The 221,581-nt window shown below is 68.3% G+C and carries 228 protein-coding genes, 3 tRNA genes and 3 rRNA genes (2 of these 234 cut by a window edge); 114 read left to right on the top strand and 120 right to left on the bottom strand.

What is annotated here, in order from left to right; all coding sequences use genetic code 11:
* Window positions 1-727 carry the 5' portion of a ribonuclease catalytic domain-containing protein gene (locus DU484_RS18115; protein WP_114584297.1) on the bottom strand. 602 nt of this gene lie to the left of the window's left edge, so 727 of the gene's 1,329 nt are visible here — the first part of the coding sequence; the start codon lies at window positions 725-727; the stop codon falls past the left edge of the window.
* Window positions 728-797: 70 nt separating this feature from the next.
* Complete coding sequence (locus tag DU484_RS18110; RefSeq protein WP_114584296.1) at window positions 798-1,109, bottom strand: DUF7562 family protein; 312 nt, start codon at window positions 1,107-1,109, stop codon at window positions 798-800.
* 105 nt (window positions 1,110-1,214) lie between these two features.
* Between DU484_RS18110 and DU484_RS18105 the strand changes: the two genes are divergently transcribed.
* A complete protein-coding gene (locus tag DU484_RS18105) occupies window positions 1,215-1,694 on the top strand; it encodes an RNA-binding protein (RefSeq protein WP_114606623.1) in 480 nt (159 codons plus the stop codon).
* Here DU484_RS18105 and DU484_RS18100 read toward each other — a convergent pair.
* The gene (locus DU484_RS18100) at window positions 1,676-2,329 is read right to left on the bottom strand and encodes a DUF1028 domain-containing protein (RefSeq protein WP_157969219.1); all 654 of its coding nucleotides are present in this window, start codon (window positions 2,327-2,329) and stop codon (window positions 1,676-1,678) included. The two genes, DU484_RS18105 and DU484_RS18100, sit on opposite strands and share 19 nt — an antisense overlap.
* Window positions 2,330-2,429: 100 nt before the next feature.
* Here DU484_RS18100 and DU484_RS18095 point away from each other — a divergent pair, with 100 nt between their 5' ends.
* Window positions 2,430-2,783: a cell division protein SepF gene (locus DU484_RS18095; RefSeq protein ID WP_114449059.1), complete on the top strand. Its 354-nt coding sequence runs from the start codon at window positions 2,430-2,432 to the stop codon at window positions 2,781-2,783.
* Between the two features lie 50 nt (window positions 2,784-2,833).
* Window positions 2,834-5,821 carry an excinuclease ABC subunit UvrA gene (uvrA, locus tag DU484_RS18090; protein ID WP_114606622.1) on the top strand — a complete coding sequence of 996 codons (2,988 nt, stop codon included), beginning with the start codon at window positions 2,834-2,836 and terminating at the stop codon, window positions 5,819-5,821.
* Here the strand turns inward: uvrA and DU484_RS18085 are convergent.
* The 3 genes from DU484_RS18085 to DU484_RS18075 all read right to left on the bottom strand — a co-directional run bounded on the left by DU484_RS18085 (window position 5,818) and on the right by DU484_RS18075 (window position 8,381).
* Window positions 5,818-6,252: a YybH family protein gene (locus tag DU484_RS18085; protein WP_114606621.1), complete on the bottom strand. Its 435-nt coding sequence runs from the start codon at window positions 6,250-6,252 to the stop codon at window positions 5,818-5,820. The genes uvrA and DU484_RS18085 overlap by 4 nt on opposite strands.
* A gap of 200 nt (window positions 6,253-6,452) precedes the next feature.
* Window positions 6,453-7,157, bottom strand: a complete 705-nt coding sequence (locus DU484_RS18080) for an HU family DNA-binding protein (RefSeq protein WP_262342811.1) — start codon at window positions 7,155-7,157, stop codon at window positions 6,453-6,455.
* 93 nt (window positions 7,158-7,250) lie between these two features.
* Window positions 7,251-8,381 (bottom strand): serine hydrolase domain-containing protein, encoded by a 1,131-nt coding sequence (locus DU484_RS18075; protein WP_114606620.1) that lies wholly within the window; start codon window positions 8,379-8,381, stop codon window positions 7,251-7,253.
* Window positions 8,382-8,477: 96 nt separating this feature from the next.
* On the opposite strand from DU484_RS18075, the gene DU484_RS18070 reads away from it, so the two are divergent.
* From DU484_RS18070 to DU484_RS18060, 3 genes are all read left to right on the top strand, one after another.
* The gene (locus tag DU484_RS18070) at window positions 8,478-10,139 is read left to right on the top strand and encodes a PGF-CTERM-anchored ABC transporter substrate-binding protein (RefSeq protein WP_114606619.1); all 1,662 of its coding nucleotides are present in this window, start codon (window positions 8,478-8,480) and stop codon (window positions 10,137-10,139) included.
* Window positions 10,136-12,832: a hypothetical protein gene (locus tag DU484_RS19695; RefSeq protein WP_157969594.1), complete on the top strand. Its 2,697-nt coding sequence runs from the start codon at window positions 10,136-10,138 to the stop codon at window positions 12,830-12,832. Before DU484_RS18070 ends, DU484_RS19695 begins: the two co-directional genes overlap by 4 nt.
* 84 nt (window positions 12,833-12,916) lie before the next feature.
* Window positions 12,917-14,311 carry a DUF402 domain-containing protein gene (locus DU484_RS18060; protein WP_114606618.1) on the top strand — a complete coding sequence of 465 codons (1,395 nt, stop codon included), beginning with the start codon at window positions 12,917-12,919 and terminating at the stop codon, window positions 14,309-14,311.
* Between the two features lie 10 nt (window positions 14,312-14,321).
* Here the strand turns inward: DU484_RS18060 and DU484_RS18055 are convergent, their stop codons facing one another.
* Entirely contained in the window at window positions 14,322-15,290 is a 969-nt protein-coding gene (locus DU484_RS18055) for an ROK family protein (protein WP_114584288.1), read from the bottom strand.
* A complete protein-coding gene (locus DU484_RS18050; RefSeq protein ID WP_114584287.1) occupies window positions 15,291-15,737 on the bottom strand; it encodes a universal stress protein in 447 nt (148 codons plus the stop codon).
* A 79-nt stretch (window positions 15,738-15,816) separates the two neighbouring features.
* Here DU484_RS18050 and DU484_RS18045 point away from each other — a divergent pair, with 79 nt between their 5' ends.
* Window positions 15,817-16,554 carry an SDR family NAD(P)-dependent oxidoreductase gene (locus DU484_RS18045; protein WP_114606617.1) on the top strand — a complete coding sequence of 246 codons (738 nt, stop codon included), beginning with the start codon at window positions 15,817-15,819 and terminating at the stop codon, window positions 16,552-16,554.
* Between the two features lies 1 nt (window position 16,555).
* Here the strand turns inward: DU484_RS18045 and DU484_RS18040 are convergent, their stop codons facing one another.
* Window positions 16,556-16,948 (bottom strand): DUF5611 family protein, encoded by a 393-nt coding sequence (locus DU484_RS18040; RefSeq protein ID WP_114584285.1) that lies wholly within the window; start codon window positions 16,946-16,948, stop codon window positions 16,556-16,558.
* 51 nt (window positions 16,949-16,999) lie between these two features.
* Window positions 17,000-17,950, bottom strand: a complete 951-nt coding sequence (locus DU484_RS18035; RefSeq protein WP_114606616.1) for a DUF7093 family protein — start codon at window positions 17,948-17,950, stop codon at window positions 17,000-17,002.
* A 107-nt stretch (window positions 17,951-18,057) separates the two neighbouring features.
* Here DU484_RS18035 and DU484_RS18030 point away from each other — a divergent pair, with 107 nt between their 5' ends.
* Together DU484_RS18030 and DU484_RS18025 are read left to right on the top strand one after the other, a co-directional pair.
* Complete coding sequence (locus tag DU484_RS18030; RefSeq protein ID WP_114584283.1) at window positions 18,058-18,357, top strand: DUF6432 family protein; 300 nt, start codon at window positions 18,058-18,060, stop codon at window positions 18,355-18,357.
* 214 nt (window positions 18,358-18,571) lie between these two features.
* Window positions 18,572-19,219, top strand: a complete 648-nt coding sequence (locus DU484_RS18025) for a metallophosphoesterase family protein (protein WP_114606829.1) — start codon at window positions 18,572-18,574, stop codon at window positions 19,217-19,219.
* Between the two features lie 48 nt (window positions 19,220-19,267).
* Here DU484_RS18025 and DU484_RS18020 read toward each other — a convergent pair whose 3' ends face one another.
* A complete protein-coding gene (locus DU484_RS18020) occupies window positions 19,268-20,200 on the bottom strand; it encodes an isoaspartyl peptidase/L-asparaginase (protein WP_114606615.1) in 933 nt (310 codons plus the stop codon).
* An 84-nt stretch (window positions 20,201-20,284) separates the two neighbouring features.
* On the opposite strand from DU484_RS18020, the gene icd reads away from it, so the two are divergent.
* The 8 genes from icd to DU484_RS17980 all read left to right on the top strand — a co-directional run bounded on the left by icd (window position 20,285) and on the right by DU484_RS17980 (window position 26,487).
* Complete coding sequence (icd, locus tag DU484_RS18015; RefSeq protein ID WP_114606828.1) at window positions 20,285-21,541, top strand: isocitrate dehydrogenase (NADP(+)); 1,257 nt, start codon at window positions 20,285-20,287, stop codon at window positions 21,539-21,541.
* Window positions 21,542-21,681: 140 nt separating this feature from the next.
* A complete protein-coding gene (locus DU484_RS18010; protein WP_114584280.1) occupies window positions 21,682-22,329 on the top strand; it encodes an adenylate kinase in 648 nt (215 codons plus the stop codon).
* 259 nt (window positions 22,330-22,588) lie between these two features.
* On the top strand, window positions 22,589-22,771 hold the full coding sequence (locus tag DU484_RS18005) for a hypothetical protein (RefSeq protein WP_157969217.1): 183 nt from the start codon (window positions 22,589-22,591) through the stop codon (window positions 22,769-22,771).
* A gap of 35 nt (window positions 22,772-22,806) precedes the next feature.
* Entirely contained in the window at window positions 22,807-23,736 is a 930-nt protein-coding gene (locus tag DU484_RS18000) for a DUF106 domain-containing protein (RefSeq protein WP_114584278.1), read from the top strand.
* Window positions 23,737-23,780: 44 nt separating this feature from the next.
* Window positions 23,781-24,371 (top strand): (d)CMP kinase, encoded by a 591-nt coding sequence (gene cmk / locus DU484_RS17995; protein ID WP_114584277.1) that lies wholly within the window; start codon window positions 23,781-23,783, stop codon window positions 24,369-24,371.
* Window positions 24,368-25,240: an RNA-guided pseudouridylation complex pseudouridine synthase subunit Cbf5 gene (locus DU484_RS17990; protein ID WP_114606614.1), complete on the top strand. Its 873-nt coding sequence runs from the start codon at window positions 24,368-24,370 to the stop codon at window positions 25,238-25,240. The genes cmk and DU484_RS17990 overlap by 4 nt, the downstream gene beginning before the upstream one ends.
* A 47-nt stretch (window positions 25,241-25,287) precedes the next feature.
* Window positions 25,288-25,358 (top strand) — tRNA-Pro (locus DU484_RS17985).
* A 310-nt stretch (window positions 25,359-25,668) separates the two neighbouring features.
* On the top strand, window positions 25,669-26,487 hold the full coding sequence (locus tag DU484_RS17980) for a hypothetical protein (protein ID WP_114606613.1): 819 nt from the start codon (window positions 25,669-25,671) through the stop codon (window positions 26,485-26,487).
* Here DU484_RS17980 and DU484_RS19690 read toward each other — a convergent pair.
* Both DU484_RS19690 and DU484_RS17975 read right to left on the bottom strand, forming a co-directional pair.
* Window positions 26,479-27,348 (bottom strand): hypothetical protein, encoded by an 870-nt coding sequence (locus tag DU484_RS19690; RefSeq protein WP_157969593.1) that lies wholly within the window; start codon window positions 27,346-27,348, stop codon window positions 26,479-26,481. The genes DU484_RS17980 and DU484_RS19690 overlap by 9 nt on opposite strands.
* 21 nt (window positions 27,349-27,369) lie before the next feature.
* On the bottom strand, window positions 27,370-27,621 hold the full coding sequence (locus DU484_RS17975; protein ID WP_114606612.1) for a winged helix-turn-helix domain-containing protein: 252 nt from the start codon (window positions 27,619-27,621) through the stop codon (window positions 27,370-27,372).
* A 247-nt stretch (window positions 27,622-27,868) separates the two neighbouring features.
* Here DU484_RS17975 and DU484_RS17970 point away from each other — a divergent pair, with 247 nt between their 5' ends.
* Complete coding sequence (locus DU484_RS17970; RefSeq protein ID WP_114606611.1) at window positions 27,869-28,084, top strand: hypothetical protein; 216 nt, start codon at window positions 27,869-27,871, stop codon at window positions 28,082-28,084.
* Between the two features lie 36 nt (window positions 28,085-28,120).
* Here the strand turns inward: DU484_RS17970 and DU484_RS17965 are convergent, their stop codons facing one another.
* From DU484_RS17965 to DU484_RS17960, 3 genes are read right to left on the bottom strand one after another with little or no spacing between them, the layout of a single operon-like run.
* Entirely contained in the window at window positions 28,121-29,113 is a 993-nt protein-coding gene (locus tag DU484_RS17965; RefSeq protein WP_114606610.1) for a sodium:calcium antiporter, read from the bottom strand.
* 3 nt (window positions 29,114-29,116) lie between these two features.
* Entirely contained in the window at window positions 29,117-29,290 is a 174-nt protein-coding gene (locus DU484_RS19685) for a hypothetical protein (RefSeq protein WP_157969215.1), read from the bottom strand.
* A 60-nt stretch (window positions 29,291-29,350) separates the two neighbouring features.
* Window positions 29,351-29,665, bottom strand: coding sequence for an ASCH domain-containing protein (locus DU484_RS17960; protein ID WP_114584272.1), 315 nt, complete (start codon window positions 29,663-29,665; stop codon window positions 29,351-29,353).
* 191 nt (window positions 29,666-29,856) lie between these two features.
* Between DU484_RS17960 and DU484_RS20110 the strand changes: the two genes are divergently transcribed.
* Both DU484_RS20110 and DU484_RS17955 read left to right on the top strand, forming a co-directional pair.
* Window positions 29,857-30,003: a hypothetical protein gene (locus DU484_RS20110; RefSeq protein ID WP_187347729.1), complete on the top strand. Its 147-nt coding sequence runs from the start codon at window positions 29,857-29,859 to the stop codon at window positions 30,001-30,003.
* Window positions 30,000-30,173, top strand: coding sequence for a hypothetical protein (locus tag DU484_RS17955; RefSeq protein WP_222844868.1), 174 nt, complete (start codon window positions 30,000-30,002; stop codon window positions 30,171-30,173). The genes DU484_RS20110 and DU484_RS17955 overlap by 4 nt, the downstream gene beginning before the upstream one ends.
* 95 nt (window positions 30,174-30,268) lie before the next feature.
* Here DU484_RS17955 and DU484_RS17950 read toward each other — a convergent pair whose 3' ends face one another.
* Complete coding sequence (locus DU484_RS17950) at window positions 30,269-30,604, bottom strand: hypothetical protein (protein ID WP_114584271.1); 336 nt, start codon at window positions 30,602-30,604, stop codon at window positions 30,269-30,271.
* 268 nt (window positions 30,605-30,872) lie between these two features.
* Here DU484_RS17950 and DU484_RS17945 point away from each other — a divergent pair, with 268 nt between their 5' ends.
* From DU484_RS17945 to DU484_RS17925, 5 genes are read left to right on the top strand one after another with little or no spacing between them, the layout of a single operon-like run.
* Window positions 30,873-32,639 (top strand): ABC transporter substrate-binding protein, encoded by a 1,767-nt coding sequence (locus DU484_RS17945; RefSeq protein WP_114584270.1) that lies wholly within the window; start codon window positions 30,873-30,875, stop codon window positions 32,637-32,639.
* A complete protein-coding gene (locus DU484_RS17940) occupies window positions 32,640-33,599 on the top strand; it encodes an ABC transporter permease (RefSeq protein WP_114584269.1) in 960 nt (319 codons plus the stop codon).
* Window positions 33,596-34,492, top strand: a complete 897-nt coding sequence (locus DU484_RS17935; RefSeq protein ID WP_114584268.1) for an ABC transporter permease — start codon at window positions 33,596-33,598, stop codon at window positions 34,490-34,492. Before DU484_RS17940 ends, DU484_RS17935 begins: the two co-directional genes overlap by 4 nt.
* The gene (locus DU484_RS17930; protein ID WP_114606609.1) at window positions 34,489-35,616 is read left to right on the top strand and encodes an ABC transporter ATP-binding protein; all 1,128 of its coding nucleotides are present in this window, start codon (window positions 34,489-34,491) and stop codon (window positions 35,614-35,616) included. The genes DU484_RS17935 and DU484_RS17930 overlap by 4 nt, the downstream gene beginning before the upstream one ends.
* Complete coding sequence (locus tag DU484_RS17925; protein ID WP_114584266.1) at window positions 35,613-36,707, top strand: ABC transporter ATP-binding protein; 1,095 nt, start codon at window positions 35,613-35,615, stop codon at window positions 36,705-36,707. The genes DU484_RS17930 and DU484_RS17925 overlap by 4 nt, the downstream gene beginning before the upstream one ends.
* Window positions 36,708-36,880: 173 nt before the next feature.
* Here the strand turns inward: DU484_RS17925 and csg (DU484_RS17920) are convergent, their stop codons facing one another.
* From csg (DU484_RS17920) to DU484_RS17905, 4 genes are all read right to left on the bottom strand, one after another.
* The gene (gene csg, locus DU484_RS17920; RefSeq protein WP_114606827.1) at window positions 36,881-40,264 is read right to left on the bottom strand and encodes an HVO_2072 family ArtA-dependent S-layer glycoprotein; all 3,384 of its coding nucleotides are present in this window, start codon (window positions 40,262-40,264) and stop codon (window positions 36,881-36,883) included.
* A 226-nt stretch (window positions 40,265-40,490) separates the two neighbouring features.
* Window positions 40,491-41,414 (bottom strand): M48 family metallopeptidase, encoded by a 924-nt coding sequence (locus DU484_RS17915; protein WP_114606608.1) that lies wholly within the window; start codon window positions 41,412-41,414, stop codon window positions 40,491-40,493.
* Window positions 41,415-41,417: 3 nt separating this feature from the next.
* Window positions 41,418-43,022: a GTPBP1 family GTP-binding protein gene (locus DU484_RS17910; RefSeq protein WP_114584264.1), complete on the bottom strand. Its 1,605-nt coding sequence runs from the start codon at window positions 43,020-43,022 to the stop codon at window positions 41,418-41,420.
* A 60-nt stretch (window positions 43,023-43,082) separates the two neighbouring features.
* Window positions 43,083-43,571, bottom strand: coding sequence for a J domain-containing protein (locus DU484_RS17905; protein WP_114584263.1), 489 nt, complete (start codon window positions 43,569-43,571; stop codon window positions 43,083-43,085).
* A 98-nt stretch (window positions 43,572-43,669) separates the two neighbouring features.
* On the opposite strand from DU484_RS17905, the gene rtcA reads away from it, so the two are divergent.
* The gene (gene rtcA, locus DU484_RS17900; protein WP_114584262.1) at window positions 43,670-44,692 is read left to right on the top strand and encodes an RNA 3'-terminal phosphate cyclase; all 1,023 of its coding nucleotides are present in this window, start codon (window positions 43,670-43,672) and stop codon (window positions 44,690-44,692) included.
* Window positions 44,693-44,696: 4 nt separating this feature from the next.
* Here the strand turns inward: rtcA and DU484_RS17895 are convergent, their stop codons facing one another.
* The 4 genes from DU484_RS17895 to DU484_RS20840 all read right to left on the bottom strand — a co-directional run bounded on the left by DU484_RS17895 (window position 44,697) and on the right by DU484_RS20840 (window position 46,324).
* Entirely contained in the window at window positions 44,697-45,332 is a 636-nt protein-coding gene (locus DU484_RS17895; protein WP_114606607.1) for a dienelactone hydrolase family protein, read from the bottom strand.
* 163 nt (window positions 45,333-45,495) lie between these two features.
* Window positions 45,496-45,978 carry an HTH domain-containing protein gene (locus tag DU484_RS17890; RefSeq protein ID WP_157969592.1) on the bottom strand — a complete coding sequence of 161 codons (483 nt, stop codon included), beginning with the start codon at window positions 45,976-45,978 and terminating at the stop codon, window positions 45,496-45,498.
* 47 nt (window positions 45,979-46,025) lie between these two features.
* Window positions 46,026-46,181, bottom strand: a complete 156-nt coding sequence (locus DU484_RS20845; protein ID WP_449405116.1) for a DUF7837 family putative zinc-binding protein — start codon at window positions 46,179-46,181, stop codon at window positions 46,026-46,028.
* Window positions 46,178-46,324 carry a DUF7563 family protein gene (locus DU484_RS20840; RefSeq protein WP_449405115.1) on the bottom strand — a complete coding sequence of 49 codons (147 nt, stop codon included), beginning with the start codon at window positions 46,322-46,324 and terminating at the stop codon, window positions 46,178-46,180. Before DU484_RS20840 ends, DU484_RS20845 begins: the two co-directional genes overlap by 4 nt.
* A gap of 239 nt (window positions 46,325-46,563) precedes the next feature.
* Here DU484_RS20840 and DU484_RS17885 point away from each other — a divergent pair, with 239 nt between their 5' ends.
* Both DU484_RS17885 and DU484_RS17880 read left to right on the top strand, forming a co-directional pair.
* Window positions 46,564-47,214: a helix-turn-helix domain-containing protein gene (locus tag DU484_RS17885; protein ID WP_114606605.1), complete on the top strand. Its 651-nt coding sequence runs from the start codon at window positions 46,564-46,566 to the stop codon at window positions 47,212-47,214.
* Window positions 47,215-47,321: 107 nt separating this feature from the next.
* Window positions 47,322-47,768 carry an Hsp20/alpha crystallin family protein gene (locus tag DU484_RS17880; RefSeq protein ID WP_114587120.1) on the top strand — a complete coding sequence of 149 codons (447 nt, stop codon included), beginning with the start codon at window positions 47,322-47,324 and terminating at the stop codon, window positions 47,766-47,768.
* Window positions 47,769-47,834: 66 nt separating this feature from the next.
* Here DU484_RS17880 and csg (DU484_RS17875) read toward each other — a convergent pair whose 3' ends face one another.
* A complete protein-coding gene (csg, locus tag DU484_RS17875; protein WP_114606604.1) occupies window positions 47,835-50,780 on the bottom strand; it encodes an HVO_2072 family ArtA-dependent S-layer glycoprotein in 2,946 nt (981 codons plus the stop codon).
* A 198-nt stretch (window positions 50,781-50,978) separates the two neighbouring features.
* Here csg (DU484_RS17875) and DU484_RS20105 point away from each other — a divergent pair, with 198 nt between their 5' ends.
* Window positions 50,979-51,131 (top strand): hypothetical protein, encoded by a 153-nt coding sequence (locus tag DU484_RS20105; RefSeq protein WP_187347728.1) that lies wholly within the window; start codon window positions 50,979-50,981, stop codon window positions 51,129-51,131.
* Here DU484_RS20105 and pyrF read toward each other — a convergent pair.
* The 6 genes from pyrF to DU484_RS17850 form a co-directional block, all read right to left on the bottom strand.
* A complete protein-coding gene (gene pyrF, locus DU484_RS17870; RefSeq protein WP_114606603.1) occupies window positions 51,128-51,940 on the bottom strand; it encodes an orotidine-5'-phosphate decarboxylase in 813 nt (270 codons plus the stop codon). The genes DU484_RS20105 and pyrF overlap by 4 nt on opposite strands.
* A 25-nt stretch (window positions 51,941-51,965) precedes the next feature.
* Entirely contained in the window at window positions 51,966-53,504 is a 1,539-nt protein-coding gene (locus DU484_RS17865) for an amidohydrolase (RefSeq protein ID WP_114606602.1), read from the bottom strand.
* Between the two features lie 39 nt (window positions 53,505-53,543).
* Window positions 53,544-53,675: a hypothetical protein gene (locus tag DU484_RS20525; protein ID WP_262342810.1), complete on the bottom strand. Its 132-nt coding sequence runs from the start codon at window positions 53,673-53,675 to the stop codon at window positions 53,544-53,546.
* A gap of 112 nt (window positions 53,676-53,787) precedes the next feature.
* Window positions 53,788-55,617: a ribosome biogenesis/translation initiation ATPase RLI gene (locus DU484_RS17860; RefSeq protein ID WP_114606601.1), complete on the bottom strand. Its 1,830-nt coding sequence runs from the start codon at window positions 55,615-55,617 to the stop codon at window positions 53,788-53,790.
* Between the two features lie 2 nt (window positions 55,618-55,619).
* Entirely contained in the window at window positions 55,620-55,940 is a 321-nt protein-coding gene (locus DU484_RS17855) for an EMC6-like membrane protein (RefSeq protein WP_114584254.1), read from the bottom strand.
* A 173-nt stretch (window positions 55,941-56,113) separates the two neighbouring features.
* Window positions 56,114-58,210 (bottom strand): acetate--CoA ligase family protein, encoded by a 2,097-nt coding sequence (locus tag DU484_RS17850; protein ID WP_114606600.1) that lies wholly within the window; start codon window positions 58,208-58,210, stop codon window positions 56,114-56,116.
* 197 nt (window positions 58,211-58,407) lie between these two features.
* On the opposite strand from DU484_RS17850, the gene DU484_RS17845 reads away from it, so the two are divergent.
* Window positions 58,408-58,686, top strand: a complete 279-nt coding sequence (locus DU484_RS17845; protein WP_114584252.1) for a winged helix-turn-helix domain-containing protein — start codon at window positions 58,408-58,410, stop codon at window positions 58,684-58,686.
* 74 nt (window positions 58,687-58,760) lie between these two features.
* Here the strand turns inward: DU484_RS17845 and DU484_RS17840 are convergent, their stop codons facing one another.
* Window positions 58,761-60,620, bottom strand: a complete 1,860-nt coding sequence (locus tag DU484_RS17840; protein ID WP_114606599.1) for a PINc/VapC family ATPase — start codon at window positions 60,618-60,620, stop codon at window positions 58,761-58,763.
* Between the two features lie 92 nt (window positions 60,621-60,712).
* On the opposite strand from DU484_RS17840, the gene DU484_RS17835 reads away from it, so the two are divergent.
* Window positions 60,713-61,783 carry a M20 family metallopeptidase gene (locus DU484_RS17835; protein ID WP_114584250.1) on the top strand — a complete coding sequence of 357 codons (1,071 nt, stop codon included), beginning with the start codon at window positions 60,713-60,715 and terminating at the stop codon, window positions 61,781-61,783.
* Here DU484_RS17835 and DU484_RS17830 read toward each other — a convergent pair.
* Entirely contained in the window at window positions 61,756-62,343 is a 588-nt protein-coding gene (locus DU484_RS17830; RefSeq protein ID WP_114584249.1) for a hypothetical protein, read from the bottom strand. The genes DU484_RS17835 and DU484_RS17830 overlap by 28 nt on opposite strands.
* Before the next feature lie 4 nt (window positions 62,344-62,347).
* On the bottom strand, window positions 62,348-63,601 hold the full coding sequence (locus DU484_RS17825; RefSeq protein WP_187347815.1) for an NRAMP family divalent metal transporter: 1,254 nt from the start codon (window positions 63,599-63,601) through the stop codon (window positions 62,348-62,350).
* 173 nt (window positions 63,602-63,774) lie between these two features.
* Between DU484_RS17825 and DU484_RS17820 the strand changes: the two genes are divergently transcribed.
* From DU484_RS17820 to DU484_RS20100, 4 genes are all read left to right on the top strand, one after another.
* Complete coding sequence (locus tag DU484_RS17820) at window positions 63,775-65,286, top strand: carboxypeptidase M32 (RefSeq protein ID WP_114606598.1); 1,512 nt, start codon at window positions 63,775-63,777, stop codon at window positions 65,284-65,286.
* Window positions 65,287-65,378: 92 nt separating this feature from the next.
* Entirely contained in the window at window positions 65,379-65,567 is a 189-nt protein-coding gene (locus tag DU484_RS17815; RefSeq protein WP_114584246.1) for an HVO_0416 family zinc finger protein, read from the top strand.
* Window positions 65,568-65,634: 67 nt separating this feature from the next.
* Window positions 65,635-67,479, top strand: a complete 1,845-nt coding sequence (locus DU484_RS17810) for a UvrD-helicase domain-containing protein (protein ID WP_114606597.1) — start codon at window positions 65,635-65,637, stop codon at window positions 67,477-67,479.
* Window positions 67,476-68,111: a M24 family metallopeptidase gene (locus tag DU484_RS20100; RefSeq protein WP_187347727.1), complete on the top strand. Its 636-nt coding sequence runs from the start codon at window positions 67,476-67,478 to the stop codon at window positions 68,109-68,111. The genes DU484_RS17810 and DU484_RS20100 overlap by 4 nt, the downstream gene beginning before the upstream one ends.
* Here DU484_RS20100 and DU484_RS17800 read toward each other — a convergent pair.
* From DU484_RS17800 to DU484_RS17795, 3 genes are all read right to left on the bottom strand, one after another.
* Window positions 68,105-68,353 carry a DUF7533 family protein gene (locus DU484_RS17800; protein WP_114584244.1) on the bottom strand — a complete coding sequence of 83 codons (249 nt, stop codon included), beginning with the start codon at window positions 68,351-68,353 and terminating at the stop codon, window positions 68,105-68,107. The two genes, DU484_RS20100 and DU484_RS17800, sit on opposite strands and share 7 nt — an antisense overlap.
* A 41-nt stretch (window positions 68,354-68,394) precedes the next feature.
* Window positions 68,395-68,550 (bottom strand): hypothetical protein, encoded by a 156-nt coding sequence (locus DU484_RS20095; protein ID WP_187347726.1) that lies wholly within the window; start codon window positions 68,548-68,550, stop codon window positions 68,395-68,397.
* Between the two features lie 68 nt (window positions 68,551-68,618).
* Entirely contained in the window at window positions 68,619-69,260 is a 642-nt protein-coding gene (locus DU484_RS17795) for a DUF502 domain-containing protein (RefSeq protein ID WP_114584243.1), read from the bottom strand.
* An 81-nt stretch (window positions 69,261-69,341) separates the two neighbouring features.
* Here DU484_RS17795 and DU484_RS17790 point away from each other — a divergent pair, with 81 nt between their 5' ends.
* Window positions 69,342-69,932 (top strand): riboflavin synthase, encoded by a 591-nt coding sequence (locus DU484_RS17790; protein WP_114584242.1) that lies wholly within the window; start codon window positions 69,342-69,344, stop codon window positions 69,930-69,932.
* A gap of 9 nt (window positions 69,933-69,941) precedes the next feature.
* Complete coding sequence (locus tag DU484_RS17785) at window positions 69,942-70,298, top strand: hypothetical protein (RefSeq protein ID WP_114584241.1); 357 nt, start codon at window positions 69,942-69,944, stop codon at window positions 70,296-70,298.
* Window position 70,299: 1 nt separating this feature from the next.
* On the opposite strand, the gene DU484_RS17780 is transcribed toward DU484_RS17785, so the two are convergent.
* Complete coding sequence (locus tag DU484_RS17780) at window positions 70,300-71,313, bottom strand: PrsW family intramembrane metalloprotease (RefSeq protein WP_114584240.1); 1,014 nt, start codon at window positions 71,311-71,313, stop codon at window positions 70,300-70,302.
* Between the two features lie 264 nt (window positions 71,314-71,577).
* On the opposite strand from DU484_RS17780, the gene DU484_RS17775 reads away from it, so the two are divergent.
* Window positions 71,578-72,696 carry a geranylgeranyl reductase family protein gene (locus DU484_RS17775; protein WP_114584239.1) on the top strand — a complete coding sequence of 373 codons (1,119 nt, stop codon included), beginning with the start codon at window positions 71,578-71,580 and terminating at the stop codon, window positions 72,694-72,696.
* Here the strand turns inward: DU484_RS17775 and ygfZ are convergent.
* Window positions 72,687-73,778 carry a CAF17-like 4Fe-4S cluster assembly/insertion protein YgfZ gene (gene ygfZ, locus DU484_RS17770; protein ID WP_114606596.1) on the bottom strand — a complete coding sequence of 364 codons (1,092 nt, stop codon included), beginning with the start codon at window positions 73,776-73,778 and terminating at the stop codon, window positions 72,687-72,689. The two genes, DU484_RS17775 and ygfZ, sit on opposite strands and share 10 nt — an antisense overlap.
* 86 nt (window positions 73,779-73,864) lie before the next feature.
* On the opposite strand from ygfZ, the gene map reads away from it, so the two are divergent.
* Complete coding sequence (map, locus tag DU484_RS17765) at window positions 73,865-74,755, top strand: type II methionyl aminopeptidase (RefSeq protein WP_114584237.1); 891 nt, start codon at window positions 73,865-73,867, stop codon at window positions 74,753-74,755.
* 36 nt (window positions 74,756-74,791) lie between these two features.
* Here the strand turns inward: map and DU484_RS17760 are convergent, their stop codons facing one another.
* Window positions 74,792-74,992, bottom strand: coding sequence for a DUF7835 family putative zinc beta-ribbon protein (locus DU484_RS17760; RefSeq protein WP_114584236.1), 201 nt, complete (start codon window positions 74,990-74,992; stop codon window positions 74,792-74,794).
* Between the two features lie 169 nt (window positions 74,993-75,161).
* Here DU484_RS17760 and DU484_RS17755 point away from each other — a divergent pair, with 169 nt between their 5' ends.
* Entirely contained in the window at window positions 75,162-75,719 is a 558-nt protein-coding gene (locus DU484_RS17755; RefSeq protein WP_114606595.1) for an HIT family protein, read from the top strand.
* An 84-nt stretch (window positions 75,720-75,803) separates the two neighbouring features.
* Window positions 75,804-76,721, top strand: a complete 918-nt coding sequence (locus DU484_RS17750; protein WP_114606594.1) for a cation diffusion facilitator family transporter — start codon at window positions 75,804-75,806, stop codon at window positions 76,719-76,721.
* Here DU484_RS17750 and DU484_RS17745 read toward each other — a convergent pair.
* From DU484_RS17745 to deoC, 3 genes are read right to left on the bottom strand one after another with little or no spacing between them, the layout of a single operon-like run.
* Window positions 76,718-76,999, bottom strand: a complete 282-nt coding sequence (locus tag DU484_RS17745) for a PadR family transcriptional regulator (protein ID WP_114584233.1) — start codon at window positions 76,997-76,999, stop codon at window positions 76,718-76,720. The two genes, DU484_RS17750 and DU484_RS17745, sit on opposite strands and share 4 nt — an antisense overlap.
* A 4-nt stretch (window positions 77,000-77,003) precedes the next feature.
* Window positions 77,004-78,269 carry a tRNA (N(6)-L-threonylcarbamoyladenosine(37)-C(2))-methylthiotransferase gene (locus DU484_RS17740; RefSeq protein ID WP_114606593.1) on the bottom strand — a complete coding sequence of 422 codons (1,266 nt, stop codon included), beginning with the start codon at window positions 78,267-78,269 and terminating at the stop codon, window positions 77,004-77,006.
* Window positions 78,270-78,329: 60 nt separating this feature from the next.
* A complete protein-coding gene (gene deoC, locus DU484_RS17735) occupies window positions 78,330-78,962 on the bottom strand; it encodes a deoxyribose-phosphate aldolase (RefSeq protein WP_114584231.1) in 633 nt (210 codons plus the stop codon).
* A gap of 142 nt (window positions 78,963-79,104) precedes the next feature.
* Between deoC and DU484_RS17730 the strand changes: the two genes are divergently transcribed.
* Window positions 79,105-79,914, top strand: a complete 810-nt coding sequence (locus DU484_RS17730) for a DUF63 family protein (protein ID WP_114584230.1) — start codon at window positions 79,105-79,107, stop codon at window positions 79,912-79,914.
* Here DU484_RS17730 and DU484_RS17725 read toward each other — a convergent pair.
* A complete protein-coding gene (locus tag DU484_RS17725) occupies window positions 79,911-80,891 on the bottom strand; it encodes a hypothetical protein (protein WP_114606592.1) in 981 nt (326 codons plus the stop codon). The genes DU484_RS17730 and DU484_RS17725 overlap by 4 nt on opposite strands.
* Window positions 80,892-80,976: 85 nt before the next feature.
* Window positions 80,977-81,429 (bottom strand): ferritin-like domain-containing protein, encoded by a 453-nt coding sequence (locus DU484_RS17720; protein WP_157969591.1) that lies wholly within the window; start codon window positions 81,427-81,429, stop codon window positions 80,977-80,979.
* Window positions 81,430-81,579: 150 nt separating this feature from the next.
* On the opposite strand from DU484_RS17720, the gene DU484_RS17715 reads away from it, so the two are divergent.
* On the top strand, window positions 81,580-82,314 hold the full coding sequence (locus tag DU484_RS17715; RefSeq protein ID WP_114584227.1) for a nucleoside phosphorylase: 735 nt from the start codon (window positions 81,580-81,582) through the stop codon (window positions 82,312-82,314).
* A gap of 1 nt (window position 82,315) precedes the next feature.
* On the top strand, window positions 82,316-83,719 hold the full coding sequence (locus tag DU484_RS17710) for a universal stress protein (RefSeq protein ID WP_114584226.1): 1,404 nt from the start codon (window positions 82,316-82,318) through the stop codon (window positions 83,717-83,719).
* On the opposite strand, the gene DU484_RS17705 is transcribed toward DU484_RS17710, so the two are convergent.
* Window positions 83,716-84,873, bottom strand: coding sequence for an NAD-binding protein (locus tag DU484_RS17705; protein WP_114606590.1), 1,158 nt, complete (start codon window positions 84,871-84,873; stop codon window positions 83,716-83,718). The two genes, DU484_RS17710 and DU484_RS17705, sit on opposite strands and share 4 nt — an antisense overlap.
* A 76-nt stretch (window positions 84,874-84,949) precedes the next feature.
* Here DU484_RS17705 and DU484_RS17700 point away from each other — a divergent pair, with 76 nt between their 5' ends.
* From DU484_RS17700 to DU484_RS17690, 3 genes are read left to right on the top strand one after another with little or no spacing between them, the layout of a single operon-like run.
* Complete coding sequence (locus DU484_RS17700; protein WP_114606589.1) at window positions 84,950-86,170, top strand: potassium channel family protein; 1,221 nt, start codon at window positions 84,950-84,952, stop codon at window positions 86,168-86,170.
* Window positions 86,170-87,330, top strand: a complete 1,161-nt coding sequence (locus tag DU484_RS17695) for a TrkA C-terminal domain-containing protein (RefSeq protein ID WP_114606588.1) — start codon at window positions 86,170-86,172, stop codon at window positions 87,328-87,330. Before DU484_RS17700 ends, DU484_RS17695 begins: the two co-directional genes overlap by 1 nt.
* Window positions 87,331-87,368: 38 nt before the next feature.
* Window positions 87,369-87,650: a ubiquitin-like small modifier protein 1 gene (locus DU484_RS17690; RefSeq protein WP_114584222.1), complete on the top strand. Its 282-nt coding sequence runs from the start codon at window positions 87,369-87,371 to the stop codon at window positions 87,648-87,650.
* 92 nt (window positions 87,651-87,742) lie between these two features.
* Here the strand turns inward: DU484_RS17690 and DU484_RS17685 are convergent, their stop codons facing one another.
* Window positions 87,743-88,579, bottom strand: a complete 837-nt coding sequence (locus tag DU484_RS17685) for a Rieske (2Fe-2S) protein (RefSeq protein WP_114584221.1) — start codon at window positions 88,577-88,579, stop codon at window positions 87,743-87,745.
* A 133-nt stretch (window positions 88,580-88,712) separates the two neighbouring features.
* A complete protein-coding gene (locus DU484_RS17680) occupies window positions 88,713-89,504 on the bottom strand; it encodes an aldo/keto reductase (protein WP_114606587.1) in 792 nt (263 codons plus the stop codon).
* 117 nt (window positions 89,505-89,621) lie between these two features.
* Here DU484_RS17680 and pyrG point away from each other — a divergent pair, with 117 nt between their 5' ends.
* The 9 genes from pyrG (at window position 89,622) to DU484_RS17635 (ending at window position 96,542) form a co-directional block, all read left to right on the top strand.
* Window positions 89,622-91,268: a glutamine hydrolyzing CTP synthase gene (gene pyrG / locus DU484_RS17675; RefSeq protein WP_114606586.1), complete on the top strand. Its 1,647-nt coding sequence runs from the start codon at window positions 89,622-89,624 to the stop codon at window positions 91,266-91,268.
* Window positions 91,268-92,185 carry a glutamine-hydrolyzing GMP synthase gene (gene guaA, locus DU484_RS17670; protein ID WP_114584218.1) on the top strand — a complete coding sequence of 306 codons (918 nt, stop codon included), beginning with the start codon at window positions 91,268-91,270 and terminating at the stop codon, window positions 92,183-92,185. Before pyrG ends, guaA begins: the two co-directional genes overlap by 1 nt.
* Complete coding sequence (locus DU484_RS17665; protein WP_114606585.1) at window positions 92,185-92,505, top strand: DUF7126 family protein; 321 nt, start codon at window positions 92,185-92,187, stop codon at window positions 92,503-92,505. Before guaA ends, DU484_RS17665 begins: the two co-directional genes overlap by 1 nt.
* Window positions 92,506-92,667: 162 nt before the next feature.
* Window positions 92,668-92,991 (top strand): cupin domain-containing protein, encoded by a 324-nt coding sequence (locus DU484_RS17660; RefSeq protein ID WP_114606584.1) that lies wholly within the window; start codon window positions 92,668-92,670, stop codon window positions 92,989-92,991.
* Window positions 92,992-92,998: 7 nt separating this feature from the next.
* Complete coding sequence (locus DU484_RS17655) at window positions 92,999-93,985, top strand: beta-ribofuranosylaminobenzene 5'-phosphate synthase family protein (protein WP_114584215.1); 987 nt, start codon at window positions 92,999-93,001, stop codon at window positions 93,983-93,985.
* Window positions 93,986-94,009: 24 nt separating this feature from the next.
* The gene (locus DU484_RS17650; RefSeq protein ID WP_114584214.1) at window positions 94,010-94,846 is read left to right on the top strand and encodes an RAD55 family ATPase; all 837 of its coding nucleotides are present in this window, start codon (window positions 94,010-94,012) and stop codon (window positions 94,844-94,846) included.
* Window positions 94,847-94,896: 50 nt separating this feature from the next.
* Complete coding sequence (locus tag DU484_RS17645) at window positions 94,897-95,691, top strand: hypothetical protein (RefSeq protein WP_114584213.1); 795 nt, start codon at window positions 94,897-94,899, stop codon at window positions 95,689-95,691.
* Window positions 95,684-96,166, top strand: coding sequence for a hypothetical protein (locus DU484_RS17640; protein ID WP_114606583.1), 483 nt, complete (start codon window positions 95,684-95,686; stop codon window positions 96,164-96,166). Before DU484_RS17645 ends, DU484_RS17640 begins: the two co-directional genes overlap by 8 nt.
* A 52-nt stretch (window positions 96,167-96,218) precedes the next feature.
* Complete coding sequence (locus DU484_RS17635; protein ID WP_114584211.1) at window positions 96,219-96,542, top strand: transcription factor S; 324 nt, start codon at window positions 96,219-96,221, stop codon at window positions 96,540-96,542.
* Window positions 96,543-96,557: 15 nt separating this feature from the next.
* Here DU484_RS17635 and DU484_RS19680 read toward each other — a convergent pair whose 3' ends face one another.
* The gene (locus tag DU484_RS19680; protein WP_157969590.1) at window positions 96,558-96,734 is read right to left on the bottom strand and encodes a hypothetical protein; all 177 of its coding nucleotides are present in this window, start codon (window positions 96,732-96,734) and stop codon (window positions 96,558-96,560) included.
* Window positions 96,735-96,860: 126 nt separating this feature from the next.
* On the opposite strand from DU484_RS19680, the gene DU484_RS17630 reads away from it, so the two are divergent.
* Both DU484_RS17630 and DU484_RS17625 read left to right on the top strand, forming a co-directional pair.
* A complete protein-coding gene (locus DU484_RS17630) occupies window positions 96,861-97,334 on the top strand; it encodes a high-potential iron-sulfur protein (protein WP_262342809.1) in 474 nt (157 codons plus the stop codon).
* Window positions 97,335-97,390: 56 nt separating this feature from the next.
* On the top strand, window positions 97,391-97,636 hold the full coding sequence (locus DU484_RS17625) for a hypothetical protein (protein WP_262342808.1): 246 nt from the start codon (window positions 97,391-97,393) through the stop codon (window positions 97,634-97,636).
* A gap of 6 nt (window positions 97,637-97,642) precedes the next feature.
* Here the strand turns inward: DU484_RS17625 and DU484_RS17620 are convergent, their stop codons facing one another.
* Both DU484_RS17620 and DU484_RS17615 read right to left on the bottom strand, forming a co-directional pair.
* A complete protein-coding gene (locus DU484_RS17620; RefSeq protein WP_114606582.1) occupies window positions 97,643-98,167 on the bottom strand; it encodes a hypothetical protein in 525 nt (174 codons plus the stop codon).
* A 48-nt stretch (window positions 98,168-98,215) separates the two neighbouring features.
* Entirely contained in the window at window positions 98,216-98,806 is a 591-nt protein-coding gene (locus tag DU484_RS17615; protein ID WP_114606581.1) for an alpha/beta hydrolase, read from the bottom strand.
* An 89-nt stretch (window positions 98,807-98,895) separates the two neighbouring features.
* On the opposite strand from DU484_RS17615, the gene DU484_RS17610 reads away from it, so the two are divergent.
* The 6 genes from DU484_RS17610 (at window position 98,896) to DU484_RS17585 (ending at window position 106,701) form a co-directional block, all read left to right on the top strand.
* Window positions 98,896-99,687 (top strand): PspA/IM30 family protein, encoded by a 792-nt coding sequence (locus DU484_RS17610; protein WP_114584208.1) that lies wholly within the window; start codon window positions 98,896-98,898, stop codon window positions 99,685-99,687.
* Window positions 99,687-101,222, top strand: a complete 1,536-nt coding sequence (locus tag DU484_RS17605) for a hypothetical protein (protein WP_114606580.1) — start codon at window positions 99,687-99,689, stop codon at window positions 101,220-101,222. Before DU484_RS17610 ends, DU484_RS17605 begins: the two co-directional genes overlap by 1 nt.
* Window positions 101,223-101,265: 43 nt before the next feature.
* Window positions 101,266-101,835 (top strand): hypothetical protein, encoded by a 570-nt coding sequence (locus DU484_RS17600; RefSeq protein ID WP_114584206.1) that lies wholly within the window; start codon window positions 101,266-101,268, stop codon window positions 101,833-101,835.
* A gap of 242 nt (window positions 101,836-102,077) precedes the next feature.
* The gene (locus DU484_RS17595) at window positions 102,078-104,393 is read left to right on the top strand and encodes a 4Fe-4S binding protein (RefSeq protein ID WP_187347725.1); all 2,316 of its coding nucleotides are present in this window, start codon (window positions 102,078-102,080) and stop codon (window positions 104,391-104,393) included.
* Window positions 104,386-105,360, top strand: coding sequence for an FAD:protein FMN transferase (locus DU484_RS17590; RefSeq protein WP_157969589.1), 975 nt, complete (start codon window positions 104,386-104,388; stop codon window positions 105,358-105,360). The genes DU484_RS17595 and DU484_RS17590 overlap by 8 nt, the downstream gene beginning before the upstream one ends.
* A gap of 129 nt (window positions 105,361-105,489) precedes the next feature.
* Window positions 105,490-106,701: an outer membrane protein assembly factor BamB family protein gene (locus DU484_RS17585; protein WP_114606577.1), complete on the top strand. Its 1,212-nt coding sequence runs from the start codon at window positions 105,490-105,492 to the stop codon at window positions 106,699-106,701.
* Here the strand turns inward: DU484_RS17585 and DU484_RS17580 are convergent.
* The 8 genes from DU484_RS17580 to DU484_RS17545 all read right to left on the bottom strand — a co-directional run bounded on the left by DU484_RS17580 (window position 106,698) and on the right by DU484_RS17545 (window position 114,967).
* On the bottom strand, window positions 106,698-107,735 hold the full coding sequence (locus tag DU484_RS17580; protein ID WP_114606576.1) for a dipeptide epimerase: 1,038 nt from the start codon (window positions 107,733-107,735) through the stop codon (window positions 106,698-106,700). The two genes, DU484_RS17585 and DU484_RS17580, sit on opposite strands and share 4 nt — an antisense overlap.
* Entirely contained in the window at window positions 107,732-108,772 is a 1,041-nt protein-coding gene (locus DU484_RS17575) for a DUF1611 domain-containing protein (protein WP_114606575.1), read from the bottom strand. The genes DU484_RS17580 and DU484_RS17575 overlap by 4 nt, the downstream gene beginning before the upstream one ends.
* Window positions 108,773-108,898: 126 nt before the next feature.
* On the bottom strand, window positions 108,899-109,870 hold the full coding sequence (locus tag DU484_RS17570) for an NADPH:quinone reductase (RefSeq protein WP_114584200.1): 972 nt from the start codon (window positions 109,868-109,870) through the stop codon (window positions 108,899-108,901).
* Complete coding sequence (locus DU484_RS17565; RefSeq protein ID WP_114584199.1) at window positions 109,870-110,316, bottom strand: cupin domain-containing protein; 447 nt, start codon at window positions 110,314-110,316, stop codon at window positions 109,870-109,872. Before DU484_RS17565 ends, DU484_RS17570 begins: the two co-directional genes overlap by 1 nt.
* Window positions 110,317-110,436: 120 nt before the next feature.
* Window positions 110,437-111,615, bottom strand: coding sequence for an ABC transporter ATP-binding protein (locus tag DU484_RS17560; protein ID WP_114606574.1), 1,179 nt, complete (start codon window positions 111,613-111,615; stop codon window positions 110,437-110,439).
* 48 nt (window positions 111,616-111,663) lie between these two features.
* The gene (locus tag DU484_RS17555) at window positions 111,664-112,560 is read right to left on the bottom strand and encodes a carbohydrate ABC transporter permease (RefSeq protein WP_114584197.1); all 897 of its coding nucleotides are present in this window, start codon (window positions 112,558-112,560) and stop codon (window positions 111,664-111,666) included.
* Window positions 112,557-113,519: a carbohydrate ABC transporter permease gene (locus DU484_RS17550; RefSeq protein ID WP_114584196.1), complete on the bottom strand. Its 963-nt coding sequence runs from the start codon at window positions 113,517-113,519 to the stop codon at window positions 112,557-112,559. The genes DU484_RS17555 and DU484_RS17550 overlap by 4 nt, the downstream gene beginning before the upstream one ends.
* Window positions 113,520-113,551: 32 nt before the next feature.
* Window positions 113,552-114,967 (bottom strand): extracellular solute-binding protein, encoded by a 1,416-nt coding sequence (locus DU484_RS17545; protein WP_114606573.1) that lies wholly within the window; start codon window positions 114,965-114,967, stop codon window positions 113,552-113,554.
* A 130-nt stretch (window positions 114,968-115,097) separates the two neighbouring features.
* Between DU484_RS17545 and DU484_RS17540 the strand changes: the two genes are divergently transcribed.
* Together DU484_RS17540 and DU484_RS17535 are read left to right on the top strand one after the other, a co-directional pair.
* Window positions 115,098-115,577 (top strand): SRPBCC family protein, encoded by a 480-nt coding sequence (locus tag DU484_RS17540; RefSeq protein WP_114584194.1) that lies wholly within the window; start codon window positions 115,098-115,100, stop codon window positions 115,575-115,577.
* A gap of 114 nt (window positions 115,578-115,691) precedes the next feature.
* Window positions 115,692-116,096, top strand: coding sequence for a VOC family protein (locus DU484_RS17535; protein ID WP_114584193.1), 405 nt, complete (start codon window positions 115,692-115,694; stop codon window positions 116,094-116,096).
* Here DU484_RS17535 and DU484_RS17530 read toward each other — a convergent pair.
* Entirely contained in the window at window positions 116,093-116,998 is a 906-nt protein-coding gene (locus tag DU484_RS17530; protein ID WP_114587117.1) for a DMT family transporter, read from the bottom strand. The two genes, DU484_RS17535 and DU484_RS17530, sit on opposite strands and share 4 nt — an antisense overlap.
* Before the next feature lie 157 nt (window positions 116,999-117,155).
* Here DU484_RS17530 and DU484_RS17525 point away from each other — a divergent pair, with 157 nt between their 5' ends.
* Genes DU484_RS17525 through DU484_RS17515 form a run of 3 tightly spaced genes read left to right on the top strand, consistent with a single transcriptional unit; the run spans window position 117,156 to window position 119,160 of the window.
* Window positions 117,156-117,398, top strand: coding sequence for a DUF3311 domain-containing protein (locus DU484_RS17525; RefSeq protein ID WP_114584192.1), 243 nt, complete (start codon window positions 117,156-117,158; stop codon window positions 117,396-117,398).
* The gene (locus tag DU484_RS17520; RefSeq protein WP_114584191.1) at window positions 117,395-118,891 is read left to right on the top strand and encodes a sodium:solute symporter family protein; all 1,497 of its coding nucleotides are present in this window, start codon (window positions 117,395-117,397) and stop codon (window positions 118,889-118,891) included. The genes DU484_RS17525 and DU484_RS17520 overlap by 4 nt, the downstream gene beginning before the upstream one ends.
* A gap of 44 nt (window positions 118,892-118,935) precedes the next feature.
* Window positions 118,936-119,160, top strand: a complete 225-nt coding sequence (locus DU484_RS17515) for a hypothetical protein (protein WP_114584190.1) — start codon at window positions 118,936-118,938, stop codon at window positions 119,158-119,160.
* Here DU484_RS17515 and DU484_RS17510 read toward each other — a convergent pair.
* The gene (locus DU484_RS17510) at window positions 119,157-120,074 is read right to left on the bottom strand and encodes a 2-dehydropantoate 2-reductase (protein WP_114584189.1); all 918 of its coding nucleotides are present in this window, start codon (window positions 120,072-120,074) and stop codon (window positions 119,157-119,159) included. The two genes, DU484_RS17515 and DU484_RS17510, sit on opposite strands and share 4 nt — an antisense overlap.
* 624 nt (window positions 120,075-120,698) lie before the next feature.
* Window positions 120,699-120,772, bottom strand: a tRNA-Tyr gene (locus tag DU484_RS17500).
* A gap of 93 nt (window positions 120,773-120,865) precedes the next feature.
* Here DU484_RS17500 and DU484_RS17495 point away from each other — a divergent pair.
* Window positions 120,866-121,639 (top strand): hypothetical protein, encoded by a 774-nt coding sequence (locus DU484_RS17495; RefSeq protein WP_114606571.1) that lies wholly within the window; start codon window positions 120,866-120,868, stop codon window positions 121,637-121,639.
* Window positions 121,640-121,723: 84 nt separating this feature from the next.
* On the opposite strand, the gene DU484_RS17490 is transcribed toward DU484_RS17495, so the two are convergent.
* Window positions 121,724-122,686 carry an AIR synthase family protein gene (locus DU484_RS17490; protein ID WP_114584186.1) on the bottom strand — a complete coding sequence of 321 codons (963 nt, stop codon included), beginning with the start codon at window positions 122,684-122,686 and terminating at the stop codon, window positions 121,724-121,726.
* 80 nt (window positions 122,687-122,766) lie between these two features.
* Here DU484_RS17490 and DU484_RS17485 point away from each other — a divergent pair, with 80 nt between their 5' ends.
* Window positions 122,767-123,813: a pyridoxal-phosphate-dependent aminotransferase family protein gene (locus tag DU484_RS17485; protein WP_114584185.1), complete on the top strand. Its 1,047-nt coding sequence runs from the start codon at window positions 122,767-122,769 to the stop codon at window positions 123,811-123,813.
* Here the strand turns inward: DU484_RS17485 and DU484_RS17480 are convergent.
* Both DU484_RS17480 and DU484_RS17475 read right to left on the bottom strand, forming a co-directional pair.
* Window positions 123,810-125,636: a DEAD/DEAH box helicase family protein gene (locus DU484_RS17480; RefSeq protein ID WP_114606570.1), complete on the bottom strand. Its 1,827-nt coding sequence runs from the start codon at window positions 125,634-125,636 to the stop codon at window positions 123,810-123,812. The two genes, DU484_RS17485 and DU484_RS17480, sit on opposite strands and share 4 nt — an antisense overlap.
* 42 nt (window positions 125,637-125,678) lie before the next feature.
* Window positions 125,679-126,239, bottom strand: coding sequence for a TATA-box-binding protein (locus DU484_RS17475; protein WP_114584183.1), 561 nt, complete (start codon window positions 126,237-126,239; stop codon window positions 125,679-125,681).
* Between the two features lie 495 nt (window positions 126,240-126,734).
* Between DU484_RS17475 and DU484_RS17470 the strand changes: the two genes are divergently transcribed.
* From DU484_RS17470 to DU484_RS17450, 5 genes are all read left to right on the top strand, one after another.
* Window positions 126,735-128,204, top strand: a 16S ribosomal RNA gene (locus DU484_RS17470).
* A gap of 145 nt (window positions 128,205-128,349) precedes the next feature.
* Window positions 128,350-128,421, top strand: a tRNA-Ala gene (locus DU484_RS17465).
* Window positions 128,422-128,628: 207 nt separating this feature from the next.
* A 23S ribosomal RNA gene (locus DU484_RS17460) occupies window positions 128,629-131,542 on the top strand.
* 118 nt (window positions 131,543-131,660) lie between these two features.
* A 5S ribosomal RNA gene (gene rrf, locus DU484_RS17455) occupies window positions 131,661-131,782 on the top strand.
* Together the 16S, 23S and 5S rRNA genes with 1 tRNA gene alongside form the textbook arrangement of a ribosomal RNA operon.
* Window positions 131,783-131,998: 216 nt before the next feature.
* A complete protein-coding gene (locus tag DU484_RS17450) occupies window positions 131,999-133,573 on the top strand; it encodes a DNA primase (RefSeq protein WP_114606569.1) in 1,575 nt (524 codons plus the stop codon).
* A 72-nt stretch (window positions 133,574-133,645) separates the two neighbouring features.
* Here DU484_RS17450 and DU484_RS17445 read toward each other — a convergent pair whose 3' ends face one another.
* Complete coding sequence (locus DU484_RS17445) at window positions 133,646-134,029, bottom strand: hypothetical protein (RefSeq protein WP_114584181.1); 384 nt, start codon at window positions 134,027-134,029, stop codon at window positions 133,646-133,648.
* Window positions 134,029-134,328, bottom strand: coding sequence for a hypothetical protein (locus DU484_RS17440; protein ID WP_114584180.1), 300 nt, complete (start codon window positions 134,326-134,328; stop codon window positions 134,029-134,031). Before DU484_RS17440 ends, DU484_RS17445 begins: the two co-directional genes overlap by 1 nt.
* Before the next feature lie 108 nt (window positions 134,329-134,436).
* Here DU484_RS17440 and DU484_RS17435 point away from each other — a divergent pair, with 108 nt between their 5' ends.
* On the top strand, window positions 134,437-135,627 hold the full coding sequence (locus tag DU484_RS17435) for a redox-regulated ATPase YchF (protein WP_114584179.1): 1,191 nt from the start codon (window positions 134,437-134,439) through the stop codon (window positions 135,625-135,627).
* Here DU484_RS17435 and DU484_RS17430 read toward each other — a convergent pair.
* Window positions 135,624-136,151, bottom strand: a complete 528-nt coding sequence (locus DU484_RS17430; RefSeq protein ID WP_114584178.1) for a CinA family protein — start codon at window positions 136,149-136,151, stop codon at window positions 135,624-135,626. The two genes, DU484_RS17435 and DU484_RS17430, sit on opposite strands and share 4 nt — an antisense overlap.
* A 101-nt stretch (window positions 136,152-136,252) precedes the next feature.
* Here DU484_RS17430 and DU484_RS17425 point away from each other — a divergent pair, with 101 nt between their 5' ends.
* Window positions 136,253-137,155, top strand: a complete 903-nt coding sequence (locus DU484_RS17425) for an NAD(P)-dependent oxidoreductase (RefSeq protein ID WP_114584177.1) — start codon at window positions 136,253-136,255, stop codon at window positions 137,153-137,155.
* A 16-nt stretch (window positions 137,156-137,171) separates the two neighbouring features.
* On the opposite strand, the gene DU484_RS17420 is transcribed toward DU484_RS17425, so the two are convergent.
* Both DU484_RS17420 and DU484_RS17415 read right to left on the bottom strand, forming a co-directional pair.
* On the bottom strand, window positions 137,172-137,606 hold the full coding sequence (locus DU484_RS17420) for a VOC family protein (protein ID WP_114584176.1): 435 nt from the start codon (window positions 137,604-137,606) through the stop codon (window positions 137,172-137,174).
* A gap of 40 nt (window positions 137,607-137,646) precedes the next feature.
* Complete coding sequence (locus tag DU484_RS17415; protein ID WP_114606568.1) at window positions 137,647-138,849, bottom strand: MFS transporter; 1,203 nt, start codon at window positions 138,847-138,849, stop codon at window positions 137,647-137,649.
* An 88-nt stretch (window positions 138,850-138,937) separates the two neighbouring features.
* Between DU484_RS17415 and DU484_RS17410 the strand changes: the two genes are divergently transcribed.
* Window positions 138,938-139,135 carry an aldehyde ferredoxin oxidoreductase C-terminal domain-containing protein gene (locus tag DU484_RS17410; RefSeq protein WP_114584174.1) on the top strand — a complete coding sequence of 66 codons (198 nt, stop codon included), beginning with the start codon at window positions 138,938-138,940 and terminating at the stop codon, window positions 139,133-139,135.
* Window positions 139,136-139,170: 35 nt separating this feature from the next.
* Here DU484_RS17410 and DU484_RS17405 read toward each other — a convergent pair whose 3' ends face one another.
* Window positions 139,171-139,512 carry a cupin domain-containing protein gene (locus DU484_RS17405; RefSeq protein ID WP_114587116.1) on the bottom strand — a complete coding sequence of 114 codons (342 nt, stop codon included), beginning with the start codon at window positions 139,510-139,512 and terminating at the stop codon, window positions 139,171-139,173.
* Between the two features lie 88 nt (window positions 139,513-139,600).
* Here DU484_RS17405 and DU484_RS17400 point away from each other — a divergent pair, with 88 nt between their 5' ends.
* From DU484_RS17400 to DU484_RS17385, 4 genes are all read left to right on the top strand, one after another.
* Window positions 139,601-140,497 carry an ABC transporter substrate-binding protein gene (locus tag DU484_RS17400; protein WP_114584173.1) on the top strand — a complete coding sequence of 299 codons (897 nt, stop codon included), beginning with the start codon at window positions 139,601-139,603 and terminating at the stop codon, window positions 140,495-140,497.
* Entirely contained in the window at window positions 140,498-141,490 is a 993-nt protein-coding gene (locus DU484_RS17395; RefSeq protein WP_114584172.1) for an ABC transporter substrate-binding protein, read from the top strand.
* Window positions 141,491-141,639: 149 nt separating this feature from the next.
* Entirely contained in the window at window positions 141,640-142,632 is a 993-nt protein-coding gene (locus DU484_RS17390; RefSeq protein ID WP_114606567.1) for an ABC transporter substrate-binding protein, read from the top strand.
* Window positions 142,629-143,609 (top strand): ABC transporter substrate-binding protein, encoded by a 981-nt coding sequence (locus DU484_RS17385; protein ID WP_114584170.1) that lies wholly within the window; start codon window positions 142,629-142,631, stop codon window positions 143,607-143,609. The genes DU484_RS17390 and DU484_RS17385 overlap by 4 nt, the downstream gene beginning before the upstream one ends.
* Window positions 143,610-143,663: 54 nt before the next feature.
* Here DU484_RS17385 and DU484_RS17380 read toward each other — a convergent pair whose 3' ends face one another.
* Window positions 143,664-144,275, bottom strand: coding sequence for a hypothetical protein (locus DU484_RS17380; protein WP_245957266.1), 612 nt, complete (start codon window positions 144,273-144,275; stop codon window positions 143,664-143,666).
* Window positions 144,276-144,417: 142 nt separating this feature from the next.
* Between DU484_RS17380 and fdhF the strand changes: the two genes are divergently transcribed.
* Window positions 144,418-146,550 carry a formate dehydrogenase subunit alpha gene (gene fdhF / locus DU484_RS17375; RefSeq protein ID WP_114606566.1) on the top strand — a complete coding sequence of 711 codons (2,133 nt, stop codon included), beginning with the start codon at window positions 144,418-144,420 and terminating at the stop codon, window positions 146,548-146,550.
* Between the two features lie 94 nt (window positions 146,551-146,644).
* Here fdhF and DU484_RS17370 read toward each other — a convergent pair whose 3' ends face one another.
* From DU484_RS17370 to DU484_RS17350, 5 genes are all read right to left on the bottom strand, one after another.
* Window positions 146,645-147,412 carry a hypothetical protein gene (locus DU484_RS17370; protein ID WP_114606565.1) on the bottom strand — a complete coding sequence of 256 codons (768 nt, stop codon included), beginning with the start codon at window positions 147,410-147,412 and terminating at the stop codon, window positions 146,645-146,647.
* A 49-nt stretch (window positions 147,413-147,461) separates the two neighbouring features.
* Window positions 147,462-148,124: a PGF-CTERM sorting domain-containing protein gene (locus DU484_RS17365; protein ID WP_114606564.1), complete on the bottom strand. Its 663-nt coding sequence runs from the start codon at window positions 148,122-148,124 to the stop codon at window positions 147,462-147,464.
* A 125-nt stretch (window positions 148,125-148,249) separates the two neighbouring features.
* The gene (locus DU484_RS17360; RefSeq protein WP_114606563.1) at window positions 148,250-149,974 is read right to left on the bottom strand and encodes a pyrroloquinoline quinone-dependent dehydrogenase; all 1,725 of its coding nucleotides are present in this window, start codon (window positions 149,972-149,974) and stop codon (window positions 148,250-148,252) included.
* A 3-nt stretch (window positions 149,975-149,977) separates the two neighbouring features.
* Complete coding sequence (locus DU484_RS17355; protein ID WP_222844867.1) at window positions 149,978-150,874, bottom strand: hypothetical protein; 897 nt, start codon at window positions 150,872-150,874, stop codon at window positions 149,978-149,980.
* Window positions 150,875-151,062: 188 nt separating this feature from the next.
* Window positions 151,063-151,605 carry a plastocyanin/azurin family copper-binding protein gene (locus DU484_RS17350; RefSeq protein WP_114606562.1) on the bottom strand — a complete coding sequence of 181 codons (543 nt, stop codon included), beginning with the start codon at window positions 151,603-151,605 and terminating at the stop codon, window positions 151,063-151,065.
* A 144-nt stretch (window positions 151,606-151,749) separates the two neighbouring features.
* Between DU484_RS17350 and DU484_RS17345 the strand changes: the two genes are divergently transcribed.
* The 3 genes from DU484_RS17345 to DU484_RS17335 all read left to right on the top strand — a co-directional run bounded on the left by DU484_RS17345 (window position 151,750) and on the right by DU484_RS17335 (window position 154,662).
* Window positions 151,750-153,048: an ABC transporter substrate-binding protein gene (locus tag DU484_RS17345; protein WP_114606561.1), complete on the top strand. Its 1,299-nt coding sequence runs from the start codon at window positions 151,750-151,752 to the stop codon at window positions 153,046-153,048.
* Window positions 153,045-153,830, top strand: a complete 786-nt coding sequence (locus tag DU484_RS17340) for an ABC transporter ATP-binding protein (RefSeq protein WP_114606560.1) — start codon at window positions 153,045-153,047, stop codon at window positions 153,828-153,830. The genes DU484_RS17345 and DU484_RS17340 overlap by 4 nt, the downstream gene beginning before the upstream one ends.
* A gap of 76 nt (window positions 153,831-153,906) precedes the next feature.
* Window positions 153,907-154,662 carry an ABC transporter permease gene (locus tag DU484_RS17335; protein ID WP_114584161.1) on the top strand — a complete coding sequence of 252 codons (756 nt, stop codon included), beginning with the start codon at window positions 153,907-153,909 and terminating at the stop codon, window positions 154,660-154,662.
* A gap of 70 nt (window positions 154,663-154,732) precedes the next feature.
* Here the strand turns inward: DU484_RS17335 and DU484_RS17330 are convergent, their stop codons facing one another.
* From DU484_RS17330 to DU484_RS17320, 3 genes are read right to left on the bottom strand one after another with little or no spacing between them, the layout of a single operon-like run.
* Window positions 154,733-155,545: an ABC transporter permease gene (locus DU484_RS17330; RefSeq protein WP_114606559.1), complete on the bottom strand. Its 813-nt coding sequence runs from the start codon at window positions 155,543-155,545 to the stop codon at window positions 154,733-154,735.
* Entirely contained in the window at window positions 155,545-156,651 is a 1,107-nt protein-coding gene (locus DU484_RS17325; RefSeq protein ID WP_114606558.1) for an ABC transporter substrate-binding protein, read from the bottom strand. Before DU484_RS17325 ends, DU484_RS17330 begins: the two co-directional genes overlap by 1 nt.
* Window positions 156,652-156,700: 49 nt before the next feature.
* Window positions 156,701-156,991 (bottom strand): amphi-Trp domain-containing protein, encoded by a 291-nt coding sequence (locus DU484_RS17320; protein ID WP_114584158.1) that lies wholly within the window; start codon window positions 156,989-156,991, stop codon window positions 156,701-156,703.
* Window positions 156,992-157,047: 56 nt separating this feature from the next.
* Here DU484_RS17320 and DU484_RS17315 point away from each other — a divergent pair, with 56 nt between their 5' ends.
* Both DU484_RS17315 and DU484_RS17310 read left to right on the top strand, forming a co-directional pair.
* The gene (locus DU484_RS17315; protein WP_114584157.1) at window positions 157,048-157,338 is read left to right on the top strand and encodes an ArsR/SmtB family transcription factor; all 291 of its coding nucleotides are present in this window, start codon (window positions 157,048-157,050) and stop codon (window positions 157,336-157,338) included.
* Window positions 157,339-157,437: 99 nt separating this feature from the next.
* Window positions 157,438-158,679, top strand: a complete 1,242-nt coding sequence (locus DU484_RS17310) for a sodium:calcium antiporter (protein WP_187347724.1) — start codon at window positions 157,438-157,440, stop codon at window positions 158,677-158,679.
* Between the two features lies 1 nt (window position 158,680).
* On the opposite strand, the gene DU484_RS17305 is transcribed toward DU484_RS17310, so the two are convergent.
* Both DU484_RS17305 and DU484_RS17300 read right to left on the bottom strand, forming a co-directional pair.
* Window positions 158,681-159,739, bottom strand: coding sequence for a sodium:calcium antiporter (locus DU484_RS17305; protein ID WP_114606557.1), 1,059 nt, complete (start codon window positions 159,737-159,739; stop codon window positions 158,681-158,683).
* A gap of 60 nt (window positions 159,740-159,799) precedes the next feature.
* Window positions 159,800-160,588, bottom strand: coding sequence for an SDR family oxidoreductase (locus tag DU484_RS17300; RefSeq protein WP_114606556.1), 789 nt, complete (start codon window positions 160,586-160,588; stop codon window positions 159,800-159,802).
* A gap of 222 nt (window positions 160,589-160,810) precedes the next feature.
* Between DU484_RS17300 and DU484_RS17295 the strand changes: the two genes are divergently transcribed.
* On the top strand, window positions 160,811-161,458 hold the full coding sequence (locus DU484_RS17295) for a helix-turn-helix domain-containing protein (protein WP_114606555.1): 648 nt from the start codon (window positions 160,811-160,813) through the stop codon (window positions 161,456-161,458).
* Window positions 161,459-162,022: 564 nt separating this feature from the next.
* Window positions 162,023-162,313, top strand: coding sequence for a HalOD1 output domain-containing protein (locus DU484_RS17290; protein WP_114584152.1), 291 nt, complete (start codon window positions 162,023-162,025; stop codon window positions 162,311-162,313).
* 188 nt (window positions 162,314-162,501) lie between these two features.
* Here DU484_RS17290 and DU484_RS17285 read toward each other — a convergent pair whose 3' ends face one another.
* Together DU484_RS17285 and DU484_RS17280 are read right to left on the bottom strand one after the other, a co-directional pair.
* Complete coding sequence (locus DU484_RS17285; protein WP_114584151.1) at window positions 162,502-163,356, bottom strand: methylenetetrahydrofolate reductase; 855 nt, start codon at window positions 163,354-163,356, stop codon at window positions 162,502-162,504.
* Window positions 163,357-163,408: 52 nt separating this feature from the next.
* Window positions 163,409-164,794 (bottom strand): aminomethyltransferase family protein, encoded by a 1,386-nt coding sequence (locus DU484_RS17280; protein ID WP_114606554.1) that lies wholly within the window; start codon window positions 164,792-164,794, stop codon window positions 163,409-163,411.
* Between the two features lie 211 nt (window positions 164,795-165,005).
* Here DU484_RS17280 and DU484_RS17275 point away from each other — a divergent pair, with 211 nt between their 5' ends.
* From DU484_RS17275 to DU484_RS17265, 3 genes are all read left to right on the top strand, one after another.
* The gene (locus DU484_RS17275) at window positions 165,006-167,585 is read left to right on the top strand and encodes a GcvT family protein (protein WP_114606553.1); all 2,580 of its coding nucleotides are present in this window, start codon (window positions 165,006-165,008) and stop codon (window positions 167,583-167,585) included.
* Window positions 167,586-170,126 (top strand): GcvT family protein, encoded by a 2,541-nt coding sequence (locus DU484_RS17270; protein ID WP_114606552.1) that lies wholly within the window; start codon window positions 167,586-167,588, stop codon window positions 170,124-170,126.
* A gap of 222 nt (window positions 170,127-170,348) precedes the next feature.
* The gene (locus DU484_RS17265) at window positions 170,349-172,100 is read left to right on the top strand and encodes a BCCT family transporter (protein ID WP_114606551.1); all 1,752 of its coding nucleotides are present in this window, start codon (window positions 170,349-170,351) and stop codon (window positions 172,098-172,100) included.
* A 110-nt stretch (window positions 172,101-172,210) separates the two neighbouring features.
* Here DU484_RS17265 and DU484_RS19675 read toward each other — a convergent pair whose 3' ends face one another.
* A complete protein-coding gene (locus DU484_RS19675) occupies window positions 172,211-172,798 on the bottom strand; it encodes a hypothetical protein (RefSeq protein ID WP_157969588.1) in 588 nt (195 codons plus the stop codon).
* Between the two features lie 78 nt (window positions 172,799-172,876).
* Between DU484_RS19675 and DU484_RS20170 the strand changes: the two genes are divergently transcribed.
* Complete coding sequence (locus DU484_RS20170) at window positions 172,877-173,347, top strand: hypothetical protein (protein ID WP_222844866.1); 471 nt, start codon at window positions 172,877-172,879, stop codon at window positions 173,345-173,347.
* A gap of 53 nt (window positions 173,348-173,400) precedes the next feature.
* On the top strand, window positions 173,401-173,571 hold the full coding sequence (locus DU484_RS20090; RefSeq protein WP_187347723.1) for a hypothetical protein: 171 nt from the start codon (window positions 173,401-173,403) through the stop codon (window positions 173,569-173,571).
* A gap of 14 nt (window positions 173,572-173,585) precedes the next feature.
* Here the strand turns inward: DU484_RS20090 and DU484_RS17250 are convergent, their stop codons facing one another.
* Together DU484_RS17250 and DU484_RS17245 are read right to left on the bottom strand one after the other, a co-directional pair.
* Complete coding sequence (locus DU484_RS17250; RefSeq protein WP_114584146.1) at window positions 173,586-174,026, bottom strand: universal stress protein; 441 nt, start codon at window positions 174,024-174,026, stop codon at window positions 173,586-173,588.
* Between the two features lie 56 nt (window positions 174,027-174,082).
* On the bottom strand, window positions 174,083-175,312 hold the full coding sequence (locus DU484_RS17245; RefSeq protein WP_114606550.1) for an NAD-binding protein: 1,230 nt from the start codon (window positions 175,310-175,312) through the stop codon (window positions 174,083-174,085).
* A 78-nt stretch (window positions 175,313-175,390) separates the two neighbouring features.
* Between DU484_RS17245 and DU484_RS17240 the strand changes: the two genes are divergently transcribed.
* Complete coding sequence (locus tag DU484_RS17240; protein ID WP_114606549.1) at window positions 175,391-177,238, top strand: BCCT family transporter; 1,848 nt, start codon at window positions 175,391-175,393, stop codon at window positions 177,236-177,238.
* On the opposite strand, the gene DU484_RS17235 is transcribed toward DU484_RS17240, so the two are convergent.
* The 3 genes from DU484_RS17235 to rdfA form a co-directional block, all read right to left on the bottom strand.
* Window positions 177,235-177,483, bottom strand: coding sequence for a hypothetical protein (locus tag DU484_RS17235; protein ID WP_114584143.1), 249 nt, complete (start codon window positions 177,481-177,483; stop codon window positions 177,235-177,237). The genes DU484_RS17240 and DU484_RS17235 overlap by 4 nt on opposite strands.
* A gap of 43 nt (window positions 177,484-177,526) precedes the next feature.
* Window positions 177,527-179,461, bottom strand: a complete 1,935-nt coding sequence (locus tag DU484_RS17230) for an archaea-specific SMC-related protein (RefSeq protein ID WP_114584142.1) — start codon at window positions 179,459-179,461, stop codon at window positions 177,527-177,529.
* 64 nt (window positions 179,462-179,525) lie between these two features.
* Complete coding sequence (rdfA, locus tag DU484_RS17225; protein ID WP_114606548.1) at window positions 179,526-180,125, bottom strand: rod-determining factor RdfA; 600 nt, start codon at window positions 180,123-180,125, stop codon at window positions 179,526-179,528.
* Window positions 180,126-180,207: 82 nt separating this feature from the next.
* On the opposite strand from rdfA, the gene DU484_RS17220 reads away from it, so the two are divergent.
* Window positions 180,208-181,827 carry a spermidine synthase gene (locus DU484_RS17220; RefSeq protein WP_114584140.1) on the top strand — a complete coding sequence of 540 codons (1,620 nt, stop codon included), beginning with the start codon at window positions 180,208-180,210 and terminating at the stop codon, window positions 181,825-181,827.
* On the opposite strand, the gene DU484_RS17215 is transcribed toward DU484_RS17220, so the two are convergent.
* The 3 genes from DU484_RS17215 to DU484_RS17205 all read right to left on the bottom strand — a co-directional run bounded on the left by DU484_RS17215 (window position 181,828) and on the right by DU484_RS17205 (window position 184,298).
* On the bottom strand, window positions 181,828-182,958 hold the full coding sequence (locus DU484_RS17215; RefSeq protein WP_114606547.1) for a mandelate racemase/muconate lactonizing enzyme family protein: 1,131 nt from the start codon (window positions 182,956-182,958) through the stop codon (window positions 181,828-181,830).
* 120 nt (window positions 182,959-183,078) lie between these two features.
* Window positions 183,079-183,273, bottom strand: coding sequence for a cold-shock protein (locus DU484_RS17210; protein ID WP_049937282.1), 195 nt, complete (start codon window positions 183,271-183,273; stop codon window positions 183,079-183,081).
* A 185-nt stretch (window positions 183,274-183,458) separates the two neighbouring features.
* Entirely contained in the window at window positions 183,459-184,298 is an 840-nt protein-coding gene (locus tag DU484_RS17205) for a potassium channel family protein (protein ID WP_114606546.1), read from the bottom strand.
* A gap of 81 nt (window positions 184,299-184,379) precedes the next feature.
* Here DU484_RS17205 and DU484_RS17200 point away from each other — a divergent pair, with 81 nt between their 5' ends.
* Window positions 184,380-185,111: a hypothetical protein gene (locus DU484_RS17200; protein ID WP_114606545.1), complete on the top strand. Its 732-nt coding sequence runs from the start codon at window positions 184,380-184,382 to the stop codon at window positions 185,109-185,111.
* A gap of 13 nt (window positions 185,112-185,124) precedes the next feature.
* On the opposite strand, the gene DU484_RS19670 is transcribed toward DU484_RS17200, so the two are convergent.
* Window positions 185,125-185,334, bottom strand: a complete 210-nt coding sequence (locus tag DU484_RS19670; RefSeq protein WP_157969587.1) for a hypothetical protein — start codon at window positions 185,332-185,334, stop codon at window positions 185,125-185,127.
* Between the two features lie 199 nt (window positions 185,335-185,533).
* Here DU484_RS19670 and DU484_RS17190 point away from each other — a divergent pair, with 199 nt between their 5' ends.
* Entirely contained in the window at window positions 185,534-186,472 is a 939-nt protein-coding gene (locus DU484_RS17190) for an ArsA family ATPase (protein WP_114606543.1), read from the top strand.
* 63 nt (window positions 186,473-186,535) lie between these two features.
* On the opposite strand, the gene DU484_RS17185 is transcribed toward DU484_RS17190, so the two are convergent.
* From DU484_RS17185 to DU484_RS17150, 8 genes are all read right to left on the bottom strand, one after another.
* The gene (locus tag DU484_RS17185) at window positions 186,536-187,558 is read right to left on the bottom strand and encodes a deoxyhypusine synthase (RefSeq protein ID WP_114606542.1); all 1,023 of its coding nucleotides are present in this window, start codon (window positions 187,556-187,558) and stop codon (window positions 186,536-186,538) included.
* A 60-nt stretch (window positions 187,559-187,618) separates the two neighbouring features.
* Window positions 187,619-188,515: a pyridoxamine 5'-phosphate oxidase family protein gene (locus DU484_RS17180; protein ID WP_114606541.1), complete on the bottom strand. Its 897-nt coding sequence runs from the start codon at window positions 188,513-188,515 to the stop codon at window positions 187,619-187,621.
* Window positions 188,506-190,155: a hydroxysqualene dehydroxylase gene (locus DU484_RS17175; RefSeq protein ID WP_114606540.1), complete on the bottom strand. Its 1,650-nt coding sequence runs from the start codon at window positions 190,153-190,155 to the stop codon at window positions 188,506-188,508. The genes DU484_RS17180 and DU484_RS17175 overlap by 10 nt, the downstream gene beginning before the upstream one ends.
* Before the next feature lie 85 nt (window positions 190,156-190,240).
* Complete coding sequence (locus tag DU484_RS17170; RefSeq protein WP_114606539.1) at window positions 190,241-190,999, bottom strand: Nif3-like dinuclear metal center hexameric protein; 759 nt, start codon at window positions 190,997-190,999, stop codon at window positions 190,241-190,243.
* A gap of 31 nt (window positions 191,000-191,030) precedes the next feature.
* A complete protein-coding gene (locus DU484_RS17165) occupies window positions 191,031-191,873 on the bottom strand; it encodes an arginase family protein (protein ID WP_114584130.1) in 843 nt (280 codons plus the stop codon).
* Window positions 191,874-191,946: 73 nt separating this feature from the next.
* Window positions 191,947-192,324, bottom strand: coding sequence for a translation initiation factor IF-5A (locus tag DU484_RS17160; protein ID WP_114449189.1), 378 nt, complete (start codon window positions 192,322-192,324; stop codon window positions 191,947-191,949).
* Between the two features lie 54 nt (window positions 192,325-192,378).
* A complete protein-coding gene (locus DU484_RS17155; RefSeq protein ID WP_114606538.1) occupies window positions 192,379-194,055 on the bottom strand; it encodes an ABC1 kinase family protein in 1,677 nt (558 codons plus the stop codon).
* A 6-nt stretch (window positions 194,056-194,061) separates the two neighbouring features.
* On the bottom strand, window positions 194,062-194,418 hold the full coding sequence (locus DU484_RS17150) for an Hsp20/alpha crystallin family protein (RefSeq protein ID WP_114584128.1): 357 nt from the start codon (window positions 194,416-194,418) through the stop codon (window positions 194,062-194,064).
* Window positions 194,419-194,502: 84 nt separating this feature from the next.
* Between DU484_RS17150 and DU484_RS17145 the strand changes: the two genes are divergently transcribed.
* From DU484_RS17145 to DU484_RS17135, 3 genes are all read left to right on the top strand, one after another.
* Window positions 194,503-195,729 (top strand): molybdopterin molybdotransferase MoeA, encoded by a 1,227-nt coding sequence (locus DU484_RS17145; RefSeq protein ID WP_114606537.1) that lies wholly within the window; start codon window positions 194,503-194,505, stop codon window positions 195,727-195,729.
* Complete coding sequence (locus DU484_RS17140; protein WP_187347722.1) at window positions 195,726-197,630, top strand: molybdopterin biosynthesis protein; 1,905 nt, start codon at window positions 195,726-195,728, stop codon at window positions 197,628-197,630. The genes DU484_RS17145 and DU484_RS17140 overlap by 4 nt, the downstream gene beginning before the upstream one ends.
* A 95-nt stretch (window positions 197,631-197,725) precedes the next feature.
* A complete protein-coding gene (locus tag DU484_RS17135; RefSeq protein WP_157969586.1) occupies window positions 197,726-198,409 on the top strand; it encodes a HalOD1 output domain-containing protein in 684 nt (227 codons plus the stop codon).
* Between the two features lie 4 nt (window positions 198,410-198,413).
* On the opposite strand, the gene DU484_RS17130 is transcribed toward DU484_RS17135, so the two are convergent.
* From DU484_RS17130 to DU484_RS17110, 5 genes are all read right to left on the bottom strand, one after another.
* A complete protein-coding gene (locus tag DU484_RS17130) occupies window positions 198,414-199,067 on the bottom strand; it encodes an HAD family hydrolase (protein WP_114606534.1) in 654 nt (217 codons plus the stop codon).
* 53 nt (window positions 199,068-199,120) lie between these two features.
* Window positions 199,121-199,477 (bottom strand): LWR-salt protein, encoded by a 357-nt coding sequence (gene lwrS / locus DU484_RS17125; protein WP_114584123.1) that lies wholly within the window; start codon window positions 199,475-199,477, stop codon window positions 199,121-199,123.
* A complete protein-coding gene (locus DU484_RS17120; RefSeq protein ID WP_114584122.1) occupies window positions 199,474-199,752 on the bottom strand; it encodes a 4a-hydroxytetrahydrobiopterin dehydratase in 279 nt (92 codons plus the stop codon). The genes lwrS and DU484_RS17120 overlap by 4 nt, the downstream gene beginning before the upstream one ends.
* Before the next feature lie 47 nt (window positions 199,753-199,799).
* Window positions 199,800-201,143, bottom strand: coding sequence for a glutamyl-tRNA reductase (hemA, locus tag DU484_RS17115; protein ID WP_114584121.1), 1,344 nt, complete (start codon window positions 201,141-201,143; stop codon window positions 199,800-199,802).
* 268 nt (window positions 201,144-201,411) lie between these two features.
* A complete protein-coding gene (locus DU484_RS17110; RefSeq protein WP_114584120.1) occupies window positions 201,412-201,843 on the bottom strand; it encodes a DUF5778 family protein in 432 nt (143 codons plus the stop codon).
* 98 nt (window positions 201,844-201,941) lie between these two features.
* Here DU484_RS17110 and DU484_RS17105 point away from each other — a divergent pair, with 98 nt between their 5' ends.
* Entirely contained in the window at window positions 201,942-202,358 is a 417-nt protein-coding gene (locus tag DU484_RS17105) for a DUF7522 family protein (protein WP_114606533.1), read from the top strand.
* Between the two features lie 8 nt (window positions 202,359-202,366).
* Here DU484_RS17105 and DU484_RS17100 read toward each other — a convergent pair whose 3' ends face one another.
* Complete coding sequence (locus DU484_RS17100) at window positions 202,367-202,780, bottom strand: Lrp/AsnC family transcriptional regulator (RefSeq protein WP_114584118.1); 414 nt, start codon at window positions 202,778-202,780, stop codon at window positions 202,367-202,369.
* A gap of 97 nt (window positions 202,781-202,877) precedes the next feature.
* Here DU484_RS17100 and carA point away from each other — a divergent pair, with 97 nt between their 5' ends.
* Window positions 202,878-203,945, top strand: a complete 1,068-nt coding sequence (gene carA / locus DU484_RS17095) for a glutamine-hydrolyzing carbamoyl-phosphate synthase small subunit (RefSeq protein WP_114584117.1) — start codon at window positions 202,878-202,880, stop codon at window positions 203,943-203,945.
* Here carA and DU484_RS17090 read toward each other — a convergent pair.
* Window positions 203,942-205,282, bottom strand: coding sequence for an MFS transporter (locus DU484_RS17090; RefSeq protein WP_114584116.1), 1,341 nt, complete (start codon window positions 205,280-205,282; stop codon window positions 203,942-203,944). The genes carA and DU484_RS17090 overlap by 4 nt on opposite strands.
* A 105-nt stretch (window positions 205,283-205,387) precedes the next feature.
* On the opposite strand from DU484_RS17090, the gene DU484_RS17085 reads away from it, so the two are divergent.
* Both DU484_RS17085 and DU484_RS17080 read left to right on the top strand, forming a co-directional pair.
* On the top strand, window positions 205,388-206,269 hold the full coding sequence (locus DU484_RS17085) for a homoserine kinase (RefSeq protein WP_114584115.1): 882 nt from the start codon (window positions 205,388-205,390) through the stop codon (window positions 206,267-206,269).
* 161 nt (window positions 206,270-206,430) lie between these two features.
* On the top strand, window positions 206,431-207,897 hold the full coding sequence (locus tag DU484_RS17080; protein WP_187347721.1) for a PAS domain-containing sensor histidine kinase: 1,467 nt from the start codon (window positions 206,431-206,433) through the stop codon (window positions 207,895-207,897).
* A 17-nt stretch (window positions 207,898-207,914) separates the two neighbouring features.
* Here the strand turns inward: DU484_RS17080 and pdxS are convergent, their stop codons facing one another.
* Window positions 207,915-208,814 (bottom strand): pyridoxal 5'-phosphate synthase lyase subunit PdxS, encoded by a 900-nt coding sequence (gene pdxS, locus DU484_RS17075; protein WP_114584113.1) that lies wholly within the window; start codon window positions 208,812-208,814, stop codon window positions 207,915-207,917.
* Window positions 208,815-208,918: 104 nt separating this feature from the next.
* Between pdxS and DU484_RS17070 the strand changes: the two genes are divergently transcribed.
* Together DU484_RS17070 and DU484_RS17060 are read left to right on the top strand one after the other, a co-directional pair.
* Entirely contained in the window at window positions 208,919-209,644 is a 726-nt protein-coding gene (locus tag DU484_RS17070; RefSeq protein ID WP_114584112.1) for a DUF1405 domain-containing protein, read from the top strand.
* A 265-nt stretch (window positions 209,645-209,909) separates the two neighbouring features.
* A complete protein-coding gene (locus DU484_RS17060; RefSeq protein ID WP_394338749.1) occupies window positions 209,910-210,512 on the top strand; it encodes a trimeric intracellular cation channel family protein in 603 nt (200 codons plus the stop codon).
* On the opposite strand, the gene DU484_RS19665 is transcribed toward DU484_RS17060, so the two are convergent.
* Both DU484_RS19665 and DU484_RS17055 read right to left on the bottom strand, forming a co-directional pair.
* Window positions 210,463-210,639: a hypothetical protein gene (locus tag DU484_RS19665; protein ID WP_157969585.1), complete on the bottom strand. Its 177-nt coding sequence runs from the start codon at window positions 210,637-210,639 to the stop codon at window positions 210,463-210,465. The genes DU484_RS17060 and DU484_RS19665 overlap by 50 nt on opposite strands.
* Entirely contained in the window at window positions 210,639-211,322 is a 684-nt protein-coding gene (locus tag DU484_RS17055; protein ID WP_114606530.1) for a hypothetical protein, read from the bottom strand. The genes DU484_RS19665 and DU484_RS17055 overlap by 1 nt, the downstream gene beginning before the upstream one ends.
* 122 nt (window positions 211,323-211,444) lie before the next feature.
* Between DU484_RS17055 and DU484_RS17050 the strand changes: the two genes are divergently transcribed.
* Window positions 211,445-212,491, top strand: a complete 1,047-nt coding sequence (locus DU484_RS17050) for an enolase-like domain-containing protein (RefSeq protein ID WP_114606529.1) — start codon at window positions 211,445-211,447, stop codon at window positions 212,489-212,491.
* Here the strand turns inward: DU484_RS17050 and DU484_RS17045 are convergent.
* From DU484_RS17045 to DU484_RS17030, 4 genes are all read right to left on the bottom strand, one after another.
* Window positions 212,488-213,408: an HFX_2341 family transcriptional regulator gene (locus DU484_RS17045; protein ID WP_114584108.1), complete on the bottom strand. Its 921-nt coding sequence runs from the start codon at window positions 213,406-213,408 to the stop codon at window positions 212,488-212,490. The two genes, DU484_RS17050 and DU484_RS17045, sit on opposite strands and share 4 nt — an antisense overlap.
* A 50-nt stretch (window positions 213,409-213,458) precedes the next feature.
* Entirely contained in the window at window positions 213,459-213,989 is a 531-nt protein-coding gene (locus DU484_RS17040; protein ID WP_114584107.1) for a hypothetical protein, read from the bottom strand.
* Entirely contained in the window at window positions 213,961-214,197 is a 237-nt protein-coding gene (locus DU484_RS17035) for a hypothetical protein (protein WP_114584106.1), read from the bottom strand. Before DU484_RS17035 ends, DU484_RS17040 begins: the two co-directional genes overlap by 29 nt.
* A gap of 357 nt (window positions 214,198-214,554) precedes the next feature.
* Complete coding sequence (locus tag DU484_RS17030; protein WP_114606528.1) at window positions 214,555-215,406, bottom strand: MOSC domain-containing protein; 852 nt, start codon at window positions 215,404-215,406, stop codon at window positions 214,555-214,557.
* A gap of 165 nt (window positions 215,407-215,571) precedes the next feature.
* Between DU484_RS17030 and dnaG the strand changes: the two genes are divergently transcribed.
* Entirely contained in the window at window positions 215,572-216,939 is a 1,368-nt protein-coding gene (dnaG, locus tag DU484_RS17025) for a DNA primase DnaG (RefSeq protein WP_114606527.1), read from the top strand.
* Here the strand turns inward: dnaG and DU484_RS17020 are convergent.
* Together DU484_RS17020 and DU484_RS17015 are read right to left on the bottom strand one after the other, a co-directional pair.
* Complete coding sequence (locus DU484_RS17020) at window positions 216,936-217,355, bottom strand: GNAT family N-acetyltransferase (protein ID WP_114606526.1); 420 nt, start codon at window positions 217,353-217,355, stop codon at window positions 216,936-216,938. The two genes, dnaG and DU484_RS17020, sit on opposite strands and share 4 nt — an antisense overlap.
* Window positions 217,352-218,665: a DUF92 domain-containing protein gene (locus DU484_RS17015; RefSeq protein ID WP_114606525.1), complete on the bottom strand. Its 1,314-nt coding sequence runs from the start codon at window positions 218,663-218,665 to the stop codon at window positions 217,352-217,354. Before DU484_RS17015 ends, DU484_RS17020 begins: the two co-directional genes overlap by 4 nt.
* Window positions 218,666-218,772: 107 nt before the next feature.
* Between DU484_RS17015 and DU484_RS17010 the strand changes: the two genes are divergently transcribed.
* On the top strand, window positions 218,773-219,381 hold the full coding sequence (locus tag DU484_RS17010; RefSeq protein ID WP_114584101.1) for an undecaprenyl diphosphate synthase family protein: 609 nt from the start codon (window positions 218,773-218,775) through the stop codon (window positions 219,379-219,381).
* A gap of 129 nt (window positions 219,382-219,510) precedes the next feature.
* Here the strand turns inward: DU484_RS17010 and DU484_RS17005 are convergent, their stop codons facing one another.
* Window positions 219,511-220,206, bottom strand: coding sequence for a DUF4382 domain-containing protein (locus DU484_RS17005; RefSeq protein ID WP_114606524.1), 696 nt, complete (start codon window positions 220,204-220,206; stop codon window positions 219,511-219,513).
* Window positions 220,207-220,351: 145 nt separating this feature from the next.
* Between DU484_RS17005 and DU484_RS17000 the strand changes: the two genes are divergently transcribed.
* Window positions 220,352-221,302: a DMT family transporter gene (locus tag DU484_RS17000; RefSeq protein WP_114584099.1), complete on the top strand. Its 951-nt coding sequence runs from the start codon at window positions 220,352-220,354 to the stop codon at window positions 221,300-221,302.
* Window positions 221,299-221,581: the 5' portion of a helix-turn-helix domain-containing protein gene (locus DU484_RS16995; RefSeq protein ID WP_114584098.1), read on the top strand. It continues 398 nt past the right edge of the window; the window shows 283 of its 681 coding nt (coding positions 1-283); it begins with the start codon at window positions 221,299-221,301; its stop codon lies beyond the right edge, outside the window. The genes DU484_RS17000 and DU484_RS16995 overlap by 4 nt, the downstream gene beginning before the upstream one ends.

Here is a 221,581-nt window from a genome sequence, read left to right as displayed (position 1 = left end):
CGCGGTCACGCCGGGGGTTCAGGACGAGCGACCCGTCTTCCTTGCGCTGTTCGTGCATCCTGTCGGCGAGCTCGAAGGCCAGGGTGTTCTCCTCGTGGAGCGGTGCGTCGGGGTCTTCCAGTCGCTTCTCACACTGGCTGTAGGTGAGGCGTTCGTCGCTCCGGATGACGGACTTGTAGATGTCGATGGTCTCGAACGAGAGCGTCTCGGGGTCGAGTTCCATCTCGACGGTGTGGGCGAGACGGTCCTCGTCGGGGACGAGCGAACACACCGTCTCCGCGAGCGTCGGTGGGAGCATGTGGATGGTGTACGACGGCAGATACACCGTATTGCCCCGCTGGACGGCCTCTTCCCACATCGCGGAGTCGGGATGGACGTAGTGGGTCACGTCCGCGATGTGGACCCACAGCCGGTAGCAGTCCTCCTCCTCGCGGACGCTGATGGCGTCGTCGAAGTCCTGCGCGTCGATGGGGTCGGTCGTCCACGCCGTCAGGTCCCGGAGGTCCTCCCGGTGCTCCAGTTCGTCCTGAATCTCTCCTTGGACGCCCTCCGTTCGCTCACGTGCCTCGCGGAGGACGTCGGGCGGGAAGGCGTCCCGAATCTCGAACTCCTCGAACAGGTCCTCGCGTTTCTCCTGTAACTGGCGGGCCTCGGCCGGGCTGATTTCGACCGGTCCCTGGCCCTCGGCCGTCCCGGCCTGCGCCTGCGCGTCGGAATCGTTCGTCATGCCCCGGACTATACGTGACGGGTAGTTAGACGTGTCGGGCGCGGTGTCGCGGTACGGGACGGGTCCGCGTTCAGGATTCGGGTTCCTCGGCCGAGCCGTACCGCTCCTCGACGGCGCCGTAGTAGCGTTCGAGGAAGTCCGTCCGCGAGAGCGACTCCCCGTCGCCGATCTCGACCAGCAACGCTTCGAGTTCGTCCCGTGGCTGGTGACAGAGGTTCCGGTAACACTCCTTACAGAGGTGTTCGAACTCCTTGCCGTGTCGGCTCCAGCGGTCGCCTTCCTTGTCGTACTCGCGGGCATCGGATCGGAGGAGCGACGCGCCACACGCGATACAGACGACCGTCTTCCGATCCCGCCCCCCATCCGATCCGGAGCGCCACATGCGCGAAGGCAGGCACCACGCCCACTTAGCGTTTGTTACGCGTCCGACGTGCGACCGACGGCGCGCGATAATCAGTATTATCCGCCGAGCGACCCACCGTCCGCTATGGAAGTCAAATCCCGCCATCACCTGCGGAGCGACGAGATACGGGACCTGGAGACGATCCTCGACGACGCCCTCGGTGTCACCCTCGACGGCGACACCTACGAACGCGTCGACCTCGTCGGGACCGAGTTCGACCTCGTCCTCGTCGACGGCGAGCCGTCGGTTTTCTACGTCGACGGCGACCCGTTCCTGACAGTTCGGGGCGCGAACGCCTACCCCCCAGAACGGCGGGTCGTCACCGTCGACGCCGGCGCCGTCCAGTTCGTCAGCGACGGCGCCGACGTGATGCGCCCCGGCATCGTCGACGCCGACGAGGCCATCGCCCCCGGCGACCTCGTCGCCATCGTCGAGGAGACCCACGGCAAGGCGCTGGCCGTCGGCCGCGCCCTCGAACCCGGCGCCGACCTCGTCGGCGACTCGGGGAAGGTAATCGAGTCCGTCCACCACGTCGGTGACGACCTCTACGAGTTCTCGGTGTAGCGTTCGACCGCCGCCTCGTACCCCCGCTTCGCCTGCCGGTAGGTGTCGCGCAGGTCGGCCACCGGCGTCTCGCTCGCGTCGACGCGCAGGTCGTGATGGAGCGGGTCGCCCCCGTCGCCGGTCCGCACGACCACCGCCGCGCTCCCGACCGGCAGGTCGCGTCCGTCGCCGCCCGCACGCTCCCCGGCCGCGAGCGCGGTGAGTAGCCGGCGAACGAGCGGCGCGTCGCGTTCGTTCTCGGCGTATCCCCGTTCCAGCGCGTCGAGCACCACCTCGTCGGCCATCGCGGTCCCCCCGACGGTGTAGCCGTCGCCGACGCGGTCCGCCGCGACCGGCTGGCAGTCCGCGCCGGTGTGGGCGCCGGCCGATTCGACGCCGACGCCGTGGATCTGGCGGTGGGTGGCTCCCTCCTCGGCGGCCATCGCGTCGATGGCGTCGTCGATGCGGTGTCCGTCGGCGACGGCGTCGAGTATTCGCGTCCCCACGTCGGCGTCGGTCACGCCCGCGACGGCGACGGCGCCGGCGTCGCTCGCGTGCGGGCAGACGCCCCCCACCGCCGGGACGCGGGCCGCGGCGGCGACGCCGAAGCGCCACCCGTCGGACGCCCGCTCCCGGACGCAGATGCTGTAGGTCATGGTGGGGGGACGCGTGCCGGAGGCAAAAGCGTCGTGACGGGGGCGTCGTGCCCGTACGTCTGACGCAAGAACTATTGAGCCGGTGGTTCCTGTACCTACCATGGGCATCATGAGCAAGATCCTCGGCGGCGGTGGCACCCACAGCACCGAGGACTACGTGGAACTGAGCCTCGACGACTTCGACACGGCGCGAGCTGAGGCGGGGATGAGCGTACACATCGCGGAGATCAGCGAACAGCGAGACGCCATGGCGATCAAGGACGCCGTCTACGACGGTGACCTCGTCATCGCGGACATCACGCGGATGAGTCCGAGCGACAGCGTGGTCGACCGGATTCTGGAGGACCTCCGACAGGTCGCCCGCGAAGTCGACGGCGACGTGGTCCAGAAGGGAGACGACCAGATCATCGTCGCGCCGACGGGCGTCGCGATCAGCCGCGAGAAGCTGTCGTAGTCGCCCGCGACCGACAGCGTTTCGGCGGTCCGGCCCTCAGTCGGCCGTAGATGAGCAAGGACTACATCGAGGTTCGCGGGGCCGAGGAACACAACCTCAAGGACCTCGACGTCCGCATCCCCCGCGAGGAGTTCAGCGTCGTCACCGGCCTGTCGGGTTCGGGCAAGTCGTCGCTCGCCTTCGAGACGGTGTACGCCGAGGGCCAGCGACGCTACATCGAGTCACTCTCGGCCTACGCCCGCAACTTCCTCGGGCAGATGGACAAACCGCAGGTCGAAGCCGTCGAGGGGCTCTCACCCGCCATCTCCATCGACCAGAAGAACGCCGCCAACAACCCCCGCTCGACGGTCGGCACCGTCACCGAACTCCACGACTACCTCCGCCTGCTGTATGCCCGCGTCGGCACCCCCCACTGTCCCGAGTGCGGGCGCGAGGTGGGCGAACAGAGCGCGAGTCAGATGGTGAGTCGACTCCTCGAGCTCCCGGCGGGGACGAAGGCGAAGCTCTGTGCCCCCGTCGTCCGCGACCAGAAAGGGGCCTTCGAGGACCGCTTCGACGACCTGGTGAGCGAGGGGTACAGCCGCGTCGAAGTCGACGGCGAGCCCTACGATCTCACGATGGACCGCCCCGAACTGGACGAGAACTACGACCACACGATCGACGTGGTGGTCGACCGGGTGAAGATCGATCCCGAGGCCCGCTCGCGCATCACGGACTCGGTGGAGACGGCCCTGGCGGAGGCCGGCGGCGTCCTGAAGGTGATTCTTCCCGACCCGCCCGGGGGCGTCGAACTCGGCGGCTCGACGGCGCGGTCGACGGGTGATCTGGCCGCCGCCGACACCGACGCCGACACCACGGAGACCGACGAGACGCCCGACCGCCTCGTCGTCGAGTTCTCCGAGGATCTGGCCTGTACCCACTGCGGCATCGACATCCCCGAAATCGAGACGCGGAGCTTCTCGTTCAACAGCCCACACGGCGCCTGTCCGGAGTGTGAGGGCATCGGCAACGCGAAGGAGGTCGACCCCGACCTCGTCGTGGAAGACGAGAGCAAGCCGTTGAAGAACGTCTTCGAGCCGTGGAGCTACAACCGGTCGTACTATCGTCGACAGCTCGACTCGATGGCGCGACACTTCGGCGTCTCCGTCGACACGCCGTTCGAGGACCTCGATCCCGACGTGCAGGACGCCTTCCTCTTCGGCACCGACGAGGACGTGCTCTTCGAGTGGACGACGAAAAACGGCGTCCGCCGGAAGGAACAGCCCTTCGAAGGCGTGATCGGCAACCTCGAACGCCGACACGTCGAGACGGACTCCGACAACACCCGCGACCACATCGAGGAGTTCATGGCCGTCACCACCTGTCCCGAGTGTGACGGCACCCGTCTCAAACCCGCCTCGCGGGCCGTCCTCGTCGACGGGACGGCCATCACCGAGGTGAACCGCATGTCCATCGCGGACGCCCTCGCGCACTTCGAGGGGCTGGAGTCGGCCCTGACGGAGCGTGAACGCACCATCGCCGAGGAGATTCTGAAGGAGATTCGCGCCCGTCTCGGCTTCATGGAGGAGGTGGGACTGGACTACCTCACGCTGGACCGCGAGGCGGCGACCCTCTCGGGCGGCGAGTCACAGCGCATCCGACTGGCCACGCAGGTCGGCTCCGGGCTGGTGGGCGTGCTGTACGTCCTCGACGAGCCCTCCATCGGCTTGCACCAGCGCGACAACGACCGCCTGCTCGACACCCTGGAGGGGCTTCGGGACCTGGGCAACACCCTCCTCGTCGTCGAACACGACGAGGAGACGATGCGCCGAGCCGACAACGTCATCGACATGGGTCCCGGCCCGGGCCGGCGCGGGGGCGAGGTGGTCGTCCAGGGCGACTTCGACGAGGTGGTCGCCTCGGAGGAGTCGATCACCGCGGACTACCTCGCCGGCCGCCGCGAGATTCCGGTGCCCGAGGAGCGACGCGACCCCGAGGACGGCGCCCTCACGATCCGTGGTGCCCGCCAGCACAACCTCGCCGGCGTGGACGTCTCGATCCCGCTGGGGCAGTTCGTCGCCATCACCGGCGTCTCCGGCTCCGGGAAATCGACGCTCATGCACGACGTGCTCTACAAGGGCCTCGCGCGGGAGATGAACGACAACACCTCGGTCGACCCCGGTGACCACGACGCCATCGAGGGCTTCGACGCCATCGAGACGGTGCGGCTCATCGACCAGTCGCCCATCGGGCGCACCCCGCGTTCGAACCCCGCCACCTACACCGGCGTCTTCGACCACGTCCGCGAACTCTTCGCCGAGACCAAGCTGGCGAACCAGCGCGGCTACGAGAAGGGTCGCTTCTCCTTCAACGTCAAGGGCGGCCGCTGCGAGGAGTGTGGCGGGCAAGGGAACGTCAAAATCGAGATGAACTTCCTCTCGGACGTGTACGTCCCCTGCGAGGAGTGTGGGGGCGCCCGCTACAACGACGAGACGCTCGACGTGACCTACAAGGGCGCGACCATCGCGGACGTGCTCGACATGGAAGTCGACGAGGCGCTCGACTTCTTCGAGGCCAACCCCGGCATCCGTCGGCGTCTCGAACTCCTCCAGGACGTGGGCCTCGGCTACATGCAGCTCGGCCAGCCCTCGACCACCCTCTCGGGCGGCGAGGCCCAGCGCGTCAAACTCGCGGAGGAACTGGGGAAGAAAGACTCCGGCGAGACGCTGTATCTGCTGGACGAACCCACCACGGGCCTGCATCCCGAGGACGAGCGCAAGCTGATCGAGGTGCTGCATCGCCTCGCCGACGCCGGCAACACGGTGGTGGTGATCGAACACGAACTCGACCTCGTCAAGAACGCCGACCACGTGATCGACCTCGGGCCGGAGGGCGGCGAGGGCGGCGGCGACGTCGTGGCGACGGGGACGCCCGAGGCGGTGGCGCAGTTGGACGACTCCCACACCGGTCGGTATCTGCGCGACCTGTTGCCCGACGTCGATCTGACGGGGCCGCGCTCGGATCGCCGGAAGCCGGCGAAGGCCGCCAGCGACGACTAGGCGTTCAGGCGCTGCAGGACTTCGACGAACTCCGTATCGAGATCGGTGTGGTGGTGGACGATCCGCCACTCGCCGTCGTCGAAGCGATACACGTTGGTCGCCCGGTACGCTCCGTCGATCTGTTCCCCGCCGAGTGACATGGACGCGTTCTCCGTGACGAGTTCGTACGCGGTGTCACCGAAGACGCGGACGAGTCGGTCGCTCGGCCTGACTTCCCCACCCTCGGCCACGTCGGCGACTCCCTGCCACGACGCCTCGACTTCGTCCCAGCCCACTTCACGGCCGCCGATCGGATGCATGGTGGTCACGTCGTCGCCGTGTGACCAGCACGCGCTCATCGGTTGTGCGTCGCCGTTCGCCATCCGCGTGAGCGCGTCGTAGAACCCGTCCGACGCCGCTCGTACACCGTCTTCTGCTTGTTTGATTGCCATACTAGACACCCAGTTGTCTAACGTCCGCTGAGGCAATAAAGTATCAGTAATATTATGGTACTGGGCCGAACGGACCGAAAGGCGTCGGTCACGCGGGGTCGTACCCACGGCCGGATCGTTCGGGGTCGGCGCAATCGCGCACCCGCGGGTCGGTGCGACACGGATCGGTAGTGGGTTCCGTCGAACGGGAACCTCCGAACTCAGTTGACCGCCTTGGAGAGTTCGGCTCCGGCCTTGAACTTGACTTCGTTCTTGGCCGAGGATTCCTTCTCGCGCTGTGGATTCCGGCCGGTCCGTGCCGACCGTTTGGAGATGCTGAACGATCCGAACCCCGCCAACGTGACGTCGTCGTCCCCGCGCAACGCCGCCGCCGTCGCGTCGACGAAGGCGTCGAGTGCCTTCCCCGCAGTCGCTTCGGACAGCCCACGATCCGAGCCACGGCGCGTCTCGCTCGCTATCAGCGCCGCGTCGACGACGAGGTCGGCGGTCCGTTCGGCCGGGCACGACTGATTCCGGCGGTCGTCGCCCTTCCCCGGGCTCAGATCCAGCGCGGCGGCGAACGCCGGGCACGGCTCGAAGCGGACCGTCGTCTGCTTGCCGGCAGCCTCGGCCCGTGCCGCGCGCTTGGAGGTCCTGAACGAGCCGAAGCCGACCACCGCTATCCGGTCACCCTTCTTCAGCGCCTTCGTCGTCGCGCCGGTGATGGCGTCCACCGTGCGTTTCGCGTCCGCCTTCGAGAGGCCGGCCTCGCTCGCCATGGCCTCGATCAACTCCGCCTTGTTCATGGCTAGCGCCCGCCCGGACAGCGCCGCTACTCCCGTCCCGAAGACGACCGTTCCCACCCCGAGCGTTCGGAGGACGCTCCGACGCGACCGCCCCTGTCGGCGTTGTGTGTCACGATTCACGGATACGTATGGCGCTACTCGATGATAAATAGAACTGAAATTATGTGTGTATGATTTCACGTTCTCGGGACCTGCGCCCCGTCGACGATGTCCTCACCCGCCGAACGCCCGCCGCACGGCGTCGGCCATCTCGCACGCCCGCCCGGCGTGTTCCGTCTCCTCTCTGATGCCGTTCGTCACGTAGGCCATCGCCAGCCCGGACTCGGGGTCGCCCCAGCCGACGATGCTTCCCAGGCCGCCGTGGCCGAACGTCGTCCGCGGCGCGAGCGTTCCGTACTTGTCCCACGCGGTGCCCGCGCGTTCGAAGCCGAGGGCGTACCGCCGCGGCACCTTCATCGTCGCGTCCCGTTCCACCTCGACCTGGACGCTCGTCGCCGTCTCGACGGTGTCGGGGTCGAGCAGTTGAACCCCGTCGAGTGCCCCGCCGTTGACGAGGCAGGCGTAAAAGCGCGCCATGTCGCGGGCGGTGCCGACGCCCGTCGCCGCCGGGACGACGGCCCGGCGGATCGACTCCCGGTTGAACAGGGCGGCCGCCTCGTCTTCCCGGCCGTCGAGCCCGACGCCCGCGTTCCGACAGCGCTCACCCGCCGCGAAGCCGGCGAGCGTCGCGGCGTCGTCCGGGTCGTCGTCGGGCAGGCCGATGGACGTATCCGTCATCCCCAGCGGCTCGAAGACGTGTTCGCGGGCGTACTCGTCGATTGGCTGGCCGCTCACGCGACGGACGAGTTCGCCGACGAGGAAGCCGTAGTTGAGGGCGTGGTACGCGGCGGTCGATCCGGGGCGGAACCGGGGTTCCAGATCCTCCATCGCCGCCACGGCCGCCTCCCAGTCGTCCCACCGGTCGTACGCTTCGTCGAACGGACCGTAGGGCAGGCCCGCCTGGTGGCTGAGGACGTGTCGGACCGTCGCCTCGGCCTTCTCGGTTCCCGCCGCGGCGAACGCGGGCCAGTGGTCGCGGACCGGGTCGTCGTAGTCGAGGGCGCCGCGCTCGACCAACTGGTGCAGACAGACGCCGGCGTAGGGTTTGGTACAGGAAAAGAGGACGTGCCGGCGGTCGGGTGTCGTCTCCGGACCGTCGGGGCCGACCGTGCCCGTCGCCAGGTCGAGGACGAGTTCCCCGCCGTCGTAGACCGCCAACTGCGCGCCGTGGTGGAGGCCGACCGCCGCGTGGCGCTCGAACACCCGCCGGACGCGGGCGACCGGATCGGCGTCGAACGGACTCATGACGACTCCGTTGGCGCGGGCGTGGGTAAGCCCACCGAAAACTCAACTCCGCTTGCGTTAGGTAAATTTATACTGTTCAAACGGGTCGGGGTGGATATGCACACGACACGGTTGGTGGTCGTCGCCCTCGTTCTCGTCGCGACGCTCGGATCGCCGGGCGTCGGGACGGCCGCGGCCGACGGGGACTGTGCGTTCCCCGTCACGCGGACGGACGCGACGGGGACGCCGGTCACGATAGCCGAGGACCCCGACGAGGTGGTGACGCTCAACCCCAGCGCGGCACAGACGATGTACGAAATCGACGCGTGGGGAGACGTGGTCGGCGTCTCGACGTACGCCGACTACCTCCCCGGCGCCGACGAGCGGACGACTGTCGGCACGGGCAACGACGACGCGACGGTCGAGCGGACCATCGCGCTCGACCCCGACCTCGTGCTCGCGCCGGACATCATCGACGACTCGACGGTCGAACAGCTTCGGAGCACCGGACTGACGGTGTACAAGTTCGAAGCGTCCGAGAGCCTCGACGACGTCGTCGCGAAGACGCGACTGACGGGCGAACTCGTCGGGGCGTGTGAAGGCGCCGACGAACGCGCCGACACGATGGAGCGACGCATCGGCATCGTCGAGGACGCCGTCGCGGACGTGGAGCGGCCGCGGGTGCTCTACGAGTTCTTCGCTTACACCACCGGCACGAACACCTTCATCCACGACATCATCGAGACGGCGGGCGGCGACAACGTCGCGGCTGACTACCCTAAGTTGAACAAATCGGGCAATCTCGAGGGTTTCTACCCCGTCAACGCCGAGGCGGTGGTGATCGCGAACCCCGAGTGGGTGCTCCTGAGCAGCGACGAGTACGACACGGCCCGAGTTCCGTCCGAAGCCGCCTACGAGGGGACCGTCGCCGCCGAGGAGGGCAACGCGGTCTTACTCGACGCGGACCTGGTCAGTCAGGCCGCCCCCCGATCCGTCGACGTGGTGCTTCGCCTCGTGCGCACCTTCCACCCGGGTGTCTACGAGACGGAGATCGAGGATCGGATCGACGCCGGCGCACTCGAGGGCGCGAGCGGAACGACGGTCGAGCGGCTCCCGGACGGAACCACGAGCCTGCAGGCGACCAATCTCGGGCGCACCCGTCAGGTCGGCTTCGACCTTCCACCCCGCCGGAACGCGACGGCGCAGGTCAGTCGGGTGAACGTCACGCTCTCGACGCTGAACCCCACCTTCGAACTCCGCCTCCGTGACGGCGGGAACCGGTCGGCACCGAACGGAACCCGCGCCCTCGAGTCGGTGCGCCTCTCGGGCAACGGCATCTTCGCCGGCGACGTCGACCACCTGACGCTCCAGTTCGCGGTGAACCGAAGCCGACTCGGCGACGCCGACCCCGACACGGTGACGCTCTATCGCGCGAACGGCACCGACTGGACGCCGTTGCGGACGACGCGCGTGAACGCGACGAACGCGTCGGACACCTACGTCTACGAGGCCCGCACCACCGGGTTCTCGACGCTGCTGCTCGCCGTCGCGGACCCGGAGGAAGCGACCAACCGGTCGGCGAACGTGACGCCGACGGGCACCGCCACCGCGACGGCCACCGCCACCGCGACGGCCACCGCAACGTCCACGCCGCGGGCGACGACGGACGCCCCGCCGACGGCCACCACCACACCTACTCCCGGGAGCGCGCCCGGATTCGGGATCATCGCCGCGCTCGTGGCGATGGTTCTCGCCGCCGCCGCGGGAGTGCGGCGATGACTGGCGTCGGCCGCGCGGGGACGCTCGCGTTCGTCCTCTCGCTCCTGCTCGTCTCCGCGGCGCCCGTCGGCGCCGCGGCGGTCGGCCTCGGCGACGCGTCCGTCTCCCCGACGAGCGTCTCGACCGGCGATACGACGACACTCGACCTCTCGGTGAACGCGACGGGCGTGAACACGACCGACGGGACGACCGGCGCGAACGTCACCGTCTCCGTTCCCACCGCCCTCGACCTCTCGGGCGCGACGGTGACGGCCGAGGGCGCCACGCCGAACGCGACGAACGTCGGGGCCGTCGTCGACGACGCGGCCAACGCCGTCGTCGTCTCGTGGAACGACGACGCCGGCACGGACCCGGAGACGGTGACGGTGACGGCCACCGTCTCGGGCGTCGCCGTCGATCGGACGGGCGAGTACGACCTCACCGCGACGGTCGACGCCGACGGCGACGGTGCGACCGACGCGAACGGCGCCGTCGGCACCGTCACCGCCTCGGCACCGGACAGCGACCGGAGCGTCACGGCCGCCGACGCCTCCCTCTTTCTCGGCGAGGAGGACGTGGACCTGACGGGCCTCGACGGCGCCGCTGCGGCGGGCGAGCGCCAGCGACTCTACGGCAACGGCGGCGGCGCCGACGGCAAGGTGGCGACCGTCGAGAACGCGCTGACGGCCGACGTGAGCCGCGGCAACGGATTCGTCACCGGCACCTACGCCCTCACGCCCGGGGACGACACCTCGGTGCTCGTCGTCGAGCGCCCGACCGTACGGGACGTCGAACTCTACCCCGGCGACACCGCCGAGGGCACCGAGGTGTCGGGCTCCTCCGTCCCGCCGAGCGTCGAGACGCTCACCGTCGACCCGGGATTCAACTTCGAGACCGCCGACGACGCGACGGTGGTCGTCGAGAACCCCGACGGCCTGGAGATCACCGACGAACTCACGGCCGATCCGACGCTCGCGTCCGAGGACGAGACCGTTCGGCTCGACGTGGCCGACCTCTCGGTCGGCACCTACACCGTCCGCGTCGAGGGCGCCGACGACCTCGACCACGTGAACGGGACGGCGACGGTTCGCGTCCGTCCGGAGGCACGCACCGTCTCGCTGAGTCGCACCCGCGTCGCCCGCGGCGAGTCGACGGTGGCGACGGTCAGCGGCCCGCCGGGTGCGCTCCGGTACGTCCGCCTCCCGGCCGACGCCCTCGCCGACGACACGACGGTGAGCGGTCCCACCGCCGAGGCCGTCTTCCCGAGCGGCGAGGGCCTCGCCCTCGTCGGCGCCGACGTCTCTGCGGGGGTCGTCTACGCCGAGGTGTCGCTCGAATCCGACGGCTTCGCGCGCGTCGAAATCGACACCGAGCGGCTGGACGCCGACACCCACGACGTGGCGGTGGCGGAGAGCGTGGCCGGCGACGACGAGGCGAGCGTCCCTCTGACGGTCACCGACCGCCGCGTCTCGGTGGCACCCGCGCGAACGACCCTGCCTGTCGGCGAGACGGTGTCCGTCTCGGGGACGGCCCGCGGCGCCGACGACGTGAAACTCTACGCCCGGATCGGCGACGAGTACGCGCCGCTGTACGAGGACGCGGACGCGGACGAACTCGCGGAGACGAGCGTCGACGACGACGGCTCCTGGGACGTGGACCTCGACACCCGCGCGGCCCTGACCGTGCCCGACCGGTACCGAATCGCGGCCGTCGCCGACCCCGGCGACGACCGTCTCGGCTCGACCGACCGGATCGCCGAGTCGACGCTCCACGACTTCGACGCCGTCGGACGGGCGGCGATCACCACCACCGATCCGTCGCCGTCGGCGTCGGTCTCGCAGTCGCGCGTCGCGGCCGGCGTCGGCGACGAGGTGACGGTGGTGGGCCGCGCGCCCGGTCCCGGCGAGACGGTCCGGGCGTACGTCGTCTCGCCCCGCGGCGCCGTCGACGCCCACGACGTGACCGTCGGCGACGACGACGACTTCGACTTCGACGTCGACGGGGTCGAGACGACCGGTCGCTATCGAATCCTCCTCGTGACGGCCGGCCGCGACGCCGACTTCGCCCTCGACGACGGCGGCGACGCCGAGGCGATCCGGGGCGAACTCACGGGCTCTGAGACGCCCGCTCAGGCCGTAGCGATCGTCCGCGACGCCTACGGCGGCGCCGGCGTCGACGACCGGGTTCTCGCGCTGAACGTCACCGCGTCCGACCCCCGCGTGACCGTCGAGACGGTCCGTCCCGGCGACGACGAACTCGTCGTCGCGGGCACGTCCAACCGCGAGAACGGAACGACGCTGGTCCTCGACCTCCGGCAGGGGACGCGGACCGCCGCCGTCGGCGACGCCGAGGTGAACGCCTCGGGTCGCTGGCGAACGACCGTCGACGTGGGTGGCGTCACCCCCGGCGAGTACGCCCTTCGGGTCGAGACTGGCGACGCCATCGAGGTGCGGACGGTTCGCCTCGGCGGGGTGACGGCGACGGCAACGCCCGCGCCGACGGCGACGCCGACCGAAATCCCGACGGCCACGCCCTCGACGGCGACGCCGACCGCCTCCGCCGACGGGACGGCCGCCGCCGCGGGCGGGACGCGCCGGGCGACCGACCGTGCGACGCGGACCGAGACGACCGGCGACGGCTTCGGTTCCGGAACCGCGCTCGTGGCGCTCGTGGCGCTCCTGGCGTTCGCCCGCCGTCGGTCTTCGTCGAAGTGAAAACCCCTCCGCACCAAGCGGGGGTGTGATGGACGACGAACTCCCTGCCCCGCGGCCGTCGACCGGGCGCCGCGGCCGCCCCGCATGAACGTCCGCATTCGCGGCATCTACACGACGGCGCTCACGCGCCGCTTTCTCGACGCCGACCACGACGTGGTCGCCGCGTCCGACCCCATCCGCGAGCGCTTCGACGCGGACCTCGGGACCGATCCCCACGACGTGACCGTCGAGACGACCGACGACCGGCAGGGCGTCGGCGTGACCGGTGACCCCGACGCCGTGAAGCGGGCCGTCGACCCCCTCGACGCCACCCGCGACACCTTCGCGTGGGACTCGCCCGCGCCCCGCGACGCCGTCTTCGACGCCCGCGTGACCGAGACGCTGGGGAGCGGTGCGGTCTGTGACCTGGGCGACGCCGAGGGCTTTCTCCCCTTCGGAAGCATCGACGCGCACGTCGAGGCCGGCGACGACGTGCGCGTTCAGGTCGTCGAGTCCGCGGCGCCGTGGGTCGACCGCCGGCCCGTCCTCGACGGGGACGTTCGCGCCCGTGCCGGCCCGGCGACGCTCGTCCGTGGCGAGTCGGGCGTCACCGTCGACACCTACGACGACGAGGCCGGGCGCGAACTCGCGGGCATGACCGACCTCCTCGGGATCGAACCCCCCGACGGCTGGGGGCTCGTCTGGAGTGACGCGGCGACCGAGGCCGACATGGGCGCCCTGAAGACGGCGCTGGAACGGGCGACCGAGCGCGCGGAGACGCTGGAGGCGGCGCTCGACGCGGCCGTCTCTCCATCTCGGCGCCTCGCCGCCCCTGCCGCGACGACGTGGGTGTGGTTCGGGCGCGAGGCGCGGTTCGCTCTCGATGCGGACCGCCGGGCCGTGACGCCGACCATGCCCGGCCACCACCGGGTCAAGGCCGGCTCCGACGAGGCGAGTCGCGCCGTCGACTTCGTGGAGGCGCTCGGCTCACACGACGGCGACGACTTCGACTTCTCGGCCGTCACCGACACCTTCGGTCCCGCCGCGGGCGACGCCGTCCGCCTCGACCACGGCAAGCCCGACGGCCGACGGATCGTCCTCGGGCGCGCCGAGGTGACCGACCGCGACGCCGACGGCACGCTCACGCTCCGCCGCGAGATGACCGCGGGCGGCAGCTACGACGCCCTCGGCGTCTCCCGTGCGGCCGGCGACGTGGCGATCACCAAGGTCCGCGAGGGGCGGTGGTGGTACCCCACCGTCTACCGCGGCGCCGACGGCGACCGGAAGGGCACCTACGTCAACGTCTGTACGCCCGTCGAGTGTTTCCCGGACGCCGTCCGCTACGTCGACCTCCACGTCGACGTGGTGAAGGGACCGGACGGCGAGGTGCGCCGCGTCGACGACGACGAACTCGACGCGGCCGTCGCCGCCGGGTGGGTGTCCGAGGCCCTCGCGGAGAAGGCGCGGTCGGTCGCGACGAGTCTGGAGGGGGCGCTCTGAGGCCGCCGCCTCACCGGTCCGCCGGAGCGCCCGTCCCGCCGGTGATGGCACTCGCCAGCGCCCCCCTGACGACCGCGTCGCCGTCCCGATCCGTGAGCCGTATCTCGGGCGTCCTCGCCACCCGAAGCAGGGAGGGCAGGCGGTCACGGATCGGCCCGAGGATCCGATCCGGGTTGTTGCGCGCGACGCCGCCGCCGACGGCGACGACCCGCGGCGCGTAGGCGTGGACGACCGTCGCGACGCCGAGGGCGTTCCAGCGACCGATCCGATCGATCACCCGCGCCGCGAACTCGTCGCCGTCGGCGGCGGCGTCGAACACCCCCGCGGCGCCGAGGTCCGGATCGTCGAGGTCGAGGGCCGTCGCCTCGCCGTCGTGCAGGTCGCGGGCGTAGCCGGCGACGTTCGCGCCGCCGCAGTAGGCCTCCCAGTGTCCCGTCCCACCACAGTTACAGATTCGGGCGTCGTCGGAGGCGTCGAGGGTCACGTGGCCCAGTTCGGCGGCGTTGCCGTCCCACCCCGAGAGGACGTGGCCGTCGACGACGGCGCCCGCCCCGACGCCCGTCGAGAGCGTGAGATAGACTAGGTCGTCGCCGCCGTCGCGGAAGAATCGCTCCCCGATGGCGCCCGCCGTCGCGTCGTTGTGGAAGTGCGTGCGGTCGGTCGAGAGGAGGGTTCGGAGCGGGTCGACCAGCGGAATCCGGCCGACGTCGGCCGGTAGGTTCGTCGGGTCGACCGAGACGCCGGCGTCGTGATCGAGCGGCCCGACGGCGCCGACGCCCGCGGCGACGACGGACTCGGGGTCGACGCCGGCGTCGCCACACGCCCCGCGGACGGTATCGAGCACCGCCTCCGTGATCGCGACGCTGGTCGGTCCCGCCGGCGTCGGCGTGCGGTCGGCGCCGACGACGCGACCGGCGCGGTCGCCGACGACCGCTCGGATCGTCGTCGCGCCGAGGTCGACGCCGAGATACGTCGCCATCTACTCCGTGCCGGTGCGGACGTAGAGGGTCGGGCAGGGGGCGTCGAGCATGATCGACTGGGCGACGCTCCCGAAGAGGGCCTTGCCGGCCGGCGAGCGCTCCTGGCCGCCGACGACGACGATGTCGGCGCCCGTGCGCTCGGCCATCTCGACCATCCGTTCCCCGGGGTCACCGACCGTTCCTCTGATCGTGTAGTCGATGTCCGCCGCCTCCAGCACCGCTTCGAGGTCGCGGATCGGCTCGTTGCGCTCCGCGACCCGATCCGGCGTCGTGTCGTCGAGGTTGAGCTTCGAGCGCGCCACCTCGTACCCATCCTCCGTGAACGCGTGGGCGAGGACGACGTCGGCACCTGTCGGTCCCGCGATGTCGACGGTCTCCTCGGTCAGCCGTTCGACGCGTTCGTGATCCTTCGGTCCGACTGCGACCAGAATGGTCTCGACAGCCATGCCCGATCGATTCACGGGCCGGGTACAAACCGTTACCGCCGCCCGGAACCCCTTTGCGGCCCCCTCTCGATGTCCCCCTATGCTCACGACGGACCTCTCCGACCGGGTGGCCCTGGTGACGGGGAGTGCGAACGGCGTCGGCCGCGAGTTCGCCCTCTCGATGGCCGAAGCGGGCGCGTCGGTCGCGGTACACTACCACACGAGCGACGCCGACGCGCGCGCGACGGCCGCCGTCGCCCGCGAGGAGAGCGGCGCGGCGACGACGGTGCAAGGCGACGTGACCGACCCCGACGAGGTGGACGCGATGTTCGACGCCGTCGAAGCCGACCTCGGCACCGTCGACGTCCTCGTCAACAACGTCGGCGACTTCGCCCCGCGCCACTGGGAAGACCTCTCCTTCGAGACGTGGAACCGCGTCATCGACACGAACCTCACGGGGACCTACCTCTGCTCGAAGCGGGCGTTGCCCGCGATGCGCGAGGCCGAGTTCGGCCGCATCGTCAACGTCGGCTACGCGGGCACGGAGCGGGCGCTCGTCTACCCGAAGAACTTCCCGTATCTCGTCGCGAAGACGGGCGTCATCATGTTCACGCGAATGCTCGCCAACGACACGACGTCGGACGGCATCACCGTCAACTGCATCTCGCCCTACGTCGTCGAGAACTCCGACGAGTTCCCGGACGAGGCGCCGCGGGGCCGGTGGGCCTCCTTCGCCGACCTGCGGCAGGTGCTCTTCTTCTTCCTCGATGCCGACAGCGGCTACGTGAGCGGCGAGAACGTGGAAGTCGACGGCGGGTGGATCCCCGAGGCGCTTTAATCTACGCGTTCGGCACGTCGTCCGGGTCGTCCTCGACGGAGCGTTTCATCGAGTCGCGGCGGGACTTGGCGTCGCGGCCCGTCACTTCGAGCAGGAAGTCGTTTTTCGCGCTGACGGCGTCCTCCGCGGCGTCGGCGTGGCCCTCCTCGATGACCTGGGCCGCCGGCTTCTCCTCGAAGTGGACGCCGAGTTTGTCCTTCTTCCCGCTGTACTCGACGGCGCCGGCGACGATGCGCTCGAAGACCGGGTTGTCCGGTTCCCCGACGACGTAGAGGTCGCTTCCTTTGTACTCCTCCGTCTCCGTGACGGGGCCGAAGTAGCCCTCGACCGTCCCCTTCAGATCGGGCGCGTTCTCCTCCAACGTCTCCCCACGACGCATCTTGTACTCCTTCATGGACTCCGGTTCGAAAGGCGACGGTTTACCAGTTTCGTCCTTCGGGCCGGCTCACTCCGCACGCTCGCGCTCGGCGATGTAGCCCTTGTGACAGTCGGGGCAGATGTCGCCGGCGCGCATCGACGACCCGCCGGCCGTGCGGACGTAGCCACAGTTGGGACAGAAAAACTCCGTCCGCCCGGCCGACTCCTCGCTAACCGGTTCGACCTCCTCGGCGGCGACGAACTGCTTGCCCGCGACGGCGCCAGCCTCGCTCGTCGCCTCCGCCTCGCCGTTCGCCGCCGCGTCCGCTCCCTCCGGTGTCAACCCGCCGCCGAAGGAGACGTCCGTCGGCGTGCCGTCGCTCGGTTCGGCGTCGAAGCCTTCGCCCTCGCTGCCCGGCTCGGGCCACCCCTCGTCGCCGCTGACGACGGTCGTTCCATCGTCGGCCGGTTCGGGGTTCGTCGCCGCGTCCGCATCTGCATCCGCTGCCCCCGGCTCCTCGGCGTCGTCCGGGCGTTCGGCGTCAGTCCCCGGCCACTCGCCGCGCGCGCGGCCGTCGTCGCCGTCCTCCGTCGCCCCGTCGTCGAGGATGACCGCGTCCTCCTCCGCGGGGTCGGGGGTCGGCGTCCCGTCGTCTCCCGCCGGCCCGCCGTCGTCACCCGTCGACGCCGTGGCGGCCGGTGTCGATCCCTCGTCGGCGTCGGTATCGGCCGTCGGCGCCGGGTCCCCGCCGGCCGCCGGCGCCTCCTCGCTCGCCGCCGCGGGCGCGTCGTCGGACGCCGACGGTTCGTCGAGGTCGGCCGTGACCCCGCCGCCGCCGAGGCCCGTCGCCACGTCGTCCTCGCGTGGGTCCCGGATCGGGCGGACCTCCTTGTTCTCGCTGACGACGCGGCGTTCGCCACAGCGATCACAGGTTTCGACCGTCCGGTACGTCACGACCACCTCGTCGCCGCGCTCCTCCCGCTCGCGCTCCACCTCGCGGTTCGCGTATTCGTGTCCCAGTAGGCACCTGAGTCCCATTGTGTAGGGGTAGCGACGCCCGACACCAAAAGCGTCCGTCAGACGTGCGTCCGACCCTGGGGCGACCGGCGGTACTGGTAAACCATCCGCGGCCGTTACGACCGGATATGAAGGCCAAACGGGAGTTCCGCGACCGCGAGGAGGTCGAGGTGGCCGTCCTCGACGCGCTGGTCGACCGCGGCGGCGACGGAATGACCGTCTTCGAACTCCGCGCGGCCGTCGACGTCGACATCGACACGCTCGAAACCGCCCTCTCGGAGCTGAAGGAGGATGCTCTCATCTCCGTGGAGCGCGACGACGGCCGCACGGTGGTGCTCCCCGACGACCGCGTGGTTCCGGACCCGACCGAGATGCCGGACGACGACGAGGGACTGTTCGACGCGATCCGGGACCGACTCGGACTGTAACCCGTCGGGAGTCGGTCCCGGGGTTCGCCGTCCCGTCCGGGCCCGTCGCGCAGGGACGCCGACCCGTCCCCGGTGTCCATGTGGTATATAGACATGGCTGCCCCAATTAGCGCGCTTTATGTAAGTCGCCCGTCCTCTCGTGAGTGTGATCCGGACCGACGCGCTCGACGCCAGCCTCGATCTCGCTCTCGGCGACGAGCACCACCACGTCGACATGGACGCGTGGGACGACATCTACGTCGTCGGCGACGTCCACGGCTGTCTGCGGGCGTTGGAACACCTGCTCGACCGGCTCGATCCGACCGCCGACGACCTCGTCGTCTTCGTCGGCGACCTCGTTCGCAAGGGACCCGACAGCGCCGGCGTGATCGACCTCGTGCGCTCTCGACCCAACTTCGTCACGGTCCGTGGCAACAACGAGGAGAAACTCCTGCGCGGCGAGAAGTCGCTCGACGAACTCGACGACGAGGACCGTCGGTGGATCGCCGACCTCCCCGTCGCCATCCACTGGGACGACACGCTGGTCGTCCACGCCGGCGTCGACCCGCGGAAGTCCATCGTCGAACACACCGTCGACGACTTCGAGAATATCCGTGAACTCGGCGACGGCAGCTACGAACCCCCGTTCTGGTACGACGAGTACGAGGGTGACCGTCGCGTCTTCTTCGGCCACACGCCCCTCGAGGCCCCTGTGGTCCGCGAGAACGCCGTCGGCCTCGACACCGGCTGTGTCTACGGCGGCGCACTCACCGCCTGCGACCCCCGCCGGGACCGCTTCGTGAGCGTCACCCCGGACCGAACGGTTCAGGAGCGCCCGTCCCGGAAGTTCGTCACGCCGCGCCGGACCGTCACGGCCGACTAATAGGGATTATCGGAAGTCATCGGGGATTCTCGCCGGCCCGGCGAGAATCTATGGACAGTTACGAGAACCCCGATAACGCTCCGCGACGGCCACCTGCATCGACTCGCTGTTTCTCGCCGCGCCGACCCCGTCAGGCCCGCAGACGATCACCCCGGCCGTCGATCCGGTCAGTTCCTCGAACTCGTCGATTGCGAGCGCCGCGGCCCGGTCGGCTGCGGCGCCGTCCGCGAGGTGATCGACCGCGCGCCGGGCGAGGGTGACGCGCGCGATGTCCTCGCCGGCCCCCGTCGCACTCGCGCCCCCGGCGGGCGTACAGAAGAAGCCGGCGCCGACCTGTGGCACGTCACCGACGCGGCCGGCGAGGGCGAACCACCGGCCGGCGGTGGAGGTGGCGGCGGCGAAGCGGCCTCCACCGGCCGTCGACCGGCTTCCCGTGGAGCGTGGCTCCACGCCCGCGACGGCGCCGACGGTGTCGTGGTCGTGCTCCCCGCCGCGGCCGAACCGTTCGCGGAGCCAGTCGAGGTGTGCCTTCGGGGACCCCGTCGGCGGGTCGGCGTCCGCGAACCGCTCGCGGGTGCGCTCGGTCGTCAGGTCGAAACCGGTTTCGACGCCGAAGTCGGCGGCGAGTTCGGCCGCGTGCTCGCCGGCGACGCAGACGTGGGGCGTCTCCGCGGCGACGACTCGCGCGGCGTCGACGGCTGCCTCGACGCCGGGAACGTTCGCGACGGCGCCGACGGTTCGGTCGCTCGTCATCAGGCCCGCGTCGACGCGGACGACGCCGTCCGACTGGACGGCGCCGCCGCGGCCGGCGTTGAACCGCTCGTCGGCTTCGAGCCGCCGGATAGCGGTGACGACGGCCTGGAGGGGGGTCGCCTCGGCCGCGCCGTCGCTCGCGGCGGCGTCGAGGACGGCCTGCCGTTCGGGTGTCGGTCCGCCGAGGCTCGCACCCGATCCCGCGCCGCCGTGGACGATGATGCGCATACCGACCGGTAGACCGCGGCAGGAATAAGCCTCGTGCCGGATAACGGCAGGTCTTTCACGGTGGTCGGCGAACCCGCCCACGACATGAGCTACGATAGAGTCGAGGTCCCTGCCGACGGCGAACGGATCACCGTCGACGAGGACGGAGAACTCGACGTACCGTCGAATCCGATCATCCCGATCATCTACGGCGACGGCATCGGGAAGGACGTGAGTCCGGCCGCCCAGCAGGTGCTCGAGGCCGCCGCGGAGGCGACTGGCCGCTCGATCAACTGGATGCGCCTCTACGCCGGCGAGTCGGCGCGGGAGCGCTACGACGAGAACCTGCCCGAAGAGACGGTCGAGGCCATCCGCGAACACCGCGTGGCGATCAAGGGGCCGCTGACGACGCCCGTCGGGAGCGGCTTCCGGTCGCTGAACGTCGCGCTCCGGAAGAAACTCGACCTCTACGCGAACATGCGCCCGACCTACCACCTCGACGGCGTCCCCTCGCCGGTCACGCATCCCGAGAAGATGGACATGGTGAACTTCCGGGAGAACACCGAGGACGTGTACGCCGGCATCGAGTGGGAGGCCGGCACCGACGACGCCGAACGCGTCCGCGAGTTCGTCGAGGAGGAGATGGGCTTCGGGGACACCATCCACGACGGCCCGGTCGGTATCGGCCTCAAGCCCATCTCGGAGTTCGGGAGCAAGCGCCTGATCCGACAGGCCATCGACTACGCCCTCCGCAACGGCCGCGATTCGGTGACGCTCGTCCACAAGGGCAACATCATGAAGTTCACCGAGGCGGCCTTCCGCGACTGGGGCTACGAACTCGCCGCGGAGGAGTACGGCGACGAAGTCATCACGGAAGACGAACTCTGGGACGAGTACGACGGCGAGGCGCCCGACGACGTGGTCGTCGTCAAGGACCGCATCGCCGACAACATGCTCCAGCAGCTGCTGACCCGGACCGAACAGTACGACGTGCTCGCCATGCCGAACCTCAACGGCGACTACCTCTCGGACGCCGCGGGCGCCCAGATCGGCGGTCTCGGCATCGCGCCGGGCGCGAACCTCGGTGAGGGTGCGTGTCTCGCCGAACCCGTCCACGGCTCCGCGCCGAAATACGCGGGGGAGGACAAGGTGAACCCGACGGCGATGATCCTCTCCGGCCGGATCATGCTCGAACAGCTCGGGTGGGACGACGCCGCCGACCTCGTTCGCGACGCCGTCGAGGCGACCATCTCCTCGGGGAAGGTCACCTACGACCTCCACCGACAGATCGAGGGCGGAACCAAGCTCGCGACGAGCGAGTACGCCGAGGCTGTCGTCGAGAACATTCACGAACTGGCCTGAGCCAGTTCGTGCGTCTACCGAGCGTCGCTCGGTAATATCGAGAAGCTGGCGTAGTCGGGGCGGACGACTCGGCGTTCCGATCCCGTCAATATCGCGGGCGTTTCTTCACTAATTTATACTCGGAGGGGGGAGATTCGTGCATGAGCGAGCCTCATGTGCTGTTGCTCGGCGCACCGGGAGCGGGTAAAGGAACCCAGAGTAAGCGCCTCGCCGAGGCGTTCGACATCGAACACGTGACGACCGGCGACGCGCTCCGTGCGAACAAGGACATGGACATCAGCCACATGGACACCGAGTACGACACGCCGCGGGCGTACATGGAGGCCGGCGAACTCGTCCCCGACGCGGTGGTGAACGAAATCGTCAAGACCGCCCTGCAGGAGGCCGACGGCTACGTCCTCGACGGCTACCCGCGAAACCTCGATCAAGCCGAATACCTCTCCGACATCACCAGCCTCGACGCCGTCGTCTTCCTCGACGTGAGCGAGGCGGAACTCGTCGACCGCCTCACCGGCCGCCGCGTCTGTGACGACTGCGGCGCCAACTACCACGTCGAGTTCAGCCCGCCGGCGACGGAGGGCGTCTGCGACGAGTGTGGCGGCGACCTGATCCAGCGCGACGACGATTCGGAAGACACCGTCCGCGAGCGCCTCCGCGTCTACGAGGAGAACACGGCGCCCGTCGTCGAACACTACCGCGACGAGGGTGTCCTCGTCGAAGTCGACGGCGAGGGGACCCCGGACGAGGTGTTCGCGTCCATCCGCGAGGAAGTCGACGCGGCGACGTAGGCAGGAGATCCGGCTGCCGATACTCGGACCGAACGGCCATCGGAATGCACTCTCCCACTCACAGACGGCTGTGTGGTGCCCTCGGCGCTGGCCTGTTGCTGCTCGCCGTCGCCGTCGTGGGTACGCCCCTGACGCGCGTTCCGCGACCGCCACACAGGTCGCGCTCCTCGGTGTCGCCGGCCTACTGGATCTCGTCGCCGCGTTCGAGAATCCGGTGACGGCGCGGGTCGATTGGTTTCGGCTCGGCGGAGTGGCGAACGTGGCGCTCGGGGTTGCGCTCCCCGTCGGCCTCCTCGGGTGGGGAGGCGGCGCCGGGGGAACGCTGTTGCTCGTCGCCACGACGGTCGGCGGCTGCTCGCTCGCCGCGATGGGCGTCGACCTCGCGGTGTACGCGGGCTCCCACATCTACGAACGACCGTTCGATGCCCGCGAGTCAGAGTAAAACCTTCTTAACCGCCGGGGGGCTACTGAGGTGCAATGGCACGGATCGAGCAGAAGGTGCGGGACCTCGTCTCCGAAGACGCGGCGATGGAGGACGTCGTCCGGACGGTCCTCGACCGCGCGGAGGACGGCGAGGTCAAGTGGGTCGACGTCCGCGACGACCTGTCGAGCGGCCAGTGGGGCCGCCTCATCGAGACGGGCGTGTTGGTCGACGGCGACGCCGGCTTCCGGCTGGCCGACGCCGAGGCGACCCGCGACGCCCTCGAAAACGGCGAGGCAGAGACGACGGCGGGAACGACGTCCACCTCGACGTCCACGTCGAGCGACGACGACGAGGGCTCCTCGTGGTCGATGTGGGACAAGGGCGCGGCGGTGTTCAGCCTCGCGCTCTTCGCCGGCTACTCGTGGGCGCCGATGCGGAACGTCATCGGCAACGCGATGAACGTCTTTCTCGGTCCACTGAACGCGCAACTGCCCTTCTACGCCGTCGTCATGATCCTCGCGGTCGTGACGGGGCTGTACTCGACCATCCTGCAGGCGAACCTGATGGACTCCGAGAAGATGGGCGAGTACCAGGAGAAGATGCAGGAGATCCAGGAGAAACGCAAGGAAGCCAAAGAGCGAGGCGACGACGAGGCGCTCGACCGGATTCAGGACGAGCAGATGGAGGCCATGGGCGACCAGATGGGCATGTTCAAAGAGCAGTTCCGCCCGATGGTGTGGATCATGTTCCTCACCATCCCCGTCTTCCTGTGGATGTACTGGGGGGTCGGCATCGGGGCGAACGCGACGCCAATCTTCGACCTCGAACCGCTGGTGCTCCCCTTCGCTGGCGAGAAGGCGTGGACCGATCCGGTGCTCGGTCCCGTGCAGGTGTGGATCGTCTGGTACTTCCTCTGCTCGATGGGCTTCACCCAGATCATCCGCAAGGGGCTGAACATCAACATCAGCCCGACCGGCTCCTGACCGAAGTGAACACGCTCTTTTAGTCGGCCGCCATCAGTCCCGCTATGTTACTCACCGTGTCCGGCCCGGCGGGCAGTGGGAAGAGCACCACCGCCGCCGGGCTCGCGGAGGCGCTCGATCTGGAGCACGTCAGCGGCGGCGATATCTTCCGTGACCTCGCCGCCGAACGGGGCTATACGCCCGTCGAGTTCAACGAACTCGCCGAGGAGGACGGACAGATCGACCGGGACCTCGACCGGCGCCTGTACGAAATCGCCCGCGACCGCGACGGCGTCGTCCTCGAATCCCGTCTCGCCGGCTGGCTCGCCCCCGACGCCGACTTCCGGCTCTGGCTCGACGCCCCCGTCGACGTGCGGGCCGCCCGCATCGCCGACCGCGAGGAGAAGTCGGTCGACCGGGCCCGCGAGGAGACCCTCCGGCGCGAACGAAGCGAGCGGAAACGCTACGCCGACTACTACGACATCCCCATCGACGACCTCTCCATCTACGATCTGGTCGTGAACACCGCACGGTGGACGGCCCCCGGCGTCCTCGCCATCCTCACGACTGCCGTCGAGCACTACGATCCGACGGCCGACGAGGGGGGCTACGCCGTCGAGGGCGTCGACCTCGGCAGTCTCGATATCGACCTGTGACCCGCCTCCGCCCCCCGCCCGCGGAGCGCGACCTCGACGCCCTCCTCGCGTTCGGCGTCGTCAACCTCGACAAACCCCCCGGCCCCTCCGCCCACCAGGTCGCGGGGTGGGTGCGCGACCTCGCCGGCGTCGACCGCGCCGCCCACGCCGGCACCCTCGACCCGAAGGTGACGGGCTGTCTCCCCACGATGCTCGGCGACGCCACCCGGCTCGCCCCCGTCTTTCTGGAGGGCCGCAAGGAGTACGTCGCCGTCCTCGAACTGCACGACCGTCCGCCGGCCGACCTCGAAGCGACCGTCGCCGAGTTCGAGGGCGAAATCTACCAGAAACCGCCGCGCAAGAGCGCCGTCGCGCGCCGCCTCCGAACCCGGACGATCCACGATCTGGACGTCCTCGAAACCCGCGACCGACAGGTCCTCCTCCGGATCGAGTGTGCGAGCGGCACCTACATTCGCAAGCTCTGTCACGACCTCGGCCTCGCGCTCGGGACCGGCGCGCACATGGGCGCGCTCCGCCGCACCGCGACCGACCCCTTCGACGACCGGGACCTCGTCACCCTCCACGACCTCGCCGACGCCCTCGCCTTCGCCGAGGAGGGCGACGAGGAGCCGATCCGGGCGGTCGTCGCCCCGGCGGAGCGGGTGCTCGAAGAGCTGCCAGCGGTGACGATTGCCCCGAGCGCCGCCGAACAGGTGGCGACAGGGGCGCCGGTGTACGCGCCGGGCGTGATCGACGCGGAGCCGGCCGAACAGGACGCCCTCGTCGCCGGTTTCACCCCGAACGGGTCCGCCGTCTGTCTCGGCCGCTTCGTCGGTGACCCCGACGCCGACGAGGGCGTCGTCGTCGACCTGGAGCGGGTGCTGGTCTGAACGCGAAACGACACGCTTAACCCGGATACCGCCCTCGCTCGAAACGCGGGACCGTGGGGTAGTGGTATCCTCTGCGCATGGGGTGCGTTGGACCCGTGTTCGAATCACGGCGGTCCCACTTTTCGCGGAGCGAAAATGGGAGCAGGCAGACGAGCGAAGCGAGTCTGCCGTGGTCCCATACTCCCACCTTTTTACTTCGTCGGGTGCGCCTTCGGCGCACCGCTCCTCGCAAAAAGCTGGACCAAAAACGGCCGCGACTCGCTTCTTCGCTGGCGCTTCGCGCCGGCTGCCCGAGGGATCTGCGATCCATCGCCGCTCGTCGCGGTAAGTACGTGTGGCTACCACCGAGCAGACAGCGCCGCACGTCTGCCACCGAAACGTTCACTCGCCACACAGAATTTATTACAGTACTGTCGAATCGCCTTACGATGGCCGACACGGCCTCCCCCCGCTCTCTCGCCCTCGACGCCACCCTCCTCCTCTCCATCCCCCTCCTCCTCACCGCAATCCACTTCCTCGCTCCCACCACCCTCCAGCAAGCCCTCGTCTTCGACCACACCCGCTTCAACGGCTACACCCTCCTCACCGCGGCCTACGTCCACGCCTCGAACACCCACCTCGTCAGCAATCTCGTCGGCTACGGCCTCACAGCCACGTACACCTACGCCCTCTGCCTCTTCGTCGACGAACGCCGATGGTTCCGCCGCACCCTCCCGATCCACCTCGTAGCCCTCCCCGTCCTCGTCAACCTCACCAGTTACGCCATCTTCCAACTCCAGTATCCCGACGCCGACCCCGTCTCCCGCGGCTTCTCCGGCGTCGTCGGCGGTCTCGGGGGCTTCCTCCTCGTCGCCCTCTACGTGTTCGTGAAGAAGCGCCACGACGGACAGCTCGCCTACGCGGTCGGACTGACGATCTTCCTCCTGTTGATGCAGCTGATCGACCTGCGCTACGCGGGCGGATTCCGGGCGTCGGTGACGGGGTTGGTTCTCCTCGGGAGTGGACTGGTGTTCGTGCAGTACGCTCGGCACGGCGTCGAGGTGCCCGACGGGAAGGCGCGACGCGACGCCGTGATCACCGCGGGCGCGGTGGGGCTGGTGGGCGTCGTGCTGGGTGTGTTGATTCTGGGATTGTTTCCCGAGGCAGAGGCGTTAGTGGAGGGTGGGTCGTTTACGAACGTGTTTGCTCACGCGGCGGGGTTCGTGTGGGGTATCGCACTATCCAAACTTGCCACTCAATTATATTAACCCAAAGAGGGCGAAGATTATCCGGATACTAAGAACACTGATTATAGCCTCTGCAATAAGAAAAATCGACGTTATCCCTCTGTGCGTTTGATATTGCTTGATATGAACGTTCAGTGAAAATCTTTGAAAATTACGTGCGACTGGAACAGTAGCAATCGAAGGAAGAAGGACGAGTAATACGATGAGAAGCATTTGTTCAGCGTTTGAAGTAACCACGAGTACCCCGAGTGAGATCACACCCAACCCGCTTCCGAGTAAAACCGAGACAAGTGCTCCAATCGGAGAAAGATTTTGCTCTAATTTTATATTTGACCAATCAGTAAGCGGAATATCTGAGAGTATAATGAATAGCCCCATTCCGATAGCTATAATCAGAAGTGCGAAAAGTGTTTGAATTATAATAACTGAAATGATTGCCTTGTGTCTCTGATCTAAGGCGACCTGTTCAGCCGATATTTCGGGGATGAAAGAGTCAGCCGCCGCCCCGAAAGAATCAATTGACACCTCATCAGATATGTTATCATGCGGAGGGATTCTAGCAATCCAAAATTTCTGGGTTCTTTCACGTATCCATCTACCGGCCCGCCAAGCGATCAACCCAACAGCAGCCAACTGTATGTCAAGAAAAAGAATACCCAAATACACTCCCAACGAATCTGATATATTAATCCAAATTAGTACTGCTGTCGCGAATAAGACGCCGATAAATGCCACAGGTCCAAGAAGTTCCCCGAGACGGATAGTCAAAACAGCAATTGGATCATCAACATATTCTGGCGAAACACCCCAGTCAGTTACGACCCCGTCAACCGTTCCTACCAGCGACTCAGCTGAATCTCTCTCGCCTTTTTTATCAGACACTGTCAGTCAGATATTCCATACTCATTTGTTTTTCTCCCCCTCCTCATCATATATTTGCCTTCCAATATCCGTGATCCACCAAGTGTTGCTATTCCCTGCTTTCTTGTTGTCGATATATCCAGCATCTTCTAGATCTCGCAACCGCTTCAACATACCTGGTTGAGAAAGGTCAACCTGCTCCGCGACTTCGGTCGTAGTGAGAAACGGATCATCAGATTCTGATAGAACATGTAGAATCTCCTCGTCGGAGACTGTCGGTTTCCGACCCGCCATTTGGTTCATCCACAGGGAGCGACGACAAATATCATTTCATCGATAAAGTTATGGTTCCAAACTTAATTATGGCGACAAACTAAATGGACGGTGACTAGAGAGTCGGTACGGAAGCACTTCGCGGACCCGTCGCTCCCCGATGGGTTCCACTCGAAAGCAAGGCGAACCGCGCTGGTTAGGCCAACGGGTTCGCGCAGGTAGCAGGAAGGCCACAAAACGTTTCGGTCCGCCGACCCAACCCTCCCCCGTGACTCAGTCTTCAGACAGCGGAGCGACGGCTGAGGACGAGACGCCCCGTGGCGCACCGAAACCCGAAGAACTCGACGGCCGGGAGGACGGCGAGGAGTCGGGGGAGGACATCCCGCCCGAGGCCCGCGAGGAGAAGGAGTACGACGACGAGTACGTCGAGGCCCGCGAAATCGCGAACCCGGATCAACACCGCGACGACGAGGCGTACGACTGACGGCGGCGGGTCCCGTCGCGGCCCCACGGCCCGCGCTCACTGGCCCGGAAACAGCAGCATCCGCCCCACGACGTACACGAAGTAGGCGCCGATGAGCCAGACGCCGACGCGTCGCTGGAGGACGCCGCCGCGGTACCGGACGTAGAGGACGAGGCCGATGGCGGCGACGATTTTGAACGGCAGGTCCCAGACGGCGACGGCCGTCGGGACGTGGTACGTGGAGATGGCGCCGCCGAGGCCGAGGCCGAGTAGCGGGTTGACGATGTTGCTGCCGACGAGGGTCCCCACGGCGACGACAGGGGTCTTGCGGCGAATGCCGTCGAGGACGGTGCTCAGTTCGGGAAAGGAGGCGGCGATGCCGAGGGTGAGCACGCCGACCATCGACCCGCCGAGGACGACGCCGGCGACGACGTCTTGGACGACGGTCAGGAGGATGGACGCGCTCGCGAGGACGAGCAGAAGCATGACGACGGCCGTCCCGGCGTCGGCGGTGACGTTCGTGCTCGCGACTCCCTGGACGGGCGTGGGTTGCCGGCGGGCGTAGCTGTAGCCGAGATAGACGGCGAAGGCGACGAGGAGGACGAGGCCGTCGACCCGGGTGATCGTCCCGTCCCACGCGGTGACGAGCGTCAACGTCAGCCCGAGGATCATGGGCACGAAGGCGTCGGTCAGCGTCCGCGTCGACAGGTCGATCCGGCCGAATCCGAACAGGAGGATGCCGAACAGGAGGAGTTGCTGGGTCGTCGAGGAGCCCATGTTGCCGCCGACCACCACGGCGGAGGTGACGCGGTAGTCGAGGGCGCCGGAGAGGATGCCAACGGAGGCGGTGACGTGCGCCCCGAGTTCGGGCAGGCTCGTGCCGACGGCGACGAGCGTCACCCCGATCAGCGCCTCGGGTACCTCGTATCGGTACGCGAGCGAGAGCAGGGCGTCGATGGCGCGACCCGCGCCGGTGACGAGCGTATAGAGGGCCACGGCGCCGAGGGTGAGCTGGGAGACCAGGAGCGGGTCGAGTGCGGGGGTACCCATCGATCACTGCGAGAGCGCGGTCGTCTCCCAGTCGATCCGGTGGTTCGGATCGAGGCGTTCCCGCGTCCACGCGACACAGCGCTCACAGTTCCAGATGCGGCTGACCTCGCCGTCGAGGACGGTCACGCCGATGGAGGCCCAGACGTGTTCCGGGCAGTCGGCGGGCTGTCGAGACATGACTGTGCACCCGATCACCTGTCAACGATATAAGGATACGGTCGCGGACGGCTGCGCCGGTCAATCCCTCTGCTCGAAGCGGTGTTTGACGATTTCGGAGGTGTCGTCCCACTCGAAGTGGTCGTGGGCGCGCTCCAGAATCTGCTTGTAGTGGTCGAGGTCACGGGCACCCTCGGCCTGCGCGTCGGCGTCGGTCATGTCGCCGAGGGTTCGGTCGGCCACCTCGACGACTTCGAACGTCGTCCCGTCGATGCTGAACGTGTCGCCCTCGTCGGCGTACTGTTGCCCGCGATGAATCTGTGTCACGTCGCCGTCGAGTGCCTGCTGGCGCATCCGGTCGTTCGGTAGGAGCGTGCCGGGGTCGATGTCGGCCATACGCGGGAGGTGGGACTGGACGGTAAAAAGCGGTCGGACGGGGACGAACCGTCCGACCGCACGAAAAATCCCACAATTGTATGGACATATCGGCTGGCATAGCAAAAAATAGCCCATATTCAAGAACTAATATCGGCGATCGGTGCTAGAAACACCGATAAATATATAACTTCTTGGTCGAATGGTCACGTATGGAAGCGCACGAAGACGGATCGGCGGTCGCATCGCACACGGAGTACGTACGCACCCGGGTCCAGTGTGTCCGCTGTGGGATGCGCGTCCCGGCGCGGAAGGGGACCGGCCGGCGGCTGTGCGGTGGCTGTCGGGGTGCCCGGTGACGACGGACGTGACGCTCCGGCCGGCGCCGGAGTTCGAACTGGAGTGTCTCTACGACGACCCGTCGTCCCCGTCGAAGCTGACGATCTTTTCACCCGAAACGCCGGCGATGGCGACGGAGTGGCTGACGGTCGACCGCTCGTCGGCGTTCCGGCTGGATCGCATGCGGTAGCCCCCGGCCGTCTCGTACGGATTACTGTAACCGTGTCCCGGTGGGTCACCGAGAGGGGCCGGCGAACCACCGGTACTGACTTTCGATACCCCGTTTCACTCCGCGTCGGGGGAGACGAACGCGTCCCCGTCGTCGGACGACCACACGCCCGACACGTCGGTGGGATCGATCGGTACCTCCTTGCGGTTGCCCATCGCGCCGACCTCCCGCGTCGGAAAGTCGTCGTCGGGGGCCGATACCGTGATTTCGGAGTGAGCGAACAGGTACTCGGACGTGATGCAGACGTCGCCCGAAATCTCGCCGCGGATCACGCCGTCCGCGTCGGTGAACGTGAGCGCGCGTCGGTACTCCCGCTTGCACGCCGGACACGTCCCACCGTAGGGCTGTCCATCCGCCTCACCCGCCATGATGCGGTCGTTTGAATCGACCATGTGTCTACCAGCGGGTACGGAACCATATCGTTTGCCAGTCCCCCGTGGCGTCGCGGGGCGACCTAATACGAGATTAAGTACCTAGTACAGTACCCGACTCTCAAATGGAATGTGAAGGAATGTATTCCAAAGCGATATATAGCTGGACACATCGAGAAAGAGTTGACGTGATCGAATACATTCAGTCGGAGAAAACAGAGAATGGTGTAGAACTGATCGAATACGATGTGGCCGGCAGCGGCGCGGCTACGGGGAACAACTGAAACCGATGTTCGACGAGTTCGACAAGTCAGATCTCGAGGGACCACGGATCGACCGGCGTACGGCGACGAAGCTGCTCGCGGCAGGGGGTCTCAGCGGTCTCGCGGGGTGTAGCGGCGGCGGCGACTCGGGCGGTGACGGCGGCGATGGCGGCGACGGCGGCGATGGCGGCGACGGCGGCGGAACCGAGAGTTCCAGTAGCGAATCGACCAGTTCCGGTGGCGCAAGCGGCGGATCGATCACCGCTGGCTGGAACATCGACCAGATCGAGTATCTCGACCCCCACTACGTCGACAAGGGGCAGGAGATCTACCTCCAGTCCAACATCTACAGCGGGCTGGTGAAGATCGGGTCCGACGGATCCATCGTCGGCGACCTCGCCAACGACTGGACGCTCCCCGACAGTTCGACGTACGTGTTCGACCTGAAGGAAGGGGCGACGTTCCACAACGGCGACCCGCTCGACGCCGCCGCGGTGAAGGCGTCGTTCGAGCGGCTGATGGGTCTCGACGATTCGCCACACGTCAGCAAGGTGTCGTCGGTCGAGAGTATCACCGCCGAGGACGAGACGACCCTCCGAATCAGCCTCTCGGAGACGGTCGGCCCGTTCATCTCGTTCCTGACCCGGGGACCGGGGCGGGCCGGTACCATCGTCCACGCCGAGGAGGCACAGGCGAACCCCGACGAGTACAACCGCATGCCGGTCGGGAGCGGGGCGTTCGAACTCACCGAGCGGGAGTCGGGCGAGTACCTGCAGCTGGAGGCCCACGACGGCTACTTCGGCACCGACAGCGACGGAAACTCCCTCCCCTACCTCGACTCGATTCGGGTCAACCTGATCCCGGAGCCGTCGACGATGTGGACGGCGATGCGGGGTGGCGAGATCGACTACTCGATCAGCATTCCGGCCGAGAACGCCGGACAGGCCGAATCGATGAGTAACCTGAACGTCGTCGGCACGAACCCGGGGGCGTGGTTCTGTATCGCGCCACTCGCCAGCAACCCGAGCGAGGTCGACTTCGCCCAGTTCGCCAGCGGGAGCGCTCAGATCACGGACAAGTGGTCGGATCAGGACCTCCCGACGACGGACGTGCGGGTCCGCCAGGCCATCGCCATGGCCATCGACCGCGAAGCGCTCGTCGAACGCGCCTTTTTCGGCTACGCCGAGCCCGCGCACTCCCTGTTCAATCCCGCCATCTCGTGGCTCTACGAGGAGGAGCCCGATCCGGGCCAGTACTACGACCCCGAGCAGGCCCAGACGCTCCTCGACGAGGCCGGATACACCGGCGATCCCCGGATGACCCTCACCCTTCTCGGTGTGCCGGGTGACGAGCGCCGGATGACCGTCGTTCAGGAGATGCTCTCGCAGGTCGGCATCGAGGTGGAACTCAACGTCCAGCAGTCCTCGGCGTACTGGGACAACCTCTACAGCTACGAGAACGCGCTCGTGATGTACGACGGCTACGTCGACATCGACCCCTGGATGACGATGTGGAAGCAGCTGAAGACGCCCACCGAGGACGGGTCGTCCGGCGCGTGGCAGGCGAACCTCTACAGCAACCCCGACTTCGACGCCCTGCTCGAGCAGGACTACGGGACGTCGGACTTCGACGAACGAGCCGACATCATGCGGCAGGCGGAGGAGCTCTTCCTCGAGGACGCCGCGTGGGCGATGACGACGTTCCCGCTCATCCCGAAGGCGAGCACGTCCAGCCTGACTGGTGTCGGGAACCAAGCCGGGCTGAGCAACTTCCACATGGCCTCCCTCGAATAGATGGGTCTCAAACGGTACGTGGCGAAGCGAACGCTGCAGGCGCTCGGGGTCGTCTACGTAGTGGCGACCGCGGTGTTCGTCGCCGTCCGCTCGGTTCCGGGCGACCCAGCGCGGCTGGTCCTCGGCGGGAACGCCGAACCCGACGAGTTGGCTGCCGTTCGCGCCGAACTCGGTCTCGACCAGCCGATCCACGTCCAGTACTACCGGTGGATGGCGGATCTGGCCCGCGGTGACCTCGGCGACTCTATCTACACCGGGCAGTCGGTGGCCACGAGCATCGTCAACGCCGCCGAACCGACGCTGAGCATCGGCCTCGTCGGCATCACCATCGCAATCCTGGTCGCCATCCCTGCGGGCGTCGTCAGCGCCACTCGCCGCGACCAGTGGGAGGACTACGTCGCCACCGGCGTCGCCTTCCTCGGCATCAGCATGCCCTCTTTCTGGATCGGTATCGTGCTCCTACTCACGGTGGGCACGGCCATCCCGGCCATCCCCTCGTTCGGCTACGCGTCGATCAGCGAGGGCATCGTCCCCTGGCTCTCGCACGTCATCCTGCCCGCGACGGCCGTGGGGCTCCCGTACGCCGGCATCATCACCCGAATGACCCGGTCGTCGATGCTCGAGGTCCTGAGCGAGGACTACATGCAGACCGCCCGCGCGAAGGGACTGCCGCCACGTTTGATCCTGTTCAAACACGGGCTGCAGAACGCGCTCATGCCCGTCGTGACCGTCGCCGGCATCCTCTTTGCGCTCCTGCTGGGCGGCATCGTCGCCGTCGAGATGGTATTCGGGGTGCAGGGCTTCGGCCGCCTGCTCATTCGCTCCATCGAGCGCCAGGACTTCCCCATCGTCCAAGGGTCGGTGATCGTCATCTCGATCATCTTCGTGTTCATGAACCTCTTCGTCGACCTGCTCTACATGTCGATCAACCCGAAGATCAAGTACGGAGGTGGCGCATGAGCACGGACTACGGCGACGCCGACACGTTCCTCGGCGTCCGTCTCGACCGGTTCGACCGCCTGCGCGAGACCGTCGCCGGCGACTACAAGGCCACCTTCGGGCTGACGACGGTCGTCCTGTTCGTCCTCGCGGCCGTCTTCGCGCCCGAACTCGCACCCTACGACCCGATGGCCCAGGAGTACGCCATCATGCAGGCGCCGTCGCTGTCGACGGCCCACCCGCTCGGTACCGACTCCTTCGGCCGCGATCTGCTCTCGCGGATGATGTACGGCGCGCGGATCAGCCTCGGGGTGAGCCTCGGTGCCGTCACCATCGGCGCCGTCGTCGGCGTCTCCCTCGGCGTCGTCGCCGGCTACTTCGGTGGCTGGGTCGACGACGCCCTGATGCGCTTCGTCGACGTGCTCTGGGCGTTCCCGTGGCTCCTCGTCGCCATCATGCTCGTCGCGGTGTTCGGCCAAGGCGTCTGGAACGTCGTCGCCGCCATCGCCTTCGCGTACATCGACGACTTCGCGCGCCTCGCGCGCGGCGAAGTCCTCTCCATCCGCGAGGAGGAGTACGTCCTCGCGGCGAAAAACGTCGGGCTCGGCGACCTGCAGATCATGACCGAGGAGGTGCTGCCGAACGCGGTGGCGCCGTTGATCGTCCAGTTCACAGTCCTCGTCGCCCGGGCGATGCTCGCGGAAAGCACACTCTCCTTCCTCGGCATCGGCGTCAAACCGACCACGCCGACGTGGGGGGCGCTGCTCGGGCAGGGCCGCAGCCTAATCGGGCAGGCCTGGTGGATCTCCATCATCCCCGGCATCGCCATCGTCATCACGGTGCTCGGCATCAACCTCTTCGGCGACGCGCTCCGCGACGCGTTCGACGTGCGCGGGGAGGGAGGGGCGCCGTGAGCCTCCTCGCCATCGAGGACCTCGCGGTCACCTTCCCCGTCGAGGACGGGCCGGACGTGCCCGCCGTCGACGGTGTCGACCTCCAAGTCGAGACGGGGGAGATCCACGGCCTCGTCGGCGAGTCCGGATCGGGCAAGAGCGTCACCGCCCGCTCGATCATGCGGTTGCTCGACGGCGCCGAGGTGTCCGCGGATCGCTTCGACTACCGCGGCGAGGACCTCTACGCCAAGTCGGAGGCGGAGATGCGACGAATCCGTGGCGACGACATCGCCATGGTGTTTCAGGACGCCCTGTCGGCGCTCAACCCCGTGATGACCGTCGGCGAACAGATCGCCGAGGTGGTGAGACACCACGGCGACGTCGACGAATCGGCCGGCCTCCTGAGCGAACTCCGGCGCAAGTACGTCACGGGGACGAGCAAGTCGGCCCCGTCGTGGCGCCGCGCCGTCGACCTGTTGGAGACGGTGGGCATCGCCGATCCGGAGGACGTCGCCACGTCCTACCCCCACCAGCTCTCCGGCGGCCAGCGCCAGCGGGTGATGATCGCCTCGGCGCTGGGTGGCGACCCCTCGCTCATCGTCGCCGACGAACCCACCACCGCGCTCGACGTGACCGTCGAGGCCGGCATCCTCGACGAACTCCAGCGCCTCTGTGACGAGTTCGACGTGGCGATCCTGCTGATCACCCACGACCTCGGCGTCGTCGCCGAGACCTGTGACCGCGTGACCGTCATGTACTCCGGGTCGGTGATGGAACGCGGGACGACCGACGGGTTGTTCGAGAACCCCGCGCACCCGTACACCAAGGGCTTGCTCCGGAGCATCCCCGAGGGGGCGCCGTCCGAGGACGGCCAGTTAGCGACGATTCCGGGGTCGGCACCGGAGCCGACCGAGCGACCCGCCGGCTGTCCGTTCCGCGACCGTTGTCCCGCGGCGTTCGACGCCTGTTCCGACCCGCTTCCCGAACACGTCGTCGACGGCGGCGAGGCCCACGTCGCCCGCTGTCACCTCTACACCGAGGGCGACGACCTCGGCGAGGTGACGTGGGAGACGGACGCGGCGGCGAACGGTGAAGCGACCGGCACGGCCGACCGAACCCCCGCGACCGAGGTGACCGACGGATGAGCACGACCGACTCCGACGCCGACGGATCGTCCCGTGAGCTCCTGAACGCGACGAACGTGAAGAAACACTTCCCCCTCGACGAGGGGCTGTTCGACCGCCTGTTCGGGGACAGCCAGGTCGTCCGCGCCGTCGACGGCGTCGACCTGACCGTCCACGCGGGCGAGACGGTCGGCATCGTCGGCGAGTCCGGATCGGGCAAGAGCACGCTCGGCCGGACGGTGTCGCGGCTGTACGAACCCACCGACGGCAGCATCACGTTCGACGGCGAGCACATCGAGACCCACTCCGGGCGGGAACTCCGCCCGATCAGGCGCCGGGTCCAGTACGTCTTCCAGGACCCGATGTCGGCGCTCAACCCGCGCAAGACGGTCGGCGAGAGCGTCGCCCGCCCGCTCACGGTCCACGACATCGCCGACGGGGCGGCGAAGTGGGACCGGGTCGCCGACCTGTTCGAGGAGGTGGGGCTCGCGCGCTCACAGCTCGATTCCTACCCCCACGAGCTCTCCGGCGGGCAGCGCCAGCGGGTCGGCCTCTGTCGGGCGCTGGTGACCGAACCCGACCTCGTCGTCTTCGACGAACCCGTCTCCGCGCTCGACGTGACCCTGCAGGCCCAGATCCTGAATCTCATCGACCGCCTGCAGCGGGCGTTCGACCTCTCGTACCTGCTGATCTCGCACGACCTGAACGTCGTCCGGCAGGTGTGTGACCGCATCGCGGTGATGTACGCCGGCGAAATCGTCGAACGTGGGACGGTGGCGGACATCTTCGGGAACCCCCAGCACCCGTACACGCGGGCGTTGCTCGACGCCATCCCGCAGGTCGGGGGTGGCCGACGGAGCGGTCGAACGTCGCTCGGCGGCGAACCGCCGAGCGCGACGACCCCACCCAGCGGCTGTCGGTTCCACCCCCGGTGTCCGGAGTTCATCGACGGCTCCTGTTCCGGGCGGAAACCGGCGCTCCAAGCGGTCGAGGGCGACGCCGGTCACGAGGCTGCCTGCCACTGGCTCGACCGGAGCGAGGCCGAGCGGGTGACCCACACGCCGCCGTCGCGAGCCGAACGCGAGGTCATTCAGGAGTCGAGCGGGGACTAGGAGCGGCCGCGTTCCCACGCTCACTCTCGCCACCGAAACCGCTCGATCTAGTTGTCCACGTCGGTCATACTGTAGACGCGTGGCGTTTGCGACTGCCACCGCCGGCGGCGACCGAACCGCGAAAAAAGCCGCACCGGGTGACCGCTTCCGGCGGTCAGTCGTGATTCAGTCGTTTAGTTGTCGCGCCGGACGGCCAGCAGCGCAGCCGCGATGAGCGCGATGACGGCGACGAGGGCACCGAAGCCAGGACCGCCACCCTCAGTGGGCGTCGGCGTGGCCGTTGCCGTGTCCGTCGGTTCCGGCGTCGGTTCCGGCGTCGGTTCCGGCGTCGGTTCCGGCGTCGGTTCCGGCGTGTCAGTCGGCGTCGGCTCCGGCGTCTCCGTCGGTTCCGGCGTTGCCGTCTGGACGCTCTGGACGATCTCTACCTGAACGAGGTCCGTGTTCTCACCGTCGTCGGCTTCGAGGTCGTACGTGCCCGTCTGGACGTCTTCCAGCTCGAGGCTCGTCGACCACGTGCCGTCGTAGGACCACTCGTCGGTGGTCGCGAGGGCGACCGAGTCACCATCGCTCGTCAGCAGTTCGACGGTGATCGAGTTGTCGTCCGGACGCAGGTTGGTCGCACCTTCAACGACCATCGTGTCGTCGACACCAACCGGGTTGACACCGGAGGCTTCCATGCCTTCGGGGTAGACCGTCTGAATCTGCGTCTGCGCGTCGGCGTAGCGGAAGTTCGCCGTGACCATGCGGTCGTCACTTCCAGTCTCCTCGATCGTGTCGGCAACGACGTTCGCGCGGATCTGCGCACCCGTCGAGCTGCCGAAGTTCTTCGTATCGAGGTAGCCGTCGATGTCGGACTCGCCGGTCGTGCCGTATTCGCCGTCACGACCGGGGATCAGGATGTGGACGCTGACGCGCTGGCCATCCTCGAGACCGCTGATGGACACGTCGTCCTCGTCGAACGTGTTGTCGTCGTCGACCGAGATGTCCGCGGTGTGCGTGCCACCACGGTCGCCGACGAACAGGACGTCGACGTTCGAGGCGCCGAACGCACTACCCGAGATGTTCACGGTCGAGTCGGTGGTCGAGACCTGACCGCCGACGGTCTTGACCGTCGCCGACAGTTCCGTGTCGGTCACCCGCAGCGACTGCTGGGTGCTCGTGTTCGTGTTGAACTCCGAGGGCGACAGGTCGTAGTCGTCGTCGGTGTCGGGCGAGCCCGAGAGGCCGCCGACGTCAACCACACCGAAGCGGTAGGTGCCGGGGAGCGACAGGATGTCGTTCCCGGTGCCTTCCCCTTCGCTGAGGACGACGTCTTCCTCTTCGAACGTGCCGTCGGCGTCGACGGTCAGCGTGTTGGAGCCGTCGATTTCGACGATCTCGTAGTCGTCGTTACGGCGGGCGAAGAAGGCAACGTCGTCGATGCCTTCCGAGGCCGTGCCGTTGACCTCGACTTCGCTGCCGACAACGTACGCGTTACCGGGCGATTCGATCGAGAGGTCGCCTTCCTCGACTTCCAGCGTCTGCTCGTCGTCCTCGCCTTCGGTGTCGGTCGTGCTACCGAGCTCGAACGGCACTTCAGTCGTCCCGTTGTAGAGCGTCATCTCGACGTCCGTCTCGTCGAGGTACTGCGTCTCGATCTGACCGACGCCGACACCCGTGTCGTCGTCGATCGTGATGTTGGCGTAGGCGTACTGCATGTCGCCGTTGATGCCAGTGTCGTCAACCGTCGACCGGTTGTACTTGGCGGCATCGCCGGGCGAGTCGGTCACGACACCGACTTCGCTGGTGTCGCCGACCTGCCGGAAGATCCGCGCGGCGTTCTCGGGGGAGACGCCGTCACGGAAGTCGTCGGCCTCGATGATGACCACGTGGCTGTCACCGGCGTCCGAACCCTGGATCTCGAAGCGGACGTCCTCACCGCGGACGACGTTGTCCGAGTCCAGTTCGATGTTCGCGTCGTCGTCACCGGTCACCGTGATGGTCGTCGACTGGCTGGCCTGACCGAAGTCGAGGTCGTCAGTGCCGGCCAGGATGATCGTGTACGTGCCCGTGCCCGTGTTCGCGAGGTCGATCGGGTACAGCACTTCGTTGACCGCTGCGTCGCCACCGCGGCTGGCGCCTTCGGGGTTCGTGAAGCTCTGATCCGTCTCGCCACCGGTGCGCACGGCGTCGTTGGATTCCTGCACGTTGTCGTCGATGACGTCACCGGTCACGTCGAGACCGGAGTCGTCCTCGACGGTCAGTTCGAGGTTCTCGGCGTTCTGGTAGTTCCAGGCGCCGACGACGGTCAGGTTACCGGCGTTCGTGCCGTCCTGACTGTTGGTCGGGCTCGTACCCTCAGCGACCGAACCGCCCGCGATGTCGTTGAGGTTGCTGTTGAGCACGTCCAGCGTGGTCACACGCGGCGTCTGGACGGTCACGCCCGGATTGCCGGAGGTACCGGTGGTCGTGTAGGACCCGGTCGGCTGGTCCTGGGGGACGTTCGGCGTTTCGAGGGGGACGCCCTCGGCGTCGCCGGCCGTCTTCGTCACGCCGTCGGAGATGGAGCCGCCCAGGAAGATGTCGGACTCGCCCTGGAAGACGGTCGCGCCGTCGAAGACGTAGCCCGTCCCGTCCTGGGTGTCGAACGTGCCGGTCCCGTCGTCGGCACCGGCGCGGTTGCCGGAGCCGAGCGACGACACCGACGCGCTGGTGTTGGTGGTCGTGTTGGATTCGACAGTCGTCACGGTGTCGCTGTCGTCGGCGGATAGCGTCACGGTGAGGGTTCCGGGTTCGGCCTCACCGCCGGCGAGGTTCGAGAGGTCGAACGTGGCCACCTGGTTGGTGCCGGTGCTCAGGCTGTTGTTCGTGATCGTGTCGGTGTTACTGTCCTCGACCTCCAGGAACGTGTTCGCGCTCCCGGTGTCGACGCCAGTCCCGGCGTCGGTCAGGTTGTAGTCGACCGTCACCGAGCCGTACTGTCCGACGGAGGTCGGCTCGACGCTGTTGATGACGACGGACGGATCGGTGGTGTCTTCGAAGTCGTAGCTGACCGTGTCACTTGTCGCCCCACCCGGACTCGCACCGCTGTCGATGGGGTACGTTTGCGACGACTCGCTGCTAATACTAGTCGTGTCGTGGGTCAACGTGGCCGTGATGGTGACGGTGTCAGTCCCGGATGTAGTGTCGGTGTCTTCGAGCCCGATATCGATGTGGGGCGTCCCAGCGCCCGTATTGTCGGTAACGGAGTCGATGTTTACCTGGCCGGTGTCACCGCCAGTGATCGTGATGTTGGTCGTGTCGATACCACTGATACTCGAGCCGGTACTGGTGGCGGACGAGACGTCGATACTGACGTTCTGGAGCTGGTCGTTCCCGTCGACGTCGACGGTGAATACGACGTCCTGTGTCACTGAATTCTGTCCGATCTCAACGTTCTGAGTCGAGGCTGAGTCCCCAGTCACGTTGCTCACGGCTGCCGCGGCAGTGCCCGACAGCGCGACGGTGCCCGCGAACACGGAGAACACCATCAGCGCCGCGAGGATGACCGCGCGGATCTTCTGGTTGTAGTCTGTCATGTGTTGGCTGTTTGATCTACTGACAATCCGGAGCGGGTCCCTTTCATGTCAGGTTCGTGGCTCGGTCAGATGTCAATGTAGCCACTGGTAGGGGTGTTTCCAGACGGTCCCTACACTCCCAAATACTTTGTGCCCCTCGCCCGAGGTAGGCGGTCGGCGCCCGTGCCGACGGTTCGGGGGCGATGGATTACCAGCGACCCGAACCGGATCGAATCGCCGCCGTCGGTCAGTTCCGGCGGCGCGCCGCGGCTTGCCGCAACCGCTCGATCCGGTCGTCCATCGGCGGATGCGACGCAAGTAGGTCGGTGACCAGCCCCTCCTCGTCGCCGTGGACGACCAGCGTCGACAGGAGGCCGCCGGGCGTCGTCGCGCGGTCGATCTTCTCCAGCGCGCTCGCCAGCGCCAGCGGCCCGGTCAGCCGGGCCGCCCGGTCGTCGGCCGCGTACTCCCGGCGGCGCGAGTACGCCTGCACGGCGGCCGTCAGGGTGAACAGGCAGACGACGACCAAACTCGTCACCACCGCGTCGGCCGTCCGGACCGTCCGGCGGAATTCGGCGGGGTCGTCGCCGCGGAGGAGCGAGACGGTGCGGGCGACGCCCCCGACCAGCAGGAGGATGGGGAGGAGGACGACCCAGACCATCCCCGTCACGGTGCGCACGACGCTGTAGCCGAGGGTCTTCACCAGGCTGTCCCGGCCCTTCAGGTGGACGAGTTCGTGCGCGATGATCGCCTCCAGTTCGGTGGCGGTGAGGAGTCGAAACAGCGAGCCGTCGAGCACCACGTCGCCGTCGCGGGCGCCGCCGAGGGCGAGGGCGTTCGGCCCCTGGAGCGACGCGACCATGAGCCGCGGCGTCTCGACGCCAACGCGGTCGGCGAGGGCGTCGACGCGGCGGTAGAGTTCCGGCAGCTCCGCCCGCGGGAGTTCGGCGGGATCGAGCGCGAACCGAATCCGCGCCGTCCCGAGCCGGTAGCTGGCGTAACCGGCGGCGAGCGTGAGGGCAACGACGACGGCGGTCGTCGTGGCCGGATCGGGCTGCTGTGCCCAGAGATACAACAGTGCGCGGTAAGTCAGCACGGAGAGGGTGGCGTAGACGACGAGCGTGGCGGCGGCGGCCGCGGCGAAGAGCAGCGACGATCCGGGTCGTCGCATCCGTTACGGGTCGATATCGGTGACGGTGCCGACGCCTTTGCTCCGACCTTCCCGGAAGACGAAGCGTTGGCCCTCCTCGATCAGGTAGGGGCGGAACTTGAACTCGACCGTGGCGACCCCGCGGTCGCCGGGGAGGAGGTGTCCGCCCTCGGGGCGGAAGACGGCCGCCTCGCTGATCGTCTCGAGGTGGACGACGGGTTCGTAGCCCGTCCCGATGCGGGTTGGGTGGTTGAGGACGACCACCTCGGCCTCGAACTCCCGAACGGGCGTGGGATCGGCGTCGGCCGGGAGGAGGACCATGCCGCGCTCGATCTCCGCCTCCGTGACGCCTTTGAGCGCGATGCCGACGATCCGCCCCGCCTCCGCGCGGTCGACGCGGTGGTAGTGCATCTCGATGGAGCGCACCTCCACCTCGCGGAAGTCGCCGTCGGGCATCGGACCGAGGAGGAGGTCGTCGCCGGCCTCGACGGTGCCGGAGTTGACGGTTCCGGAGGCGACGGCGCCGACGCCGGTCACCGAGTAGGTGCGGTCGATGTACATCCGGAAGTCGCCGTCGCCGCCGTTGGTCTTGGGCAGGCGCTCGAACAGGTCGTCGAGGGCGTCCAGCCCCGTCCCGGTGACGGCGCTCGTTTTCAGGATGGGTACCACGTCGCCGATCTCCTCGGCCGCCGCGGCCACGCCGTGGCGCTCGATCCGGAGCGGCGTCTCCTCCACGTCGCGCAGGAGCCGTTCGACCGCGCGTTCGACCTCGTGGACCCGCTCCTCGCTCACCACGTCCGTCTTCGTGATGGCGACCATCGTCGGCAGTTCCGTCGCCAGCAGGATGCCGAGATGCTCACGTGTCGTCTTCGTCGGGCCGTCGTCGGCCGCGACGGTCAGCAGGCCGTAGTCGAGTTTCTGCCCGACCAGCCCCCTGATCGTCGTCCGGAGCCACGGCTCGTGGCCAACGGTGTCGACGAAAGAGACGAGGCGGTCCGCCTCCTCGACGACGCGGGCACGGTCCGACTTCCGGTGGGGGTTGTCCATCCGCACCGGTCCGTCGTCGTCGAAGCCGTACACCGCGTAGGAGAGGTCCGCCGAGAGACCGCGCTCCACCTCGTGGGGCTGGACGTCGAGATACGAGCGCGTGCTTCCCTGCCCGTCGTCGGCCTGCCCCGTCACGAGCGTCCCGACGAGCGTGCTCTTGCCGTGGTCGACGTGGCCCGCCGTGCCGACGACGATGTGGGAGTCGTCGGTGTCGAGGATGGCGCCCTCCCTGATCGTGGCGACGCCTACCAGTCCACTTTCGTCCTCGCCGCCGACGCCCCACGTCTCCACGTCCTCGATGTGGGCGCCCGCCTCCTCGGCGAGCAAGGAGAGCACGTCCATCGATTCGGAGAAGTCGGCCGGGCGGATGCCGGCGACGTGACCGTCGTCGGTGACGCCGACCACGTACGTCGCCTCGCCGTCGCCCGAGAGCACGCGATGGCGCAACTGGGCCGCCAGGCTCTCCATCCGGCCGTCGACGAGGTGGACCTCGCGGGAGAGGCGTTCCTTGAACTCGATTGGGCCGCCCTCCTCTTCCCCGCGCTCCAGGGCCCGCTCCAGCAGGGCCCGATCGGCGGTCATGGGGCGTGTTAAGTGGTGACTCGGCAAAACGCTTTCCGTCGTGTGGGTACGTTTCTCACCCTACTCGCGCAGGCGTTCGTACGCGCGGTTCACCCGCTTGAACGTCTCCTCGTCGCCCCCCTCGGCGTCGGGGTGGACCTCCTTCACTTTCGCCCGGTAGGCCCGCCGCACCTCGTCCTCGCTCGCACCGGGGTCGAGCCCCAGCGTCTCGTAGGCCTCGCGGCGACTCGGGCCGGCGTCGGCGGTGGGCGCCTCCCGTCGACGGCTCCCCGCGCGGGCGCCGGACGCCGCGCCCCGGGCCGTCGCGCCGAAGCCGCCGGGGGCGCGTCGCTCCCGCCGTCCGGCCGCCGTGCGACTCGCCCGCGCTTCCCGGCGGGCGCGGTCCTCGATCCGTCCCGTCGCGTGGTGCCACATCAGGTACGTCGTCGCCGCGAACGGGAGCGCGATGAAGAGCAGGAATAGCTGGCGGACGAACGCGAGCACTACGAGCACGACTGTGAGGCCGGCGAACACCGCCGCGAGGCCGAGCACGAGTCGATCCCTGTCCACACCGCGTGTGGGAAGTCCACGGTTGTAAGCGTCTCGCCCGGCCGCGGTGGCGACCGGACAGCTTCAGGTACCCCGCCGTCGAAGGGGAAACTGAACCGATGCTCACCGTCGACGGCACCGAAGGTGGCGGCCAACTGCTCCGGACGGCGCTGAGCCTCTCGACGATCACCGGCACCCCGTTTCGGATCGAGGACGTCCGCGGTGCCCGCCCGAACCCCGGTCTCAAACCCCAGCATCTCGCCGCGGTTCGGGTCGTCGCGGACTGCTGTGACGCTGCGGTCGAGGGGGCCGAACTCGGCGCCGACGCGCTGACCTTCCGCCCCGGGGACGAGCGTCGGACGACGCTGGACGCCGACATCGGCACGGCAGGGAGCGTCACGCTCCTGTTCGACGCCGTCCTCCCCATCGCGGTGACCGGCGACGAGCCCCTGGAACTCACCGCCACCGGTGGCACGGACGTGAAGTGGGCGCCGACGATGGCGTATCACCGGCTGGTGAAGCTCCCGTTGCTCACGGACTGTGGGGTCGAGGCCGCCGTCGACCTGCAGCGGACGGGCTTTTATCCCGCCGGCGGCGGCGAGGCGACCCTGCGGGTGGCGCCGTCGCCGCTCTCGCCGGTCGCCCTCGACCGACGCGGCGAACTCGAACGGGTCGGAATCTACTCGAAGGCCGCCGCGTCGCTCGCCGACCGCGAGGTAGCTGACCGGCAGGCCGAAAGCGCCCGCGAGGAACTCGCGGCGGCGGGTCTTCCGGCCGACATCCGGCGCGTCGAGTACGTCGAGGCGGATTCGCCGGGGTCGTCGCTCCTCCTCCGCGGCGTCTACGAGGAGGGTCTCGTCGGCGTCGACGCGCTCGGGGAACGGGGGCGTCCCTCCGAGGCCGTCGCCGAGGACGCCGTCCGGGAGTTCGGGGCGGTCCACGCCACGGACGCGGCGGTCGACCCGTTCATGGCCGACCAGCTACTGGTCGTCCTCGCGCTCGCCGGCGGACGCGTCCGGATTCCGTCGCTCACCGACCACGTCCGGACGAATCTGGATCTCCTCGCCCAGTTCGGGAGCGATATCGAGAGCGACCGCCGAGCGGACGGAACGCTCGTCGTGGCGGCGTCGGCGCTGCGGTGACCGGTCAGGACAGATGCGTCGCGAACCACTCCGCGGCGAGGTCGGCGACCTCTTCGAGTTCTCCCTCCCCTTCGAAGAGGTGGCCGGCGCCCTCGACCACCGCCAACTCCTTTCGGCAGGTGAGTGCCGCCAGCGCTTCGCGGTTACGTTCCAGCACCTCCGTGTCGGCGCCACCGACGACGAACAGGGTCGGGGCCGTGACCGCCGAGAGCCGTTCCGAGGCGAGGTCGACCCGGCCGCCGCGCGACACGACGGTGTCGATGTCGTCGCCCCGCTCCGCCGCGGCGCGCACCGCGGCCGCGGCGCCGGTGCTCGACCCGAAGTATCCGAGGCGCATCCCCGCCGTCCCCTCGCGGCCGCGGAGCCACGCTGTCGCCCCGAGCAGCCGCCCGGTCAGGAGGTCGATGTCGAACCGCGTTTCGCGCGTCCGGTCCTCCGCTTCGGTGAGCAGGTCGAACAGGAGCGTACCCAGGCCGCGTGCCCGGAGCACCTCGGCGACGAAGTTGTTACGCGGGCTCAGCCGGCTGCTTCCGCTGCCGTGTGCGAAGACGACGAGCCCGGACGCGCCGTCGGGGACGGCGAGTTCGCCGTCGAGTCGAACGTCGTCGACCGGAACGGTCACCGTACGCTGGTCGGCCATAGCCGACGAAACGGCGCGCACAACTGTTAAATTCCCTACCACTCGTCGTCCACGAGTCCGCCTCCACTCGCGCCGCGTCCCGGGTTTCCCGCGGCCCGCCTTCGCGTCCGCCACGTCCGGCGGTGCGGTGGCTGCGGTCCCGTCCGTCGCGTCACGAGTCTGGTCAGCCCGGGGACCGTGATTCGACGAGCGACCCGCGTCGCAGGAAGGCGTCGAGGCACGCGTCGACGGTCACGGGGTCCCCGTCGACCTCGCACGGAAAGACCCCCCACACGTTCGAACCGGCGTACACCGCCAGCGCGATCACCGGCGTTCGGAAGACGGTGTAGGTGTCGTCGATCAGAGGATCGATCTCCCGTTCGTCGAAGCCCGGCGCGAGCGACACGCCGTTTCGTCGCTCCCAGCGCCGGAATCGGTCAATTTTGTCGCGGATCGCCTCCTCCGTCGGCGTCCGAGGCGTCGTGTCGAGACGGATGCGATCCCCCCAGATCGTGAGTTCGTACTCCCGGATGTGGCCCCGGGCCTCCAGTCGCTTCAACCGGTCGATGGTCGCCTCTTGGACCGTCCGGGCCGCCGGCGGCGCCAGCGACCGGAGAAAGAGTTCCATGCGATACTCCTCCGGATCGAGTGTTGGATCTAGATTCATCTATCGTGAGTCCGCTATCGGTGCGGCCGCGACCGCGCCGAGATCAGTCATCGTGGGGTGGCCACCGTCTCACAGTTCGGACACGACGCAAATATCCGATACTCCTCGTCGCTACGCTCGTACTCGATGAGCAGACGGCGTCTCGAGACGCGCACGTCACAACGCGGACAGCGCCCCAGCGGGGACGGGACGTGATCGGTCATGTGTTCGGGACCGCACTCGTCCCCATCGTGAGTTCCCGGAAGGGCGCACAGTCGACACAGCGAACCACCTCACCGTCGTTGTTCCCGAAGACGCGGGCGAAGTCCGGAGTGACGAAGCACTCACAGTTCTTGCATATTGGCACGGTCTACCCCCCGTTCGGCGACTGCACGTACTCCCGTGTTTCCGATAGGCGTTGGGCATCGACACCCAACCCGTTTATCTATCGGCTATCCAAGGTTTCCGAACGCGTCGCCTCTGGAACACCAGCGGCCGTCTTCCCGGTGTGAGACGACCGCGAACGGACCCGAACTCCCGCCCGTTGTCGACGACTGAGTAAACGCTGTAAGTTATATATTGTTGGACGAACGACATTATCGTCAGATGAGCGTGATGGCACACGTCTCGGTGCCCGCCGACGAGTTCAAACTCGCACGAACGTTGCACGGTCACGACTCGCTGCGGATCGTGATCGAGCGCGTGGTGCCGCTCGGCGAGGGCGTCGTGCCGTTCCTCTGGGTGACCGGGCTGCCGGCGGATCGGACGCGACGCAGACTCCGCCGCGACGAAGACGTCGAACGGGTGGCGGTGATCGACCACGTGGAGAACGCGGTCCTGGTGCGCGTGTGGTGGACGGATCGTCGACACGCGTTTCTCGAGACGCTCGTGGCGGTGGAGGCATCCTGTGTCGACGGCGTCGTCCGCGACGGGACGTGGTATCTCGAACTCCGCTTTCCGTCCCGCGAGTCGCTGTCCGACTTCTACCGGGAGTGTCTGGACCGCGACGTGACACTCGACGTGAGCGGCATCTACGATCCCGAGGGACGTGGCCGTAGCGGCGTCTCGGCGACGCTATCCGACCGACAGTACGAGACGCTGCGGACCGCGTTCGAGACCGGCTACTTCGCCATCCCGCGCGAGATCACGCTGGAGGAACTGGGCGACCGACTGGGGATCTCCGATACGGCCGCGTCACAGCGCATCCGCCGCGGGTTGCGACGGCTCCTCGCCGAAGAACTGGCGTCGCCGGCGTGACGGGGATCGAAACGCCCCACGCCGACCGCTCGGGAACCCTCCGTCTCAGAAAATGACAACTGAACCATATTTTTTTCGTGCTGGTCGTCGTATCGGCGTCGTAGACCATGACGACACGCAGTAACCCCTTCGAGGAACTGGAGCGCCTGTTCGAACGCATGGACCGACAGTTCGACGACGCGACCCGGATGTGGGAAGAGGAGGGTCCCTTCGGCGGGTGGCGCACGGAGATGGAGTCGGTGTCCATCGACCTCGCCGAGACCGACGACGAGTTCGTCGTGACCGCGGATCTGCCGGGATTCGACCGCGACGACGTCGACATCCGGGTGACCGATCACACGCTCCGCATCGAGGCCGACCGGGAGACGGCCACGGAGGAACACGAGGCGGAGTACCTGCGACGGGAACGTCGCCACGAGTCGGTGCGTCGCTCGATCCGGCTCCCCGACGAAGTCGACAAGGACGCCGTGACGGCCACGATGAAACACGGCGTCCTGACCGTCACGCTCCCACGACTGGAGGTCGAGGAAGCGCGCAGCATCGACATCGAGTGACGGCACGTGGGGCGGTCCCCGAACGCGGGTGGCCGCCGTCGTCGACCGACGGTCGTCGCTTCCTGTTCAGTCGCCGCGCCGGATAGCCAGCAGCGCGGCGACGACGAGCGCGAGCAGCGCCACGACGACCCCGAATCCCGGCCCACCGCCCTCGGTGGGCGTCGGCGTGGCCGTCGCGGTTGCCGTCGGCGTGGGCCGCTCCGTCGGACGTTCGGTCGGCGTCGGCGTCGGACGTTCGGTCGGCGTCGACGTCGGACGTTCGGTCGGCGTCGGCTCCGGCGTCGGCGTCACTCGTTGCGCGACGATTTCGACCTGGACCGTGTCGGTGTTGTAGGAGTCGTCGACTTCGAGCGTGTACGTCCCCGTCTCGACGTCGTCGAGTTCGAGCGCGATCCGGTAGGTGCCGTCGTAGCTCCACTCGTCGGTCGTCGCGAGCGCCACGGAGTCGTCGTCTTCGTTCAGCAACTCGACGGTGATCGCGTTGTCACCGGGGCGGAGGTTGGTCCTTCCCTCGACGATCATCGTGTCGTCGACGGCGATGGGATTGACCCCCGACGCCCGCGCGCCCAGCGGGTAGACGTTGCCTATCGTCGTCTGGGAGTCGGCGAGACGGAACGTCTCCGTGATGCTCCGGTCGTCGCTGGCCGTCGCCTCGACCGTCTCGTCGAGGAGGCGCGCCAGAACCTGATCGCCGGTCAGGGATCGGCGGTCGAGATCGGTCGCGAACTGTTCGAGGTCGGCGTACGCGTCGCCACCCGCGAGCGAACGCAGTCCGCCGTCCCCGAACTCGCCGTCGCGGCCGGCGGTGAGCACGAGGACGGTGACCTGTCCGTCCTCGAGGTTCCCGCCGAGGTCAAGGTCGTCCTCCTCGAACGTGCCGTCGGCCTCCGTCCGCACGTCCGCGTACTGGACGTTCCCCCGTTCGTCGACGAACACGAACGCCACCGTCCGGGAGCCGAGCGAGGCGCCGGTCACGCGGACCACGCGGTCGTCGGTCGACACCTGCCCGCCGACGGTCCGGACGACCGAACTCAGCTCCGTATCGACCACGCGGATCGACCGCTGGAAGCTCGTCCCGCGCGTGAACTCGCTGACGCCGAGGCTCCGCTGGATGTCGCCGCGGCCGCCGGCGTCGGCCGCGTCGATGACGCCGAGGCGGTACGAGCCGGGCAGCGAGAGCAGACGGTTGCCGGCCTCGTTCCCCGTCGAGAGGACGACATCCTCGACTTCGAACGTCCCGTCGGGATCGACCGACACCGTCGCCTGCGTCCCGCCGGACGCCGACCCGTCGAGGTCGAGGAGTCGGTAGTCGTCCTGGCGGCGGACGTAGAACGCCACGTCGTCGATGCCCTCCGACGCCGTCCCGTTCAGCGTGATCTCGCTGCCCACGACGTACGTATCTCGCGGGTTCGTGATCGACACCTCGCCCTCGTCGACCGTGATCGACGGGTCGTCCTCCTCGGAGAGCGTGTCGAGGTCGGCGTCGACGTCGCCCTCGTTCTCCGGGCGGTCCGGCGAGGCCCGGTAGAGGATCACGTCGACGTCGCCGTCGTCGAGGCTCGTCGTGTCTATCTGGCCGACGCCGACGCCGGTGTCGTCGTCGATTTCGACGACGGCGTACGCGACATCCTCGTTCTCGGAGTAGCCAGTGAGAACGGTGTCGCCGACCCGCCGGAAGATCCGCTCGCGCTGGGCGGTCGAGAGGTCTGCCGAACGGAACTCGCGTTCGGCGACCGTGACGATGTGGTACTCGCCGGCGCTCGACCCGCGAATCCGGAAGGTCACGTCCTCGCCGCGCGTGACGGTTCGGCGGTCGAAGGCGAGACGAACGTCGTCGCTCGCGGTGACGGTGATGGTCGTGCTCCGACGGGCCGTGCCGAAGTCGAGGTCGTCGGTCCCCGCGAGGGTGATGGTGAAGGTGCCGGTGTCGAGATCGGAGAGGTCCATGTCCCACCGCACCTCGTTGTCCGTGATGTCGGCGGCCTGCTTCGTCGCCCGGTCACCGGTCGACCCCGGGGGTTCGACGATGGCGTCCCCGGTCACGTCGAGGCCGTCGTTGTCTTGGACGGTGACTTCGAGGTTCTCTGCCTCCTCGTAGTTCCAGGCGCCGACGACGGTGAGTTCGCCCGACCCGCTGGTGGGACTTCCCTGTCGTACCGACCCGCCGGCGATGTCGACGCCGCGGACGTTCTCGACGTCGAGCGTGGTGACTCGCGGCGTCGTGACCGTCACGCCGGGGGAACCGGACTGCCCGTCGGTCGTGTACCGCCCCACCGCCTGATCCTCCGGGACGTTCGGGGTTTCGAGCGGGATGCCCTCGGCGTCGCCGGCGGTCTTCACCACGCCGCCCGAGAGGGGACCGCCGAGTTGGATGTCGGTCTCGCCCTGAAAGACGGTCGCGCCGGGATAGACGACGCCCTCGCCGTCGACGGTGTCGAAGGCACCGCTGCCGCCGGGGCCGGCGCGGGTCGACCCACTCGGCCCGGCGACGTCGCGGACGGTCACCGTCGCGAGCGTCGCGGGGCCGAGATCACCGTCGCCGCTGTCGGTGAATCGGTACGAAACCGTGTCGGACTGGGTGCTCGTGACCGACCCCCAGGAGACGCGGATCGTCGCGTCGACGGTGAGGTCGACGTCGGTGTCGTTGGAGCCGGAGAGATCCTCCGTGACGTTGACGTACGCGGTTCGACCGTCGACGCGGGCCGTCGAACTCACCGACGTGGAGTTGTTGGTGACGGTCGCGCTGGGTATCGTCGCCCCCGTCGCCGTCGACGGGAGCGTGATCGCCAGCGAGTCGGTCCCACTGTCGGTCACCACGTCGGTGACGGTGACGGTGACGTCGTGAGAGACGGTGGACGATTCGTCGACCGTCGTCGGCGACAGCGCGCTGTCGACGGTGACGCCACTCGCCGCGGCCGCCGGTCCCGCGAACGCGACGGCCCCGGCGAACGGGGAGACGACCAGCGCCACTACGACGAGTACGGTCTCGAGTTGCTCGGTTGATGTAGTCATGGCTGCTGTTTCGTTCGAAACGATGTCTCGCTCACGCCGGTCGGCGCGACGTTCGAGAGGGGATTAAATGTTACACAGATATTATAAAATGATTGCACTTTTTTACTGGCGAGGGTTAACGGGGCAGGCGCCGGGTCGACGGCCGGTTCGAGCGACCTCCGCCCACAGTCTGAAACCCCCCGATGCCGTATTTCCGTCATGAGCGTCACGACCCTCTGTCAGATCTGTGAATCCGCGACGGCCAAACACACCTGCGACGCCTGCGGCGCGGCCGTCTGTGCCGAACACTACGACCGTGGGCTGGGGATGTGCGTCTCCTGTGCCGCGCGGACGCGGGGCGGCGGCGGTTAGCGGAACCGGTTGAGCCGCTTTTTCAACCGTTTGGCCGCTTCGCCCGCCGCGCCGAAGTACGCCGCCTCGTCGTCGCCCGGGGCGTCCTCGCCTGCAAAGATGATCCCTCGCGAGGAGTTGACGAGGCCGACGCCGTCCGCGAGGCCGTACTCCACGGCCGCCTCGGCGTCACCGCCCTGTGCCCCCACGCCGGGCACGAGGAAGGGGATGTCGGGCACCTCGGCCCGCAGCGTCTCCAGCTCCTCGGGCGCCGTCGCGCCCACGACGAGGCCGACGTTGCCGTGTTCGTTCCACAGATCCGCGAGTGCCGCCACCCGCCGGTAGAGGGGTTCGCCCGAGGCGAGTTCGAGGTCCTGCAGGTCCGCGCCGCCCGGGTTCGAGGTGCGACAGAGGACGAACACGCCCGCCGCCTCGCGGGAGAGGAACGGGTCGAGCGAGTCCCGACCCATGTAGGGGTTGACCGTGATGGCGTCGGCGGTGTCGAGGAGTTCCGCGTAGCGCCGCGAGGTGTTGCCGATGTCGGCGCGTTTGGCGTCGAGCAGGACGGGCACGTCCTTCCCGTGGGCGTACGCGACCGTCTCGCGGAGCGCCCGCCAGCCGTCGGCGTCCTCGTAGAAGGCCGCGTTGGGCTTGTAGCAGGCGGCGTGTTCGTGCGTGGCGTCGATGATCCGGCGGTTGAACGCCCACCGCGGTAGGTCGCGGTCGGCGAGGGAGTCCGGAATCCGGTCGGGGTCGGCGTCCAACCCGACGGAGACGACGCTGTCCACGCGGTCGATGCGGTCGGCGAGGCGGTCGAAGAACGCGGTCATGGGTGGAGTGGTCGGGGCGAGAACTTCAAGGGTCCGACCCGTCGTACACCACTTCGCCGTCGACGACGGTGAGGGTCACGTCGATCTCCCGAATCTCCCCGGGTCGCTCCCACGGCGAGCCGTCGAGGACGACCAGGTCGGCATATTTCCCCGGTTCGACCGTCCCCAGCCGATCCTCGTCGAAGCCAGCGTAGGCGCTGCCCAGCGTGTACGCCCGGAGTGCCTCGGTCACGCCGAGTCGCTGGTCGGCGGTCGGAGCGTTGACCGCGTGGTGGACGCCGACGAGCGGGTCGAGTGGCATGCCGTCGCTCCCGAACGCGAGGTGGACACCGGCGTCTGCGAGACGGCCCAACCGGTTCGTCTCGGTTCGACGGTCGCCGATTCGGGCGGCGTACAGGCCGTCTTCGCCGGCCCAGCGGTGGAAGTTCGGCTGGATCGAGGCGACGATATCCGCCTCGGCCATCCGGTCGATGGCTGCGTCGCTCGCCAGTTCCGCGTGTTCGACGCGGTGACGGGCGTCCGTCGACGGTCGTGTCGCGAACGCGTCGACGACGTCCCCGACCGCCTCGTCGCCGATGGCGTGGGCGGCGACCTGAAACCCCGCGCCTGCGGCGCTGTCGAGTAGATCACGGAACTCGGCGGGGGGGACGGTCCACTCGCCTCGCTCGTCGGGGGCGTCGGCGTACGGTTCGGAGAGCTTCGCCGTCCGCCCGCCGAGGCTCCCGTCGGTGAACGTCTTGATCGCGCCCACGCGGACGCGGCCGTCGCCGTGGTTCGTCCGCAGTCCCGTCTCGACGAGGGCATCGAGGTGGTCCGCCCAGTAGTTGAGTCGGACCCGGAGCGTCAGTTCGTCGGCGGCGTCGAGGTCGCGGTACACCCGCGGCGCGTACGAGCGCCGAACCATGTCGTGGACGCCGGTGACGCCGCGTTCGTTGGCGTACCGCTGGGCCGCCCGGATGGCCGCCGTGGCTTCCTCGGGACCGGGCGCGAGGGCATCGAGGACCCCCTCCGTGGCCCCCTCGACGACGACGCCCGTCGGCTCCCCGCCCTCGCGCCGAACGCCCGCCTCGGACAGGTCGTCGACGAACCGCTCTACCGCCGTCGAATCCAGCGAGGCGACGTGGAGGTCCTCCCGGACCGCGACGACCGGTCCCGCGGCGTCGACGGCGTCCAGATCCGCGCGCGTGAGGTAGTCGCTCTCCCCCCACTCGGTCTCGTCGTAGCCGTAGCCGACGACCGGATCGCCAGCGGGAACGGCGTCGGCCCGGTCGCGCAGGCGGTCGAGCGCCGCTCCCCGGCTCTCGGCCCCCGAGAGGTCCACGTGGACGAGTTTCCGACCGAGGAGTTCGAAGTGGGTGTGGGCGTCGATAAAGCCCGGGAGGACGACGCGACCGTCGCAGTCGACGATTCGGGTGTCGACGCCGGCCAGGAAGTCGAGTTCGTAGGCGTCGCCGACGCGGGTGATCCGCCCGTCGCGGACGGCGACCGCGTCGTGGGTCTCGTCCGGGCGGGCGAGCGTGTGGACCTCCGCGTTCGTCAGGAGGAGGTCGGCGGGGGCGGTCATGGACGACCTGCCGCGGGCGAACGCGTTAACGTTTGGGGGCTATCGGCGGAGCTTTCGGACGCCGTACGCGACCATCTCGGCGCTGTAACAGATCACACAGCCCCGGAAGCGGGGACGGGTGGGGTCGTCGGTGTCGGTGTCGGTGTCGGTGGCGTCGACGGTCTCTCCCATGGTCGAACGTGGGTCGGGGGACGGAATAACACTGAAGCGGTCGTGCGCGACGAGTGGACGACCGTCGAACGGGGTGGCGGGACGCGTTCAGGACGTGGTGCGACGGACCGCGTTACGGCGCGTAGTAGTACTCGCCCGCCCGCTTCTGTTCGCGGTCGAGTTGGCTCTCGGGCTTGTTGATCCGGGGCCGGCCCGTCCGCTCGTCGCGCCGGAACGTGATGTCCAGGTCCGCGAGGAAGTCGTTCATGCCCGAGCGCATGTCCTGTGGCGTCGAGGCGTGGCCGTGGTCGGCGGGTTCGCCGTCGAACACCATCAGCCGGTCGGCCAACAGGTCGATCATGTAGATGTCGTGGTCGATGACCATCGCCGTGGCGTCGTGGTTCTCGGCGTAGCGCCGGATGGCGGAGGTGGCCTGCACCCGCTGTTCGACGTCCATGTGTGCCGACGGCTCGTCCAGCAGGTAGAGGTCGGCGTCCTTCGAGAGACACGCCGCGATGGCGACGCGCTGGCGCTCCCCGCCCGAGAGGTCCGTCAACTGCTGTTCCATGATGCGCTCTAGCTGGAGCGGTTTGGCGATCTCCGTGTTCCAGAAGGAGGTGCCGAAGTCGTCGGTGATCGAGGAGAGGAAGGTGTCGACGCGCATCGGCTGATCCACCTCGACGTACTGCGGTTTGTAGGCGATGTCGAGGCGGAAGTCCACGTCACCCGCGTCCGGTTCGAGCGACCCCGCGAACAGCTTCGCCAGGGTGGACTTGCCGATCCCGTTCGGCCCGACCACGCCCAGCACCTCGCTCTTGTAGATCGTTCCCCCATCGACGTCGAGCGAGAACTCGCCCTCGCCGTAGGATTTCTGCAGGTCGGGATACTCGACCAGCGGCGTGCCCGTCACGGACTCGCGGGGGGCGTGTTCCTCGAACGTGATCTCGTTCGGGCGGATGCGCATGTTCTCGTTGTCGAGATAGCCCCGAAGGTACTCGTTGATGCCGTTGCGGACGGACTTGGGGTCGGTGACGACGCCGTACGCGCCGGGTTCGCCGTAGGCGACGTGGAGGCGGTCCGCGAGCAAGTCGAGGACGGCCAGGTCGTGTTCCACGACGAGCATCGAGCGGTCCTCCTCGTCGGCGAGTTCGCGGACGAGACGGGCCGCGGTGACGCGCTGCCCGATGTCGAGGTAGGGCGTGATCTCGTCGAGGAAGTAGAAATCGGCGTCGCGGGCGAGGGTCGCCGCGAGCGCGACTCGCTGGAGTTCGCCGCCGGAGAGCGTGTCGATGGGCTGGTCGATCACCGGGCGGATGGAGAGTCGGTCGACCAGGTCGTCGACGACGCCACGTTCGTCCGTGCTCTCCAGGAGGTCGCGGGTCTTCCCCCCGAACTGATCCGGGATGCGGTCGATGTACTGTGGCTTGCGCGCGACCGTCACCGCGTCGTCCACGAGGCGTTCGAGGTAGTTCTGGAGCGCAGTCCCTCGATATCGGTCCAGCACCGTCTCCCAGTCAGGGTCGGCGTCGTACCGCCCGAGGTTGGGGATCAACTCGCCGGCGAGGGCGTGGACCGCGGTCGATTTCCCGATGCCGTTCGGCCCGAGTAGCCCCGTCACCGTTCCCGATTCGGGAATGGGGAGGCCGTACAGCGAGAAGGCGTTCTCGCCGTAGCGGTGGATGGGGTCCTCGGTCAGTTCCGAGGGGAGGTTGATTATCTCGATGGCGTCGAAGGGACACTTCTCGACGCAGATGCCGCAGGTCTCGCCCAGACAGAGTTCCTCGGAGATGCTGATCTGGTCCGGGCCGCCGTCGTAGAGGTCGGGGTCGTCGTGGCGCTCCTCCAGCGTGACGATGCACTCCTCGCCGGTCCGGTTGGGCGGACAGAAGTTCGCACATTCGTAGTTGCAGCGGTCGGGTTGACACCGGTCGAGGTCGACGACCGCGATGCTGTCGTCGGCCATCGTTACAGGGAGGCGCCCGTCGTGAGGATGATGGCGAAGGTGATGAACCAGAGCGTGAAGGTCATGAACCCGACGTACAGGTGGTCCTTCGCGCCGAAGTCGTCGATGTCGACCCCGATCGCCTTGAGGACGGGATACTGGCCGGCGGCGGCGGCGACGAGAAAGGCGAGTGCCCGCACGTCGGACGCCGCCTCTGGGCCGGTGCCGACGATGGCACCCGCCGCGACGGCGGCCACGACGCCGCCCAGACAGGCCAGCGTGGTGACCGTCACCCCGCGGATATGCCCCGTGAGGCCGGCCCCCGGTTCCGTTTCGGTAGCCATACCGAATCCTCCGGCGGCGGGCATGAAAAGGCGTTCGATACGCTCAGCCGGGTCGTGGCCCGGTATCGGCGGATCGGCGGGGGGTCCGTCTCATACGGATTGCTGTAACTGTTCGCCGGGGGGTCGCCGGGCCGTCCTGGCGACCCACCGGTACTGACTCACAGCACCCCGTCTCAGTCGGTCTTGACGAACGCGTCGACACAGACGCTCCGCTCCGGGCGCACCAGCACCGGGTTGAGGTCGAGTTCGGCCACCTCCCGACGCTTGGCGACGAGGTTTCCAACCTTGGTGATGAGGTTCGCGAGGCTGTCCAGCGACGCGTCGGGGCCGAACTCGTGTTCGAACCGCGCCGGCAGGTCCGTCCGCTTGAGCGCGCCGTAGGCGTCGCCCTTGCCGAACGGTGCGACGAGGTGGGTGGTGTCCTGTAACGCTTCGACCTGCGTCCCGCCGGAGCCGAGGGTGACGACGGGGCCGAGGTTGGGGTCCTGTGACGCGCCGACCAGCGCCTCCACGCCGCCCTCGATCATCTCCTGGACGAGGACGCCCTCGATGGTCGCCTCGTCGTCGTGTTCGAAGACGTTGGCGACGATGTCCTCGTAGGCCCGCTGAGCCTCGGCGGACGACTCGACGCCGACCCGAACCGCCCCCACCTCGTTGCGGTGGGCGATATCCGGCGAGTCCACCTTCATCACGACCGGCGTCCCGATCCGGCTGGCGTACCGCGCGGCCTCCTCGCTCGACGACGCCGACCGCGTCGCCGGCAGGTCGATCCCGTAGTCGTCGAGGAGGCTCGTCGCCCGCGACCAGGTGAGCGTGGCGTCGTTCGGCAGATCCGAGGGGCTCCGCCCGTCGAGTTCGAACGGCGGCCGTCCCACGAGTCGGTCCCGGGCCTCGTCGAACCGGACGAGAGAGGCCAGGGCGTCGATGGCCTTCGACGGCTCGTAGAAGAGCGGGTACTCGGCGCGGACCCGCTCGTAGGGCTGGGGGTCGTCGAGTTCGGCCGGCTCCCGGCGGCCGGTCCACAGGAAGATCACGGGGTCGTCGGTCATCTCGGCGACGGTGAGCAGGTGGTCGGCGATCAGATCCGCGTCCGAATCCACCGCCGAGAGGCCGATGCCGAAGACGTAGGCGTCGAAGGCGTCGTCGGCGAAGAGCGTCTCGGCGACGTCGGGGAGCACCTCCGCCCCCTGGGCCCGGATGTCGACGGGGTTGTGGAGTTCGCCGAAGGTGAGCAGGTCCTCCATCTCCAGCAGCGTCTTCTCGGTCCCGTCGGCCAGTTGCGGCAGGTCGAGACCGCGGTCCTCCGCGAGGTCGGCGAGGAGGGTCGCGAGGCCGCCGCTCGTCGAGGCGACACAGACCCGGTTCGAATCCGGTGGATCGAACGCCGCGTGGGCCTGCGCCCGGCTCGTGAGGTCCGGAACGTCGGGGAGCCGTTCGATGCCTGCCTGTCCGAAGGCGGCGTCCCACACCGCGTCGTTGCCGGTCAGCGACCCCGTGTGTGACTCGGCGGCCGCCTGTGCCACGTCGGAACTGCCGACCTTGACTGCCAGCACCGGCGTTCCCGTCGCCACCGTCTCCCGTGCCACCTCGATGAACCGCCGCGGCTCCGTCACGCCCTCGATGTACGTACAGATCACCTCGACGTCGGGGTCGGCGGCCATGTACTCGACGTAGTCCACGAGGCTCTGGTCCACCTCGTTGCCCGTCGAGACGATGTGGGAGAAGTGGGTGTCCTCGTCGGCGGCGTTCTCGAAGAACGTCGCGAAAGAGAGCGCGCCGGACTGACTGGCGAGGCCGATTTGGCCCGGTTCGGGCTCGCGGGAACAGAGGCCAGTCAACACCGTCCCCGCCTGCGCGTTCGCGAGGCCGATGCAGTTCGGCCCCGCGACGCTGATGTCGTAGTTCGCGGCGGTGGCTTCGAGTTCGGCCTCCAGTTCGGCTCCCTGCTCGTCGGCCTCGCTGAACCCGGTCGTGATGACGAGCGCCGCGGGGACGCCCACCTCGCCCGCCTCACGTACTACGTCGACGACGTGTTCGCGCGGGACGACCACGACGGCGAGGTCGACCACCTCGGGCAGGTCGGCTATCGCGTCGTAACACCGCCGATCCCACGCCCTCTCGCGATTCGGATTGACGAGGTAATGCTCGCCGTCGTAGCCGTAGTCGGTGAGATGCTCCGTGATCCGCGAGGAGTACCACGAATCCGGGCTCGCTCCCACGATTGCCAGCGACGACGGATCGAACAGCGGGTCGAGTTCTCGTGTCTCCATACCGTGGTGACAGCTACCAACGATGGTTAACGATGGCTGTCGTGGCACTATTGGCGCGGGCTATCGGTCGGGGAAAATATCGCGATGGGGCATTGCGGCCGTCGCGGCGTCTCTCGCGCGTCCGCGGGGGACGGACGGTCGGGACGACCGGAACGGGTCGTGAACCTTTATGCCGGTGGCCGCGTTCGGATCATACGATGGCTGGAACTGACGAGGAGGGTCTGGACGACCTTCCGCCGAGCGCGAAACTGGTTTTCAAGGTCCTCGAATACAACGGGTCGCTGACCCAGAAGGGGATCGTCGAGGAGTCGATGCTGTCGGCTCGGACGGTCCGCTACGCGCTCGAACGACTCGAAGACATCGGCGTCGTCGACGAGGACGTCTACTTCGCCGACGCGCGACAGAACCTCTACCAACTCGACGAATCCGCGCTCGCGGAGGGCGACGCCGACGCGCCCTGCGTCGAGTGCGATTAGCGTCGGGTCGCCCCCGTCCACGGCCGAGTTCCGCTACGGCCGACTGCCTCCGTCGATCGACGGCTGCCGTGACGCTACGTCGGAAGCACCGCAATCCGTCGCTTCTCGTCGATGGCGCGTTCGAGTTCGTCCGCGATGGCGCTCCCGCGCGACACCTGAATCTCCCCGCCACGACCGACCGTCGCGGTGAACAGGTACTCGTCGTCGGCCCGCACTTCGACCGTCTCGCCCACTTCGGCGGCGTCGCTCGCCTCGACGACGACGTGTCGGGACGTGACTTCGGGCGTGACGACGGTGCCCTCGCGGGCCGCCCCGCGGGCGTCGGCGCTACCGCCGCTTCCGCTCCCGCCCGACGGCCGTTCGTCCAGCGTCCGGACGTCGATGTCGATGCCGAGGCGGTTCTCCACGTCGCTGATCCGGCCGCCCCCTTTCCCGATGACGTAGGAGATGTCGTCTTCCTCGACGTAGACGACGGCCTCGTTCTGCCCTTTCAGCTCGACTTCGACGTGTCCGCGGGCGATGGAGCGAATCTCGCGTTCGACCTCCTTTTTCGCCAGCCGGGAGACGCCCGTCTCGCTCCCCTCGTCCCCGTCGAGGGGGACGGTGACGACCTGCCGGTTGAACGTGTAGATTTCGTAGGCCGGCTTCCCCGTCTCGAAGTCCGAAATCTGGATGACCGGGCGGGCGAGGTCCTCGGCGGTCAGCCCCGCGGGCACCTTCACCTCCGTCTGCACGTCGTAGACGGTGTCGACGCGGCCGGCTTCGATGTAGACCACCGTGTCGACCACCTGCGGGATCATGCCGAGTTCGACTCGGCCGACGAGCCGTTGCAGGGCGTCGATGGCGCGGGTGGCGTGGACGACGCCCACCATGCCGACGCCGGCGAGGCGCATGTCCGCGAACACCTCGAAGTCCTCGGTCTTGCGCACCTCGTCGTAGATGGTGTAGTCCGGACGGACCAGCAGGAGGGAGTCGGCCGTCTTCGCCATGTCGCCCCCGAGCGCCGTGTACTGGGTGATGTCGGGCCCGACCTGCAGGTCGCGGGGTTTCTCCATGGTCTTCACGGCGTTGTCGTGGCTGGCGAGGAACTCCGCGACGGCCTGGGCGAACGTCGACTTTCCGGCACCCGGCGCGCCGGAGATGAGGACGCCGCGCTGGCGCTCCAGCAGGCGCTCCTTGAGGTCTTCTGCGAACTCGTAGTCCTCCAGATCCGTCTTGACGATGGGGCGGACGGCCGTAATCTCGAAGCCGTCCGAGAACGGCGGGCGGGCGACGGCGATGCGGTAGGAGCGGTACTGGACGATGGTCATCCCCGGTTCGTCGAGTTCGACGAAGCCGTCGGGGCTCGCCCGCGCCGTCTCCGCGATGTCGTGGGCGAACTCCTTCATCTCCGCCTCGGTCGTCGGCTCGTCGCCGATGACCTGGTAGTGCATGTCGCCGATATCGCCGCGTTTGGCCTTCGGCTTCGCCCCCGCACGGAGGTGGACGGACATGGTCGTCTCGTCGAAAAAGGACTCGATCTGTAAGCCCTCGGCGTCGCGGCCGCGAGGTTCGACGTACTCCACGTCCAGCCCCTTCGCCTTGCTCACCTCGGCCTGTACCACGTCGCTCGTGAGGAGCGTGGCGTCGAGGTCGGCGGCCACGTCGCGGACGACGGCGTCGATGTCGCCCTCGTCGGCACCGCGTATCTGGCCGGCGCTGGGTCGCTCGCCGTAGTACTCGACGGTGATCGTCCCCTCGGCGGCCATCTCTACCAGCCGTTGCAGTTCCTCGATGCCCTCCCAGCCGGTGTCGTGGCCCTCGTTGGCCTGCCACTCGAGTTCACCGACGACGGCCTCGGGGACGGTGATCGTCGCCCCCTCGTAACTGCCGTCGTCGACGCGTTCGGACACGCGGCCGTCGATGACCGCGCTCGTGTCCGGTACGACGTTCATGGGCGAAATCGGGGGGCGAGACGGATAAGGGTATTCAAGCGCGGTCCGCCGGAGCGGTCGAATATAAACCGGCGGCCGCCGTCGCGTGGGGCATGAGCGACACGCTGGCCCTGACGCGCCGACTCGTCTCGATTCCCAGCCACGAGGACGAACGGGCGGCGGGCGACGCCGTGGAGTCGTGGCTCCGCGCGGAGACGGACGCGGCGGTCCGACGGGACGACGCCGGGAACGTGATCGCCCGCCGCGGCGACGGTAATCGCTCCCTCGCTCTCGTCGGCCACCACGACGTGGTGGCGCCCGCGGACGAACAGGTTCGTGACGGCGAGTACGTCGTCGCGGAACGGAACGGCCGCCTCCACGGGCGCGGGGCCGCCGACATGAAGGGCAGTCTCGCGGCGGCGATGGTCGCCTTCCGCGACGCCGATCCCGCCACTGAACTCGTCTTCGCCTCCTTCGCGGGCGAGGAGCAGGGGGGCGTCGGCGCCCGCGCCGCCATCGACGAGGGGTTCGCCCCCGACTACGCCGTCGTCGGCGAGGGGTCGACGGGGTACTCCGCGCCCGGCGTCACGGACGTGGCCGTCGCGCACAAGGGCCGGCGGGGGAGCACGCTCGTCGCCCGCGGCGAGAGCGCCCACGCCAGCGAACCCGAGGCGGGCGAGAACGCCGTCTACCGCGCCTGCGACGCCGTGGACGTGGTTCGTGGCCTCGACGCTCCCGAGACGACGGTGCTCGGCCAGGAGCTACGGGGGAGCGTCGTCGTCACCGAAATCGACGGCGGATCGGGGTGGAACGTGATCCCCGACCGCTGTGCGGCGACGGTTGACGAGCGGACGGTGCCGGGCGAACGGGCCGACCTGGGACGCGTCGAGTCGGTGCCCGGCGTCGAGTGGACGGTCGATCAGGACCTGCCGCCGATGGCCTGTGACGACGCCGACTTCGCCGAGGCGGTCCTCGACGCCGCCCGCGAGGCACAGGACGGCAACCCCCGGCACGTCGCCAAACCCCACGCCACGGACGCGGGGTGGCTGGCCGCCGCGGGGACGACCCCCGTCGTCTGTGGCGCCGCGGAACCCGGCGAGGCGCATACGGCGGGGGAGAGCGTCGCTATCGACGTGCTGGAGCGGTGCGAGCGGATCTATCGCGGCGTCGCGGAGTCGGCCTGATCGTCCAGCCGGACGATCCGATCCGCCCGCTCGCGGAAGGCCGACAGCGTCGCCCGTTCGGCCTCGGAGACGGGGTCCGACCCCACGATGGCGTCGGCTTCCAGCGCGTTCAACACCGCCACCTCCGCCCGGTCGCAGTAGTCGAGCAGTCGCGTCGGGTCGGCGTCCGGCGTCTGGAACGGGATGGTGGCGTCGTTGACGAAGACGGCCCGCGGGTCCGCGGGCGCCGCGTCGAAGACGGTCGCCGCGCGGCGGGCGTTGTCGGCGGCGAGGTCGGCCGCTTCAGCCTCGCTCCCGGCCGTCGCCCGCGGCGCGTGGGCGTCGAGGACGCCCCGCCACACGCCGGCGGGAGGCGTGACGAACCGGTCGAGGCGGCCGCCCAGAATCCGGCCGTCGCGCTCCACCTCGGGAGCGAAATCGAGGACGACCACCCCGTCGGCCCCCTCGCGCTCCAGCCACGCCGTCAGCGCCCGGGCAGTCAGGCGGGTCTTGCCGACGTTCGACGGCCCGACGATCAGGGTCGTCCCCGTGAGGGGGAACGGAGGGCCGGCGTCCGTCACGGGTCTACGCGACTTCCTCGAGCGCGAACTTGCCGCCCAGTCCGACCATGGCGAGGGCGATGGCGACGGCGAACGCGAGCACGACGCCGGCGAGCGGACTCACGCCGCCGGCGACCTGCGAGCGGACGAAGTTGGCGGCGAGGCCGCCGGTGACGAGCAGGAGCGCCACGCCGCCGACGTTGGCGAGCAGGGAGTTACGGTCGGGCACCGCGTCGGTGTTCAGCAGGTAGAGGACGATGGCGATGGCGAAGGGCGTCCCCACCGTCCCGAGCGCGAGAACGAGGACGAGTTGGCCGAGCACCGCGCCGCCGATGAACGCGCCGGGCGCCGAGAGGAGCGCGGCGGCGACGAGCAGCCAGCGGTAGCGGGAGTCCTCGATGGTCGTCCCCCAGCCGAGTTTGTCGGCCAGCAGGAACGGGGGGACGATGGTGTTGCCGCCGAGCGTCGAGACGGCGGCGCCCCAGAGGCCGAGCAGGAAGAGCCACTTCGCGCTTGGGCCGACCAGCGGGCCGAGCGCCTGCGCCGCGCCGACGGTCGAGAGGTCCGCGGAGGTGAGGACGCTCGCGGTGACGAGGAAGATGGCCAGCGAGTAGACGCCGAAGGCGACGAGCATCGAGGCCCCGACGTCGAAGGAGGCGAGGCTGTAGTCCTCGCGGGTCCAGCCCCGGGAGCGCATCGTGTAGGAGTGCATCGTGATGAGCGTGATGTGGACGGCGCCGCCGAGGATGCCCGCGGCGACGAGCGCCCCGCCCGTGGGGACGGAGGGCACCAGCCCCGCGACGGCCGCGCCGGGGTCGACGGGCACGACGAACAGGCTGGCGACGAAGGCGACGACGACGCCCGCGACGAGGACTTTCGCGACGACTTCGAGGAAGCGATACCCCCGCCCGGCGAGGCCGACGGCGAGGACGAGCGCCCAGACGACGCCCCAGACCCGGGCGTCGATGCCCGTGACGGTGGCGGAGACGGTGGCGACGGTCTTCATGATCACCAGTTGGGCGACGCCGGCGGCGATGACCGCGTCGGCGACGAGCAGCCACGCCCAGGACTCGCCGAGGTGGTCCTCGACGACGGCGACGATGCCGCGCTCGGTGAGGAGACCGAGACGCATCGCGAGATACTGGGCGAGCGCCCCCGCGCCCGCGGAGAGGACGACGACCCAGAGCAGTTGGTAGCCGAAGAGCGCGCCGGCGGTGACGAGGCTGGCGATGGTCGCCGGCCCGGCGGCGATGGCGCCGGCGACCCACGACGGTCCCATCCCGGAGAGATAGCTCCCGATGCGTGCGGTGAGACCCGGATCGGGCGCGGTCCGGGTCACGTCGTTCGTGTCCATGCCTCCCGGTCGACGCCTCGGGAGTATAGGTGTTACCACTCGGTGTTATCGAGCCGTGGCGGCGCGGGGTTGATTACGACGCGACGCCACGTCCGGACATGAGCGACACGACGGCGGCCGTCGAGGGCGCCTACGACGACTTGCTCGACCGCGCGGGGCGGATCAGCAACGTCTCGCACGCGAAGGAACTGCTCTCCTGGGACCAGCAGGTGGTGATGCCCGAGGAGGGGACGCCCGCCCGGGCCAGACAGCTGTCCGCGCTCTCGGCGGTCGAACACGACCTGCTCACCGCCGACGAACTCGGCCACCTCCTCGACGAGTTGGAGGGGACGGACCTCGACGACGACCAACGGGCCGTCGTCCGCGAGGTGCGCCGGGAGCAGGAACGCGCCGTCCGCGTGCCCACCGACCTCGTCGAACGCATCTCCGCCGCTTCCTCCGAGGCGCTGACCGCGTGGCGGGAGGCCAAGGAGGCGGACGACTTCGACGCCTTCGCGCCCCACCTCGAAGAACTGGTCGAATTGAAGCGGCGGTACGCGGCACACGTCGACCCGGACCGCGACCCCTACGAGGTGCTGTTCGAAGAGTACGAACCCTGCTTGCCGCTCGACCACGCCGAGGCCGTGCTGACGGACCTGCGGGACGCGGTGGTGCCGCTGGTCGACGAGATTCGGGCGTCCGAGGCCGACCTGGCGACGGACGCCTTCACGGGGACGTTCGCGGCCGAACGGCAGGAGGCGCTGATGCGCGAGGCACTCGACCTGCTCGGCTACCCGTGGGAACGGGGCCGCCTCGACGAGGCCCCGCACCCGTTCTCGACGGGGACGACGTTCGACGCCCGGATCACCACTCGGTACGACGAGAGCGAGCCCATCGGCGCCCTGCTCTCGACGGTCCACGAGTTCGGCCACGCCACCTACACGCTCGGCCTCCTCGACGACGCCTACGGGACGCCGCTGGGCGAGGCGCGCGACCTCTCGATTCACGAGTCGCAGTCGCGGCTCTGGGAGAACCACGTCGGGCGGTCGACGGCGTTCTGGGCGCGGTTCCTCCCCGAGGTGGTCGAGGCGTTCCCCGACGTGGGGGACCCGAGCGTCCGCGAGGCCTACGAGGCGGTCAACGCCGTCGACCCGTCGAACCTCATCCGCGTGGAGGCCGACGAACTCACCTACCACCTCCACATCGTCCTGCGGTTCGAAATCGAGCGCGACCTGATCCGGGGTGATCTGGCCGTCGAGGACGTGCCCGAGGTGTGGAACGACAAGATGGAGTCGTACCTCGGTATCCGTCCCGAGACGGACGCCGAGGGCTGTCTGCAGGACGTGCACTGGTCTCACGGCGCCTTCGGCTACTTCCCCACCTACTCGCTCGGGAGCGTGATCGCGGCACAGCTCTACGACGCCGCGGAGCGGGATATCGAGGGATTGGAGGGCCTGATCCGGGACGGGGAGTTCGCCCCGCTCCACGAGTGGCTGACCGAGGAGATTCACCGCCACGGCAAGCGCTTCGAGACGAACGAACTCGTCGTCCGGGCGACGGGCGAGGACGTGGCCGCCGACGCCTTCGTCGAGTACGCGACGGCGAAGTACGGCGAGCTATACGACCTGTAGCCGTCGGTCGATTTCCGGCGGCACCGACGGTGTCGTGCCAACGTTACCCATACCAGTACGACTAAGTGTTGGTATGGCGTACCATGGTGTGTATGGCAGCCGGACCCAGCGAACAACACGACGACGAACTGTTCGACCAGTTCCTCGCGGACAACGGCCACGAGACCACACCGGTACGCTGGGAACGATCCTATAACAAGCTGCAGTGCCCGGACTGTGGGGCGCTGCACGACGAGGCCGCGACCGACTGTTCGGTCTGTGGCTGGGACCCGGCGACGTAGCCGGGTCGACACCACGCGTCCCCCCAAGCCACGCCGTTTATACCGCCTCGGGGCATGTACGTGGACAATGAGCGACGACGTTACCGTCACCCGTCTCTTCGGTGGTCCCGGGAGCGGGAAGACGACGGCCCTCCTCGACCGCGTCGACGAGTTGCTGGAAGACGACGACGTGAGCATCCGCGACGTGCTCGTCGTCTCCTACACGCGTGCCGCGGCCGCCGAAGTTCGAGAACGCCTCGCTGAACGCCTCGACACCTCCCCACGGGCGTTGCAGGGGAACGTCTGTACGATGCACGCGAAGGCGTACGAACTGCTCGACCTCTCGCGTGGCGACGTGGTCGGCGAGTCCGACAAGGAGGAGTTCTGTGAGGAGTACGGCGTCGAGTACGAGGACGAGTACGGCGGCGCCGGTCGGCGAACGGCCAGATCGACGACGCTCGGCAACAAGATCATCGCCACCAGCCAGTGGCTCCAGCGCACCCAGCGCGACGTGGCCGACTGGTACGACGTGCCCTTCCAGTGGGACGTGGAGTCGGTCCGCCTCCCGCCCGACATCGACCCCAACGCCCAGGAGGGCAACAAGTACACGCCGACGTGGCCGACCGACGACGACCGGATCGACGTGCCCGAGGTCATCCGCGCGTGGCGGTCGTACAAGGGCGAACACGGCCTCGTCGGCTTCGCCGACATGCTCGAACGGGTGGCCCAGCGGTCGCTCGTCCCCCACGTCGACTACCTCGTCATCGACGAGTTCCAGGACATCACCACCCTCCAGTACGAGGTGTACGATGAGTGGAAACCCCACATGGAGGGGGTCCTGATCGCCGGCGACGACGACCAGGTCGTCTACGCGTGGCAGGGCGCCGATCCGAACATCCTGCTCGACGCGGAGGTCCACGAGGACGTGGTGCTTCCCAACTCCTACCGCCTGCCCTCGCGCATCCTGAACGTCGTCAACCGGGAGATTCGCCACATCGACAAGCGCCAGGAGAAAGACCTCAACCCGCGCAAGGAGGGCGGCGTCGTCGAGGGGATTCAGAGTCCGTCGATGTTCGAGGTGGTGCGGAACGTCCAACACACCGTCGACAGTACGGAGGAAACGTTGATGATCCTCTTCCGGGCGCGCTACCAGATGTTCCAGTTCATCGACGACTTCCTCCCGAAGGGGATTCCGTTCTCCGTCATGACCGACCAGCGGATGTGGACCGACCGCCTCACCGACTACGTCCGCGCCGTCGAGAAACTGGACGCCGGCGACCCCATCACGGGGCTGGAGGCGCGGCGCCTCGCCGACATGCTGCAGGATTCGGCGTTCGGGACGAACGACCGCGACGACTTCTACGACACCCTCGACGACCGGGAGGAGGAGGCGGACGTGGAGGACATCGCCCAGATCGAGGTGTCGCCCGACGTGGTGACCGACCACGTCCCCTTCATGCCCGATTCGGCCGCCGCCGGCGACATGCTCCGGAAGGTGACGAGCTTCCAGCGCAACTCCGTCGACGCCTACTTCGACGGCGACTACGGCGGCATGGACCCGAGTCGCGTCCGCGTCGGCACCATCCACTCCGCGAAGGGCCGCGAGGCCGACCACGTCTTCGTCTGTACCGACCTGACCGAGAAGGTGGTCGAGCAGATGGCCGCGAGCGTCGACGACCCGACCGACGTGCCGGGCGTCGAGGAGTTCACCGCCCACACCAGCCCGGTCCCCCTCCTCACCGACAACGAACGCCGCGTCTTCTACGTCGGCATGAGCCGTGCGCGCGAACGCCTCGTCCTTCTGGAGAACCTCATCGGCGGCGCCCCGACCCTCCCCGTCAGCGTCGTCCTGCACAACGAACTCCGCGACGAGGACGTCGAGGAGATGCTGGAGGCGGCACAGGAGACCGAGGCACCCGAACCCGAGCCGTGAGCGGCCGGGTCGAGGCGGCGCTCTCGGCGGCGGAGACGGGCTTCGTCGCCGCCGCCGCCCACCTGACGGCGACGACGGTCGTCGACGGACGACTGCACCGCGACGGCGACCCGCTCACCCCGGCGGAACTCGAACGCGTCGCGAGCGACGCCGCCGAGGCGGCGGTGACCGTCGAGACGCGGGACGGCCTTCGCCCGGACGACCCCGTCGTCGTCGCGGTCCATCCGGAGGGCGCCGCCCCCCTCGCGCGGACGTTCGTCGTCGACGGGACGGGCGGGTGGACGCGCCGTGCCGCCGTCGCCGTCGGGATGGCCCACGACGCCGTCCGCCGCGTCGCCGAACCGGACGTTCCCGCCCGCCGACTCGTCGACGAGGCGATCGCCGAACTGGGCGCGTACGGCCTCGCGGCGGGCGAGGGGGCGGTCGTCCACGGGCTCGACACGCCGATAGACGGCGGGAGCGACGCGCCGCTCGACGCGGGGACGCGCTTCGCCCTCGACCCGGCGGCACGCGACCCGGACCCCGAGATCGGTCGGGGACTCGTTCGAATCGGCGGCTGGTACACGATCACCGACTCGGGCTGTCGAGCGCTGAGCGACCTGCCCACGTCGCTGTCGCCGGCAGATTACTGATCGTCGTCGTCGTCCGGCTCTTTCACGGCCGTCCCGACGACCCGTTCGAGCACCGCCCCGGGGAGGTCGGCGGGCGTCGTGAGCCGGCGGGGGAGCACGACCATCAGGACAGCGACGATCACGAGGCCGGCGCCGAGCGCCCGGTTTCCGGAGAGAAACGTCTCGAGGCCGTAGAGGCCGACCGGGATGGCGAAGATGAGCGACGCCGCGAGGCCGACGGTCTCCAGAATGCCGAGTCGCATCGACGAACGGTAGCGGGCCGGGGTCGAAAACTCCGTCGTTCCTACCGAAGCGTGTAGGCGGCGACGCCGCTCCCACACTCCGGGCATTCGTCGGCGTCGGCGCTGAGGGAGCGCCCGTGCCGCCGGCATTCGTAGTACGTGTCGATCCGCTCCCGGCGGCCGTCACCGCCCGCGAGCAGTAGCTCGAGCAGTCCCATCCTGTACACACTGTGCATTCCTTAACGTATAAACATGAACATCACGACAAATACTGCGGCGGTCGCCGTCACTCCGCGACGCCCGGCGGCAACTCGTCCACGTCGTCGACGCTCAATCCGGTGGTGACGAGGAGGCTGAGCGCCCGGCGGACCGACATGTCGACCTCGTAGACGTCGCTGGTGGGGACGAACACCAGTTTGCCGGCCGTCGGATTCGGGCTGTGGGGGAGGAAGACGTTGTAGAGTTCCTCGTCCGTCGCCTCGCTGGCGGCCGCCGGGCCGTCGTTCGTGACGAACCCGATGGCGTAGACGCCCTTCCGCGGAAACTCGACGAGGACGACGGTTTCGTAGCCGGCGGAGCGCTGGACCAGCGACTCGCTCACCTGGCGGACACCGAAGTAAACCGTGCGGACGAGCGGGACGAGCCGAATCGCCCGCTCGACGCCGCCGAAGAGTCGCTTGCCGACGCTCCACGAGGCGAGGTAGCCGAGGAGGGTGATGCCCGCGGCGATGCAGACGGCCGCGAGCAACTGGGCGACCACCTCGACGTTCCCGGTGTAGTTCGTCAGTCGCGTCGCCTGCACGACGGGGTTCAACAGCCCGGCCGTGCGGACGAAGACGAACTGGAGGACGAACAGCGTCACCGCGAGCGGTGTCACCAGCAGGAGGCCGGTGGCGAAACTCGCCCGGAGCCGACCGCTGAAACTCATACCGGATGGGGGTCGAGCAGGGACATAAGTGTGAGCCGGCGGATCGCAACCCCTTACTCCGGCGCCGGCGAACGGGCGGGTATGTTTACGGGTATCGTCGAGGAGACGGGCGAGGTGGTCGACGTCGACGTGACCGAGGAGGGCCGCCGCCTCCGCATCCACCACGGGTTCGACGCGGTCGAGGGCGGGCAGTCGATCAGCGTCGGCGGCGTCTGTCTCACCGTCGAGGAGTACGGTGACGACTGGTTCTCGGTGTTTCTGGCCGAGGAGACGGTCGCGAAGACGTATCTCGGCGAGGTGGAGACGGGCGACCGACTCAACCTCGAACGCGCCATGCCCGCGGACGGCCGCTTCGACGGCCACGTCGTCCAGGGGCACGTCGACGGCGTCGCGGCCGTCGAGACCGTCGACCGCGTCGGCGACGACTGGTGGTTCACCTTCTCGCTTCCCGCCGAGTTGCGGCGCTACGTCGTCTCGAAAGGCTCCATCGCGCTCGACGGCATCAGCCTCACCGTCGCCGAACTCGACGACGAAGCCGGCACCGTCTCGGTCGCCGTCATCCCGACTACCTACGACCTGACGACGCTCTCGGCGAAGGCGCCGGGCGATCCGGTCCACGTCGAGGTTGACGTGGTGGCGAAGTACGTGGAGCGGCTGGTGGGCGACGAGTAGCCCGGGCGGATGCGACGGCGACAGCTCGCGCTCGCGGTTCTCGCCCTCCTCGCCGCCGTCACGTACGGTCCTTTTCTCTGGCATTACTGGCCCGGATCGGGCGTCGATCCGGGGCTGTACGGCTACGCGCCGACCGTCCTGCTGGCGACCCTGCTGGGCTGTGGCGTCGCCGCAGTCGTGGACGGGCGCGTCGAGACGCGGCGACAAGTCGTCCGGATCGCGTGGTATCCCGGCCTGGCGGTGGTCGCGAGCCTGCCGCTCTACCTCGTCCTCGTCGTTCGGGGGACGCCAGTCGGGTCGTACCCGACGTACAACCTCGTCATCGGTGGCGTGGCGGGCGTCGGACGGGAGATATGGCGATGGTGAGTCAGGATTCGAACTCGGTGATCTCGGTCTCGATGGCCGACTCCTCAATCTCCTCGTTCTCGTGGACCTCGCTGTACGTCCGGCTGTAGCGCCTGATCTTCCGGAAGAGGATGAGACCGAACACGCCGTCGTAGATCAGGACGTAGACGAGGAAGGAGGGGAGCTGTGGGAGGCCGGTGGCGAAGGCGACGAGCCCCGACCCGATGCCGACGGTGGTGTTGTAGAGGGCGTGGATGAGCGCGGCGATCAGCAGGCCCTTGACGATTATCGGGCCGCGGTTCTCGCGGTTGAACTTCGCGAGACCGAGGTAGTAGCCGGCGAAGGCGGAGTAGATGACGTGGCCCGGGCCGGCGAGGGCACGGATGGCGGTGATGTTCCCGCCGGCGCCGATGAGGCCGAGACCGATCCCGGTCGCCATCGGCGCGTCGAGGTTCTGCGTGATGTAGAGGGCGTTCTCGATGGTGGCGAACCCGAGACCGGCGACGGCGCCGTACACCGCGCCGTCGACGACGGCCTCGAAGTGGTCGGTGCCGTAGGCGTACAGGCGGACCGCCAGCAGCTTCACCGTCTCCTCGATGGGGCCGACGATCAGGAAGAAAAAGAGCGCGTTGCCGAGAAAGCCCAGCCCGGAGAAGGCGGGGCGGGTGACGGAGTTGAACACCGCCGCGAAGTTGGCGGTGAGGACACCGAGAAGGAAGGTAGCGACGAGCACGGAGAGGGGTTCGCCGCTGGTTACGTCGGTCCGGCGGACGTAGACGGCGAGCGCGAGCGCGGGGAGCGCGGAGAGCAGCGTCAACGCACCGATCTGTGGGTCCGTCAGCGCGCTCAGGCCACCGATCCCGACGAGAATGAGGAGGGCGACGCCGACGACGAACAGCCGGGTCGAGGCGACGAGCAGTCGATAGATGCCCGCGGCGACGGTGTCGAGTGGGCCGCGCCGCTCCCACGTGGCGACGTCGTAGAGATCGAGGGAGTCGTCGGCGCGTTCTTCCACCGGGTCCCGTCTGCGCGACATGCCACACGCCTCGGCGTCCAGCGGTTAAGTTCTTGGCTTCGGGGACGTCTCACTCGCTCGCTGCGCGCTTCTGTTCTCCCGTTCGCTCGCTGCGCTTCCGTTCTCCCGTTCGCTCGCTGCGCGCTTCCGTTCTCCCGTTCGCTCGCTACGCTCGCTCACGGGACTTCCGTGGACTCACTTCGTTCGTCCACGTCGTCTCACTCGCTCGCACGGCTCGCTCGTGAGACCACCGCCTATTTGTCTCGTCACACCCCAACGTGAGGCATGTACGACTTCGTCGTGGTCGGTGTCGGCCCCGCGGGCGCCCGCCTCGCCCGCCGGGCCGCCGAGGCCGGGTACGACGTGCTCGCCCTGGAGAAGGGGACGGTCGGCACGCCGCTCGCCTGCTCCGGTCACGTCAGCACCGACGTGTGGGACTACGTGCCCGACGCGAAAGCCGACCTGCTCCAGAACCGGGTGTACGGCGCGAACTTCCGGCTCGGCGGCCCGGAGTCGGACGCCTACCCCTTCTACAAGTCGACCGAGGTGTCGAACGTCATCGACCGGGTGGCGCTCGACCGGACGCTCGCCGCGGCGGCCGCGGACGCGGGCGCCGACGTTCGTGAGGGCCACACCGTCGTCGGCGTCGACGAACGCGCGGACGGCGTGACGGTGACCGCCCGCGCCGACGGCGAGACGCGAACCTTCGAGACGCACCTCGTCGCCGGCTGTGACGGCCCCGTCTCGAAGGTGCGCCGCGAAGTCGGCTTGCCGGAGCCGGTCGAAACCCTGCACGGCGTCCTCGCGTTCGACGAGACGCCCGACAGCGGCGATTTCGTCGACGTCCACCTGACGGTGCCGCGCTTTTTCGCGTGGCGCATCCCGCGGGGTGACGCGGGCGTGGAGTACGGCCTCGCGGCGCCGCCGGGCACCGACGTGACCGAGCGGTTCGAGCGCCTGACCGGCGCCTACGGCGCCGAGACGACCCACCGCTGTTCGGGCGCCATTCCCATCGGCCCGCCGGAGACGGTGACGAGCGACCGCGTCTTCCTCGTCGGCGACGCCGCCGCCCAGACCAAACCGTTCACCGGCGGCGGCATCCTCTACGGCATGACCGCCGCGGACCACGCCGTCGACGCCGTCGACCCCCGCGACCCGTCGACGCTCGCCGCCTACGAACGCGCGTGGCGCGACGACTTGCGCCGCGAGATTCGGCTCGGAGGGCTGATCCGCCGGGCGTACTCGCTGCCGGAGCCGATCCAGCGACTGGGGCTGTGGGCACTCGACGGCGAAATCGGCGTCCACATGGATCGGCCCAGTTCCTTCTTCTCGGTCGACCACCTGCGGGCGCTGGTGGGCGGCGGCACGGAGCCGTCGGGCGAGAACGAGCGCTCTCAGTCGTAGCGGGGCAGCCGACCCGAGCGACCGCTCCCCTCGACGAAGGGAAGCGACGTCACCGTGGCGTCCACCTCGTCGCCGTCGACGCGGACGGCGAGTTCCGGGTCGTCGTCGAGCTCCGCGCTCTCGACGTACGCCAGCGCGATGGGTCGGCCGAGCGACGGGCTCTCCGCGCCCCGGGTCACGTCGCCGATGTGTGAGTCGTCCGCGAAGACCGCCGCGTCCGGCTCCGGCACGGCGTCGAGTTCGAGGCCGACCAGTCGCTTGCTCGGCCTCCCCCGGTTCTCGACGCGGGAGACGACTTCCTGCCCGACGTAACACCCCTTCTCGAAGTCCAGCCCGTTGCGGACGCCGGCGACGTTCGGAATCCGGCCGACGAGTTCGGTGTCGAAGAGGGGCGTGCCCGCCTCCAGCGTGAGGGTGTCCCAGGTGCGGTAGCCGACGGGCGTCGTCGGCGTCCCGCGGGTGAGCAGGGAGTCCCACACGTCGTCGGCGTCGTCGGCGCGACAGATCACCTCGTACCCCGTCTCGCCGGTCGGATCGTCCGTCGAGACGACGGTGACGCCGGCCTCGGCGATGGAGCCCCGGACGAACGTGAGGGGGTCCTCGGGAACGCTCGCGCCGGCGAGCAGCGTCGCCACCGTCTCCGTCGAGGTGGGGCCGTGGACGCCGAAGACGGCGAACTCCGCGGAGGCGTCGCGAACCTCGACGTCCTGGATGAACACCTTCTCGGCCCAGTCCTCGGCGAGGGGCGCGGCGCGGGCGGGCGGCGTGAAACAGAGCAGGCGTTCGCCCGCGTCGTAGACGTACAGGTCGGTTTCGATGCCGCCCTGCGGGTCCAGCAGGAGCGCGTAACATCCCTCGCCGTCGGCGGCGGGGACGCGGTTGGAGACGGCGTTGTCGACGAAGTCGACGGCGTCGTCACCCTCGACGACGACGACGCCGTAGCCCATCTCGATGACGCCCACGCCGTTGCGGACGGCGAGGTGGGTGCGCTCGGGGCGCCCGTAGTGGGCGACGATCGTCCGCCCGCCCCGCGTCTCGAACTCGGCGCCGTACCCGGCGTGACGCTCGCCGTCGCGTTGCATCGGTGAGACGTAGACGGGCGGAGGGAAAAAGTGGCGCGGTCCGTAGATGCCGCAACCTCTTTCCCCGGCTCACGCCAAGGGCGCCCATGAGCGTAGGACCCCTCGACGAGGCAACCGTCGAGAAGTATCGCCAGGCTGGCGAGGCGCTGCGGACCGTCCTCGACGAGGCGGCCGAGATGATCGAACCGGGTGTGACCCACCTCGAAGTCGCGGAACACGCCGAGGCGCGGATCGACGAACTCGCCGACGGCGCCGCCTTCCCCGTCAACATCAGCGTCGACGAGGAGGCCAGTCACTCGACGCCCGCCCGCGACGACGAGACGACGTTCGGCGAGGAGATGGTCTGTCTCGACGTGGGCGTCCACGTCGACGGCTACATCGCCGACGCCGCGACGACGGTCGACCTCTCGGGCAATCCCGAGATGGTCGAGGCCGCCGAGGAGGCCCTCGACGTGGCCATCGACGCCGTCGCCCCCGGCGTCGACACCGGAACGATTGGCGCCGAAATCGAGGACGTGATCCGCGGGTACGGCTACACGCCCGTCCTCAACCTCTCCGGTCACGGCGTCGCGCAGTGGGACGCCCACACCGGGCCGTCGGTCCCCAACCGCGGCGTCGACCACGGGGCGGAGCTCCAGGTCGGCGACGTAATCGCCATCGAACCGTTCGCCACCGACGGCCGCGGCAAGGTGAGCGAGGGCAACAAAGAGGAGATTTACGGGCTGGAACGCGAGCGCTCGGTCCGCAACCGGCAGGCCCGACAGGTGCTCGAACAGGTTACCGAGGAGTACCGCACCCTGCCCTTCGCCGCGCGGTGGATCGACGTCCCGCGCGCGGAGATGGCGCTCCGACGGCTCAAACAACAGGACGTGATCCACGGCTACCCCGTACTGAAAGAGGAGGAGGGGCGGCTAGTGAGTCAGGCCGAACACACCGTCATCGTTACCGAGGACGGCTGCGAGATTACGACGGCGTAGTCATCCGTCGACGACGGGACGAGCGTGGACGTGACGCTACGCGTCGTTCATCCGCTGGATCGACTCCGCTTCACATTCGTCACAGACCGCGACCCGATACGGTTCCCGCGAGAACGCCGCGTTCGACGAGGCGGGGTTCTCCGTCCGAATCTCGACTCGGACCGCGTGTCTGGTCTCTCGTCCGCAGTCGGGACACAGTTCGAGGTTGGTGTCTGGGTTGGGTCGCTTCGCCTTCATCGGATACCCATACCCATGCCGTCTGCATAAGCCCGGCAGTCGGTTAACCCGGATTAAACCCGGTTAACTCCGGTTCGAGCGGGTTCTCACGCGTGAGAACCATCCTCCGTCAGCCGCCCGTCAGACGCGGCGGCCAACAGTATAAACCGCTGGGCACCCCGGCGGTGGTATGGACCAACTGTTCGCACCGTGGCGCATCGAGTGGGTGACCCGCGACGGCGGGAGCGTGGACGGCTGTCCGTTCTGTGTCCTCCCCGAGCGCGACGACGACCGGTCGAGTCGCGTCGTCGCCCGGAGCGAGCACGCGTTCGTCATCCTGAACAACTACCCCTACAACCCCGGCCACGCGATGGTGATTCCCTACCGACACGAGGGTGACTACCGCGCGCTCGACGACGACGCCCTCCTGGATCACGCCCGCCTCAAAGGGCGGACGTTCGACGCGATGGACGCGGCCTTCGACCCCGACGGCTACAACGCCGGCCTCAACCTCGGCGGGAGCGCGGCCGGCGGCTCCATCGACGACCACCTCCACACCCACGTCGTCCCCCGGTGGACCGGCGACACCAACTTCATGCCCGTCGTCTCGGACACGAAAGTGATCGTCGAAGCCGTCGACGAGACGTACGACCGCCTCCACGACGCCTTCGCCGCCCAACCGGGCGCGACGGTCACCGACGACGACCGGGCCGTCACGCTCGCCCTCGACGGATCGGCGAGCGAGTGAGTCGAATGAATTAGACTCAATCAAAACCTGCCTTCTATGCGGCTAATGACACCGCTTATGTGGGTTTAGCACATCCGTAATGGTATGAGCGAGGACCGAAGTTCGTTCCTCAAGGCGTCGTGGGTCAACGTCGCCTCGAACGTGATCAAAATCGTCGTCGAGGGCGTCCTCGGCGTCACCTTCGGGAGCCTCGCGCTCATGGCCGACGCCGCCCACTCGGTCGCCGACCTCCTCGCCAGCGCCGTCGTCCTCGTCTGGGGGCGGTTCGTCTACGACGACCCCGACGCCTCCCATCCGCACGGCCACGATCGGTTCGAACCCCTCTCGGCGCTCTTCGTCGGCGGCGTCCTCGTCCTCCTCGGCCTGAAACTCCTCTACGACTCCGGCCACGCCCTCCTCGACGGCCCGAGCGCCGAGTACAGTTCCATCCTCGTCGCCGGCCTCCTCGTCGCCCTCGTCGTCCGCTACGCCTGTTACTGGTACACCGTCGCCGTCAACCGCGAGGTGGGGTCGCCGAGCCTCCGCGCCCTCGCTGCCGACAGCAAGAACGACATCTACACCACCCTCGCCGTCTTCGTCGGCGTCGCCGGCATGGCCTTCGGCTACCCCATCTTCGATCCGCTGGCCGGCGGCGCCGTGAGCATCCTCGTCATCTATCAGGGGATCGATGTCTCGCGGGAGAACATCCGCTATCTCTCCGACGGCGCGCCGCCCGCCGAGGAGCGCGAACGGATCGAGGACGCGATTCGCTCGCACCCGCAGGTCCACGGCCTCCACGACTTCGTCGCCTACTACTCCGGCCACGTCATCGAGGTGGAGTTCCACGCCGAGGTGGACGGCGACCTCTCCCTGGCCGAGGCCCACGACATCGAGACCGAACTCCGGGAACTGGTCCGCGAAATCGAACCCGTCTCGGACGTACACGTCCACCTCGACCCGGCCGGGCTGGGCGAGTGGAAGGACGCCGCCGAGCGGTCGTCGGCGTCGACGGCGCCGCGTTAATCGTCCAGTCGCTCCCGGACCCACGCGTAGTGATCCCGGAGCGCCCGCTCCCCCGCCGCGGTGAGTTCGAACCGGTCGTGCAGGCCGTCGACCGTCTTCTCCAGATGCCCTGCATCCGTCAGCGCGTCCAGCGCGCCGTAGAAGGTCTTGGGGTCGACCCGGTCGTCGTACCGCGTCTCCACGGCGGCCTTGCACTCCTGTGCCGTCGGGTCGCCCTCGCTCGCGACGACGACACAGATGTCCCGTCGGAGGCCGCTCCGGAGCCACTTCCCGCTCATCGGGCTATTCCCCTCGTATCGGCTCGCCGAAGGCGTACATCGTCTCGTGGCCCGTGATTTCGACCGTCAGCGTGTCGCCCGGTTCGACCCCGCGTTCGTCCGCCCGCGTGACGATCACCTGCCGGTAGGCGCCGTCTCGACACTTCACCGACTCCCCCGTGCCCGGTCGCACCGCGAGCACCTGCCGGCGCTCGCCCACCATCGACTCGTGGACCTCGCCGACTACCTCGCGTTTCAGTTCGGACATCGCCTTCGAGCGTTCCTTCTTGATCGTCCCGCCCAGCCCCTTCATGTCGGCGGCGTCCGTCCCGGGGCGCTTCGAGAAGCGGGTGACGTTGATCTTCTCCGGGCGGACGCGTTCGAGGAGGGCCATGCTCGCCTCGTGGTCTTCGTCCGTCTCGGTGGGGAAGCCGACGATGAAGTCCGTCGAGAGCGTCCAGCGGTCGAGGTGGTCGTCGAAGGTGTCGACCACCTCCAGAAACTCCTCGACCCGGTGCTGGCGGCGCATGTCGGCGAGCACGTCGTTCGACCCCGACTGCACCGGCGCGTGCAGGAAGTTGTAGAGCTTCTCGTTTTCGGCGAAGGTTTCGGCGAGTTCCTCGCGGACGCCGTGGACGCCCTTCGGATTCGCCATGCCGACGCGCACCCGGAAGTCGCCCTCGATGGCACAGATTCGGTCGAGCAGTTCGGGCAGGAGGCTCTTTCCCTGGTTGCGATCCCACCCGTAGACGCCGGTGTCCTGGCCCGTGATCCGAATCTCCGTCGCGCCGGCGTGGACGAGCGCCCGCGCCTTCGCGACGTTCTCCTCGACCGGCGGCGAGTCGAGGCGTCCCGTCGCGCGCTTCGTGATGCAGTACGAACAGTCGCTCATGCAGCCGCGGGCGATGGGGAGGATGCCGACGACGCCGTCGAGGATCGGTTCGGCGTCGGGGGTAGTGGTCGGACACTCGCCGTTCAGCGCCGCCTCGGGCACTTCGTCCCAGTGGACCACCTCGGCGTCGATGCCCGCCTCGGCGAACGCCTCGCCCTGTGCCAGCGCCATACAGCCCGTGACCACGAGGTCACCCGTCTCTTCCTGCAGCTCTTCGGCCCGCCGGAGCATGTTGCGCTCCGTCTTCTCGACGACGGTACAGGTGTTGAGGATGGCCACGTCGGCGTCCGCGGGGCCGTCGGCGGGGTAGTGGCCCCCGTCGCGGAGCCGTTGCTCTATCGCTCGGCTCTCGCCGCGGTTGGCCGTACACCCGTACGTCTCGATGTGATACCGGGCCATTCGGTTGCTGCGAGCTTGCGCCCGCGCGGAGAAAAGCGGAACGGTCCGCCGACGCGGCAGCTACCCCTCGAATCCCTCGACGATGTCGACGCCAGCCGACGCGCCGATCCGGACGGCACCCGCATCCAGCATCGTCGTCGCCGCCTCGTAGCTCCCGATACCGCCGCTCGCCTTCACCGGCAGGTACTCCGCGAGCAGCGCCACGTCCTCGACGGTGGCCGGGCCGGCGAAGCCGGTTCCCGTCTTCAGGTAGTCCGCGTCGGCGTCGACGGCCGCCTCCGCCACCCGTCGCTTCTCCGCGTCCGTCAGCAGCGGCGCCTCGACGATGACCTTCACCGGCACCGGCACGGCGGCGACGAGTTCGGAGAGTTCGTCGATCACCGCCCCCAGCTCGCCGGCTCGGATCCGCCCCACGTTCACCACCACGTCGAGTTCGTCGGCCCCGTCCTCCCACGCCGCCACCGCCTCCTCGCGTTTCACCTCGGGGGCGTGCTGCCCGTGGGGGAAGCCGACGACGGTCATCACGGTCACGTCGGGCGCCTCGCCGACGACTTCCGACACGTAACACGGCGGGACGCAGGCGTTCATGCCGTGTTCGGCCGCCGCCGCGACGACGCGTCGGGCGTCGGCCGGCGTCGTCTCCGGTCCGAGGACGGTGTGGTCGATGCGCGCGGCGAAGTCGGCTCGGTCCATGTCACTCACTCGTACGGTTCATTGTAAGTCATTACCGGTGGTTCGCCGAGATGATCCGGCGAACCACCGGTACACAGTTACAATAATCCGTATCACGTCGTCGGAGCGTAAGGCTTTCCCGCCGACTCTCCACGCATGAACCATGGCCGTGCTCCCCGAGGGCTTCGCGCTCCCGCCGCTTCCCTACCTGTTCGCCCTCCTCGTCGCCCTCGGCGTCGTCGGCGCCCTCCTCGTCCGTCGGCGGCCACCCGTCACCGACGGCGTCGTCCTCGCGTTCGCGCCGTGGATGGTCCTCGGCTCCGCCCTCCACGTGCTCTACGTCGTCGACGCCCTCCCGTCCGCCGTGCGCCCGCTGGCGGGCACCCCCGCCGTCTACCTCTCCGTCGCCGTCGTCGCCGCGGCGACGTGGCTCGGTTCTGCGACCCTGGCGACCGGCGAGACGCCCCGCCTCCTCGGCGGCGTCGGCCTCGTCGCCCTCGTGCCCGTCGTCGCCGCCGTCCTCGGCGTCGGCGCCGGTCGCCGGTCGCTCCGCCTCCTCCCCTCGCTCGCCATCCTTTTCCTCTCCGCCGTCGCCGCCGCGGCGACGTGGGCGCTCCTCCGCCGCCGCTACCCCGACGTGACCCTGACCGGCCGCGTCGGCGCCCTCGCCGTCGCCGGCCACGCCCTCGACGGCGTCTCCACCGCCGTCGGCATCGACCTCCTCGGCTTCGGCGAACGCACCCCGCTCTCCGCGCTCATCATCGAATTCGCGGCGTCGCTGCCCACCGCCTCCCTGATCGGGAGCGGGTGGCTGTTCGTCCTCGTGAAACTCGCCGTCGCCGCGGTGGTGGTCGCCGCGCTGACCGACATGGTCCGCGAGGACCCGACGCAGGGCCGGCTCCTGCTCGGGTTCGTCGCCGCCGTGGGGCTGGGCCCGGGCGCGCACAACGTCCTGCTGTTCGCCGTCGCCTAGCGCGTGAGGAATCGGAGCCGGTAGCGGTAGTACGACCCGTCGTACAGCGCCATCCCGGCGCCGGGCTCCTCGACGTACGCGTCCTTCTCGATGTCGCCGTCGAGGTAGGCGCGGGCGTGAAGTCCGGTCAGAACCTGTCGGTACGGCTCGGAGTAGGGATGGGTCTCCGCGTACCCCTCACCCCTCGCGTCCCGCAGTATCGACCGGGGCTGTCCCGACAGGTCGTCGCCGGAGAGGCGGGCGTCGACGAATTTCGCCCGGAGGATGGCCTCCATGCGCTCGGGCGACTCCGCGACCGGGTCGACCGTCGCGCGGTAGACGGCTTCGTGGAACCGCTCTCGGCGCACGTCGAGTTCGAACACGGTGTCGTGGTAGACGACGTGAGACGGGGCGTCCGCGCCAACGAGTTGGCTCTCCGACGCGGCGTCGTCGTCGCGGAAGACGTAGCCGCCGCGTCGGACCAGCCCCCACGGCACGCCGCCCTCGTTGCCCCGTGCGCGGGCGGCCATGTGGGCGACGTGGACGACCCGCTGGTCGGCCTCGGAGAAGGTCTCGGCCACCACAGCGTCGGGGGCGTCCGACGCGCCGGCGTCGGCCACCGCCGACAGGCGAACCACCGGATGCGTGACCGCGCGTTCGTTCACGACGGCCGAGCCGAGGCGGTAGTACGTCCCCTCGTGACGGGCGTACGTCGGGTCGTCGGGCCGGGAACCGAAGGGCGTCCGGCCCCGAGTGGTGTACGACTCGCCCGCGAGCGCCGCTTCGAACGCCTCGCCGTCCCGCGGCCGTTCGGTGTCGTCGAATTCGATCACGTAGCCGGAACGGAGGGGCGTGGCGACGTCGGAGAGAACGAGTTGGAGGCGGCGGTCACCGTCGTCCGGGCCGTCGCCGCCGTCGAGGGCGTCGAGACAGCCTGAGAGGGTGAGGAGGCCGGCCGTCGCGCCGGCCGCGAGAAACTGCCGCCGATTCGGGGACATGACACCAGTCTCGGCGGCCAACGTGTTGGAACCTGCGGTGAGTCAAACGGGCGGTTGAGCGACGCGTCGGGACACCGTTTCGCCCTCAGTCCCAGGTGACCCAGGTCAGGAAGCCGAGACCGATGGCCTGCAGGACGTGAAACGCCGTCGTCAGCGTGTCGACGTGGGTCTTCTCGTGGTCACGGATCGTCTCGAAGTTCGGCCGGATGTCCTTCCGCATCCGGTAGGCGAGCCCCTGGAGCGTCCGCGCGCTCCGGAACTCGTGTTCCCCGAACCGTTCGAGGCCGTCGCGGTAGAACGCGTGTTCGAGGTGTTCGAGCGTGAGCGCGAAGTTCAACACGTCCACGTCGCTGGCGTCCTCGTCGTCGATTTCGTGGGCCAGGGCGGCGTTCGACCCCGCAACCGAGAGCGCCAGCGCGCCGGCGCCCGCGGCCGCCGACCGCCGGAGGAACGTCCGCCGCGACGCCGCCGACTCGCCGCGAAGGTCGCTGATCATCGATTCGATCCATCCCGCCTGACTGCCATCTGACTCCGTCATGCAACTGTACGGAGCCCCGAGACACATATGACGATTTTCCGAGATGTTACCGAACCGCGGCCGGAGGCGGACCGAACGTTCACCGAATTTCGTTCCAACTCCGTCCCGCCAGCCGGGACTGTTTTCTCCCCGGCGGGGCGTGGGACTACCATGACACTCCAGCCGCACCTGCGGGTCGACGAGGGCGACGTACGCGACGTGGCGCTGCTTCCCGGTGACCCGGGACGCGTCGAGCGCATCGCGGCGCAGTGCGACCGTGCCGAACAACTCGCGTCCAACCGCGAGTACCACCTCGTCGACGCCGAGTACGACGGCGTCCCGCTCACCATCTGTTCGACGGGCGTCGGGTCCCCCTCCGCGGCCATCGCGCTCGAAGAACTCGCGGCCGTCGGCGTCGAGACGGTCATCCGACCGGGGACGACCGGCGCGCTCCAGGCCGGGATGGAGATCGGCGACATGGTCGTCGCCACCGCCGCCGCGAAAGAGGAGGGGACGACCAAGCGCTACGAGCGGGTCGAATATCCGGCCGCCGCCGACTTCGACGTCGTCCGGGCGCTCGTCGACGCGAGCGAGGCGAACGACGAGGCCGTCCACGTCGGCTCGGTCGTCACCGACGACGCGTTCTACGCCGAGACCGAGGAGTACGTCGCCGACTGGGAGGCGGCGGGTCTGCTCGCGGTGGAGATGGAGGCGGCCGCGCTCTTCACCCTCGCCCGGCGGAAGGGACTGCGGGCCGGCGCCATCTGCACCGTCGACGGCAACCTCGTCGAGGGGACCCAGAAGGGAACGGGCGACGCCACCGAGGACGAACTCCCACCGAAGGCCCGCGACAACGTCGAGCGGATGATCGGGCTGGCGCTCGACGCCGCGGCGACGCTCGGGTAGGATGTTCGAGGGGGTGCTCGCCCGGCTGGTCGCCGTCGTCCGCCGGCTCCGCCGGTTCGAGCGGCGCGAACTCGCCGCCTTCGGCCGCTGGCTCCAGCACACCGGCAACCTCCTCCACCTGACGGTGCTGGTGGCGGTGCCCCTGCTCATCGGCGTCGTCACCTTCGTCTCGAACGCCCTGACCGAACTCTCCTTTCTCCTCTTTCCCCCACTCGCCTCCGGCGCCTACACGCTCTTCTCCGATCCCGAGGGCCGCTACGCCTCGCCCCGGAAGTTCGTCGTCGGCCTCGTCGTCGGCGCGTGCTGTGGCTGGGCGGCGCTCGGCCTCTCGACGCCCCTGCTCCCCGGTACCGCCGTCGTCTCCCCCGCGAGCGCCGCCCTCTCCATTTTCCTCACCGGCGCCGCGACGTGGCTGCTCGACGTGGAGGAGCCGGCCGCGTTCTCGACGGCGCTGCTCGTCCTCGTCACCGACGACGCGTCGCCCGAGGCGTACGTCACGAGCGTCGCCGTCTTCGGCGCCCTCGTCGCCCTCGTCTTCTCCGTCTGGCGCGACCGCTTCTACGAGCGCCGGGCGCAGTATCTCTACGACACCGCACAGGGCGACGACCACGTCCTCGTCCCGATGCGCGGCGACGGCGAGCGCGCGACGACGACGGCGCTGTTCGGCGCGACGCTCGCCGCCGCCCACGACGCCGGGAAGGTGGTGCTGCTGGCGGTGCTCGACGAGACGGGTGGTGCCGAAGACGGCGACGCCGACGGCGACCCGGCCCTCGACGCCGCCGCCTCGGAGACTGCCGCCCGACTGGAAGCGACCGCCCGCCGAGTCCGCACCCGCGCGGGCGTCCCCTGCGAAGTCGTCGTCGCGCGCGGGTCGCCGGTGCCGACGACGGTGGAGACGGCGACGAACACGAACTGTGATCTCGTGGTCACGCCGTACGAGGAGGACCGTGGCCTCCTCTCGCCGTACGTCCGCGGAATCTTCGAGGGCCGGTTCGACGCCATCGCCTTCCGCTCGACGACGGGCCAACGCCGTTGGCGGCGGATTCTGGTGACGGTGGCCCGCCCCGGCGACACCGCCCACGCGATGCTGGATTTCGCGGCCCGGCTGGCCGGCGGGAGCGGCACCGTGAGCGTCTGTACCTGCATCGACGCCGAGGTAGAACGCCGGAGCGCCGAGTCGCGGCTGGCCAACCTCGCCGAGACGGTGGACGTGGACGTGGAGACGCGGGTGGCCCGGAGCGAAGTCACCGACTTCATCGGCGCCAACGCCGACGCGTACGACCTGTTGATCGTCGGCTCCTCCGGCGACCGATCCCGGGCCTCGCGGTTCGTCTCGCCGCCCACCTTCGAGCGGTTACACGACGTGGCCTGTGATGTGGCCGTGGTGGACCGCGGGCGGCCCTAGATTTCGTCGAGCAGCCGATCCGCTACGGCTTCGGTGTCGACGTCCTGTCCCCCGAGCGCCGACTCGACGAGGAGGTGTCCGCCGATGCTCGCGGGGCTGATGACCGTGTCCGCGCCCGCCCGTCGCAGTTTGTCCACGTTCTCGCGGTGGGTCGCCGCCGCGACGATGTGGGTGTCGGGCGCGAGGTGTCGGACCGTCAGGATGGCGAGTGCGTCCGCCGCGTCGTCGTTCGTCGCGGCGACGACGGCGCGGGCTTCCTCGACGTGGACCCGCCGCAGCGTCGCCTCGTCGCTCGTGTCGCCGGTGAGCGTGTCGACGCCGCGTTCGCTCAGCCGCCGAGCCACGTCGCCGTCCGGGACGACGACGAGGAAGGGTGCTTTGTCGCCCAGTTCCTGGATGATCGCCTCGGTCAGGTCGCCGTAACCGAGCACGAGGATGTGGTCGTCGAGTAAGTCGAGTTCCGATTGTGTCATTTTTCCGAGTGCCTTCACGAGTCGGGCTTCGATGGCGGGGGTGAGCAGGACACCGAGGGCGATGGCGAAACTCGCCGTGCCGACGACGAGCGCGGAGATGCCGAACAGCCGCGCCACCGCCGTCTGGGGCGTGATGTCGCCGTAGCCGACGGTACTGGAGGTGACGATGGCGAAGTAGACGGCGTCGACGAGCGTGCTGATGCCGCCGAACTCCTCGCGGAGGGCGTACGCGCCGGTCGTGATGTACACCTGTGAGCCGGAGAGTGCGAGTATGGCGGCCAGTTGCGTCGCCGAGAAGTCGACCGAGCGGTCGAACCGCCGGCGGTTGAGCGCCACCGCGGGCAGCGCGAGCACCGACAGCACCACCAGCGGGATCGAGGTCTCGCTCGCCTGCACCAGCCCCTGTCCGGCCGAAACGACGAGCAGGCAGAGCGTCGAGTACCAGGCTGCGCGCAGCCCCCGCCGGAGGCCGAGCGCGCTCCCGAGCAACAGGAAGCCGGTGAGCGTACCGGTGAAGCCGGCGGTGGCTCGCGCCACCGGCGGGACGAAGGGGACGAGCGGCCGCCCCGTCGGCGACCCCATGTGGACGATGCCCGTCACCATCGAGAGCGCGCCGGCGAGGAGCGTCAACCCCACGGCCGCACGGACCCCGAGAAACCGATCACTCCGACTCGCGGCCATGGCTACGCACTCGCGGACGGGACTGATAAAGGGCTCGTCCCGGTAGCGGTTTAGGGCTCCGTATCGTGGGCCGGTTATGGCTTCCTTTCCGGTCGAAGTGCTGTTCGGCCTCTATCTCGGTATCCTGACGGGCATCGTCCCGGCGCTGGTGTCGTGGGCGTTCGGCTTCGTGTTCAAGTACGTTACCGGTGTCACGGTGCCCGCGTTCGGTGTCGTCGTCCTCTCCGTCGCCATCGCCGGCGTCAACGGCGGGCTGCTGGCGCTGAACGACCCCACGTTCACGCAGTCTGCCAATCAGGTTCGCCTGAGCGTCGCCGTCATCGTCGTCCTGATGCTCTCGCTGTACGCGCACAACGCCGGCGACAAGATGGGCGCGGAGTTCCCACGGAAACTCTCCCTGCGGCGACTCACCGACCGCACCCTCTCGACTGACGTGATCGAACTCGTCGGTGGCCGCGGTCAGGTGGCGGTGCGCGTCTCGGGCGACGTGGGCGACATGGAGGGGTATCCGGCCGTCCCCGCGGACCTCCGACGCGAGATTCGCGAGTGGACCGCCACCTTCCCCGCCGACGTCCCCGTGGTCGAACTGGAGGGACGGGTGGCCGACCGCCTCCGCACGGAGTTCGACCTCGCCGACGTGGCGGTGACCCTCGACGAGCGCGCGCGGGCGACGGTGAACGCCGCCCCGCCGCTCGGCGGCCTCTCGAAGCGCGTCCCCGCCGGCAAGCGCGGCGTCTCGGTGCGCGCGCTCCTCCCCACTGGCACCGCCCGCGGCGACGAAATCGCCCTCGCCACGCCGGACCGAACCTACCGCGGGGAGGTGCTCAGCCTCCGGAGTGACCGCGCGGCCGAGCGGACGGCCGACGTCACCGACGGTGGGACCGAGCCGGCGCCCGACCCCGCGGCCACCCCGTCGCTCCCCGTCGCCGACGGCGGCGACGGCCGCGTGACCGTCGCCGTCGACACCGGACAGGCCTCGTCGTTGCTCGGGTCGACCGTCGAGCGCCTCAGCATCCAGTCCCGCGGGACGCGCCGCGAGTACGAACTCCTCTCGCTCCTCCGACGGGCCGGCAACCGGATTCGGAAGGTGACCCTCCGCGAGGGCGCACCCCTCGCCGGGACGACCATCGGCGACGCGGCCCTCCGTGACGCCTACGGCGTGACGGTCCTCGCCGTCCGCCACGCGGGGCGCTGGCAGTTCGCCCCCCGTGGCTCGCAGGCACTCGACGCGGGCGACGACCTGTTCGTCGTCGGCTCGTACGACGCCGTCACCGCGTTCCGGGAGGCGGTCGCGTGATGCCCCTGCAGGTGTCCGTGCCCGCGGTCGACCCGTCCGTCCTCCGCGTCCTCACGCAACTGCTCGCGTTCGGCGTCGGTGCCGCCCTCGTGAGCGCCGTCGCCGCCCTCGGCTACCGCTGGTACACCAAACTCCGCCTGCCGCTGTGGCTGTCCGTCCTGCTCGGCCTCTCGGTCGTCGCGGTGGCACTCAACACGGTCGGGGTGTTCACCGACCTCCTCGTCGGCGAGACGGACATCTTCTCGCTCGAACGCATCGTCTTCAACGTCCTCGCCCTCGGCGTCGGCGCCGCCGCCGCCCCCGTCGGCCGCCTCGTCGGCGACCGGGTCGTGACCGACGTGTTCGCCGTCACCGGCGCGAAGGAACTCGACGTGGAGGTGAGTCGAATCGTCCGCTCGGTCGGCCGGATCACCGACGTGACCCTTCCCCAGGACGTCGACGACATCGAGGACATGGAAGGGTACGACCCCGTCGCCCCCGCGACGAAGGAGACGCTCGCGGGCAAGACGCTGATCTTCCCCCGGCGATTGACCGTCGCGGAGCTGGAAGCACGGCTCGTCACCCGACTGCAGGACGACTACGACGTGGGCCACGTCGACGTGGAACTCGCGCCCGACGGCACCGTCGAGTATCTCGCGCTGGGGAGCCGGGCGACGGGCATCGGCCCGACGCTCTCTCCCGGCACCGTCGCCGTCGCGGTGCGGGCCGACCCCGCCAACGCCGCCAGCCCGGGTGACCGCGTGCAGGTGTGGCGGACGGACGCCGCCCCCGAACGCGTGCTGACCGCGGAACTCCGCGCCCACGTCGACGACGTGGCGACCCTCGCCGTGGCGGAGGAGGAGGCAGCGCGACTCGACGCGGCGTCGACGTACCGACTGGTGACGTTGCCGGCCGAACCGCAGGCCGAACGCGAGTTCGCCTCCCTCCTCCGGGCCGCCGAGGAGACGATGTACGTCGTCCGCGTCGCGGAGGGTAGCGACCTCGTGGGGGCGGCAGTCGAGGAACTCGCCGCCACCGTCGTCGCCGTCACCGGCGCGGACGGGAGCGTGGACGACCTGCCCGACGACCGGACGCTCGCCGCCGGCGACGCGGTGTACGTCGTCGCCCGCCCCGAGACGTACCGCCGTCTCGACGCCCGAAGTCGGCCGCCGGAGGCGTAGACGCAACTCCTTTGACCGACGGGGCGCGAGACGTACCCATGCAGTGGAAGCTGTTCGCTGACCTCGCGGAGGTGGCCGGTGACCGGGAGATTCGTGTCGACGTCGACCCCGGCGCGACGGTCGGCGACGCCCTCGACGAACTGTTCGACGCCCGACCCGCCCTCCGGGAGCGCGTCCTCGACGACGCGGGGGACGTGGCCGACCACATCAACGTCCTCCGCAACGGAGAGAACGTGCGCTCGGGCGACGGCCTGGAGACGACGCTCGAAGCGGGCGACGAACTCGCCTTGTTCCCGCCGGTCAGCGGCGGGCGGCAGTGAAAACGGAACTCGTCATACTGTCGGCTGTAAGTCAATCAAGACATTCGCCACCTGGGGTGGCGAATGTCTTGAAACAGTTACAGCCGACAGTATTAGTCGGGGCGCGGCCGCGCGATGAACAGCGTCTGGACGAGGCTGAACGGGTCGTAGATCGACTGGTGGCACTGGCAGTAGACGCCGTTGGCGTTGCCGAATCGGGCGGCGTCCGCGGACTGCTTGTACCCCGGCACACAGCAGAAGTGCGTACACTTGTTGAGCCAGGCGATGAAGCCCTGGTCGGTGCTGGCCTGGAGCCACTCGTTGTCCTGTGCGGCCTCCTCGATGCGCGCACTTCGGAGGAGCTGGATCGGGATGACGTCCTCGGCGTCCTCGGAGCGCCACCGGCCGCTCGCGGGTTTCCCGGTGCCCGCAGTGCCGATGCCGTTGCCCCACTCCTCGTAGTCGCTGAAGTCGTCGACGTGGAAGCGGTCGCCCTCCTCCTTGCTTCCGGACTGCCAGTCGTAGGCCGGGGCCGCTCCGGATCGGAAGTAGTTGTCGCTCTCGTAGCCGGGCTGGATGCCCGCGTACCCCTCGACGCCGCAGTACTGGAACCACTCGGAGGAGTACGTGGAGCCGCCGATATCCATCTCGGCGATCTGGACCTGCCGGCCGCCCTGCGTGACGGTCTCGACGTCCGGCCAGACGCCCTTGATGTACCCCTCCGAGTCGATTTCGATGGGGATCTGGGGCATCCCGCGGGGCGCCGGCCCGCCGGTGTTCTCGATTGCCCACGCCTGGGTGCTCCCGCCACCGGCACCGGGTGAGGCGGTCGCGCTGTTGACGGTGACCGTCCCGAGGGCGCCCACGCCGGCGAGCGCCGAGCCACCGACGACGCCTTTCACGAACCGCCGCCGGCCGCTCTCTTCGGGATATTTGTCGTCCGCGCTCATGCTCGAACCTTGGTGTGGGTAGTGAAAAGCATGACGAAGTGCCGGACGACGGCCGTCGTCGCCGTCCCACGCGCTCGTCGGGCGTCTCGGCAGTCGTCGTCGATTCCCGCCGAACCGGCCCGGCGGGACCCGCTCACTTCCAGGGGGCGTTCGGGAAGTCGACGATCCGCTCCTCCCGCTCGATGCCGTCGATGCGGGCCACGTCCTCGTCGTCCAGCGTCAGGTCGAGCGCGCCGTAGTTCTCGCGGACGTGTGCCGGCGTCCCCGCCTTCGGGATGGGGACGACGCCCTTCGCGAGCACCCACGCGAGCGACACCTGTGCGGGCGTCGCGTCGTGTTTCGCCGCCACGTCGCGAATCTCGGGCACGTCCGCGACGGCGTTGCGCGCGATGGGCGCGTACGCCACCAGCTGATAGCCGTGGCAGTCGGCGTGGTCGCGGAGTTCGTCCTGCTGGAGCAGGGGATGAAGTTCGACTTGGTGGGCCAGCGGCGGTTCGCCGAGGTGGTCGATGGCCTCGTCCAGCTGTGTGGGCGTGAAGTTGCTGAGGCCAATCCCGCTGGTCAACCCCGTCTCGCGGGCTTCGACGAGCGCCGCGAGCGTCTCCTCCGGGTCGTACGTGTCCATCGGCCAGTGAACGTAGAGCAGGTCGAGGGTATCGACGCCGAGCAGGTCGACCCGTTCGCGCGCGCTCTCGAGGAAGTCGTCGCGTGCGAGGCGGTCGCGCCACACCTTCGACGCGAGGAACACGTCCGCGCGGTCCACGTCGCTCGCGGCGATACCCTCGCCGACGGCGGCCTCGTTCTCGTAGTATTCGGCGGTGTCGACGTGCCGGTAGCCCGTCTCCAGCGCGGTTCGGACGGCGCTTGCACACTCCTCCGGGTCGGTCAGTCGGTACGTACCGAAGCCGAGTCGTGGAACGTCCATACCGCCTCGACGGGGGCCGCGGACTCGAAGCCTGCGGTTCGGCTCGTCGCGTGCAACCCGGGCGCACGCCGACCGCCCAGGCGAAACGATTTTCATGCGCGCTCGCGCAGGGTCGTTATGCCGACGGAACCCGAGACAGGGTACGACCCGGAGCTGGGTCGGAAGTTCGTTTTCGTAACGGGAGGTGTCATGTCCGGGCTCGGCAAGGGGATCACGGCCGCGAGCACCGGCCGCCTCCTGTCGAACGCGGGCTTCGACGTGACCGCCGTAAAGATCGACCCCTACCTCAACGTTGACGCGGGGACGATGAACCCCTACCAGCACGGGGAGGTGTACGTGCTGAAAGACGGGGGCGAGGTCGACCTCGACCTCGGCAACTACGAGCGCTTCCTCGGGACGGACATGACGTTCGACCACAACGTCACGACGGGGAAGACGTACAAACACGTCATCGAGAAGGAGCGGGCGGGCGACTACCTGGGCAACACGGTCCAGATCATCCCCCACATCACCGACGACATCAAGCGTCGCATCCGCGAGGCGGCCGAGGGGACCGACGTGTGTCTCATCGAAGTCGGCGGCACCGTCGGCGACATCGAGGGGATGCCCTACCTCGAAGCGCTCCGGCAGTTCTCCCACGAGGAGGACGACGAGGACGTGCTCTTCGCGCACGTGACGCTCGTTCCCTACTCGAAAAACGGCGAACAGAAGACCAAACCGACCCAGCACAGCGTGAAGGAACTGCGTTCCATCGGCCTCCAGCCCGACGTACTGGTCGGCCGCTGTGAGGACCGCCTCGACCCCGACACCAAAGAAAAGATCGCGCTGTTCTGTGACGTGCCCACCGACGCCGTCTTCTCCAACCCCGACGTCGAGGACATCTACCACGTCCCCCTGATGGTCGAGGAGGAGGGGCTAGACGAGTACGTGATGGAACAGTTGAACATCGCGGGGGAGGCGCTCCCGAAGGCGGAGCGGGACAGCCAGTGGCGCGAACTCGTCACCCGGGAGCGGACGGGCGAAATCGACGTGGCGCTGGTCGGCAAGTACGCCCTCGAGGACGCGTACATGTCGATCCACGAGGCGCTGAAACACGCGGGCATCCACACGGAAGTCGAGGTGAACGTCCTCTGGGTCGACGCCGACGAGATGCGCGACCACCACACCGAACGCCTCCGCGAGGCGGACGCGGTGGTCGTCCCCGGCGGCTTCGGCTCCCGCGGCGCCGAAGGAAAGATCGAGGCGATCCGCTACGCCCGCGAGAACGACGTGCCCTTCCTCGGTCTCTGTCTCGGCTTCCAGATGGCCGTCGTCGAGTACGCGCGGAACGTCCTCGGGCTGGAGGGCGCCCACTCCGCCGAAATCGACGAGGAGACGCCGTATCCCGTGATCGACCTCCTGCCCGAGCAGTACGACCTGGAGGATCTCGGTGGGACGATGCGACTCGGCGCCCACGACACCGAGATCCGGCCGGACACGCTCGCTCACGAGGTGTACGGCGCCGACTCGTGTACCGAACGCCACCGCCACCGCTACGAGGTCAACCCCGAGTACATCGACGATCTCGAAGCCGGTAGCCTCACGTTCTCCGGGCGCGCGGGTAACCGCATGGAAATCGTCGAACTCGACGACCACCCGTACTTCCTCGGGACGCAGTTCCACCCCGAGTTCCGGTCCCGTCCCGACCGCGCGAGCCCACCGTTCGTCGGCTTCGTCGAAGCGACGCTCGAACGGGTCGACGAAGGGCGGGAGGTGGAGATCTGATGGTCGACACCGACGCGTTCATCGACGAGGCGACGGCCGAGATCGCCGACGAGATCGGCGACAAAAACGCCATCATCGCGCTCTCCGGGGGCGTCGACTCCTCGGTCGCGGCCGCGCTTGCCTACCGCGCCATCGGCGACCAGCTCACCCCCGTCTACGTCGACACCGGGCTGATGCGCAAAGGTGAGACCGAAGGAATCCGGGAGACGTTCGCGTTCATGGACAGCCTCCGGATCGTCGACGCCAAGGACCGCTTCCTCGACGCCCTCTCCGGCGTCACCGACCCCGAGGAGAAACGCCACGTCATCGGCGAGGGGTTCATCCGCGAGTTCGAACGCGAAGCGAAGGAGGCCGACGCCGACTACCTCGTACAGGGAACCATCTACCCCGACCGCATCGAGAGCGAGGGGAACATCAAATCCCACCACAACGTCGGCGGGCTCCCCGAGGTGATCGACTTCGAGGGTATCGTCGAACCCGTCCGCGACCTCTACAAGGACGAGGTGCGCGAGGTGGCGCGGGCGCTGGATCTGGAGGAGGTGGTGTCCGAGCGGATGCCCTTCCCCGGTCCCGGTCTCGCCGTCCGCATCATCGGCGAGGTGACCGAGGAGAAGCTGGACGTGGCACGCGAGGCGTGTCACGTCGTCGAGGAGGAGGTCGAAGAACACGACCCGTGGCAGGCGTTCGCGGCCGTCATCGGCAAGGCGACGGGCGTGAAAGGCGACAACCGGGTGCACGGCTGGGTCGTCTCCGTGCGCTCCGTCGAGAGCCGCGACGGCATGACCGCCCGCGCTCAGGACCTCCCGTGGGAGACGCTCCAGCGCATCCAGAGCCGGATCACGGGCGAGAACGACGACGTCGCGCGGGTCGTCTACGACGTGACGCACAAACCACCCGCAACCATCGAGTACGAGTAGTGACCCGAGCCATCCTCGCCGGCCCGGACCGGGACGGCCTCGGCACCGCCCTCGAAGTGCAGGGCATCGACGTGACCCGCGTCGAGGGCGTCCTCACCGCACCGGTCCTCGACGACGCCGGCATCGACGACGCCGACCTGTTCGTGCTCACGGACCTCGACGAGGCGACGGCAATCTCGGTCGTCAAGGACCGCAACCCCGACGTTCGCGTCGTCGTCTACAGCCACGACTCGCTCCCGAACTTCGCTCGCGGACAGACCGACCTCGCGATGGACCCCGACCTGTTCGGGGTCGACATGGTGGCCGAGGAGTTGGCCTGATACGCTTTATTGTACGTCAGTACCGGTGGATCACCGGACTGTCTCGGCGATTCACCGGGACACAGTTACAATAATCCGTACGAGTCACGGCCGCCGGCGCCGCCGTGGGGCCGACCGCTCCCGAAGCCGCACCGTTAAGGCGCCGCCGGCCAACTCTCGGGTATGGCACTCGACGTACTGGAGACGCTCGATCCGGACGACGAGGAGGTGCTGACGGCCGAGTTGGTCGTCAGCGACGACGTACTGGTGAAGGCGTTCGCGCTGGGTCCCGGCGCCGAACTGAGCCCGCACGAACACGGCGACAGCACGAACGTCTTTCACGTCCTGCAGGGAACGGTGACGGTGATTCAGGGAGACGAGGAGGAAGCCATCGCGGCGCCCGGCGTCGTCCCCCACGACCGCGGCGTCGTCCACGGCGCCCGCAACGACACCGACGCGGTGGCCGTCTTCACCGCGAGCCTCTGTCCGATGCCGGGTTCGGGCTGACTGAGGCATGACTCGCGCCAGCGTCACGGCGTACGCGCGGCTCCACTTCGGCTTCTGCAACCTGAGCCTCGCGCGCGAACGACTCTACGGGAGCCTGGGCGTCGGCCTCGACCGCCCGTCGATCCGCGTCACGGCGACGCCGGCCGACGCGGTGTCTTGTGCGCACCCGACGGTCCGCGAGTACGCGGTTCGATCCGTCGACCTGCTCGACGTCGCCGGCGCCGACCTGGCCGTCGAGGGCGAGTTTCCCAGACACGTCGGTCTCGGGAGCGGGACGCAGTTCGCGCTCGCGACGCTCGTCGCCGTCGCGCGGGCACACGACGAATCGGTCGACACCCGCGCGTTGGCGCCGGAGTTGGGGCGGGGCGGGCGCTCGGGCGTCGGCGTCGCCACCTTCGGGAACGGCGGGTTCGTCCTCGACGCCGGCCACCCGACGGCGCGGTTCACCACGTCCCGCCCCGCGGTCGGCGAGTGGTCGGTGCCGCCGGTGGCGGCCCGCCATCCGATCCCCGACGACTGGCGGTTCCTCGTCGTCGTCCCCGACGCCCCCGCGGGGCCGAGCGGCGACGACGAGGATCGGAGCATGCGCTCCGTGGTGGAGTCGGCACCGCCGACGCCGAGCGACCGGCTGGCTGGGGTGATCGCCCGCCGGGTTCTGCCGGCGATCACGGAGGGCTCGGCCGAGCGCTTCGGCGCCGCCGTCGCCGAAGTCGGCCGGCTCAACGGGACGTGGTACGCCGACGAACAGGGCGGCGTCTACCGGCCGCCGGCGGGCGAACTCGTCGCGGCGCTCGACGACTCGCCAGCCGTCTACGGGGCCGGGCAGTCGTCGTGGGGGCCGGCGGCGTACGGCGTGACCGACGCCGAGCGGTCGGGGGCGGCGCGGGAGGCAGGCCGGGCGGCCCTCGACGCGGCCGGCGTCGACGGGCGGGTGCTCGTCGCCGAGGGGCGCAACCGTGGTGCGCTCGTCGACGCCGAGCGCCGCAACGACTAACCCACGGTCGACCGTAGAGCGCCCATGGCCCGGATTCCCTTCGGTATCGCCCGCCTCGACTCCATCGTCGGCGGCGGCGCACCACCGGGAAGCGTCGTCCTCCTGAGCGGCGAAGCCGGGGCGGGCGCTCGCGAGTTCGTCCACACGAGTGCCGCGATGAACGGGCTCTACTACGGCGACAGCGAGGCCTTCGACCTCCACTACGGCGACCTTGCTGCGGCGTCCGAGCCGCCGGCTGAAGTGCACTACGTCTCCTTCACCGCCGGTCGCGACCAACTCGAACGCGAGATGGCCTACACCATGGAGACGGACCTCGTTCGGACGGCCGTCGACCACGTTCAGTTCCGGGACCTCTCACCCGAATACTTCCAGCTGAGCCCGATTCCCCGCGAGTGGTACGCCGGCGAGACGCGGACGGTGAGCGACCTGGCGGCCGAGGAGCGCCGGGAGAGCGCGCTCGGGGCGCTCGCGGACTACCTCGGCGCGCACGCCGCGGGCAACCTCGTCGTCGTCGACTCCATCACCGACCTCGTCGCCGCCGTCAGCGACGACATGAACTGGAGCGACATCGCGCTCCTGATGAAGGGGATTCAGAAGGCGGCGTACGACTGGGGCGGGCTGATCCTCCTGTTGGTGCAGGACGAGACGCTGGGGCCGACGGAGCTCGGCCACCTGATGGACGCCGCCTCGGGGACTCTCCAGTTCGAGTGGGAGAGCGGCGGCTCGAAACGCGCCCGGACGATGTTCGTCAAGGAGTTCCGGGGCGTCCTCTCCAGAATCGAGGCGGAGAACATCATCCGCTTCGAGACGGAGGTCCACGAGGGGGGCTTCGACGTGAGCGGCGTCCGCAAGATCAGATAAGATAATCGGTCGACCAATACTTATGCCGTCGGCGGTAAGGCGCCTACAGCATGGCAGGCGAGCAGTCAGAGGCCTTCCCGACCGAGTTGCGGGACTGGGTCGAGCGGAAGGCGGCCGAACGGGACGCCGAGCCAGAGGCCATCCTCGCGCGCGCCGCGGCGCTCTATCGACTGCTCGACGCCGACGCCGACGATCCGGACGCCCTCGACGAGTTCGAGGCGCTGGCCGACCGCGTCGCCGCGGTCGAGGACGACCTCGATCACAAGATCGACGACGTGCGCGACCGCGTCGTCCAGATCAAACGCGAGACCGACGCCAAGGCGCCCCGTGATCACGGACACCCGGACCTCGAAGACCGCGTCGACGAGGCCGTCCGCGCCGCTGCGGACGCCAAATCGCGCGTCGACGCCCTCGACGACCGCCTCGACCGCGGGTTCGAGAACTACGAGGAGATCCTCGAGTATCTCACCGACGTGACCGACGACCTGGACGACTCCGTCGAGACCCTGACCGGGGCGGTGGTCGACCTCCGCGCCGAGGTTCGGCGCGTCACCGCCGCCGAACACGACCGACGGGCCGTCGACGACCTCCGGACGGCGGCGAACCGTCACGGCGAGCGCACGGCGGCCTGTGCCGACTGTTCGGCGACGGTCGATCTGGGGCTTCTCGCCCGCCCCAACTGCCCCCACTGCGAGGCGACGTTCGTCGAGTTCGAATCCGCGACGGGCTTTTTCGGGAGCGCGACGCTCCGCACCGGCGACCGGCCGGCGCTGACCGACGGCCGGGACGACGCGCTCGACGACTTGGCCGACGCGTTCGGCGCCGGGGGAGGGTCGGATGACTGACGAGTCGGCGGACGAGCCGACCGCCCCGTTCGAGTCGGACGCGTCCGAGGCGACGGCCGACGACGAGGCGGCCTCCGACGACGCCCCCCTCGGCGAACTCGCGCGCGAGGTGCGCGCCCGCCGGGAGGCCCGCGAGTCGGACGATGGGGCCGACCTGCCGGACGACGACCTCTTCGAGCCAGTCGAGGTCGACCACGTGGACGACGAGGCCGTCTGGGAGTCGTTCGCGGAGGGAGAGACGGGGCCGGAGGAGGGGGTCGGCCTCGGTTCCCGGGCCGAAGCGGCCCCCGAGTCTGACGAACACGTCGTCCCGAAACGCGACTTCTGCCAGCGGTGCCCGCATTTCTCCGATCCTCCGGAGGCGACCTGTTCCCACGAGGGAACGACCATCGTCGAGGTGGTCGACGCCGACAGCTTTCGCGTCCGGAACTGCCCCGTCGTCGAGGACGAGGACGACGCGTCCCGGTACGGTTGACCACCGTCGCCACCCGAGCCACCTTTAGGAGTCGACCCGCTATCTCGTCGGTATGCAGTTCTGCGACGACTGCGGGTCGATGATGCACACCCGCGACGGCGAGATGGTCTGTACGTCCTGCGGGGCGACCGCCGACCGCGACGAGGAACGCGCCGCGGAGTTCGTCTCCACCGAGGCCCAGAGCGACGACGACGTCATCGAGACGGAGGAGGGCGCGAACTTCGAGGGGAAACCCACGGCGACCGACGTGACCTGCGAGCAGTGTGGGCACGGCGAGGCGTGGTACACGATCAAACAGACCGGCGCGGCCGACGAACCGCCGACGCGATTTTTCAAATGCAAGGAGTGTGGCTATCGGTGGCGGGAGTACAACTGAGCGACGGCCGGTCGCTCACTCGTCGTAGCCGCTCGCGTGGGCCGCGTCCCGCTGTTTCTCCGCTTTCGCCTTCGCCCGCTCTCGCGCCCTCCCGTTGCCCGGCGTGTAGTAGTACTTTTTCCCGGAGTCGCCCCACTGGTAGTACCCCATGCGCTCCCCTTGATGCCGCTCGTAGCCCCGGTGGATTGGCATGGTAACGTGTACCGTGTCGAGGCTGATTGGTGTTGCGCCGACGGTGGTGCCCGGCCACCGGCACAGGATTCTCGTCGTGTGAGAAATATAGGTGTGTTAACACCATTCAACGTTTTATTTGTGTGTATGGAACTAATAGCCAACACGCGGCGGCGGTTCCTTCGGCTGGCGGGTGCGGTCGGATTCGGCAGTCTCGCGGGCTGTGTCGGCGGTGGCGGTGGGGGAGAGGTGACGCCAACGGAGATGGCGGAAGAGGAAGAGGAGGATCACGAGGAGGAACTCCCCGAGGGCGTCTCGGCGGAGGAGTTCGAGCACGGACCGGTGCCGGAGCCGTACCGCACGGCGCCCTCGCAGGCGGGGGAGCGGCGGGAGCTCGACCGGTTGGCGCGAAAGGAGGACGTGGCGTTTCAGGAGGCCGAGGCAGCCGTCGAGTCCGGAGCCGCCGAACCGGGGCAGGACTGTGGCAACTGTGCGGAGTACATCCCCGACAGGAACGGCGACGGGTTCGGCGCCTGTGCGAAGGTCGAGGGGTACGTCGACCCGGCGGATTGGTGTGTGCTCTGGGAATCGATGGAGGAGCACGAGTCGGAGGAACGCTGAGCGGCGCCCGCCGCGGGCGACCGATGATATATATGTCTACAGTCCAACTAGTAGGAGTGAGCTCTACTCCAGATACCCCCGAGACGAACGCACTGGCTGACGAACTCGAATCGAGCGGCCTCGGACCTGCGGCGCTCGCCTCCATCGGCTCCGTTGCGCTCGCGCTCTACTACTACTACGTCAGGGGCGACGAACAGCGGGGCCAGTTCGTCGGCCTGTGGCCGGCGACCATCCTGGCGATGGCCTCGTACCTCAAAATTTCGCGGATGGAACGGGAGCAGGCGCACGCCGACGAGGAGTAACGCCGTTCACGGACAGGCGCGTCCGTCCATCGCGTCCCGCTCACTCCCCTGCCGAACGACCGACGTCGCCCCCGACTCGACGTTCACGAGGGTCGCCTGCCCGCCGTAGCCGTGCGTCTCGTCGTGGCCGCGGACGACGACGCAGGTCGTGTCCTCGGGCACCGACACCGTCGCCGAGCGCGTGAACTCCCGAGTGCCGTGGGGGTGGGCGAGTTCGCGCCGGCCCAGTCGCTCGCCGTCGAGCGTCTCGACCTGCCACCAGTTCGCGTACCCGTCTTCGCCGTCGTCGTCGTGGATGAGCGTCACGTCGAAGCGGTAGCCGTCCGACCGTCGCTCGAATTCGACGGCGACGACGTTCGCCTCGCGGAGGTCCAGTTCGTCGGCGGCGGTTTCGCCGGTCGTCTCCGTCCCCGTCGCGTCGCCGTCGGCGTCATCGGACGACGGCTCGGCCGGACTCGTACAGCCCGCGAGACCGGCTCCGACAGCCGCCGCGAGGACCACCAACTGCCGGCGCGTATAGCGTGACGGCACGCGTCCGCGTACGCTCTCGGCCGACAAAAACCGTCGCGTTCGACCGGCTCACAGCACGCCCTCGACGAACGCGGCCACCCGTTCGGCCACCGTCGCCTCCTGCCCGACGAAGAAGTGATCGGCGGCGAACGTCTCGACGGTGGCGCCGTGGTCGCGCGCCGCCGCGGCCACGCGTTCGGCGTCGACGGTCGTATCCCGCGTCCCGTAGCCGACCCACAGCGGCGCGTCGATGCTGCCGACGGCGGCCGCCACGTCGCTCCCGTCGTCGAGGTGGGCGACGGGCGAGAGGGCGGCGACGGCGTCGACGGCCGTCTCGACGGCGGTCAGGAGGGCGACGCCGCCGCCGAAACTGTAGCCGAAGCAGGCCACGCGGTCGTATCGCTCCGTGACCCACGCGCAGGCGTTCTCGGCGTCGGTTCGCTCGCCCCGACCCTCGTCCCACGGGCCGTAGTCGAATCGCAGACAGTCGACGTGTGCGGGGAACGCGTCGCTCACGGCGGTCAGTCGGCCGTCGTGACGCGTCCCGCCGTGCTGGGGGTGTGGCGGGCAGGCGACGACGGCGGCGTCGGCCGGGCCGTCGGAGTCGAGACTCGCCCGCACGTCGCGGCCGCCGGGGAGCGCCAGGCGTTCGGTCGGCACGCTCGCGGGTACGCGGCGCGGGGTCTCAATCCTATCGTTCGGCGGTTCCGCGGGTGAGATTTTAAGGCTCGCGTCCCAAACGGAGGGATATGGGAATACTCTCGCGGGCCTCCTACGTCGTCCGGTCGAAGGTCAACGCCCTCCTGAATCGGGCCGAGGACCCGACGGAGACGCTCGATTACTCCTACGAGCGGATGCGAGACGAGTTACAGGAGGTCAAACAGGGCATCGCCGATCTGACGACCCAGAAGAAACGGCTGGAGATCCAGAAGCGTCGGCTGGAGGAGAACGTCGACAAGCACAACGAACAGGCCCGGGAGGCGGTGCGGCAGGACCGCGACGACCTGGCGCGGCGGGCGCTGGAGAAAAAGAAAGAGAAGATGAGTCAGATCGAGGACATCGAGGGACAGATCGCCGACCTCCAGTCCACGCAGGACGATCTGGTGGAGAAGAAAAACGAGCTCCAGCGCCGGATCGAGGAGTTCCGGACGAAAAAGGAGACGATGAAGGCCCGGTACGAGGCGGCGGAGGCGTCGACCCGCGTCTCGGAGGCGATGAGCGGCGTCGGCGACGAGATGAGCGACGTGAGTCAGGCGCTCGAACGGGCGGAGGAACGGACGGACGAGATGGAGGCCCGCGCAGCCGCGATGGACGAACTGCAGGAGTCGGGCGCCTTCGAGGACGCCCTCTCCGACGAGGACGAAATCGACCGCCAGCTCGAAGCCGGTCGGACGGAAAGCGAGGTGGACGCGGAACTGGAGACGCTGAAATCGGAGATGGGGGCGGGCGGCAGCGAGCCGGCCGACGCGAGCGCTGACGAAGACGTCGAGGCCGAACTCGACGAGTTGCGGGCCGAGGAAGACGACGAGGAGTCAGCCTGATGGGCGAGACGCCGGACCTCGTCGCCGCCGTCGAGCGGTCGAACGACCCCGACGTCCGTGCGGAGTTCGACCGCCGCGTCCGCGAGCAAGCGCAGCGAATCCGTGACGATATCCGATCCGGCCGGCTCGACACCGACGAGTTCGCGGTCGGGATGGAACTGGAGGCGTACGCCGTCGACGCCGCGGACCGCCTCGCACCGATCCCCGAACGTGTCTTCGAGCGCGGCGGGTGTGCGAAGGAGCTGGGCGTCCACAACTTGGAGGTCAACTCGGCGGCGACGGTGTTCGACGCCGCCGGCGTGGCCGAACAGGCCGATCGTATCGGCGCGAGCGTCGACGCCGCGGCCGACGCCCTCGGTGACGAGGCCCTCTCGCCGGTCCTCGACGCGATGTGGACCGTCCCGCCCGCGGAAGGGACCGACGCCTACCTCGGGGCGGTCGAGGAGCGGGACGGCGTGACCGTCGCGGCGAACATGCGCCACCACCCGCGGTACGTCGCCCTCGACAACGAGATTCTGGAGCGAAGCGGCGGGGAGATCACGCTCGACGTTCCCGGCGCCCACCTCGCCTACCCGACCATCCTCGCCGAGTCGCTGGCTACGTCGATCCAGCCACACCTCCAGATACCGTCCGCCGAGCGCTTCCCCGACTACTTCAACGCCGCCCTGCGGACGACGGGACCCATCCTCGCGCTGTCGAGCAACTCCCCCTTCCTGCCCGCGGACTGCTACGACGACGATCCCGACGTGATTTCGGCGACGCCGCACGAACTCCGGATTCACGTCTTCGAGAAGAGCATCAACGCGGGCGCGTCACGCGACGAGGGCAAGGTCCGATTTCCGTCCGATCTGGAGGCCGCGACGGACGTGGTGGACCGCGTCGTCGCCGACGAGACGTACGCGCCGGTACTCGTCGACGACGCGGACGACGACGCCAGCCCCTACCGCGCAACGCTGCCGGAGTACGATCACAAGCGGGGCGTCCACTGGCGGTGGGTTCGGGGCGTGATCGGCGGCCAACCCGTCGGCACCGAGGCCGACGGCGCGTCGCTCCGCATCGAGTACCGCCCCCTGCCGACCCAGCCGACCGTCCGCGACACCGTCTCGCTGCAGGTCCTCGTCGTCGGTCTCCTCCGCGGTCTCGTCGCCGCCGACCACCCGCTCACCGACCTGCCGTGGACGGCCGCTCGCGACTGCTTCTACGACGCGGTGGACCGGGGGCCGGACGCGGACCTCGCGTGGGTGACCGCGAACGGCGACCGGACGGCCGATCCCGACACCGTCTACGACGAGGTGTTCGCGTTCGCCCGGCGCGGCCTCCGCGACGCCGGCCTCGACGCCGAGGTCATCGACGGCTATCTCGATCCGGTCGAACGCCGGCGCGGCGAGGGCACGCCGGCGGCGCCGAGCGCGTGGAAGAAAGCCCGCGTCCGCGAGGCCGTCGACGACGGCGCCACCCTCCCCGAGGCCATCGAGGCGATGCAGCGGGACTACATCGCGCGGGCGGGCGGCGAGACGGTCTTCGCCGACTGGTAGTTGTCCCCGTCAGTTATCCGACGCCCCGTCGAAGGGATGGGTGATGTCGAACGGACTCGGTACCGGATTCGGTGCACTCACCCTGCTCGTTCTCCTCGTCGGACTGGCACTGTTCTCCGCGCTGGCGACGGTCGCGTCCGTCGCGTGGTACCGACAGGCCGGTCGCCTTCCATCGTGGCTTCGCTACCTGTTCGTACTGCTCGGCGCCGCGGCCGTCGTCGTCCCCGCCGTCGGCGTCCTCGCCCTGTTCGACGAGACGCCGACGGCTGCCGGTCTGTTCCTGTTGCTCGGTCTCCTCCCCCTGATCGGTTCGGGCGTCGCCCTCGGTCGGCAGACTGGGGCGACACGCCTGGTCCTCGTCGTCACGACGGTGATGGCGTGGGGACCCGCTCTCCTCGTCGGTGTGATCGTCACGTTCGGCGCGATGGGTGTCCTCGTGTCGTTGCTCGACGTTCCCGCCGCCGTCGCGTCGGAAACGAGTCTTCCGTGGATCGCCGCCGCGGTCGGCGGCGCCGTGGTCGTCGTCGCGGCGACCCTGCTCGGCTCCCGTCTCGTCGACGTGGTGGGTGCCGCGGGGAGTAATCCCGGCGCGTCACACCGGATTTTCGACTGATCGCGGCGATGTGCGCGAAGTCCTCAGTCACCCGCCCACACTCGTCGGTGAGGCCGTCGGGCACGGACGACGCGAGTACTTCGACCGTGCGGGCGGGGAGACGGTCTTTCCCACTGGTGAGGACGCTCGACCCACATAATTAAACACCTCCAATACCGACGGCCACCATCCGCGATGTTCCCTGCCGCCGCTCCCCAACTACCGACTGATCCCAACCCAGATCCGGAGTCGTGTTCCCAACCGTGAGCCGTCGACGCGTCGCCGTCGTGTTCGCGCTCTTGCTCGTTCTCTCACTGCCGGCCCCGGCCGCCGCCGTCGACCGGACGACCATCGACGAGCCGTTCTCGGAGCGCGCGCTCTCGAACACCTTCCCCGGCGCCGACTCCTTCTCCGAACCCACCGGCGAGTACCAAATCGTCGAGGCGTACGCGGAGACGGACGACGGGCGCGAACTCGTCGGCTACGTCTACCTCACGAGCAACGTCGTCGACGTGGAGGGCTACGGCAAGGAGCCCATCGAGTACCTCGTGGGTCTCGACACCAACGGCACCATCCGCGGGGTCGAACTCGTCGAACAGCACGAACCCTTCTTCGACCGCATCTCCGCCATCCAGCGGCTGCGCCAGTTCGGGTATCAGATGGTGGGAATGTCCGTCACCGAGGAGGTCACGCTCCGCGAGGCCGAAGCCGGTGAATACCACGTCGACGCGCTCACCGGCGCCTCCGTGACCACGCGGGCGTCCATCGAGACGGTGACGCAGTCGGCGCGCATCGTCGCTCGGGAGAAAGGGATCGTCTCGGAGTCGGCGTCGCCGGCCACCAACGAGTCGGCGACGAACGAGTCGTCGGAGCGCCGGCGCATGACCCTCGCCGACCTCGGCCGGGGGACGGCACTCGCTCACTGGACCGCCGCGCCACCCGGCGCGGCGGCGGGCGCTAACGCCACCCTCGACCTCTACGCGGCGCCCATCGAGTCCGCCCCCGTCAGGCAGAGCATGTTCGCCGGGGGTAACGCCAGCGTCCCGGACGCCAACGCGACGGTGCTCTGGGTCGGTCTCGACGGCCCCGGATCGCCGGGGCGTCCGGATCGACTCCGCCTCCACCAGTGGACCGAGTCGACCACGCCGTCGGTTCAGGAGACGCGAGTCGACGGCGTCGACTGGAGCGCCGCGCTGGTCGTCCCGGGCCTCGACACGACCCGTCCGTTCGTCCTCGACCTGATCGTCGGCGGCGAGCGGATCAGTCGAACGTACGCCGACGGGCTGGCGGTTCGTGATCCGGTCGACGCCGCCGCCGCCCGGACGTTGCCGGCGTGGGTCGGCACCGTCGAGTCGGCGTGGGAGGATCTCTGGGGCTCGGTCGTGGCGCTCGTCGTCTTCCTCGGCGCCATCCTCGCCGTCTTCACCTTCCGGTCGCGCCTCTGCCGGCGTGCGGGGGTGACGGTCAACCGCCTCCGGATCGGCACGCTGGGGGTGACGCTCGTCTTCCTCGGCTGGTACCACCCGACTCAGCCGACTACCCAGCAGATAGCCATCCTCGTCCGCGAGGTCATCTCGTGGGCGACCGTCGGCGGGTTCCGGTGGGCGCTGTTTTTCTCCGCCCCCCTCGTCGCGCTCACCTTCATCTGCATCGCGCTCGTCCTCCCGAAGTGGGGTCGTGGCGTCTTCTGCGGGTGGATCTGTCCGTTCGGCGCGCTCTCGGAACTGCTGTACAAGGTGACGCCGTGGGCGTACGAACTCCCCCGCGAGTACCACGTCAAACTCGAGAAGCTGCGCTATCCGCTCTTCGTCGCCATCGTGATCGGGTTCGTCATCTCGACGGACTTCGGGGCGACGCTGGCGAAGGTCGAGCCGTTCAAGGCAGCCTTCTACAGTTCGTTGGTGTCCGACCCGGTCTACATCGCCTGGTCGGCCGTGCTCATCGTCTCGGGAGCGTTCATGTTCCGACCGTACTGCCGCTACATCTGTCCTCTCGGTGCCGGGCTGGCGCTCGGCAACGTCCTCCAGCGGGAGCCGATCCAGCGCTACGACCTCTGTGGCGACTGCGTGAAGTGTCAGACCGACTGTGAGTTCCAGGCCATCGAGGACGACGGCTCCATCGACCGCTTCCAGTGTTTCCAGTGTTCGGTCTGTGTCGACAACTACTACGACCCCGGCGGCTGTCCGGTCGTCCTCCAGTACGACAACGAACACGGCTTTACCGTGGACGCGTGGCGGGATCCGCATCTCATCGAGCGCATCCGTCCGGAGGACCGGACGACCGAGCAACAGCGCATCCTCGCCGACCGCGCCGTCACCGACGGTGGCGAGACGGAACTCTTCGCGGGGAGCGACGACCTCGTCCCGAAGGGGACCATCGTCGACATGGTGCGCCGGTCGACGGGGACCGACGACGACGAACACGGCGGTTCGTGTTCGTGTTCGGGGTCGGCCGACGCCTGTTCGTGTTCGGGGTCGGCCGACGCCTGTTCGTGTTCCGACCCGGCCGACGCCTGTTCGTGTTCGGGGTCGGCCACCCCATCCGCCGACTGGGATGACGAGGGGGGCGCCGATGCGTGAACTCGACCGGCGGTCGTTCCTGACGGCGGCCGTCGGCGGCGCCGCCGGCGCCGGTCTCCTCGGGCAGACGCTCCTCGTCGACGGCGAGGTCACCGAGGTTCGGAGCACCCGGCTCATGATGGGGACGCTCGTCACCGTCACGGCAGTCACCCGCAATCCGGACCGGGCCGAACTCGGCGTCGAGCGCGCGTTCGCGGAGATGTCGCGCCTGGAGTCGGTGTTCACGCGCCACGATCCCTCGGGCGGGGTGGCGCGGCTGAACGAGGCGGGCGTCCTCGCGGACCCCGCACCCGAACTGGTCGCGCTCCTGCGGCGGTGCCGGACGGTCTACGAGCGCACCGACGGCGCCTTCGATCCGACGGTCCTCCCGGTACTGACGGCGTACGAGTCGGGACAGGATCGGCCGCTCGACGCCCGGCAACGCGCCGCCGAGGCGACGTTCGACGCGGTGACGGTCTCCGACTCGGAGCTTCGAACGCCCACGCCGATCACCCTCGACGGCGTCGCGAAGGGGGCGGTGGTCGACGCCGGCGTCGCCACCCTCCGGGACTGGGTCGACGCCGGCCTCGTGGAGGCCGGGGGCGACGTGCGGGCCTTCGACGGCTCCGACGACCGCTGGCGCGTCGGCGTCGAGGACCCCCGCGGTGACGGCCTCGCGGCGACGCTCCGTCTCGACAGCGGCGGCGTCGCCACCTCCGGCGACTACCGGGTCTACTACGACGAGGACCGTACCGAACACCACATCGTCACGCCCGGCACCGGACGCTCGCCCACGGAAGACACCAGCGTCACCGCCGTGGCGCCCGACGCCGAGACGGCCGACGCCCACTCCACCGCCGCGTTCGTGATGGCGGACGACCGGGCGTCGTCGTTCGTTGACGCCCGCGACGACCTCTCGGCGCTGTTTCTGACCCGCGACGGCGGCCGACGCACGGCCGGCGACTGGGACGCCCTTCTCGACGACTGATACGGTTTAGTGTAAGTCATTACCGGTGGTTCGCCAGGATGGGTCGGCGAACCACCGGTAAATTACACTAATCCGTACGACGGTCCCGAACACGACGGTTTTTCACGGGAGCAACCCAACTATCGGTCGATGCCCTCCATCACTCGCCGCGAGTTCGTCGGCGCCGGCCTCGTCGGCGCTGCCGGCATCTACGGCGCCTCCCGCCTGTATCGCGGCGTGACGGACGCGACGTTCGACCCGTGGACCCCCGCCCCCGGAACGTGGCCGCTCCGCCGGTACGACCCCGCGAACACCGCGCACAACCCGAACGCCAGCCCACCCCGCGAGGCGCCGACGGCCCGCCGCGTCGCGTCGGCCGCGACGACTGCCCGACGGCCACGACTCTCCCCGCTCGTCGGCGCTGACCACCTCGTCGTCTACGGGTCGGGGTTCGCCGCGTTCCCGCGCGGCGGCAGCGACGCGGTCCGCGAACGCGACGCGCCGACGCCGCTCGCCGGCTTCGGGCCGGACGGCCGGCTCCACGCCGTCGTGCGCGACGACGCCGACGCACCCGCCGCCCTCGTCGGCTACGGCGCCGCCGACCTGCGCGAGACGACCCGGTTCGGCCTCGACGCCGACCACCCGCAGGGCCTGCTCGTCGGCGCACGCGAGACGTACGTCGGCGGGCAGGACGGAACCCTGCGGGCCATCGACCCCGACAGCGGGCGTCGCTGGCGCGTCGACGGCGCCACGCCGGCGCTCGCCGACGGTCGACTGTACGCCGCGGACGCCCCGCTGGACGGCACCGTCGCCTACGCGGAGCGGACGGGACTCGACCGACGCCTGACGGTCGGCCCGGACCGCGTCTGGAGCGCCGGCCCGACCGACGGCTTTCCGGACCACCCCGCCGTCGCGAACGGGCGGGTCGTCCTCGGCACCCACGCCGAAGGGGGCGGCGTCCTCGCGGCCGTCGACGCCGACTCCGGCGAGCGACTTTGGGACCCCCGACGGCTCGGGCGGGACGTGTCGACTCCCGCCGTCGTCGGCGACCGGGGATACGTGGCCGTCGGCGGCGACGCGACCGGGTTCGTCGCGGCCGTCGACCTCTCGACCGGCGAGACGGCGTGGCGCGACGACGTTGACTGGCGCGCCTCGACGCCGGTCGTCGGGGGCGAGACGCTCGTCGTCGCGGGCGAGCGGCGGGAGAACGGGGAGCGGGCCGGCGGTGTCGTCCGCGCCTACGACACCGTCTCGGGCGACGTGCTGTGGACGCACGCGTTCGACACCCCGCCGGCCGGCGTGGCGCTCGTCGAGAATCGGGCGGTCGTGACGGCCGGATCGGAGCTGTACGCGCTCGCTTAGTCGGATTCCACGGGCCGCACGCCCGTTCCCGGTCGATCCGGGACCGTGAGCGTCCCGCCCGCGTACGTCGGTCCCTCGTACGCGTCCTCGGCCAGCAGGAGCGCGCCGTCGAGGTCCACGTAGTCGACGAGGGGAGCGAGATGGCAGGCGGCGGCGATGGAGGCGGTCGACTCGACCATGCAGCCGAGCATCACCTCCAGCCCGTGTGCGCGGGCGGCGTGGACCATCCGGGTCGCCTCGCGGACGCCCCCACACTTCATGAGTTTCAGGTTCACGATCTCGGCGCTGTCGGCCACCGCGGGCACGTCGGGGAGGGTGACACAGGACTCGTCGGCGGCGACGGGGAGGGCACCCCGTTCGTGAACCCGTTTCAGCCCCGCGGGGTTCTCGGCGGGGACGGGTTGCTCGACGAACTCGACGCCGAGGTCGGCCAGCCACTCGCTCTTCGCTATCGCCTCGCCCGGCGTCCACGCCTCGTTGGCGTCGACGCGAACCGTCGCGTCGGGGGCGGCCCCGCGCACCGCCTCCATCCGCTCCCGGTCGCGGTCGGTGCCGAGTTTCACCTTCAGGATCGAGTAGCCCTCGGCGACGGCGTCGGCCGCTTTCGCCGCCATCGCCTCGGGGTCGTCGATGGCCACCGTATAGGAGGTGGCCGGCGCTCGGTCGGCGTCGAGGCCGAAGTAGCGATACAGGGGGACGCCGAGGCGGCGGGTCGCTAGGTCGTGGACCGCGATGCTCACCGCGGCGCGGGCGGCGGGGTTGTCGCGGACGACGCCCCGGAGGCGCCGTTCGATGGCGTCGAGCGAGAGGGGGTCGTCGACCGCCTCGACGGCGTCGAGGAGGTCCGGCAGCACCGCACACACCGTGTCGGCCGTCTCGCCGTAGTGGGGATCGGGTGCGGCCGCGCCGACGCCCGTCTGTCCGGCCTCGTCGCCCACCCGGACGACGACCGTCTCCACCGTCGACTTCGACCCGCGGGAGATGGTGAAGTCGCCGTCGATGGGCAGGGTCAGGCGCTCGAAGTCGGTGTTCATAGGAGGGCGTCCAGAATCTCGTCCGCGTCGAAGCGGACCGGATCGGTCGCCGGCGCGTCGAGGGTCGCGGCGTACTCCTCGACGGCCGCGCGGGCCGCCTCGTCGTCGTCGAACGCCCGCGTGTCGAGCGCGCCCGCGGCAACCTCGGTGGGCGCGACGGGGGCCGCGAGCGACTCGTAGAGGTCGACGTACTCCTCGACGGGCGGGATGGCGAAGTCCTCGTAGCCGTGGATGGCCTCGCGGCCGGCGCTGTGGGTCATCACGAGGGCGCCGGGCATCGCGCCGTGGAGCAGGCTACAGGTGACACCGGAGTAGGCGGGGTGGACGATGGTGCCCTGTCCCTCGACGAAGAGCACGTCGTGTTCTTCGGCGGCGTCGAGGATCATGCGCTCGACGGCGCCGGCGGCGAAGTCGGCGATGACCCGGTCGACCGGCACCCCCCACCCGGCGATCATGATCCCGGTCTGACCGGTGGGGACGAAGCCGGCGTCGATTCCTCTCTCCTGCGCCGCGGCGACGAGTTCGAGCGTCGTCGTCATCTTCCCCGTCGAGCAGTCGGTGCCGACGGTCAGGATCACGTCGGCGTCGGCGTCGCGGGCGCGCCCCCCGCTCACCGTCAGATCGTCCGGTGGGCGGCGCACGTCGATCAGGTCGACGCCGTGGTCGGCGGCGAGGGCGGCGAACTCCTCGTCGTCTTCGAGGAAGTAGTGGAGACCGGCAACCACGTCACAGCCGGCCTCGATGGCGGCGCGCACGTCGGGGCGCCAGGACTCGTCGAAACCACCGCCGATGGGGGCGATGCCGATCAGAAGGACATCGGGGTCGAACTCCAGGGCGTCGGCCATGCGCTCGACGATGGGGGCGTCGGCCACGTCGGGGACGTGGTCGGCGACGCGTTCGCCGGCGCGCGCCCGGTCGAGCACCGCCGTCACGTCGTAGTCGGCGTATCGGAGGACGCCGACGGCCGTCTTCGCCCGGTCGGGGAACTGTTCGTGGGCGAGGACGACCACCGAGTCGTCCGGATCGAGTGAGACCATGCGTACGCGGACGCCGGTGAGCCGAATTAAGCCCTCGCTTTTCTCATACGGATTAGTGTAACTGTGGGCCGGTGGTTCGCCGGACCACCTCGGCGAACCACCGGTAATGACTTACACTAATCCGTATCACGCCACCTCGAGGACGACTTTCCCGCGCGACCCGCTCGACATGACGTGTCGCTGTGCCTCGGCCGCCTCTTCGAGGGGGTACGTCGCCTCGATTTCGACCTCGAACCGTCCGTCGGCCAGGCGCGGGCCGACCCGTTCGAGGATCGGTACCTGATCGTCGCGCGAGGCCATGATCGACATGAAGCGCAGGTCGGCGTCGGTGATCTTGCCGGTCATCGACGCCCCGGGATCGATCCGGATCGGCGCCTCCTCGCCGAGAACCACGATCCGACCGCCGCGGGTGAGGACGTCGAGGTCGGTCGCGACGTTGGCCGCCGCGTGGGTTTCGAGCACCACGTCGACGTCGCCGCCGGCGGCCTCGCGGATGCGGTCGACGACGTCGTCGGCGCCGTAGTCGACGACGTCGGCGGCGCCGAGGTCACGGACGAACGCCTCGTCGCCGCTCGCCGTCGCGACGACGGTGGCGCCCGCTTGGGCGGCGATCTGGACGGCCGCGTGACCGACGCCGCCCGTCCCGCCCTGAACCACGCAGGCGTCGCCGATGTCGAGTTCGCCCCGGTCGATTAGCCCGCGCCACGCCGTGGCGAAGGCCATCGCGGCGGCGGCCCCCTCGGCGAAGGATACCTCGTCGGGGAGGGTCGCGAGCGACTCGGCCGGCGCGGCGACGTACTCGGCGTACGTCCCGGCCTCGAACAGTCCCAGCCCCGTGGCGAACACCCGATCACCGACCGCGAACCCCTCGACGCCGCTGCCGACCGCCTCGACGACGCCGGCCATGTCCGCGCCGCCGACGTGTGGCAGGCCGCCCGCGGGTTCGACGCCGCCGTCGCGGACGTAGGTGTCGATTGGGTTGACGCTCGCGGCGTGGATTCGGACGAGCACTTCGTCCGCTCCCGGCTCCGGCGTCGGCACGTCGTCTACCGTCAGTACGTCTGCGTCTCCGTGGTCGTGATATCTGATCGCTTTCATTATCGGGTGTCGTCGTCGATTCGCTCCGCGTCCGGCGACGCGTTGCCGTAGCGCCGAGCGAGCAGTTCCGCCGCGGGCGTCACCTGGTGTACCGGATACCGACCCTCGGGCGGGCTCCCGATGGCGACGAGCTTACACGGCTCGCCGAAGGGGTTGTGGAGCAGGTGCGTGACCCCCGCGTCGAAGTTGATCACGTCGTCGGTGTCCAGCGTGAAGCCGCCGTCCTCGACTTCGACCCGGCACCGCCCGTCGATCACGTAGAACAGCTCCGCCTGCGATTCGTGGTAGTGATAGCCGTTCTGTGACAGCGGATCTCCGGGGTCGAGGACGGCGACGTTGAAGTTGTACTCGTCGATGCCGAGCGCCGGCGAGAGCTCCCAGCGGCGCCCGGGCTTCTCGGGGTTCGTCTCGAAGTCGTCTAACGTGCCGTGGTGGTAGCCTGTCATGTGAATCGGGGCGTCTCCCCCGACGACTCGGGAGAACTTATAATGTCTATTGTAGGTCAGTCCCGCTGATTCGCCGGAACGGGGTGGCGAACCAGCGGTGAACAGCTACAATAGTCATTATTAGTCGTCGGTGGCGGCCTGCCCGGAGACGCCGTCCGAGTCCGGCGGCGTCTCACCCGTGCGCGCGATGGTCGAGCCGGACTCCCCGTCGAAGATGTAGCCCCGGTGGCGGTCGAGTTCGATGCCGACCCGCGAGCCTTCGGACAGCCCTTCGGGCGACTCCTCGACGACGCGAATCTCGCCGATCGGCGAGTGGATGTAACAGAGGCTGTTCTCGCCCATCGGCTCCACGAGGTCGAGTTCGGCGTCGAAGTCGCCGTCGCCGGCATCGACGATGCTGAGCGCCTGCGGGCGGAAGCCGATCTCCACCTCGTCCGAACTCCGTTCGTCGATGTTCGATCTGGTTTTGCGCTCGGCCTCCGAGGCGTCGTCCCGAACGTCGAGGGTGACCGTCTGCTCCCCGATGTCGACGGTGGCCGTCGAGCCGTCGGTCTCCCCCATCCACATGTTCATCTCCGGCATCCCGACGAAGGAGGCGACGAAGCGGTTGTTCGGCTCGCGGTACACCTCGTTCGGCGTGCCGTACTGTTCGATTTCGCCGTCGCTCATCACCGCGATCCAGTCGGAGAGCATCATCGCCTCCTCCTGGCTGTGGGTGACGTAGATGACCGTCTGCTCGGTCTCTTCGACGACGCGTTTCAGCTCCTTGCGCATCCGCACCTTCAGCTTCTCGTCGAGCCCCGTCATCGGCTCGTCCATCAGGAACGCGCGCGGCTCCCTGACGATGGCGCGGGCGATGGCGATGCGCTGGCGCTGGCCGCCGGACAGTTCGGCGGGATACTTCTCGACGAGCTCCTCGACTTCCAGCGTCGCGGCCACTTCGCGGGCGCGCTCGTAGCGTTCGTCCTTGGGGACGCCCCGCACCTTCAGCGGATACGCGATGTTGTCGATACACTGCATGTGCGGGTAGAGCGCGATCTCCTGAAACACCATGCTGATGTCGCGCTCCTGGGCCAGCCGATCCGACACCTCGTCTTCGTCGTAGTAGATGTTCCCCTCGGTCTGGTTCTCGAGGCCAGCGATGCAGCGAAGCGTCGTGCTCTTGCCACAGCCGGAGGGTCCGAGCAGGGTCAGGAAGTCCCCGTCCGGAACCGTCAGGGTCGACCCCTCGACTGCGACCTCTTTGCCCCTCGGTACGTCGTAGACTTTCCGCAGGTTCTCGATGCGTATCTCAGACATGATCGCTCACCTCGTGTAGTCGGCCGACGATACGGCGGGGGGCCCCGATCATCCGAGACCACCCACGCTGAAGCCGCGAAGCAGGTAGCTCTGCAGGAAGTAGACGAGCAGGAACGCGGGCAGCGCCATCATCACCGAGGCGCTCATGATGAGCCCCCAGTTGACGGCCTGCTGTTCGATGAACCCGAGCATCCCGATGGGCAGTGTCTTCATCGACTCCTGGGTGAGCAGGAGGTTCGCGAACGTGAAGTCGCTCCACGAGATGGCAAACGAGAAGATGGAGACGGCGATGATCCCCGGCAGCGCCATCGGGATGGCCACGTCGCGCATCGCCCGGAGGCGACTCGCGCCGTAGATCCAGGCGCTCTCCTCGTAGCTTATCGGCACCGTCTGGAAGAACTTCCACATCAGCCAGATGTCGAAGGGGAGCGCGTGGGCGCTGTGTGCGAGGATGATCCCCGGGTAGCTGTTCAGTAGCTGCAGGTCTCGCCAGATCATGAACATCGGCAGCGCGAGCAGGAGCGGCGGGAACATGTAGGAGAACAACACCGACTGCGCGAGCCGCTTCTTCCCCGGGAAGCTGAACCGGGTCAGCGAGTAGCCCGCGAGCGTCGCCGAGACGACGCTGATAACCATCGTCCCGAGCGCGGCGACGATGCTGTTCAGGTAGAACCGCGCGAACGAGGTTTCGGTGAACAGCCCCGCGAAGTTCTCGAGCGTCGGGTTCTGCGGCACGAACAGGAACGTGTTCGAGAACAGCTCCAGTTCGGGCTGGATCGACGCCTTCAGCATGACGTAGGTCGGGAATCCGACGACGATCACCGTCGCGCCCACGAGAAATCTGAACAGCCACGTGCTCAGGCGCCGTTGCGTGGCGTGGGGGACGTTGCGAACGTAGTAGTCGATGATGCGCTCGATCGGCGATTTGGACGTGTTGTAGCTCATTCGACACGGACCTCCTGTTCGGGGTTGAACTTACCGAAGTAGATGACGGCCCCGACGACGAGCGTCAGGAACAGCGTCGACGCGATGGCCAGCGACTCCCCGAGCTGCCACTGGTTGAACGCCACGCGGTACGCGTACACCGGGAGCGTCGTCGTCGATTGACTGGGGCCGCCCCGCGTCATGATCCAGATGATGTCGAACTTGTTGAACATCCAGATGCCGCGGAGCAACACCACGAGGATGATCATGCCCTTCAGGTTCGGGAGCGTGATGTCACGGAAGCGCTGCCAGGCGTTGGCGCCGTTGACTCGTGCGGCGTCGTAGTAGCCCGACGGGATGGCCTCCAGCCGAGCGAGCGACATCATCACGACGAAGATGGACCACTTCCAGCTCGCCGCGGTGATGAGCGCGTACATCGCCATGTCGGTGTTGCCGAGGAAGTTGATCGCCTCGTTGATGAGCCCGAAGCGCATCGCCAGCAGGTTGATGACGCCGTAGTTCGGGTTCATCATCCACTGGAAGACGAGGCCGACGACGATGACCGGAATGAGATAGGGGAGCAACACGACCGCTCGCGCGAAGGCGTTCCCCCGGAACGACCGCTGGAGGATGAGCGCGAAGATGATCCCGAGGATCACCTGGACCGCCACGGAGCCGAAGCCGAAGATGACGGACTTGGTCACTGCAGCCCAGTAGAAGCCGTCCTCGAGGAAGATGTGCTCGTAGTTCCCCAGCCCCGTCCACTCCCACACCGGGTTGAACGCGTTGATGGAGAAGAAACTCCCCGCCAGCGCCCACACGATGGGGAAGACGGCGATGAACAGGAACAGGAGCATGACCGGCGAGAGGCTCCCGTAGCCGAGGAACGTCTCGTTTTCCAGTAGCTCGCCGAACCGATCACGCAGCGTCGACTCCTCGCCGGGAGTCTCGACGCTGCTCGTCGGCGTCGCCTCGCCCATCTACGTCCACCTCCGTCGACCCGTTCGGGACATCACTGTTCGAAGTTCGCCATGACCTCCCGGGAGCGGTCCCCGGCCTGATCGATGGCTTCGTCGATGCTCATGTCGCCGTGCAGGTAGTTGAACAGCATGTTGCCGAACGTCGACTCGGAGAACACCGGCGAGGCCAGCGCGTTGTTGGGATCGGTTTCGCCCACGAGCGTCTTCGCGGTTTCGACCATCTTCACCACGTCCTCGATGAGGATGTGGTCGTTCGGCCGAACCCACGTGTCGATGAACTCGTTGTCGAGGAACTCCTCGTCGTCGACGGCCGCCGGGAACGGCGGCAGGTTGTGCAGCGGCGCGATGTGCAGCAGTTCGTACAGCGGCTCGGGCCGGGACATGAACTGCACGAACTCCCGGGCGCCCTCCTTGTTGTCCGCGGCGTCGAACATGACCCATCCCTCCGAGAAGGCCTGGTGGGTCTGCTCCGCGTTCGACGGCGGATGCATGAGACCGGTGTCCTCGGCGACGGCCTCGTTGTTCGCCACCGCCTGCTGGAGCGGTCGCGCCCCGAAGTACTTCACTTCGTTCACCTGTTCGGACCAGTAGGACTCGATCTGTGGGCCGTAGCCGTAGCCCGACCCGTCGACCGAGACTTCGTTGAGCTGGCTGATGTACTCCAGGACTTCCTTGGTGAGTTCGCGATTCTCGCCCTGGTCCATCACGACTTCGACGGTGTCGCCGTTGCGCTCGAAGATCTGACCACCGTTCTGGAACATGTGGTCGATGTAGTACTCGGTGGCCATCAGGGTCTGTCCGGCCGGGACGCAGGTCCCGCGGCGTTCGCCGACCCCGTCGGTCGCCTGGACGCCCTCCAAGAACTCGTCCCACGTGGGTTCGCGGGGCGCCATGCCCGCTTCCTCCTGCCACGTGCTCACGCGGTACCAGTCCATCGTCATGTTGACCCAGATGGGGACGACGTACTGGCTGCCCTGCAACGAGAAGAGGAAGTCTTCGTTGAAGTCGTAGCCGTACAGCTCTTCCATCCAGCTCGCTTGGTCGCTCAGGTCCGCGAGCACGCCCTGCAGCGCCAGCCCGCCACCTTTCTCCGGCGCCGTCGTCGTGAGTTCCGGCGGGTCACCGGCCTGCAACAGCCGCGAAATGCGGGCCGACTGGCTCGACCCGACGCCGACGAACTCCAGTCGGACGCCGTAGCCCGTCTCCTCACTGAACCGCTCCGCCCACTTCTGGTAGTACTGCTTGAACGCGGAACTGTTCTCCGCCGAGAGGAAGTGGACTTCGCCCTTGTCGCCCGAAATCGTTCGCTGTTCGCCGGCGGGCGTTCCGCCGCCACCGCCGCCGCCGCCACCGCCACCGCCGCCGCCACCCGAACAGCCTGCCAGGGTGGTCGTTGCCGCTGCCGCTACCCCCGCTCGTCTGAGGAACCGCCGTCTACTTTCATCCATGGCATTACACCACACCCATCATGTTATTACCTAACGTATAAACATTTAGTTTGATTAAATAGCTAAGATATCTCCCCGACGGCGCCCACGTCCCCCGCGTTTATCCGCCGCTCGTCCGTACGGTGACGGTATGGCTGTCTACCAACGGCGGACGCGGGTCGCCGCGCCGCTTTCCGAGGTGTGGGAGTTTCACTCGCGCGTGAGTGGGCTGGAGGCGTTGACCCCCGGGTGGATGAACCTCCGCGTCGAGTCCGTCATCGGCCCGGACGGCGACCCAGACCCCGGGATTCTGGAGACCGGATCGCGTATCGACGCGTCGATGCGGCCGTTCGGCGTCGGCCCGCGCCAACGGTGGACTTCGGTCATCACCGCGCGCGAACGCGAGGACGGGTCCGCGTACTTTCGCGACGAGATGGAGGGCGGCCCGTTCCGTCACTGGGAGCACACGCACCGATTTTTCGCCGACGGCACGGAGACGGTCGTCGACGACCGCGTGGTCTACGCCCTGCCGTTCGGGGCGGTCGGCGAGGCAGTGAGCCGACTCGCCCGAATCGGCTTCGAACCGATGTTCCGCTACCGACACCGGCGGACCCGCGCGTTGCTGGAGTGAGCGTTCGATAGTGGTTATTGCAACTGTGTACCGGCGTGTTGCCGCCCGTGTTCGGCAACACGCCGGCAATGACTTCCAATAATCACTATGAGGGCGGCGCTCCAACCGCTGCCCATGGACGTGGACGTCGTCGACATGGATCACGTCGCGCTCCGCGTGAGCGACATCGACCGCGCGCTCGAATTCTACCACGACTTGCTCGGGATGGAGATTCGTGACCGCGACCGGTTCGAGGCCGGCGAGGTGCCGTACGTCGCCGTCGTCGCCGGCGGCCGCCACCTCCATCTGGTCCCGAGTGACGACGACATCGACGTGGGCGGAGACCACGTCTGTCTCCTCCTCCGCTCCGACGGCACGGGAACCCGTGCGGAACTCGACGCCCTCCTCGACGAACTCAGGGACGCCAGCGTCGAGGTGGAGGCCGGCGAACCTCACGAGCGCTACGGTGCGTACGGGCGCGACTGGGCCGCGTACGTGCGCGACCCGGACGGGCGGCGCGTCGAACTCAAATTACACTAATCGCCGGCCACGCGCCGGCGCGCCGACGCGGTGACGTAGATGCCGGCGAGGACGACGGCGCCGCCGCCGAGCGTCCCCGCCGTCGGCACCTCCGACAGGAGCAGGGCGGCGAGGAGCGTACTCCCCACGGGTTCACCGAGCAAGGAGACGCTGACGACGTGGGACTCGACGTGACCGAGCGCCCAGTTGACGACGGTGTGGCCGAGGACGCCCGGCCCGATCGCCATCGCGACGAACAGCACCCACTCGTGGGGCGGGTAGGCGAGCAGCGCCGTCCCCCGTCGGAGCGCGACGACGAGGAGGACGGCCGCACAGGCGGTGTAGACCACGGTCACGTACGGGAGGACGGCTAGCCGTCGCCGGAGCGACCGCCCGGCGAGGACGTAGCCCGCGGCCGCGATGGCACCGAGGAGCGCGAGGGCGTTGCCGTAGGTGGTCCCCGCGAGTGCCATCGACCCCGCGAGTGCCGGGCCGACGGAGAGCCAGGCCATCCCGACGAGGGCGACGCCGATGCCGACGAGGCTCCGTCGAGTCACGCGCTCCCCGAGGAGGAGCCACGCCCCGGCGACGACGAACACCGGTTGCGCCTGCACGAGCGTGACGCTCGCGGCGACGGAGGTGTGATCGAGGCTCTCGAACCACGCGACGAAGTGGACGGCGAGGAGGACGCCCGCGGTGACGGCGACGACGCCGTCACGACGGCCGATCGAGGAGCGCTCTCGGTGACGCCGTCGGAACGCCAGCGGTCCGAGCGCGCCCACGGTGAACGACACCCGGTACAGCGCCTTGACGACGTTCGGCGCGTCGCTCCAGCGCACGAGGATGGCGCTCGTACTGATCGCGAGCACCGCGACGCCGAGGGCGAGTAGCGGCGGGACGGCGGGGTCGTCGGACGCGGCCACACGCCATCGGTCGTCGGGCGGCGGTTTACCGATGTCGACCACGGGTCGAACGCCGTCGGTCCGCCAGTTCGGTTTATCGAAGAAGAAATTTCTTCAAAAAGTGGTTGAAAGAATTATTTGGCATCATTTACGTAGTTGGAGATACAAGTACACTCCGATGACGCGTTCGATACGCGATTGGCTATGGGTACTGACCTTTGCGGTGCTCATCACGTTCTCGGTTCCCTGGTTCCTCTGGGGGTCGTCGACCGTCGTCGCCGGCCTGCCGGTGTGGCTGTGGTGGCACGTTGGCTGGATGGGCGTGGCGTCTATCGTCTTCGCCCTCTTCGCCCGGAGCGGGTGGGATCGGCTGATGGGCGTCGACACGGACGCCGGCTTCGCGGCCGGAGGTGACCCGTGACGCTCCAACCGCTCGGTATCGTCGTCGCCTACCTCCTGTTGGCGCTCGGCGTCGGCTTCCTCGCCTACCGCGTCGGCGGGTCGGACGCCGAGGACTTCTATCTCGCCAGCCGGACGCTCGGGACTCTCGTTCTCCTCTTTACCACCTTCGCGACCCTGCTCTCAGCGTTTACCTTCTTCGGCGGGCCGAACCTCGCGTACGCGGCCGGTCCGGAGTGGATTCTGGTGATGGGGCTGATGGACGGCATCCTCTTTGCCGTCCTCTGGTACGTCATCGGCTACCGACAGTGGCTCATCGGCCGCGCCCGCGAGTACGTCACCCTCGGCGAGATGCTCGGGGACCGGTTCGGCTCCCCCCTGTTGCGGGCGCTTGTCGCCGGCGTCAGCCTCCTCTGGCTCTTCCCGTACGTCATGCTCCAGCAGATGGGCGCCGGCGAGGCGCTCCGGGGGCTGACCGCCGGCGCCGTTCCCTACTGGGGCGGCGCCGCACTCATCACCGTCTTCATGATCGTCTACGTGATGCTCGCCGGCCTGCGTGGCGTCGCGTGGACCGACACCCTGCAGGGGCTCTTTATGCTCTCGGTGCTCTGGGTCGCCGTCGTCTGGATCGTCGGCGCCGTCGGCGGCGTCGACGCAGCCACCGAGGGGATGATCGCGGCCAACCCCGACTTCGCCGGTCTCGGCGGCGGCCTCTACTCGCCGCAGTTCATCGTCTCCTCGGCGGTCACCATCGCCTTCGGCGTCACCATGTTCCCGCAGATCAACCAGCGCTTCTTCGTCGCGAAGTCGGCGACGGTGCTGAAGCGCTCCTTCGCCCTCTGGCCGGTGCTCGTCCTCCTCCTGTTCGTCCCCGCGTTCATGCTCGGGGCGTGGGCCGCCGGCCTCCCCATCGAGGTGCCCGAGGGGGCGAACGTCCTCTCGGTCCTGCTGGCCGAGTACACGCCGACGTGGTTCGCGGCACTCGTCGTCGCCGGCGCGATGGCCGCGATGATGTCCTCCTCGGACTCGATGCTTCTCTCGGGGTCGTCCTATTTCACCCGTGACCTCTACCGGCCGCTCGTGCGGCCGGACGCGAGCGACCGCCGCGAGGCGTGGATCGCCCGGATCGGCGTCGCCGCCTTCGCCACCCTCGCGTTCGTCGCCAGCCTCACCCGCCCCGGGACGCTCATCGAAGTCGGCGACACCGCCTTCTCCGGGTTCGCGCTCCTCGCGCCTCCGGTCATGATCGCGCTCTACCGGGAGGCGACCACCCGCGACGGGATGCTCGTCGGCGTCGCCGTCCCACAGGTGCTCTACCTCCTCCACGTCCTCGTCCCCGCGACGACGGTTCGGATCGCCGGCACGAGCGTCGAACTTCTCGCCCGGGCCTACGGCGGGTGGGACGTGGCGCTCGCGTTCATGCTTCTGGGCGCCGTCCTCACCGTCGGCGTCTCCGCCGTCTCGTCGCCCTCGTTCGGCGAGGACGCCGAGCGCTTCGCCGTCGGCGGCGACTAGCCGCCTTCGGAAGGTCTACCTGTCCCCCACGCTACCATCCCCCTATGAGCGACATTCTCGACGACGAGACGGCGGCGAAGATCATCCGAAACATCCGGAACAACGAACAGGAGAGCCCGCACTTCCAGGCGACGATGATCAACTTCGTCTACTCGCTCAATCAGAGCGACGGCGGCCTCGACGAGATCGACCTCGACGAGGAGGAAATCGAGGAGATCCTGACCGGGATGCCCACCAACCCCGAACTCGAACTGCAGTACATGGACTAGGTGCGCTCGGCCCACGGCCGCAGTATCGCGTGCACCGCCTCGTTCATGGGCGCCGCGACGCCCACGCGCTCGGCGTGGCGCACGACCGACCCGTGGAGGGCGTCGAGTTCCAACCGCTTCCCGTGGGTCAGATCGTAGTGCAGCGAGGAGTACATCTCCGGGTCCAGATCCCGGACGAACTCGCACCACTCGTCGACCACCGCCTCCGGCAGGTCGACCCCTTCCGCCCGCGCGACGGCACTCACTTCCTCCATGAGCCGCCGGTACATCGTCCACGACGCCTCCGACTCCCGAATCTCCCCCAGCGGCAGCCGCGTCGTCGCCGTCATCCCCGCCTGCGCGCAGATGAGACAGAACTTCCGCCAGAGTTCGACCCGCACGTCGTCGGCCAGCACCGCCTCGACGCCCGTACACGACGAGAGTGCGTCGTCGAGCGCCTCGATTCGGGGCGTTCGCTCGCCGTCGAGTTCGCCGTAGACGAACCGCGCGGGACCGCCCGTATGCTCGACGACGCCCGGTTCGGCGATGGTCGAGAAGATGTACGCCACGCCGCCGACCACGTGATCGGCACCGACTTCCTCGGCGATCCACGCCTCGTTGTCGACGCCGTTTTGGAGGGAGACGACGGCCGTGTCGTCGTCCAGCAACGGCCCGAGGGCCGAGGCCGCCTCGCGCGTGTCGTACGACTTCACGCAGAACAGCACGCAGTCACAGGGGCCGACCGCGGCCGGGTCGTCCGTCGCCGGCGGATCGACCGCCGTATCGCCGGCGATGCTCTCGACCCGCAAGCCCGACGACTGGAGCGCCGCCAAGTGGTCGCCGCGAGCGATCAGATGCACCTCGTGGCCGGCGTCCGCGAGTCGAGCGCCGAGATACCCACCGACGCCACCGGCACCGAAGACGGCGAACTTCATGGTCGGCGTACGACCGACGACGGCAAAGGCGCTTGGGACTCCACGCGAGTCTCGGGCTGTGATTCTCCGAAATAATGTTAGATTATTAATGGTTGGCGGACGATTCTCGTACGAGGGTGAACGTGGGTGCCTCTGACAAATACACATCGTTCGTCCGTTCCCGCCGTTCTCCCTCCCCTACCCGTCAAATCACCTCGAACCTCCGAGATCGGCGGATAGTTCGAGGGATCACTACCAGTCCGACAGACTGGACAGAGATCAGTCCTCGACGGATCACGCTCGACGATTCGTACCGAGCAATCGTTACAGCAGTGTTCGACATGCTCAGAGTTCGGCACCGCGACAGACACCGACCCGTTCGAGTCGGTGGGGCCGGTGGCTGGGTGGCCCACTTTGGTTCTCGTCGCCGGATCGTACAGCTCGCTCGCGCGGACGAAGTAGGGACCGCGCGTCACCACGACCACCACCGTTCAACTGTAAGAACCGACCGACAGCGAAGGGATGCGTCTTGATGCCAGTTGCACTCCAGAAATCGGCGACCCTGACCGAAATCGGCCGCAAAGATGTATTGAATCGCCAGAAAACAGAAGTCTCTACTCTGTCGTAATTCGGAGAGAGAAGGTATCCGCCCTCCCCGATTTGAACGGGGGGCAAGCCGATCTACAGTCGGCTGCTCTACCAGTCTGAGCTAAGGGCGGGCACCTACACGTAATCGCCAGACTGGACTTAAGGATTCCCATTCGTCCGGGCGGACCCGAACCCTTTCCCCGGCCGGCCGCCATCGACGCCGCATGGACGAGGAGCGACAGGCCACCTTCGGGCCGGACGGCGAGTTGGAGACGGAGGCGCCGGAGGCGACGGGCACCAACGACTTCGGCGAGGAGACGGGCGCCGACGAGACGGACGGCGGGTTCAACCGCTACGCGGTGGTCAGCCTCCTCCAGAAGGCCATCCGCCGCGGCGACGAGGAGGTGTCGGCGTGGTGTGCCTGGGAACTCGCCCGCTCCGGCTTCGGGTGGAACCTCTGGGACCGCCTGAACACCTTCGTCGTCGAGGACCTGCAGGCCGACGCCCGAGCGGCCCTCATCGTCGGCCGGTACGAAGACCTCGCGACGGACTGGGACATGGACTCCCGGCGCGGGCAGATGGCGGCGGTGCAGGCGGCGCTAGTCGTCGCCCGCGCTCGCGGCGCACGCGAGGGCGCGAACGCGGTCAACGCCTTCCACGCCATCGCGAAGCGGCGGGCCGCAGCCCACGAACGGGGCGAGGAGCCGACGCACTCCTTCCCCGTCACGGCCGACGACCTCTCGGCTGGTGGCCGGTTCGACGTGGCACTCGACGGCCACACGGGTGAAGGAAAGCGGCTGAACCGCAGTTCGCCGTTCTTCCGGGTCCACGGCGCGCGCGTCGGTCCCGAGGGCGAGACGGAGTCGAGCGCGCGGTGGAAGCGACTGTATCTGGCGCTCGACGAGTACGACTACACGGCCGAGGAGGTCGAACACGCGCTCTCGGCGGTCGACGCCGACGACCCGTGGACGGAACCCGATTTCGACGGCGACCGATAGGGAGCATCGGAAGTCGTCAGCGATTCTCGTCGGATCGTCCCGGCGAGAACCTCTGGACAGTTACGATAACCCCTCTGGGCCGACTCACTCGTCCCACAGCGCGTACATATCGTCGCGGATCGGCTCCGTGTACCGCTCGCCGTCGAGTTCGACGCCCGCCTCGCCGGCTTCGACGCGGCCGACCTCGACCGCGTCGATTCCCTCGTCGGCCAGCGCTCCCAGCGCCGCTTCCACGTCGTCCTCGTCGACGGCGGCGAGCAACGCGCCGGAGCCGAGGACGCGGAGCGGGTCGACGCCGACGGCGTCGCAGACGGCGCGCGTCTCGTCGCGGACGTGGACGGCCCCGCGGTCGATTTCGAGGGTCGCCTCCGCGGTCAGCGCCACCTCGATCAGGCCCTCGAGGACGCCGCCTTCCGTCGGATCGTGCATCGCCGTCGCGACGGGCGCGAGGACGGCCGCCTCCGGCATGACGCTGAGGTCGTCGAACGCGGCCGTCGCGCGGTCGAGCGTCGACGCCGGGAGGTCCAGTCGGTCGCGGAAGTCGGTGGCGACGACGCCCGTCGCCTCGATGCCTGCGCCCTTCGTGAGCAGAATCCGGTCGCCGGGTGTCGCTCCGCCCGTCGGGACGTAGCGGTCGGCGACCCCGAGGCAGGTGAGCGAGCAGAGCGGCCGGTCGAGGCCGGCGACGACTTCGGTATGCCCGCCGGCGATGGCCAGCCCCAGTCGATTCGATTCGGCGTCGAGTTGGCCGGTGATCGTATCCAGCAGGTCCGCCTCGGCGCTCGGAAGCAGCACCGTACAGAGGAGAAACTCCGGGCGGCCGCCACAAGCCGCCACGTCGTTCGAGGCGACGGCGACGGCCAGTTGGCCGATGCGCTCGGCCGCGAGCGAGATGGGGTCCGTGCTGACGACCAGCGTCTCCCCGCCCACCCGAATCGCCGCGGCGTCCTCGCCGAACGCGGCCCCGACGAGCAGGTCCGGGTTCGCCGCGCCCGTCCGCGACAGGACGAGGTCGGCGAGCGTCGCCCGATCCAGCTTCCCGGTCATGCGCGGCGCTACGCCCGCCCCGTTGATGTGCCTTCCCGTCCGAACCGCACCTACAAGCCGTCGGGGGCGGTAGGCGACGTATGCTCCTGACACCCGGCCCGACGGCGCTGCCGCCGTCCGTCCGCGACGTGATGAGCGAGGAACTGATCAACCCCGACGTCGACCCGGCCTTCGCCGACCGTTACGATGCTCTGCTCGACAAACTCGGGACCGTCTTTGGCACCGACGACGAGGTGGTCGTCATGGGCGGCGAGGGCATCCTCGGTCTGGAGGCGGCCATCGCCTCGACCGTCGAACCCGGCGACCGGGTTCTGTGTCTCTCGAACGGGCCGTACGGCGACGGCTTCACGGATTTCGTGGAGAGTTACGGCGCCGAGTCGACGCTCGTCGACGCCGACTACGACGACTCGCTCCCTGTGGTCGAACTGGAGCGAACGCTCGCGGCGGGCGAGTACGACGTGGCGACGATGGTCCACTGCGAGACGCCGACGGGGACGCTCAACGACCTCTCGCCCGCGCTCGATCTGCTCGACGAGCACGGCGTCCTGACCATCGTCGACGCCGTCTCCTCCCTCGGCGGGGCGCCCGTCCCGACCGACCGCATCGACATCTGTCTCGGCGCGTCACAGAAGTGCTTCAGCGCGCCGCCGGGCCTCGCCATCGCGTCGGTGAGCGACGTGGCGTGGGATCGGATCGAGGCCCGCGACCCCGCGTCGCTTTACACCAACCTGCTCCCGTGGCACGAGGCCGAACAGCCCTACCCCTACACCCACCTGACGACGCTCGTCGTCGCGCTCGACGAGGCGCTCGACTTGCTCCTAGACGAGGGGCTGGACGCCGTCCACGACCGCCACCGCGAGGTGGCCGCGTACTGCCGGGAGCGTGGTGCCGAGATGGGGCTCGACCCCTATCCCGACCCCGAACGGAGTTCGCCGACCGTCACTGCCTTCTCCGTGCCGGGACGGGCGACCGCGTTGCAGGAACGGCTCCGGGAGGCCCACGACGTGACGCTCGCGACGGGGTTCGGTGACCTCGCGGACGACGTGCTCCGGGTGGGGCACATGGGGTACAACGCCGACCCCGACCGGGTGGAGCGGGCGATGGACGCCCTCGCCGCGGAACGCTAGTCGATCCCCTGTTCGGTCACCCTGATTCCTTTCTCCGCGAGGTGGCGCATCTGTCGCTGGGCGAAGTCCTCCTCGCTCGTTCCCCGAGTCGCGAGGACGTACACCGTTGCGCTCCCGGCGGGACGCATCGTCCGGCCGGCCCGCTGGGCGCCCTGCCGGCGTGACCCGCCGAGCCCCGAGGCGACGACGGCGAGTTCGGCGTTCGGCAGGTCGATCCCCTCGTCGCCGACGCGGGAGACGACGAGCGTCCGGCGCTCGCCGGATCGGAACTCCTCGAACAGTCGGTCGCGTTCGTAGTGGGGCGTCTCGCCGCTGACGAAGGGGGCGTCGAGGGCGTCGGCGATTGCCCGGCCGTGATCCAGCCACTCGACGAACACGAGTGCCTTCGCAGTCGGGTGTTCGGCGAGGAGGTGGCGCACCTCGTCGACCTTCGCGGGGTTCTCGCCGGCGATGCGGTGTTTCGCCCGCGGCTCCGCGCTCGCGTACGCGTTCCGTTCCTCGTCGTTCGCCCAGGGGAGGTAGCGAATTTCGACTTCCGGCTCCTGCACGTAGCCGGCGTCGAAGAGGGCGTCCCAGTCGGTGCCGATGGGCGGCCCGACGAGCGTGTAGATGTCCGTCTCTCGGTCGTCCTCCCGGACCGGCGTCGCGGAGAGGCCGAGGCGGTGTTTGCTCTGGAGGTCCGCGCTCCGGCGATACACGTTGCTGGGGATGTGATGCACCTCGTCGTAGACGATGAGGCCCCACTCGCGGCGGTCGAAGAGCGCGCGGTGGCGGTCCATGCCCGCGACCTGATACGTCGCGACCGTGACGGGCCGAATCTCCTTCTCGCCGCCGTGATACTCGCCGATGTCCGCCTCCCCGAGCGTGGTGTGTTCGAGGAGTTCCGCCCGCCACTGGCCGGCGAGTTCGCGGCTGGGGACGAGGATCAGCGTCTCGCCGCCGACGGCCGCGAGGGCGCCGATGGCGGCGACGGTCTTCCCGCTCCCCGAGGGGCCGACGAACACGCCGGCTCGCTGGTCGAGGAAGCGATCCACCCAGTCGCGCTGGTAGTCCCGGAGCGAGGTGGTCAACTCGACGTCCAGCGGATCGCCGGTCTCCAGACTCCGGTCGTCGACCACGGGGTAGCCCGCCTCGTAGAGGATCCGCTTGATCGACGCCTCGCTCCCCTCGACGACCCAGCTCTCGGTGTCCGAAATCGGGGCGTGGAGGTGTTCCTCGTCGAGTTTCTGCCGGGCGACGTTGCCCATCAGACTCTCGCTCGCCGCCTCCAACACGGTGTAGCCGTCCTCGTGCGTCGTGAGCGTGAACTGGCGGGCGCGGGTCCACTGGCGTTCGATCCACTCCTCCAAGTGGGGTGATCGACGGGGGAGTACGGAGCGGAGCGTCCGCAGGAAGGCGTCGCAGTCCTCGAACGGGGCGGCCCACACGTCCTCCCGTCGGATGCGATAGAGATAGCCCTTGGTTCCGGAGGTGTCGACGAGGTGGGCGACCCGCGAGAGTTGCGCGCGCGTGTACTGGCTCGGTTGGTCGACGACGAGTTCGCGGCGCTCGGGAAAGAGAACGACGCGCTCGCGCTCGGCGAGACGACCCCACTCGGTCGGGTACCAGACGACTGGATCGGCCTCGACGTCGAGTCGTTGCACGTCGCCCTCGGCGACCAGTCGGTCGAGGGCCTCGCTGGCGGCCGACTGTGAACAGCCGAGACGACGGGCGATCCGTTGGGCGGTGGCGACGGGACGTCCCTCCTCCTGTAGCGCGTCGTGGAACGATTCCACGGTAACGGCTGGGTCGCCGCCGTCTCCGTCGGCAGACTCGTCGGTCATCGGTCGCGGTACGACTCGGACGGAGAAACGAGTTGTGACCCGTTACCCCAGCAGTCCGAGGTCGTCGATGCGGTCGACGATAACTTCGACCGCCTCGGCCGCGTCGGCGGTCCGCTTCCCACCCGTGATGACGATCTTCCCGCTCCCGAAGAGGAGGATCACCACGTCCGGATCGTCCATCCGGTAGACGAGGCCCGGGAACTGCTCGGGCTCGTACTCCACGTCCTCCAATCCGAGGCCGATGGCGAGGGCGTTCAGGTTGAGGGTGTGTCCCAGGTCCGCGCTGGAGACGATGTTCTGGACCGTGATCTCCGGGTCCTCCTCGACGGGTATCTGGAGGTCCCGGAGTTTCTGGAAGATGATGCCGAGCGCCTCGTGCACGTCGTCGATGCTCTTCGCGCCCGTGCAAACGATCTTGCCCGAGCGGAAGATGAGGGCGGCCGCTTTCGGTTCCTGCGTCCGGTAGACCAGCCCCGGGAAGTTGTCGGGGTTGAAGTCCGCTCCCGGGAGGTCCTCCGCCAGCGCTTCGAGGTCGAGTTCCTGTCCGATGCCGGTCGACGCCACCACGTTCTGAATCTCTATCGAGTCTGCCGGGTCACTCATCGTATGCGCCCAAATGCACGCCCCATCCTTATAAACCACCCCGGAGATAGTCGAGTTTCGATCCACGACGCCGTTCGACCGGTCGGATCGTCCGTCGTGAGGCCGCGACCCACGACAGGGATCACCACGCAAATATCAACCCGTCTGCCGATTTCGGCGGAAACCAACGGGGTTAAGTATTCACCTCCATTCGAATGGAATGCGAAGGCGGCGAGGGCGACGATGCCCTCGACCCCCGGACTGGAACGCCGACCCGGTGCGACCCACGCCCGATCAACGGGCTTATATGGGTCGCCCGCGTCGGTTCAGGTCCGGACGAGAGATGAGGATTCCACCCCTGCGGTCCGCCGTAAGACGGGATCTGATGTGAGCCTCGGTGGTTCGGTGACACCCGGTCGATCGGGCGGCCCGAACCACCACCTTGGACCTCAGTGGTCTTTACGACGCGGAAACATTACGTTTCCCGCCACCCCTCACTCCACATGGAGTGAGCCCATTCCGGTTGATCCTGCCGGAGGCCATTGCTATCGGGGTCCGATTTAGCCATGCTAGTTGTACGAGTTCACACTCGTAGCAAATAGCTCCGTAACACGTGGCCAAACTACCCTACAGAGAACGATAACCTCGGGAAACTGAGGCTAATAGTTCATACCCGTCCCATGTTGGAATACAGGGACGTGCAAACGTTCCGACGCTGTAGGACGTGGCTGCGGCCGATTAGGTAGACGGTGGGGTAACGGCCCACCGTGCCGATAATCGGTACGGGTTGTGAGAGCAAGAACCCGGAGACGGAATCTGAGACAAGATTCCGGGCCCTACGGGGCGCAGCAGGCGCGAAACCTTTACACTGCACGCAAGTGCGATAAGGGGACCCCGAGTGCGAGGGCATACAGTCCTCGCTTTTCACTACCGTAAGGTGGTAGTGGAATAAGAGCTGGGCAAGACCGGTGCCAGCCGCCGCGGTAATACCGGCAGCTCGAGTGATGGCCGATCTTATTGGGCCTAAAGCGTCCGTAGCCGGCCACACAAGTCCATCGGGAAATCCGCCAGCCTAACTGGCGGGCGTCCGGTGGAAACTGTGTGGCTTGGGATCGGAAGACCCAACGGGTACGTCTTGGGTAGGAGTGAAATCCTGTAATCCTGGACGGACCACCGATAGCGAAAGCACGTTGGGAAGACGAATCCGACGGTGAGGGACGAAAGCCAGGGTCTCGAACCGGATTAGATACCCGGGTAGTCCTGGCCGTAAACGATGTCTGCTAGGTGTGGCTCCCACTACGAGTGGGTGCTGTGCCGTAGGGAAGCCGCTAAGCAGACCGCCTGGGAAGTACGTCCGCAAGGATGAAACTTAAAGGAATTGGCGGGGGAGCACTACAACCGGAGGAGCCTGCGGTTTAATTGGACTCAACGCCGGACATCTCACCAGCATCGACAACAGCAATGACGATCAGGTTGATGACCTTGTCAGAGCTGTTGAGAGGAGGTGCATGGCCGCCGTCAGCTCGTACCGTGAGGCGTCCTGTTAAGTCAGGCAACGAGCGAGACCCGCACTCCTAATTGCCAGCACCGGCTTCGGCCGGGTGGGTACATTAGGAGGACTGCCGTGGCTAACACGGAGGAAGGAACGGGCAACGGTAGGTCAGTATGCCCCGAATGTGCTGGGCTACACGCGGGCTACAATGGCCAAGACAATGGGTTCCCACCTCGAGAGAGGGCGGTAATCTCCTAAACTTGGTCGTAGTTCGGATTGAGGGCTGAAACCCGCCCTCATGAAGCTGGATTCGGTAGTAATCGCGTGTCAGCAGCGCGCGGTGAATACGTCCCTGCTCCTTGCACACACCGCCCGTCAAAGCACCCGAGTGGGGTCCGGATGAGGCTTGGTTCCCAAGTCGAATCTGGGCTCCGCAAGGGGGCTTAAGTCGTAACAAGGTAGCCGTAGGGGAATCTGCGGCTGGATCACCTCCTACTGACCGGGACCTCCCACACGGGAGGCCCACCACGTAGCGACCACGACTCCAAGGTATCGGTTCGACCGCCCGCGCGACCGGGCACCTACGACCCACCGAGGCTCACACTCACACACACTCGCCCCACGTCCCACCAGGGGACCGGGCCCGTAGCTCAGCGGTAGAGCACCTCCTTTGCAAGGAGGATGCCCTGGGTTCGAATCCCAGCGGGTCCATGCCAGCCCACCGACGCCGAACCGCACGCCTTAAGTGCAAGACGGCGCTCGGTTGGGTTACGCAAGACCGATGCACCATCCCGCGTAAGCGCGGATGGGAAGGGTCGAACGCTGTCGCATCCACGAGAGCGTAATGACACCGTATGTACGTGCGATCCAGGCGTCCACTGGACCCGACAGTTATCCGGGTCACTAGTGTGACATCCATCAAACTGGCTACTGTGCCAGCTGGTGAATGGCTCGGCTCGAGAGCCGAAGACGGACGTGCCAAGCTGCGATAAGCCTCAGGGACCTGCATGGAAGGAAAGAACTGAGGATCTCCGAATGGGAATCCCCTCGCAATTGCCTCGCGCAATGGGGAACGCTCCGAATTGAAACATCTCAGTAGGAGCAGGAAGAGAACGCAAACCGCGATCCCGTTAGTAACCGCGAGTGAACGCGGGTCAGCCCAAACCGAATCCGCAAGGACATGTGGTGTCGGCTGACCATCAGCGTCCGACCCGTCCCGAGAAGTCTCCTGAAACGGAGCGCGATACAGGGTGACAGCCCCGTATCGGGATGCAGTACGACGTGAGTCAGTCCACGAGTAGCGGGGATTGGATATTCCTCGTGAACGTCCCGGGCATCAACCGGGAAGGCTAAACACTCCTCGAGACCGATAGCGAACAAGTAGCGTGAGCGAACGCTGAAAAGTATCCCGAGAAGGGAACTGAAATAGAGCCTGAACTCAGTTGGCGATCGAGCGACGGGGCATACAAGGTCCCTCGACGAACGACCGTGGGGCGACCCACTAGTAGGACTCGAGGGAAGCCGATGTTCCGTCGTGCGTTTTGAAAAACGAACCAGGGAGTGCACTTGCTTGGCGAGTCTAACCCGACAATCGGGGAAGGCACAGGGAAACCGATACGGCCGCAGTCTTACGACCAGGGCCACCGTGTTCAAGCGCGGGGAGTCAAGCGGGTGCGACCCGAAACCAGGTGATCTACGCGTGGGCAGGGTGAAGCGTGCCGAAAGGCACGTGGAGGCCCGTTAGGGGTGGTGTCCTACAATACCCTCCCGTGACCTATGCGTAGGGGTGAAAGGCCCATCGAACCTGGCAACAGCTGGTTCCAGCCGAAACATGTCGAAGCATGACCTCTGCTGAGGTAGTCCGCGAGGTAGAGCGACCGATTGGATGACCCGCCTCCGAGAGGAGTCGGCCATCCTGTCGAACTCCGAACTTGCGGACGCCACAGACGCAGGGAGTCCGGTGTGCGGGGTAAGCCTGTGCACCGTAAGGGAGACAACCCAGCGGTAGGTTAAGGTCCCCAAGTGTGGATTAAGTGCGATCGAAGGTGGTCCCGAGCCCTAGACAGCCGGGAGGTGAGCTTAGAAGCAGCTACCCTCTAAGAAAAGCGTAACAGCTTACCGGCCGAGGTTCGGGGCGCCCAAAATGATCGGGGCTCAAATCCACCACCGAGACCTACCCGTGTCCGTCACAGGACAATCGCGTAGGCTGGCATTCTGCTCGGACGGAAGCGCGGGCGAGAGTTCGCGTGGACCGAGTAGTAACGAAAATCCTGGTCATAGTAGCAGCGAGAGTCGGGTGTGACCCCCGACGGCCTTACGAGCAAGGGTTCCTCGGCACTGTCAATCAGCCGAGGGTTAGTCGATCCTAAGTCTCGCCGTAATTCGACCGAGACAACAGGGAAGCTGGTTAATATTCCAGCACCACTACTCACTGAAAGTCGACGCTTTGGGGACAACCGAACCGGGCCCTCGCCCGGTCGAATCGGATACCACCGTGGAAGCCGTAATGGCAGGAAGCGGTCAAATTCCGAGATAGCGCAAGTCGGTCGTACCTAGAGCCCGTGAAAAGACGAGAGTAGTGATCGTACCGAGATCCGACACAGGTGCTCTGCCGGCGAAAGGCAAGGCCCGTCGGGAGCAACCGGCGTTAGGGAATTCGGCAAGTTAGTCCCGTACGTTCGCAATAAGGGATGCCTGCTCCGGAGAGGAGCAGGTCGCAGTGACTCGGGCGCTCCGACTGTCTAGTAACAACATAGGTGACCGCAAATCCGCAAGGACTCGTACGGTCACTGAATCCTGCCCAGTGCAGGTATCTGAACACCTCGTACAAGAGGACGAAGGACCTGTCAACGGCGGGGGTAACTATGACCCTCTTAAGGTAGCGTAGTACCTTGCCGCTTCAGTAGCGGCTTGCATGAATGGATCAACGAGAGCGCCACTGTCCCAACGCTGGGCCCGGTGAACTGTACGTTCCAGTGCGGAGTCTGGAGACCCCCAAGGGGAAGCGAAGACCCTATAGAGCTTTACTGCAGGCTGTCGCTGAGACGTGGTCGCTACTGTGCAGCATAGGTAGGAGGCGTTACACAGGTACCCGCGCTAGCGGGCCACCGAGCCACCATTGAAATACTACCCGGTAGTGACTGCGACTCTCACTCCTGGCGGAGGACACCGGTAGCCGGGCAGTTTGACTGGGGCGGTACGCGCTCGAAAAGATATCGAGCGCGCCCGATGGTTTCCTCATCCGGGTCGGGAACCCGGAAGAGAGCGCAAGAGCACAAGGAAGCCTGACAGTGATCTTCCCAACGAGGATCGCTGACGCGAAAGCGTGGTCTAGCGAACTTACGAGCCTGCTTGTTGCGGGCCGTAAATGACAGAAAAGCTACCTTAGGGATAACAGAGTCGTCACTCGCAAGAGCACATATCGACCGAGTGGCTTGCTACCTCGATGTCGGTTCCCTCCATCCTGCCCGTGCAGAAGCGGGCAAGGGTGAGGTTGTTCGCCTATTAAAGGAGGTCGTGAGCTGGGTTTAGACCGTCGTGAGACAGGTCGGCTGCTATCTATTGGGGGTGTTACGGTACTTGACGGGAACAAGCGTATAGTACGAGAGGAACTCCGCTTGGGTGCCACTGGTGTACCGGTTGTCTGAGAAGGCAGTTGCCGGGCAGCCACGCACCACGGGGTAAGAGCTGAACGCATCTAAGCTCGAAACCCACCTGGAAAAGAAGTACCACCGAGGACACTCGTAGAAGACGAGTTCGATAGACTCGGGGTGTACGCGTCGAGGCAACGAGACGTTCAGCCCGCGAGCACTAACAGTCCAAGCCACATTCATTGATTCGCACTGTGACCCGATCGACTGTCGGGTCCAGGCGCAAACTGGATCGCACGTACATACGGTATCGACCCACCGACGCTGGCGTTACGATGGTTCGATTCCATCGGTCGGCATGAAGGCGGCCAGAGCGGCGGGGACACACCCGTACCCATCCCGAACACGGACGTTAAGCCCGCCTGCGTATCGGCCAGTACTGGAGTGCGCGAGCCTCTGGGAGACCCGATTCGCCGCCTCACCATTCATACTTCATTCACACCCGCGAGCGACGGCCATCCCCGCTTGTCGGGATTTTATCTCGTGTGAGTAACGGGTCTCGCCGATCCTACCGCTATTTCACGAACGATATTGCACGGCAATCCGAATTAAACCGAGTTTAATCGGGCTGAAACCCTCCGAATCCGGCTTCAGCGCATTCCCGATTTAACGGGGTGTAGCCCGTGGCCTCGACCGGCATGAACACGAAACGAACTGGTGCGATACTGATGGCCGCGCTGTTGCTGGTGTCGACGGTGGCGCCGGCGGCGGTGACGGCGCAGACGGACGAGTCGCTGTCGGTGGACGTGACACAGGACGAAACGGGTGCCGTGGCGATCACCGTGACGGACAACGGTACGGCCGTCGAGAACGCGACGGTGAACGTGACCGCAGCGGCGAACGACACGTACGCCGACGCGGGCGAGTACGACACCGACGCCAACGGCACGGTGTCGCTTTCGGCCCCCGTCGAGCCGACGACGGTGACGGTCGAGGCGAGTTACGACAACACGACCGTCTCGGAGACGGTCGACCTCGACCCCGCACTCGGCGTCGACATCTCGGGTGCGGACGACGGCTCGGTCGTGGTGACGGTCACGCGCGGGAACGACACCGTCGAGAACGCGACGGTGAACGTGACGGCGAACACGACGTACGCCGACACGGGTGAGTTCGAGACGGACGCGAACGGGACGGTCACGCTCGGGAACCCCGAGGAGACGGTCGAACTGACCATCACGGCGACGGACGGGAACGACACGGCGTCGACGACGGTGATCGTCGAACCGGTTCAGACGCTCGCCGTGGGCGTCGAACAGGCCGACGACGGGACGGTGACCGTCTCGGTCGGTCGACTCGGCGAACCGGTCGCGAACGCGACGGTGGACGTGGAGGCCGACGGAAACGACACGTACGCGGGTGCTGGTGAGTACGAGACGGACGAGACCGGAACGGTCGTGCTCCCGGCGCCGTCGGAGGAGGTCACGGTAGCCGTGACCGCGACGGACGAGAACGACACGGCGACGACGACGGCCGAACTCGAACCGCCCGAGCCGGTCGGGCCGTTCGGACAGGTCGTCTCGGCGTTCGTGGACGCACTGAAGGGTGCCGGATTCACGGGCATCGGCTCGCAGGTGTCCGACTTCGTGACGAGCAACAACCCGTCGAGCGCGGGCAACTCGGAGGACGTCTCCCCGCCCGCCGCGGGTAACGATCGACCGGTGACGCCGCCCGCCGCGGGCAACGACGAACAGGTCACTCCGCCGGGCCAACAGGAAGGCAACGACTCGCGCATCGTTCCGGCCGGCCCGCCCACCGAGGACCCCGGTAACTCGGGATCGGCGCCGGGCCAGTCCGACGACGGTGACGGCGAGGACGCCCCGGGCAACTCGGGATCGGCGCCGGGGCAGTCCGGCGACGATGACGAGGAAGACGACGCTCCGGGTAACTCGGGATCAGCGCCGGGGCAGTCCGACGACGGTGACGAGGAAGACGAGAGCGACGAGGAAGACGAGAGCGACGAGGAAGACGAGAGTGACGAAGAAGAGGAGAGCGACGAGGAAGACGAGAGCGACGAGGAAGACGAGAGCGACGAGGAAGACGAGAGCGACGAGGAAGACGAGAGCGACGAGGAAGACGAGAGCGACGAGGAAGACGAAGATGACTCCGATGCCGGCGGCAACGGAAACGCTGGCGGCAACGGAAATGCTGGCGGCAACGGAAACGCCGGTAACGGCGGCGGCAACGGAAACGCTGGCGGCAACGGCCGATAACTGATAGGGATCATCGGAGATCCTCGCTGGGACGGTCCGGCGAGAATCTCTGGACGGTTACGATACCCCCTGTTACCGGCACTCCTTTTCGCGTCGGCGCTGTCGGTCGACGACGGCTTCGAGCGTCGCCGGCGTGCAGTCCGCCAGGGCGGCCGCCCGGTCGACGGCGAGGTTTCGCATCCGGACGGCGACGGCCGCTCCCGCGACGACGCGCGGATCGGGGTCGGCTCCGGGACGCCACGCTCGGTCGTCGAGTGACCGACGGTCCGCTGCGGCGACGGTGAGCATCGCGACGGCGACGGCGGCGTGTGGATCGTCGGGCGGATCGGCCGGCGGTCGGTCGTCCCCGGGGTTCCGAATCGCCCCGTCGACGACGCCCGCGAGCGCCAGCGCTGGCTCTGGGTCGTCACCGACGAGTGCGCGGTCGATGGCGGCCTCGCGAACGTCGTCGAGCATCACGCGGTCGGTCGGGAGAGGGTGTGTTCGACGACGGTGCCGTCGGGGCGGAGCGTCACGGTCCCGAGTTCGACGCGTTCGCCGGTGTCGGCCACGCGATCGACGGCCCGGAGCGTCTCGTCGCGGTCGAGGTGTGTCCAGACGGCCTCTTCGGCCAGTCGCTGGAAGGCGTCGCGGTCGTCCCACGCGGCGTCGAGGTGCGAGGGGACGTGGACCAGAAAGCGAAAGGCGCCCTCGTCGACGCCGATGCTCACGCCGAAGGTGTCGGCGGGCGGCGCGTCGTCGGTGGCGTCGGCCATGGGATCGATCGGTCCGCCGGCGGCATAAGCCGGTCGGTGTGGGTGTGAGTGACTGCCGGACGGCGACGCGATGGCGGCGTTTTTGACCGCCGGCGGCGGATGGAGCGTATGAGCTACGCCATCGGACTCGTCGGCAAGCCCTCGGTGGGCAAGTCGACGTTTTTCAACGCCGCGACGATGAACGACGTCCCGGAGGGCGCTTACCCGTTCACCACCATCGACCCGAGCGTCGGGGAGGCGTACGTCCGCGTCGCGTGCGCGGCCCCGGAGTTCGACGAGACGTGTACCCCGAGCGTGGGCTACTGTGACGACGGGACGCGGTTCGTCCCCGTCCAGCTCGTCGACGTGGCCGGGCTGATCCCCGGCGCCCACGAGGGGAACGGCCTCGGCAATCAGTTCCTGAGCGACCTGAACGAGGCGGACGTGCTGGTCCACGTCGTCGACTTCTCGGGCAAGACGGACAGCGAGGGGGAGCCGACGGAGGGCCACGACCCCCGCGACGACATCGACTTCCTCGAGGACGAACTCGACATGTGGTATCTGGGGATTCTGGAGAAGGGGATCGAGCGCTTCGAGTCGAAGTACCACGGCGCGGACGCGAGCATCGAGGCGGACCTCGCCGAGCAGATGAGCGCGTTCCGGACGAACGAGGACGAGATCAAGCAGATCATCCTCGCGGAGGGGCTGGACCTCGACCCGTCGACGTGGGACGAGGCGGACCGGGAGTCGCTGGCTCGAGAGATCCGCAAGCGCACGAAGCCGATGGTGATCGCGGCGAACAAGATCGACGACCCGGCGGCCGCGGAGAACTTCGCGGACATCGCCGCCGACCCCACCTACGACCACCTGCCCATGGTCCCGACGAGCGCGCACGCGGAGAAGGCACTGAAAGCCGCCGACGAGGCGGATCGGGTCGACTACACGCCCGGCGACGACGACTTCGAACTCGTCGGCGACGTGAGCGAGGAGCAGGAAGCGGGGCTGGAGCAGATCCGGTCGCTCCTCGACGACCACGGCGGGACGGGCGTGCAGTCGTCGCTGGAGGCGGCGCTGTTCGACGCGCTTGACCTCATCGCGGTGTTCCCGGGGAGCGACGACGGATCGACGAGCGAGAAGGGGTCGTTCCGCGACTGCTTTCTCCTGCCCGAGGGGTCGACGGCGGCGGACTTCGCGAACCACATCCACACCGACCTGGGCGACGGGCTACTCCACGGCATCGACTGCCGGTCCTCGCGCCAGATCGGCGGGGGCCACGTCCTCGACGACCGCGACGTGATCGAACTCGTGACGACGACCTAATCGAGGGCGTCCTCGACGGCCCGGAGCGCCCAGCGCGCGCTTTCGGCTTTGACCGTCCAGCGGTCGCCGTCGAGGACGCGACGCTCGGCGCGGGCGAAGGAGTCGCCGGTGCCCCACGGCGCGGCGTAGGCGACGCCGACGAAGACGAGGCCGACGGGTTTCTCCTCGGTGCCGCCGGCCGGTCCGGCGATGCCGGTGGTGGAGACGCCCCACGTCGTTCCCGCGTCGTCGCGGACGCTCCGTGCCATCTCGCGGGCGACGGGGGCGGAGACGGCGCCGTGAGCGTCGAGCGACTCCCGGGTGACGCCGAGCGCGTCGAGTTTGGCGTCGTTCGAGTAGGCGACGACGCTCCGGTCGACGTAGCCGCTGGAACCGGGGACGTCGGTCAGGAGCGACCCGACGAGGCCGCCGGTAAGCGACTCGGCGACGGCGAGGGTTTCGCCGCGGTCACGAAGGCGACGACCGAGGCGGCGTTCGACGGCGTCGTCGGTCGGGGCGGATGGATCGGCGTGGGTGTCGGACATGGGTACTCATTCGACGGCCACGCCCATCAAACGGCACCCCGCAGTCGACGCGGATTCCCGGTTCCGGCCCCTTTATGTCGGGCGAGCGGTGTGAACTGGATATGGCAGAGAAGACGATCGCATTCGTCGGACTCGGGATCATGGGTGGACCGATGGCGAAGAACCTGCTCGACGCGGGCTACACCGTGATCGGCCACAACCGCTCGCAGGAACCGGTCGACGAACACGTCGCCGCGGGCGGCGAGGCGGCCGAGACGCCGAAGGAGGCGGCCGAACGCGCCGACGTGACGATCATGTGTCTGCCGGACCACGACGTGGTCGCGGAAGTGATGCGCAAGGAGGACGGCGTCCTCGCCGGGCTGAGCGAGGGCGACGTAGTCATCGACAACTCGACCATCTCCCCCATCGTCACCGAGGAACTCGCCGAGGAGGTCCGCGAGCGCGGCGCGCACATGCTCGACGCCCCGATCAGCGGCGGCGAGGAAGGGGCCATCGAGGCCACGCTCTCGATCATGGTCGGCGGCGACGAGGACGTACTGGCGGAGTGTCGTCCCATCCTCGACGCGATGGGCGAGACCATCACCCACTGTGGCGACAACGGCGCGGGGCAGGTCACCAAGGCCTGTAACCAGATCGTCGTCGCGGGGACGATGGAGGCCGTCAGCGAGGCGCTCGTCTTCGCCTACAAGGCCGACGCCGATCTGGAGGCGGTCGTCGACGCCATCAGCGGCGGTGCCGCCGGCTGTTGGACGCTCGACAACCGCGCGCCCAGCATGATCCAGGGCGACTTCGACCCCGGCTTCTTCGCCGACTACCAGTACAAGGACCTGCGCATCGCCACCGACGCCGGCGAGGCGTACGAGGCGCCGATGCCTCAGACCGAACTCGTCCACGAGATGTACAAGTCGATGGTCGCGACGGGGCGGGGCAAGGACGACAACTCCGGCGTGATGCAGGTCATCGAGGACATGGCGGGTGTCGAAGCGCGGGTCGAGGACGACTGAACTCGTCGTCGCGACTCTATTCTTCCACGTCGTCGTGGTCCAGCAGCCGCCGCTCCCGGTCCGCGGGCGCGGGGTCGTAGGTGATGATCTCGAGGAGATTTCCCGAAGGGTCGAGGAAGTAGAATCCCTCGAACTCGCCCCAGTCGTAGGGTCCCTGTTTCGGGAACTGGCCGTCGAGGCGGTCCATCAGCGACTCGTAGGTGTCGCGGTCAGTTTCGAACGCGACGTGAGCCTTATCGAGCGGGTGGGCCAGCCCCTTCTGGTCCCACTTCTCGGCCCGCCCCGTCTCCATGAGCGTGACGACGGTTCCAGCACCCGTCTCGAACATGACGTGGGCGCCCTGGAAGTCCTCCGGCGGTCGCAACAGGTCGAGGTCGAGTACGTCCCGGTAGAACTCGTACGCGGCGTCGAGGTCGTCCACGTCGACGTTGATGTGATCGACGGCGTCCATGGGGCTACTGGCGAGTGGCGCCCGATATAGGTTTCCCCGGCTACAGCCGTCGGAGCCAGAGCACGAAGCCACAGCCGACGGTGGCGACGGCGCCGAGCACCCCGAACAGGACGCCGCTGGTGGCGTGTGTGAGCACGACCCCGGCGACGGACGCGCCGGCCGCCCCGACGCCGAACATCGCGAGGTAGGTGAAGCCGTACGAACGGCCGTGGGCGTCGGCCGCGGCGTGTTCCGCGATGACCACCTGATAGATCGGTGCGGTGCCGTAGACGACGACCCCGAGCGCGAGACAGACGGCGACCAGCGGGACGACGCCCACGGTTCGTGCCACCGGGAACGCCACCGCGAGGACGGCCAGCGTCGCGAAGGCGGCGACGAACGCGGTCGTACTCGGGACGCGGTCGGTGAGCCGTCCGCCGGCGTACTGGCCGCCGATGCCGACGGTCAACAGTCCGGTGTAGACGTACTGTGCGGGGTCGATTTCGCGGCCGAACAGGTCGACGGGGACGAGCGACGGCGACTCGGCCAACACGTCGGGGAGGAAGGTGAGCAAGCCCCGGTAGTACGTGCCGTACAGGAGGACGGCGACGAACGCGACGGTGAAAGCGGCGCCGAACAGCGCCCGCGACTCGGCGGCCGTTTGCCGTAGCTCCGCGCCGAGCGATGTCGACGCCGACGCCCCGTCGCCGCCGACGGCGTCGAACTCGACGCGCGAGCCGAGGAGCGCCGCGACGAACGCGGGGACGGCGAGCAGTCCGACCGCGACTTGCCAGTCGACCGACAGCAGGAGGAGCGCAGTCACGAGCGGCCCGGCCGCGGTGCCGACGTTGCCGCCGGCGCCGTGGTACGCGAAGACGGTGCCTCGCTCCTCGGCCGAGCGACTGATCAGCGAGAGGCCCGCGGGGTGATAGAGGCTGGCGAACGCCCCCCACACCAGCATCGCGGCGCCGAGGACGACGACGCCGTCGGCGAGGCTCACGAGCGCGAACCCGGACCCCATCCCGACCATGGACAGGGAGATGAGTTGTCGGGAGCCGAGTCGATCCGAGAGGACGCCGCTGACGGGGGCGCCGAGTCCGACGAGTGCGTAGCCCGCGCCGACGACCGTTCCGACGAGCGCCGCCGACGCGTCGAATTCGGCCATCCAGACCCCGATGAGGAGGGGTATGGACAGCTCGTAGGTGTGAAAGAGCGCGTGCGCAAGCGCCGTGAACTTCACCACGCCGCGGTCGTTCGCGTCCATGGGCTTCCACGACTACCTCCCCCGAACGTATGTGCGTACCGTTCACCGACCCCCGGAGCTATATGCATCCGTCCCGCTTCGTCGGACGATGCGACGCGTTCACGGACCCCTGCTCTCGATCGACCTCGACGAGCGTGCGTGGCGGATCGAGCGCGACGACGACGCCCTCCCGTACGCGCTCGACGGGCTCGAAGCGGCGCTCGACGCCTACTACGAGTACCGAGGATGGAACGGTGACGGAACGGTGCCGGCCGCGCGGTGCGCCCGGCTCGTCGGTCGCGGGTAACGGGCCGATTCGGCACGGTGGTGCGGGCTCGACGGCTACGACTGCTTCCAGTCCGGATCGGAACGTGGCGGCGAGAGGACGCCGATGCCGACCGCGGGTTCGTCTCCGCGATTTTCGGCACCGTGGAGTTCGCCGGACGCGAACACGTACGAGTCGCCCGGACGGAGCGTGACCTCCTCGTCTTCGGTGATCGCCGTGAGAGTCCCCCGAATCATGTAACCGATCTGCTCGTTGTCGTGCCGGTGGACGGGGAGCGTGGCTCCCGGTTCGACCCGCCAGTGTTTCATCGACGCCCGCTCGCCGGCCGTGAGGTCGGCGAGATAGACGCCGTCTGCGACCTCCACGTCGTCCGCTCGCTCGTCGTTGATCCGCCTCATTCGATCTGTCCCCACGTCTCCGATACTGCGTGTTAGTAATAAAGGTTCCTAAGGAACTTTTATGTGTATATAGTCGTACCCAGTTCGTATGTCAGCAACCGAGACGATCAGAGTGTTCCACCTGCCGTTCTCGTTCATGCTCCCCCAGCGCGTCGCCGCGGAGCGTGGCTACTTCGCCGACGAGGGGTTGGACGTCGACTTGATCGAGCGGGACCGCACCTGCGTGACGAACAAGTACATCCCGGCCGAGGAGACGCTGACCGGCGACAACGACGTCGACCTCTACCCCATCTGCAAGTGGGAGAGCCTGAAGCGGACGTGGGAGTTCGACGACGGACGCATCGTCGCCAAGGGGACCTTCGCGGACCAGCCGTACGCGGTGTTCGTCCGCCCCGATTCGGGGATCGAGGAGCCCTCCGATCTGGCGAACGTTCCCGTCGGCGTCAACCGACGCACGGGACAGGAGTACACGGCCATTCGGGCGCTCGAAGAGCACATGAATGAGGACGAGGTCGTCATCGAGGGGCACGGGATGCCGACCGACCGCCTGCGCGCGCTCCGCGACGGCGAGGTCGAGGCCGTCACGCTTCTGGACCCGCACATCACCCTCGCCGAACACCTCGGCTTCGAGAAGGTGCTGGAGTTCGAGAACCACATGGGCGTCGTCGGCGCCGAAGCGCTGGAGGGCGAGACGCTCGACGCGTTCATGCGCGCGTACCGCCGCGCGGTCGAAGAAATCAACGCCGACCCCAACGCCTATCGTGACCAGTACCTCGATATGCTCTGGAAGGACGAGGAAGTCGCGCCGGACCTCTTCGAGTCGGTCGACGTCGACGCCGTCCGCGAGGCCATCAAGGTGCCCGAGTACGAGGTGCCCGAGCTCGCGGACCGCGAGGACCTCGACTACCACCTCGACTGGATGAAACGGCGGCAGTTGATCGACGACGACGCCGATATCGACGCCATCGTCTCGCCGCTGCGGTGAATGAATCGGGATCACGTCGACGCCCAGCAAGCGGCGTTCAACGCGCACCGCGGTGACCCCGGCGACCGACCGGTGATGCGCGCGCGGTTCGAACACAACGGCAGCCCCCGGTATCTTCTCTACGCGATCAAGCGGTTCGGCTTCGACCACCATCACGGCTTCCACCTCGACGTCGATCTCGTCACCGACGAACTGGAGAGCGGCATGGAGACCATCCGCCACCGGCTGGACGCGGGCGACACCGACCTCGTCGACACCGACTACCTCTCCGTCGCCCGGGAGCGCGCTGCGGGCGCGAACGTCGTCGCGGTCCACCCGTACGGGCGGACCGTGGGCGGCCTCGTCGCACCGGACGATACCGACATCGGGGGGCTCGCCGACCTGTCGGGTCACCGGATCGGGGTGACCCGGCGGCTGGACAAGAACTGGATCCTGACGCGGGCGGCCTGCCGCGAGTACCACGACTTCGACCCCGCGGAGACGGTGACGCTCGTCGAGGCCGACTCCCGGGACGACCTCACGCGGCTGATCCGTGACGGCGAGGTCGACGCCGGCTTCCAGTTCTGGCCGCTCGTGCCCGAACTCACGCGCACCGGCCCCTATGTCGAAGTGTTCCCGGTCGCCGATCTGGTCCAGCGACTCGCCGGAACCGACCGCAAGCTCCCCATCGCGGTCTTTCTCACCGGGGAGTCGTATCTCGACGACCACCCCGAGGCGGTTCGGGGCTTCGCCGCGGCCGCCCGGGACGGCGTCGACCGTCTCCTCGCGGACGACGACCTCTGGATCGAGGTCGGCGACCGCCTGATGCGAACCGACGACCCGGACGTGACGCGTTCGATCCGGGACGGCTGGCGCGACATGGTCGTCCGCGATTGGGACGCGGGGAGCGTAGACGGGATGTACCGGCTGTTCGACCACCTGAAATCCGTCGCCGGCGCGGACGCGCTCGGCGTCGACGGGATTCCCGAGGGCACCCTCCAGCCGAATCCGTGATTCGCTATTGAACGTTTCCAAGGAAATTTTATCACGGTCCAGTCGTACCCTGCGGGTATGCCGACCGACGAGAGTATCGCGGCGCCTGCCACCGCTCGCGGCGCCACCGAGTCGACCAGACGGACGACCACACCCGCCCGCGGGGACCGATGAGTCGGGACCACGTCGACGCCCAGCAGGCGGCCCTCGACGAGTACCACGACGACCCGGGCGACCTGCCGACCATGCGCGCCCGCTTCGAGCACAACGGGAGTCCGCGCTACCTGCTCTACACGATCAAGCGCTTCGGCTTCGACCACGACCACGGCTTCCACCTCGACGTCCAGCTCGTCTCCGACGCCCTCGAAGACGGTATCGAGACGGTGGAGGCTCAGCTGCAGGAGGGTCACGCCGACCTCATCGACATCGACTACATCTCCATCGCCCGCGAACGTGCCGAGGGGGCCGACATCGTCGCCTTCCACCCGTACGGGCGGACCGTCGGCGGCCTCGTCGCCCCCGAGGACTCCGACATCGAGGGGTTGGAGGACCTCTCGGGCAAGCGCATCGGGGTCGTCCGCCGCCTCGACAAGAACTGGATTCTGACGCGGGCGGCCTGCCGTGAGTTCCACGACTTCGACCCCGACGAGACGGCGACGCCCGTCGAGGCCGGCTCGAAGGTCGAACTCACCCGCATGATCGAGGAGGGGGAGGTCGACGCCGGCTTCCAGTTCTGGCAGATCATCCCCGAGATCACGGAGACGGGGCCGTTCGAGAACGTCATGCCCGTCTCGGAGTTGGTCCAGCGGCTCTCCGAGACGGACGACAAACTCCCCCTCGCCGCGTTCCTCACGAGCGGGGAGTATCTCGACGAGCAACGCGAGACGGTGCGGGCGTTCGCCGACGCCTACCGCGACGCGGTGGACAAACTCGTCGAGGACGACGAGATCTGGGAGGAGATCAGCGAGAAACTCATGAGCTACGACGATCCGGACGTGATGCGCGCGGTCCGTGACGGCTGGCGGGAGATGGTCGTCCGCGACTGGGACGACGAGCAGGTCGACGGCATGTACCGGCTGTTCGATCACCTGAAGTCCGTGGCCGGCGCCGAGGCCCTCGGCGTCGAGGAGATACCCGACGGCACCTTCGAGGTAGACCCATGACCGAAACCGTCACCTTCCAGTTGAACTGGGAACCGAACGGCTTCCAGGCGCCGTACTTCCTCGCGCGCGAAGAGGGATTCTACGCCGACGAGGGCCTCGACGTGGAGTTCGTCGAGGGCCACGGCTCCCCCTTCGCCGCCGAACAGACCGCCAAGGGGCGGAGCGACCTCGGCCTCTCGGGCGGGAGCGCGGTGCTCTCGGTCCGGAGTCAGGGGCTCGAACCCCTCGCCGTCGCCGCGGTCAGTCAGAAGACACCGGCGACCATCTACACGCTCCGGGACACCTTCGGCGAACCGTTCACCGAGCCCGAACAGCTTCGCGGCCGGCGGGTCGGCCCCTCGGCGACCAAGACCCGCATCCTCACCCTGCAGCTCCTGGAGGACCGCGGCATCCGTGACGACGTCGAGGTCGACGACGTGCAGAAACACACCCACCATCGCGTCGAACACCAGTTGCTCGACGGCGACATCGACGCCGCGGTCGGCGTCGTCACGAACGGAAAGGAGCTCGAACGCGAGTACGACCGCGTCGCCGACGAACTCCTGATCGGCAACTATCTGGACGTCTACGGGATGACGGTCGTCACCAACCCCGAGTTCGCCGCCGAGAACCCCGAGACGGTCCGCTCGTTCCTGCGGGCGACGGCTCGCGGCTGGGAGCTGGCGACGAACGACCCGGACCGCGCCGTCGACGCGCTCATCGCCCGCAACGCCCAGCTCGAACACAACCGCGAGGTCGAACACATGAAGTTCCTCGCCTCAGCGGAGGACCTCCAGTTCACGGAGTTCGTCCGCGAGGCGGGATGGGGGCACTTCGACGAACGGCGCTGGGAGAACTTGGGCGAGATGCTCGCCGAGACGGACCTCCTCGAATCCCCGGTCGACCCCGCCGAGGCGTGGACGAACGAGTACGTCGACGACAGCGATCCGACCATCGCGAACTACGCCGAGCGGATCGGGCGCTATAGTAGCGATTGAAAGTCAGTGCACGGCCGATCGCAGTTCGGCGTCCGACCGGCCGTGCAAACAGTTTCAATCGCTACTATAGTCGTCGGCGTCCAGCCGCCACAGCGCCCGGTAGACGGTCCAGACGTCGTGGTCGGTGCGGTCGGCGACCCGTCGCACCGCGTCGAGATATCGCCCGTAGTCGTCGGGGGCGAGTGCGTCGGGGTACGCACCGTCCAGTTCGCCCGCCGCCCGCAGGGCGTCCCACTCGCGCTCCCCGATTGCGACGTACGCGTCCGGGTGGGTAAACGTCAGTATCGCCGAGGCGACGGGGACGTCGACGCCGACCAACGCGGTCAGCGAGTCGAGTTTCTCGTCGAGCGAGTCGGCGGCCGCGGCGCCCTGGATGGCGTCGACCATCGCCTCGTAGTCGTTGTCGAGGAAGCGCTCCTCGGCCGCGCGCCGGTTGGCGTCGGGGAGGGACCGGCGGCGGTAGTACCACTGGACCGGCCACTCGGCGTCGCGGCGTCCGAACTCGCCCGAGGCGAACGCGCCCGGCACCGTCTCGACGTGTTCGCGCTCGACCAGGTCGAAGGGTTCGCGCGCCTCGTACTCGGCCGCGAGTTCGTCGATCCGGTCGCGGGTGAGGTCGATTGTGGTTTCGTTTCCGCCGTCAGGCCGCCCGCTGTAACCGGTCATAGCAACCCATTCGCCCGCCGAACTGTGAACGTTTCCCCGGCGCCGTATTTGCCCCAATCGGCACTTTAAGGCCCGGATGCCGGTGTTTCGCACGCTACCGGATGACAACATTGATGGTTCACCGTCCTGATTTTTACATATAATGTCATCCGAATCCAGCGGTGAATCTGACGGGCCGACGAAAACGATCTGTCCGTACTGCGGGGTCGGGTGCGGCATCCAGATCACGCAGGACGACGACGGGGAAGTCAACTTTCGTCCGTGGGGCGACGCGCCGGTCAACGAGGGGAGCATCTGCATCAAGGGTGGCGCGGCCACGCAGTCGGTCAACCACGAGGACCGGTTGACCGACCCGCTGATCCGCGACGACGACGGCGAACTCCGTGAGGCGTCGTGGGACGAGGCGTACGACCTGATCGTCGAGAACATGGAGCGCATCCGTGAAGAGCACAGTGCCCAGGGCATGGGCTTTTACGGCTGTTCGAAGGCCATGAACGAGGAGAACTACCTCATCCAGAAGCTCGCGCGACGCTACGGCACCAACAGCGTCGACACCTGCACGCGGATGTGTCACTCCTCGACGGTGTACGCGCTCAAAAACAGCCTCGGCGAGGGTGCGATGACCAACAGCATGGAGGACCTGGAGGAGGCGGCCGACGTCTTCTGGATTCAGGGCGCCAACCCCGGGGAACAGCACCCCATCGCCAACAGCCAGTACTTCCGCCAGGCCGTCTTGGAGGGAGCGACCGTCATCCAGGTCGATCCCCACGCCAACAAGACGACGCAGTCGTTCGAAATCACCGAGACCGACCGCCACATGCATCTCCAGCTGGAGCCGGGGACCGACATCCCACTCCTGAACGTCGTGATCAAGACGGTGCTGGAGAACGACTGGGTCGACGAGGAGTTCGTCGCGGAGCGCACCGAAGGATTCGACCACCTCGAGGAGACCCTCGAGGACTTCGACAAGGAAGCCGCCGCCGAGGAGGCCGGCGTCCCGCTCGAGGACATCGAACTCGCCGCCGAGAAGTACGCCAAGGCGAACAACGCCGCCATCTTCACCGGCATGGGGATGTCCCAGCACACCTGCGGCGTGGACAACGTCCAAAACGAGATCAACCTCGCGCTGATCACGGGCAACCTCGGCCGCCCCGGCACGGGCGTCAACCCGCTTCGCGGCCAGAACAACGTACAGGGCGCCTCCGACGTGGGCGCGATGCCGAACGTCCTCCCCGGCTACCGCGACGTCTCCGACCCCGAAGTCCGCGCGGACGTCGAGGAGGTCTGGGACTTCGAGATTCCGTCCGAACCCGGCCTGACGAACGTCGAGATGTCCCACGAAATCGGCGAGACGATCCACGGTCTCTACATCATGGGCGAGAACCCCGTGATGAGCGAACCCGACACCAATCAGGTCGAGAAGCGACTCGAGGAACTCGACTTCATGGTGGTGCAGGACATCTACCAGACCGAGACGGCGGAGTACGCCGACGTGATCCTCCCCGCCACCTCGTGGGCGGAACGCGACGGTACCGTCGTCAACACCGACCGCCGCACCCAGCGGATGCGCGGCGTCGACAAGGTCCACCCGAACACGAAAGACGACCTCGAAATCCTCTGTGACGTGGGCAACCGCCTGTTCGGTGACGGCTCCTTCGACTTCGAGGGTCCCGAGGAAGTGTTCGAGGAACTCCGACAGGTCGCGCCCATCTTCCACGGCATGACCTACGACGTCCTCGGCGAGGAGGGCGTCCACTGGCCCTGCTACGAACCCGGCGACGAGGGTGACCCCTTCCTCTACGAGGACGGCTTCACCACCGAGAGCGGGCGCGGACAGATCGAAGGCGTCCGCCACCAGCCGCCCAAGGAGACACCCGACGAGGAGTACCCGCTCATCCTCACGACGGGTCGGATCATCGAACACTACAACACGGGGACGATGAGCCGCCGGTCCGCGACGCTCACCCGCGTCGAACCGGAGAACTTCGTCGACGTCCACCCGAACGACGCCGAGGCGTACGGCATCGAGGACGGCGATTACGTGACGCTCAAATCCCGCCGTGGCGAAATCGAGGTCGAGGCGCGCGTCACCGACGATATCAAAGAGGGGACGGTGTGGACGACGCCGCACTTCGCCGAGTCCGCGGGCAACCGTCTCACCAACGACGTACTCGACGAACGCGCGAAGATTCCGGAGTACAAGGCCGCTGCCGCCGAAATCGAGGTCTCGGTCGAGGCGGACGCAGGCGACGCGGACGCCCCCGCCGACGACTGATACGGATTAGTGTAACTGGTTACCGGTGGTTCGCCGGACCGTCCCGGCGAACACTGGTAATGACTTACACTAAACCGTATGACGACGGCGGGCGTTACCGGTCGTTCAGGTCCTCGATCAGGCGAACGTCACAATCGAGACACGTCGCCATCAACACCCGCTCGGATTCGGTACAACAGGTCTCGACGGTTTCCGTCTCTTCGGCGTCGAGTGCCCCGCCACAGAGCGGACAGTAGTCGAGGTGTTTCCGTAGGTCACGCAGCGTCGCGACCCGTTCGTCCGGGTCGAGCGACGTCCACGCGTCGTCGCCCCGGTCCGCAAGCACCGCGGCCGCCGCGGCGTCCGCTAGGAGCGCCGACGGCGAGAGCCACTGCCTGAGGCCGCTGTCGACGACGTAGGCCGCTTCGCCGACGTTCGATACCTCGTCGACGCCGAGCAGCGTCGCCACGTCCGCCTCGCTCGCGCCCGTGGCCCGCATCGATTCGATCCGGTCGTCCCACGCCGCCGCGAAGGAGTCGACGAGGCGGCCCCCCTCGGGGGTCGCCCGGACGGCGACTCCCTCGATCGGCTGGAGTGTCTCGCGGAGTTCGACGTCCTTCCCGAACAGTTCGAGCAGCCACGGCGGAAAGTAGCGTACCGTGAGCGTCGGCGTGCCGGGCACGAGATAGCCACGGAAGTAGACGGCGCCCAGACCACCGACGAGGACGACCACGCCGCCCAGCGGCGTGAGCGCGACGGTGGCGACGGCGGCGAGCACGAGCGTGAGACAGACGTTCACGACGGTACACGGGAGACAGCGGTTCTCGCCCGTATACTCCGGACGCCGGAGTCGGTCTCCGACGGCGGTGAGTGCGTTACGCATCGCTACTCCGTTGGGAGTACATCTCGAAAAAAGCTGTGAGCCGGGGGCGTTACTCGTCGCTGTCGCGCTTGCGCAGGGCGCCGTACGTCGCGGCACCGAGGGCGGTCACGGCCGCGCCGACGCCGAAGCCGGGGCCGCCGCCGTTGGTTTCGCCGCCGCCGTCGCCGCCGTCGCCGCCGTCGCCGCCGTCGTCCGTGGGTTCGTCGCTGTCCATGTCGCTCTCGGTCGTCGGTTCCGGCGTCGCCGTCGCGCCACCGTCGCCGCCCATGTCGCCGCCACTGACGGAGATGTCGCCGCCCTCGCCCATGTGCTCCTCACAGAGGTACGCCGTCATGTCGGCCGTCGCCTCGACGGTCGTCGAGACGCTCTGTTCGGTCGCCGGGCTCTCGGGGTCGTCGTCGTCCGGGAAGACGTAGTCGCTCCGGTAGGGTGACCCACTCTCCGTCCGCAGAGCGAGGTTGTGCCGTGCCGGCAGGCCTTCCATCTCGGGGAAGTAGCTGAAGGTGGCGTTGATCGTGTACTCGTTTCCGGCTTCCATCTCCAGTGTCGGGTTGGTCGTCCCAGAGATGCCGGAGGGTGAGCGCCCGACGAACCCGTCTTCTGTCAGTTCGAGTTCGAACGTTTGCGCCTGTGCCGTCGCCGAGCCCGCGGCGACTGCCAGTCCAGTCGTCGCCGCTGCCGTTCCGATCAGGAATTTTCTTCGCGTCGCCATATCCGTTCCCTGTATCCCGCATTAAATAAAATTAGGGGATACCACGACTGAGAACGACACTCACAATAGCCAACGCGTCGCTATCGGGTCGCGAAAAATGAAGAAGTCGGTTGGACGCGGTGCGATTACTCGCTCAGGCCGAAGACGGCGACGGTGGAGCCACGGCGACCGCCGTGGAGCCAGCCGGAGCCGCCGACCTGGACCGCGACGTACTGCTTGCCCTCGCCGGGGTCGTACCAGCTGGAGAGCGACGAGCAGATCGGTGCACCGAGCTGGAACTGCCAGAGCCGGTCACCGGTCTCGCCGTCGTAGGCGACGATGTTGCCGGTCTGGAGGCCGGTGAAGGTGATCCCGCTCGCGGTCGTGATCGAACCGCCCCAGAGGTAGTCGCTGGTGGTGTCCGAGGAGATCCAGTCACGCCAGACGCGCTCACCGGAGACCGGATCGACGGCGACGATGGCGCTGAGGTTGCCGTTCCAGCCCTGCGGCTCGGTGACGTCCGGCCAGTCGTTCAGGCCGCCGCCCCAGTAGGTCTGGCCGGCCTCGTAGGTCGCTTCTTCCCAGAAGATCTCGTGCGGCGAGTTGTTCTGGTTGAAGTAGACCAGGCCCGTCTCGGGGTTGTAGGACGGGGGCTGCCAGTCGTTGCCACCGTGCGCACCGGGGACGAAGGCGACCCGACGGTCCTCGTCGACGTGCGGGACCATCTTCCACATGTTGATGTGCTGGGTCGTCTCTTGGGAGCGCTCGAGCAGACGGCCGTTGTTGGCGTCCATCGTGTACGCCCAGGCGGTCTTGCCGGGGCTGATCACGACGTCCCGCGTCTCGTCGCCCATGTCCATGTCGTTGACACGGATCTTGGTCGCGGAGGAGTCGTAGTCCCAGACGTCGTGGGGCGACTCGCCGTAGTGCCACTGGATGGAGCCGTCGTCGGCGCTGAGAGTCAGCGTCCCGATGGTGTAGCGGTTCGGACCCGGACGGACCGTACCGTCGAAGTCCGGACCGGGGTTGCCGACCGGGGCGTGGATCATGCCGCTCTCGGGGTCGAGCGTCGGCGTCATCCACACGGTACCGGCACCGTGTTCGTGGGAGTCTCCTGCCCACTCCTCGGCGGGCGTGGTGTTCGTGCGCCAGATCTCGGAGCCGTCCTCGGGGTTGAGGGCGGCGACGAAGCCGCTGACGCCGTACTCGCCACCGGCGGAGCCGGTGATGACCTTGCCCTCGTGGACGATGGGCGCCCACGTCGCGGAGTAACCGATCTCGTGGTCGCCGGTCGAGGTGTACCACTCCTCTTCGCCGGTGTAGCGGTTGAGCGCCACGACACCAGAGTCGAGCGTGGTCATGTAGACCTTGTCGCCGTGAACGGCGAAGCCACGGTTGTTCGCGTCACAGCAGAGAAGCAGTCCCTGCGGGTTCGCGTACGTGTAGCTCCAGAGGGTCTCACCGGTGCGGGCGTTGATCGCCTTCGCGTGGTTCGGCCCGTTCGTCTGGTACATGACCGGCGGGTCGCCGGGCACGACGATCGGGACGCCTTCCATGCTGGAGGCGACGCCGCTCTGCACCAGATACTCGAGTTCGAGGTCCTCGACGTTGTCCTTCGTGATGACGTCGGCGGAGGTGTGCCGCTGCTGCTGATAGCCGCCACCGTACATCAGCCAAGAGGTCGGGTCCTCCTTCGCGGAGGCCTCCCGCATCTCCTGGGTGACGTCCATCTCCGGAATCTGGTCGATGTCGAACTGCTGAGTGACCGATTCGTCGGGGAGGTTGGTCAGCGTATAGCCGTCCTCGACCTCCACCATCTCGATCTTCTGTGCCGCCTCTACCGCCGCGTCGTGTTGGTGAATGCTAGCCATGCGTTACGCACCTCCCGTGCGTGGGGCGCGCATTTCGTCCGTGATGCGCATCACGTCGTTCGTCAGGTCTTCCTGTCCGACGATCATCATCGCCGCGCCGGCGGACAGCGCAGCCGTGAGCTGCGCGTCGCTGAGTTCCTGCGAACCCGCGAGGTCTTCGGCCGCGTTCGCGAGCAGGTGCAGGCCGGCGTACATCTGCTTGAGGTCGCCGTAGTTGTTGTCGAGGATGGTGTCCGTGAGGAGTACCTCGTTCTGCCAGAGGTACGTGTCGAGGTAGTCCGTCCACAGCAGCACACCGGCCGACGCTCGCTGGTGGAGCGGGGCGATGTTTGCGGGATCGAACCCTTCGACGCCGGCCGGGATGTTCTTCGTCGGCACCCACATGGCCAGGCGTTCCTTGTTGTTGACGACGTTGACGACCGTCGACGTCAGCTCTTCCTCGCTGTACCCGAGTTCGGCGAGCGCGGACGCGAGCGCCGCCGTGTTGATGAACTCGCGTGCCGTCGCCCCGATATGCTCGGGCGTGAACTCCGGCAGGTGTTCCTCGACGCTCTCGAAGAAGCCGACTTCGACGAGATGCTCGTGGATCGCCCAGCCGGGTTCGGCGAGCGCCTGATACTCCGTGCTGTTCTCGGCCGGAACGCCCATCGCCCGCAGTTCGGGGAGGCGTTCGATCTGGCCTTCGAGGGAGGCGAGCTCGCTACCGAGCAGACCCGCGTCGAGCGTGCCGACGAGGTCCGAGCGGATCGATTCGCCCATCGCGGCGAGTTCCCCCGCCGTCTCCCCTTCTACTTCGCCCCTGAGATCGCTCAGGGTGAACTCGCTGCCTGCTGCCACTGCGCCGGTGAGCCCGACGACCTTGAGGAACTGTCGACGATCCTCTTGGCCGATCTCGGGCATTCCGTCGTTTACATATTGCGACATGCCATACCACTCCAACAATAGCGTAGGAATTGTCTATATTTAACTTTGTGATATATTTCACAATTGAAGGGGTAAATTAAAGAAGATTATATAAGGATTTATCAGAAGACCGCCGTAGGCGCGAGGATGGGGGCGTCTAACCGCCGTTGTCGAATTTGTTCGGGTTATCGGACAGTCAGCTGACCGATCATACCTGACGCGGCGTGGGGGACACAGACGTAGGTGTACTGACCGGTCGTCTCGAAAGTGTGTCGGTAGGTGGTGCCGGCCTCGTTGAGCGAGAGGTGGTTGATGTCGTCGCCGGAGATGTCGTAGCTCGCGAACGGTTCGGCGCCCTCGGGGAGCGACACGTCCGAGTGTGCGTCCGGATGCCCCGACACGTTGTGGCCGCCGGACTCGAAGACGAACTCGACCGTATCGCCCTGCGAAATCGCCGTATTCGCCGGTTCGAACTGGAGGCTGCCGCCCGGCCCCACTGCAATCGTGGCGTCCGCTTCCTCCGTCGGCGTCGACGTCGGCGTCGACGTCGGTTCGGGCGTGTCGGTCGCCGTGGCCGTCTCCGTTGCCGTCGGTTCACTACCGCCATCGTCGCCGTCCCCGCCACCGTTCCCCCCGGAACATCCCGCGAGTCCGGCGAGGGCGACGCCGCTGAACGTGGCTGCGAACTTCCGGCGCGACAGGAACTCCTTCGGCTGCTTTGAGACCATCGCCACGAACTTTGGTTTTGATCTCTTAAAGCTGGTGAATTTGCGTCAGGGACTCCCACGCATACGCCCACACATGTCCGATATTCAACTTCATCGTCCCGCTCCGCCCGCAGTTTATATATCGTGCGGTGCCAAGGGGGAAACGTGCGAGTTCGAGAGTTTCCCATCCTCGGCGACGAGGACGCGCAGACGGTCGAGGCGTTCGCCACGGGTCTCGACCGCGAGGCGGCGCGGGTCCTCGCCTATCTCGTCGGCCGCGAGGAGTCCGACCGCTTCTCCGGCGAGGCGGCGTCGCGTCTCGCCGTCCGCGTCGGCGTCGATCTGGGACGTGGCCGCGTCTCCGACGTACTGGGAACGCTCACGGACCTCGGTCTCGTCGTCGAGACCACCGTCGACAGCGAGGCTCCCGGTCGGCCGCCGAAGGGCTGGCGGGCCGACGCCGGTCACGACCGGACCCTCGCCCGCGTTCGAACCCTCCACGCCGATGCGTTGCTCGATCAGGCGGCCACGGTCGCCTCGACGCTCGACGACGACTTCGAGTCGTCGGCCCGGCCCCGACCCACAGGCGATACGACGGCCCCGCCTCCTGCCGACCGCGACGCCGGCCACGTCGCGGTCGGCCTGAACTGGGAGCCAAACGGTCTCCACGCGCCACTCTTCGCCGGTGCGTACGCCGATCACGGCGTCGACGTGACCCTCACCGGTCGTCGCGGCTCCCGTGCCGCCCTCTCGTCCGTCGCCGACGGCGACGTCGACGTGGGGCTCACCGGCGCCGCGACGTATCTCCGCGCGTGCACGAACGGGGACGTCGTCCCGCTGGCGCTGTACTACCAGCGCGCGATGGTCACACTCTACACGACCCGTTCCGCCTTCGGCGGGCCGCTCCGGAGCGTCGAGGACGTCCGCGGGCGACGCGTCGCGATGCCCGCCGGCTCCGAAACCGGCGCGCTCGGGCGCCTCTTTCTCGCGCAGGCCGGCGTCGTCGACGACGTGACCGTCGTCCGCGCGGACGGCGAGGAGCGCGAGGCGTTGCTCGACGGCGACGCCGACGTGGCGACCGGCGTCTTCACCGACCCGCTGGAACTGGAGGCCACCGGCCACGACGTGGATTCGGTGTTGCTCGCCGACCACTTCCCCGTGCCCGGCCCCGCGTTCGTCGTTCGCCCCGAGACGCTCCGGGAGCGTCCCGACGCGCTTCGGGGCTTCCTCGAAGGCGCGATGGCCGGCTGGACCGCGGCGCGGGCCGATCCCGCCGCGGCGGTCGCCACCCTCCCGGACGACGCCGCCGACGCCGCGGACGAGCGCCGCAAACTCGACGGGGCGTTCGAGCGCTTCGCGGGCGGGGACGCCGTCGAGAAGAACGGGTGGGGGTGGCACTCGCCGGAGACGTGGGAACGGCTCCGCGTCGCCCTCGAACAGGCCGCGGCCCTCGGGAGCCCATGATCGACGTTCGGAACCTCTCGGTCTCTTACGGTGACCTTCGCGCCCTCGACGACGTCTCCGTCGACATCGCCGACGGCGAGTTCGTCACCGTCGTCGGCCCCTCCGGCTGTGGGAAGACCACGCTCCTGCGCACCATCGGCGGGCTGGAGTCGCCGACGACCGGCCGCGTACGCGTCGACGGCGACCCGCCCGAAGTCGCCCAGTCCGACGCCCGCATCGGCTTCGTCTTCCAGGATCACACCCTCCTGCCCTGGAAGACGGCACTGGAGAACGTCACCTTCCTCCGCCGGATGGCGGGGAAAGAGCCCGACTCGGAGGGTGCCCGCGACCTGCTGGCGACGACCGGTCTCGACGGCTTCGAGGACGCCCGCCCCGCCGAACTCTCCGGCGGCATGAAACAGCGCGTCGCCATCGCCCGCGCCATCCACCTCGGCGCCGACGTGTTGCTCATGGACGAACCGTTCGGCGAACTCGACGAGATCACTCGCGACGAGATGGGCGTCGAGATCCTCCGCCTCTGGCGCGAGAACCGCAAGACCGTCGTGTTCGTCACCCACAGCGTCCCCGAGGCCGTCTTCCTCGGCGACCGCTGTCTCGTCGTCTCCGGCGCCCCCGCCGTCGACGGTCCCACCTCGCCCGCGTCGGGCACTGGTGCGCCGGGTCGGATCGTCGCCGAGTTCGACATCGACCTCCCGCGGCCCCGTGACGAGTCGGTGTTCGGGTCGGAGGCGTTCGGCCGCGCGGTCGCCGAGGTCCGCGGCGCGCTCCACGACGACGCATGAGGCGGGGAGTCGGTCCGGGTCGTCGGCCGACCACTGAATCGCCGCGACGACCGGGCGGGGCCGGCACGCGACCCCCATGAGCGTCGCGGAACGGGTCCCCGCCCCCGGCATCGTCCTCCCCGTCTCGGCGCTCGTCGTCGCCGTCGCCGGCTGGTGGGCGCTCACCGTCGCCCTCGCCATCCCGCCCTTTCTCCTGCCCTCGCCTACGGCCGTCGCCGCCCGCCTCGCCGGCAATCCCGACCTCTATCTGACGAACGCCGTCACGACGCTCCGCAAGATACTGCTCGGCGGCGCCGTCGGCATCGGGGCCGGCTTCGCCATCGCCCTCGTCGTCTGGGCGGTGCCCGTCCTCGAACGGGCGATATACCCCTACCTCGTCGCCGCCCGCGTCCTCCCCAAAATCGCCGTCGCGCCGATCTTCCTCATCTACTTCGGCGTCGGCTTCGAGACGGCCATCCTCTTTGTCGCCCTGATCGTCTTCTTCCCCGTCGTCGTCGGCACGGCCGCAGGGCTGGATCGCACCCCCGAGTCCCACCTCGACTTGCTCCGCTCCGTCGACGCCGACCCCGTTCGGATCTTCCTCGCCGTCCGCCTCCCCCACGCCCTCCCGGACGTGTTCGCGGGCGTGAAACAGTCCGTCACGCTCGCCGTCGTCGGCGCCGTCGTCGCCGAGTGGATCCTCTCGAACGACGGCCTCGGCTCGCTGATCCTCGTCGCCTCCGAGAACGTGCAGGTGGACGTGATGCTTGCCGCCCTCGCCGTCTTGCTCTGCATGGGCCTCGTGCTCTACGGCGGCGTGATCCTGTGCTACCGGGCGGTGGCGTGGCAGTAGCTATAGCAGCGATTGAAAGTCAGTACACAGCCGATCACAGTACTGCGTACGGTCGGCTGTGCAAACAGTTTCAATCGCTACTATACCAGTCCAGTCGCCGCTGTACCGCCGCGGGCACGAGATAGAAGCCGAGCCCGAGGGCGGTGAGGACGAACAGCGCCGCGAACGTGGTGGCCGTCCGGAGATACTCCGCGGAGTCGAACAGCTGGTAGCCGAGCCCGGACTGGAGGGTGAGAAATTCCGCGACGACAGTGCCGACGACGGCGAGGGCCGCCGCGAGTTTGATCCCTGCGAAGACGCTCGGCGCCGCGGCGGGCACGCGCACACGAAGGAAGACGCGGGCCGGCGGCGCCCGAACCGAGCGCGCGAGGTCGGTGTACTCCTCCGGCACGCTCCGGAGGCCGTCGAGCGACGCGATAGCGACGGGGAAGACGGTCATCGTCGTCACGAGCGTCGCCCGCGCGAGGACGCCGTCGCCGATCCAGAGGAAGACGAGCGGCGCGATGGCGATCAGAGGGGCGATGCGGAGCGCGATCAGGTAGGGGTGGGCGACGGCGGCGGCGGTCCGGGAGCCGACCATCGCGAAGGCGAGGGCGAGGCCGACGACGACGCCGCCGACCAGCCCGATGCCGGCGGTCAGCGCCGTCGTCGCCGCGGCGGCGAGCAGGGTGCCCCGCGCCGCGAGGCCCGCCGCGGCCACGTCGCCGGGGCCGGGCAGGATGACCGGTGGGACGCCCGTCGCCGTCACGAACCACTGCCAGCAGGCGACGACGACGGCGGCGACGGCGACCGGCGGCCACACCCGACCGACGACCGACCGGACGGTCCCGCGGCTCACCGCGGGCATCTCGACGGTCGGGGGGTGCCGGTCGGTCGTCGCCATCAGATCACGTCGGTGTACGACCCCACGAACCGGGAGTCGGTGTCGAGATACTCGTTGGTCCAGACCGACGCGGGGTCGACCTCACCGCCGAGGGCGTCGGCGCCCGCGAGGGCGTCGTGGACGACCTGCCACGGCTCGCTCTCGCTCCAGCCCCAGCCGTGGTCGGCCACCGCGTCGCCGGTCATGAACCCGTCAGCCATTCGCTCCCACTTTTGCTGCTGTTGGTCGCGAGACTCCTCCAGGACGCCGTTCGCGTCGACGAGGAGGTCCGTCGCCTCGCCAGGGCGCTGGTGGGCCCACGCCGCCCCGCGGGCGGTGCCACGGAGGAACGCGCGCACGGCTTCCGAGTTGTCCCCCGCCCACTCGCGGTTCGTGGCGATTACGTGCCCGTAGGACGGAATCGAATCGCCCACCGCGAGGCTGTCGACGGTGTACCCCTGTGCCTCGGCGCTGATCGCGTCGCCGAAGACGCCGCCCGCGGCGTCGATTTCGCCCGAGAGGAGCTGCTGGACGGTGTCGTAGCCCGTATCGACCATCTCCACGTCCTCGCGGACGCCGGCGTCTTCGAGCAGGAGGCTGGTGAGCATCCGGACCATCCCCGGACCGGTACCGACCGTCTTGCCCGCTAGCTGGTCGGGGCTCGTCAGTTCGCCGCCGAAGGCCTCTCGGGTGGAGAACACCACTGCCGGGCTCTTCTGCATCACGACGCCCACCGACAGCGGCGAGAGGTCGCGGCTGTTGACGTTCAACACCTGATCGCTACTGGTGACCGCGAAGTCGACGTTGCCGAGGCCGGTCTGCTTCGCGGAGAACGTCGACCCCTCGCCCGTCCGAATCTCCCCGAGCGTCAGCCCCTCCTCCTCGTAGAAGCCGTTCGCCTTCGCGGCGAAGTAGGGGACGTGCAGGCCGCTCGGTTTCCAGTTGAGCAGGAGCGAGGACTCCCCCGGAATCGGCGTCCCCGTCGTCGTCCCCGTCGGCGACGCCGTGCCGCCCTCGTCCCCGCTTCCCCCGGCGCCTGCCCCGTCCGTCCCGCCGAGACAGCCGGCCAGTCCACTCGCGGCCACGCCCGTGGCCGCGAGAAACGCTCGCCGCGAAGTTCCGCTCATGCGCGGCAATCAGGATACGATCAGTATAAAAATTCCGGTGAATCGTTTATTAACTAACTCCTAGTTCGTCCTCGGGCGGCGACCACTCGAACTCCAACTCCAGTTCCAGTTGGCGGTGGGTCTCCCCGACGAATTCGACTTCCACCTCGATGGGTTCGTCGAATTCGAAGGGAATCTTCCACTCGTCGGTGGAGATGGTGAGTCGCGGTTCGGACTCGATCTGGTCGGCGAGGTCGCGGAGGAAGGCGGCGGTCGATTCGCGGGAGAGTCGCACTTCCCGCTCGAAATACCCCTCGGTGACGGTCCGTGGCCCGTCGTTCGCGTCCGGCAGGTCGGCCATGGGGTAGCTATAGAGGAGAGAGGTAAAATAGTGTGCGTCCCAAGGGACGGTAACGAATGTCCCTGTTCGACGTGCTCGGGAGCAAGGCGCGGTTGAAGATCATCCGCGAACTGTCGACCGAGCCCCGGTACGTCTCCGAACTCGCCGACCGCGTCGGCATGGACGGCAAGACGGCGGTCCACCACCTCTCGACGCTGGAGGAGGCGGGCATCGTCGAGAGCTACCGCACCAGCCAGCGGAAGTACTACCGCCTGACCAAGCGGATCGAACTTCGAGCCTCGCCCGGTCCCGACCCGATGTTCCTCCTCCACGCCGACGAAGTCGACGAGTCCGAGCGCACCCGATAGTTGGCTCCTCGACACGTCTCGGGCCGTATGTATAATAATTCAATGCACGTTACTACTCGCGTACTAACATACATGTAGGACCACCCCTTTCGACGGTCCATGACACGCAAGCGGATGGTTGTCGGTATCGTGTTGTTACTGTCGCTACTCGTCGCTTCTCCCGCGGCCTCCACGGTCGCGGACGACCTCGGTGCGAGCGGGCCGGTCGACCTCGTGAATGCACAGGAGGAAGGCGAGGAAGCCGGCGAAGCGGGCGAAGAGGAGGAAGGCGGCATCGAGGGCGCCATCGAGGGCTTCATCGAAGCGCAGGGGACCGTCGGCGCGGTGATCGTCCTCCTCGGCGGCATCCTGTTGCTGACCGCCTGTACGGAGAAACTGATCAGCTACCTCGCCCGCGCGTCGATCAACATGAAGATGTCCCTGTTCGCGCTCGCGATCATCTTCACGGGGTTCGAGTTCGACGACACCATCCTCGCGCTGGTCCTGTCGGGTGGGGGACTGGAGCAAGCGGCGCTCGGGACGGCGCTCGGGACGGGGCTGGCGATCATCGGCGTGACCCTCGCGCTCGCCGCCATCGTCCGGCCGTTCCCGGTCGACCTCCCGAACGACTACATCGCCATCTTCGGCCTCGCACCGCTCATCCTCGTCCCGTTCGTCCTGATGGGGACGCTGACGGCCATCCACGGCGTCATCCTGACGGCCTTTTTCGTCTTCGCGTTCGGCTACTTCATCGTCCGCGAGCGCCAGCGCGATATTCCGGTGTTCCGCAACACGGAACTCGGGAAACAGCTCCGCCCTGACGGCGGGACTGCGACGCGGTCGGACGCGCTCGAGGAGATTCCCGAGGAGCGCGTGTTGGGTGACCTCGCGAACTCCGGTTTCGTCTGGATCGGCCTCTCCATCCTCGCGCTCGCGGGTATCGTCTTCGCGGCGATGCTGCTGGAGGGTGGCTCCGAGGTCGTCATCGAAGGGTTCGGCATCTCCGAGACGGTCTTCGGGGCGACCTTCCTCACGCTCCTCCTGACGTTCGAGGACATCATGCTCACCATCGAACCGGTCCGCCGGGGCTTCCCGGAGATCGGCGTCGGCAACGTCATCGGGAGCGTCCTCTTCTCGGTGACCGGCAACATCGGCGTCATCATGTTCCTCAGCGAGGTGAACATCTCCTCGACCGTGCTCACGTTCCACCTCCCGGCCATGATCGTCGTGACCGCGCTCGCGGCCTATTTCTTCTACCAGGGCGAGATGAAGCGCTGGCACGGCTACCTGCTCGGCGGCCTCTACGTCGCCTACTGGGTCATCGCGCTCGTTATGTTCAGTGGGGTGCCGATCGGCGAGTGAGCTACACGACGTAGTTCGCCACCCAGTACGCCGCGTACGCACCGAGCAGGAGGAATCCGGTCGGCCGTCCCACCTTCCCGCGGTAGAACGCGACGGCGACGACGAGCATCGTCCCGAGGAAGAAGGGCCAGTGGACGGTCACGACCGTTCCCGACGTGTTCAGCGGGTGGACCATCGCGATCAGGCCCGCGTTCGCGCTGACGAAAAAGAGCATGCTCCCGACGACGTTGCCGACGCCGATGTGGGGGCGCCCCCGACGCACGGGTTCGACGGTCAGGAACAGTTCCTCCAGCGACGCGATGAAGCTCATGACCGTCGCGCCGAAGGCCAGCCCGGTCACGCCGAGAATCGTGAGGATCTCTTTTGCCCCCTCGACGGCGAGTTCCGAGCCGACCGTCATGCCGAGCGCGGCGAGGACGGCGATACCGAGGAAGGCCGGCCCCTCGTATCGCTCGGGGACGCGCTCCTCGACGAAGTCGTCGACGTCGAGGTCGAGGTCGAAGTCGAACCACTCGTCGTCCGCCTCGCCGTCCGCCTCCGCTTCCTCCTCCCGCTCTTCCTCCATGATCTCGACCTCCTCGGCCGACAGGTAGCGGGTGTCCGTGTAGCGTTCGAGCGTGTAGATGATCGCGAGGTAGGGGACGAACGTCGCGGTGAGGACGACCCCGTCGAACTGCGAGAGCGTGCCGTCGAGCGCGAGGCCGAAAAAGAGGAAGGGGGCGAGCAACATCAGGCCGAGGTAGTTCCGCGGTACGTCCGTCTCGAAGGGGACGAGGACGCCGGCGAGGCCGACAGCGGCGCCGAGGATGAAGAGGGCCTCGCCGAAGACGGTGCCGAGAGCCAGGTCGGGCAACTGGTCGTACGCCGCCGCGATGCCGAGGATGACGTTCTCCAGGTCGGTGCCCGCGAGGACGACGGTCAGGAAAAAGCCCGAGACGCCGAGCGCGAGGGCGCCCTCCGCCACCGCCTCGATGAACGTCTCGACGCTCACGACCACGATGACGACGCCGACCAGAAACAGCACGACCGAAACCAGCTCTCCCGACAGTCCGAGTACCATACGAGTTGCAGGGAGAAACGGAGGGTTCGACATAAACCCCCACGACACGTTTCGACGGCGCTACAGGTTCGAAGCGTGGTCCCCGCCGTCGACGGGGATGGCCGCGCCGTTGACGTAGCTCGCCCGTTCGGAGCAGAGGAAGGCAACCACGTCGCCGAACTCCTCCGGCTGGCCGATTCGTTCGGCCGGGTTGCCGGCGCTCCACTCCGCCACGCCCGTCTCGTAGTCGGGGTAGTCGCCGCGCTCGACGCCCTGTTCGACGAGTTCCTCGATGCGCGGCGTCTCGTGGGTGCCCGGCAACACCGTGTTCGCGCGCACGTCGGGGGCGAGTTCCCGTGAGAGCGTCTTCTCCAGGCCGACGACGCTCATCCGCACCGAGTTCGAGAGCACGAGGCCGTCGATGGCCTCCTTGACGCTCCCGGAGGTGACGTTGACGATGGTGCCGCCGCCCTCCTGCAGGTGTGGCGCCGCCTCGCGCACGAGGCGAACGACGCTCATCACCAACAGGTCGTAGGCCTCGTACCAGTCCTCGTCGGTGGTGTCGAGGAAGGGGCCGCTCGGGGGACCACCGGCGCTCGTCACGAGGTGGTCGAGACCGCCGAACTCCTCGACGGTTCGCTCGACCAGTCGAGTCACGTCGTCGGGGTCGGTCAGGTCGCCCCGTACGGCCACCACGTCACCCGTCGCCACCTCGCGGATGTCCGCGAGGGCGTCGTCGAGGCGGTCCGGGTCCCGGCCGTTGATCACGACGTTTGCGCCTTCGGCGGCGAGGGCCGCCGCGGACGCCTTCCCGAGACCGCTGCTGGAAGCCGACACCAGTGCCGCGTTGCCGTCGAGTCCGAGGTCCATGCCCCGACCTGTCACCCCGTTCCCCAAAGAGTCACCGGAGGCGGAAATCCGCTCGTGCCGGCCGGAGTACCACGCCCGACGCGCTCGGGTCGGCACGCCGGCATCGGTCGTGACCGACTCCCAAACGATAAAGTCAGTTCGACTCGGCAGGGTGGACATGAACGGGCACACCGTCCCCGGGGCGGCCCGAGCCGTCAGCCCCGCCGGCGCCCGGTGGGACGCATGAGCCTCATCGCCGTCGTCGAGCTCGCACACCCCGACCTCGCCCTGACGCCGACCATCGAGTCGACCGATGCAGACGTGCAGGTGGTCTCTCACACCGCGACCGATCCGGAGACGGGGATGTTCTTCTTTCTCGTCGAAACCGACTCGTTTCCGGCGTTCGAGGCCGCCCTCGAACGCGACCACACCGTCGCGGAGTCGTTGCTCGTCGCCGAGGCGTCGACGACGCGCATCTACCGGCTCCGACACACGGAGGGGACGAAGCTCATCTCGCCGACGACGACGGAAATCGGCGGGCTCATGCTCGAAGCCGAGAGTACGACCCGCGGCTGGTCCGTGCGGATGCAACTCCCCGACCGCGAGACGCTCGGCACACTCTGGGAGCACTGCGACCGTGAGGACATCGAGTTCGAACTCGGCCACATCTACTCGCTCGATCAGTTCTCCGTCGACGACCGCATCGGCCTCACCGACGCCCAGCGCGACGCCCTCGTGACCGCCTACGAGGCCGGGTACTTCGAGGAACCCCGCGGTACCTCGCTCCAGGCGCTCGCCGAGGACCTCGGCATCTCCCCGACTGCCGTCGGCGGCCGCATCCGCAGGGGAACCTCCCGGCTCATCGAGCGGACGCTGATCGACGAGTCTTGACATCCTCCTCCGCCTGAAGGCGGAGGAATCCCGAGCGGTGGGAGTTTCAGGTCTGCAACCATGGACGCCGCCACTTTACGGGAGTCCGCATCTAACCCAGTCATCGTGGTCGGTGGCTGTCTAGCCGTGCCAAGCGGCTGTTACTCCTATCCTCGGCGTCGTCGGCGTTCGTGGTTGTTTTTGCCCGGCGAACGCCGAGTCGGCGTCACGAGACTTGGAGGTATCGTGGGCGTGCTGAAACAGGCGACACACGACCGTACTCTTCTGGAATACGGCGTTCACCGCCTGTCTTTTGGATACTGCCTCGTTACGAGGGCGGGCAGGCCGCCTCCGAAGGTCGTTCGGAATCCGCTCCGTTCCGACCTGACCGTACCATCGCATAGCGGTTCTTGACGCTTGAAAGTACGGAGTGGAAACTCAACTATGCAATTCGTCGAGGGAATGTGGCACTGAGTGACGGCGCGTATCCACGGCCTGAAGGTCGTGGTATTGCGCCTGTTCAGCGTATAAACGCCACAGGTGAGACACCCGTGGAACCAATCCGCTTCCTTCCAACCGTCACCCATGTGTGCCGCTACCACGCCTCGGGGTGAGACCCACCACGTCTATCACGACGGCGACGGCCGGCTGAGCGACACTCTCCGGGACGCCGTCGCCGACCTCACCGACACCGCGCCGGCCGACCTCCCGCCGCTCGAAACGCGCATCAACGTCGACGCCCTCGACGCCCTCTGGAACACCGAGGCCCCCGACCGGTCCGCCGCCGGCTGTCTCACGTTCACCTACGGCGGATACGTCGTCGTCGTCCGCAGCACCGGCGCCGTGTTACTCCGCGAGGCGACGGCCGCCGAGTGATCGATCTGTTATCTATGCGTCCGTAATACGCTCCGCCGACACGTCGGCCGCTTCCATTACTTCGAAAATAATTATCCCGGGAAAAACTGGGCGTTGGTGATGTCTATTCGTCGCTTCCGACTGGCCGTATCGAACGTTCTCGGCGATAGTTCCACAAAATTGACAATCAAATGATTCTGGTAAGACGGCTAGCCGTCTAGCCGCTCGCGCCGCCACGCCTCGGTGTCGGCCGTCTGGTTGAAGGTGTAGATGTGGATGCCGCGGATGCCGTAGTCGGGATCGTCGACGTACGGCGCGAGGCCGTCGACGAGAGCGTCGGGGGTGTACTTCCCGCGCGAGCCGACGAGTTGGCGCACGAACCCGACGATGCCGCTGGTCTTCCGCAGGAAGTTGATCGAGTCGCCGACGCCGACCTTCTGGGAGATGGAGAGCAGGCGCTGATACTTCATCACGCCCGGAATCCCCACTTCGATGGGGAGGTCGACCCCGCGGTCGCGGATCGTCTCGATCCACTCGAGGACGGCCTCGGGATCGTAACAGAGTTGGGTCGTGATGTACGTCGCGTACGGCGCCTTCCGCTCCATCGCCTCGGCGAGCGTGCGGTCGTCGAGGAAGTCGTGGCCCTCGGGGTAGCCGGTGATGCCCACCTCGTCGAACTCGTGACCCAGGTCGTCGAGCGCGACGAGGAGGTCGTACGCGGACTCGAACTCGCCGACTGGGTCCTCACGGTCGCCACCGGGGACGAAAATGTCGGTGACACCCGCCTCGGTGAGTCGGGTCGCGATTTCGTCGAGATGCTCCCTGTCGCGGACGTACCGGGCCGCGACGTGGGGGATCGGGGTGTAGCCGCGCGCGGCCGACTTCTCGCTCCACTCGACGGTTGCGTCGAGCCCGAGCTGTGGCGACGCCGTAATGGCGATTTCGGCACCCTCGGGTAGCTGTTCCATCTGCCCTTCGAAGCTGTCGAACGGCATCAGCTCGAAGCGTGGTTCCGCGAGCAGACTCGGTGCGCCGTCGGTGGATTTCGATTTCGAGAGTGACATGAGGGGGGTGACGGTTGTCCTACGGACTGGCGGCGGATAACGCTTCCCGGAGTTACTCCTCGCTCTCCTTCCGGGCGTTCAGCTTCGCCTGCTCGCGAGCGCTCGGATTCACCGACTCCTTGAAGGGCACCTCGGCTACCGTCGCGAACGCCGGTTCGCCGTCACCCTCCGCGTACTCCTCGGGGAGGTGGACCTCGAACTCGAGATCGAGGTCGTGCTCGTAGATTTCGTCGTTGAGCAGGGCGTCCGTCTCGGCCTCCAGCTTCTCGGCGGGCACGAATCCGAGACCGATGTTCGTCTCCAGCTCCGGGTTCCACCACGGCGAGGTCATGTAGCCACACTCCTTGCCCGTCTCGGGATCGGAGATGATCCAGAAGTCGGGCGCGTAGTCGCGGATCGGCTCGCCCGCGATCTTCAGGCCCACGAGTTTGAGGTTGAACGGATACTCGCCGTTCTCGATCAGTTCCTTCTGGCGCTCCAGTTCATCCTTGCCGATGTAGTCGCCCTCCTTGTCGTCGGGCACCTGGTAGCCGAGGTTGACCTGGAACGGCGAGGTTTCGTGGTCCATGTCCTGGCCCCACGAGAGGATGCCGGCCGCGATGCGACGGTGGTGACCGGGGGCGATCTGTCGGCCGCCGTGGGCCTTGACCTCCTCCATCACCGGGTCCCAGACGCGTTCGGCGTTCTCGCTCGCGTCCTTGACGTAGACTTCGAAGCCCTTCTCGCCGGAGAAGCCGGTCTGACTCACCAACACGTCACAGCCGTTGATCTGCGTGTCCATGAGGCCGTAGTACGGGATTTCGGACACTTCCTCGCCGACGACTTCGACCATCACGTCCTCCGAGAGCGGCCCCTGAATCTGCATCGGGGCCACGTCGATTTCGTCGACCTCCACGTCGAAGTCCATGCCGACGTTGACGCCCTGGATCCACTGCATCAGCGTCGAGTCCGAGATGGAGAACCAGAACTCGTCTTCCGCGACGCGCAGGAGGACCGGGTCGTTGAGGATGCCGCCGTCCTCGTTACAGAGGATGACGTACTTGCCTTTCATCGTCTCGATGCTCGTCGCGTCACGCGTGATCAGATAGTCCGTAAGCGCCTCCGCGTCCGGGCCTTTCACGCGAATCTGGCGCTCCACGGCCACGTCCCACAGCGTCACGCTCTCGGTCAGCGCTTCGTACTCCTTCATCGCACCGCCGTCCTCGGGTTCGACGAGGCCGCGCGGGTGGTAGACGCGGTTGTAGACGGTGCAGCGCCACGCGCCTTCCTCGTTGAACGACTTGTCGAAGAACGGTGACTTTCGGACACGCGTCGAGACGAGCATCTCGATGCCCGGATCGCCGGTCTGGCGCAGGTTCCGCGGCAGTACGCGATCCGACTGATCGACCTCCGGGTGGTTCGGATGTGCGTCGAGCGTCTGGGATTCGTTGTTCGTCATCGATCACGACAACGGTCCCCCTCTGCATAAGGGTGAACCACAGCTATCTCGGACGTATAAAGGGGCGCCGGCGACGGTGCCGGATGCCGACCGGCAGCTCTTAACACGTATATCGCTGTTAAGAGCGTGACCGACCCGACACCCTCCGGTATATAAATGGGTGTCGTCGCTGAGGTGTGATTATAAGGCGCCGGGGTCGAACCCTTTCAGTATGAGTGATAGGAACACACTTCCGAGCGACGCCGGCACCGTCATCGTCGGGGCCGGTATCGTCGGGTGCAACCTCGCGTATCAGCTCACCGAGTTGGGACGGGACGACGTAGTGGTCGTCGATCAGGGACCGATGCCGACGACCGGCGGGTCCTCCACGCACGCGCCCGGCATCATGTTCCAGACGGCCGAGCCGAAGGTCCTCTCGAAGTTCGCGAACTACAGCCGACAGCTCTACTCCGAGCTCGAAGGCCGGGACGGCCAGCAGGCGTACAAGGAAGTCGGCGGCATCGAGGTGGCCCGGACCGAGGAGCGCATGGACTTCCTCCAGCGACGGGTCGAACACGCGACCGCGTGGGGACTCGAGGACCCACAACTGCTCACCCCGGAGGAGGTGACCGACCACCTGCCGCTCGTCGATTCGGACCGCATCCTCGGGGGGTACTACTCCCCGACCGACGGACAGGCGTCGGGCGTCGTCGCCTGTGACGCCCTGGCCCGGCGGGCGATGGACGGCGGCGCCGAGTTCGTCCCGCACACCCGGACCGAGGACATCGAACTCGACGAGAACGGCGACGTGCAGGCCGTCGTCACCGAGAACGGCACCGTCGCCTGTGACGAGGTGGTCGTCGCGACGAACATCTGGGCGCGGCAGTTGGGCGAGAAACTCGACGTCCACCTGCCGGTCGCCCCCGTCGAGCACCAGTACACGATGACCGAGTCGCTCGACGAACTCGCCGACAACGCACAGGACGTGACCGACCACCCCCTCTTCGAGGGCTACGAGAACGTCTCCGGCGAGAAGGCGAAACGGCTACTCGCCAACCCGGACCGTCCCATCCTGCGCGACCAGGACAACGCGATGTACTACCGGACCCACGGCGACTCCTACGGCATCGGCTCGTACAACCACGAGCCGGTCGTCCCGGCCCCGGACGACTTGGGCGGGAACGACCCAGACGGCAACCAGGCGTCGGTCCACGACTTCTCCGAGCGGTTCATGAACGAGGCGACGCATCCGGACCGCCCGGACAAGGCCCCGCGAACCGCGAGCGACGAACTCATTCCCGCGACGAAGGACAAGGAGCTGGAGTTCAAGTACAACGGGATGTTCGCCGAGTCGCCGAACGGCCTCCCGATCATGGGGCCGGTGCAGGGGACGGCTGGCCTGTGGGTCGCCTCGGCCATCTGGATCACCCACGCCGGCGGCGCGGCCAAGGCGCTCGCGGAGTGGATGGAGACGGGGATGCCGAAACTGCCCGACGGTCCCATCGACCTCGCGCACTGCGACGTGAACCGCTTCGACGCCCACGAGGGGTCGTGGGACTTCACCCGCGACATCGGCGGCGAGGAGTACCGCATCGTCTACAACATCGTGCATCCGAAGTGGGTCTGGGAGGGCAAACAGCGCGACATCCGGCGTACGCCGATGTACCACGCCCACGAGCGTCGTGACGCCGAACTCTGGGCCTCCGCCGGCTGGGAGGAGCCCCAGTGGTTCGAGTCCAACGCCGACCTCGTGGAGCGATACGAGGATCGAATCCCCGATCGAGACGGCTGGGAGGCGAAGTACTGGTCGCCAATCGAGGCGGCCGAACATCTCCACGTCCGCGAACACGTCGGCCTCCACGACATGACCGCGTTCAACAAGATGGAGGTGGTCGGCCCCGACGCCGACGCGTTCGTCCAGCGGCTCTGTACGAACGACATGGATCTCGACGTCGGGCAGGTCCGGTACACCCTGATGTGTAACGAGGCGGGCGGCGTCCGCGCCGACATCACGGTGACGCGGACCGACGACGACCGTTACCTCCTGCTCACGACGGGCCGCGAAGTCGGAAACAACCACGTCGCGTGGGTGCGCGAACAGGCGCCGGAGGGCGTCGTCGTCAACGACGTGACCTCCTCCCTGGCGGCGATGGTCTGTACCGGCCCGGACGCGCGGAAGGTGCTCTCGAAAGTCGCCGACGCCGACCTCTCGGACGACGCGTTCCCGTACTTCACGAGCCAGCAGTTCTACGTGAAGAACGTCCCGGTGACCGCCCTGCGGGTGTCCTACGCGGGCGAACTCGGCTGGGAACTCTACACCCCCTCCGAGTACGGCGAGACGCTCTGGGAGCACGTCATGGAGGCGGGCGCGGAGTACGACATCCGCCCCTACGGCAACGGCGCGCTCGACTCCCTGCGCATCGAGAAGGGGTTCCGGCTGTGGGGTGAGGACCTCCACACCGAGCACAACCCCTACGAGGCCGGTCTCGGCTTCGCCGTCGACCTCGACACCGACTTCGTCGGGAAAGAGGCCGTCGCGGCGGCCGCCGCCGGCGACAACGTCCGCCACGAAGTCGCCTGCCTCACGCTCGACGACCCCGAGGCGGCGATTCTCGCCGACCGGCCGGTGTTGGACCCCGAAACCGACGAGGCCATCGGCTACGTCCACTCCGCCGAGTACGGCTACTCGGTCGGCGCCTGCGTCGCGTACACCTACCTCCCACCGGAGTTCGCGGAGCCGGGCACCGACGTGGAGATTCTGTACGAGGGCGAGAAGTACGCCGCGACCGTCGAAGAGGAGCCACTGATCTAGATGAGTGGAACGCTTCCCGACACGGCCGAGACGGTCATCGTCGGCGCCGGCGCCGTCGGCTGTAGCGTCGCCTACCACCTCTCGGAACTCGGCGCCGAGGACGTCGTCGTCGTCGACCAGGGACCCCTTCCCGTGACCGGTGGATCGTCGACGCACGCGCCGGGCATCATGTTCCAGACGTCGCCGTCGAAGCTCATGACGAAGACGGCCCACTACACCAGCCGCCTCCTCTCCGACGCCGGCGTCTACGACGAGGTGGGCGGCATCGAGGTGGCCCGTAGCGAGGAGCGGATGGACTTCCTGCAACGGCGGGTCGAACACGCCACCGCCTACGGGTTGCCCGACCCGCAACTCCTCTCGCCCGCGGAGGTTACCGACTACCTGCCGCTGGTGAACGAAGACGAGATTCTGGGCGGCTACTACTCGCCGACCGACGGCCGGGTCGACGGCATCGCCGCCCTCCAGTGGTACATCCAGCAGTCGGACGCGGACTTCTACGGCCACACGTCGGTCACCGACTTCGACGTGAGCGGCGGTTCGATCACCGCAGTCGAGACGGACCGCGGCCGCATCGACTGCGACCGCTGTGTCCTCGCGACGAACAACTGGGGGTACAAGACGGGCAAACTCGCCGGTCTCGACCTGCCCATCGCGCCCGTCGAACACCAGTACGCCGTCACGGAGCCACTGGACGAACTGGCCGGCGCGGAGCCGACGGCCCGCGTCGACACGGGCGACTTCGAGGTGCCCGGCGACCACCGCATCGCCGACGCCATGAGCCGCGGCCCGACCCGGCCGGTCGGCCGCGACCAGGACAACTCCCTCTACTTCCGCACCCACGGCGACGCCATCGGCCTCGGCTCGTACAACCACGAGTCGCTGACGGTCGACCCCGACGCGATGGGGGCGAACACGGAGCGCCGGCAGGCGTCGGTCCGCGAGTTCACCGACGAGCACTGGGAGCGCGCGACCCACCCCGACCGCGACAAATCGCCCAAGCGGGCGTTCGAGGAACTCCTCCCCGTCTCCGAGGGCACGGAGTTCGAGGCCACCGAGAACGGCATCTTCGTGTTCACGCCCGACGGGATGCCGGTCCTCGGCGAGACGGCGGCGGTCGACGACCTGTGGACCGCCCTCGCCATCTGGTGGACGCACTCCGGCGGCTACGGCAAGATCCTCGCGGAGTGGATGGAGACGGGTGTCCCAAAGCTCCCGTCCGGCCCCGTCGAAACCGGCGGCATCCACGTGAACCGGTTCGAACCCCACGCCGGCGAGAAAGGCTACTTCGTCGACCGGGGGGCAACGCAGTACCGGCAGGTGTACAGCATCGTCGAACCGCGCTGGCAGCCCGACGACCACCGCGGCCTCCGACGGAGCCCGTTCTACGCCCAGCAGGCGGAACTCGGCGCCGAGTTCTACCAGTCCGGCGGCTGGGAGGCGCCGCAGTGGTACGAGTCGAACGCCGACCTCGTGGAGCGCTACGCCGACGAGATTCCCGAGCAGGAGGGGTGGCAGGGGGTCAACCGCTCGCCCATCGAGGGCGCCGAACACCTCCACACCCGCGAGCACGTGTCGATGTTCGACATGACCTCGTTCAGTTCCATCGTCGTCTCCGGTGCGGGCGCCGCGGACTTCCTCCAGCGGGTGTGCACCAACGACGTGGATATCGACGAGGGGCGGGTCCGGTACTCCCTGCTCTGTAACGAGGGCGGGAACGTGCTGGCGGACGTGACCGTCGTCCGCCTCGGTCCCGAGGAGTTCGTCGTGACGACCGGCGGCGGCAACTCGCCGGGCATCCACGGCGGCTGGCTCCAGTCTCACGCCCCGGAGACGGTGTCGGTCACCGTCGAGGAGGGCGCCCGATCCACGGTCGGGCTGTGGGGGCCGAAGTCCCGGCTCCTGCTCCAGCGGGTCACCGACGCGGACGTCTCCGCCGAGGACTTCCCCTACTTCAGCGCGAAGCGAATCTACGTAGGCGAGGTGCCCGTCCTCGCTCTGCGTGTCTCCTACGTCGGCGAACTCGGCTGGGAACTGTGGGCGCCGACGGAGTACGGCTCGCGTCTCTGGGAGACGCTGTGGGAGGCGGGTCAGGACCTCGACGTGCGGCCGATGGGCGGCGGCGCGCTGGAGTCGATGCGCCTGGAGAAGGGCTACCGGCTCTGGGGGACCGACATCGACACCGACGCCGACCCCTTCTCGGCCGGGCTCGGCTTCGCCGTCGACATGGACACCGACTTCGTCGGCCGGGAGGCGCTGGCCGAGAGACAGCCGGACAGCCGGCTCACCCCGATCACGCTCGACGACTCGACGGACGTGATCTTCGGCGGGCGGCCCGTCCTGGACGGGGACGAGGCGCTCGGCTACGTCGTCGCCGGCGACTACGGCTACAGCCTCGGCGAGTCCATCGCCTACGCGTACCTCCCCAGCGAGTACGCGGACGCGGGCACCTCGGTCCAGGTGCTGTGTGAGGGAACGACCTACGACGCTACCGTCCGCGACGAACCACTGTTCGACCCTGGCCGCTCGAAGATCCTTCGGTAATCGGCCCGAATTTCTTCGAGAAAAACGCCAAACTTTATCTGACACAACGAGTAGTTTCTATGTGGCTCTCTGCCATGGGTGCGGCTATCCATGACCATGGTAGTTCGGCGCTCGCCGGAGGGCCGGCGCACGGGCGACGCACAGACCGACGACCGACATCCGAAGACACGCACATGATCCACCGACAACACACGACCGGCACGCACCGGACGGAGGAGCGATATGGCTAAATCAGACGACACGACTGGAGAGATGTCCGAGGGGCTGCAGGTAGAACTGTTCCACCCCGAGTCAGACCGCGAACCCGGCGACACCAACATCCAAGCACTCGGCTTCGACATCCATCCGGTCGTCTTCCCCGTGGCCCTGGTTCTCATCGGCCTGTTCATCGCCGTCACGATCCTGCTCGGTGACCAGGCAGCCGCGGCGTACACGTTCCTATTCAACTTCATCGGCGAGAACTTCGGCTGGTTCTACCTGCTGTCGGTGAACATCTTCATCGTCGTCCTCCTCTTTTTCGCGTTCAGCAAGTACGGCAAGATCAAGATCGGCGGCGTGGAGGCCGAAAAGGAGTTCAGCGACTTCTCCTGGATGGCGATGCTGTTCAGCGCCGGCATGGGGATCGGCCTCATGTTCTTCAGCGTCTCCGAACCGCTGTACTACTTCCAGAACGTCCCCGGCTTCTTCGGCGCCGAGGCCGAAACCGGGGCAGCGGCGTCGGCGGCCATGGCCCAGACGTTCTTCCACTGGGGCTTCCACCCGTGGGCCGTCTACGGCCTCGTCGGCCTCGGCCTCGCCTTTTTCTCGTTCAACCGTGGCCTGCCGCTCACCTTCCGGTCGATCTTCTGGCCCCTGCTCGGCGACCGCATCTACGGCTGGCCGGGGCACGTCATCGACCTCGTGACGGTGTTCGCCACGCTGTTCGGGCTCGCCACCTCGCTCGGTCTCGGCGTGTCACAGGTGAATCAGGGGCTCTCCTACGTCGGCGGCGACCTCCTCGGCTTGGTCTCCGTTCCGACGAACCCCCTCGTGCAGACACTGCTCATCGCGGGCATCACCGGCATCGCCACGCTCTCGGTCGCGGCCGGCCTCGACGGTGGGGTCAAGCGCCTGAGTACCATCAACCTCTACCTGATGTTCGCACTGCTCGGTTTCCTCATGATCGTGGGGCCGACGGTGTTCATCCTGGGTACGTGGGTCGAAGGGCTCGGCGTCTACTTCAACAACATCCTCGCGCTCGGCTTCTTCCGCGGGACGCTCGCCGATGGTGGATCGACGGTCACCGCCTGGACCGTCTTCTACTGGGGCTGGTGGATCGCGTGGTCACCGTTCGTCGGGATGTTCATCGCCCGCATCTCGAAGGGCCGGACCATCCGCCAGTTCGTCATGGGCGTTCTGGTCCTTCCGGCGATGTTCTCCACCATCTGGCTGTCCGCCTTCGGCGGCAGCGCCCTGTTCAACTCGCTGCAGGGTAACGGCGCGGCGCTCGCGACTTACAACGAACTCGGACAGACGGTCGCCATGTTCGCCATGCTCGAACAGTTCCCGCTCGGGGCGATTTCGGGCATCCTCGCGACGCTCCTGGTGATCACTTTCTTCGTCACGTCCTCCGACTCCGGGTCGCTCGTCATCGACCACCTGACCTCCGGCGGCAAACACGACGTGCCGCGTGCCCAGCGTATCTTCTGGGCGGTCACCGAGGGCGCCGTCGCCGCCATCCTGCTCTACGGTGGTGGCCTCACCGCCCTGCAGACGGCAGCGATCACGACCGGTCTCCCCTTCGCCGTCATCCTCTGTCTGATGTGTTACACCGTCTATCTCGGACTCAGCAACGAGTACGAAATCCTCGAATCCGAGGAGTTCGCCGAAACCATTCAGGAGCTCTCGGACCGCGAGAACGTCGACGTGGTGACGGCGGGCAACGAGATGGTGACCGACGTCAGGGAAGGCGACGACGCGGCCAGCAGCGACTGACGGATCCCCTCGACCGCTCTTTCGAGTTCTCATAGGGAGTCTCGGAAGTCAGCAGAGATTCTCGCCGGGATGGTCCGGCGAGAATCTCTGGACAGTTACGATACTTCCTATCACTTCGCCTGTCGTTCTACCGACGCCGAGGCGTGGATCCACCGACGTGCCACTCCGCCCAGCCCCGTCGCCGCCACGAACACCCAGACGACGAGACCAACCGGACGCGGAAGCGCCACCAGCACGACCGCACCGAGTCCTGCCCCGACGAGCGGGCCGGCCCACGGTCGACGGTCGCCGACGACGGTCGTCAGGGCGGCGCCGACGACGACGAACCCGAAGCCGCCGACACAGAGCGCGACGCCGACGCCGAGTACCACGCCGGCCTGTCCGACCGCGCCGCCGAGGCGGAGCGCCTGCCCGAACGCGTAGGCGATCACGAGCCACCCGAGGGCGGACGCCGCCACGCCGTACAGCGGCGCGGTGAGCGGCCGTTCGAGCGTCGCGTCGACCGCCCAGTTGAGCAGCCCCGCGCGCCAGTACCGAACCGCCGCGGCGACGGTCAGGACGAGCAGGAACGATGCGGCCGCTCGACCGGGATCACTGGCGACGACGGCCGTCGGCTCGATACTCCACTGGAGCGACGCGAGGGCGACGACGCCAGTCGTGGTCCGCCGCTCCCCGTCCTCTCGGCGCGAACGTGACACGCGGTCCGATTGTGTGGGCGTCGGGGAAAGGCTGTCCCCGACGAGTCCTTTATGCTATTCCTTGCCTAACGGTGGACAGTGGCCGACGACGCCCACGGTCTCGGGAAGAGACTCACTGCGGCCGGTAGTCGGACGACTGCGGCGCTCCGGTGGCTCGCCGCGACACTCCGACGGCTCGCCGAGCGGGTGATCGATCCGTTGCGGACCGGCGATGGCCCGAACAAGTTCCGCCTCTCGAGCGTCGAGACCCACACCACTACCATCGACGGCGACACCGGGTGGGCGTACCGTCCGCCTGCGATGCTCCGGTGTCCGGACTGCGGGAGCGAGATCCTCCAGGCGGACTCGCGGGCGTCCATCGACTGTCCGACGTGTTCGGTCGACCTCCCGGCCGAGCGGTTCGGCGACCTCGACCTGCTCGGTCTCACCTGCCCGGTCTGCCGGACGCCGATGCAACACGGCCAGCGTCACCCGGAGGCGTTCGACGTGCCCGAGTGGGCGAACTGCCCGAACTGCCAGTATCACTGGGAGTTCAAACACTTCTACTGACTCGGGCGCGTCGCCCGGTGGAACTTTTCACGCTCCGGCGTGTGAACACGTCCATGCCCGATGCGGTTCCGACGATTCTGGCGCTGTCGATAGTCGCGGCGTTCGCCGTCGCGCTGTGGTTGATGGCAGCCGGTCGGCTCAGCCTCGCCGGCCTCACCTTTCTGAGCGCCAGCATCCTCATCTACCTGCGCGAGCGGTGGCTCCGGCGGGATACCGCACCGTGACGTGCCGACCGTCGTCAGTCGTTCATCTTCTCCCGCACCGTGACGACCGGGGACTCGGCGGTTCGGACCACCTTCTCCGCCGTGCTCCCGAGGAGTGCGCCCCACTTCCCCCGATACGCGCTCCCGAGGACGATGGCGTCCATCCCCTCGTCTTTGGCGTAGTCGACGATCTCCTCGCCCGGCGACCCGCTCCGGAGCGCGGTGACACACTCGACCCCCTCCTCGGCCGCCATCTCGCAGACGTCGTCCGTCACTTCCTCGCCGTACTCGCGGTACCGCTCGCGCATCTCGTCCTCGTCGTCCCTGAGATACACCGTTCGTGGTGCACCCGGGAGGTCGACGACGTAGAGCGCGTGTACCGTCGCATCACACGTCGCCGCGAGCTCGATACCGTGCTTGGCTCCTTTCATCGCCTCGTCGCTACCGTCGAACGGGATTAGAATCGTATCGTACATGGCTCTCCGTCCCTTACCGGTCGTTCTCCTGACTGGAGCAAATAACTTGGGGGCGGTCAGGCGTCGTCCCCGTCGTCGCCCAGTCCGCCGAGCGCGTCCGCCTCACCGAGGACCGACCGGCCGAGGAGTCGCCCGCCGATGACCGCCGGGCTGATGACCGCGTCGGCGCCGACGGCCTCCAGTTTGTCGGCGTGTTTCTGGTCGGTCGCCGCGGCGACGATACGCACGTCGGGGTTGGCCTGCCGGGCGGCGACCACGGCGAGGGCGTCCCGCGCGTCGTCGTCCGTCGCCACGACGACCCCCCGTGCGGCGTCGATACGGGCGTCGAGCAGCGGTCCCTCGTCGGTCGGATCGGCGGTCAACACGTTCACGTCGCGTTCGTCGAGTGCCGACGCCGCGTCGGCGTCAGGCGTCACGACCACCACGTCCGTCGTCGCTTCGAGTTCGTCGAGGAGCGGTTCGGTCAGTTCGCCGCTCCCGAGGACCAGTACGTGATCGTCGAGCAGTGTGAGTTCCGAGGCTGTCATGGTTCCGAAGGCGCTGGAGATGCGGGATTCGAGGACGGGCACGATCAAAGAGCCCGTGGCGACGGTGAAGGCCCCCGTCCCGAGGACGATTATCGAGAGCGTGAACAGTTTCGTCACCTGCGTCGTCGGCGTCGCGTCGCCGTAGCCGACCGTCGTTCCCGTCACGACGATGTAGTAGAACGCGTCGGTCACCGTGTCGACGCCGACGAAGTGCTCGCGCATGGCGTAGGTGCCGACGGTGCCGTACACCTGGACCCCGACGAACGCGAGCAGCGCCGTCGTCTGGAACGCGGTCAACTCGACTCGACGGTCGAAGCCCGACCGCTTCGCCACCGCCAGCGTCGCCCCCGCCACCCCGACCAGCGCGGGCACCGCGTCGCTCGCCGCCCCCGTCACCAGCGGGATGCCGAGCAGGACCGCCACACCGCCCAACACGCCGTACCAGGCGAGTCGGTAGCGACTCCGTAACCCGACCGCGACCCCCGCGAGCAGGAAGCCGACGACGATGCTCGCGAGCGGTATCGCGTCCGACGCGCCGGGCGGGAGCGCGCCCGCGAACGGCCCGGTCGGCGTGACGCCGCCCTGGCTCAGGTGGGAGAGCCCGGCGACGAAGGCGAAGACGGCCGTCGCTCCCGTCAGCAGGACGGCCGTCTTCGGTCCGGAGAACGTCCGCCAGTAGACCAGCGGTACCTGCTCGGGCTGGTGGAACAGCTCGTCGAGCGCCGTATCTCCCGGCGTCTCGGGGGGATCGGTCGCCACGGCGACCAGTTCGCGCGGCAGCGACAAAAAGAAGCCCCCGACGACACACCTATGTTTCCGCCCACCGACACGTATGCCATGGCCTCACACGCCACGGCCGTGCTGGAGCGGCTCGCTCGTTCCGCGCTCCTCCCCGTGTGTGTGCTCTCCGGCGTCGTCGTCGTCTCCGGCTTCTTTTTCCCCGCCATCGTCGGCTCCGTCGTCTCCGGCCGTGGATGGCTCGTCCTCTCGCTTCTCTTTTTCGGCACTGGGCTCGCCTACCTCGCGCTCCTCCCCGTGAAGCGACCCGACGCCGACGACTCACAGCCAGGGGCGCCGTATCTCCTCCGGGTCCGGCACCTCTCGTGGCGAAACTGGGTCGGTGGCTTCCTCGCCCGACAGGACCCCGTCACCTTCGGCGTGCCCGTCGCCGTCCTCGGCGGCTTCTTCGCCGCCCGCCTCCTCGCCCCCGCCCGAACTGGCGCGGCCGTCACGGCGGCCCAGCGCGTCCTCTTCCGGCAGTTCGACTGGCTCTTCCTCGGCGCCATGTTTCTCGCCGTCGTCTACGCTCTCTTCCTCCTGGTCGGCCCGTGGGGGTCGATCACGCTCGGCGGTCCCGACGCCGAACCGGACTACACCTACCCGACGTACTTCGCGATGGTCTTCACCGCCGGCATCGCCGCCGGCATCGTCTTCTGGGGGCCGGCCGAGTCGCTCTTTCACTACGGAGCGCCCCCGCCCGGCTCGGGCGCTGCCCCCCGCTCCGCCGCCGCCGCCGTCGTCGCGCTCACCTACGCGAGCTTTCACTGGGGGGTGTCGGCGTGGTGTGCCTACCTCGTCGTCGGTCTCCCCATCGCCTACTACACCCACCAGCACGGCGCGCCGCTCCGCGTCTCGACGATTCTCACGCCCTTCCTCGGCGTCGACCGGTTGGACGGTCCGCTCGCGAAATTCGTCGACGTGCTGGCCATCTTCGCCACCATCGGCGGCATCGCCACCTCCGTCGCGTTCGTCGGCCAGCAGTTCCTCGCCGGCATCACCTTCCAGTGGGGCGTCGCCGTCGGCGGCTCCGGCGCCCTCCTCTTCGTCGCCGGTCTCGTCGTCATCTACAGCGTCTCCGCGGAGAGCGGCGTCCAGCGGGGCATCCGCCGCATCGCCGGCGTCAACCTCGTCCTCTTTGTCCTCTTTGCCCTCCTGCTTCTCGTCGTTGGCCCCCGCGGGTTCGTCCTCGACGCCGGCGCCGCCGCCCTCGGCCGCTACGCGACGGACTTCGTGTCGATGAGCTTCGTCACCTCGGGACCGTGGGCCGCGAACTGGACGGTCTGGAACTGGTCGTGGTGGTTCTCGTGGGCGCCCTTCGCCGGGCTCTTTCTCGCGGCGCTCTCGAAGGGTCGCCGGGTGCGGACCGTCGTCTTCACCGGCGTCGTCGCCACGTCGGCCGCTTCCGTCTGCTGGCACCTGCTGTTCGGCGGCACCACCCTCGCCCTCCAGCGATCCGGCCGGGCCGACGTGCTCGCCGCCGTCGAGGCCGCCGGCGGCTCCGAAGCCGTTGCCGGCTTTCCGGTCCTCGCCGCCCTCCCGCTCTCCCGACTGCTCCTCTTCGTCTTCCTCGCGCTCATCGTCGTCTTCATCGTCACGTCCGCGGATACGTCGACGCTCGTGGTGTCGATACTGGCGACCCGGCAGGGCGTCGCGCCGACCACCGGGAGCGTCGTCTTCTGGGGCGTCCTCCAGGGTCTCGTCGCCGGCGCCGTGTTGCTCGTCGGTGGCGGCGAATCGCTGCAGGTCGCGGCCGTCCTAACCGGCGGCCCCTTCGCCGTCCTCTCGGTGGTCGCGCTGGTCGGCCTGACCCTCGCGTTCCGCCGACACGAACGCGACCGCTCGACGCTCGTCGGCCGTGTCCGGGCCGCAATCGGGCGCGTCGGCGGCCCGCCGGGCGACGACTAACGATACACCGGGCGGAGGTCCGTCGCGTCCTTGTCGTAGCCGAGCCAGACGCTGAGGACGGACGCGACCAACACGAGGTAGATCGGAAAGAGCGCGAACAGGACGTACAGCGCCGTCGTCGTCGTGAGGACGCCCCCCAGATAGCCGGCGCCGAGGGCCGCGAGGCCGACGATGCCGGCGGCCAGTATACCGAGTCGGAAGGCGCTCCGCGCGGCCGGACCCGGCGTTCGTTTCAGAGTCGTCATCGATGCTCGACGTAGGCCGCTCGACGGGATAAGTCGCCGGATTTCACGCGACCTCCGTCGCCAGCGCGACCGTCTCGAATCGCTTCCGTAACCGGTCGGCCTCCTCCGGCAGGACCGCGGCCACGACGTAGCGGGCGTGATCGGCGAAGAAGTCGAGCAGGCCGTGGATGCGCTCCGCGTCCAGCATCTCGATGGCGTCCACGACGACGGCGGGCACCGTCTCGGCCACGTCGTAGACGAGATAGCCCGCGAGCGCGATCACCAGCCCCACGACCTCGCGTTCGCTCTTGCTGAGGGTGGCGACCGGCGCGCGGTAGACGCCCCCGTCGTCGGTCGTCCGGACGACCTGCAGATCGAAGCTCGTCCCCGCCTCGCCCTCACGGCGCTCGATCCAGACGCGCTCCAGCCCCCCGTACGAGAGCCGATCCAGCACGCGGTCCAGACACTCGTTGACCGTCTCGACCGTCTCGCGTTCGATCCGCTCGACGCGCTCCCGACACGCCGCCAGCCGGTCGGTCACCTCCGCTCGCTCCGCCCGAAGCGACTCGCGCTCCGCTTTCGCCTCCTCGGCGGCCTCGATCCGTCCCTCCACCTCGGCGAGTTCGCGTTCGAGGCGGCCGCGCTCGTACTCCAGGTCGCTCACCTCGCGGTGGCGCTCGACGATATCGGCGGCGGCGTCTGTCGCATCGAGATCCGCCTCCAGCGCCGCGATCCGGTCGCGCACGTCGTCGAGGCGGCTCTCGAGGTCGGTGAGCGTGCGCTCGCGTTCCTCGATGTCGCGTTCGAGGCGCCGCCGGCGCTCGACGAGATCGGCGCGTTCGTCTCGGCGGGCGTCGAGGTCCGCCCGCTCTTCTTGAAGCTCTTCGATCCGGTCCGCGACGGTCGCTCGCTCCGCCCGCTTCTCGCGGAGGATCGCCTCGACGGCCTCGACCTGTGCTTCGATTTCCGCGCGCTCGACGGGCTGCCCGCAGGTCCAGCAGGTGACGGTCCCCGTCTCCGGCTGCAGGTCCTCGAGGGCGTCGGCCGCGTCGAACGTCTCTGGCAGTCGCGTTTCGGCCAAGAAGTCCCGGTTCAACTCGACGATGGGGCTCAGCGCGTTGATCGTCTCGTCGAGCCGCCCCTTCCGGTCGCGGAGCCGGCGCAGTTCGTCCTCGACCGTCTCCAACCGCGTCTCGACGCTCTCGACACCCTCCGGCGCCGACGCGGCCAGTCGATCCGCGACCGATTCGAGGTCGTCACGGAGCGATTCGACGGCACGACGTTTCGTATCCCGCCGCTCGCGGAGTCGCTCACGCTCCTCCCGGGCCGCCTTCAGGTCGTCGAGGATCGCCCGCGTCGCCTCGGTGGTCTCCCGGTACTCCGCCTCGTCGAGTGCCGCCCGTCTCTCCTCGAGTCTCCCCGCCACGTCGTCGCGTTCGTCGGCCAACTGCCGCACCCGAACCTCCAGTTCGGGCAGGTCGTCGACCCGGTCGTCGAGGGCGGCGACGCGCTCGTCGATGTCGTCGCGTCGACCCTGCAGGCGCTCGATTTCGGCGTCGATTTCGGCGGTGTCGACCGGCCGCATCAGTAGCTCGTGGAGGTCGCCGTCGTCGACGACGGCCCGGCGGATCGGATTCTCCTCGCCGAGGACGACGAAGAGGTCGACGAGGGTCGACGCCGCGGCGTACGGCGTCGCGTCCGCGACGACCGTCTCCCCGTCCCGCCGGCGCAGGTCGAGTGCGTACCGCTCGTCGCCGGTGTCGAGCGCGACGGAGCCGGCGTCACACCCCCCACGGACCGGCGGGTGCGGGCCGCCGAGGACGCCGCCGAGGCTCCCCAGCAGCGACGACTTGTTCGAGGCGTTCTCGCCCGCGACGACCGTGACGCCCGGCGCGAGCGTCACGGACGCGTCTTCGATGCCGCCGACGTTCCGAACGTCGAGTCGCCACTGGTCGGCCCCGTTCCGTCCGTCTGCGGCGGTCGTCTCGTCCTCGGTCATCGTCGGAACTGCCCGGCCGACGTCGGTCGGGCGAACGTGTCTACGATACGTCCGGACGGGACTATTACGTTTGTGACTCCGCCCCACGACAGCCACAGCCGCCGCGTTCGAGCAGGCGCCGCAGGCCGTACTCCTCGCCGCAGGCCTCGCAGGCGACGCGTGCGGTCAGCGAGACGGTCAGGTCGCCGGCGTCGAACGCGTCCGTCTCGGCCAGCCGCGACAGTTCCCGCTCGGTCACCGCCTCCGTCCGGCCGACGAGCGTGTACACGGTTTCCCGGACTGCGTCGGCGTCGACCCCCGTCTCCCGTCCCGTTTCGATCCCCACGCACTCCCGAAGGTGGGTGCGGATCGTCCCGTAGGTGACGAAATCGTCCGTGACGCCGTCGACGTCGACGCCGGCACGGGCGAGGCGGTCCCGCGCTTCGGTGCGTGCGGCGTGGCTCACGTCCTCGGCCGTGAGCAGCCGGTGGACGTTCGCCGCCTCGCCGTCGAGCAACTCCATCCCCGCGGCCCGCATCGCCGCCGCCAGCACCTCGCGGTTGAAGAAGCGTTCGAGGGCACGGAGGCTCGCCCCGGTTTCGGTCCGGCGCTCGACCAGTCGCTCCGGGAGCGTCGGGAGCCCCCGGCGCTCGCAGACGCGTTCGACCTTGCAGCCGTCGGCCATCGGTCGTCGACGCTACGCGGGTCCGGCGCATAAATCCCGCCCCGAGCAAGGCTTATCCGCGCCGTCGCCAATGGTCGGGCGAATGGCCTCCCTCTCCGACCGCGCCGACTGGCGCCCCTCCCCGCCCGGCCTCGCGGTGTTCGTCTCCGGCGTCGTCAGCATGGGACTGGAGATTCTCGCCGGCCGCATCGTCGCCCCGCAGTTCGGGAGCAGCATCTACACGTGGGGGAGCATCATCGCCGTCTTCCTCGCCGCGCTGAGCCTCGGCTACCACCTCGGCGGCAAGCGCGCGGCGCGTCGGGCGACCCACGACCGACTCGCGTGGCTCCTCCTCGGCACCGCCGCGTACGTCGCCCTCGTCGTCTTCGCGTCCGACCTCCTGCTGGCCGCGGCCGGCGCTATCCCCCTTCCCGGTCGGTTCGCCTCGCTCCCGGCCGTCACCCTCCTGTTCGGCCCGCCGACCTACCTCCTCGGATTCATCAGTCCCTACGCCGCCGAACTGACGGAGGCGGAGGCCGTCGGCGCCGCCTCCGGCCACGTCTACGCCGTCGGCACCGTCGGCAGCATCGTCGGCGCCTTCGCCACCACGTTCTTCCTGATCCCCGCACTCAGCGTCGAGGCCATCGGCGTCGGCTTCGGTCTCCTCTCGGTCGGGACGGCGCTGTGGCTCGCGTGGGCGGCCGGCGGCCGCGACCCGGCGCTCGCGAGCGTCGCCGTCGCCGTCCTCGTCGTCGGCGCGGGCTTCAGCGGCGCCATCGGCGTCTCGCCCGGCGGTCCCGTCCTGTATCAGACCCAGACCCCCTATCAGGAACTCGAAGTCACCCAGGTCGGCGACGTGCGGACCCTCTATCTCGACGGCCAGCCCCACAGCGCGATGGACGTCTCCGACCCCGACCGCCACGTCTTCGAGTACACGCGCTACTTCCATCTCCCCCTGCTCATGACCGAGGACGTCGACCGGGTGCTCTTCGTCGGTGGCGGCGGCTTCACCGGCCCCAAACACTTCGCGTCCGAGTACAACGCGACCGTCGACGTGGCGGAACTCGACCCCGAGGTGATCGGGACCGCGAAACGCTACTTCCGGCTGGAGGAGTCCGAGAACCTGCACGTCTACAACACCGGCGGCCGGCAGTTCCTCCAGGAGACGAACCGCACCTACGACCTGATCGTCCTCGACGCCTACAAGAAAGACAAGGTGCCCTTCCAGTTGACGACCGTCGAGTTCATGCGCCTCGCCGAGTCGCGACTGGACGACGACGGCGTCCTCTTCGCTAACCTCATCTCCGCGCCGAGCGGCCCGGCCTCGAAGTTCTACCGCGCCGAACACAAGACGATGGCGCGGGTCTTCCCGCAGGTCTACACCTTCCCGACCGCTCGGGGGAGCGTCGTCCAGAACGTCGAAGTCGTCGCCACCAAACGCGACGAGCGGTTCACCGTCGCGGAACTGAAGGCGCGAAACGAGGCGCGGAACGTCGGCATCGACCTCGCCGACGAAATCGAGATGTATCGCCCGCCGCCGCGGACCGACGACGTGCCCGTCCTGCGCGACGACCGGGCGCCCGTCGACGCCCTCCTCGATCCGATGGTCGGCCAGCGGTACGTGATCCAGCGGACCGACGTGAACGGGTCGGAAACGGCAGCCCGAGCCGCGCGCCCCGCCGAGACCTCGGCGCTCGCCGCCCCGGTCCGGCGGCGCCCGTGATCACTCGATCCGCAGGTCGTCGACCACGTCCTCGTCGAGTTCGACGCCGATGCCCGGGCGGTCCGGCGGCGCCATGACGCCGTCTTCGAGCCCGAACTCGTCCTGGTTCGCGACGTAGGGGCTGGCGACGTACTGGCCGGGGTCGTCGGCGTCGTCGTCGTAGACGGCGAACTCGATGAGGTCGCAGGCGGGGCTCGCGACGGCGACGTGGAGGCTCGCCGCGTAGTTGACGAGCGGGCCGAACGCGTGCGGGACGAACCGTTCGTCGAACGCCTCGACGAGCGTCGCGACGCGGGTCGCGGCCGTCACGCCGCCACAGACGTACAGCGACGGCTGGTAGACGTCGAGCGCGTTCGCGCGGAGGTGGTCGACCGCCGGATAGTGGGGGTAGTGTGACTGGTAGGCGGCGATCGGCGTGTCCAGCTTCCCGTTGAGTTCCGCCTGTCCCTCGATGTCCGTATGCGAGATGGGCTCCTCGAACCACTCCATCTCCAGCTCGTCGGCCGTCCGGCCGAGGCGAAGCGCCTCCGGGAAGCTGTAGGAGGTGTTGGCGTCCATCGAGAGCCGGAAGCCATCGGGGAGCGCCTCGGCGATGGTCGTGATGCGCTCCCGGTCGTGTTCGACGCCCGCGCCGACGGTGATCTTCATGGAGTCGAAGCCGGCGTCGGCGAGCCACGCGCCGTCCTCGACCAGTTCCTCCGTCGGCTTGCGGTGTGGGAAGGTGGCGTAGGCGGCCACGTCGCCCGCCGCGCCCCCGAGCAGTTCGTACAGCGGCTTCCCCGCGTCCTTCGCGGCGATGTCCCAGAGCGCCTCGTCGATGGCCGAGAGGGGCTTGAACACGCCCGAGCGCTTGGCGTGCTGGTAGAGTTCGCTCCAGCGCTGGCTCACGTCGAGCGGGTTCTCACCCACGAGGTGTCGCGTGAGCGAACGTACGCCCTCCGCTACGACCACCGCATCCCGACCGGCGGGATCGTACGTCAACGTCTCGCCGAGGCCGGTGATACCCGAGTCGGTGTGGACCTTGACCACGACCGGCGCGACGCCGACCGTCTGTTCGGTCTCTCCCAGCTTCATCTGCACCGACTCGACGGGGCTCTCCATCGGTATCGCTTCTACGTCGGTTACCTGCATACGACCCGTTTCACCCGCGGCCGACATAAGCTGTTAGTACGGCCGACCGACACCGGTCGCTCGCCGGTACGTAGCTTCACGAAAAACGCGAAAGTCGCCTTCCGGCGACGATCCGCCTAATTAGACGCGAACGACGTTCGTCGCGCGCGGGCCCTTGGGGGCCTGTTCGATGTCGAATTCGATCTCGGTCCCTTCCGTCAGATCCTCACCGCCAACGTCCTCCATGTGGAAGAAAACGTCGTCGTCAGCATCCTCAGTCTCGATGAAACCGTAGCCGCCAGTGTCGTTGAAGAAATCAACCTTACCGTTTGCCATTGCAGTTGGAACGAGGGCCACTCGACGGTTAAGCGTTGTGTATTCGTTTTCTAGATGCGGTTTCGAGAATACGAACGTTTCGTGAGAGGCTGTCTCACTATTTGTTTATCCAGAACGGTCGGTTTTCCGCGCGCTGAGTGCCCACTTCCACACCAACGGCCGTCAGCCCCGGCGAGTTCTCCCGTTCACTCCCGCGAGTCGAGCTCCTGGTAGATGACGTGCCCGCAGGCCTTGCAGTGGGAGGCGTCGACGTCGTGGTACGCGAGCCCACACTCCGGGCAGGTGACGTTCACCTTCCCCTTGTGTCCCCACTCCTTGACGATCTTGCTCGCCTGCCACGGAATGATGATGATGCCGGCGAGGATGGTCGCCACGGTCACCCACCGACCCGCCGTCGTGACGGGGAGGATGTCGCCGAAGCCGACCGTCGAGAGGGTGACGACAGTGTAGTAGAACGCGTCGCCGAAGGTGTTCACGCCCGGGTTCGCCGCGTTTTCGGCGCTGTAGAAGAGCCCGGCGGAGACGAAGAAGATGACCAGCACCGTGAGGAGGAGTTTGACCGCCCGGAGGGTGTTGTCGGTGACGGTGCCGAAGAAAAACTCCGCGTCGCGGGTGAAGCGGTAGAACCGCAGGACACGCACCACCCGAACCACCCGCAGGAAGCTGATGTTCACCCCGACCGCCGAGAGCGGCAGGACGAGCACCGCGAGCGTCGGCAGGATCGCCAGCAGATCGACCATCGTGTAGCCGTTGAAAAACTCCGCCACGCGGCTCCGCGCGCCGTACAGCCGGAGGACGTACTCGACGAGGAACACGAGGGCGATGGCGACTTCCAGTTCCCAGAGCAGGGCGTCGGTCGCCGGCGACAGCGCGTACGTCTCCGCGACGAACACCCCGACGAACACCAGGTTCAGCGCCAGCAGCCCCACGTCGATCACTTTCCCGAGGGGCGTCCGGTGGTCCAGCAGGTAAAAGCGCACCACGTCGCGAGCGCTACGGTCACCGCCGGTCGACGCGGCCGTCATGCGATAGCGTCCGTCGCCGACCTACGTAGACCCTCGGATCGAGCGTCAGGACCTTTGGCCACGCTCCCGACACCCCGGACGATGGTCCGCCGACGCCGCGCCGACCTCGACCGTCTCTACGCCCTGCTCGCCGACCTCGCCGACCGCGTCGGCGGCGCGCGGAAGCTCAAGGACTGTACCGGCTACATGGACTGGCCCGACCGCGGCGTCTACGTCTTCTTCGCGCCGGGCGAGACGCGCTCGCCCGACCAGCACCGTGTCACCCGCGTCGGCACCCACGCCGTCTCCGCCGGCAGCGGCACGTCGCTCTGGGATCGGCTGAAGGGACACTACGGAACCGGAGCGGGGAGTTCGGCCCACCCTCACGGCGGCAACCACCGCGGCTCCGTCTACCGCGAGCGCGTCGGCGAGGCGATCATCGAGCGACACGCCCTCCACGACGACTACCCCGACTGGGGGACGCGGTGGTCGGGGGTCGACGGCGACCGCGGCGCCGTCCGCGACGAGGAGTACCCCCTCGAACGGCGCGTGAGCACCTACGTCCGCGAGCAGCCCTTCCTCTGGATCGACCTCGACGACGAACCGGGCCCCGACAGCGACCGGGCGTTCGTCGAGCGAAACGCCATCGCGCTCCTGAGCAATTTCGAGCGGTCGACGGTCGACCCCCGCGCCGACGACTGGCTGGGCCGGCACAGCCGGAGCCGGAAGATTCGGGCGTCGGGCCTGTGGAACGTCGCCCACGTCGACGAGGGGTACGATCCGGCGTTTCTGGATCGGCTGGAGCGGGCCGTCGAGGGGACGACGCCGCCGTAGGGGGGCGCCCCGTCTACTCCGTCGCGCGCTCGGGCACCGCGTACGGCTGTCCACAGCCGTGAATCTCCAACTTGCAGTCGGGACAGGCGGTGTGGCGCTCGCGGCGGTGCGCGACGGACTGTCGCTGTCGCTTCGGGTCGGCTTCGAGCCGTTCCCTGACGTCGTCGGGCAGGGCACCGAAGGCGACGAGGTCCGTCCCGCAGTTCGGACACGTTCGATTCACACCGTCCGATACGTCGCGCGCGACAAGACGGGTTCGGTCGCCGTGGAACGGGCCTCGGCACTCATAGGGCTCGTCACCGTCGGGTGCCACCCCGACTCGGAGCGGTGCGCTCGTCATCGGCCGTTCGACGCTCCGCCCCGCAGGCTCAAATGTCCCCCGACCCGCGGCTTTGTGTCGCTCCGACGCGTAGCAGGCGTCGATGACCGAGACGGACACCAGCATCGTCCTCTACGGGGGGAAAGGCGGCGTCGGGAAGACGACCTGTGCGGCGGCCCACGCGCTCGCCCGCTCCCGGTCCGGCGCGCGGACGCTCGTCGTCTCCACGGACCCCGCCCACTCGCTGGGGGACGCGTTCGAACGCGAGTTGGGCCCCGATCCCACCGAAATCCGCGACTCGCTCGCGGCGGTGGAAGTCGACCCCGAGACGGGCCAAGAGGCGTATCGCGGCGTCGTCGAGGCGCTGGTCGCCGAGTTCCGGTCGGCGGGGATTCGCCTCGACGACGCCGACCTGGAACGGCTGTTCGAAGCCGGACTGATCCCCGGCGGCGACGAGGTGGCGGCGCTGGAGTACGTCGCCCGCTACGCCGACGCGGACTACGACGCCGTCGTCTTCGACACGGCGCCGACGGGGCACACCCTGCGACTGCTCGATCTACCGGACGTGCTCGCCGAGACGCTGGGCGTCGCCGGCGACGTGCAACGACGGGTGCGACGGACTGCCCGCGCCGCCCGGAGCATGGTGCTCGGTCCCGCGGCCTACTGGGGCGGCGGCGACGACGGCGACGCCGTGGCGGCGCTTCACGACCGCATCGAGGCGGTCGGGGCGATCCTGCGCGACCCCGAGCGGACCGGGTTTCGGGTCGTCTGTACGCCCGAACGCATGGCCATCGCGGAGAGCGAACGCCTCGTCGCGCGCCTGCGCGAGGCCGGGGTGCCGGTCGACTCGGTCGTCGTGAACCGGGTGTTCACGAACCCGGACGACTGCGACTGCGATCGGTGTCGGCGCGACGCGGCGCGCCACGCCGACCGCCTCGCGGCCGTGGACGAGACGTTCGACCTCCCCGTGCGGTGCGTACCCGAACTCCCCGGCGAGTCACAGGGACTGGCCGCGCTGGAGCGGGTCGCGGACGCGCTGTAGTAGCGATTGAAACTGTTTGACGGCCGATCGTCCGCCGCGCTGCGATCGACTGTGCACTGACTTTCAATCGCTACTATCGTCGATCCGGTCGCGCGCGGCGGCGACGAGAAGCGGGAGGGTGATCGTCGCGTCCCCGAGGACGGTGACGTTTTTCGCCGACTTCTCCAGCTTCCCCCACGACCGCGCCTCGTCGAGGGTCGCCCCCGAGAGGCCGCCGGTCGAGGCGGGGTCCGTCGTGAGCTGGACACCGTAGTCGTACGCCTCCGGCACCGTGAGCATCGTCTGGAGGACGAAGTTCTTGGGGACGCCGCCGCCGACGACGGTGGCGCCGGCCTTCTCGGCGTCGAAGGCGACGTCGGTGATGTTCGTCAGGTCCGCGAGCGCGTCGAGCGTGAACGACGACACCTGCGAGTGCATCCACGCCTGGATGCCGAGCACGGAGTCCTGAATCGCGGGGACGAAGACGGGCACGTCGTTCTCGTACGCGGCGGCGGCGATGCCGGCGTCCTCGTCGACGCCGTTTGCCTCGTTGGCCTCCAGATTGGCCCGTCCCAGCACCCCTGTGAACTCGCTGGTGGCGACGACGCCGTCGAACTCGGGGAACACCCGGTCACGGAGGTGCCCCTCGAACAGCGTGAAATGTTCCTGCGGGAGGTAGACGTTGTAGATGCGATCCACCCCTTCGTCGCGGAGTCGTTCGTCGTGGTCGCGTTCGTGGCCCGCCTCGGCCGTCCGGCCGTGGTGGTGTTTGCCGCCGACCGCCTCGATGGCGTCGTGGGTGAGGTTCGCGCCCGTCGTCACGAGGGCGTCGATGTGGCCGTCGCGGATCAGCTCCGTCACCACCGAGCGCATCCCGCCGGGCACCATCGCGCCGGCGAGGCCGAAGAAGTTGGTCACGTCCTCGCGGGCCAGCATCTCGGCGTACACGTCGACGGCGCGGCCCATCTTCGCCGCGCCGATTCCCGCCTTGGCGTACTCGTCGGCGAGGTCACCGACGCTCATGCCCGCCCACACGTCGGCGTGGCCGAGCGGATCCTCGTGGAACTCCTCCCGGTGATCGGTTCCGTCCGCGTCGTCGTCGGTCATTGGCGGCCCTGGGCGTCCCAGCGATTTCAACGACGCGATTCGTTCCGTGACGCGTGCCGATCACCACTCCACGAGCGTTCGCAGGCCGGGCCACGGGCTGTAGCGCTCCCCTCGCTCGGCGAAGTACGTCCGCGTCCGGCGCTTCCCGTCGACGACGAACCGGAGTCGGTCCCGAACGCTCCGATTCCGGAGGTGGACGGAACTCGCGGGGTCGAACCAGGCGTCGCCGCCCTCGATCCGGCACCGGCCCCGAACGACCCGCTGTTCGAGGCTGGAGAGGTCGTCGTCGTGCCAGTGGAGGAGGACACAGGCCGGCTGTCCGTCCGCGGGCGAGACGCCCGGCGGTGGCGAGAGTCGGAGCCGACCGTCCCGGACGGTCGGGGTCGCCAGCGGCCAACTCCGGGGCCAGCCGTCCTGGACCAGCGTCGCCACCGCGCGGTCGTACGTCGCCGCCTCGCCCGCGTCCACGTCGCCCGCGGGCCACGCCGGCACCGTCGCCCCGACGTCGTCGACCGGGCACCGCTCGACCCCCGTCGGCTCGATCTCGATCAGGATCCGCAGTCCGTACCAGTCGAGGGTCAGGAGACCGAGCCGAGTGTCGAGGAAGTCGGCGGCGGCGGTCATCGCCGCCCGCTTCGGCGACGGCGGCTCGTCCCGCAGGAGTCGCTCGACGACGGCGGCGTTCGCCTCGGGGTCGCCGTCTCGGACCGCCGCTCGGCCGGTGAGGTGGAGCCGTCCGTCGTCACCGTGCAACAGGAGCGACACGCGCGGGTTCGCCGCCGCGCGCTCGGCCTTGCCCGCGAACGCGGGTGCGGCCGTCGCGACGACCACCTCGCGTGTCGGATCGTAGAACGGCGTCAGCGGCACCGTCATCGGCCGATCACCCTTCGCCGTCGCGAACTCGGCGGTCAGCGAGCCGTACACCGCGTCGCTGACGGCCGCGTCGGTCACCCCCACAGCCCCCGCACCGCCTTCCGCAGGCCGCGCTCGGCCTCGCCCGGATGCGGCAGGCCGAGCTTGAACGCCACCTCGTCCTGTCGTTTCGCCGGGTCGAACAGCCGGGGTTCGTCGAGGTCCCACACGGTGGGTGGATCGGCGTCGACGCCCGTCCGGTCGATGATACCCCGGACCGCTCGGCGGGCCGCCTCGTTCGCGCTCTCCATCGTCGCGAGATCAGTCTCGGTGCGCACGTAGTCGGCGGCGAGGACGAGGTTCGGCGCCTCGGTCACCGCCCGGGGTCGGTAGCGCAGGGAATCGACCGTGTTGATCAGGAGGGGTTCGGCGTTCGCCATCCGGCCCCCGTCCTCGACGATCGCCGGGTCGAGCACCCAGTCGTAGAGGGCGTCCTCGGAGAGGCGTTCGGCGTCGCGGTTCAGGTGCGCCGCGAGCTGGTGCCACACCTCCGTTTTGATCTCCTCGCGACTGCACTCGCGGGCGGGTTTGTCGTAGACGACGCCCGGCGTCTCCCAGTCGGAGACGATGACGGAGAGCACGCCCTGGACGGCGTCGTCGTTGTCGGCGCCCACGTCGAAGGGTCCCTCGTCCCAGAACTGCCGCTGGGAGATGGCGGTCAGCGCCCACGGCGAGTCGGTGTAGGCTTGGTGGCCGCGCGCGAGGGGCACGTCCTCGGTGAGGTAGAACTGGATGCCGTTCATCCACGCGGTGTCGAGGCGCTCGACGTGTGCGAGCGACGGCGCCGCCTGTCGGAGTGCGGGCGTCACCAGCGACGCCATCACCTCCACGGGGAGCGCGGCGACGTAGTGGTCGGCCGTCGCGCGCTCGTCCCCCGCGAGTTCGACGCCGGTCACGACGTCGCCGTCGCAATCGACGCTCGTGACCGGCGTGTCGGTGTGGAAGTCGACGCCCAGCGACTCCAGATGCGCCACCCAGGGGTCGATCCACACGTCGCTCGTCGGTCCGTTGAGCACCGCCTCGGTGGGACGGGTGGGATCGATCTGATCCAGCATCAACTGGACGTATATCTGGCCGATGGTCCGGGCACTACCGCGTTGTGGCTGGAGCGCCACCAGCGCCTGTGTGCTCTCCGCGAGGTGTTTGCGGTAGGCCGGCGACTGCGCTTCGGCGTCGACGAACTCCCACCACGACACCCGGTCGAGCTCGCGTTCGCGACGCGCCCGACAGCTGGTGAGCAACACCAACAGACGCCGTAAGAAGTAGTTCGTTTCCGAGGGAGTCAGCTCGCCGCCGCCGATGGTCGGTTTGAACGCCTCGGCCCACTCCGCCACCGTCCGGGGGGTCCGCGTCTCCGACACCGTCTCCGGGCCGTTCGTGCTCGTGATCAGCGTCTCGTCCGTGTGGACGAGGCTGTCTGCCACCGTCCCGCCCTCGGGCCGCGGAATTCGATCCATCGTCTCGCGCAGGTTGCGGTAGAAACCGGGGAAAAAACGGAAGCCGTGTTCGGCCTGAACCGTGCCGCCGTCGTGGGTCGAGATGGGGAAGCTTCGGGCCTTCCCGCCCAGTCGCTCCCGTGCCTCGTAGACGGTGACCTCCACGCCACGCTCGGCGAGTTCGTGGGCGGCACTCAGGCCGCCGACCCCCCCGCCGAGCACGGCGACCCGTGGTGTTCGCGTCGACATGTAACTTCGATGGTTGGATCGAGCATAACTGTTTCCCCGGTCGAGTCCCCCGTCGGCTACCGTCTCCGTCACCCGATAGATCCGTTCAGATACCTGTTGGATGATCGATATATGTCGTCTCGATGCCCCACTCCTCGGCGAGGCGTCCAAGCGCCCGGACGCCGAACGTCTCCGTGGCGTAGTGACCGGCGAGGAAGACGTTCATCCCCCGGTCGCGGGCCTCGTGGTAGGCCTTCTGTTTCCCCTCGCCCGTCACGAGGGCGTCGAGTCCCGCGTCGGCCGCCGCTTCGACCCAGTCGACGCCGCTCCCCGTGATTATTCCCACGTCCTCGATTTCGTTCGGACCGAAATCGAGCACCTGCGTCTCGGTGTCGAGTTCCTTGTCCAACAGGGTCGCGACGTCGTCCGCGTCGTACGTGTCTTCCGCCGTCCCTCGCGTGCCGACGTACTCGGGACCGTACTCCCCGAACGGCTCCCGGCTCCCCAGCCCCAACACGTCCGCGAGGCCGGCGGCGTTGCCGAGTTCCTGGTGGCCGTCGAGTGGGAGGTGTGAGACGTAGAGCGCCACGTCGTGTTCGACGAGGGGTTCGATCCGGTCGTAGTGGAGGCCGGTGAGGCGGTCGAAGCCACCCCACGCGAGGCCGTGGTGGACGAGGAGGCAGTCCGCGTCGCGCTCGATTGCTTCCGCTATCGTCGCTTCCGCGGCGTCGACGGCGAGGGCGACGCGTTCGACGGTGCCCTCGGCGCGGCCCACCTGCAGGCCGTTGGCGCTCGCGTCCACGTCCGCGTAGTCGTCGGTGCGAAGCCGGTCGTCGAGTCGGGAGACGAACGTCTGTCGGCGCATACCGGCCACTCGGCCGGCGGTGGGGTATAACCTACGCTCGACCCGCGTGGGCGAACACGAACGCCCGCAGGAGGTGACCCGCGAGCGTCGCCGCCTGCCCGTCGTCGCGGTCGTTCACCTCGACGGCGTCGAAGCCGTCGGCGTGTGGCGCCACCGCTCGAACCACGGCCTCCATCTCGCGGGCCGACAGGCCGCCCGGCTCCATCGTCCCCGTGCCCGGCGCGACGCCCGGGTCGGCGGCGTCGACGTCGACGCTCAGATACGTCGTCGCGGCCGCGAGGTCGCCGACCGCCGTCTCGGCGGCGTCGACGACGGCGGCCGCGCCGCGGTCGGCCACCGTCTCGGGATCGACGACGGTCACGTCCGCCTCGCCCGCCCGCTCCCACTCGGCCTCGCTCCCGGCGCGGGCGCCGACGACTACGGCCGCATCGGCGGCGTCGAGCGCCCGATTCGTCACGCAGGCGTGGCTCCACGTGTCGCCGTCGAACGCCGTTCTGAGGTCGAGGTGAGCGTCGAGACAGACGAACAGGTCGGCGTCGACGGCGCGGACGCCCGCGACCGAGACGGTGTGTTCGCCGCCCAGTAGGAGGGGGACGGCGTCGTCGTCGACGGCGTCACGGAGGGTGCCCACGAGGTAGTCGACGTACTCGGCGGCGTCGGTCCAGGCGTGGACGTCGCCGGCGTCGTGGACGGCGAGTTCGGAGAAGTGGCGGCCGGTCCGGCGGTCGTAATCCTCGAACGACCCGGCGAACCGCCGAATGCGGTCGGGACCGAATCGAGCGCCGGGTTGAAACGTAGTGGAGATATCGAGCGGCGCGCCGACGACGACGTAGTCGGCGTCGGCGCGGTCCGCGGACGCACCCGGGAACGTCATGCGAACTGGTCGGGCGTTCCGACGGGACGCTTCGCCGCGCCGGCGCGTCGTCGGCGGTGACGCGGGGTGGCCATCACCCGACGATCTTTCGCTGGCCCTCGTACTCCAGATACTCGATTTCGTCGTCGGGCGACAGCGACTCCCCTTCGGGGATGCGCATGGTGAACGTCTCGTAGGTGTCGAGGTCCATGATCTGGGCGTCGTCGCCGGAGACGGAGACGACCTGTCCGCCCTTGCGCTCGACGATGGGCACCCACACCTTCGCGTCGACCGGCTGGCTGAGCGACCGCTTCTTGGCGTCGAAGACGCCCTTGCCTTCGATGCGCGCCTTCGCACTGCCGTGTTTGCCGGGTTTGGCCGTGCTGTACGCGTTGATCTTGCAGGGGGAGTCGTCCATCATGACGTAGCTCCCCTCCTGCAGTTCCCGCACCTGCTTTTGCTCTCGCGCCATACGGATCGATAACGGAAGGTGGGGTATAAACGGTTTGGAACGCCGCTCGACCGGCTATTCCTCGCCGCGGCGCCGCCGCATCTCCTGTCTGGTGAACTGCGGACGCGCCCGGACCCCCTTCTTCTCCCGCAGCGACCGATAGAGCAGGATTCCGACGGGGAGCGTCACCGCGCCGGCGACGGCCGCCGCCTCCGGCGCCTCGTTGAACGAGTAGAGGATGGCCGTCGAGAGCAACCCGACGGCGAGGAGGATGCTGTAGGCGATGCGTTTCGCCAACTGATCCAGCACGTCGTGTTGGTCGCCGAGTTTCACCTCGACGGTCAGGTCGTCGCGCTTGACCCGATCCAGCACGTCGTCGAGTTTCGGGGGGACCGTCACCAGCGACCGCGCCGTCCGTTCGAGCTGATCGCCCGCCGCCTCGGCGGCCTGCTTGATCCCCTGCTCGCGGTAGCCCTGTTCGGTGAGGTAGTCCGTGGCGACGCTGATGAAGTCGAAGTCGGGATCGAGCGTGACACACACCCCCTCGACCACCGTCGCCACCCGCATGATGAGCGCGAAGTTCCGCGGCAGCCGCAGGGGGAACTCGTAGATGGTGTCCTCGACCTGCTGGAGGACCTGCTGGACGCGGTACTGTTCGAGGTCCTCGCCACGCACGTCCGCGATGGCGAGTTCCATCACGTTGCCCATCACCTCGCGGTCGGCGGTGGGGCTGAGCGTCCCCATCTCGACCATCGCGTCGAGGATGCCGTCGATGTCCTGATTCGCCACCGCGATGTAGAACTCGACGATCTTGTCTTGGAAGAAGGCGTCCACGCGACCGCTCATGCCGAAGTCGTAGAAGATGATCGATCCGTCGTCCATGACCGAGAGGTTGCCGGGGTGGGGGTCGGCGTGGAAGACGCCGTCCTCGATGATCATCTGGAGGTAGATGCGCTGGAGGCTCTCGGCCAGTTCGCTCCGGTCGATACCCCGTTCGTCGAGGGCGTCCACGTCGTTGATCTTCACGCCGCTGAGATACTCCATCGTCAACACCCGCGAGTCGGAGAGTTCCTCGACCGACTCGGGGATACGGATGCGTTCGTTGTCGGCGAAGTTTTCCCTGATCTCGCCGAGCATCCGCCGTTCTCGCGCGTAGTCCATCTCCTGTCGGATGGTCGTGTCGAACTCCTCGGCGACGTTCTCGACCGAGAAGCGTCGGGCTTCGTCGACGAACCGCAGGAGGATGGGCAGGAGCCACTTGAGCGCCCGGAGGTCCGCCTCGACGAGGGCCTCGACGCCCGGCCGGCGGACCTTGACCGCCACCTCCTCGCCCTCGTAGGTAGCGCGGTACACCTGCCCGAGGCTGGCGCCGCTGATGGCCTCGCGGTCGAACTCGTCGAACACTTCGTCGACCGGTCCGACTTCGGCTTCGAGGACCGGCTTGGTCTCCTCCCACGGCGCCGGGGGGACGTCGTCCTGGAGGCTGCTCAACACTTCGATGTACGCGGGCGGGAGGACGTCCGGCCGGGTCGACAACAGCTGTCCGAGTTTGATGAACGTCGGCCCGAGGGTGAGCAGGGAGGTGAGCAGGCGGTCCGCTCGCTTCCGCTGTCGCTCGGGGGAGACGCTCCGTCCTCCACCGAACAGGAGGAACCGCCGCCGGTCACGAGCGTAGGTGACGATGAGGGGCAGGAACTGGTGGATGACGCGGACGAACCGCCAGTAGGCACGGAGATTGACCAGCGTGACCACCCGGGCCTACGCGTCCTCGATCGGGACGGATTGCTCCGGCGCGGCCTCGTACTTCGGGAGGTGGAGTTCGAGGACGCCCCGCTCCATCGACCCCTCCGCGCCGGCGCCCGTCGCGTCCGGCGGGAGGGGAAGTTCGGCGTCGAGAAAGAGCGGCCGATCCTCGCGCACGTACTCGAACGATCCCGGAAGCGCCTTCTCGCGGCGCGCCTCGATGAGGAGCCGCCCTTTCTCCACCCGAACGTCGACCGTCTCGGAAGTCGCGCCGGGCAGGTCGATGACCAGCAGATACGCGTCGTCGCTCTCGAGCAGATCGGCGAACACCGCCTCGGGGAGGTCCCGAAGCGCGTCCCGCAGTGCGGACATGCCTCCGAGTAAGGCACGGGGATCGAAAAAGGCCGCGGTGTCTCCCCCGGACGGGTTTTTGTATCCCCGAACGCAAGGACGGATATGAGTCACGACGATCTCGAACGCGCGGGGTTCAAGGACCGTACCCGCGTCGCCGAGGCTTTGGCGACCGTCCGCGACGCCGTTACCGGCCACGACCGAACCGAGCGGGTGGCGCTCGGCCGCGCCGACGGCCGCGTCCTCGCCGAGACGGTGACCGCCCCCACCCCAGTCCCGGGGTACGACCGCGCCGCCATGGACGGCTACGCCGTCCGCGCCGAGGACACCTTCGGCGCCTCCGGTCGCTCGCCCGCTATCCTCCGCGAGGACGACGGCGACGGCGTCGTCGCCCCCGGCGAGGCCGTCCGCGTCCACACCGGGAGCGACCTGCCCGACGGCGCCGACGCCGTCGTCATGATCGAGGAGACCGAGGAAGTGGGATCGGAAGTCGAGGTGTTCGACGCCGTCGCGGAAGGCGAGAACGTCGGCGACGTGGGCGAGGACGTGGCCGAGGGCGAGGAACTCTACCGGCCGGGCCACCGGGTCCGCCCCTCCGACCTCGGTCTCCTGAAGTCGGTCGGCGTCGATCAGGTCGAGGTGTACGACGCCCCGACGGTCGGCGTCATCCCGACGGGCGAGGAACTCGTTCAGCACGATCCGAGTCCGGGCGAAGTCATCGAAACCAACGGGCTCACGGTCTCCCGTCTCGCCGACCGCTGGGGCGCCGTCCCCACCTACCGAAACGTCGTCGACGACGACCCCAACGCCATCCGCGCCGCCATCCAGCGCGACCTCGCCAAGGACGTGGTCGTCACCACCGGCGGCTCCTCCGTCGGCGAACGCGACTACACGCCCGAGGTGGTCGACGAGTTGGGCGAGGTGCTCGTCCACGGCGTCGCCCTCAAGCCGGGCCACCCCGTCGCGCTCGGGATCGTCGAGGAGACGCCCGTGATCATGCTCCCCGGCTACCCCGTCGCCTGCATCGTCAACGCCGTCCAGTTCCTGCGACCGATCCTGAAGGCCGTCGGCAACATGCCCGTGCCGGAGCATCCGACCGTCGAGGCGCGACTGGACCGGAAGATTTCGAGCGATCCCGGCACGCGGACGTTCGCCCGGGTGCGGCTCTCCGAGGAAGATGGAGAGCGCGTCGCCGAACCCACCCGCGCCAGCGGATCGGGCGTCCTCTCCAGCGTCGCCCTCGCGGACGGCTGGGTCGTCGTCCCCGAGGAGCGGGAGGGGTACGACGCCGGCGATATCGTCCCCGTCGAGGACTGGGAGTGGTCGGCGTGAGCGATAGAAAACAGTTCCGCGACCTCCGCCCGCCCGCGGAGGCCCGCGAGGCCATCGCGAGCCTCGACCTCGAACCTGACCCGGAGACGGTCCCCCTCGACGAGGCGCGGGGGCGCGTCCTCGCCGAGCGGATCGACGCCCAACTCGACGTGCCCGGCTTCGACCGCGCGAGCGTCGACGGCTACGCCGTCCGCGCCCGCGACACCTTCGGCGCCGACGAGGCCGACCCCGTCGTCCTCGACCAGATCGGCACCGTTCACGCCGGCGCCGAACCGGACGTGTTCGTCGACCAGGGCACCTGCGCCGAGATCTCGACCGGCGCCGTGATGCCCGACGGCGCCGACGCCGTGGTGATGGTCGAGCGGACCGACGAGCAGGACGATGGCATCGCCATCCGAACCGCCGTCGCGCCCGGCGACCGCGTGATGGTCGCGGGCGCGGACGTGGCCGCCGGCTCCCGCGCCCTCGGTCCCGGCACCCTGCTCACGCCCCGGGAGATCGGTCTGCTCTCGGCGCTCGGCGTCGACGCGGTGCCCGTCCGCGGCAAACCGACGGTCGGCATCGTCTCCACCGGCGACGAACTCGTCCGCCCCGGCGACGACCTGAACAGCGCCGCGGGACAGATCTACGACGTGAACTCCTACACCATCGCCGCGGGCGTCGAGGAGGCCGGCGGCGAGGCGGTGCTCTACCCCCACGCCGGCGACGACTACGACGAGATGGAACGGCTCCTCGTCGAGGCGGCCGACGAGTGTGATCTGGTGCTCTCCTCCGGCTCTACGTCCGCCAGCGCCGTCGACGTGATCTATCGGGTCATCGAGGACGAGGGGGAACTCCTGCTGCACGGGGTCTCGGTCAAGCCGGGCAAGCCCATGCTGATCGGCCGCCTCGGCGAGGCCCGTAGCGCCTCGCGCTCCGCGTACGTCGGGCTCCCCGGTTACCCCGTCTCCGCGCTCACCATCTTCCGCACCTTCGTCGCGCCGGCCATCAGGTCGGCGGCCGGCCTGCCCGAGCCACGAACCGCGACGGTCGAGGGGCGGATGGCCGTCCAGGAGCGGTACAGCGAGGGTCGGACCCGACTCATGCCCGTCGGGTTGGTCGAGGACGGCGCCGGCGATACCCTCGTCTACCCCGTCGACAAGGGCAGCGGCGCGACCACGAGCCTCGTCGAGGCCGACGGCGTCGTCGAAGTCGATGCCGACACCGAGTACCTCGCGGCGGACGAGACGGTGACGGTACAGCTGTTCTCGCCGGACGTGCGCGCCCCCGCCCTCCTCGGCGTCGGCGAGGACGACCCCGCGCTCTCGCGGCTCCTCGACGCCGTCGAGCACCCGCGCTACCTCGACGTGGGGAGCCGCGAGGGCCGGCGCCGCCTGCGCGACGGCGTGCCCGACGTGGCCGTCGTTTCCGGCCCGTCGGACCGCGACGTCGAGGCCGTCGAACTCGGCGGCTGGACCCGCGAGTGGGGGCTGGTCGTCCCGGCTGGCAACCCCGAGGGGATCGAGGGGCTGGCCGACCTGGTCGACCGCGACCTGCGATTCGTCAACCGCGCCCGCGACTCCGGCCTGCGTGCGAGCCTCGACGCCGCAGTCGGCGAACTGGCCGACGAACGTGGTGCCGACAGCCGCGATCTGACCGACGCCATCGACGGCTACGATCTGACGGTCAAGGGGTTCGAGAGCCCGGCACGGAAGGTGCTCTCGGGGGGAGCGGCCGCGGGCCTCGGCCTCCGAACGACGGCCGAGACTCTCGACTGCGGGTTCGTCCCGCTCGGGGTCGAGTCGGTCCGCGTCCTCGCCAATCCCGACCGGACCGACAAGCCGGGCGTCGAGGCGCTGCGAGCCGTCCTCGACGCCGAACTCGATGCGGTGGCGGCGTCGCTCCCCGGCGTCGACGGCTGAGCGCCCGTCGCGGCCGTTGGTCGCCACGAGGCAGTGATTATATGTGACCGCGCACCCACGTATCGGCTGTGTCTTCCCAGTGTACCGTTCTACACGTGGACGACGACCCGGCCGTGCTCGACCTGTCGCGCGACTGGGCCGACGTCCGCGACGAGATCAACTGGCTGACCGCGTCCGATCCGGGCACCGGACTGGAGGCTCTGTCGACTCACGACGTCGACTGCCTCGTCAGCGATACGTTCCGGGCTACCGACGGTGACCCCTTCGTTACGCACGCCAAGACCACCTTCCCCGACCTACCGGTCGTCCTCTTTACGTCGATGGACCGCGACGCGCTCGACCCTGCGGTCCGCGATTCGGGCGCCGAGTACGTGAAGAAAGCGTCCGACGACGCGTTCGACTCCCTGTTCGAACACGTACTGGCCGTCACCGACGGCACCGGCCCGTCCCCATCGACGACCGACCCGTCGCCTCGGGCGGCTACCCGCGCCGCCGGCGACGGCTCCGGGTCGACCGAGCAGTGGGTTCCGATTGGCCGCTACCGCCCGGCCGAGGGTGACAACTTGGCGACGACCATCGTCTCCGCTATCGAGGCCTACACCGGCCGCGACGCCGACGAGTTCCCCCCGCTGTACGACGCCGTCGACGCCGAGGCGCTCGCGGCGCTCCTCCATCGGGAGAACGGTAAGCGACGCGACCACGTTCAGGTACGGTTCGTCTACGTCGATCAGGAACTCGCCGTGACCGGCGACGGCCTCGTTCTCGTCCGCTCGGAGTAGCGGCCTAGTCGCTCGCCGCCGGTCGAGCGGCCCGGAGTTTGTCGAACGACCGCACGCGGTAGTCGCCGAGCACACAGCGCCCTCGACGGCTCGGATCGTGGCGTTCGACGTGTATCCCGTCGAGGCCGGCGTTCCACGCCGCGCCGATGTCGTTCGGGCCGTCGCCGGCGAGGACGCCCCCGGCGTCCGAATCGACGCCGAGATCCGACATCGCCAGGTACACCGGTGCCGGATCGGGCTTCCAGCCCACGTCGTGAGTACAGGAGACCACCGTGTCGAACCAGTCACGGATGTCCAACCGGTCGAGCACCGGCTCCATCAGATACTCCTGACAGTGGGTGACCAGCCCGACCGGGCGGTCGAGTTCGGCCACGAAGTCCGCGTCGTCGTGGAGGAAGGTCGCCTCCGCGCGGGCCTCGGGGTCCTCGGCCTCGTGGAGGGCCGCCCAGAACGTCTCGGGGTCGATGCCCCACTCCCGAAGCTGGGGGGTTCGCTCCCCCGACAGCCCGTGCCAGAGGACCTCGACCTCCCGATCCGAGAACGACCGACCGAGCCGGTCGCCGACGCGGTCGAACACCGCGTCGGCGTAGTCGGGGTCCACGTCCACGAGCGTCCCGTCGAGGTCGAACAGCCAGAAGTCGTAGGCGTGTGCGACCATTCGGCCGACTGTACGTGCGGACGGATCAAGTGTGTTCCGACAGTCACGTCAGCTCATGTCACGCGGATCGAACTCCCGAGATGCGCGTGCAGGACCGCTCGCGGCGGGTCGTCGAACTCGGGCGACGCCGCAATCGCCTCCCGGAGCGCGTCGAGGGTCGCCTCGTCGGTTCGCAGTTCGCTGAACGTCACCGACTCGACCGGAACGCCGAGCCAGTCCGTCGCCAGCGACCGCAGGTGTCGCTCGTCGTTCACCTCGCCGCGCCACAGTTCGTCCCGGAAGAACAGCCACCCCTCGGTCCCCGGTTCGGCGGCGGGCTTCGTCACCACCGTCTCGAAACGTGCGGGGTCGGCCTCGACGCCCGCCGTGTCGAGGCCGAACGTCACCCGGAAGACGTACGCGGCGGTCATCGACGTTCGTCGTCGAACAGGTTCGCGAGGCGGATGTCCGTGCCGGTGACGCCGCCCGCCTCGTGGCTCGTCAGCCGCACCTCCACCTCGTCGTACCGAATCCGGATCTCGGGGTGGTGGAACTCCTCGTCCGCGACTTCGCCGACGCGGGTGGCGAAGGTGACGCCGTCGAGGTAGTCGTCGAACGGGTAGACGCGGACGATTTCGTCACCGTCGCGCTTCCAGCCGTCGGGGAGCTGTCGGTCGATTTCGTCGTCGTCGAGGCGCTCGGGCATGGGAGAAGGGTCGGCCGCGCGGCGAATAACGGTTGGGGCCGGCTCGGTCACTCCTCGCCGAGTCGGTCGAGAACGTGCTGTGGGATGCCGTCGGCGTCCGCGTCGGGGGCCTCCCGCGGGCGCTCGGTCGTCGGGGGCCTCGCCTCCTCGCCGCCGAACTCGGGGTCGAAGAGGCTGAGGGCAGTCTGAATCGTCGTCCAGTCGTCTTCGGCGGCGGCGTCACGCAGGCTCTTGGTCGGCGCGGCGAGCAACTGGCCGACGAGCGCGTCGGCCAGCGATGCCACCGTCTCCCGCTGTTCGTCGGTCAACTCGCCCTGGGACTCCAGCCGCGAGACGGCCGTCCGGAGCTCTCGCTCCTTGACCATCTCGGCGCTCTCGTACATCGCCCCGATGGCCGCGTCGGCCTGCCGGCGCTTGAACGAGTCGAGCAGGCGGTCGAACTCCTCGTCGATCATCCGTTCGACCGCCGCGGCGGCCTCGCGCCGCTGGGCCCGTGTCCGGTCGGTGATGGTCTCGAGCGAGTCGATGTCGTAGGTGTCGACCCCGTCGAGGTCTCCGGCCGCTGGATCCACGTCCCGCGGCTGGGCGAGGTCGATGACGAGCGTCCGCCCGGCGTCCGCGAGCGCCGACCGGTCGAGGATGGGGTCGGGGCTGTCGGTGGCCGTGACGAGCACGTCCGCCCGCGCGGCGGCGTCGGAGGTCACGTCGAGCGGGACGGCACGGGCCGTCGTCGCCACCTCGTCGGCGAGGTGGGCGGCGTGGGGGACGGTCCGGTTGGCGACGACGATGGTCGAGACGCCGGTGTCGTCGAACGCCTGGGCGGCGATGCGGCCCATCTCGCCCGCGCCGACGACGAGTGCCGTCGCGCCGTCGAGGTCGCACTCTCGGTCGGCGAGTTCGACCGCGGCGCTCCCCAGCGACACCACGCCCTCGTTGATCTCCGTCTCCGTTCGCGCGCGTTCCCCGACGTGGATCGCCTTCGTGAGCGCGGGATCGAGGACGGGACCGATGCCGCCGACGCCCCGCGCCGTTTCGAACGCCCGGCGGAGCTGGCCGATGATCTGGTCCTCGCCGAGGACGAGCGATTCGAGACCCGCGGCGACACGCATCAGGTGCCGGAGGCTGGTCTCGTGGTCCATCTCGCGAACCGCGCCGTCCCGAACGTCGGGGGCGAAATCCGCGAGTGCGGCCCGGCCGTCGGCGGCCGACTCCGTGACGACGTACGCCTCCGCGCGGTTACAGGTCTGGAGGGCGAACGCCTCCTCGACGCCGTCGCGTATCAACAGGTCGCGGACGGCCGTCTCCTCGTCCGCTGCGGCGGCCGACTCGATTTCGTCGACGGTCGCCCGCCCGTGAGCGACCGTCACGCCCTGAATTACACCTGTCGTCACCGTCGATCACTCCGAGACACGCCGGTCATGCGCTCCGTTTCGTGCCGCGTTTCGTCCCCGTCGTACCTAAACTCTTCCAATGTCGCCGCGGCGTCGCCCCCGACCCCGGCGGATGGGGCCGCGCCGCCGCCACGAGGGTGGACGGCCCGCGGCGCCCGCAGGTCCCGTACATACTCTCCCCTCTCGGTCCCGGGGGCTTAAACGTCTCGTCGTCTCTCGGCGGCTGAAAACCGCCCGACTCGGGCGGTGCGGACGACGATCGACTCCGCTACCCCTCGACTTCCATCCGGTCGTCCTCGTCGAGGACGACGCTCGTCACCTCGTATCCGCGCTCCCGAATCGCCTCGACCAGCGCCGCCTGATCCAGGTCTGCCTCGTAGTAGAACACGATGTCGAACGTCCCGTTCCGGAGGAGTTGCTGGCACTCCCAGACGAAGTCGTCGTCCTCGACGGTGCGCCCCTGGAACTGGTTCGAGGAGAAGTTCGGGTCGTCGTTGCCGGCGTGGATGTACGCCTCGCCCTTTCCGGCGTGGGCGGCGATCACCTCGTTCAACTCGACCGTCAGTTCGTGCATCTCCAGGTCCTCCTGTCCCGAGAGGTCGGTGTGGACGATGGCGCCCGCGAGGTCGATGTCGCCGGGTTCGAGCAGCGCCTTCGTCCGTCGGTAGAGGTCGGCGTCGAGTACGTCGGAGTCGCTCATACCTCTCCGTGGGTGGAGCGTCGGTTTACGAATGACGGTTTTGCCCGTCTCACCGAAACCGTTGAGCCGTCGGACGGCCAACGTGTGAACGGAACAATATGTCCTCCGAGACGAACATCGGCGAAGAGATGGCCGACAGCATCGTGAGTGCCGCCCGAACCAGCCTCGGGGACACGCTCCGGAGCGTGGTCCACTTCACCCCGTCGGCGTTCGACGTCCTCTACACGCGCCGGGACCTGTACGACTCCGCGGAGCGTACGGCCGGGGCCAAGTCGCAACTGGTCGAGTTCGAGCGCACCGGGTTCGCCGAGGGGCCGGTCCGGACGGCCCTCGCCAGCGCAGCGGGCGGGTCGGACATCGGCGCTTACGAGTTCACCGTCCGCGTCCACGGCGACGGATTCGTCGTCCGGGTCATCCAGGGTGACGCCGGTGTCCTCTTCACCACCGACGACATGGACGTCGCCGCCTTCGAGGACGCGGCGACGGCCATCAGGCACCTGCTGGCCGGGACGTGACCCGCCGCTCACCCCAGCCGTTCGTCCAGAATCAGCCGCGTCTTCGTGTTCTGGACCTCGTCTAAGTCCCGCGCTTTCGTGATGAGGTCGTTCACGGCGCCGGTGTCGGCGGCGTCGACGACCATGACGATGTCCGCCTCGCCGGACACCTGCCAGACGAAGTCCACCTCGCTCCACTCGGCCATGCGGGCGGAGACGTCGGTGGTGTCGACGTCGACGGCGACGGAGACTTCGATCATCGCCTTCACGTTCCCGGTGCGCGTGGCCACGGTAAAGCGCTCGATGATCCCCTCGTCGACCAGGCGCTCCACGCGGTTGCGGACCGTCCCCTCGGACGTGCCGACCCGATCCGCGATTTCGGTGTACGGCGTGCGCGAATCCCGTCGGAGGATGCCCAGAATCCGCCGGTCCAGGTCGTCCATACCCTGCGTACCAGCGGCAGCGACTTACCCATTACGAAATTCGTAACCTCACTTCGAAAGAAAGGCTTAATGACCGCGGCTAACTGTGTTTCTCGTAATGTCGGACGCCTACCTTGCCCTGGAGGACGGCCGCGTCGTCGAGGCGCGTGGCCGTGTTCCGGGTCGGACACGCGGCGAACTGGTCTTTACGACCGCCTACACCGGATACGAAGAGAGTCTGACCGACCCCTCCTACGAGGAACAGGTGCTCACCTTCTCCTACCCGCTCATCGGCAACTACGGCGTCCGAGAGGAGCGGTTCGAGTCGGATCGGGTCCACCCCCGCGCGGCCATCGCCCGCGAGTTCACGGAAGACGTCGTCGAGTGGCTGGCCGACGAGGGGATTCCCGCCATCGACCACCTCGATACGCGTGACCTCGTCACCTCCATCCGCGAGGAGGGGGCGATGAAATGTGGCATCGCCGTCGGCCCCGACGCCACCCCCGAGGACGCGAAGGCGGAACTCGCGGAGTGCAAGGGCATGAGCGAGCATACGGACATCGGCGCGCAGGTGAGCGTCGACGCCCCCGAGGTGTACGAGGGCGGGTCGGCCGCGACGATTGCCCTGATCGACTGCGGCGCCAAAGGCTCCATCGTCGAGTCGCTGCTGGAGCGTGACGCGACGGTGCACGTCCTGCCGTACGACGCGACGCCCGAGGACGTGGCGGCCGTCGACCCCGACGTACTCTTCATCTCGAACGGTCCCGGCGACCCCGAGAACTTCGAGGCCGCGGAGGCGCTGGTCGACGCGTACGTCGGCGATCTGCCCGTCGCCGGCATCTGCCTCGGGCAGCAAGTCGTCGCCAACGCCCTCGGCGGCAGCACGGAGAAGATGGCCTTCGGCCATCGTGGCGTCAACCAGCCCGTCCGCGACCTGGAGTCCGGGCGCGTCGTCATGACGACCCAGAACCACGGCTACACCGTCGGCGAACCCGGCGACCGGCTGAACGTGACGCAGGTGAACGTCAACGACGGCACCGCGGAGGGCCTCGAAAACGAGGACCTCGGCGTCCTCACCCGCCAGTATCACCCCGAGGCCAACCCCGGCCCGCACGACTCGCTGGACTTCTTCGACGACGTGCTCGACCTGGTGTCGACCGACACCGCCGTCGCCACGTCGGACTAACCGCGCTCCCCACCCGGTTCTCCCCCGCGCGCCACCCCAACCAGCAGCGCGACCACCGGCAGGACGACCAGCGCCCCGGCGACGAACGGCGACCAGTAGACGGCCGCGTACAGCGCCGCGGCGGCCGGTGGGCCGACGGTCCGACCGAGGCTCCCCGCGCCCTGCGTGACGCCGAAGGCGGTTCCCTGTCGGTCGGCGCCCGAACTCGCCGACACCAGCGCCGCCAGCGACGGGTTCAGGAGGCCGTTGCCGAACGAGAGGAGGCCGAGAACGGCGAGCAACGCGACCAGTTCGCGGGTGAGCCACGTCGGCCCGCCGAACGCGGGCACCGCCCCGCCCAGTGCCGGCGCGAACGGCAGCGCCGCGAGCGCGACACACAGGATCGACGCGCCGACGACGGCGAGACGGCCGGAGCCGAACCGCTCGGCCAGTCGCCCGACGAGCAGTCCCTGATTCACTGCCCCGAGGACGCCGACGTACGTGAGCAGGAGAGCGGCCGCCGAGGCGTCGAAGCGGTACGCGCTCGCGTCGGCGACGAAGGGGATGAACATGACCTGGACGCCCGCGAAGGCGACGGAGACGAGGAAGAAGGCGAACACGAGGCCGCGGAGCGCGGGTTCGCCGAGCGCGGCCCGGAACTCCGCGACGAGCGTCGACCGCGCGCCCGTCGCCCGGTGGCGTGGGGGTTCTTCGAGGACGGCGAGGGCGACGCCGAGGGCCACGAGGCTCATCGCCGCCGCGCCGAACGCGGGGAGCGAGAAGGGCGTCGCGGGGAGCGGGATCGGAAGCCCCGACGCGGCGCGTACGGCTGTCTCGCTCGCCAGCGCACCGCCGAGAGCGGGGCCGAAGATGAACCCGAGACTGAACGAGGCGCCGACGAGGCCGAGGGCGCCGGCCCGTTCGTCCGGCGTCGTCACGTCCGCGACGTACGCCTGCGCGGCGGCGATGTTCCCACCCATCGCCCCGGCGAGCGCGCGGGCGAGAAAGAGGACGGCGACGCCGGCGGCCGCGCCCGACGCGTCGCCCACCAGGTCGCCGAGGCCGAATATCGTCCACGCGACGGCGCTTCCGGCGAGCGAGAGGACGAGGACCGGCCGACGCCCCCACCGATCCGAGGCGCGCCCGAGGGTCGGCGCGGCGAGAAACTGCGTCAGCGAGTACGTCGCCGCCAGCAGGCCGATGAACACGTCGCCGACGCCGAAGCTCCGGACGTAGTACGGGAGGATGGGGATGACGATGCCGAAGCCGACGAGGTCGAGGAAGACGACGAACACGACCGTCGCGACGGCGCGGCGCGGGCGCTCGACCGTCGCCGTCGCGCCGGCGGGGGTGGCCATACCCTCACGGACGGGGCCAGGGGCCTAACCCTTGTGTCGACAGGTTGATCGATACGCCCTCGAACCTTCGGCAGGTTTTTGACCCGACTCGCGCAACTCCGGGGCATGGTTACGGTCAGGGCTCCGGCCACGAGTGCGAACCTCGGCAGCGGGTTCGACGTGTTCGGCGCGGCCCTCGACCGGCCGGCGGATGTCGTCCGCGTCGAGAAGGCCGAGCGGACGACCATCGAGGTCACGGGGTACGGTGCCGAGTTCATCCCCGAAGACCCCGACAGAAACACCGTCGGCGCCGTCGCCGAGGCGCTCGACGCCCCGGCACACATTCGCATCGACAAGGGCATCCGCCCCTCCTCGGGGCTCGGCTCCTCCGGCGCCAGCGCCGCCGCCGCCGCCCTCGCGCTCAACGAACTCTACGACCGCGGCCTCTCGCGGCGGGAACTCGTCCCCATCGCCGGCAAGGGTGAGGCCACCGTCTCCGGCGAGGTACACCTCGACAACGTCGCGCCCGCGTTGCTGGGCGGGTTCACCGTCGCCACCGACCGGGACGTGACCGTCGTCGACGCCGACATTCCGCTCGTGGCCTGCCTGCCGGAAATCGCCGTTTCGACCCGCGACGCCCGCGACGTGGTGCCCGCCGGGGCGACGATGGAGCAACTGATCTACACCGTCGGCCGCGCGGCCACGCTGACGACCGGGATGTGTCGCGACGACCCGCGCCTGGTAGGCAAGGGGATGCACGACCGCCTCGTCACGCCCGCCCGTGCCGACCTCATCGCGGGCTACGACGGGGTGCGCGAGGCGGCACTCGCGGCGGGCGCGACGGGCGTCACCGTCAGCGGCGCCGGGCCGGGCGTCATCGCCGCCTGTTATCCGGAGGATCGGCAGGACATCGCCGCCGCGATGGTCAACGGCTTCGAGGACGCGGGCGTCGACGCCCGGGCCTACCAGACGAAGATCGGTCGCGGCGCGACGCTGTACCGGGACTGAACGCTCGGAATCGTCGTCATCGCCCCCGAGACGGACGATTCCCACTCAGTGATGACGTCCGAGCGAGCTATACTCGTCGGGGGTCGACGACCCTATAGATGAGCGACGGCTATAGAGACTCATCCGCTGGCTCGGCACACCCCGCCCGGGGCCACGGGTACGTGTCGGATCGTGGACTCGATCCGACGTGGTTCGAACGCGCCGTTGAGGCGGCGGGACACGCCATTTTCATCACCGATTTCGACGGACGGATCATCTACGTGAACCCGGCCTTCGAGGCGGTGACCGGCTACGACGCGGCCGACGCTCTCGGACACACGCCGGACCTCTTCAACTCCGGCCACCACGACGCCGACTACTTCGGTCGACTCTGGCGAACCATCCTCGCCGGCGAGGTCTGGCAGGAGGAGATCGTGAACCGGCGGGCCGACGGAAATGTCTACATCGCCAACCAGACTATCGCCCCCATCAGGAGCACCGAGGACGATTCCATCACACACTTCGTCGCGATCCAGACGGACATCACCGAGCGGAAGCACCACGAGATGGCCCTCGAACGCAGTCAGGATCTGTCGGCCCGAACCGAAGAGACGGCCGACATCGGCGGGTGGGAACTCGACTTCGAGGCGGAGCAACTCCGCTGGACCGCTGGCACCCGCCGGATCCACGGGGTCGGCCCCGACTACGAGCCGACCATCGAGGAGGCGTTGTCGTTCTACCACCCCGACGACCGCGACAAGATCCGGACGTTCGTCGAACGGGCTCTCGAGTGGAATCTCCCCTACGACGTGGAGGCACGCCTCGTCACCACCGACGGTACGACCCGCCTCGTCCGGACGACGGGACAACCCATCGCCGGCGACGACACGCCCGTCCTCAGGGGGACGATTCAGGACATCACCGAACGGAAGGCACGCCGTCAACAGTTGATGGTGTTCAATCGAGTCCTCCGTCACAACCTGCGCAACAGTCTCAACGTGATGATCGGTCGTGCGGAGGAGATCGAACGGGCACTCGACGGGGTGAGCGTCGAGGACACGGAGGACGCGGCGGTGCTCGACCGAGTCGGATCGGACGCCCGCCACATCGTCTCGGCCGCCGAGGACCTGCTCGAAACGTCGGAGCGAGCGCGCACGTTCGACCGCATCTACGAACAGATCCGCGACGTCAAGCCTGTCGAGGTTCGGCCGCTCTTGGAGCGCGTCGCCGCGGAGTATCGCGACGCGTGCCCGACGGCGACGGTGCGTGTCGAGGGCCCGGACGTCGTCGTTCTCGCCAATCCTCACGCGGTTCACGTCGCCGTCGACGAACTCGTCGACAACGCCCTCGAACACGCAACCGACGACCGGCCGGTCGTGACCCTCGGCGTCGCGGAGGCGGACGGGACACTCCGACTCACCGTCGCCGACCGGGGCGACGGTATCCCCGAGATGGAACGGGAGGTGATCGCCGACGGGGAGGAACGGCCCCTCAAACACGGTAGCGGCTTGGGTCTGTGGATCGTGAAGTGGCTCGTGACGCCCATCGGTGGCTCGATAGAAATCGAGGACAACGACCCGAGCGGAGCCGTCGTCTCCATCGTTTTCCCGGCTTCACGGTGGCAGTCGAACGACGACGAGTCCGCGTGAGAACGTGACGGCGGCGGTCAGACGCCGCGACCCTGCAGCTTCTCCTCCTCTGCCATGTCGGCGTTCGACTGGCCTTTCATCCCCTTGCCGACGTTCGTCGCGATGTCGGCGAGGCGGTCGGGGTCGTCCCAGTTGTTGACGGCCTCGACGATGGCCGTTCCCATCGCCTCGGGGTTCTCGGCGCCGAAGATGCCGGAGCCGACGAAGATGCCGTCACAGCCGTGGTGCATCATGAGCGCCGCGTCCGCGGGCGTCGCGATGCCGCCGGCGGCGAAGTTGACGACCGGGAGGCGCCCCATCTCCGCCGTCTCGTGGACCAGGTCGCGGGGCGCGCCGTGTTCCCGCGCCCACCGCTCGCGCTCCTCGTAGGCCATGCCCTCCAACTGCCGGATCGCGCCCTTGATGGCTCGCTGGTGGGTCACCGCCTGATTCACGTCGCCGGTGCCCGCCTCGCCTTTGGTGCGGATCATCGCCGCGCCCTCGTCGATACGGCGGAGCGCCTCGCCGAGGTTCCGCGCGCCACAGACGAACGGGGCCGTGAACTCCCGCTTGTCGATGTGGTAGTCGTCGTCGGCGGGCGTGAGCACCTCGCTCTCGTCGATCATGTCGGCACCCTTGGCCTGCAGGATCTCCGCTTCCTTCCGGTGGCCGATGCGTGCCTTCCCCATCACGGGAATCGACACTTCGTCCAGAATCTCGGTCAGTGCGGCGGGGTCGGCCATCCGGGCGACGCCGCCGCGCTTGCGGATGTCGGCCGGGACGGCCTCGAGGCTCATCACCGCCACCGCGCCGCAGTCCTCCGCGATGCGGGCCTGTTCGGCGTTGACCACGTCCATGATCACGCCCCCTTTCTGCATCCGAGCGAACCCGCGTTTCACCAGCTCCGTCCCGCGTCGAAGCTCTTCGAGGTCGGTCATATATCCCGTTACGGTGGGACCGACTTAAGCGCCGCCTTTCGGTAGATGTTGCCGTCGCCCCGCCCATCGTCACCGATTTACCCGCCCGTTCCGTCCACCCGACAATGAGCTCCGGGTCGGAGTCGGTCCTCGGTCGCGTCGCCGCGCTCTTCGGCGGCGCCGGCCTCCCCGCTCCCGACCCGCTCCCGCGGTGGCTCGCCCCCCTCCCCCGCGCCGTCGAGAACCTCGGCCTCTCGCTCGCGTGGCTCGTCGTCGGTGTCAACCTCGTCGGCACCGCCTTCGGCTTCTGGTACTACCGCTTCCAGTTCGCGGCCGAACCCCTCGCGATCTGGCCGCTCGTGCCCGACAGCCCCGTCGCTACCTTCTTCATCGCCGCCTCGCTCGCCCTCTGGAAACTCGGCCGATCCAGCGAGGTGGTGAACGCCCTCGCCTTCTTCGGCTGCTGGAAACTCGGACTCTGGACGCCCTTCGTCCTCGTCGCCTTCGCGGACGGCTTCCTCGCCACCACGTCCCTGCCCATGTACGCCTTCCTCCTCGGGAGCCACCTCATGATGGTCGTCCAGGCGTTCGTGATCCACCGCTACAGCGACTTCCCCGTCGGCGCCGTCGCCGTCGCCGTCGCGTGGTACGGTCTCAACGACCTGGTGGACTACTTCGTCCCCATCCTCGGCACGCCCCACCACACCCTGTTGCCGGGCCAGCGCATCGTCGACGGAACGATCACCCACCTCTCGCCGACCCACGAACTCGCCGCCGGCTTCGCCGTCGTCCTGACGCTCACCGCGACGTTCCTGACGTTGGCGACGCGGGTGAAGAAACTGGAGGCCTAGGCCATCCGTCGCCGTCGACGCCGTTGCCGGCGTGCGTGTAGACGGTCACGTCGCTCGCGGCCGTGCCGTCGTTGGTCAGCGTGCTCGTCACGTTCCGACAGGTCCGACCGCACTCCTCGATCCGGCCGATGCGATCGGTGTTTGCCGTGCCGACCGCTTTCGCCGTCGCCATCGGCAGGCGCAGTGCTCAAGCTACTCGATCACGAACGGGCGGCCAGTGATTCGTGCTCTCGTCACCGCTCTGCTCGGCGATCCGTTCTCGATCGTGAACACGATCGGTTTGATCGCGTTCGCGCTCGTCGGCGCGGCGAAGGCGATCCGCGAGGAGTTCGACCTGTTCGGCATCACCGTCGTCGGTCTGTCGATGGCGTTCGCCGGGGGGATGACACGGGATCTCCTCGTGAATCGAATCCCGCTCGCGCTGCAGTCGTCGACCGAGATCGGCCTGGGTCTGTTCGGCGTCGGCCTCGCGGTCGCGTTGAGTGCCGTCCTCCCGACACCGGACACGCACCCGATCACGCTCGTCTCCGACGCCATCGGACTCGCCGCTTTCGCGACGACCGGCGCCATCGTCGCGACCGAGGCGGGCGTTTCGGGGTTCGGCGTCGTCGCCATCGCCACGATCAACGCGGTGGGGGGCGGTGCGCTCGCGGACATCCTCCTCGACCGCTCGCCGTTCATCCTCTTCGACGACTTCTATGCGAGCTGTGCGGTACTGGGCGGGAGTGCGTACTGGGGGGCGGTGAGCGTGGACGCCGCCGGGGGCACCGCGGCCACCGCGTGCGCGCTGGTGACCGTCGGGACGCGGTTGGCGGCGGTCACGTACGGCTGGTCACTCCCGACGATGCAGACGCTGCAACGACGCTAGCCAGCGCGTCCGCGAACGACTCCACCTCGTCCCAGTCGGTGTACTCGTCGTCCCACGCGGTGCCGGTGCCGACGACGACGCCGGTCTGTCCCTCGGCCGTCCCGTCGACGAGTGCGACACGTGCCATCACCCCTCGTCTCCCACGTCGTCTTCCGGTCCGGCGGTCTGGAGACGCTGGGTCGCCAGCACCTGTCCGATGCGGAGGACGAACTCGAGGAGGACGAGAAAGAGCAGATAGAGGAGGATGGTCTCCCATCGTTCGGCCACCGCGACGACGACGTCGACGGGAATCTCGGCGGGAAGCGCCGGCGAGTCCTCCAGGATCAAGGCCCCGAGGATACCGAGCGGCAGCATCTTCGCCAGGTCCTGCGAGAGGTTCTGACTGTAGTACGCCGTCACCCGGATGGCGGTCACGATGGCCATGGCCGTCACGAGGAGGACCTGGATGTCGACGCCCGGCGCGAGGAGGACGACGAGGAAGAGGTAGAAGACGTACCAGACGATGGTGAGCAGTGGATAGACGACGAGATACTCGACGACGTAGAGGACGATGCGAACGACGTTGCCGACGCTCTCGACGCTTCGCCCGACGACGCCGCGGGCGTAGCGCCGAAATCGGAGTTTGAAGATGTCGCGTCGGGCGACGAAGCGGTAGAACTCGAAGATGAACACCAGGTAAATGACGATGACGACGGCTCTGAGCGCCAGCGGCTCCCACGTTCGGAGGGCCAGTTCCGGATCGACCGGCAACGGAAACGGGAGCGGTACCTGCTGAAGGAGCGTCGACGGGACGGCCGGATCTGGAAACATGGAATCTCATCACTCGCGCCGGGCGCAAGATATCTTACTACGCTGTCAGGAATCATAACCGTTGGTGCTCGACGGCACCGACGCTGGCGTACCGTTATTCGGCTGGCGCCCCTCTTCCCCCTATGGCCCTGTTCGATCGCCTCGCTGACCTCCCGCTTCGTATCGACGACGAGACGCGCACGCGACACGAACGCGACACTTCGAGCGGATTCACCCGCGCGACGACCGTCTTCGAACTCCACGGCGACGAAGCGGTTGGCCGCGGCGAGGACGTGACCTACGACACCGAGGACCACGACGCTCTCGCCGAAACCGACGCGCTCGTCCCGACCGGCGAGTTCACGTTCGACGAGTTCTCGATCGCGCTCGACGACGTCGACCTCTTTCCCAGCAAGGAGCCGGAACAGCCCTCCGGCCACCACTACCGCCGCTGGGGAATCGAGAGCGCAGCCCTCGATCTGGCCTTGCGGCAGGCCGGAACCGACTTCGCGTCCGCGCTGGACCGGGACCGGGACCCCCTGCAGTTCGTCGTCAGCACCCGCCTCGGCGACCCGCCGACGACCGACCGGGTCGAGACCATCCTCGACCGTCACCCCGACCTCGGCCTGAAACTCGACCCGACGAGCGACTGGGACGACGAACTCGTCGCCGCTCTCGCCGACACCGATGCCGTTCGCCTCCTCGACCTCAAGGGCCACTACGTCGGGACGACCGTCGATCAGCCGCCCGACCCCGACCTCTACGAGCGGGTAATCGAGGGGTTCCCGGACGCGGTGATCGAGGACCCGGCACTCACCGACGAGACGAGGGGCTTGATCGAACCCGTGCAGGAGCGTATCTCGTGGGACGCCCCCATCACCGGCGTCGAGAGCGTCCGCGACCTGCCCTTCGAGCCGCGGTGGCTCAATATCAAGCCCTCGCGGTTCGGCACCGTCGAGTCCGTTCTGGAGACCATCGAGTACGCCCGCGAGCGCGACGTGGCGCTGTACGGCGGCGGCCAGTTCGAACTCGACGTGGGACGGGCGCACATCCAGACGCTCGCGGCGACGTTCTACCCCGACGCGCCGAACGACGTGGCCCCCGGCGGCTACAACCTGCCCGACCTGCCCGCCGACCTGCCGGGGAGTCCGCTCGCCCCGAGCGACGACGCGACCGGGCTGGACTTCTAGTCGCGCACTGGCACGTCCTCCCGGTCGGCGTGGGCACGCACCCAGAGTTCGCCGATCCGCGAGAGTCGCGTCCGGTAGGACTTCCCGTGTTCTTCCTGTTCGATGTACCCCTTCCCACCGGGGCCGAGTCGGTCGACGTTGTAGATGACCTTCGACCGGAAGCTGTCGGTGTACTCCTCGCCGAGTTCCGCCGCGAGCGCCTCCGCGAGTTCCGACACCGACTCGAACTCGCCGTGGTCGCCGAGTTCGAAGAGGATCACCTCCTCGAACGGTTTGACGTTCGAGAAGGAGGCGACCGGGAGTTCGACGATGTGGTTGTCGCCGATGCGCTTGGCGCCGATGGTGGTGCCGCGTTCGTCGAACTCGTCGAGCAGTGCGGTCGTGCCGTCGAGTCGGTCGCGGATGCGCTCGTCCGTCACGTCGCCGTCGTCCAGCAGGTCGGTCAGGAGCTCCCGATTCGCCCGTAGCTCCTCCGCCAGTTCCGTCTCCAGATACTTCTCCGGGGCGGTGTAGTAGGTGTGAATGCGGTCGCGGTCCGCCTGCCGTTCGAGCGTGATGGAGTGGGCGGCGGTGGCGAAGGCGAAGCTCACGGGCCGGGGCATCGAACTCACGTTGACCCACACCTCGCCGTCCGGGGCGCCGGCGTCGAGTTCGTCGTTGATGAGGTCGTAGGCGTGCTCGAAGGCGGCGTCGTAGTCGTAGACGTCCTCGATGACGACCCGGCTCGTCTCCGCGCCCAGCAGGTTCCGGAAGTCCTGTTCGAGCTTGGCCGAGATGTTCCGCGAATACTCCACGTTGGCCTCGCTCCCCACGGCCCCCTCCAGGAGGATCACCCGATCCACGTCGAACTGGTCGCGGATCAGCGGCGCGATGAGCCGGTCGTAGTCGAAGCCGACCGGCACGATGTGGGTCTGCATGGGCGTCACGTCCGCGCCTGAGCGTAAAAAAGAGCGGTATTGCCCGGGCGTCACTCCCGGTCGAGGTCCATCCCCGTACAGTCCGGGAACTCCCCCTGCTCCCACTCCGGACATCCCTCGCAGTCGTCCAGCGCCGTGGCTCCCTTGTAGCCGACGTAGACGGCTAGGAAGCCCGCGAGCAGGCCGAACGTGAGGAGCCGGTCGTCCGGCCGAAACACGAGTGGGAAGGCGAGGACGGCCAGCCCACACGCCAAGCCCGCCTTGGCGAGGATGCGAGTCCGCATCGACCGTCTGCCACCGACGAGTTTCAGCAGCACCATCGGGGCGACGAGTGCGGCGCCGAGGCCGTAGAGACCGAGCGTTTCGACGCCGAACGCACCCGGTGTGACCAGTCGAGCGACGATCAGCGTCGCGAGCGCGAGCGCCCCGACTGGGTAGACGACGAAACAGCCCAGACACAGGTCGGCGCCGTACAGTTCGAACGTGTGGTGGTCGTAGTACCGACAGCTCGGGTGATGTGAGAGGAGAAACGGGTTCGATCGATCGACGCGTTCAATCGTCCACCGAAGCGGATTCCTCATCGTCCCCAGTGTACTCCGAAAGGTCGGTCCCGCAGTGTTTGCACGTCCCGGCACCAACCGTGATCGACTCCCGACATTCCGGACACACCCACACCTGCTCCTTGTTTGCGAAGTAGTAGTAGATCGCAAACGGGAAGCAAAACAGGACGCCGACGACGAGCCAGATCGTCTCTCCCGTGAACTCTTTTTTCGATTCGATGTCGGTCACGGGCCTAAGTTGTCAGAGTAATGTCTTATATGTTGGGGCCCTTCGAGTGGCACTGTTTAGATTAGCGCAATTAGATTGAGGACACCTCGAAAGCCCCGACTCGCTGGGGTCGGGGGCCTCGCTGCGCGCGCTCGCTTCGCTCGCGTGCTTGCGTCGGCCGCCTTCCCCCAGCGAGTCGCCCCTTTCAGTCCCGCCCGCATCGGCTGGCCAACCGGCCGCCGCCGGGCGGGACTGAAAGGGGCCAGCGTCTCGGCGAACCCGGACGAAGTAAGCACCGCAACGTAGTGAGGAGCGCAGCGAGTCCCGGGAGCCGAGACGCCGGGGGCTTTCGAGGTGGTCCCAGTTTCACAGGCTTATCTAAACACTACCCTTCGAGTTCCCCGCCGTCGTCCGCACCGTCACGTCGTCCCCCACCGAAATCGCCCGCTCCCGCGACACCTCGGGCACCCGCGAGATGAGCATGACGGTGTAGAGGTGGTCGAACGCGTCGCGGTCCGCCCACTCGGGAAAGGTCGCCTCTCGGCGCTCGACGAAGCGCTCCCGGAACGCGGGCAGGGGGTCGCCCGTCTCCGGGTCGCGGCTGGGGACGACACACCGGGCGCAGGGCTCGGCGCCCTCGAACCGGACCGCCCCGTCGCCCTCGCCGACGACGAATTCGGGTGCGTCCGCCCCGACGAACCGGTCCTCCCAGAACGCGGGGACGCCGTCGACTTCGACGTTGGCGCGGAGCCGGCGGCGGGCGCCCTCGACGCTCATTCCCTCGAACCACGAGGCGACTTCCGATAGCGTGGCCGTGCTGATGATCGAGGGGCCGGCGTCGGGCCGGTCGACGAACGCCGGGGGTTCGTGTCGCCGGAACTCGACCGGGTCGCCGACGAAATCGCCGAACCACGCGCCCGCGTCTGCGCGGCCCGCCTCGGTCGAGAGGTCGAACGCCCGTCGCTCTCCGCCCGTCTTCGGCTCGACGGTCAGGGTGGCCGTCTCGGGGTCGAACGTCGTCCGCACGTCGTGGATGCGGTCGGTCTGCTTGCCGTTGTAGGCGAGCGTCTGCATGTCGGCGCCGGTTTCGACCGCCTCGGCCTCGGGGTCGCACATGGCGAACTCCCGGTCGCCGGCGAGCGTGCCCGCGTCCGTGATCCGGACGGTGTCGACGTCGATGCCGTCGAGTCCCTTGACCGGATACAGTCGCAATCGCTCGATGTGGGCCATCGACGCGGGGTACACCCGGACGCCGCATAACGTTGGCGTCGACTCCGAGGGGGGTCGAACTGCAAGTACGACAGGTATTTCCCGCCCGCCCGAAAAGTATATAGGCGTACATGGGTCGCCCATGGACTCGTCATTACCATCATCACCCCCACGAGGGGATCATCAATGGACGACACAGCCAAATACCTCATTCACGCATCCATCGCGGCCGACGGCGTCGTGGAGCGAAGCGACGTGGTCGGCGCCGTCTTCGGGCAGACCGAGGGGTTGCTCGGGGACGAACTCGACCTTCGGGACCTCCAGCAGTCCTCGAAGGTCGGCCGGATAGACGTACAGATCGACAGCGAAAACGGCCAGTCGTTCGGTCGCATCACCATCGCCAGCAGCCTCGACAAGGTCGAAACCGCCATCCTCGCGGCGTCGCTGGAGACCATCGACCGCGTCGGGCCGTGTCAGGCCTCCGTCGAGGTCACCGACATCGAGGACGTGCGCGAGGCCAAGCGCCGGCAGGTGATCGACCGTGCCAAGGAACTGCTCGCGGGGTCGTTCGACGAGAGCGTCATGGACTCCTCCAAGATTCTGGAGGAGGTCCGCGAGAGCGTCCGCATCGAGGACATCACGGAGTACCACGGTCTCCCCGCCGGGCCGCGGGTTGCCGACTCCGACGCCATCATCGTCGTCGAGGGGCGTGCGGACGTGCTGACGCTCCTCCAGTACGGCATCAAAAACGCCGTGGGCGTCGAGGGGACGAACGTCCCCGAACCGGTCGCGAAACTCACCGAGGAGCGGACGGTCACCGCCTTCCTCGACGGTGACCGGGGCGGCGAACTCATCCTTCGCGAACTCGCGCAGGTCGGCGACGTGGACTACGTCGTCTTCGCGCCCGAGGGCCGGTCGGTCGAGGACCTCGCCCGCCACGAGGTCATGTCCGCCCTGCGGGACAAGACGCCCTACGGCGACCTATTCGAGGGCGACGAGCCGACGGTGGCCGAGCGATCGAACGAGACCGTCGCCGTTCCCGTCGGCGAGGCGGCCGGCGCCGACGCGGGCGGGGGGCTGTCGGCGGACGCCGAACGGACGGCTGCGGCTACCGAGGGCACGGACGCGGACACCGCCGTCGCTGCTGCCGACGACGCGGACGCGGAGACCGACGACGCGGACGCGGAGACCGACGACGCGGACGCGGAGACCGACGACGCGAACACGGACGATTCGGACACCGACGACGCGCCGTCGACGCTCCGGGAACACGTTCGCGCGGTCGTCGACGCCGAGACGGGGTCGGCGCGCCTCCTCGACGCCGACTTCGAGGCCATCGCGACGGTGCCCACGGACGAGGCGTTCGACGCGGTCAGCGGGGCCGAGACGGCCCCCTACGCGCTCGTCCTCGACGGCGAGTTGACCCAGCGAGTGCTGGACGTGGCGGCCCAGCGCGGCGTCGAACAGGTCGTCGCCCGCTCGGCCGCCGAGATGGTGAAGACGCCGGTCGACGTTCGCGTGCGGACAGTCGACCAGTTGGCGGTCGCCGACTAGTCGCGGCGGTATCGGATTGCCGCCCCGTCGTCGAAGAAGTCGGGGAGACGGTCCCGTTTCTCGAAGCCACACTCCCGGTAGAGTGACCGCGCCGTCTCGTTGTCGGGGGCGACGGTGACGGTCAGCGCCGCGCCGTCGGCACGCTCCGCACACGCCGCGAGCAACGCCCGTGCCCGTCCTTCGCGGCGGTGATCCGGGTCGACGACCAGTTCCGCGACGTAGACCGTCCCGTCGCCGGGGACGGCGAGGAGGGAGCCGACTGGCGTCCCGTCCTCGTCCGTCGAGACCAGCGCCGTCGCCGGCGTCAGCGCCGCGTCGTCGAGTGCCGCGTCGAGCAGGGCCGGGCTCGGCTCCGGGAGGTGTGACTGGAGACGGACGAGCGCCGGCCGATCCGCGGGGGTCGCCGGGCGGATCACAGCAGCGCCACGGCGAGCGCGGCGCTCACGACGGCGCCGGCGAGCGTGCCGAAGAAGTTGACAGTCTGGTTACCGACCCGACCACCTTCGAGCGTCGCGCCGAGGACGCTGTCGACGGTCATGCCCGCGACCCCCCCGCAGACGACGGTGAGGGCGGCGAGCGCCGGCGCGTCGAACGCGAAGGTGGCGGCGGCGACGCCGGCGACGAGGCCGGAGCCGACGACGCCGACGACGTAGCCCTGCCACGTGATCCCCCCGTCGGTACCGGGGTCGACGCGTTCGAGCGTCGTGATGAGTCGCGGGTCGTCGAAGAGGACGCCGATCTCGCTGGAGAGCGTGTCGCTCATCGCGGCGGCGAGCGACCCGGTGAAGGCGAACCGGAAGAGCGCGCTATCGACGCCCATGCCCGCGCTGGCGGCGAAGCCGATGACGGCCACGAGCGCCACGGCGGCGTTCCCGAGGACGTTCCCGCTGCCGCGGGCGCCCTCGTTGTCCTCGGCGACGCCGCGTTCGCTCTTCTCGTCGTACCGGTACTTCGCGGAGAGGCCGCCGATACCGAAGAAGGCGATGAGGATGGCGAACCAGCCGACGCCGCCGAAGACGATTGTCAGGAGTCCGAGCAGGACGCCGGTCACCATCCCCGGCACCGACGCGGTGCCGGTCCGGTAGGAGACGTAGCCGAGTGCGACGGTCACGAGGAGGGCGGCGCCCACCTCCGTGAGTCCCGACTCGACGCCGATGGTGGCGAACAGCCAGAGCAGCAGTCCCGTCGAGAGCATCACGATGGGGTCGTCGCGTTCGTAGAGCATCGACCGCAGAAGCGCCGCCACGAGCGCCCCGGCAGCGGCGAGGAAGACGACGGACGCCGCTTCGGGGAGCCGTCCGAGATTCCACCCGACGACGAGCTGGCCGGCGAGGGCAGCGAGGAAGGCCGCGAGGCTGAAGCCGGCGACCGACCGGCCGGGGTCGGTCCACAGCCGCTCGACGGCCCGGGCGCCGACGTTGCCGTAGGCGACGACGAGGACGGCCGCGACGAAGACGGGCGTCGGCATCGACTCGCGGGGCGCGGTGGCGAGGATGGCGAGCCCCGTCGCGGCCAGGGCGAAGCCGGCGAGGCCGTTGAGCCGGCCGTCGCGCCGGTCCTGGGGCCGGGCGAAGAGTTCGAACACCGGCCCCTCGTCGACGACGAACGCGGCGAGGAGCGCCACGACGGCGAAGGGCGCGGCGGCCGCCCGCCCGAGTTCGGGGGCGGCGAGCGCGAGCGTCCCGACCGCCGCGAACCCTCCGGCCCGACGAAGGGTGGACGTCACGGTGTCTGCTACCTCGGACGGCCACTTAACGGTCCCGACACGCCCCGCTTACGTCACCGAGTTCCCCGAATCCGTGCGTTTTTGCGCTCCCGCCGCCTGGATCGGACGTGGGCCTGTACGACCGCTATCTCGCGCTCAGACAGCGTCTCCATCCCGGCGACCCGCCAGCGCACGTCGCCCTCGTCCTCACCGAGCGGGACCTGCTGGAACAGGGGGCGTACGACCGCCTCGAACGCGTCCTCGCGTGGGTCTTCGACTACGGCGCCGAGCGCGCCACCGTCTCGGTGAGCGTCCTCGACGAGGCGGTGGTACCGACGCTGACACGCGAACTGCGGGACATCGACGCTCCTCGCCCCGTCGCCGTCCGCGACCCCGACGACACCGAACCCGTCACGGCACCCGTGCAGGTGAACGTCGGACTCGGTGGGAAAGGCGAGTTCGCCGCCGCCGTCCGCTCGCTCGCCGAGGAGGTCGACGCCGGGGAACTCGACCCCGCGGACGTCGACGAGGCCGACGTGGAGCGTCGCCTCGTCTTCCCCGACGAGCCCGACCTCCTGATCAAGACCGGCGCCGAACGGCTCTCCGATTTCATGATCTGGCAGTCCGTCTACTCCGAGCTCTACTTCACCGACGTGAACTGGCGGGACGTGCGCAAGCGGGACTACCTCCGCGCGGTGCTGGATTACCAGAACCGGCAGCGGCGATTCGGTCGATAGACCGAATTACGTCGGTTTGCCGACGGTAGTTTGGACGCTGAGCGGTAGCGAAGCGTCCAAGCGCCGCGGAACGAGCGTCAGCGAGTCCCACGGAAGGTCGGTCGATAGGCCGAATCGCGCCGTGAACGCCTATCCGCTCGTTTCCGTCGCCGTCGACGTGGCCGTCGACTCGTACCGCACGCTCGTCTCGCTGGCGACCGGCTGGAGGAGGTACGACCCGCTCCGTCCCCGCCGAACCGGCGTGAAGTCGGCGGTGAACACCGTCCGCTCGTCCGCCCGAATCTCGAAGGACTGGTTGAACTTGAGCGGCGCCTCGCCGGGCGTCTCCACCGTCGCCTCGCCGCCGTCCGCGAGCGTGGCGCCGACGCCCGTCACGTCGAGTTGGAGGTACGCGTACGTCCCCGTCTCCAGTTCCTGTTCGCCGAGAAGCGCCGACCGGTCGCCCTGTAGCTCCACGAGGTCGGCCTCCCGTGGCTCCTCGAACTCGTGATACTCGCGGTCCGTGTCCTCGTCCTCGCCGTCCGACGACGTCTCGGTCTCGGTCTCCGTCGACGTGGCGGTCGCGTCGCCGTCCGATTCCGGCGCCACCCAGAACCCCGCCATGGTGACGACGCAGGTTTCGAAATCCGAGATGTCGCCGGGCTGGTCGCTCACCCGCGTCGCGAGCGTGCCGGTCGTCGCCTCGGCGCCGCCCATACAGCCCGCCAGTCCGGCGACGCCGGCGGCGGCGAGGCCGCCCGTCACTCGCAGATAGTCGCGTCGCGTTGCAGTCGCCGACTCGTGGTCGCGTTCGGTCACGTCCCACCCCACCGGCCGCTCACACATAAGGGGGTGAAACCCTTCGGGGCGAATAAACCCGAATTCAGTCGAGTTGTCTCCCGGCCTCGCTCGCCGACGATTCCCGTCGACACTTAAAGGGCTTATACTCATATCCGGCAGGTAGTTGTCCCGGGAGCCACTCGGAGGACGTATGGACCGCGGGCGCGCCGACGTCGAGTCCGAGGCGGAGACGGGCACCGGCGTCGCCCTCGTCGTCGCCGGGGCGGCGCTGTTCGGGACGCTCGGGGTCTTCGGCGAACTCGCCCGCGCCGCCGAGCTGTCGACGGCGACGCTTCTCGCCGCTCGCTTTCTCGCCGCCAGCGCGATTCTCTGGGCGTATCTCGTCCGCCGCGGCGTGCCGATCCGACTCGGCCGCCGGACCCTCGTCGCCGAACTCGGTCTCGGGCTGGTGTACGGCCTCATGTCGGTCGCGTACTTCGAGAGTCTGGCGTGGCTCTCGGCGGGTGTCGCGACGCTCGTCCTCTTCACCTACCCGGTACAGGTGACGCTCGTCTCGGCGCTCGCCCTCGACGAACCGGTGACGGCGCCGAAGGCGCTCGCCCTGTGTACAGCCCTCGGCGGCGTCGCCCTCGTCGCGGGCGGCGGGACGGCTTTCGGCCTCCCGGGACTCGTCCTCGTCGGCGTCGCGTCGCTCGCGTACACCGTCTACTCGGTCGGCTCGCGCGTCGCGGTTCGGACGGTGTCGCCGCTGGTGCACGCCGCCTACGTCTTCCTCGGCGTGACGGCCGCCGTCCTGCTGTACGGGGTCGTGACCGGCACGCTCTCGGCGCCGGCGACGCCAGCACACTGGCGCCTGATCGCCGGCATCACCGTCGTCGGGACGCTCCTGCCCATGATCCTCTTCACCGCCGGATTGGCGCGCATCCCCGCGAGCACCGCCAGCATCGTCAGTACGAGCGAACCGCTGACCACCGTCGTCCTCGGGGTGGCGCTCCTCGACGAACCGTTCACGCCGGCCGTCGCCGCCGGCGGCGCGGCCATCCTCGCGAGCGTCGTCCTCGCGTCGCCGGCGGTCGAACGCGCCGTGACCGACCGACTCCGTCGCGTCGGTCCGCAGCGGACGGAGGGTCCCGGCGGATGAGCGACCCCGAAAGCGAAAGCGGAAGCGGGAGCGGGCTGACGGCCGTCCTCGGCGTCGAACACCCCGATCTCGCGCTGACCGAGACGGCGGCGCGCGACCGGAGCGCGACGATCCATCCCGTCCGCGAGGCGGGCACCGACGCCGAATCCGGCCACCACCACTTCGTTGTCCGGTCGGACTCGTTCGAGCGCTTCGACGCGGCGCTTTCCGCCGACCCGACCGTCGCCGAGTTCGATCCCGTCACCGCGTTCGACGAGGGACGGCTCTACCGCGTCGCCT

It is taken from the genome of Haloplanus rubicundus, from assembly GCF_003342675.1.
GTDB classification, from domain to species: Archaea; Halobacteriota; Halobacteria; order Halobacteriales; family Haloferacaceae; genus Haloplanus; species Haloplanus rubicundus.
The sequence above is the reverse complement of the archived record's forward strand: the minus strand, read 5'-3'. Positions and strand labels throughout refer to the sequence as shown.

What these genes read in the sequence shown, in the direction of transcription:
- DU484_RS17090 (WP_114584116.1), bottom strand. Translation starts at nt 205,282, where the DNA reads ATGGCCACCCCCGCCGGCGCGACGGCGACGGTCGAGCGCCCGCGCCGC.
- DU484_RS17790 (WP_114584242.1), top strand. Translation starts at nt 69,342, where the DNA reads ATGTTTACGGGTATCGTCGAGGAGACGGGCGAGGTGGTCGACGTCGAC.
- DU484_RS17120 (WP_114584122.1), bottom strand. Translation starts at nt 199,752, where the DNA reads ATGCCCGAGCGCCTCGACGACGACGAAATCGACCGACAGCTCCCCGAC.
- DU484_RS17745 (WP_114584233.1), bottom strand. Translation starts at nt 76,999, where the DNA reads ATGAGCGGGAAGTGGCTCCGGAGCGGCCTCCGACGGGACATCTGTGTC.
- deoC (WP_114584231.1), bottom strand. Translation starts at nt 78,962, where the DNA reads ATGGACCGAGCCGACTTCGCCGCGCGCATCGACCACACCGTCCTCGGA.
- DU484_RS18035 (WP_114606616.1), bottom strand. Translation starts at nt 17,950, where the DNA reads ATGGGACTCAGGTGCCTACTGGGACACGAATACGCGAACCGCGAGGTG.
- DU484_RS19665 (WP_157969585.1), bottom strand. Translation starts at nt 210,639, where the DNA reads ATGGCACGTGTCGCACTCGTCGACGGGACGGCCGAGGGACAGACCGGC.
- DU484_RS17210 (WP_049937282.1), bottom strand. Translation starts at nt 183,273, where the DNA reads ATGGCAAACGGTAAGGTTGATTTCTTCAACGACACTGGCGGCTACGGT.
- DU484_RS17815 (WP_114584246.1), top strand. Translation starts at nt 65,379, where the DNA reads ATGGCAGCCGGACCCAGCGAACAACACGACGACGAACTGTTCGACCAG.
- DU484_RS18100 (WP_157969219.1), bottom strand. Translation starts at nt 2,329, where the DNA reads ATGACCTACAGCATCTGCGTCCGGGAGCGGGCGTCCGACGGGTGGCGC.
- DU484_RS17810 (WP_114606597.1), top strand. Translation starts at nt 65,635, where the DNA reads ATGAGCGACGACGTTACCGTCACCCGTCTCTTCGGTGGTCCCGGGAGC.
- DU484_RS17885 (WP_114606605.1), top strand. Translation starts at nt 46,564, where the DNA reads ATGAGCGTGATGGCACACGTCTCGGTGCCCGCCGACGAGTTCAAACTC.
- pyrF (WP_114606603.1), bottom strand. Translation starts at nt 51,940, where the DNA reads ATGACCGCGTTCTTCGACCGCCTCGCCGACCGCATCGACCGCGTGGAC.
- DU484_RS17585 (WP_114606577.1), top strand. Translation starts at nt 105,490, where the DNA reads ATGCCCTCCATCACTCGCCGCGAGTTCGTCGGCGCCGGCCTCGTCGGC.
- DU484_RS18045 (WP_114606617.1), top strand. Translation starts at nt 15,817, where the DNA reads ATGCTCACGACGGACCTCTCCGACCGGGTGGCCCTGGTGACGGGGAGT.
- DU484_RS17960 (WP_114584272.1), bottom strand. Translation starts at nt 29,665, where the DNA reads ATGGCCGACATCGACCCCGGCACGCTCCTACCGAACGACCGGATGCGC.
- DU484_RS17320 (WP_114584158.1), bottom strand. Translation starts at nt 156,991, where the DNA reads ATGGCCGACCTGCCGGACGCGAACGACGGGCCACGGACCGTCACCGAG.
- DU484_RS17980 (WP_114606613.1), top strand. Translation starts at nt 25,669, where the DNA reads ATGGCCGACACGGCCTCCCCCCGCTCTCTCGCCCTCGACGCCACCCTC.
- DU484_RS17160 (WP_114449189.1), bottom strand. Translation starts at nt 192,324, where the DNA reads ATGGCGCGAGAGCAAAAGCAGGTGCGGGAACTGCAGGAGGGGAGCTAC.
- DU484_RS17655 (WP_114584215.1), top strand. Translation starts at nt 92,999, where the DNA reads ATGACTCGCGCCAGCGTCACGGCGTACGCGCGGCTCCACTTCGGCTTC.
- DU484_RS17370 (WP_114606565.1), bottom strand. Translation starts at nt 147,412, where the DNA reads ATGCGTAACGCACTCACCGCCGTCGGAGACCGACTCCGGCGTCCGGAG.
- DU484_RS19695 (WP_157969594.1), top strand. Translation starts at nt 10,136, where the DNA reads ATGACTGGCGTCGGCCGCGCGGGGACGCTCGCGTTCGTCCTCTCGCTC.
- DU484_RS17610 (WP_114584208.1), top strand. Translation starts at nt 98,896, where the DNA reads ATGGGAATACTCTCGCGGGCCTCCTACGTCGTCCGGTCGAAGGTCAAC.
- DU484_RS17640 (WP_114606583.1), top strand. Translation starts at nt 95,684, where the DNA reads ATGACTGACGAGTCGGCGGACGAGCCGACCGCCCCGTTCGAGTCGGAC.
- DU484_RS17110 (WP_114584120.1), bottom strand. Translation starts at nt 201,843, where the DNA reads ATGAGCGACTCCGACGTACTCGACGCCGACCTCTACCGACGGACGAAG.
- DU484_RS17385 (WP_114584170.1), top strand. Translation starts at nt 142,629, where the DNA reads ATGACCGAAACCGTCACCTTCCAGTTGAACTGGGAACCGAACGGCTTC.
- DU484_RS17445 (WP_114584181.1), bottom strand. Translation starts at nt 134,029, where the DNA reads ATGCTCGACGACGTTCGCGAGGCCGCCATCGACCGCGCACTCGTCGGT.
- DU484_RS17200 (WP_114606545.1), top strand. Translation starts at nt 184,380, where the DNA reads ATGGTCCGCCGACGCCGCGCCGACCTCGACCGTCTCTACGCCCTGCTC.
- DU484_RS18040 (WP_114584285.1), bottom strand. Translation starts at nt 16,948, where the DNA reads ATGAAGGAGTACAAGATGCGTCGTGGGGAGACGTTGGAGGAGAACGCG.
- DU484_RS17085 (WP_114584115.1), top strand. Translation starts at nt 205,388, where the DNA reads ATGGTTACGGTCAGGGCTCCGGCCACGAGTGCGAACCTCGGCAGCGGG.
- rtcA (WP_114584262.1), top strand. Translation starts at nt 43,670, where the DNA reads ATGCTCACCGTCGACGGCACCGAAGGTGGCGGCCAACTGCTCCGGACG.
- DU484_RS17715 (WP_114584227.1), top strand. Translation starts at nt 81,580, where the DNA reads ATGACACTCCAGCCGCACCTGCGGGTCGACGAGGGCGACGTACGCGAC.
- DU484_RS17565 (WP_114584199.1), bottom strand. Translation starts at nt 110,316, where the DNA reads ATGACAGGCTACCACCACGGCACGTTAGACGACTTCGAGACGAACCCC.
- DU484_RS17965 (WP_114606610.1), bottom strand. Translation starts at nt 29,113, where the DNA reads ATGGGTACCCCCGCACTCGACCCGCTCCTGGTCTCCCAGCTCACCCTC.
- pdxS (WP_114584113.1), bottom strand. Translation starts at nt 208,814, where the DNA reads ATGACCGACCTCGAAGAGCTTCGACGCGGGACGGAGCTGGTGAAACGC.
- DU484_RS17550 (WP_114584196.1), bottom strand. Translation starts at nt 113,519, where the DNA reads ATGGGCGAGGCGACGCCGACGAGCAGCGTCGAGACTCCCGGCGAGGAG.
- DU484_RS17760 (WP_114584236.1), bottom strand. Translation starts at nt 74,992, where the DNA reads ATGAAGGCGAAGCGACCCAACCCAGACACCAACCTCGAACTGTGTCCC.
- DU484_RS18075 (WP_114606620.1), bottom strand. Translation starts at nt 8,381, where the DNA reads ATGAGTCCGTTCGACGCCGATCCGGTCGCCCGCGTCCGGCGGGTGTTC.
- DU484_RS17570 (WP_114584200.1), bottom strand. Translation starts at nt 109,870, where the DNA reads ATGAAAGCGATCAGATATCACGACCACGGAGACGCAGACGTACTGACG.
- DU484_RS17775 (WP_114584239.1), top strand. Translation starts at nt 71,578, where the DNA reads ATGTACGACTTCGTCGTGGTCGGTGTCGGCCCCGCGGGCGCCCGCCTC.
- DU484_RS17275 (WP_114606553.1), top strand. Translation starts at nt 165,006, where the DNA reads ATGAGTGATAGGAACACACTTCCGAGCGACGCCGGCACCGTCATCGTC.
- DU484_RS17420 (WP_114584176.1), bottom strand. Translation starts at nt 137,606, where the DNA reads ATGGACGCCGTCGATCACATCAACGTCGACGTGGACGACCTCGACGCC.
- DU484_RS18060 (WP_114606618.1), top strand. Translation starts at nt 12,917, where the DNA reads ATGAACGTCCGCATTCGCGGCATCTACACGACGGCGCTCACGCGCCGC.
- DU484_RS17555 (WP_114584197.1), bottom strand. Translation starts at nt 112,560, where the DNA reads ATGAGCTACAACACGTCCAAATCGCCGATCGAGCGCATCATCGACTAC.
- DU484_RS17250 (WP_114584146.1), bottom strand. Translation starts at nt 174,026, where the DNA reads ATGTACGATACGATTCTAATCCCGTTCGACGGTAGCGACGAGGCGATG.
- DU484_RS17165 (WP_114584130.1), bottom strand. Translation starts at nt 191,873, where the DNA reads ATGACGTTCCCGGGTGCGTCCGCGGACCGCGCCGACGCCGACTACGTC.
- DU484_RS17185 (WP_114606542.1), bottom strand. Translation starts at nt 187,558, where the DNA reads ATGACCGACGACGACGCGGACGGAACCGATCACCGGGAGGAGTTCCAC.
- dnaG (WP_114606527.1), top strand. Translation starts at nt 215,572, where the DNA reads ATGGACGACACAGCCAAATACCTCATTCACGCATCCATCGCGGCCGAC.
- DU484_RS17395 (WP_114584172.1), top strand. Translation starts at nt 140,498, where the DNA reads ATGAATCGGGATCACGTCGACGCCCAGCAAGCGGCGTTCAACGCGCAC.
- DU484_RS17190 (WP_114606543.1), top strand. Translation starts at nt 185,534, where the DNA reads ATGACCGAGACGGACACCAGCATCGTCCTCTACGGGGGGAAAGGCGGC.
- DU484_RS20845 (WP_449405116.1), bottom strand. Translation starts at nt 46,181, where the DNA reads ATGACCGATCACGTCCCGTCCCCGCTGGGGCGCTGTCCGCGTTGTGAC.
- DU484_RS20110 (WP_187347729.1), top strand. Translation starts at nt 29,857, where the DNA reads ATGGAAGCGCACGAAGACGGATCGGCGGTCGCATCGCACACGGAGTAC.
- DU484_RS17285 (WP_114584151.1), bottom strand. Translation starts at nt 163,356, where the DNA reads ATGTCACTCTCGAAATCGAAATCCACCGACGGCGCACCGAGTCTGCTC.
- DU484_RS17580 (WP_114606576.1), bottom strand. Translation starts at nt 107,735, where the DNA reads ATGAACACCGACTTCGAGCGCCTGACCCTGCCCATCGACGGCGACTTC.
- DU484_RS17835 (WP_114584250.1), top strand. Translation starts at nt 60,713, where the DNA reads ATGAGCGACACGCTGGCCCTGACGCGCCGACTCGTCTCGATTCCCAGC.
- DU484_RS17315 (WP_114584157.1), top strand. Translation starts at nt 157,048, where the DNA reads ATGTCCCTGTTCGACGTGCTCGGGAGCAAGGCGCGGTTGAAGATCATC.
- DU484_RS17410 (WP_114584174.1), top strand. Translation starts at nt 138,938, where the DNA reads ATGCGACGCGTTCACGGACCCCTGCTCTCGATCGACCTCGACGAGCGT.
- DU484_RS17605 (WP_114606580.1), top strand. Translation starts at nt 99,687, where the DNA reads ATGGGCGAGACGCCGGACCTCGTCGCCGCCGTCGAGCGGTCGAACGAC.
- DU484_RS17435 (WP_114584179.1), top strand. Translation starts at nt 134,437, where the DNA reads ATGAGCTACGCCATCGGACTCGTCGGCAAGCCCTCGGTGGGCAAGTCG.
- DU484_RS18050 (WP_114584287.1), bottom strand. Translation starts at nt 15,737, where the DNA reads ATGGCTGTCGAGACCATTCTGGTCGCAGTCGGACCGAAGGATCACGAA.
- DU484_RS17850 (WP_114606600.1), bottom strand. Translation starts at nt 58,210, where the DNA reads ATGGAGACACGAGAACTCGACCCGCTGTTCGATCCGTCGTCGCTGGCA.
- DU484_RS17380 (WP_245957266.1), bottom strand. Translation starts at nt 144,275, where the DNA reads ATGACCGGTTACAGCGGGCGGCCTGACGGCGGAAACGAAACCACAATC.
- DU484_RS17030 (WP_114606528.1), bottom strand. Translation starts at nt 215,406, where the DNA reads ATGGCCCACATCGAGCGATTGCGACTGTATCCGGTCAAGGGACTCGAC.
- DU484_RS17945 (WP_114584270.1), top strand. Translation starts at nt 30,873, where the DNA reads ATGTTCGACGAGTTCGACAAGTCAGATCTCGAGGGACCACGGATCGAC.
- DU484_RS18085 (WP_114606621.1), bottom strand. Translation starts at nt 6,252, where the DNA reads ATGGCAATCAAACAAGCAGAAGACGGTGTACGAGCGGCGTCGGACGGG.
- csg (WP_114606604.1), bottom strand. Translation starts at nt 50,780, where the DNA reads ATGACTACATCAACCGAGCAACTCGAGACCGTACTCGTCGTAGTGGCG.
- DU484_RS17350 (WP_114606562.1), bottom strand. Translation starts at nt 151,605, where the DNA reads ATGGTCTCAAAGCAGCCGAAGGAGTTCCTGTCGCGCCGGAAGTTCGCA.
- DU484_RS17935 (WP_114584268.1), top strand. Translation starts at nt 33,596, where the DNA reads ATGAGCACGGACTACGGCGACGCCGACACGTTCCTCGGCGTCCGTCTC.
- DU484_RS17845 (WP_114584252.1), top strand. Translation starts at nt 58,408, where the DNA reads ATGGCTGGAACTGACGAGGAGGGTCTGGACGACCTTCCGCCGAGCGCG.
- lwrS (WP_114584123.1), bottom strand. Translation starts at nt 199,477, where the DNA reads ATGACCGCCGCGTACGTCTTCCGGGTGACGTTCGGCCTCGACACGGCG.
- DU484_RS17240 (WP_114606549.1), top strand. Translation starts at nt 175,391, where the DNA reads ATGGCCTCACACGCCACGGCCGTGCTGGAGCGGCTCGCTCGTTCCGCG.
- DU484_RS17785 (WP_114584241.1), top strand. Translation starts at nt 69,942, where the DNA reads ATGCGACGGCGACAGCTCGCGCTCGCGGTTCTCGCCCTCCTCGCCGCC.
- DU484_RS17490 (WP_114584186.1), bottom strand. Translation starts at nt 122,686, where the DNA reads ATGACCGGGAAGCTGGATCGGGCGACGCTCGCCGACCTCGTCCTGTCG.
- DU484_RS17825 (WP_187347815.1), bottom strand. Translation starts at nt 63,601, where the DNA reads ATGGGACCGTCGTGGGTCGCCGGCGCCATCGCCGCCGGGCCGGCGACC.
- DU484_RS18070 (WP_114606619.1), top strand. Translation starts at nt 8,478, where the DNA reads ATGCACACGACACGGTTGGTGGTCGTCGCCCTCGTTCTCGTCGCGACG.
- DU484_RS17740 (WP_114606593.1), bottom strand. Translation starts at nt 78,269, where the DNA reads ATGGCCCGGTATCACATCGAGACGTACGGGTGTACGGCCAACCGCGGC.
- DU484_RS18055 (WP_114584288.1), bottom strand. Translation starts at nt 15,290, where the DNA reads ATGGCGACGTATCTCGGCGTCGACCTCGGCGCGACGACGATCCGAGCG.
- DU484_RS17415 (WP_114606568.1), bottom strand. Translation starts at nt 138,849, where the DNA reads ATGGACGCGAACGACCGCGGCGTGGTGAAGTTCACGGCGCTTGCGCAC.
- DU484_RS17705 (WP_114606590.1), bottom strand. Translation starts at nt 84,873, where the DNA reads ATGGCCGCGAGTCGGAGTGATCGGTTTCTCGGGGTCCGTGCGGCCGTG.
- DU484_RS17100 (WP_114584118.1), bottom strand. Translation starts at nt 202,780, where the DNA reads ATGGACGACCTGGACCGGCGGATTCTGGGCATCCTCCGACGGGATTCG.
- DU484_RS17070 (WP_114584112.1), top strand. Translation starts at nt 208,919, where the DNA reads ATGAGCTCCGGGTCGGAGTCGGTCCTCGGTCGCGTCGCCGCGCTCTTC.
- DU484_RS17325 (WP_114606558.1), bottom strand. Translation starts at nt 156,651, where the DNA reads ATGAGCGGAACTTCGCGGCGAGCGTTTCTCGCGGCCACGGGCGTGGCC.
- guaA (WP_114584218.1), top strand. Translation starts at nt 91,268, where the DNA reads ATGGTCGACACCGACGCGTTCATCGACGAGGCGACGGCCGAGATCGCC.
- DU484_RS17480 (WP_114606570.1), bottom strand. Translation starts at nt 125,636, where the DNA reads ATGACCGACGAGTCTGCCGACGGAGACGGCGGCGACCCAGCCGTTACC.
- DU484_RS20105 (WP_187347728.1), top strand. Translation starts at nt 50,979, where the DNA reads ATGAGCGTCACGACCCTCTGTCAGATCTGTGAATCCGCGACGGCCAAA.
- DU484_RS17535 (WP_114584193.1), top strand. Translation starts at nt 115,692, where the DNA reads ATGGACGTGGACGTCGTCGACATGGATCACGTCGCGCTCCGCGTGAGC.
- DU484_RS17940 (WP_114584269.1), top strand. Translation starts at nt 32,640, where the DNA reads ATGGGTCTCAAACGGTACGTGGCGAAGCGAACGCTGCAGGCGCTCGGG.
- DU484_RS19680 (WP_157969590.1), bottom strand. Translation starts at nt 96,734, where the DNA reads ATGCCAATCCACCGGGGCTACGAGCGGCATCAAGGGGAGCGCATGGGG.
- DU484_RS17390 (WP_114606567.1), top strand. Translation starts at nt 141,640, where the DNA reads ATGAGTCGGGACCACGTCGACGCCCAGCAGGCGGCCCTCGACGAGTAC.
- DU484_RS17855 (WP_114584254.1), bottom strand. Translation starts at nt 55,940, where the DNA reads ATGGCTACCGAAACGGAACCGGGGGCCGGCCTCACGGGGCATATCCGC.
- DU484_RS17220 (WP_114584140.1), top strand. Translation starts at nt 180,208, where the DNA reads ATGGCCTCCCTCTCCGACCGCGCCGACTGGCGCCCCTCCCCGCCCGGC.
- DU484_RS17755 (WP_114606595.1), top strand. Translation starts at nt 75,162, where the DNA reads ATGGACCAACTGTTCGCACCGTGGCGCATCGAGTGGGTGACCCGCGAC.
- DU484_RS20090 (WP_187347723.1), top strand. Translation starts at nt 173,401, where the DNA reads ATGCCCGATGCGGTTCCGACGATTCTGGCGCTGTCGATAGTCGCGGCG.
- DU484_RS17695 (WP_114606588.1), top strand. Translation starts at nt 86,170, where the DNA reads ATGCCCCTGCAGGTGTCCGTGCCCGCGGTCGACCCGTCCGTCCTCCGC.
- DU484_RS17950 (WP_114584271.1), bottom strand. Translation starts at nt 30,604, where the DNA reads ATGGTCGATTCAAACGACCGCATCATGGCGGGTGAGGCGGATGGACAG.
- uvrA (WP_114606622.1), top strand. Translation starts at nt 2,834, where the DNA reads ATGAGCAAGGACTACATCGAGGTTCGCGGGGCCGAGGAACACAACCTC.
- csg (WP_114606827.1), bottom strand. Translation starts at nt 40,264, where the DNA reads ATGACAGACTACAACCAGAAGATCCGCGCGGTCATCCTCGCGGCGCTG.
- DU484_RS17575 (WP_114606575.1), bottom strand. Translation starts at nt 108,772, where the DNA reads ATGGTCTCACTCGATCCGGACGACTCGGTGGTCGTCCTCGCCCACGAA.
- DU484_RS17725 (WP_114606592.1), bottom strand. Translation starts at nt 80,891, where the DNA reads ATGTCCCCGAATCGGCGGCAGTTTCTCGCGGCCGGCGCGACGGCCGGC.
- DU484_RS17305 (WP_114606557.1), bottom strand. Translation starts at nt 159,739, where the DNA reads ATGGTACTCGGACTGTCGGGAGAGCTGGTTTCGGTCGTGCTGTTTCTG.
- DU484_RS17800 (WP_114584244.1), bottom strand. Translation starts at nt 68,353, where the DNA reads ATGCGACTCGGCATTCTGGAGACCGTCGGCCTCGCGGCGTCGCTCATC.
- DU484_RS17975 (WP_114606612.1), bottom strand. Translation starts at nt 27,621, where the DNA reads ATGGCGGGTCGGAAACCGACAGTCTCCGACGAGGAGATTCTACATGTT.
- DU484_RS17685 (WP_114584221.1), bottom strand. Translation starts at nt 88,579, where the DNA reads ATGAGCGCGGACGACAAATATCCCGAAGAGAGCGGCCGGCGGCGGTTC.
- DU484_RS17495 (WP_114606571.1), top strand. Translation starts at nt 120,866, where the DNA reads ATGGACGAGGAGCGACAGGCCACCTTCGGGCCGGACGGCGAGTTGGAG.
- DU484_RS17700 (WP_114606589.1), top strand. Translation starts at nt 84,950, where the DNA reads ATGGCTTCCTTTCCGGTCGAAGTGCTGTTCGGCCTCTATCTCGGTATC.
- rdfA (WP_114606548.1), bottom strand. Translation starts at nt 180,125, where the DNA reads ATGGCCGACGGCTGCAAGGTCGAACGCGTCTGCGAGCGCCGGGGGCTC.
- DU484_RS17860 (WP_114606601.1), bottom strand. Translation starts at nt 55,617, where the DNA reads ATGGCCGACGACAGCATCGCGGTCGTCGACCTCGACCGGTGTCAACCC.
- DU484_RS18110 (WP_114584296.1), bottom strand. Translation starts at nt 1,109, where the DNA reads ATGTGGCGCTCCGGATCGGATGGGGGGCGGGATCGGAAGACGGTCGTC.
- DU484_RS17335 (WP_114584161.1), top strand. Translation starts at nt 153,907, where the DNA reads ATGAGCGTCGCGGAACGGGTCCCCGCCCCCGGCATCGTCCTCCCCGTC.
- DU484_RS17405 (WP_114587116.1), bottom strand. Translation starts at nt 139,512, where the DNA reads ATGAGGCGGATCAACGACGAGCGAGCGGACGACGTGGAGGTCGCAGAC.
- DU484_RS17290 (WP_114584152.1), top strand. Translation starts at nt 162,023, where the DNA reads ATGTGTGCCGCTACCACGCCTCGGGGTGAGACCCACCACGTCTATCAC.
- DU484_RS17040 (WP_114584107.1), bottom strand. Translation starts at nt 213,989, where the DNA reads ATGAGGAATCCGCTTCGGTGGACGATTGAACGCGTCGATCGATCGAAC.
- DU484_RS17310 (WP_187347724.1), top strand. Translation starts at nt 157,438, where the DNA reads ATGACACGCAAGCGGATGGTTGTCGGTATCGTGTTGTTACTGTCGCTA.
- icd (WP_114606828.1), top strand. Translation starts at nt 20,285, where the DNA reads ATGAGCTACGATAGAGTCGAGGTCCCTGCCGACGGCGAACGGATCACC.
- DU484_RS17105 (WP_114606533.1), top strand. Translation starts at nt 201,942, where the DNA reads ATGTCCTCCGAGACGAACATCGGCGAAGAGATGGCCGACAGCATCGTG.
- DU484_RS17055 (WP_114606530.1), bottom strand. Translation starts at nt 211,322, where the DNA reads ATGTTTCCAGATCCGGCCGTCCCGTCGACGCTCCTTCAGCAGGTACCG.
- DU484_RS17365 (WP_114606564.1), bottom strand. Translation starts at nt 148,124, where the DNA reads ATGGCGACGCGAAGAAAATTCCTGATCGGAACGGCAGCGGCGACGACT.
- DU484_RS17230 (WP_114584142.1), bottom strand. Translation starts at nt 179,461, where the DNA reads ATGACCGAGGACGAGACGACCGCCGCAGACGGACGGAACGGGGCCGAC.
- DU484_RS17780 (WP_114584240.1), bottom strand. Translation starts at nt 71,313, where the DNA reads ATGTCGCGCAGACGGGACCCGGTGGAAGAACGCGCCGACGACTCCCTC.
- DU484_RS17720 (WP_157969591.1), bottom strand. Translation starts at nt 81,429, where the DNA reads ATGACGGAGTCAGATGGCAGTCAGGCGGGATGGATCGAATCGATGATC.
- DU484_RS17680 (WP_114606587.1), bottom strand. Translation starts at nt 89,504, where the DNA reads ATGGACGTTCCACGACTCGGCTTCGGTACGTACCGACTGACCGACCCG.
- DU484_RS17865 (WP_114606602.1), bottom strand. Translation starts at nt 53,504, where the DNA reads ATGACCGCCCCCGCCGACCTCCTCCTGACGAACGCGGAGGTCCACACG.
- DU484_RS17820 (WP_114606598.1), top strand. Translation starts at nt 63,775, where the DNA reads ATGAGCGACACGACGGCGGCCGTCGAGGGCGCCTACGACGACTTGCTC.
- DU484_RS17295 (WP_114606555.1), top strand. Translation starts at nt 160,811, where the DNA reads ATGAGCCTCATCGCCGTCGTCGAGCTCGCACACCCCGACCTCGCCCTG.
- DU484_RS17270 (WP_114606552.1), top strand. Translation starts at nt 167,586, where the DNA reads ATGAGTGGAACGCTTCCCGACACGGCCGAGACGGTCATCGTCGGCGCC.
- DU484_RS18030 (WP_114584283.1), top strand. Translation starts at nt 18,058, where the DNA reads ATGAAGGCCAAACGGGAGTTCCGCGACCGCGAGGAGGTCGAGGTGGCC.
- DU484_RS18105 (WP_114606623.1), top strand. Translation starts at nt 1,215, where the DNA reads ATGGAAGTCAAATCCCGCCATCACCTGCGGAGCGACGAGATACGGGAC.
- DU484_RS17450 (WP_114606569.1), top strand. Translation starts at nt 131,999, where the DNA reads ATGAACACGAAACGAACTGGTGCGATACTGATGGCCGCGCTGTTGCTG.
- DU484_RS17750 (WP_114606594.1), top strand. Translation starts at nt 75,804, where the DNA reads ATGAGCGAGGACCGAAGTTCGTTCCTCAAGGCGTCGTGGGTCAACGTC.
- pyrG (WP_114606586.1), top strand. Translation starts at nt 89,622, where the DNA reads ATGCCGACGGAACCCGAGACAGGGTACGACCCGGAGCTGGGTCGGAAG.
- DU484_RS17600 (WP_114584206.1), top strand. Translation starts at nt 101,266, where the DNA reads ATGTCGAACGGACTCGGTACCGGATTCGGTGCACTCACCCTGCTCGTT.
- carA (WP_114584117.1), top strand. Translation starts at nt 202,878, where the DNA reads ATGTCGGACGCCTACCTTGCCCTGGAGGACGGCCGCGTCGTCGAGGCG.
- DU484_RS17880 (WP_114587120.1), top strand. Translation starts at nt 47,322, where the DNA reads ATGACGACACGCAGTAACCCCTTCGAGGAACTGGAGCGCCTGTTCGAA.
- fdhF (WP_114606566.1), top strand. Translation starts at nt 144,418, where the DNA reads ATGTCATCCGAATCCAGCGGTGAATCTGACGGGCCGACGAAAACGATC.
- DU484_RS17475 (WP_114584183.1), bottom strand. Translation starts at nt 126,239, where the DNA reads ATGAGTGACCCGGCAGACTCGATAGAGATTCAGAACGTGGTGGCGTCG.
- DU484_RS18020 (WP_114606615.1), bottom strand. Translation starts at nt 20,200, where the DNA reads ATGCGCATCATCGTCCACGGCGGCGCGGGATCGGGTGCGAGCCTCGGC.
- DU484_RS17005 (WP_114606524.1), bottom strand. Translation starts at nt 220,206, where the DNA reads ATGTGTGAGCGGCCGGTGGGGTGGGACGTGACCGAACGCGACCACGAG.
- DU484_RS17330 (WP_114606559.1), bottom strand. Translation starts at nt 155,545, where the DNA reads ATGGCGACGACCGACCGGCACCCCCCGACCGTCGAGATGCCCGCGGTG.
- DU484_RS17205 (WP_114606546.1), bottom strand. Translation starts at nt 184,298, where the DNA reads ATGACGGCCGCGTCGACCGGCGGTGACCGTAGCGCTCGCGACGTGGTG.
- DU484_RS17130 (WP_114606534.1), bottom strand. Translation starts at nt 199,067, where the DNA reads ATGGTCGCACACGCCTACGACTTCTGGCTGTTCGACCTCGACGGGACG.
- DU484_RS17795 (WP_114584243.1), bottom strand. Translation starts at nt 69,260, where the DNA reads ATGAGTTTCAGCGGTCGGCTCCGGGCGAGTTTCGCCACCGGCCTCCTG.
- DU484_RS17145 (WP_114606537.1), top strand. Translation starts at nt 194,503, where the DNA reads ATGAGTCACGACGATCTCGAACGCGCGGGGTTCAAGGACCGTACCCGC.
- DU484_RS17355 (WP_222844867.1), bottom strand. Translation starts at nt 150,874, where the DNA reads ATGCCCGAGATCGGCCAAGAGGATCGTCGACAGTTCCTCAAGGTCGTC.
- DU484_RS17710 (WP_114584226.1), top strand. Translation starts at nt 82,316, where the DNA reads ATGTTCGAGGGGGTGCTCGCCCGGCTGGTCGCCGTCGTCCGCCGGCTC.
- DU484_RS17660 (WP_114606584.1), top strand. Translation starts at nt 92,668, where the DNA reads ATGGCACTCGACGTACTGGAGACGCTCGATCCGGACGACGAGGAGGTG.
- DU484_RS17650 (WP_114584214.1), top strand. Translation starts at nt 94,010, where the DNA reads ATGGCCCGGATTCCCTTCGGTATCGCCCGCCTCGACTCCATCGTCGGC.
- DU484_RS18010 (WP_114584280.1), top strand. Translation starts at nt 21,682, where the DNA reads ATGAGCGAGCCTCATGTGCTGTTGCTCGGCGCACCGGGAGCGGGTAAA.
- DU484_RS17590 (WP_157969589.1), top strand. Translation starts at nt 104,386, where the DNA reads ATGCGTGAACTCGACCGGCGGTCGTTCCTGACGGCGGCCGTCGGCGGC.
- DU484_RS17730 (WP_114584230.1), top strand. Translation starts at nt 79,105, where the DNA reads ATGGCCGTGCTCCCCGAGGGCTTCGCGCTCCCGCCGCTTCCCTACCTG.
- DU484_RS17635 (WP_114584211.1), top strand. Translation starts at nt 96,219, where the DNA reads ATGCAGTTCTGCGACGACTGCGGGTCGATGATGCACACCCGCGACGGC.
- DU484_RS17360 (WP_114606563.1), bottom strand. Translation starts at nt 149,974, where the DNA reads ATGGCTAGCATTCACCAACACGACGCGGCGGTAGAGGCGGCACAGAAG.
- map (WP_114584237.1), top strand. Translation starts at nt 73,865, where the DNA reads ATGAGCGTAGGACCCCTCGACGAGGCAACCGTCGAGAAGTATCGCCAG.
- DU484_RS17510 (WP_114584189.1), bottom strand. Translation starts at nt 120,074, where the DNA reads ATGAAGTTCGCCGTCTTCGGTGCCGGTGGCGTCGGTGGGTATCTCGGC.
- cmk (WP_114584277.1), top strand. Translation starts at nt 23,781, where the DNA reads ATGTTACTCACCGTGTCCGGCCCGGCGGGCAGTGGGAAGAGCACCACC.
- DU484_RS17890 (WP_157969592.1), bottom strand. Translation starts at nt 45,978, where the DNA reads ATGAATCTAGATCCAACACTCGATCCGGAGGAGTATCGCATGGAACTC.
- DU484_RS17895 (WP_114606607.1), bottom strand. Translation starts at nt 45,332, where the DNA reads ATGGCCGACCAGCGTACGGTGACCGTTCCGGTCGACGACGTTCGACTC.
- DU484_RS17630 (WP_262342809.1), top strand. Translation starts at nt 96,861, where the DNA reads ATGGAACTAATAGCCAACACGCGGCGGCGGTTCCTTCGGCTGGCGGGT.
- DU484_RS17925 (WP_114584266.1), top strand. Translation starts at nt 35,613, where the DNA reads ATGAGCACGACCGACTCCGACGCCGACGGATCGTCCCGTGAGCTCCTG.
- DU484_RS17690 (WP_114584222.1), top strand. Translation starts at nt 87,369, where the DNA reads ATGCAGTGGAAGCTGTTCGCTGACCTCGCGGAGGTGGCCGGTGACCGG.
- DU484_RS20525 (WP_262342810.1), bottom strand. Translation starts at nt 53,675, where the DNA reads ATGGGAGAGACCGTCGACGCCACCGACACCGACACCGACACCGACGAC.
- DU484_RS17840 (WP_114606599.1), bottom strand. Translation starts at nt 60,620, where the DNA reads ATGAACGTCGTACCGGACACGAGCGCGGTCATCGACGGCCGCGTGTCC.
- DU484_RS17400 (WP_114584173.1), top strand. Translation starts at nt 139,601, where the DNA reads ATGTCAGCAACCGAGACGATCAGAGTGTTCCACCTGCCGTTCTCGTTC.
- DU484_RS17560 (WP_114606574.1), bottom strand. Translation starts at nt 111,615, where the DNA reads ATGTCTGAGATACGCATCGAGAACCTGCGGAAAGTCTACGACGTACCG.
- DU484_RS17645 (WP_114584213.1), top strand. Translation starts at nt 94,897, where the DNA reads ATGGCAGGCGAGCAGTCAGAGGCCTTCCCGACCGAGTTGCGGGACTGG.
- DU484_RS19685 (WP_157969215.1), bottom strand. Translation starts at nt 29,290, where the DNA reads ATGTCTCGACAGCCCGCCGACTGCCCGGAACACGTCTGGGCCTCCATC.
- DU484_RS17440 (WP_114584180.1), bottom strand. Translation starts at nt 134,328, where the DNA reads ATGGCCGACGCCACCGACGACGCGCCGCCCGCCGACACCTTCGGCGTG.
- DU484_RS17045 (WP_114584108.1), bottom strand. Translation starts at nt 213,408, where the DNA reads ATGCAGACCCACATCGTGCCGGTCGGCTTCGACTACGACCGGCTCATC.
- DU484_RS17175 (WP_114606540.1), bottom strand. Translation starts at nt 190,155, where the DNA reads ATGTCGACGCGAACACCACGGGTCGCCGTGCTCGGCGGGGGGGTCGGC.
- DU484_RS18095 (WP_114449059.1), top strand. Translation starts at nt 2,430, where the DNA reads ATGGGCATCATGAGCAAGATCCTCGGCGGCGGTGGCACCCACAGCACC.
- DU484_RS17540 (WP_114584194.1), top strand. Translation starts at nt 115,098, where the DNA reads ATGGCTGTCTACCAACGGCGGACGCGGGTCGCCGCGCCGCTTTCCGAG.
- DU484_RS17265 (WP_114606551.1), top strand. Translation starts at nt 170,349, where the DNA reads ATGGCTAAATCAGACGACACGACTGGAGAGATGTCCGAGGGGCTGCAG.
- DU484_RS17485 (WP_114584185.1), top strand. Translation starts at nt 122,767, where the DNA reads ATGCTCCTGACACCCGGCCCGACGGCGCTGCCGCCGTCCGTCCGCGAC.
- DU484_RS17425 (WP_114584177.1), top strand. Translation starts at nt 136,253, where the DNA reads ATGGCAGAGAAGACGATCGCATTCGTCGGACTCGGGATCATGGGTGGA.
- DU484_RS17170 (WP_114606539.1), bottom strand. Translation starts at nt 190,999, where the DNA reads ATGCGCCGACAGACGTTCGTCTCCCGACTCGACGACCGGCTTCGCACC.
- DU484_RS17150 (WP_114584128.1), bottom strand. Translation starts at nt 194,418, where the DNA reads ATGTCCGCACTGCGGGACGCGCTTCGGGACCTCCCCGAGGCGGTGTTC.
- DU484_RS17280 (WP_114606554.1), bottom strand. Translation starts at nt 164,794, where the DNA reads ATGACGAACAACGAATCCCAGACGCTCGACGCACATCCGAACCACCCG.
- DU484_RS17000 (WP_114584099.1), top strand. Translation starts at nt 220,352, where the DNA reads ATGGACCGCGGGCGCGCCGACGTCGAGTCCGAGGCGGAGACGGGCACC.
- DU484_RS17340 (WP_114606560.1), top strand. Translation starts at nt 153,045, where the DNA reads ATGATCGACGTTCGGAACCTCTCGGTCTCTTACGGTGACCTTCGCGCC.
- DU484_RS17910 (WP_114584264.1), bottom strand. Translation starts at nt 43,022, where the DNA reads ATGACCGCCGATCGGGCCCTGCTGGAGCGGGCCCTGGAGCGCGGGGAA.
- ygfZ (WP_114606596.1), bottom strand. Translation starts at nt 73,778, where the DNA reads ATGCAACGCGACGGCGAGCGTCACGCCGGGTACGGCGCCGAGTTCGAG.
- DU484_RS18000 (WP_114584278.1), top strand. Translation starts at nt 22,807, where the DNA reads ATGGCACGGATCGAGCAGAAGGTGCGGGACCTCGTCTCCGAAGACGCG.
- DU484_RS20095 (WP_187347726.1), bottom strand. Translation starts at nt 68,550, where the DNA reads ATGGGACTGCTCGAGCTACTGCTCGCGGGCGGTGACGGCCGCCGGGAG.
- DU484_RS17215 (WP_114606547.1), bottom strand. Translation starts at nt 182,958, where the DNA reads ATGCAGGTAACCGACGTAGAAGCGATACCGATGGAGAGCCCCGTCGAG.
- DU484_RS17235 (WP_114584143.1), bottom strand. Translation starts at nt 177,483, where the DNA reads ATGACGACTCTGAAACGAACGCCGGGTCCGGCCGCGCGGAGCGCCTTC.
- DU484_RS17515 (WP_114584190.1), top strand. Translation starts at nt 118,936, where the DNA reads ATGAGCGACATTCTCGACGACGAGACGGCGGCGAAGATCATCCGAAAC.
- DU484_RS17915 (WP_114606608.1), bottom strand. Translation starts at nt 41,414, where the DNA reads ATGCGACGACCCGGATCGTCGCTGCTCTTCGCCGCGGCCGCCGCCGCC.
- DU484_RS17525 (WP_114584192.1), top strand. Translation starts at nt 117,156, where the DNA reads ATGACGCGTTCGATACGCGATTGGCTATGGGTACTGACCTTTGCGGTG.
- DU484_RS17300 (WP_114606556.1), bottom strand. Translation starts at nt 160,588, where the DNA reads ATGGACCTCGGACTCGACGGCAACGCGGCACTGGTGTCGGCTTCCAGC.
- DU484_RS17430 (WP_114584178.1), bottom strand. Translation starts at nt 136,151, where the DNA reads ATGTCCGACACCCACGCCGATCCATCCGCCCCGACCGACGACGCCGTC.
- DU484_RS17050 (WP_114606529.1), top strand. Translation starts at nt 211,445, where the DNA reads ATGGCCCTGTTCGATCGCCTCGCTGACCTCCCGCTTCGTATCGACGAC.
- DU484_RS17545 (WP_114606573.1), bottom strand. Translation starts at nt 114,967, where the DNA reads ATGGATGAAAGTAGACGGCGGTTCCTCAGACGAGCGGGGGTAGCGGCA.
- DU484_RS18025 (WP_114606829.1), top strand. Translation starts at nt 18,572, where the DNA reads ATGGACGCGTGGGACGACATCTACGTCGTCGGCGACGTCCACGGCTGT.